This is a genomic window from Marinitoga piezophila KA3 (assembly GCF_000255135.1).
In the GTDB taxonomy this organism is placed as follows: Bacteria; Thermotogota; Thermotogae; order Petrotogales; family Petrotogaceae; genus Marinitoga; species Marinitoga piezophila.
In genome coordinates this window covers 980,415-1,211,100 of the sequence record NC_016751.1, presented here as the reverse complement: position 1 = coordinate 1,211,100, position 230,686 = coordinate 980,415, and the positions used below count along the sequence as shown (strand labels likewise).

General features: G+C 29.8%; 198 protein-coding genes, 1 tRNA gene and 3 riboswitches (2 of these 202 only partly in view). Of the genes, 105 read left to right on the top strand and 94 right to left on the bottom strand.

Features of this window, described 5'->3' with window-relative positions; genetic code table 11:
* The 14 genes from MARPI_RS05775 to MARPI_RS05710 form a co-directional block, all read left to right on the top strand.
* On the top strand, nucleotides 1-586 hold the final stretch of the coding sequence (locus MARPI_RS05775; RefSeq protein WP_014296656.1) for a lipopolysaccharide biosynthesis protein. 821 nt of this gene lie to the left of the window's left edge; the window shows 586 of its 1,407 coding nt (coding positions 822-1,407); its start codon lies beyond the left edge, outside the window; the stop codon is at nucleotides 584-586.
* 641 nt (nucleotides 587-1,227) lie between these two features.
* Complete coding sequence (locus MARPI_RS05770) at nucleotides 1,228-1,740, top strand: hypothetical protein (RefSeq protein WP_014296655.1); 513 nt, start codon at nucleotides 1,228-1,230, stop codon at nucleotides 1,738-1,740.
* 74 nt (nucleotides 1,741-1,814) lie between these two features.
* The gene (locus MARPI_RS05765) at nucleotides 1,815-2,294 is read left to right on the top strand and encodes a hypothetical protein (protein WP_014296654.1); all 480 of its coding nucleotides are present in this window, start codon (nucleotides 1,815-1,817) and stop codon (nucleotides 2,292-2,294) included.
* Nucleotides 2,295-2,366: 72 nt separating this feature from the next.
* The gene (locus tag MARPI_RS05760; RefSeq protein WP_014296653.1) at nucleotides 2,367-2,678 is read left to right on the top strand and encodes a hypothetical protein; all 312 of its coding nucleotides are present in this window, start codon (nucleotides 2,367-2,369) and stop codon (nucleotides 2,676-2,678) included.
* A gap of 610 nt (nucleotides 2,679-3,288) precedes the next feature.
* Nucleotides 3,289-5,166 (top strand): McrB family protein, encoded by a 1,878-nt coding sequence (locus MARPI_RS05755; protein ID WP_014296652.1) that lies wholly within the window; start codon nucleotides 3,289-3,291, stop codon nucleotides 5,164-5,166.
* A 4-nt stretch (nucleotides 5,167-5,170) separates the two neighbouring features.
* Nucleotides 5,171-7,879, top strand: coding sequence for a nuclease domain-containing protein (locus MARPI_RS05750; protein WP_014296651.1), 2,709 nt, complete (start codon nucleotides 5,171-5,173; stop codon nucleotides 7,877-7,879).
* 527 nt (nucleotides 7,880-8,406) lie between these two features.
* Entirely contained in the window at nucleotides 8,407-9,501 is a 1,095-nt protein-coding gene (locus MARPI_RS05745; protein WP_014296650.1) for a hypothetical protein, read from the top strand.
* A 40-nt stretch (nucleotides 9,502-9,541) separates the two neighbouring features.
* Nucleotides 9,542-10,501 (top strand): hypothetical protein, encoded by a 960-nt coding sequence (locus tag MARPI_RS05740; RefSeq protein ID WP_171814211.1) that lies wholly within the window; start codon nucleotides 9,542-9,544, stop codon nucleotides 10,499-10,501.
* Nucleotides 10,502-11,010: 509 nt separating this feature from the next.
* Entirely contained in the window at nucleotides 11,011-12,342 is a 1,332-nt protein-coding gene (locus tag MARPI_RS05735; protein ID WP_014296648.1) for a hypothetical protein, read from the top strand.
* A 111-nt stretch (nucleotides 12,343-12,453) separates the two neighbouring features.
* Nucleotides 12,454-13,995 carry an ATP-binding protein gene (locus tag MARPI_RS05730; RefSeq protein WP_014296647.1) on the top strand — a complete coding sequence of 514 codons (1,542 nt, stop codon included), beginning with the start codon at nucleotides 12,454-12,456 and terminating at the stop codon, nucleotides 13,993-13,995.
* Nucleotides 13,996-14,578: 583 nt separating this feature from the next.
* Entirely contained in the window at nucleotides 14,579-15,820 is a 1,242-nt protein-coding gene (locus MARPI_RS05725; protein WP_014296646.1) for an AAA family ATPase, read from the top strand.
* On the top strand, nucleotides 15,817-16,416 hold the full coding sequence (locus MARPI_RS05720; protein ID WP_014296645.1) for an RloB family protein: 600 nt from the start codon (nucleotides 15,817-15,819) through the stop codon (nucleotides 16,414-16,416). Before MARPI_RS05725 ends, MARPI_RS05720 begins: the two co-directional genes overlap by 4 nt.
* A 259-nt stretch (nucleotides 16,417-16,675) precedes the next feature.
* Nucleotides 16,676-17,119 (top strand): type II toxin-antitoxin system antitoxin SocA domain-containing protein, encoded by a 444-nt coding sequence (locus tag MARPI_RS05715; RefSeq protein WP_014296644.1) that lies wholly within the window; start codon nucleotides 16,676-16,678, stop codon nucleotides 17,117-17,119.
* 281 nt (nucleotides 17,120-17,400) lie between these two features.
* Nucleotides 17,401-18,936 carry an ATP-binding protein gene (locus MARPI_RS05710; protein WP_014296643.1) on the top strand — a complete coding sequence of 512 codons (1,536 nt, stop codon included), beginning with the start codon at nucleotides 17,401-17,403 and terminating at the stop codon, nucleotides 18,934-18,936.
* 175 nt (nucleotides 18,937-19,111) lie between these two features.
* Here MARPI_RS05710 and MARPI_RS05705 read toward each other — a convergent pair whose 3' ends face one another.
* Together MARPI_RS05705 and MARPI_RS05700 are read right to left on the bottom strand one after the other, a co-directional pair.
* Entirely contained in the window at nucleotides 19,112-20,452 is a 1,341-nt protein-coding gene (locus tag MARPI_RS05705) for an FAD-dependent oxidoreductase (protein ID WP_014296642.1), read from the bottom strand.
* A 180-nt stretch (nucleotides 20,453-20,632) separates the two neighbouring features.
* Nucleotides 20,633-21,844, bottom strand: coding sequence for an MFS transporter (locus tag MARPI_RS05700; protein ID WP_014296641.1), 1,212 nt, complete (start codon nucleotides 21,842-21,844; stop codon nucleotides 20,633-20,635).
* Between the two features lie 216 nt (nucleotides 21,845-22,060).
* On the opposite strand from MARPI_RS05700, the gene smc reads away from it, so the two are divergent.
* Nucleotides 22,061-25,600, top strand: a complete 3,540-nt coding sequence (smc, locus tag MARPI_RS05695; protein ID WP_014296640.1) for a chromosome segregation protein SMC — start codon at nucleotides 22,061-22,063, stop codon at nucleotides 25,598-25,600.
* A gap of 25 nt (nucleotides 25,601-25,625) precedes the next feature.
* Here smc and MARPI_RS05690 read toward each other — a convergent pair whose 3' ends face one another.
* The 6 genes from MARPI_RS05690 to MARPI_RS05670 form a co-directional block, all read right to left on the bottom strand.
* Nucleotides 25,626-26,009 carry a hypothetical protein gene (locus MARPI_RS05690; RefSeq protein ID WP_202945933.1) on the bottom strand — a complete coding sequence of 128 codons (384 nt, stop codon included), beginning with the start codon at nucleotides 26,007-26,009 and terminating at the stop codon, nucleotides 25,626-25,628.
* A 188-nt stretch (nucleotides 26,010-26,197) separates the two neighbouring features.
* The gene (locus MARPI_RS11125) at nucleotides 26,198-26,371 is read right to left on the bottom strand and encodes a hypothetical protein (protein WP_014296638.1); all 174 of its coding nucleotides are present in this window, start codon (nucleotides 26,369-26,371) and stop codon (nucleotides 26,198-26,200) included.
* A gap of 122 nt (nucleotides 26,372-26,493) precedes the next feature.
* Nucleotides 26,494-28,668, bottom strand: a complete 2,175-nt coding sequence (locus MARPI_RS05685; RefSeq protein ID WP_014296637.1) for a TIM-barrel domain-containing protein — start codon at nucleotides 28,666-28,668, stop codon at nucleotides 26,494-26,496.
* 63 nt (nucleotides 28,669-28,731) lie between these two features.
* On the bottom strand, nucleotides 28,732-29,532 hold the full coding sequence (locus tag MARPI_RS05680; protein ID WP_014296636.1) for an RMD1 family protein: 801 nt from the start codon (nucleotides 29,530-29,532) through the stop codon (nucleotides 28,732-28,734).
* 1 nt (nucleotide 29,533) lies between these two features.
* Nucleotides 29,534-30,820 (bottom strand): DUF5693 family protein, encoded by a 1,287-nt coding sequence (locus MARPI_RS05675; RefSeq protein ID WP_014296635.1) that lies wholly within the window; start codon nucleotides 30,818-30,820, stop codon nucleotides 29,534-29,536.
* 4 nt (nucleotides 30,821-30,824) lie between these two features.
* The gene (locus tag MARPI_RS05670; protein WP_014296634.1) at nucleotides 30,825-31,712 is read right to left on the bottom strand and encodes an RluA family pseudouridine synthase; all 888 of its coding nucleotides are present in this window, start codon (nucleotides 31,710-31,712) and stop codon (nucleotides 30,825-30,827) included.
* A 63-nt stretch (nucleotides 31,713-31,775) separates the two neighbouring features.
* Between MARPI_RS05670 and MARPI_RS05665 the strand changes: the two genes are divergently transcribed.
* A complete protein-coding gene (locus tag MARPI_RS05665; RefSeq protein WP_041638529.1) occupies nucleotides 31,776-32,495 on the top strand; it encodes a hypothetical protein in 720 nt (239 codons plus the stop codon).
* Between the two features lie 50 nt (nucleotides 32,496-32,545).
* Here MARPI_RS05665 and MARPI_RS05660 read toward each other — a convergent pair whose 3' ends face one another.
* A complete protein-coding gene (locus MARPI_RS05660; protein WP_014296632.1) occupies nucleotides 32,546-32,920 on the bottom strand; it encodes a Rid family detoxifying hydrolase in 375 nt (124 codons plus the stop codon).
* Between the two features lie 174 nt (nucleotides 32,921-33,094).
* Here MARPI_RS05660 and MARPI_RS11320 point away from each other — a divergent pair, with 174 nt between their 5' ends.
* Entirely contained in the window at nucleotides 33,095-33,544 is a 450-nt protein-coding gene (locus tag MARPI_RS11320; RefSeq protein WP_050899161.1) for an MFS transporter, read from the top strand.
* On the top strand, nucleotides 33,529-34,266 hold the full coding sequence (locus MARPI_RS11315) for an MFS transporter (protein ID WP_050899160.1): 738 nt from the start codon (nucleotides 33,529-33,531) through the stop codon (nucleotides 34,264-34,266). The genes MARPI_RS11320 and MARPI_RS11315 overlap by 16 nt, the downstream gene beginning before the upstream one ends.
* Nucleotides 34,267-34,310: 44 nt before the next feature.
* On the opposite strand, the gene MARPI_RS05650 is transcribed toward MARPI_RS11315, so the two are convergent.
* The 6 genes from MARPI_RS05650 to thrC are packed head-to-tail and all read right to left on the bottom strand — an operon-like array spanning nucleotide 34,311 to nucleotide 40,398.
* Nucleotides 34,311-36,611, bottom strand: a complete 2,301-nt coding sequence (locus tag MARPI_RS05650; protein WP_014296631.1) for a xanthine dehydrogenase family protein molybdopterin-binding subunit — start codon at nucleotides 36,609-36,611, stop codon at nucleotides 34,311-34,313.
* A complete protein-coding gene (locus MARPI_RS05645) occupies nucleotides 36,608-37,066 on the bottom strand; it encodes a (2Fe-2S)-binding protein (RefSeq protein ID WP_014296630.1) in 459 nt (152 codons plus the stop codon). Before MARPI_RS05645 ends, MARPI_RS05650 begins: the two co-directional genes overlap by 4 nt.
* A complete protein-coding gene (locus MARPI_RS05640) occupies nucleotides 37,063-37,854 on the bottom strand; it encodes an FAD binding domain-containing protein (protein WP_041638527.1) in 792 nt (263 codons plus the stop codon). Before MARPI_RS05640 ends, MARPI_RS05645 begins: the two co-directional genes overlap by 4 nt.
* A 27-nt stretch (nucleotides 37,855-37,881) precedes the next feature.
* Nucleotides 37,882-38,718: an FAD binding domain-containing protein gene (locus MARPI_RS05635; RefSeq protein WP_014296628.1), complete on the bottom strand. Its 837-nt coding sequence runs from the start codon at nucleotides 38,716-38,718 to the stop codon at nucleotides 37,882-37,884.
* The gene (locus MARPI_RS05630) at nucleotides 38,715-39,182 is read right to left on the bottom strand and encodes a (2Fe-2S)-binding protein (protein WP_014296627.1); all 468 of its coding nucleotides are present in this window, start codon (nucleotides 39,180-39,182) and stop codon (nucleotides 38,715-38,717) included. Before MARPI_RS05630 ends, MARPI_RS05635 begins: the two co-directional genes overlap by 4 nt.
* On the bottom strand, nucleotides 39,166-40,398 hold the full coding sequence (thrC, locus tag MARPI_RS05625) for a threonine synthase (protein ID WP_014296626.1): 1,233 nt from the start codon (nucleotides 40,396-40,398) through the stop codon (nucleotides 39,166-39,168). Before thrC ends, MARPI_RS05630 begins: the two co-directional genes overlap by 17 nt.
* Before the next feature lie 657 nt (nucleotides 40,399-41,055).
* On the opposite strand from thrC, the gene MARPI_RS05620 reads away from it, so the two are divergent.
* Nucleotides 41,056-42,966: a molybdopterin biosynthesis protein gene (locus MARPI_RS05620; RefSeq protein WP_014296625.1), complete on the top strand. Its 1,911-nt coding sequence runs from the start codon at nucleotides 41,056-41,058 to the stop codon at nucleotides 42,964-42,966.
* Between the two features lie 3 nt (nucleotides 42,967-42,969).
* On the opposite strand, the gene MARPI_RS05615 is transcribed toward MARPI_RS05620, so the two are convergent.
* Complete coding sequence (locus MARPI_RS05615; RefSeq protein WP_014296624.1) at nucleotides 42,970-43,251, bottom strand: MoaD family protein; 282 nt, start codon at nucleotides 43,249-43,251, stop codon at nucleotides 42,970-42,972.
* Nucleotides 43,248-45,047: an aldehyde ferredoxin oxidoreductase family protein gene (locus MARPI_RS05610; RefSeq protein ID WP_014296623.1), complete on the bottom strand. Its 1,800-nt coding sequence runs from the start codon at nucleotides 45,045-45,047 to the stop codon at nucleotides 43,248-43,250. Before MARPI_RS05610 ends, MARPI_RS05615 begins: the two co-directional genes overlap by 4 nt.
* Nucleotides 45,048-45,056: 9 nt before the next feature.
* A riboswitch (molybdenum cofactor riboswitch) is annotated at nucleotides 45,057-45,179 on the bottom strand.
* 273 nt (nucleotides 45,180-45,452) lie between these two features.
* On the opposite strand from MARPI_RS05610, the gene MARPI_RS05605 reads away from it, so the two are divergent.
* A complete protein-coding gene (locus MARPI_RS05605; protein ID WP_014296622.1) occupies nucleotides 45,453-47,111 on the top strand; it encodes a methyl-accepting chemotaxis protein in 1,659 nt (552 codons plus the stop codon).
* A 45-nt stretch (nucleotides 47,112-47,156) separates the two neighbouring features.
* Here the strand turns inward: MARPI_RS05605 and MARPI_RS05600 are convergent, their stop codons facing one another.
* Nucleotides 47,157-47,906, bottom strand: a complete 750-nt coding sequence (locus tag MARPI_RS05600; protein WP_014296621.1) for a DapH/DapD/GlmU-related protein — start codon at nucleotides 47,904-47,906, stop codon at nucleotides 47,157-47,159.
* A 171-nt stretch (nucleotides 47,907-48,077) separates the two neighbouring features.
* On the opposite strand from MARPI_RS05600, the gene murD reads away from it, so the two are divergent.
* The 4 genes from murD to murC are packed head-to-tail and all read left to right on the top strand — an operon-like array spanning nucleotide 48,078 to nucleotide 52,933.
* On the top strand, nucleotides 48,078-49,376 hold the full coding sequence (gene murD, locus MARPI_RS05595) for a UDP-N-acetylmuramoyl-L-alanine--D-glutamate ligase (protein ID WP_014296620.1): 1,299 nt from the start codon (nucleotides 48,078-48,080) through the stop codon (nucleotides 49,374-49,376).
* A 4-nt stretch (nucleotides 49,377-49,380) separates the two neighbouring features.
* On the top strand, nucleotides 49,381-50,547 hold the full coding sequence (locus MARPI_RS05590; RefSeq protein ID WP_014296619.1) for an FtsW/RodA/SpoVE family cell cycle protein: 1,167 nt from the start codon (nucleotides 49,381-49,383) through the stop codon (nucleotides 50,545-50,547).
* Nucleotides 50,537-51,574, top strand: a complete 1,038-nt coding sequence (locus MARPI_RS05585; RefSeq protein ID WP_014296618.1) for a UDP-N-acetylglucosamine--N-acetylmuramyl-(pentapeptide) pyrophosphoryl-undecaprenol N-acetylglucosamine transferase — start codon at nucleotides 50,537-50,539, stop codon at nucleotides 51,572-51,574. The genes MARPI_RS05590 and MARPI_RS05585 overlap by 11 nt, the downstream gene beginning before the upstream one ends.
* 12 nt (nucleotides 51,575-51,586) lie before the next feature.
* Nucleotides 51,587-52,933, top strand: a complete 1,347-nt coding sequence (murC, locus tag MARPI_RS05580) for a UDP-N-acetylmuramate--L-alanine ligase (protein WP_014296617.1) — start codon at nucleotides 51,587-51,589, stop codon at nucleotides 52,931-52,933.
* Between the two features lie 39 nt (nucleotides 52,934-52,972).
* Here the strand turns inward: murC and MARPI_RS05575 are convergent, their stop codons facing one another.
* The gene (locus MARPI_RS05575) at nucleotides 52,973-53,770 is read right to left on the bottom strand and encodes a hypothetical protein (protein WP_014296616.1); all 798 of its coding nucleotides are present in this window, start codon (nucleotides 53,768-53,770) and stop codon (nucleotides 52,973-52,975) included.
* A gap of 19 nt (nucleotides 53,771-53,789) precedes the next feature.
* Nucleotides 53,790-55,607, bottom strand: a complete 1,818-nt coding sequence (locus MARPI_RS05570) for a heme NO-binding domain-containing protein (RefSeq protein ID WP_014296615.1) — start codon at nucleotides 55,605-55,607, stop codon at nucleotides 53,790-53,792.
* A gap of 110 nt (nucleotides 55,608-55,717) precedes the next feature.
* Between MARPI_RS05570 and MARPI_RS05565 the strand changes: the two genes are divergently transcribed.
* A tRNA-Pro gene (locus MARPI_RS05565) sits at nucleotides 55,718-55,793 on the top strand.
* A 31-nt stretch (nucleotides 55,794-55,824) separates the two neighbouring features.
* On the opposite strand, the gene MARPI_RS05560 is transcribed toward MARPI_RS05565, so the two are convergent.
* From MARPI_RS05560 to MARPI_RS05535, 6 genes are all read right to left on the bottom strand, one after another.
* Nucleotides 55,825-56,316, bottom strand: a complete 492-nt coding sequence (locus MARPI_RS05560; protein ID WP_014296614.1) for an adenosine-specific kinase — start codon at nucleotides 56,314-56,316, stop codon at nucleotides 55,825-55,827.
* Nucleotides 56,313-58,520 (bottom strand): HD domain-containing phosphohydrolase, encoded by a 2,208-nt coding sequence (locus MARPI_RS10935; RefSeq protein WP_014296613.1) that lies wholly within the window; start codon nucleotides 58,518-58,520, stop codon nucleotides 56,313-56,315. The genes MARPI_RS05560 and MARPI_RS10935 overlap by 4 nt, the downstream gene beginning before the upstream one ends.
* 117 nt (nucleotides 58,521-58,637) lie before the next feature.
* Nucleotides 58,638-59,279: a peroxiredoxin gene (locus tag MARPI_RS05550; RefSeq protein ID WP_014296612.1), complete on the bottom strand. Its 642-nt coding sequence runs from the start codon at nucleotides 59,277-59,279 to the stop codon at nucleotides 58,638-58,640.
* Nucleotides 59,280-59,430: 151 nt separating this feature from the next.
* Nucleotides 59,431-60,294 (bottom strand): L-serine ammonia-lyase, iron-sulfur-dependent, subunit alpha, encoded by an 864-nt coding sequence (gene sdaAA / locus MARPI_RS05545; protein WP_014296611.1) that lies wholly within the window; start codon nucleotides 60,292-60,294, stop codon nucleotides 59,431-59,433.
* A complete protein-coding gene (gene sdaAB / locus MARPI_RS05540) occupies nucleotides 60,291-60,941 on the bottom strand; it encodes an L-serine ammonia-lyase, iron-sulfur-dependent subunit beta (RefSeq protein WP_014296610.1) in 651 nt (216 codons plus the stop codon). Before sdaAB ends, sdaAA begins: the two co-directional genes overlap by 4 nt.
* 88 nt (nucleotides 60,942-61,029) lie before the next feature.
* Nucleotides 61,030-61,725 carry a zinc metallopeptidase gene (locus MARPI_RS05535; RefSeq protein WP_014296609.1) on the bottom strand — a complete coding sequence of 232 codons (696 nt, stop codon included), beginning with the start codon at nucleotides 61,723-61,725 and terminating at the stop codon, nucleotides 61,030-61,032.
* Nucleotides 61,726-61,864: 139 nt separating this feature from the next.
* On the opposite strand from MARPI_RS05535, the gene MARPI_RS05530 reads away from it, so the two are divergent.
* From MARPI_RS05530 to MARPI_RS05505, 6 genes are all read left to right on the top strand, one after another.
* A complete protein-coding gene (locus MARPI_RS05530) occupies nucleotides 61,865-62,638 on the top strand; it encodes a ZIP family metal transporter (RefSeq protein ID WP_014296608.1) in 774 nt (257 codons plus the stop codon).
* Between the two features lie 15 nt (nucleotides 62,639-62,653).
* Complete coding sequence (locus MARPI_RS05525) at nucleotides 62,654-63,493, top strand: EamA family transporter (RefSeq protein WP_014296607.1); 840 nt, start codon at nucleotides 62,654-62,656, stop codon at nucleotides 63,491-63,493.
* Nucleotides 63,494-64,060: 567 nt separating this feature from the next.
* Complete coding sequence (locus tag MARPI_RS05515) at nucleotides 64,061-65,230, top strand: ATP-binding protein (RefSeq protein WP_014296606.1); 1,170 nt, start codon at nucleotides 64,061-64,063, stop codon at nucleotides 65,228-65,230.
* 44 nt (nucleotides 65,231-65,274) lie between these two features.
* Nucleotides 65,275-66,063: a patatin-like phospholipase family protein gene (locus MARPI_RS05510; RefSeq protein WP_083635662.1), complete on the top strand. Its 789-nt coding sequence runs from the start codon at nucleotides 65,275-65,277 to the stop codon at nucleotides 66,061-66,063.
* A 125-nt stretch (nucleotides 66,064-66,188) separates the two neighbouring features.
* Nucleotides 66,189-66,365 carry a hypothetical protein gene (locus tag MARPI_RS11120; protein WP_014296604.1) on the top strand — a complete coding sequence of 59 codons (177 nt, stop codon included), beginning with the start codon at nucleotides 66,189-66,191 and terminating at the stop codon, nucleotides 66,363-66,365.
* A 116-nt stretch (nucleotides 66,366-66,481) separates the two neighbouring features.
* On the top strand, nucleotides 66,482-67,273 hold the full coding sequence (locus MARPI_RS05505; protein WP_014296603.1) for an energy-coupling factor transporter transmembrane component T family protein: 792 nt from the start codon (nucleotides 66,482-66,484) through the stop codon (nucleotides 67,271-67,273).
* 41 nt (nucleotides 67,274-67,314) lie between these two features.
* Here MARPI_RS05505 and MARPI_RS05500 read toward each other — a convergent pair whose 3' ends face one another.
* Entirely contained in the window at nucleotides 67,315-69,000 is a 1,686-nt protein-coding gene (locus tag MARPI_RS05500; RefSeq protein ID WP_014296602.1) for a Na+/H+ antiporter NhaC family protein, read from the bottom strand.
* A gap of 362 nt (nucleotides 69,001-69,362) precedes the next feature.
* Nucleotides 69,363-70,454: a 4Fe-4S binding protein gene (locus MARPI_RS05495; RefSeq protein WP_014296601.1), complete on the bottom strand. Its 1,092-nt coding sequence runs from the start codon at nucleotides 70,452-70,454 to the stop codon at nucleotides 69,363-69,365.
* Nucleotides 70,455-70,616: 162 nt separating this feature from the next.
* On the opposite strand from MARPI_RS05495, the gene MARPI_RS05490 reads away from it, so the two are divergent.
* The 12 genes from MARPI_RS05490 to MARPI_RS05435 all read left to right on the top strand — a co-directional run bounded on the left by MARPI_RS05490 (nucleotide 70,617) and on the right by MARPI_RS05435 (nucleotide 82,896).
* Nucleotides 70,617-70,853, top strand: a complete 237-nt coding sequence (locus MARPI_RS05490) for a helix-turn-helix transcriptional regulator (protein WP_014296600.1) — start codon at nucleotides 70,617-70,619, stop codon at nucleotides 70,851-70,853.
* 1 nt (nucleotide 70,854) lies between these two features.
* The gene (locus MARPI_RS05485; protein ID WP_014296599.1) at nucleotides 70,855-71,502 is read left to right on the top strand and encodes a hypothetical protein; all 648 of its coding nucleotides are present in this window, start codon (nucleotides 70,855-70,857) and stop codon (nucleotides 71,500-71,502) included.
* A gap of 1 nt (nucleotide 71,503) precedes the next feature.
* Nucleotides 71,504-71,980 carry a hypothetical protein gene (locus MARPI_RS05480; RefSeq protein ID WP_014296598.1) on the top strand — a complete coding sequence of 159 codons (477 nt, stop codon included), beginning with the start codon at nucleotides 71,504-71,506 and terminating at the stop codon, nucleotides 71,978-71,980.
* 70 nt (nucleotides 71,981-72,050) lie between these two features.
* Nucleotides 72,051-72,581: a folate family ECF transporter S component gene (locus MARPI_RS05475; protein WP_014296597.1), complete on the top strand. Its 531-nt coding sequence runs from the start codon at nucleotides 72,051-72,053 to the stop codon at nucleotides 72,579-72,581.
* Between the two features lie 103 nt (nucleotides 72,582-72,684).
* A complete protein-coding gene (locus MARPI_RS05470) occupies nucleotides 72,685-73,722 on the top strand; it encodes a DUF362 domain-containing protein (protein WP_014296596.1) in 1,038 nt (345 codons plus the stop codon).
* Nucleotides 73,723-73,901: 179 nt separating this feature from the next.
* Nucleotides 73,902-75,239: an FAD-dependent oxidoreductase gene (locus MARPI_RS05465; RefSeq protein ID WP_014296595.1), complete on the top strand. Its 1,338-nt coding sequence runs from the start codon at nucleotides 73,902-73,904 to the stop codon at nucleotides 75,237-75,239.
* Nucleotides 75,240-75,349: 110 nt separating this feature from the next.
* Nucleotides 75,350-76,525: a PLP-dependent cysteine synthase family protein gene (locus MARPI_RS05460; protein WP_014296594.1), complete on the top strand. Its 1,176-nt coding sequence runs from the start codon at nucleotides 75,350-75,352 to the stop codon at nucleotides 76,523-76,525.
* A gap of 73 nt (nucleotides 76,526-76,598) precedes the next feature.
* Complete coding sequence (locus MARPI_RS05455; RefSeq protein ID WP_014296593.1) at nucleotides 76,599-78,194, top strand: NAD(P)/FAD-dependent oxidoreductase; 1,596 nt, start codon at nucleotides 76,599-76,601, stop codon at nucleotides 78,192-78,194.
* Between the two features lie 25 nt (nucleotides 78,195-78,219).
* Nucleotides 78,220-79,542, top strand: coding sequence for an NYN domain-containing protein (locus MARPI_RS10745; RefSeq protein ID WP_014296592.1), 1,323 nt, complete (start codon nucleotides 78,220-78,222; stop codon nucleotides 79,540-79,542).
* A 243-nt stretch (nucleotides 79,543-79,785) separates the two neighbouring features.
* Nucleotides 79,786-81,099, top strand: coding sequence for an ABC transporter substrate-binding protein (locus MARPI_RS05445; protein WP_014296591.1), 1,314 nt, complete (start codon nucleotides 79,786-79,788; stop codon nucleotides 81,097-81,099).
* 65 nt (nucleotides 81,100-81,164) lie between these two features.
* Entirely contained in the window at nucleotides 81,165-82,040 is an 876-nt protein-coding gene (locus tag MARPI_RS05440; protein ID WP_014296590.1) for a carbohydrate ABC transporter permease, read from the top strand.
* Nucleotides 82,041-82,050: 10 nt separating this feature from the next.
* On the top strand, nucleotides 82,051-82,896 hold the full coding sequence (locus MARPI_RS05435) for a carbohydrate ABC transporter permease (protein ID WP_014296589.1): 846 nt from the start codon (nucleotides 82,051-82,053) through the stop codon (nucleotides 82,894-82,896).
* 42 nt (nucleotides 82,897-82,938) lie between these two features.
* Here the strand turns inward: MARPI_RS05435 and MARPI_RS05430 are convergent, their stop codons facing one another.
* Nucleotides 82,939-83,760, bottom strand: a complete 822-nt coding sequence (locus MARPI_RS05430; RefSeq protein ID WP_014296588.1) for an SDH family Clp fold serine proteinase — start codon at nucleotides 83,758-83,760, stop codon at nucleotides 82,939-82,941.
* Nucleotides 83,761-83,930: 170 nt separating this feature from the next.
* On the opposite strand from MARPI_RS05430, the gene MARPI_RS05425 reads away from it, so the two are divergent.
* From MARPI_RS05425 to MARPI_RS05390, 8 genes are all read left to right on the top strand, one after another.
* On the top strand, nucleotides 83,931-84,389 hold the full coding sequence (locus tag MARPI_RS05425; RefSeq protein ID WP_014296587.1) for a methylated-DNA--[protein]-cysteine S-methyltransferase: 459 nt from the start codon (nucleotides 83,931-83,933) through the stop codon (nucleotides 84,387-84,389).
* Between the two features lie 67 nt (nucleotides 84,390-84,456).
* Nucleotides 84,457-85,752, top strand: coding sequence for a nicotinate phosphoribosyltransferase (locus MARPI_RS05420; protein WP_014296586.1), 1,296 nt, complete (start codon nucleotides 84,457-84,459; stop codon nucleotides 85,750-85,752).
* 40 nt (nucleotides 85,753-85,792) lie between these two features.
* A complete protein-coding gene (gene pdxS, locus MARPI_RS05415; RefSeq protein ID WP_014296585.1) occupies nucleotides 85,793-86,668 on the top strand; it encodes a pyridoxal 5'-phosphate synthase lyase subunit PdxS in 876 nt (291 codons plus the stop codon).
* Nucleotide 86,669: 1 nt separating this feature from the next.
* A complete protein-coding gene (gene pdxT / locus MARPI_RS05410; protein WP_014296584.1) occupies nucleotides 86,670-87,242 on the top strand; it encodes a pyridoxal 5'-phosphate synthase glutaminase subunit PdxT in 573 nt (190 codons plus the stop codon).
* Between the two features lie 18 nt (nucleotides 87,243-87,260).
* Nucleotides 87,261-87,881 (top strand): hypothetical protein, encoded by a 621-nt coding sequence (locus MARPI_RS05405; RefSeq protein ID WP_014296583.1) that lies wholly within the window; start codon nucleotides 87,261-87,263, stop codon nucleotides 87,879-87,881.
* Nucleotides 87,882-88,535 (top strand): metallophosphoesterase family protein, encoded by a 654-nt coding sequence (locus MARPI_RS05400; RefSeq protein WP_014296582.1) that lies wholly within the window; start codon nucleotides 87,882-87,884, stop codon nucleotides 88,533-88,535. It abuts the gene before it with no gap.
* Between the two features lie 29 nt (nucleotides 88,536-88,564).
* Nucleotides 88,565-88,894: a DUF1292 domain-containing protein gene (locus MARPI_RS05395; RefSeq protein ID WP_014296581.1), complete on the top strand. Its 330-nt coding sequence runs from the start codon at nucleotides 88,565-88,567 to the stop codon at nucleotides 88,892-88,894.
* Between the two features lie 21 nt (nucleotides 88,895-88,915).
* Complete coding sequence (locus MARPI_RS05390) at nucleotides 88,916-89,911, top strand: bifunctional 5,10-methylenetetrahydrofolate dehydrogenase/5,10-methenyltetrahydrofolate cyclohydrolase (protein WP_041638520.1); 996 nt, start codon at nucleotides 88,916-88,918, stop codon at nucleotides 89,909-89,911.
* A 38-nt stretch (nucleotides 89,912-89,949) separates the two neighbouring features.
* Here the strand turns inward: MARPI_RS05390 and rpsT are convergent, their stop codons facing one another.
* From rpsT to MARPI_RS05290, 20 genes are all read right to left on the bottom strand, one after another.
* Nucleotides 89,950-90,228 carry a 30S ribosomal protein S20 gene (gene rpsT, locus MARPI_RS05385; RefSeq protein ID WP_014296579.1) on the bottom strand — a complete coding sequence of 93 codons (279 nt, stop codon included), beginning with the start codon at nucleotides 90,226-90,228 and terminating at the stop codon, nucleotides 89,950-89,952.
* 33 nt (nucleotides 90,229-90,261) lie between these two features.
* On the bottom strand, nucleotides 90,262-91,458 hold the full coding sequence (gene metK, locus MARPI_RS05380; RefSeq protein ID WP_014296578.1) for a methionine adenosyltransferase: 1,197 nt from the start codon (nucleotides 91,456-91,458) through the stop codon (nucleotides 90,262-90,264).
* Between the two features lie 114 nt (nucleotides 91,459-91,572).
* Nucleotides 91,573-92,565 carry a M23 family metallopeptidase gene (locus tag MARPI_RS05375; RefSeq protein WP_014296577.1) on the bottom strand — a complete coding sequence of 331 codons (993 nt, stop codon included), beginning with the start codon at nucleotides 92,563-92,565 and terminating at the stop codon, nucleotides 91,573-91,575.
* Nucleotides 92,562-93,773 carry a GTPase HflX gene (gene hflX / locus MARPI_RS05370; protein ID WP_014296576.1) on the bottom strand — a complete coding sequence of 404 codons (1,212 nt, stop codon included), beginning with the start codon at nucleotides 93,771-93,773 and terminating at the stop codon, nucleotides 92,562-92,564. Before hflX ends, MARPI_RS05375 begins: the two co-directional genes overlap by 4 nt.
* The gene (gene hfq / locus MARPI_RS05365) at nucleotides 93,763-94,023 is read right to left on the bottom strand and encodes an RNA chaperone Hfq (RefSeq protein ID WP_014296575.1); all 261 of its coding nucleotides are present in this window, start codon (nucleotides 94,021-94,023) and stop codon (nucleotides 93,763-93,765) included. Before hfq ends, hflX begins: the two co-directional genes overlap by 11 nt.
* Before the next feature lie 47 nt (nucleotides 94,024-94,070).
* Complete coding sequence (gene miaA, locus MARPI_RS05360) at nucleotides 94,071-94,979, bottom strand: tRNA (adenosine(37)-N6)-dimethylallyltransferase MiaA (RefSeq protein WP_014296574.1); 909 nt, start codon at nucleotides 94,977-94,979, stop codon at nucleotides 94,071-94,073.
* Complete coding sequence (locus tag MARPI_RS05355; protein WP_014296573.1) at nucleotides 94,976-95,737, bottom strand: class I SAM-dependent methyltransferase; 762 nt, start codon at nucleotides 95,735-95,737, stop codon at nucleotides 94,976-94,978. The genes miaA and MARPI_RS05355 overlap by 4 nt, the downstream gene beginning before the upstream one ends.
* The gene (locus tag MARPI_RS05350; RefSeq protein ID WP_041638518.1) at nucleotides 95,664-96,011 is read right to left on the bottom strand and encodes a hypothetical protein; all 348 of its coding nucleotides are present in this window, start codon (nucleotides 96,009-96,011) and stop codon (nucleotides 95,664-95,666) included. The genes MARPI_RS05355 and MARPI_RS05350 overlap by 74 nt, the downstream gene beginning before the upstream one ends.
* A 2-nt stretch (nucleotides 96,012-96,013) precedes the next feature.
* Nucleotides 96,014-98,239, bottom strand: coding sequence for a carbohydrate ABC transporter permease (locus tag MARPI_RS10930; RefSeq protein WP_014296572.1), 2,226 nt, complete (start codon nucleotides 98,237-98,239; stop codon nucleotides 96,014-96,016).
* 18 nt (nucleotides 98,240-98,257) lie between these two features.
* Nucleotides 98,258-99,559 carry a carbohydrate ABC transporter permease gene (locus MARPI_RS05340; protein WP_050899179.1) on the bottom strand — a complete coding sequence of 434 codons (1,302 nt, stop codon included), beginning with the start codon at nucleotides 99,557-99,559 and terminating at the stop codon, nucleotides 98,258-98,260.
* Nucleotides 99,560-99,647: 88 nt separating this feature from the next.
* Nucleotides 99,648-100,970 (bottom strand): flagellar protein export ATPase FliI, encoded by a 1,323-nt coding sequence (fliI, locus tag MARPI_RS05335; protein ID WP_014296570.1) that lies wholly within the window; start codon nucleotides 100,968-100,970, stop codon nucleotides 99,648-99,650.
* Nucleotides 100,957-101,640 (bottom strand): FliH/SctL family protein, encoded by a 684-nt coding sequence (locus tag MARPI_RS05330; protein ID WP_014296569.1) that lies wholly within the window; start codon nucleotides 101,638-101,640, stop codon nucleotides 100,957-100,959. Before MARPI_RS05330 ends, fliI begins: the two co-directional genes overlap by 14 nt.
* The gene (gene fliG / locus MARPI_RS05325; protein ID WP_014296568.1) at nucleotides 101,633-102,643 is read right to left on the bottom strand and encodes a flagellar motor switch protein FliG; all 1,011 of its coding nucleotides are present in this window, start codon (nucleotides 102,641-102,643) and stop codon (nucleotides 101,633-101,635) included. Before fliG ends, MARPI_RS05330 begins: the two co-directional genes overlap by 8 nt.
* Before the next feature lie 11 nt (nucleotides 102,644-102,654).
* Complete coding sequence (gene fliF, locus MARPI_RS05320) at nucleotides 102,655-104,205, bottom strand: flagellar basal-body MS-ring/collar protein FliF (protein ID WP_014296567.1); 1,551 nt, start codon at nucleotides 104,203-104,205, stop codon at nucleotides 102,655-102,657.
* Nucleotides 104,206-104,214: 9 nt separating this feature from the next.
* Nucleotides 104,215-105,216 carry a lytic transglycosylase domain-containing protein gene (locus MARPI_RS05315; RefSeq protein ID WP_171814210.1) on the bottom strand — a complete coding sequence of 334 codons (1,002 nt, stop codon included), beginning with the start codon at nucleotides 105,214-105,216 and terminating at the stop codon, nucleotides 104,215-104,217.
* 1 nt (nucleotide 105,217) lies between these two features.
* Complete coding sequence (locus tag MARPI_RS05310) at nucleotides 105,218-106,051, bottom strand: purine-nucleoside phosphorylase (RefSeq protein ID WP_014296565.1); 834 nt, start codon at nucleotides 106,049-106,051, stop codon at nucleotides 105,218-105,220.
* A 54-nt stretch (nucleotides 106,052-106,105) separates the two neighbouring features.
* Nucleotides 106,106-106,636 (bottom strand): hypoxanthine phosphoribosyltransferase, encoded by a 531-nt coding sequence (hpt, locus tag MARPI_RS05305; RefSeq protein WP_014296564.1) that lies wholly within the window; start codon nucleotides 106,634-106,636, stop codon nucleotides 106,106-106,108.
* Nucleotides 106,633-107,361 carry a biotin--[acetyl-CoA-carboxylase] ligase gene (locus tag MARPI_RS05300; RefSeq protein ID WP_255370596.1) on the bottom strand — a complete coding sequence of 243 codons (729 nt, stop codon included), beginning with the start codon at nucleotides 107,359-107,361 and terminating at the stop codon, nucleotides 106,633-106,635. Before MARPI_RS05300 ends, hpt begins: the two co-directional genes overlap by 4 nt.
* A gap of 11 nt (nucleotides 107,362-107,372) precedes the next feature.
* Nucleotides 107,373-108,188 (bottom strand): 3-methyl-2-oxobutanoate hydroxymethyltransferase, encoded by an 816-nt coding sequence (gene panB / locus MARPI_RS05295; protein WP_014296562.1) that lies wholly within the window; start codon nucleotides 108,186-108,188, stop codon nucleotides 107,373-107,375.
* Between the two features lies 1 nt (nucleotide 108,189).
* Complete coding sequence (locus MARPI_RS05290; RefSeq protein WP_014296561.1) at nucleotides 108,190-108,915, bottom strand: DUF2520 domain-containing protein; 726 nt, start codon at nucleotides 108,913-108,915, stop codon at nucleotides 108,190-108,192.
* 165 nt (nucleotides 108,916-109,080) lie between these two features.
* Here MARPI_RS05290 and MARPI_RS05285 point away from each other — a divergent pair, with 165 nt between their 5' ends.
* The 5 genes from MARPI_RS05285 to MARPI_RS05265 are packed head-to-tail and all read left to right on the top strand — an operon-like array spanning nucleotide 109,081 to nucleotide 113,811.
* Nucleotides 109,081-109,791, top strand: coding sequence for a substrate-binding periplasmic protein (locus tag MARPI_RS05285; RefSeq protein WP_014296560.1), 711 nt, complete (start codon nucleotides 109,081-109,083; stop codon nucleotides 109,789-109,791).
* Complete coding sequence (locus tag MARPI_RS10735) at nucleotides 109,781-111,865, top strand: HD domain-containing phosphohydrolase (RefSeq protein WP_014296559.1); 2,085 nt, start codon at nucleotides 109,781-109,783, stop codon at nucleotides 111,863-111,865. Before MARPI_RS05285 ends, MARPI_RS10735 begins: the two co-directional genes overlap by 11 nt.
* The gene (locus MARPI_RS05275; protein ID WP_014296558.1) at nucleotides 111,852-113,009 is read left to right on the top strand and encodes an FtsW/RodA/SpoVE family cell cycle protein; all 1,158 of its coding nucleotides are present in this window, start codon (nucleotides 111,852-111,854) and stop codon (nucleotides 113,007-113,009) included. Before MARPI_RS10735 ends, MARPI_RS05275 begins: the two co-directional genes overlap by 14 nt.
* Before the next feature lies 1 nt (nucleotide 113,010).
* Entirely contained in the window at nucleotides 113,011-113,475 is a 465-nt protein-coding gene (locus MARPI_RS05270) for a 23S rRNA (pseudouridine(1915)-N(3))-methyltransferase RlmH (protein WP_014296557.1), read from the top strand.
* Nucleotides 113,476-113,487: 12 nt separating this feature from the next.
* A complete protein-coding gene (locus tag MARPI_RS05265; protein ID WP_014296556.1) occupies nucleotides 113,488-113,811 on the top strand; it encodes a hypothetical protein in 324 nt (107 codons plus the stop codon).
* Between the two features lie 36 nt (nucleotides 113,812-113,847).
* Here the strand turns inward: MARPI_RS05265 and MARPI_RS05260 are convergent, their stop codons facing one another.
* The 3 genes from MARPI_RS05260 to MARPI_RS05250 all read right to left on the bottom strand — a co-directional run bounded on the left by MARPI_RS05260 (nucleotide 113,848) and on the right by MARPI_RS05250 (nucleotide 116,931).
* The gene (locus tag MARPI_RS05260; RefSeq protein ID WP_014296555.1) at nucleotides 113,848-114,999 is read right to left on the bottom strand and encodes an aspartate-alanine antiporter-like transporter; all 1,152 of its coding nucleotides are present in this window, start codon (nucleotides 114,997-114,999) and stop codon (nucleotides 113,848-113,850) included.
* A gap of 76 nt (nucleotides 115,000-115,075) precedes the next feature.
* The gene (locus MARPI_RS05255; RefSeq protein WP_014296554.1) at nucleotides 115,076-115,912 is read right to left on the bottom strand and encodes a succinate--CoA ligase subunit alpha; all 837 of its coding nucleotides are present in this window, start codon (nucleotides 115,910-115,912) and stop codon (nucleotides 115,076-115,078) included.
* Entirely contained in the window at nucleotides 115,909-116,931 is a 1,023-nt protein-coding gene (locus tag MARPI_RS05250; RefSeq protein ID WP_014296553.1) for an ATP-grasp domain-containing protein, read from the bottom strand. Before MARPI_RS05250 ends, MARPI_RS05255 begins: the two co-directional genes overlap by 4 nt.
* 53 nt (nucleotides 116,932-116,984) lie before the next feature.
* Nucleotides 116,985-117,162: riboswitch (cobalamin riboswitch) on the bottom strand.
* A 234-nt stretch (nucleotides 117,163-117,396) separates the two neighbouring features.
* Between MARPI_RS05250 and MARPI_RS05245 the strand changes: the two genes are divergently transcribed.
* Nucleotides 117,397-117,972, top strand: coding sequence for a hypothetical protein (locus MARPI_RS05245; protein WP_014296552.1), 576 nt, complete (start codon nucleotides 117,397-117,399; stop codon nucleotides 117,970-117,972).
* A 184-nt stretch (nucleotides 117,973-118,156) separates the two neighbouring features.
* Here the strand turns inward: MARPI_RS05245 and MARPI_RS05240 are convergent, their stop codons facing one another.
* From MARPI_RS05240 to MARPI_RS05195, 10 genes are all read right to left on the bottom strand, one after another.
* Nucleotides 118,157-119,827 carry a peptidylprolyl isomerase gene (locus MARPI_RS05240; RefSeq protein WP_014296551.1) on the bottom strand — a complete coding sequence of 557 codons (1,671 nt, stop codon included), beginning with the start codon at nucleotides 119,825-119,827 and terminating at the stop codon, nucleotides 118,157-118,159.
* Between the two features lie 13 nt (nucleotides 119,828-119,840).
* The gene (locus MARPI_RS05235; RefSeq protein ID WP_014296550.1) at nucleotides 119,841-120,557 is read right to left on the bottom strand and encodes a 2-phosphosulfolactate phosphatase; all 717 of its coding nucleotides are present in this window, start codon (nucleotides 120,555-120,557) and stop codon (nucleotides 119,841-119,843) included.
* A complete protein-coding gene (locus MARPI_RS05230; RefSeq protein ID WP_014296549.1) occupies nucleotides 120,554-121,195 on the bottom strand; it encodes a histidine phosphatase family protein in 642 nt (213 codons plus the stop codon). The genes MARPI_RS05235 and MARPI_RS05230 overlap by 4 nt, the downstream gene beginning before the upstream one ends.
* A 25-nt stretch (nucleotides 121,196-121,220) precedes the next feature.
* Nucleotides 121,221-122,315: an iron-containing alcohol dehydrogenase family protein gene (locus MARPI_RS05225; RefSeq protein ID WP_014296548.1), complete on the bottom strand. Its 1,095-nt coding sequence runs from the start codon at nucleotides 122,313-122,315 to the stop codon at nucleotides 121,221-121,223.
* 106 nt (nucleotides 122,316-122,421) lie between these two features.
* A complete protein-coding gene (locus tag MARPI_RS05220) occupies nucleotides 122,422-123,435 on the bottom strand; it encodes an elongator complex protein 3 (protein ID WP_014296547.1) in 1,014 nt (337 codons plus the stop codon).
* Between the two features lie 60 nt (nucleotides 123,436-123,495).
* Nucleotides 123,496-124,395: a D-alanine--D-alanine ligase family protein gene (locus tag MARPI_RS05215; RefSeq protein ID WP_014296546.1), complete on the bottom strand. Its 900-nt coding sequence runs from the start codon at nucleotides 124,393-124,395 to the stop codon at nucleotides 123,496-123,498.
* Nucleotides 124,385-126,628, bottom strand: coding sequence for a type I DNA topoisomerase (topA, locus tag MARPI_RS05210; protein ID WP_014296545.1), 2,244 nt, complete (start codon nucleotides 126,626-126,628; stop codon nucleotides 124,385-124,387). The genes MARPI_RS05215 and topA overlap by 11 nt, the downstream gene beginning before the upstream one ends.
* Nucleotides 126,629-127,669 carry a 3'-5' exoribonuclease YhaM family protein gene (locus tag MARPI_RS05205; protein ID WP_014296544.1) on the bottom strand — a complete coding sequence of 347 codons (1,041 nt, stop codon included), beginning with the start codon at nucleotides 127,667-127,669 and terminating at the stop codon, nucleotides 126,629-126,631.
* A gap of 10 nt (nucleotides 127,670-127,679) precedes the next feature.
* Nucleotides 127,680-128,780 (bottom strand): alanine racemase, encoded by a 1,101-nt coding sequence (alr, locus tag MARPI_RS05200; RefSeq protein ID WP_014296543.1) that lies wholly within the window; start codon nucleotides 128,778-128,780, stop codon nucleotides 127,680-127,682.
* A 64-nt stretch (nucleotides 128,781-128,844) separates the two neighbouring features.
* Nucleotides 128,845-129,462, bottom strand: coding sequence for a YigZ family protein (locus MARPI_RS05195; RefSeq protein WP_014296542.1), 618 nt, complete (start codon nucleotides 129,460-129,462; stop codon nucleotides 128,845-128,847).
* 116 nt (nucleotides 129,463-129,578) lie between these two features.
* Here MARPI_RS05195 and MARPI_RS05190 point away from each other — a divergent pair, with 116 nt between their 5' ends.
* Nucleotides 129,579-130,076: a tellurite resistance protein TehB gene (locus MARPI_RS05190; RefSeq protein WP_014296541.1), complete on the top strand. Its 498-nt coding sequence runs from the start codon at nucleotides 129,579-129,581 to the stop codon at nucleotides 130,074-130,076.
* A gap of 33 nt (nucleotides 130,077-130,109) precedes the next feature.
* On the opposite strand, the gene MARPI_RS10730 is transcribed toward MARPI_RS05190, so the two are convergent.
* Nucleotides 130,110-130,766, bottom strand: coding sequence for an HAD family hydrolase (locus tag MARPI_RS10730; RefSeq protein ID WP_014296540.1), 657 nt, complete (start codon nucleotides 130,764-130,766; stop codon nucleotides 130,110-130,112).
* Between the two features lie 231 nt (nucleotides 130,767-130,997).
* Between MARPI_RS10730 and MARPI_RS05180 the strand changes: the two genes are divergently transcribed.
* The 5 genes from MARPI_RS05180 to MARPI_RS10925 all read left to right on the top strand — a co-directional run bounded on the left by MARPI_RS05180 (nucleotide 130,998) and on the right by MARPI_RS10925 (nucleotide 140,522).
* Nucleotides 130,998-133,115 (top strand): hypothetical protein, encoded by a 2,118-nt coding sequence (locus MARPI_RS05180; protein WP_014296539.1) that lies wholly within the window; start codon nucleotides 130,998-131,000, stop codon nucleotides 133,113-133,115.
* Between the two features lie 54 nt (nucleotides 133,116-133,169).
* On the top strand, nucleotides 133,170-135,848 hold the full coding sequence (locus MARPI_RS05175) for a hypothetical protein (protein ID WP_014296538.1): 2,679 nt from the start codon (nucleotides 133,170-133,172) through the stop codon (nucleotides 135,846-135,848).
* Entirely contained in the window at nucleotides 135,845-136,855 is a 1,011-nt protein-coding gene (locus MARPI_RS05170) for a mannose-1-phosphate guanylyltransferase (protein ID WP_014296537.1), read from the top strand. The genes MARPI_RS05175 and MARPI_RS05170 overlap by 4 nt, the downstream gene beginning before the upstream one ends.
* Before the next feature lie 77 nt (nucleotides 136,856-136,932).
* On the top strand, nucleotides 136,933-138,582 hold the full coding sequence (locus MARPI_RS05165; RefSeq protein ID WP_014296536.1) for a methyl-accepting chemotaxis protein: 1,650 nt from the start codon (nucleotides 136,933-136,935) through the stop codon (nucleotides 138,580-138,582).
* A 29-nt stretch (nucleotides 138,583-138,611) separates the two neighbouring features.
* On the top strand, nucleotides 138,612-140,522 hold the full coding sequence (locus MARPI_RS10925) for an HD domain-containing phosphohydrolase (protein ID WP_014296535.1): 1,911 nt from the start codon (nucleotides 138,612-138,614) through the stop codon (nucleotides 140,520-140,522).
* On the opposite strand, the gene MARPI_RS05155 is transcribed toward MARPI_RS10925, so the two are convergent.
* Nucleotides 140,523-141,452 carry a tyrosine-type recombinase/integrase gene (locus MARPI_RS05155; RefSeq protein ID WP_014296534.1) on the bottom strand — a complete coding sequence of 310 codons (930 nt, stop codon included), beginning with the start codon at nucleotides 141,450-141,452 and terminating at the stop codon, nucleotides 140,523-140,525. It abuts the gene before it with no gap.
* Nucleotides 141,440-143,818 carry a Lon protease family protein gene (locus MARPI_RS05150; RefSeq protein ID WP_014296533.1) on the bottom strand — a complete coding sequence of 793 codons (2,379 nt, stop codon included), beginning with the start codon at nucleotides 143,816-143,818 and terminating at the stop codon, nucleotides 141,440-141,442. Before MARPI_RS05150 ends, MARPI_RS05155 begins: the two co-directional genes overlap by 13 nt.
* Before the next feature lie 214 nt (nucleotides 143,819-144,032).
* Between MARPI_RS05150 and MARPI_RS05145 the strand changes: the two genes are divergently transcribed.
* The 7 genes from MARPI_RS05145 to MARPI_RS05115 all read left to right on the top strand — a co-directional run bounded on the left by MARPI_RS05145 (nucleotide 144,033) and on the right by MARPI_RS05115 (nucleotide 152,032).
* Nucleotides 144,033-145,718, top strand: coding sequence for an ABC transporter substrate-binding protein (locus MARPI_RS05145; protein ID WP_014296532.1), 1,686 nt, complete (start codon nucleotides 144,033-144,035; stop codon nucleotides 145,716-145,718).
* Between the two features lie 67 nt (nucleotides 145,719-145,785).
* Nucleotides 145,786-146,775: an ABC transporter permease gene (locus MARPI_RS05140; protein ID WP_014296531.1), complete on the top strand. Its 990-nt coding sequence runs from the start codon at nucleotides 145,786-145,788 to the stop codon at nucleotides 146,773-146,775.
* Between the two features lies 1 nt (nucleotide 146,776).
* Complete coding sequence (locus MARPI_RS05135) at nucleotides 146,777-147,640, top strand: ABC transporter permease (protein ID WP_014296530.1); 864 nt, start codon at nucleotides 146,777-146,779, stop codon at nucleotides 147,638-147,640.
* 5 nt (nucleotides 147,641-147,645) lie between these two features.
* Nucleotides 147,646-148,632, top strand: coding sequence for an ABC transporter ATP-binding protein (locus MARPI_RS05130; RefSeq protein ID WP_014296529.1), 987 nt, complete (start codon nucleotides 147,646-147,648; stop codon nucleotides 148,630-148,632).
* Nucleotides 148,625-149,539 (top strand): ABC transporter ATP-binding protein, encoded by a 915-nt coding sequence (locus MARPI_RS05125; RefSeq protein ID WP_014296528.1) that lies wholly within the window; start codon nucleotides 148,625-148,627, stop codon nucleotides 149,537-149,539. The genes MARPI_RS05130 and MARPI_RS05125 overlap by 8 nt, the downstream gene beginning before the upstream one ends.
* A gap of 15 nt (nucleotides 149,540-149,554) precedes the next feature.
* The gene (bgaS, locus tag MARPI_RS05120; RefSeq protein ID WP_014296527.1) at nucleotides 149,555-151,027 is read left to right on the top strand and encodes a beta-galactosidase BgaS; all 1,473 of its coding nucleotides are present in this window, start codon (nucleotides 149,555-149,557) and stop codon (nucleotides 151,025-151,027) included.
* An 18-nt stretch (nucleotides 151,028-151,045) separates the two neighbouring features.
* Nucleotides 151,046-152,032: a LacI family DNA-binding transcriptional regulator gene (locus MARPI_RS05115; RefSeq protein ID WP_014296526.1), complete on the top strand. Its 987-nt coding sequence runs from the start codon at nucleotides 151,046-151,048 to the stop codon at nucleotides 152,030-152,032.
* A gap of 32 nt (nucleotides 152,033-152,064) precedes the next feature.
* Here the strand turns inward: MARPI_RS05115 and MARPI_RS05110 are convergent, their stop codons facing one another.
* The 5 genes from MARPI_RS05110 to MARPI_RS10725 form a co-directional block, all read right to left on the bottom strand.
* A complete protein-coding gene (locus tag MARPI_RS05110; RefSeq protein ID WP_014296525.1) occupies nucleotides 152,065-152,706 on the bottom strand; it encodes an HAD family hydrolase in 642 nt (213 codons plus the stop codon).
* On the bottom strand, nucleotides 152,703-154,460 hold the full coding sequence (locus MARPI_RS05105; RefSeq protein WP_014296524.1) for an AAA family ATPase: 1,758 nt from the start codon (nucleotides 154,458-154,460) through the stop codon (nucleotides 152,703-152,705). Before MARPI_RS05105 ends, MARPI_RS05110 begins: the two co-directional genes overlap by 4 nt.
* Nucleotides 154,461-154,607: 147 nt before the next feature.
* On the bottom strand, nucleotides 154,608-155,972 hold the full coding sequence (locus MARPI_RS05100; protein WP_014296523.1) for an ATP-binding protein: 1,365 nt from the start codon (nucleotides 155,970-155,972) through the stop codon (nucleotides 154,608-154,610).
* 409 nt (nucleotides 155,973-156,381) lie between these two features.
* The gene (gene tagD / locus MARPI_RS05095; protein ID WP_014296522.1) at nucleotides 156,382-156,885 is read right to left on the bottom strand and encodes a glycerol-3-phosphate cytidylyltransferase; all 504 of its coding nucleotides are present in this window, start codon (nucleotides 156,883-156,885) and stop codon (nucleotides 156,382-156,384) included.
* 320 nt (nucleotides 156,886-157,205) lie between these two features.
* Nucleotides 157,206-159,668: a CDP-glycerol glycerophosphotransferase family protein gene (locus MARPI_RS10725; protein WP_014296521.1), complete on the bottom strand. Its 2,463-nt coding sequence runs from the start codon at nucleotides 159,666-159,668 to the stop codon at nucleotides 157,206-157,208.
* A gap of 124 nt (nucleotides 159,669-159,792) precedes the next feature.
* Here MARPI_RS10725 and nth point away from each other — a divergent pair, with 124 nt between their 5' ends.
* From nth to MARPI_RS05070, 3 genes are all read left to right on the top strand, one after another.
* Nucleotides 159,793-160,425 (top strand): endonuclease III, encoded by a 633-nt coding sequence (nth, locus tag MARPI_RS05080; protein ID WP_014296520.1) that lies wholly within the window; start codon nucleotides 159,793-159,795, stop codon nucleotides 160,423-160,425.
* 74 nt (nucleotides 160,426-160,499) lie between these two features.
* Nucleotides 160,500-161,891: a TldD/PmbA family protein gene (locus MARPI_RS05075; protein WP_217671661.1), complete on the top strand. Its 1,392-nt coding sequence runs from the start codon at nucleotides 160,500-160,502 to the stop codon at nucleotides 161,889-161,891.
* Nucleotides 161,888-163,204, top strand: coding sequence for a TldD/PmbA family protein (locus MARPI_RS05070; RefSeq protein ID WP_014296518.1), 1,317 nt, complete (start codon nucleotides 161,888-161,890; stop codon nucleotides 163,202-163,204). Before MARPI_RS05075 ends, MARPI_RS05070 begins: the two co-directional genes overlap by 4 nt.
* A gap of 51 nt (nucleotides 163,205-163,255) precedes the next feature.
* On the opposite strand, the gene MARPI_RS05065 is transcribed toward MARPI_RS05070, so the two are convergent.
* From MARPI_RS05065 to MARPI_RS05025, 9 genes are all read right to left on the bottom strand, one after another.
* A complete protein-coding gene (locus MARPI_RS05065) occupies nucleotides 163,256-163,933 on the bottom strand; it encodes a hypothetical protein (protein WP_014296517.1) in 678 nt (225 codons plus the stop codon).
* A gap of 23 nt (nucleotides 163,934-163,956) precedes the next feature.
* The gene (locus tag MARPI_RS05060) at nucleotides 163,957-164,817 is read right to left on the bottom strand and encodes a DegV family protein (RefSeq protein WP_014296516.1); all 861 of its coding nucleotides are present in this window, start codon (nucleotides 164,815-164,817) and stop codon (nucleotides 163,957-163,959) included.
* Nucleotides 164,818-164,821: 4 nt separating this feature from the next.
* Nucleotides 164,822-165,820: a LacI family DNA-binding transcriptional regulator gene (locus tag MARPI_RS05055; RefSeq protein WP_014296515.1), complete on the bottom strand. Its 999-nt coding sequence runs from the start codon at nucleotides 165,818-165,820 to the stop codon at nucleotides 164,822-164,824.
* A gap of 23 nt (nucleotides 165,821-165,843) precedes the next feature.
* Entirely contained in the window at nucleotides 165,844-167,292 is a 1,449-nt protein-coding gene (gene bgaS, locus MARPI_RS05050) for a beta-galactosidase BgaS (RefSeq protein ID WP_014296514.1), read from the bottom strand.
* Between the two features lie 11 nt (nucleotides 167,293-167,303).
* Complete coding sequence (locus tag MARPI_RS05045; protein WP_014296513.1) at nucleotides 167,304-168,248, bottom strand: ABC transporter ATP-binding protein; 945 nt, start codon at nucleotides 168,246-168,248, stop codon at nucleotides 167,304-167,306.
* Nucleotides 168,241-169,209: an ABC transporter ATP-binding protein gene (locus MARPI_RS05040; RefSeq protein ID WP_014296512.1), complete on the bottom strand. Its 969-nt coding sequence runs from the start codon at nucleotides 169,207-169,209 to the stop codon at nucleotides 168,241-168,243. Before MARPI_RS05040 ends, MARPI_RS05045 begins: the two co-directional genes overlap by 8 nt.
* Before the next feature lie 9 nt (nucleotides 169,210-169,218).
* On the bottom strand, nucleotides 169,219-170,076 hold the full coding sequence (locus tag MARPI_RS05035; protein WP_014296511.1) for an ABC transporter permease: 858 nt from the start codon (nucleotides 170,074-170,076) through the stop codon (nucleotides 169,219-169,221).
* A gap of 4 nt (nucleotides 170,077-170,080) precedes the next feature.
* On the bottom strand, nucleotides 170,081-171,070 hold the full coding sequence (locus MARPI_RS05030) for an ABC transporter permease (RefSeq protein ID WP_014296510.1): 990 nt from the start codon (nucleotides 171,068-171,070) through the stop codon (nucleotides 170,081-170,083).
* Between the two features lie 105 nt (nucleotides 171,071-171,175).
* Complete coding sequence (locus tag MARPI_RS05025) at nucleotides 171,176-172,852, bottom strand: ABC transporter substrate-binding protein (protein WP_014296509.1); 1,677 nt, start codon at nucleotides 172,850-172,852, stop codon at nucleotides 171,176-171,178.
* 219 nt (nucleotides 172,853-173,071) lie between these two features.
* On the opposite strand from MARPI_RS05025, the gene MARPI_RS05020 reads away from it, so the two are divergent.
* On the top strand, nucleotides 173,072-174,595 hold the full coding sequence (locus tag MARPI_RS05020; protein WP_041638515.1) for an AAA-like domain-containing protein: 1,524 nt from the start codon (nucleotides 173,072-173,074) through the stop codon (nucleotides 174,593-174,595).
* Nucleotides 174,596-174,652: 57 nt separating this feature from the next.
* Here the strand turns inward: MARPI_RS05020 and MARPI_RS05015 are convergent, their stop codons facing one another.
* A complete protein-coding gene (locus MARPI_RS05015) occupies nucleotides 174,653-175,729 on the bottom strand; it encodes a hypothetical protein (protein WP_014296507.1) in 1,077 nt (358 codons plus the stop codon).
* Nucleotides 175,730-175,993: 264 nt separating this feature from the next.
* Here MARPI_RS05015 and MARPI_RS05010 point away from each other — a divergent pair, with 264 nt between their 5' ends.
* The 6 genes from MARPI_RS05010 to MARPI_RS04985 are packed head-to-tail and all read left to right on the top strand — an operon-like array spanning nucleotide 175,994 to nucleotide 182,840.
* Entirely contained in the window at nucleotides 175,994-177,094 is a 1,101-nt protein-coding gene (locus MARPI_RS05010; protein ID WP_014296506.1) for an ROK family transcriptional regulator, read from the top strand.
* Nucleotides 177,095-177,096: 2 nt separating this feature from the next.
* Nucleotides 177,097-178,512, top strand: a complete 1,416-nt coding sequence (locus MARPI_RS05005) for a glycoside hydrolase family 3 protein (protein ID WP_014296505.1) — start codon at nucleotides 177,097-177,099, stop codon at nucleotides 178,510-178,512.
* A gap of 30 nt (nucleotides 178,513-178,542) precedes the next feature.
* Nucleotides 178,543-179,751 (top strand): extracellular solute-binding protein, encoded by a 1,209-nt coding sequence (locus tag MARPI_RS05000; RefSeq protein ID WP_014296504.1) that lies wholly within the window; start codon nucleotides 178,543-178,545, stop codon nucleotides 179,749-179,751.
* Between the two features lie 52 nt (nucleotides 179,752-179,803).
* Nucleotides 179,804-180,679 (top strand): carbohydrate ABC transporter permease, encoded by an 876-nt coding sequence (locus MARPI_RS04995; RefSeq protein ID WP_014296503.1) that lies wholly within the window; start codon nucleotides 179,804-179,806, stop codon nucleotides 180,677-180,679.
* The gene (locus MARPI_RS04990; RefSeq protein WP_014296502.1) at nucleotides 180,679-181,914 is read left to right on the top strand and encodes a carbohydrate ABC transporter permease; all 1,236 of its coding nucleotides are present in this window, start codon (nucleotides 180,679-180,681) and stop codon (nucleotides 181,912-181,914) included. The genes MARPI_RS04995 and MARPI_RS04990 overlap by 1 nt, the downstream gene beginning before the upstream one ends.
* Complete coding sequence (locus tag MARPI_RS04985; protein WP_014296501.1) at nucleotides 181,911-182,840, top strand: SIS domain-containing protein; 930 nt, start codon at nucleotides 181,911-181,913, stop codon at nucleotides 182,838-182,840. The genes MARPI_RS04990 and MARPI_RS04985 overlap by 4 nt, the downstream gene beginning before the upstream one ends.
* 32 nt (nucleotides 182,841-182,872) lie before the next feature.
* On the opposite strand, the gene MARPI_RS04980 is transcribed toward MARPI_RS04985, so the two are convergent.
* The gene (locus MARPI_RS04980) at nucleotides 182,873-184,093 is read right to left on the bottom strand and encodes an aminopeptidase (protein WP_014296500.1); all 1,221 of its coding nucleotides are present in this window, start codon (nucleotides 184,091-184,093) and stop codon (nucleotides 182,873-182,875) included.
* Between the two features lie 203 nt (nucleotides 184,094-184,296).
* On the opposite strand from MARPI_RS04980, the gene nuoE reads away from it, so the two are divergent.
* Genes nuoE through MARPI_RS11110 form a run of 3 tightly spaced genes read left to right on the top strand, consistent with a single transcriptional unit; the run spans nucleotide 184,297 to nucleotide 187,650 of the window.
* Nucleotides 184,297-184,716, top strand: a complete 420-nt coding sequence (nuoE, locus tag MARPI_RS04975) for an NADH-quinone oxidoreductase subunit NuoE (protein WP_014296499.1) — start codon at nucleotides 184,297-184,299, stop codon at nucleotides 184,714-184,716.
* A 15-nt stretch (nucleotides 184,717-184,731) separates the two neighbouring features.
* Complete coding sequence (locus MARPI_RS11115) at nucleotides 184,732-185,940, top strand: complex I 51 kDa subunit family protein (RefSeq protein ID WP_014296498.1); 1,209 nt, start codon at nucleotides 184,732-184,734, stop codon at nucleotides 185,938-185,940.
* On the top strand, nucleotides 185,941-187,650 hold the full coding sequence (locus MARPI_RS11110) for an NADH-dependent [FeFe] hydrogenase, group A6 (RefSeq protein ID WP_014296497.1): 1,710 nt from the start codon (nucleotides 185,941-185,943) through the stop codon (nucleotides 187,648-187,650). It abuts the gene before it with no gap.
* A 47-nt stretch (nucleotides 187,651-187,697) separates the two neighbouring features.
* Here the strand turns inward: MARPI_RS11110 and MARPI_RS04960 are convergent, their stop codons facing one another.
* Nucleotides 187,698-189,167, bottom strand: coding sequence for a hypothetical protein (locus tag MARPI_RS04960; protein ID WP_014296496.1), 1,470 nt, complete (start codon nucleotides 189,165-189,167; stop codon nucleotides 187,698-187,700).
* 157 nt (nucleotides 189,168-189,324) lie between these two features.
* Here MARPI_RS04960 and MARPI_RS04955 point away from each other — a divergent pair, with 157 nt between their 5' ends.
* From MARPI_RS04955 to MARPI_RS04905, 11 genes are all read left to right on the top strand, one after another.
* On the top strand, nucleotides 189,325-189,600 hold the full coding sequence (locus MARPI_RS04955; RefSeq protein ID WP_014296495.1) for a hypothetical protein: 276 nt from the start codon (nucleotides 189,325-189,327) through the stop codon (nucleotides 189,598-189,600).
* Nucleotides 189,594-191,258: a LytS/YhcK type 5TM receptor domain-containing protein gene (locus tag MARPI_RS04950; RefSeq protein ID WP_014296494.1), complete on the top strand. Its 1,665-nt coding sequence runs from the start codon at nucleotides 189,594-189,596 to the stop codon at nucleotides 191,256-191,258. Before MARPI_RS04955 ends, MARPI_RS04950 begins: the two co-directional genes overlap by 7 nt.
* Before the next feature lies 1 nt (nucleotide 191,259).
* Nucleotides 191,260-191,937, top strand: a complete 678-nt coding sequence (locus tag MARPI_RS04945) for a LytR/AlgR family response regulator transcription factor (protein ID WP_232223928.1) — start codon at nucleotides 191,260-191,262, stop codon at nucleotides 191,935-191,937.
* 112 nt (nucleotides 191,938-192,049) lie between these two features.
* The gene (locus MARPI_RS04940; protein WP_014296492.1) at nucleotides 192,050-193,744 is read left to right on the top strand and encodes a carbon starvation CstA family protein; all 1,695 of its coding nucleotides are present in this window, start codon (nucleotides 192,050-192,052) and stop codon (nucleotides 193,742-193,744) included.
* A 126-nt stretch (nucleotides 193,745-193,870) separates the two neighbouring features.
* Entirely contained in the window at nucleotides 193,871-198,766 is a 4,896-nt protein-coding gene (locus MARPI_RS04935; protein WP_014296491.1) for an outer membrane protein assembly factor BamB family protein, read from the top strand.
* Between the two features lie 158 nt (nucleotides 198,767-198,924).
* On the top strand, nucleotides 198,925-202,272 hold the full coding sequence (locus MARPI_RS04930; RefSeq protein WP_014296490.1) for an LVIVD repeat-containing protein: 3,348 nt from the start codon (nucleotides 198,925-198,927) through the stop codon (nucleotides 202,270-202,272).
* A gap of 93 nt (nucleotides 202,273-202,365) precedes the next feature.
* Nucleotides 202,366-202,541: riboswitch (cobalamin riboswitch) on the top strand.
* 53 nt (nucleotides 202,542-202,594) lie between these two features.
* Nucleotides 202,595-203,479 carry an ABC transporter substrate-binding protein gene (locus MARPI_RS04925; protein WP_014296489.1) on the top strand — a complete coding sequence of 295 codons (885 nt, stop codon included), beginning with the start codon at nucleotides 202,595-202,597 and terminating at the stop codon, nucleotides 203,477-203,479.
* Between the two features lie 59 nt (nucleotides 203,480-203,538).
* The gene (locus tag MARPI_RS04920; protein ID WP_171814209.1) at nucleotides 203,539-204,492 is read left to right on the top strand and encodes a FecCD family ABC transporter permease; all 954 of its coding nucleotides are present in this window, start codon (nucleotides 203,539-203,541) and stop codon (nucleotides 204,490-204,492) included.
* Nucleotides 204,489-205,259, top strand: coding sequence for an ABC transporter ATP-binding protein (locus MARPI_RS04915; RefSeq protein WP_014296487.1), 771 nt, complete (start codon nucleotides 204,489-204,491; stop codon nucleotides 205,257-205,259). Before MARPI_RS04920 ends, MARPI_RS04915 begins: the two co-directional genes overlap by 4 nt.
* Before the next feature lie 77 nt (nucleotides 205,260-205,336).
* Nucleotides 205,337-206,452, top strand: coding sequence for a KamA family radical SAM protein (locus MARPI_RS04910; protein WP_014296486.1), 1,116 nt, complete (start codon nucleotides 205,337-205,339; stop codon nucleotides 206,450-206,452).
* A 539-nt stretch (nucleotides 206,453-206,991) separates the two neighbouring features.
* Nucleotides 206,992-208,215, top strand: coding sequence for an adenosylhomocysteinase (locus MARPI_RS04905; protein ID WP_014296485.1), 1,224 nt, complete (start codon nucleotides 206,992-206,994; stop codon nucleotides 208,213-208,215).
* An 18-nt stretch (nucleotides 208,216-208,233) separates the two neighbouring features.
* Here the strand turns inward: MARPI_RS04905 and MARPI_RS04900 are convergent, their stop codons facing one another.
* The 5 genes from MARPI_RS04900 to MARPI_RS04880 all read right to left on the bottom strand — a co-directional run bounded on the left by MARPI_RS04900 (nucleotide 208,234) and on the right by MARPI_RS04880 (nucleotide 212,117).
* Nucleotides 208,234-209,043 (bottom strand): mechanosensitive ion channel family protein, encoded by an 810-nt coding sequence (locus MARPI_RS04900; protein WP_014296484.1) that lies wholly within the window; start codon nucleotides 209,041-209,043, stop codon nucleotides 208,234-208,236.
* Nucleotides 209,044-209,064: 21 nt separating this feature from the next.
* Complete coding sequence (gene flgG, locus MARPI_RS04895; protein ID WP_014296483.1) at nucleotides 209,065-209,850, bottom strand: flagellar basal-body rod protein FlgG; 786 nt, start codon at nucleotides 209,848-209,850, stop codon at nucleotides 209,065-209,067.
* Between the two features lie 47 nt (nucleotides 209,851-209,897).
* Nucleotides 209,898-210,632, bottom strand: coding sequence for a flagellar basal-body rod protein FlgF (gene flgF / locus MARPI_RS04890; RefSeq protein ID WP_014296482.1), 735 nt, complete (start codon nucleotides 210,630-210,632; stop codon nucleotides 209,898-209,900).
* A gap of 95 nt (nucleotides 210,633-210,727) precedes the next feature.
* Nucleotides 210,728-211,666 carry a hypothetical protein gene (locus tag MARPI_RS04885; protein ID WP_014296481.1) on the bottom strand — a complete coding sequence of 313 codons (939 nt, stop codon included), beginning with the start codon at nucleotides 211,664-211,666 and terminating at the stop codon, nucleotides 210,728-210,730.
* Between the two features lie 13 nt (nucleotides 211,667-211,679).
* On the bottom strand, nucleotides 211,680-212,117 hold the full coding sequence (locus MARPI_RS04880) for a hypothetical protein (protein ID WP_014296480.1): 438 nt from the start codon (nucleotides 212,115-212,117) through the stop codon (nucleotides 211,680-211,682).
* A 201-nt stretch (nucleotides 212,118-212,318) separates the two neighbouring features.
* Between MARPI_RS04880 and MARPI_RS04875 the strand changes: the two genes are divergently transcribed.
* On the top strand, nucleotides 212,319-212,648 hold the full coding sequence (locus MARPI_RS04875) for an STAS domain-containing protein (protein WP_014296479.1): 330 nt from the start codon (nucleotides 212,319-212,321) through the stop codon (nucleotides 212,646-212,648).
* A gap of 51 nt (nucleotides 212,649-212,699) precedes the next feature.
* Here the strand turns inward: MARPI_RS04875 and MARPI_RS04870 are convergent, their stop codons facing one another.
* From MARPI_RS04870 to MARPI_RS04840, 7 genes are all read right to left on the bottom strand, one after another.
* Nucleotides 212,700-214,001: a hypothetical protein gene (locus MARPI_RS04870; protein WP_014296478.1), complete on the bottom strand. Its 1,302-nt coding sequence runs from the start codon at nucleotides 213,999-214,001 to the stop codon at nucleotides 212,700-212,702.
* 152 nt (nucleotides 214,002-214,153) lie between these two features.
* On the bottom strand, nucleotides 214,154-214,426 hold the full coding sequence (locus MARPI_RS04865; protein WP_014296477.1) for a rod-binding protein: 273 nt from the start codon (nucleotides 214,424-214,426) through the stop codon (nucleotides 214,154-214,156).
* Entirely contained in the window at nucleotides 214,426-215,415 is a 990-nt protein-coding gene (locus tag MARPI_RS04860; RefSeq protein WP_041638510.1) for a flagellar basal body P-ring protein FlgI, read from the bottom strand. Before MARPI_RS04860 ends, MARPI_RS04865 begins: the two co-directional genes overlap by 1 nt.
* 12 nt (nucleotides 215,416-215,427) lie before the next feature.
* Nucleotides 215,428-216,039 (bottom strand): flagellar basal body L-ring protein FlgH, encoded by a 612-nt coding sequence (locus MARPI_RS10720; RefSeq protein ID WP_014296475.1) that lies wholly within the window; start codon nucleotides 216,037-216,039, stop codon nucleotides 215,428-215,430.
* A 1-nt stretch (nucleotide 216,040) separates the two neighbouring features.
* Nucleotides 216,041-216,982, bottom strand: coding sequence for a flagellar basal body P-ring formation chaperone FlgA (flgA, locus tag MARPI_RS04850; protein ID WP_014296474.1), 942 nt, complete (start codon nucleotides 216,980-216,982; stop codon nucleotides 216,041-216,043).
* Between the two features lie 112 nt (nucleotides 216,983-217,094).
* Nucleotides 217,095-219,572, bottom strand: a complete 2,478-nt coding sequence (locus MARPI_RS04845; protein ID WP_014296473.1) for an ATP-dependent Clp protease ATP-binding subunit — start codon at nucleotides 219,570-219,572, stop codon at nucleotides 217,095-217,097.
* A 218-nt stretch (nucleotides 219,573-219,790) separates the two neighbouring features.
* Nucleotides 219,791-221,029, bottom strand: coding sequence for a hypothetical protein (locus MARPI_RS04840; protein WP_014296472.1), 1,239 nt, complete (start codon nucleotides 221,027-221,029; stop codon nucleotides 219,791-219,793).
* Nucleotides 221,030-221,218: 189 nt separating this feature from the next.
* Here MARPI_RS04840 and recJ point away from each other — a divergent pair, with 189 nt between their 5' ends.
* The 10 genes from recJ to MARPI_RS04790 form a co-directional block, all read left to right on the top strand.
* Entirely contained in the window at nucleotides 221,219-224,347 is a 3,129-nt protein-coding gene (gene recJ / locus MARPI_RS04835; RefSeq protein ID WP_014296471.1) for a single-stranded-DNA-specific exonuclease RecJ, read from the top strand.
* 2 nt (nucleotides 224,348-224,349) lie between these two features.
* Nucleotides 224,350-224,595: a hypothetical protein gene (locus MARPI_RS04830; RefSeq protein ID WP_014296470.1), complete on the top strand. Its 246-nt coding sequence runs from the start codon at nucleotides 224,350-224,352 to the stop codon at nucleotides 224,593-224,595.
* Nucleotides 224,592-225,230, top strand: a complete 639-nt coding sequence (gene ruvX / locus MARPI_RS10715; protein ID WP_014296469.1) for a Holliday junction resolvase RuvX — start codon at nucleotides 224,592-224,594, stop codon at nucleotides 225,228-225,230. The genes MARPI_RS04830 and ruvX overlap by 4 nt, the downstream gene beginning before the upstream one ends.
* Nucleotides 225,230-226,210, top strand: a complete 981-nt coding sequence (locus tag MARPI_RS04820; RefSeq protein ID WP_014296468.1) for an AI-2E family transporter — start codon at nucleotides 225,230-225,232, stop codon at nucleotides 226,208-226,210. Before ruvX ends, MARPI_RS04820 begins: the two co-directional genes overlap by 1 nt.
* Before the next feature lie 185 nt (nucleotides 226,211-226,395).
* A complete protein-coding gene (gene rsmA / locus MARPI_RS04815) occupies nucleotides 226,396-227,205 on the top strand; it encodes a 16S rRNA (adenine(1518)-N(6)/adenine(1519)-N(6))-dimethyltransferase RsmA (protein WP_014296467.1) in 810 nt (269 codons plus the stop codon).
* 150 nt (nucleotides 227,206-227,355) lie between these two features.
* Nucleotides 227,356-228,609: an adenylosuccinate synthase gene (locus tag MARPI_RS04810; protein WP_014296466.1), complete on the top strand. Its 1,254-nt coding sequence runs from the start codon at nucleotides 227,356-227,358 to the stop codon at nucleotides 228,607-228,609.
* 192 nt (nucleotides 228,610-228,801) lie between these two features.
* Nucleotides 228,802-229,080 carry a DUF5320 family protein gene (locus MARPI_RS04805; RefSeq protein ID WP_014296465.1) on the top strand — a complete coding sequence of 93 codons (279 nt, stop codon included), beginning with the start codon at nucleotides 228,802-228,804 and terminating at the stop codon, nucleotides 229,078-229,080.
* Complete coding sequence (locus MARPI_RS04800) at nucleotides 229,077-229,340, top strand: hypothetical protein (protein ID WP_014296464.1); 264 nt, start codon at nucleotides 229,077-229,079, stop codon at nucleotides 229,338-229,340. Before MARPI_RS04805 ends, MARPI_RS04800 begins: the two co-directional genes overlap by 4 nt.
* Before the next feature lie 121 nt (nucleotides 229,341-229,461).
* Entirely contained in the window at nucleotides 229,462-230,310 is an 849-nt protein-coding gene (locus MARPI_RS04795) for an ATP-binding protein (RefSeq protein WP_014296463.1), read from the top strand.
* A protein-coding gene (locus MARPI_RS04790) for an ATP-binding protein (RefSeq protein WP_014296462.1) crosses the window boundary here: on the top strand, nucleotides 230,307-230,686 show its beginning. It continues 493 nt past the right edge of the window; only the first 380 of its 873 coding nucleotides appear in the window; it begins with the start codon at nucleotides 230,307-230,309; its stop codon lies off the right edge, out of view. Before MARPI_RS04795 ends, MARPI_RS04790 begins: the two co-directional genes overlap by 4 nt.

Genomic DNA, 230,686 nt, shown 5'->3' with positions numbered 1-230,686 from the left:
AGCATATAGATGGTATGAAAATAAAGTAAAAATAAAAAAATATGAAGAAGTTAGTAATAAATTAAATAGTATTTTAACTATTTTATTTGCTTTAGTAGTTTTGCTTAGAAATTATATAGTATTACTTTTATCTCCCGAGTATAAAGATGCAACAATAATAATTCCATTTTTACTTTTTTATCCAATTATGAATACATTATCAGAAACAACTCAAATAGGAATAGGTTTTACAAGAAAAACCTATTATAATATATTAATAACAACAGTTGCCGGTGGAGCTAATATAATTGGTAATTTTTTATTGGTTCCAAAATACGGAGCGCTTGGTGCATCAATTTCTACAGGTCTTTCTTATATAATATTTTTCTGGATGAGAACTATAATTTCAAACTTAATATGGGAAAAAATGGCTATAAAAAAACATTTTATTTCGATATTATTGATGGTAATTATGGCATCATTAGCAGTTGTTTATAATAATTTTGGCATAGATTTTATAATGTTTTTGCTAATTATTGGATATCACTATAAAGAAATAATTTGGGGATATAATTTAGCAAAGGAAATTTTACTAAAAAAATCTTAAAATATAAAGGTATTCTATGCCATATACAAACTTCTAGAGTTTTAATCTTTGGATCTTTAGAAATCATTGTCGCTATCAATCTCTACAAAAAACTCAAACATAATTTGAAGTAAAATCAATTGCCCCATCAATCCTCCCACAGCTTCTGCTGTGGGGTTATCTGAATTTGATTTGTGAAAATGTTCTTTAGTTATTAGAACTTTCATGATCAGAAGTTGTAGTCATTTCTTTAAAGTCCGCCTCCTAATCCACCAACCCATTATAATCTCCTAAACCTCTCCATACTCTATCTTATTCCACAAAATCTTCATATAATTTTCCAATCAATATTTGTGAATAATTTCTTTATTTAAGGTGCTAATATTTTATTATAGAAAAATTTAGTTTTAGAGAATAAATATATTTTAGATATTATATAAATCAGGTTAATTTTTTACATAAATATTTGAACTTTGTATAATTTTTGTAGTCTAAATGTATAAATAAGGAATATTAGGTTAAATTTTTAGATAAAACAATATAGTTATATTTCCAGAAAGAATATAAGTTTACAACTTTATTAACTATAGTAAATCTATGAGGATAGTAATATTAGGTGCATTTTTAATGCAATCAAATAAATATAATCGGGGGTGGTTGGATTGTTTTTTTTTAGAAATTTAGATGAAAAAACAAGAAGAATTATGTTGGAAGAGTTAGAGATGGATATTGATAAAAGAACGTTGTATATAAGTGAAAGGTTAAATGGAGATGGAAAAAAAGAGTATCCAAATTTATTAAGAGAAGCTATTGAATCTGGAAATGAGCAGACATTAGCTAATAGCTTAAAAGATATGTTTAATGAAAAAGAATTAAGAAAAAACAAATCTGTTAAAATCCCACGTAATGCAAATATAATTTTAGCAGAAGGAGAGTTTAATAAATTTTATATAAGAGCGATTTGTATAAGAGCTTTAGAAGAAGGTAAAAAATTAAGAATTTATAGAGCCAAAGAGGTTAAAAAGCCAAGGAATGAATCTAATGCAAAAATTGGAGAGTTTATTACTGATCCTCAAAAACTTTTGAGTTGTTTAAGAGATAATAATTTTGAATGTCTGCAAGAAATGGTCCCAACTGGTCCAAACTCTGGTTTAAGTGTTGAGTTGGTAGATTAATACCAACTAAATAAAATCTTCAATAGTTAATCTTAAACATTCTATAGTTTAGAGAATAAAAGTGAGATGATAGAATGGGTATTAAAAATGAGCATATAACCATTAAGAAAATAGAAATTATAAATGAATTCGATAATTTTTTAAATAATTATTACAATTATTATAATGGAGATATTATAAATTGCTCAAATGAAATGTTTATGTCAATTATTATAGAAGGAAATAAGAAAGTTGATTTTTATGTTCAATCAGATTTAACCTGTATAAAAATTAAAAATTCTATTTTTTTGATTAAAAAAAGATTAGATATTTTTGAAATATTATTGTTTTATTATTTGAAAATTGAAATAGATGATTGGAAGATAAATGACGTTTCTGAAAGTAAAATACAACGGTTTTTATCCATATTTTTACATCTATTAGCTCATTTTAAAGCAACTGATAAGAATAAAAATGATGAAATTATTAATTTTTTAAACAAAAATTTTTCAGATGATTTGTTAAATTTGATTATTTCATATATTGAATTTCCTATACAAATAAGTTTGATATAGTAGAGCAAATTTTTTTGATTTAAGATAAAAATGGAATGCCGAAAAATAAAAAAATGAAATGGAGGTATGAGCATGGATCATAAATATAAAAGTATCTTAAAAAAAATAGAATCAGAACCAGCTTTTATAAAAAATGATTTTACACATGAAACTATTTTTGATGATATATTATGTGGTATATATAAAAGATGTATAAATAAAGAAGATCCAAATATAAAATTTTGGTGTTTAGAAACAAGTGAAGAAACATATTATTTTAATGAACCATTAACTAGGAAAGAATTATCTAAATTTTGCGAATTAATAAAAAAATATCGAATTTGCATAGTAGATACTGAAGATAATTTAAAAATAATAATATTAGAAAATAAATGTATAGATTAAAATAAATCATAAATTCTTTTTCGGTCTGACCCCCGGATATTGGAGAAAAGATAGGAAAAAGTCATTTTTTCACAGTGATAAAAAAATCATTGAAATTAATTGAATTATTATTATTTAAATTTGTAGTAAAAAGATTAAACATAAAATCAAGAGTAGAATATTTCAAAGAACCATGAGGTCTGAGATTATTATAAAAATAGATATATGAAATATATAATTATAAATACCATCAATCCTCCCACAGCTTAGTCTGTGGGAATTATTAAAGTTAAATTGTGAAAATGTTCATTAGTTGTTAGAATTTTCATAATCAAAAATTGTAGCCATTTTTTTAAGTCCCTCTCCTAATCCACCAACTCATTATAATCTCCTAAACCTCTACATACTTTATCTCGTTCCACAAAATCCTCATGTAATTTTTCAATCAATAATTGTGAATTATTTCTTTAATTTAGCATATCATTGATTAATTCAGAGTAAAGGGATAATTAACTCTTAAGATAGATGAATTTTTTATTGAATAAGATGGTAGAATATATGCGGTGTTTGTATAGAAATATGTATAAAGAAAATAAATAAGATAATTCTTTGTTTTTGGAGGTAGATGATTATGGAAAATGAAGTGATGTTTGAAGAGATTGTGGAATATGAAGATTATAAAAATTGGGCAAAAAAGGATAAGATTAATTTTTTAAATGAAAAGTTTGGTACTAATAATAGCATATTAAAAGGAACTATCCAACTTGCAAGTAGTGAAAAATATTTTTTGATAACTAATTTGAGAAATATAGAAAATGATATTATTATTAATCCTTTCAATAATGAGATTTTAAGAAATACGATTTGTTTGTGTGAAAATGTAGATAGTTTTTTATTAAAGAGAAATTTGAAGGTTGGAGATGAAGTAATTTTTAAATTTACAATTCCTTTTTCTCAACATGAAGATAAAAATAAACTTATAATTGCAAAAAGTAAGACAGTTTATAAGGTTACAAATATTATGGAGATTTTGGATAATATAGATAATAACGTTAAAGAAAAAGAAATTTTTAGCGCAGTGAACTTAATAGAATTTCTAGAGCAAATAAGAGAGAAAGATTTTGGAAATAAAATAAATTCTATTATTAATGAGAGAATATTGTTGGTAAATAAAAATATAGATAATTATTTGAAAGAAATAAAAAATAAGATTCAGACCCAAGAAGAAAGATTAAAAGAACTTGAAAATATAGTTAGTGAAAAAGAATTTGAAATTAAAGAGCTTGAAATTTTAAGAAATAAATATATTGAGTTGGGTATTTTGAATGAGGATAATGTTAATGAAAAAAAAGAGGAGATTATTAAAGAAGAATATATAGATATTAAAGATAAAAAAGAGCAAATTGATTATATACAAAAATATTTAGCGTTAAATAAAGGATTGTATTATGATGATCATATTTTAAAACGTTTCTTTTTGGCTCTTCATACTAATCAAATAATAATTTTAAGTGGTGAGCCCGGAACTGGTAAAACAAGTTTAGTTAGAGGATTTTCAGAAGCAATTTCTGCAAAACATAAGATAATATCTGTTCAGCCTAATTGGACTGATAATCAGGATTTATTAGGGTTTTATAATCCAATAGAAAATGTTTATGTTCCAACACCTTTTTTAGATGCTATTATTGAAGCTAAGGAAAATCAGGATAGATTGTATATATTATGTTTAGATGAAATGAATTTATCTCATGTTGAGTATTATTTTTCTGAATTTTTAAGTAAAATTCAATCAGATAAAATATTGGATTTATATAGTAAAAAGATTTATGATGAGAATTTGAAAGAGTTAAATATGAAATGGGAAAAATATTTAAAATATGAAAATAAGGAATCTTTAAAGGAAGAACTTTCAAATGAAGAATTCAATGAATTTTTAGCTCTTAAAAGAAGATATAATTTGTTAAAAAAATATAAGGCTCAAGTGGAAATACCTGATAATATAAGATTTGTTGGAACTGTGAATAAGGATGAGACTACAAAGAGTTTAAGCCCTAAGGTTATAGATAGAAGTTTTGTTATAGAAGTTAAGGAATATGATGAGAATTTAGTTTCTAAATTTTCTGAATTAGAAAAGGAAAATTATCAAAAACGGTTATATTTAAAAGAATCAGATTTTAAAATGGAATCTAAAGATATTTTGGACGAAATAAAAGAAGAGTTGGAGGAAATAAAATTAATATTTAAAAAAATGAGGGTTTATTTAAATAATAGATTTGATAATCAAGTAAAACAAATTTTAGGAAATGATTATATTGACAGAGATGATTTGTTAGATTATATAATTTCAAGCATGATTTTACCTAAAATAAATATAAGTATTAATGAAAGAAATGAACAAATAATCGATGAAATATCTAAATTGTTGGAAAAAACTAAAGTATCAAAAGTTATTTTTGATGAGATGAAGGAATTTGCAGAAACAGAGTATATACTTACCTTCTGGAGGTAATTAGATGAAGTTAATAAGTTTTATGATGAATGTTGATAAAAATTTAAAAAGGATTGAATTTTTGGATAAGGGAAATTATAAAAAAGGGACGATATTAGGGGAAGATAATAAAGAATTTTGGGTAACCTATACCCATTATAGGGTTAATAGTAAGAGGTATAGATTAGGATTTAGTATTGTAGATTTAAGCGACAAAGATTATGAAGTGTATATTCTTGATTCAGAAAAAGAACCTATTAATAAATTAACATCAATATCTGGTAAAGGAATTAAGATATTTTATGATAGTAATGATAATAATGACCCAGATGTTGGAAGCAATGCATCTGGAGTTTTTTATGTGGGAGTTTTTGAAAATGGGGAAAGGATTTATGTTTCACCTCCTATATATGTTTTGCCTTCCTCTTTGAGTTATGGCGATTACTTGGAAATGATAAATGATTTAATACAAATAAATGAGCATTTGATAGAGGATAATAAGTCAAAAGTTTTTTTAGCAGGTAAAGGGGTACAAAATTTAGTGGAAATAGGAAAAACCTTGGATGATATGAAAAAGGTATTAGAAAAAATAAATGCTAATCCTGCAGCGTCTTTAAAGGCAATACCTGCAAAGATTAAATATGATCCAAAGAAAGCAATAAGTCCAAAAATTTTAGTAGAAAAGAAGATGTATCCATTTAAAAATAAATTCAAAGGTCAAATGAAAGTAGAAAGTGTTGACATTTATGAAAATAAAATTATTAAATATTTATTGAATTTATTAAAGAAAAAGATCGAATTATATATTCAGTCGTTGAATAATTATAAGGAACAAAAGAAGAGAGAAATTGATATAATAAGAGAACAAAATAAAAAAGAAATAGATTTTGATAGTGAATTAGGGAAAATTGAGAAAAAATTGATAGATATCAAAGAGGATATTAAAACTATTATAAAAAATAATAGGAGTTTGGAAAATATAGATAAGGATAAAGATATTAAAATATCTTTTGATATATATAAGAAAGCTTCCATTCCTAAGAGTAGAGTAAATGGTAAGATAGAGGATAATAAAGTAATTTTATATTGTAATTTTATTACAAAAAGAGAAAATAGATTTATTTCCTTAGAAAGAAGTTTTTATTCTTATGCAGTTTCACCATTTGAAAATTTTCAACAGTCAAGATTTAATGCTGAATCATTTATGTTAAAATTTGAAACGTCAAATTTGAATGAATTAGTTTTCTTTATAGATGAAGTTATTGAAAGAGAAGACTTTAAAAATCCTATAAAAATAAAAGCTTTAGCTAAACGAGAATATTATGATAACAATGATCCATTATGTGTGAGAGTTATGAAGAATTATACTTATGGAGATGGTTCACCGGTTAAAGAATATTATATTAATATAAAAAAGATATATTCTCTAAATAATAAAAAAGTACCAGAATATAGTGAAGAAGAAATAGTAGAAAAATTAGCTCCATATTTAAATGATAATTATGAGTCTATTGTGGAAAATAAAAGATTTTTAGAATTGTATAAGAAAAAAGAAGATAATCTTAGTTGTTATGATGATAAAATAAATGAATTAAAAAAGGCAAAAAGTCGTCTTGATGAGATATTGAATTTAGATTTATTTAAAGAAGTAAAAGAAGAGAAATTAATTTTAAAACCAACACAGATATTTACGAATGATAATAATTATAAGAAAATTTGGCAATATTTTAATGCACTAAACAAGAAGATTTATTTTATACATGATTTTATTGATTCAAATATGTTGTTAAATGAAAAAAGTTATTTAATAAAGAGTACTCATGAAATTTATGAATATTGGACTTTTTTCAAAATGATAGATGTGCTTATTTCTGAATTAAAATGGAGATTAAAAAATAAAAATGAAGTTTTAAATAATTTAAATAAATATATGCAATGGGATTATTTTCAGGGAAATTTAAAAGCGAAATTAGAACATGATTTAAAAAACAATGAGAAAATAGACCTTGTAATATATTTTAATAAAAATATAAAAAGTAATGATGGAAAAATACTTAGACCAGATTTTACTTTTGAATTTAGAAAGGATAATAGGAATTGTATTGTTTATCTTGATGCAAAATATAGGAATTATAGAGAACAAGGAAAAGAGCAATGGTTTAAAGATATAAAAGATGTTGCAATAGATAAATATACAAAAAAATTTAGAGATACTGAAAATGAACCAATAGCATCTTTTATTGTACATCCAGATACTAATAATGAATGGACTTTTTATGGTGGATATCTTGATGATAAATTAGAAAAAAAATTTGATATGGAAGGAATTCCACCGGAACACAAGTTTGGAATATTTGCATTTACACCTAATAATATTCAATATTTTAAAAATTTTATAAAAATGATTCTTGAATATCATTTAGAACTTTATAATTATTGTTGGAATTGTGGAGAAATAGATAATATAGAAATAAAAGTTGAAAAAACAATGGGGGGATTTAATAAATATCATTATACGTGTAAATCGTGTGGAGAGTTTTGGGTAAAAAACCATTGTGAAAAAGAAGGCCATTCATTAATTAAACATTTGTTTAATTATCATACTCCAGATACAGATAAAAAATATCCATGGTATGTTAAATGCCCTAGATGTGGTAAAAATGATAATGGTGAAAATACAACAGTTTTTGAGGAATTATGTGAATTTCCAACATTTGATCCTAACATTTTATAAAATTTATAAAAATCAAAATTTTGAAGTATAAATAATCCTCACAGTAATTGCTGTGGGGATTATTTATATTAAATGTGTGAATTATTTCTTTATTTTAATATATCAGTGATTAATTAATTTCCTGCAACTAAAAAATTAAATTTTAAGTTTAGGTAAATTTTTTATTGAATTTGGTGGTAGAATTTTTATGTATGAAAAATTTGTTTTATGGAGACCAAATTAACTTTAATTTGTGAATATTATAGGAGTGATTTTATGGGAAAGAAATTGCTTTTTTTAAGTAAAAAAAAAGAAAATTGAAGTTGAATCTGATAATAATGATATTTTAGATTTGTTTAGTGTGTTTGAAGGGGATATGTCTTTGAAATTATTTATTGATGAGGAAGAAACCGATTTATCAAATGATAAATATAACATTATAAAAGACTGTATATAGTAAAGTAAATTTAATATTTTTATAAATATTTGGTTTAGTATTTATTATGATATAATAAATAAAAAAGAATGAATCAAATAGAGGTGTACATATGAAGTTGGAAATAAATACCAGAGAACAACTTTATGAAATAATAAATGAAAAGATGGTAAAATCTTTAAAAGGGCGAAGATATGAAAATTTGGAATCGGCGATTCCAAAAGTTTATGTATTGGAAACAAGTAGTAATTTGGATGAAAATATATTTTTTGATTATATGAAAAAAGAATTTACAAGTAGAATGGATGCTAATTTAAGTTATTTTGATGATAATGAATTAATAGAAATAAAAATAGGAGACACGTATTTTTATGCAGATCCATATTTGTTTTATGACTTGGAAAATGCAAGGTTTAGATTTGTTCCGATTTTTACTTTGGCGCATTCGCAAGTTTCGGATTCCATTATTGGGAGTTTAATAAAGAAGTCATTTTTCTTTGATTATCAATGGCTTGATTTCAATGAATCTGATGATGAATATGATGAATTTATTGTTGGGATATCGAGTTCTTTTCCTGGAGAACTAATTGCAAATGAAGAGAATGTAAGTTTTTCATTGGAATCAAATTCTAGTAAAGCTTTTATAAATAATTACAAAAAGATTGTTAAGCAATTACCGTTGAATAAGGTTAAAATAAAATATTTTCTTTCAAATCCCGAATCAACACATATAATAGCTTATAATAATGGAAAGATAACTTTTTATGGCAATGATTTTGAAGAAGTTAAAGAATTTTTTAAAGTTAAAACGAAAAAATATTCGGATGAATTGTTTGAAATAGAAAAGCTGGCGTATAACTATGAAGGAGTTTATATAATTTTTGACAAAGAAAAGAAATTAAAAGAAAAACCGGAGAATTTTTTGAAAAGATTGAATGATAATAATGAATTAAAAGTAGTATCTTTTCAAATATTTTCTGATGAAGACGAAGCATATGGTGTATTTTCAGATATGCATGTTGGTGGAAGTTTAGCAATAAATGTTTATAGATTTGGTCTTCAAATTTTAATAAGGCCGGGTACTTGTTCTAATACTGTTAAGCGAATACTGAATTTTATTAGAAAAAATTATGATCCATTATGTAAATTATATATTAGCGAAAAGGAGGTTTTTAATATTTTAGATTATGATTATAAATACGAATAACGATTTTCAAGAAGAAAAATTTTTTAAAGAATTAAGGAGTATGAATGCTTTTTATACAATGTTAAAAAAGCTAACTTCTTTTTTAGAAAATAAAGGAATAAAATATTTTCTTGCATATGAACCAAAATTTTCAAAGATAAATCCAGATGCAGCATTAAAAATTAAAGAAAAGGGTAAATATATACTTTTTCCAATTGAATATAAAGATTCTGGTAATATTGAAAATATATTTAAAAATGAACAGCTTAATGGTTATTTTTCTATTAGTTATGAAAAACTAAAAAGTGCAGGAATAAGGATTACGAAAAATGTAGAAGAATGGGAACTTTTATTGATTATAAGAAGTGGTAATTTAAGCTTTGAAGAAATAAAAAATAAAATAAACGATATAGTGGAAGAAAATGAAAATTTTGGCGTATTTAAATTAAATTATAAATATAATAATCCTTTGATCAAATTAGAAATTTTTAATGAATCAAAATACGAAGTTATTAACGAGTTTTTTGATAAAAAAAATAAATTTTTTTATACCCCTATGTGTTATTTTAATTTTAAAATGGGGTTTGATGCATATAAAAAAGAAAATGCCTCAATCTTTTTTTCTTTGCTGGTAGGATATTTATTTAAATTAAGCTGGTGGAATGAGAATAAAGAATTTAATATTGTTGATGTTTTAGAAGAAAATAGAAGTCCATCTTGGGAAATAATAAAAGCTTCATATCAAAGTGGGAAGTTTTTGAGGTTTATTGATAAGCAGGTTGATGAAATTCTTGTGAAATCAAAATACCTGAAAAGATGTGAAGAAAAGGCAATTAAAGTTGGAGATATAGATATATTATTAAATTCATATAAGATAAATCCAGAAAAAAATCTCAATAATCCACGAACTCAGAAAGCTCTTATTAAAACAATTACAAAAAAACTTGACAAATCATATTTTGAAAGAAATTATGTAGACCAACTACCATTATTTCAAATAAAAAATAGTCAAAACATTTAATTGTAAATATTTATGGAATTATTTAAAAGTTAGACTTTAATATAAATCGCTCCCACAGCGGAAGCTGTGGGGTTATTTGAAATTAAATTTGTGAAAATATTCTTTAGTTATTAAAATTTTCATAATCAGAAGTTGTAGTTTTTTCTTTAAAGTTCCTCTCCTAATTCACCAACTCATTATAATCTCCTAAACCTCTGCATACTTTATCTCATTCCACAAAATCCTCATGTAATTTTCCAACCAATATTTGTGAATAATTTCTTTATTTTAATATATCATTGATTAATTAATTCCCTGCAACTAAAAAATTAAATTTTGAATTTAAGTAAAATTTTCATTGAATTTGGTGGTGGAATTTATAGGATGGAAATTTTGAAATAATAGGGGAATTAAGAGTGAGTAAAAAATTAATAGAAATGGTCATTGCTCTTGTGAAAGTAGAAAGAAATATAAAAAGTGTCATGGAATGTATGAATAAGTAGAATTATAAATTTTTAGAAGGTGTTAGAATGCAAGAAATTATAGAACACAGTATTTTTCTGGAAATAATTTTAATGTGGATACTCCCTGTAATTATAGTTGAATTTTCTTTTATACGAGATAAATATGAATATTTGAACTCATATTTAACCAAAGATTTTAAAAAATTGGGGAGAGAAATATTATTTGTAGAAATTGTTAATAATATAGTATTTAGAGCAATTATAGCAATTATTATAGCCTTTTTTAGCTTGTATATTTTAGAATTGAATATAATAAAGAATTTTAATTGGGAGATTTTTAAAGGATTTATTGTCAGCTTTGTTGTAGGATCGTTTACTTTAATAGCTCTTTTTATGTCTTTTTTTGAGTATAAAAAAGAATATTCTAGTAAATTAAAAATCAAGATATTATTAGATTTAGGAATATATGTATGGTTATCTTTATTATTAATTGTATTTCTTTCAATGGAATTTTCTAAATTAAATTTTTTTGTAATATCTTTTGTTTTGGTAGAAATAGTAATTATAGCGCTTTCAATAGTTGTAGATGTATATGCTTTTCCAGAACTTTATATATATTATAATATATTAAATTATATAGATAGGGAAAAAAATAAGTATGAAAAGGGACAAATATATAAATTAAACGATAATTTTATTACAGAAGTTATTTTAAGAGAAGATTATATGTATTTTCCTTTAATTACATTTATTATGGAGAAATACTGGAATTCATGGAAAATCTTAAGTAAAAATCTTCAATTTATTACAAATAAATTTGATGCAATTAGGGTTTTTGAATTCATAAAGTTATATACGGAGTATTTATTAAATGTATATAAAGAAATTAAAATTATACATGTTTGGCAATTTGAATTTATAAAGTCATATTTATTGTATTTAATATCTTATGATTTCAAAGATAAAGAAATAAAAGAAGTTCTATATATACGAATTTTGGATTTTTTTGGATATAAACTTTCAAGTGAGAAGATATTAAAAGAAAAGATACTGTATCCTATTTTAGAAGAAATAATTGTAGCTAAATTATCAGATAACCAGAGATATGAGTGTTTTGTAAAATTTATAATTGAAAAGGAAAAAGATACAGTTTGGTCAGATGCTGTAAGTAAAAATATTGAATTGAAAATATATAGATTTTTGTATAAATATGCTTATGGGTTTGAGGTAAAAAAAGAAATAAAATCAGTACTAGATGAATATTCTTCATCATATGCAAAAGGAAAAATTAAAGGTGTCTTAGAAAGACTCAAAGAAAAAACATATTTAAATGATACAAAATTACAAAGAAAAATAGATGTTTTTATAGATGAAATTATGCAAGAATTAGATAAATGAGATAATATAAATGGAACCACCAGGGTCAAATTTTTGCCCTGGTTTTTTTGTTGGAAATGAAGGGAAACCATAATTGAATTGTGATATAATTCAATTGTGGAGGTGGAAGTGATGAAAAAACTGCCGGTAGGGATAGCGGATTATAAGGAAATAATAGAAGAAAATTATATATATGTGGATAAAACAAAGTATTTATATGATTTAATAAATAGTGGAAAATTTTATTTTATGTCAAGGCCTAGGAGATTCGGAAAAAGTTTAACAGTATCAACATTTTATTACTTATTCAAAGGAGAGAAGGAATTATTTAAGGGAACATATATATATGACAAATGGGATTTTAAGGAATATCCAATAATAAAACTGGATATGTCTGATAATACGCTTACAACATATGAAGAGTTTATAGAATCATTAAATAAAATGATAGAGGATATATATGAAGATTATGAAATACCAAAGATAGAAAATAATTTACCAACGAAATTTGGAAATTTAATAAGGGTATTAAATAAAAAATATGAAGAAAAAGTGGTAATCTTAATAGATGAATATGAATCACCAATATTAGAGCATATAAACGATAAGAAAAAAGCTGAAAAGTTTAGAGGATTTTTAAGGGAATTCTATAAAAAGATAAAAACAAAGGATGCATATGTAAAATTTGTATTCATAACCGGAATAACAAAATTCACAAAAACAGGAGTATTCTCAGCATTAAATAATTTAAGCGATATATCTTTAAACAGGAAATATGGACAGATGTTTGGATATACGCAGGAAGAATTGGAATATTATTTCAAAGATTACATAAAAGAATTATCAGAAGAAATGGGAATAACAGAAAAAGAATTGCTTGAAGAAATGAAGAGATATTATAATGGTTTTTCATTTGACGGAGAACATACAGTATATAATCCATATTCAATATTGAGATTTTTTTCAGAAAAAGAATTCCAAAACTTCTGGTTTGAAAGTGGCTCACCGAGTTTTTTGTATGAGTATATAAAAGGCAAAAAGATAGAATATGAGGATTTAGTAAAAACACCAGTAAGTGCAGAAGATTTCTCAACAAGAGAAATAGAAGATGCAAAAGCAAATATCTTCTTTACGCAGGCAGGATATTTAACCTTTAAGGGAATAAAAAAATATGGATTAAAGAAAAAATATATACTGGACTATCCAAATTTTGAAGTAAAAAACAGTTTTTCAACACTAATATTAGAAGCCAATTATGGATTTAATGATGAAGAAATAAACAGGGTAAGTGAGATATATTTAAAAATAGAAGAAAATGACATAAAAGGATTAATAGAAGAAATAAAAAAGATAATAAGCGCTGTTCCGTATAATCTACACAAAAAAGAAGAAAAATATTATCACTCATTGATATTTACAATAATAGCCTCAGCAGGAATAGATGTAAAAGCAGAAGAATTGACAAATTTAGGAAGAAGCGATTTAGTAATAGACTTTGAAGACAGAATATATTTATTTGAAATAAAACTGGATCAAAGTGCAGAAGAAGCATTAAAGCAGATAAAAGAAATGAAGTATTATGAAAAGTATGCAGGAAAAGAAATATATCTCATAGGAATGAATATAAATTCTGAAAAGAGGAATATTGAGAATTATATAATTGAGAAGTTGTAAAAAAAAATAGAAGTTATCATCGCAATCAATCTCTACCAAAAACTCAAACATAATTTGAATTAAAACCAATTGCCCCATCAATCCTCCCACAGCTTCTGCTGTGGGGTTATTTGAAATCAAAATTGTGAAAATATTCTTTAGTCATTAGAATTTTCATAATTAGAAGTTGTAGTTATTTAAAGTCCCTCTCCTAATCTACCAACCCATTATAATCTCCTAAATCTCTACATACTCTTTTTCAGCCTGCAATGTATATTGTATACTAAAAGCAAGACAAAGATGAAATTGAAAAATGGTCCATAAAGGGGAAATAAAAATGTACAAAAAAAAATTCAATTTTAATGGTTATAAAAAATAATTTTTGAAAGTGATGGAATAATCTATAATAAACCAGCAGAGCCAAAAATTGACTCTGCTGGTTTTGTTATAATTGGTGAGGTTGTTTGAGAGTATAAAGTGTACATGATATATATTTTAGATATCTAAATTGAATAAAAATTTCAAATTTGACTTTTAAAATTATATAATGTATAATTTTAATATAATGAATTGTTATAAATTCCATTTTGTGAGGTGTTGTAATATGTTAATAGATTTTAGTTTTTATAATTTTAAATCATTTGCAGAAAGAACAGAATTTTCAATGGTAGCAGATGATAAAGAAGCAAAGAGTTATTTTAATGCTGAAAAATTTAAACTTTTAAAAACAGCTGCAATATATGGACCAAATGCAGGAGGAAAAAGTAATTTATTTAAAGCCTTTAAATTTTATATATATCTTATTTTAAATTCTGCGAATTTTGGATTTGAAATTCCAGATGAGAAATTTAAATTGAACAAAAAATATATAGATGAACCTATGATTTTTGAAGGAAGGTTTATAATAGATAAAATTTATTATAGATATGGATTTTCTATAAAAGATAGAAAGATTGAAAGCGAATGGCTTTATTATAGGCCAAAAGGTCGTGAGGCCAGGATTTTTGAAAGAGATTGGCAAGAATTTAAACGAGGGAAGTTTTCAGAAGGAAAAGGTGTTGAGGAAAAGACGAAAGCAAATACTCTTTTTCTTTCGTCTTTGGCACAATGGAATAGCAAAACTGCAATTAAAATAGTAGAATTTTTTCAAAAAATTAATTTTATTTCCACAGATTTTCCAGTTGTAATTACGTTAGATTTAATGGAAAAAGGAGTTGTTAATAAAGACGAAATTTTGAATATGTTGAAAAATGCAGATATGGGAATAAATGATTTTAGAAATGAGAGAATAGAAATAAGAACAGATGAAAAGGTTGCTTTAACTCCACAGAACATTGGGATTATATCTGTAAATAATGAAAAATTATATTCAAATAAGCTTATAACATATCATCCAGTTTTTGATGAAAAAAATAATTATATAGAAAATATTGAATTTGACTTTTTAAAAGAAGAATCTGATGGAACAAAAAAATATTTTGGAATTTTAGGTCCTGTATTAGCAACATTAAAAAATGGCTCTATTTTGTTTATAGATGAACTTGATACTAGAATTCATCCATTGTTGCTAAGGACAATAATAGAACTTTTTAATTCAGAAAAAAATGAAAAGAACGCACAATTAATTTTTACGACGCATAATACACTTATTTTAAATCCAGAGTTATTTAGTAGAGATCAAATTTGGTTTGTAAGTAAAGATAAATATGGAAAATCAGAATTATACTCACTTCTTGAAATAAAAGGAGTAAGAAAAAATGCCAATTTTGAAAAAGACTATTTAAAGGGAAAATATGGAGCAATCCCATATTTAAAAAAGATATTAAAAGGGTTTGATTTAAAATGAGTAGGAAGGGATATTTTAAAAATAAAGGTAAAAGAAAAAAGGATATAAGAGAAATATTACCTTCAATACTGATAGTTTGTGAAGGAGAAAAAACCGAAAAACTTTATTTTGAAGCATTTGAAGTTCCAAATGCACATGTTAGAGTAGAAGGCGAAGGAAGAGGAGCAAATGTTTTGCTAGAAGCAGCAAGAAAATACTTAAAAAATGATGAATATGATCAAATTTGGTTAGTATTTGATAAAGATGAAGTAAAAGATCAGGATTTTAATAATGCTATAAACAAAATTGAAAGTAAGGGGTATAACGCTATTTATTCTAATCCGTGTTTTGAATTATGGTATTTGTTGCACTTTAGTTTTCAGCAATCAACTTTAAGTAAGGAAGAGTGCTTAAAAAAATTAAAATCTAAAATTCCTAAATATGAAAAAAATATTGAAGATATGTATGAAAGATTAAAAGATAAAATAGAGGTTGCTATAAAAAATGCAAAAAAATTGGAAGAACAAAAGAAAGATATAAATAGTTATTCTAAAAAAAATCCATATACAAATGTTTATAAGTTAGTAGAAGAATTAAGAAAATATGAAAGAAAATAAAATTATATGATCTGTATATTGTATACTAAAAGTAAACCAAAGATGAAATTGAACTTTTGTGTTTGTAAAATATTCTAAAAATGAGAAGTGGAATATTGAAAAAGATTTTTATAAATGGATACGATTTAACTACCGAAATGGAATTCAGAGAATTAATAAAGAAATAGTATAAAAAGTGATTATAGAAGTAGATATAAGTATTTCTATTTATTTTTATATGGTATAATAAAAGTGAAGAATTAAGTGAGAGGGTGATTATATGCAAAAAATAGAAAATAAAAATTATGCAATTATACTTGAAGTCTTAAATGAGGCAAAGACTTTAACAAAGACTAAATTAGTAAAAATCCTTTTTTTGATAGATTTATACTATAATAAGATGAGAGGGAAAAAATTAAGTACTTTAGATTATACGTTATATTTTTATGGCCCATATCCAGCGGAAATAGAAAAAATATTAGGATATCTTAAAGCTTTTGATTATATAAATTTTGAAGAAAGGTTGAGTTATGAAGGAAAACGATATTATCTTATTTCTATTTCAAAAGAATTTAAAGAGAATAAATTATTAACAGATGAAGAAAAAGCGTTTATAAAAAATGTAGTTAATAGATATTCCAGAAAAGATTTAGATGAAATATTAAAAGAAGTATATGCAATGGACAAAGTAAAAAATGGGAAATTTGGAGAGGTTATAATGTAAAATTTGGGGTGGGGTTTGTGATAGAAATAGGTGAATGGAAAAAGATTATAAAAAACATCGAACTTTTTTTTGAAGAGTAATAAATTATTAGTAAAAATAGAAACTATATGATCACCGTGGATCCTTCTAAGAGAGATTAGAATGTGGTCCACGGTATATATTTTTATATAATTCATTTTTCAAACTACCAGGGGTCAAATTTTTGCCCTGGTTTTGTTGTTGAGAATGAAAGAGAGGTCGTAATTGAATTGTGATATAATTCAATTGTGGAGGTGGGAGTGATGAAAAAACTGCCGGTAGGGATACAGGATTATAAGGAAATAATAGAAGAAAATTATATATATGTGGATAAAACAAAGTATTTATATGATTTAATAAATAGTGGAAAATTTTATTTTATGTCTAGGCCACGAAGATTTGGGAAGAGTTTAACAGTATCAACATTTTATTACTTATTCAAAGGAGAGAAGGAATTATTTAAGGATACATATATATATGACAAATGGGATTTTAAGGAATATCCAATAATAAGATTAAATCTATTAAAGGCGAAATCAGAAAATACAGAAAAACTCAAAGAAAGTTTAACAAAGATAATAATACAAGAAGGAAAAAGGAACGGAATAAAGATAGAAGAAACAGACTATGCGTTTGCATTCGATGAATTAATAATGAAGCTATCAGAAAAAGGAAAAGTAGTAATATTAGTTGATGAATACGAAAAACCAATATTGGACAATATAAATAAAAAAGAAAAAGCGGAAAGCAATAGAGAAATATTGAGAGATTTTTATACAACAATAAAAGCGAATGATGAACATATAAGATTTGTCTTCATAACCGGAATAACAAAATTTACCAAAACAGGAGTATTCTCAGCATTAAACAATTTAAACGATATATCATTAGATACAGCATATTCACAAATGTTTGGATATACCCAGGAAGAGTTAGAATATTATTTTAAAGAACATATAGAAAAAACGGCAAAAAAGTTTGGAATAACAAAAAAAGAATTATTAGAGGAAATGAAAAGATATTATAATGGATTCTCATTTGATGGAGAACATACAGTATATAATCCATTTTCGATATTACAATTTTTCCAGAAAAAAGAACTTAGAAACTACTGGTTTGAAAGTGGCTCACCAAGTTTTTTGTATGAATACATAAAAGGCAAAAAGATAGAGTATGAGGATTTAGTAAAAACACCAGTAAGTGCAGAAGATTTCTCAACAAGAGAAATAGAAGATGCAAAAGCAAATATCTTCTTTACGCAGGCAGGATATTTAACCTTTAAGGGAATAAAAAAATATGGATTAAAGAAAAAATATATACTGGACTATCCAAATTTTGAAGTAAAAAACAGTTTTTCAACACTAATATTAGAAGCCAATTATGGATTTAATGATGAAGAAATAAACAGGGTAAGTGAGATATATTTAAAAATAGAAGAAAATGACATAAAAGGATTAATAGAAGAAATAAAAAAGATAATAAGCGCTGTTCCGTATAATCTACACAAAAAAGAAGAAAAATATTATCACTCATTGATATTTACAATAATAGCCTCGGCAGGAATAGATGTAAAAGCAGAAGAATTGACAAATCTTGGAAGAAGTGATTTAGTAATAGATTTTGACGACAGGATATATTTATTTGAGATAAAACTGGATCAAAGTAGCGACGAAGCATTAAAACAAATAAAAGAAATGAAATACTATGAAAAATACAGCGGAAAAGAAATATATCTCATAGGAATAAATATAAATTCAGAAAAAAGGAATATTGAGGAATATATAATAGAGAAGTTATAAAAAAATACCGTAGATCCTTCTAACAAAGATTAGAATGTGGTCCACGGTATATATTTTTATATAATTCATTTTCCAAACCACCAGGGTCAAATTTTTGCCCTGGTTTTTTGTTGAGGATGAAAAGGAAGTTACAATAAAATACAGCCCCTTTAAGGGGCTGTATTTATTATTGTATTTACATTTGTGAAAAAGCCTGTTCTGCTGCTACTGAGAGTGGATATACAGTTGGAGCTGCTGTTAATAATGGGTGTGTACCTATTTGCATTGTCATAATGTCCTGAACAGTAACTTCTTTTTGAATTGCTAAACTGATAATATTTATCATTTCACCGATACTCTTTCCGCCAGCCATTTGAGCTCCTAATAATAATCCACTTTCTTTTGAGAATATTAATTTTAATACGATTTTTGAAGCATCTGCAAATTTACCAGGATGTCTGTCCATAACTTCCGCTTTTCCTACAACTATATCGAAACCTTCCTGTTTTGCAACTGCTTCTGTAATTCCTGCTGCAGCAAATGCTTTGCCTCCAATTACTGTTGAATATGCGTTTAATGAGCCTTTGTTTGTTCTTAATACTCTTAATTTGTAAAGGTTGGATGCTGCAATTCTTGCATCAAAAACAGCTGCTGATGCGAGCATAAGTCTTGATGGTTTTCCTGTGAAGTAATCTTTGTGTTGTACACAGTCTCCTGCTGCATAAATGTCAGCTACTGATGTTCTCATGTAATCATCTGTTTCAATGTATCCAAGATCTGTAATTTTTAAACCCATTTTCTTTCCAATTTCAACATTTGGCTTATAACCTGTAGCGAGTATTACAACATCTGCAGGTATTTCTTCTCCACCATCAAGAACAACCTTTTCAACTTTTCCGTTTCCTGCGATTTCTTTTACTTTAGAATTCAATAATACTTTTACATTATCGCTTTCAATTTCTTCACGTGCAATTTCTCCAAAATCTTTGTCAAATGATGCTGGTAATAAATAATCTCTTGCTTCTATTAATGTAACGTTTTTACCGGCTTTTTTGATTTCATCTGCAACTTCAACACCGATAAATCCACCGCCGATAATTACCACATTTTTAGCATCTTTGAGTTTTTCGTGAACTGTTTCGAGATAAAAATGATCCTTTGGAATTGTTAGTACATTTTCAAGTTCATTTCCAGGAATTGGAGCTCTAAATGGAGTTGAACCTGTTGCGATAATTAATTTTTCATATTCAAATGTTTTTCCGCTTTTTGTTGATATTGTTTTCTTTTCTGCATCACCGTCTATAACTTCATCAATTAATAAGTCAATTCCCATAGCTTTGAATTTTTCTTCAATTCCCATATAGTCTTTTTCTACACCACCAAGTGTGTGAAAGATATATGGTATTCCACATGGAACTAATTCTTTGTCTAATTTTTTGATAACAAGTACCTTTTTGTCTTTGTAGATTTTTTTTGAAGTCATTGCTGCAACGAGTCCAGCTGCACTTCCACCAATAACAATAATGTCGTATTTCATAATATCCCTCCTAAAAAAGTTATAATTTTCACTTTATTTTTGGCATTTTTATCCTTTACATTATTAATTATATCACAAATCATATATCTATTGAAAAAATATATATGTATTTTCTTTTAAATTTAGATTAAAAGAGAATTAGAGAATTAGAAAATTAAAAAATTAGAACATTAGAAAGTTCTAATGTTCTAATTTCATCTGATTTAAGAAATATAAGCTTGAGTATATCATTATAGCTACAAAGATGAATACGTTAATAAAACCAACGTGTTTTATAATTGCGCCAATTATTAATGGGAGTAATGCTGTTACAAAGTTTAAAGCTCCTGAGATTCCAACGTATAATGCTCTGTTATGATGATCGCTGATTTCTATTAAAACACCTTCAAATGTCATTTGACGGGCACTTATTGCAATTCCCGTTAGCAGGAATAATGTTGAGTATAATAATGGTGATGTTTTGCTTAATATTAATGCAAGTATTGGGATTAAACCTCCAATTGCTATACAGTATTTCAATATTTTTTTGTAGCCTTTTTTATGTAATAATGGTCCCCAGACGAAACTTGATAAAACTATTCCTATCATTTGTAATAACAGGAAGTTTCCAACCATTTTGTCTGAAAGGGTAAATGTGTTTTTGGCAAGTAATACATAAAATGGTATTATTATTAAACCAAACCCTGTTAAATTGCTAAAGATAACGTAATTTAGGAGATTTTTATCCCTTGAAAGTATTGTAGGAATATTTTTTATTATTTCCATGAAAGAAGGGAATTCCCTTTTTACTTCAAATTTTTCTTCTTTGATTAGCCAGAATCCAAGTGAGGCTATGAACAGTGAAAATGAAGCTATGAGAAACATGTTTGAGTAATTGTGTGGATATTCGAATTTATTTAATATATACTTTGCTAAGAATGCGCTTAATAGTGCAAAGGAACTTCTGGATATTTGCCTGAAGCTCATGAATTTTCTTTGCAAGTCCTTTGGTATAGATTTTCCAAGTAAATCGGTGTAACTTACACCTGCAAATACACCGCTAAATGAGAATATAGAAATTATAATAATAATCAGGGTTAACAGTGTTTTTTCTGATAATGGAGAGATTAATAATAAACCTATTGCTAATAATGAAAAGATTCTAAGGTATATTCCTGTTAATAGATATGGTTTTTTTAGAGGTTTTGAAACGAGAAACCCTGCAAAGAATAATTGTGCTAAGAGTGGAATTCCAACAGAGATTGCTGTGACAAGACCGAGCAGGAATTCACCGCCTCCTGCTTGAAGGATTAATGAGGAGACTACGGTGTTTACTTCGATGAATGAGCTTGCTATTGCGAGGAATATTGCGTGCCAGATGAATGCGTAGAAGTTTCGTTTGACGTTTTGCATATAGATACCTCCGATATATAGTCTTTTTATATTATTATATCAAAAAAAGTTCGAAAAGAAAACTAAGTTGGGAATTTTCAAGGATCAGCAATTGAGTCGCATGAACGAACCTTTTTATGAATGTTTTCTTGATTTTTGATTTAATTTTTATTTGTTATTATTGCACAAAATTTTTATGATATAATAGTTTTAGTAATAAGTTAGGGGGCGAAGTGGTTGAAGTTACTTGAGTTGAGGATAAAAGGGTTTAAGAGTTTTGTAAAAAATACAACATTAAATCTTGATGCAAATGTTGTTAGTATTGTTGGACCAAATGGTTCAGGAAAATCGAATATTGTGGATGCCATAAGATGGCTATTGGGCGAACAATCCTCAAAGCAAATGCGTATAGAGGAGAAGTTTGATGTTATTTTTAGTGGGACTGAAAAGTTGCCTCCTGCCAAAAAGGCTGAGGTGTTTATAAAGATAGAGGATGATGAGGGAAGGATAAGAACTCTTGGTAAGATTCTTTCTGCTGATGGGAAGATACAATATAAGATTGATAATAGAAATGTCCGATTGAAGGATTTAATTGAGGTAATGGGTGGTGCAGGTGTTGGTAAGTCCTTTTATTCTATTATCGGTCAGGACCAGGTTAAGGAATTAATAGCAGCTCCTTCTGAATTGTTAAGAGCGCTTATTGAGGATGCTGCTGGAATAAAGGTTTATCTTGATAAAAAGGAAATAGCTTTGAGAATGCTTGAACAGACAAAGGAGAATCTTGAAAGATTAAACGATATATTGTATGAGGTTGAGAAAAGGGTTAGATCATTGTCAAACAGAGCATCGAGAGCTAAGAAATATGTTGAGTATAATAAGGAATTAAAGGAAATAGGGGTTAAGTATTTTGGTGCCAAGAATATAAAGATAAGCGAGAAAATACAGGAGATTGAGAATAAGATTCTTGAGAATAAGTCAGAGGTTAAGGAATTGCTTGCTAAGAGTTTTGAGGTTGAGAGGTTATACAGGGAATTAAAGGCGGAGATAGAAGAGAAGGATGAAAAGCTTTCTGCATATGGAGAAAAACTGGAAAACTTCAAGCAACGTCTTGATTCATATGAAAAGATGAAAACACATCTTGAGGATGAATTGAAACAATTAAATTCAGCCATTGTTGAAAATAGCTGGGAAAAGACGAAGTTTGAAGAGGATTATGCCAGAAATAAAAAGAGATTTGAAGAAATTAGGAATTTAATAGAAAAGTATGAAAATGAATTGAGTAAATTAAATGAAGAGATTACAGAGGTTGAAAATGAAAAGAAAGAGATAGAGGCTTCTATTTCTAAAGAGATGAATAAGCTAACTTCTTTGAAAGAGAAATTAAAGCGATTAATTGAAGAAAGAAAAGAATATGAAAAAACTAAAAATGAGTTAATAAGCGAACAGGGGAGTAAGGATGAGCGATTGAAGTTTTTGAAGACTGAAAAGGAAAATTATGCAAAGAAGATAGAGGAATTAGAGGAAAAATTAAAAGTTCTTGAAAAGGATCTTGAGCATTATTCTAAAAAAGAAAAGGAATTAATGGATCAGATTGAAGAAAAGAAAAGTGAAACAGAAGAGCTGCATAGGAGCGTTTCGGAAACATATGAATATCTTCAAAAGTTAAGACGTGAAGAGGATTTAACAAAAAGAAAGATAGAGAATTTAAAACTGCAGATTTCGGATTATGAAGGGTTTTCATATGCAATAAAAAAACTGTTTGAGGCGTTTCATAATGATGAAAATATTGTGGATGTGGTTTTGAATTTAATAGAGGTACCTGAAGAGTTGGAAACGGCTATTACCACAATTGCAGGTTTTAGACTTCAGAATGTGGTTATAAAACGCTCTTCACAGGTGTCTTCATATATAAAATATTTAAAAGCAGAAAGAGCTGGAAGAGTTACATTTTTGCCTCTTGATTTGATTAATTCAAATTTAAGAAGGGTAAAAGAGCTGGAATATGAACCAGGATTTTATGGCTATGCGGTAGATCTGGTAAGTTATGATCCAGAATATGAAAAGGTTATAAAATATGTGTTTGGTAATTCAATAATTGTTGATAGGCTTGAAACAGCACTGGAAATTAAAAATCGAATGAAGAATGTGTCGCTTACAATTGCAACTGTTTCTGGAGAGATAATAAACACATCTGGTGCAATTACAGGTGGTGCTTCAAAAAACAATAATCAAACACTTCTTCTTTCAAGAAAGAGAGAATTAGCTGAGCTTGAAGAGTCATTGAAGGAAATAGAAGAAGAAATTTCTTTAAATGAAAAAAATTTGGAAAAGGTGGAATATAATTATAAGCGTTCAACTGTGGAGCTTAAAAAATTGGAAGAGAAGTTAAATGAGATAAGATATAATCATTTAAATGGAAAGAATTCATATAAGGATTTTAAAAAGGAATATTCCAATGCAAAACATGGGTATGAAGAGGTGTTGAGCAGAATAGATACATTTGAAGATAGGATAAATGAAATAGAGGAAGAATTGAAGGAACTGGAAATAAAAATAAACGATAATGTTGATTTGCAAAAGAAAATAGAAATTGAAATAGAGGAAATAGAAAAGAGCAATAAGACAATAGATAATGAACTCAGGAAGAAGATTGCAAGATTGGATGAATTGAATTTGCATAAGAATTCTGTATTGTCAAAGATTTCAGAATATGAAAAGGAAAGAAATGAAGTAAAGAATAATTTGAGAAGCATAGAAAATCATCTTGAATCACTTGAGAATAAGTTTAAGCAGTTAAAGAATGAGATGGAACAAAAAAGCAAAGAGTTAGAAGATTATGAAGAGGAAATTAAAAGAATTAATGAGGAAATGAATGAGGCATTTCAAATGCTTAAAAAGAGTAGAGAAGGTAAGAAAGAGAAGTTTGAGGAATTGGAACAATATGAAAAGCTTAGAAATGAAATAAAGGATAAGATAGATGATTTGAAGAATGCTGCGCATGAGCTGGATTTAGAGAAACAAAATCTTATTCATGAAAAGGACTTTTTATTTGAAAAGGCAAAGAATATGGGAATTGATACAGAAGAATTTGTTTTTGAAAATTTAAACGATATGGAAATTATGGCACTTGAAAGGCGTATTGAGGATATTAAAAAGGCTTTAAAACATATTGGAAGTGTTGATCTTGCTGTTTTAGATGAATATGAAATGGTGAAAAAGGATCTTGATGATAGATATAAGCAAAAAGAGGATATTTTAAAGTCTATTAAGACATTACAGGAAGGTATTGATAAGATAGATCAGGAAGCAGAGGAGAAATATTTAAAGACATTTAATTTTGTAAATGAAAAGTTTGGTGAGTTTATTAAAGAATTATTTGTTGGCGGCGATGGATTGTTGAAGATGTTTGGTGAAGGAAAGGCTTTTGAAAAAGGTGTGGAAATTTCCGTTAAAAAGCCAGGAAGGAATTTCCAGAAATTGCAATTGTTTTCTGGTGGAGAGAAAGCTTTGATAACTTCAGCTTTCCTTTTTGCACTTATGAATGTGAATCCTAGCCCATTTTATGTGCTTGATGAAATTGATGCGCCGCTTGATGATATAAATGCAGGAAAACTGGCGAAGTTAATAAGGAAACATGCTGATAAGACACAGTTTTTGGTTATTACACATAATAAATTGATGATGGAAATTGCCGATATTTTCCATGGAATTACTATGAGAGATGGCGTTACTCATGTTGTTCCAGTAGATTTTAAATTTATGGAGAACCTTAACTAAAAAAATTCCCCCAGATGGGGGAATTTTAAATTAAATCTTCTTCAGTTAAAATTTTTATGAATTGAAGTAATTCATCGTTATCATAATCTTTATCGATTAAATCAAATCCGTATTTTCTATAGAAATTTTTTAAATATTCTATATTTTTACATTCAAGCATTATGATTCTTCCACCTAATCTTTCTTGACCTTCTAATATTTTACTAAAACAAAACTGCATTATTTCATCGCCTGTTATTTTAGAAGAATATAAATCATTTTTTCCTAATTGTCCAATTAAAATTGCTGGGATTTCTGTAATTCGTTTTCCATTTATTTTTGAACTAAAACCATCTAATTTTTTTATTTTATTTCCCGAAAATTCATCTGGAATTTTTAAAACTTGGATAGCCAGTGTAAAATAAGCCAAAATTTCAAATTTATTGTTTTTGATTGCATCTTCATTATATATAAAAAATGTTCTACTTTTACCTAATTTTTCAAATTTAATAGCTTTTTCCTTTAAAAATCTTTCAATATCTGAATCTTTTCTACAAAAAAAATTTGAGATAAGCTTTTGGGCATTTTCCTGCCCACCGCTTATCTCAATTAATTTTTTTAATGAGAGAATATTTTTTTTAATTTTTCTACACCCTCTTTCTCTTTTTCAGGTGAGACTAAATTTTTATCAATTTTTATAGGTTTAGAAGTTTTTTCTAATATTTTAATAAAACTTTCTACTTCCTTTTTGCTTTTTAATATAAAATCTTTATTAAAGGATGATGTTGCCATATTATTCACCTCGCTTCACAAATGAAACCTTATATTAATTATACAGTAAATACAAATATTTTTCAAGCTATTTAGAATGTTCAACTCTAAAAAAAGTTCAAATATTTAATTATGGTAGCAAACTATAAAGAAAGAGTAAAAACTACTTTCTCATTATTTTCATTATAAATCTCAAATTTTATTCTTTTTAAGGAAGTTTCGAATTTTTCACTTTCATCTTTTTCAACTTCAAAGTCATATCCATTTTTATTCTTGATTACAGTAATCTTTATTTTTGCATAATTGCCTTCTTTAAATGCAAAGCTTTCTCCATCATCTTCAAAATAGATGAATTCCGCTTTGTCAGTTACAAAACCTATAACGATAATTTCTTCCGTTGCTTTTTCATCAACATAATTTAATTTTTCTTCGTTTAATACGATTAATGAATTTTCTTTTATAAACACAGGTATTTCATTTAATCCCGCTTTTATGTAATGTGTTCCTGGGTTTAAAACTTCTACATTTCTTTCTTTAAAATCAGAAACTTTCCAGTATAACCATTTATTTTCAGGTAAATATACAAAACGACCTTTTGCATTAGGCTGTATTATTGGTGCAGCCATTAAGGATTTTCCAACCATGAATTGATCTTCTATTTCAAAGGAAGTTTCATCGTCGTTATAATGCAAGAATAGAGGTGAAATAAAAGGTGTTAATTCTTCAATTGAATTGAAGAATTCAGAATAAAGATATGGGATTAAGGCATATCTAAACTCTATGATTTTTTTCATTATATTTTCAATATTTTCGTCAAAAGCCCATGGTTCCTGGTGACGGGTTCCAAGAGCTGAGTGATTTCTGTATAATGGTGAGAAAACTCCAAGTTGCATCCATCTAATAACTAATTCCGGTGACGCATTGCTGCCAAATCCGCCTATATCAGCGCCGGTATAGAAGAATCCTGCCATGTTTAATGAGAGGAGCATTCTTATATTTACGAGCATATGTTCCCACCAGGACATATTATCGCCCATCCATATGGTGGCTATTCTATGATGTCCGGCATAGCTGCTTCTTGATAATAATAAATATCTTTTATCTGGAATAAGTTCATTAAATCCTTCAACTGTAGCTTTTGCCATATAATAACCATATAGATTATGTAATTCTTCATTTGAGAATTTTCCATAAGGGGTATTATGATAGAATTCGCTGTAATATTCCCTTTTGTTTGAAAGAGCGTTTATTCCGTCTTTTATTCCAAAGAACTCCAGACCTATTTCTTTGTTTAGCATTTCATTTATTTCTTTAAGATATTTTTTTAAAGCGTCTGGAACGAAGAAAATTGATGGTTCATTCATATCATTCCAGAATGAGTATATTCCAAGATCTGTGAATAATTTATATTTTCTTCCCCACCATTTTCTAACTTCTGGATTTAAAAAGTCTGGAAAATGTGTGAATCCAGGCCATACTGTTGCTACAAAGTCTTTTCCATCTTTGTCTTTACAAAAATATCCTTTTTCTTTTCCTTCTTCATAGACGTCATATCCTTTTTCGATTTTTACACCTGGGTCAACTATGGGAACGAGTTTAAATCCTTTTTCTTTCATTTCTTTCATAAATTTATCGAAGTCTGGAAATTTGTTTTCATCGATGGTAAAGACTTTAAAGTCTTTCATATAATCAATATCCATATATATTGCATCACATGGAATTTCTTTTTTTCTAAAGTTTTCAGCGACTTCTTTTATTGTTTTAGCATCAGGGTAACTCCATCGGCATTGTTGATATCCAAAAGCCCATTTTGGAGGAATATATGGTGTTCCCGTTAGCTTTAAATATTCTTTGATAATTTCAATATTGTTTTGTGAGTTGAATATGTATAAATCAAAATTGTTTGATGGGATTGTGATTTCCATTATGTCGTGTTTTGTAAATCCTATGTCAAATATTATTTCTGATGGATAATCAATAAAGAGTCCAAATTTGTTGTTGACTATTAAGAAAGGGTGAGAACCATATAATGACTCTTTTTCCGGTGTGTGTAAAGGGTCATCTGTTGCATATAGTTTATAGCGTTTTCCCCTTTTGTTTAATCCTCCAAGTGTTTGTCCTAAACCGTATATACGGTCTTCTTCATTGAGCTGGAATTTTAATGTGAAAATTGTGTCGTTTTTTTCAAAAGAAAAGAAGGGGAGTTGTTCTGTTTCGGTGAAATTAAGCGATTTTTTGTCGAGTGTTACAGCGTCTGTTTCAAATGGTGTTCCGAATCTATATAATGTTGTAAAATTTAAAAGATTGGCTTTTAGCATTTTTGTTCTCCTTTCAATGATGGTTTTTATTGTTGATTGAGAAAAATAAATGCTTGGATTTTATTAGATGTGCAAGAATGCCATGACGATTTCCAGGACAATTAGGACAACAATGAGAAATTCGAGAAAATTGGCTCTTGAGCCTTCGCTTATTTCGTTTAATACAGTGTAAGTTTCCAGTGCATAATCTAATTTATGCGAAAGGTTTTTATATCTTCTTTTTAACTCAAAGAATCTTGCAAGTGATTCATATAATTCATCGTATAGATTCCATTCCCAGGTAATGGACGGTTTATCAAGAATCATAATATCAGATATTATTTCATGTCTTGTTTTTACAAGATTTAATGTTTTTCCTATTACAATATTCCTTATTATTGGCAAAAATGCTTTGAATTTTTTGTATCTATATATAGTTTTTTCTATTTCATCTTCAAGCTCGTCCGAAAGTTGTTCATATCGTTCTAATGCCACACTTTGGGATATGGTCAATGATATTAATGAAAGAACTTCCTGAGTAATGAATTCTTCTTTTATGAATAATGTTTCTATGTTGTAGTCAATATAAAAGTTTCCCTTTATATTATTATCGATTTTTATGATTAATTCATCTTCTAAAACCGTTTTATATTCTTCTTCTATTAATTTTTCCAGATAGACTATAAAATCCTTTATTTCCTTGTCGGTGAAATCAAAAAATACAAAGGTTCCAAATTGATAAACATGTACGTTTTTTTGATTATAGTTTAATATTAATGGCATTTCCCATTTTGTGATGACTGGCAATTGCAATTTTGCAGCTATAAGTGCAATGTCTATATTTTTTCCAGCATCAATAGCCTTTATTCTTATTTCATTTCCCATTTTATTCACCCCGATTATATATTAGTTTATACACGATAATTCTAAGTAAAACTATAATAATTCCTGCAATAACAAAAGCATTTATTGTTCTCAATACACCAAGGTATAGTGGTGTTTGAAAGTGCAAAAATGTATCTATTATTGAAACAAAAACAATAGCCTGTCCTATGTTCCAGAATATTTTAAAGAATTCTGTTGGTGGTTTTGTGAAGATGAAAGTGTATCCCAGTAATTCTTTAAATCTCGGTCTGGCAATTAGATATTTTTCAAGTAAATCCCTTATTTTTCTTTCTGTCATTGTGGAAATGCCAAAATTTCCGCTTCTGAGGATATAATAGATAAATACTATCCCAAGGATTATTGAAGAGAGAATTATGTCTTTTTTCTTTAATTTAAAGTTTTTTATCTGGACTATAAATAGTATAAATGGAAGGGTAATGAGTAATAATTTAATACCTCTAATAACAGAAATTTTATAGATGTATAAATAACTGTATCCTGAAGAGTAGATTAATATACCAATTAGTATATTAAACAAAACAGCTTTTATATATGCTTTGTCTTTTTCAAAATGATTTTTCCATTTTATCCATGAAATAAAGGAAAAAAATATCGCTGCAAATACATACGACCAGGGGTTAAAGTAAAAATATAATATAGCATATATTATTGAAAACAACGGTATATATATTGCTCCAAAAGCTAAAAGAACTGCAGCTGAGATAATATCAAAGTATTCAGGAATATTTTCCAATGGCAATATATAATCTTTATGGTTTTTCATTCTTTTTTCTATGGCATTTATTATTTCAGATCTTTTTTTATGTTCTGGAATATAGAAAAGGTTTATTCTTCTTTCATTGAGCGCTCTCCAATACCGTTGAACAACCTGTTCTGTATCGTATTTATCCATTTCCTTTGGTTTTATATAATGAGCATATCTTATTTTTTTTAATTCGTTATTTGATAGATAGATTTTATATCTGTCAAAGATGAAGCCGAAGTCTGAAAACTCGGCAACTATTATATTATTGAATCTATGGACTATATTTTTAAAGTCATCCAAAGTTATATTGGTGGAATTTTCGCTTATTAGGATATAATCCTGATATTTGTAATATTCCACAACCTTTTCCCCAATCTTTATTGATTGGGTTTTTAATCTGGAGTTATCAATGATATGATATCCTCTGGATAAGAATTTATAATCATTATATGAGATATAGATAAAGCTAAAAACTGCATAGAATATGGTTATATAGAATATAAGCGTTTTAAGATTTTTCAAAAGCTTATCGCTCCAATCTGTTTAAAACCTTTTTTAAATCGTTAGTTAGTTCTGCCATTAATGTATAACGTTTGTTTTTGTAATCAAATTCAAGGTAATATGAGTGCAGGAAGTATCTTTTTAGTCCTACAAATCTTTTTAATATCTTATTTTTTTCAAAATCACCATATATATTATCACCTGCAACAGGCGAGCCGATATTTGCAAATTGCCTTCTTATTTGATGTTTTCTTCCTGTTTTTAATTCAATGTCAACAAGGGATAACGGTATGTTTTTTATTCTGTATGTATTTAAGACATCATAATATAATACAGCTTTTTTATCGTCAAGTATGTCCTCTAATTTATTTTTTTCTCCTTTTAATTTTCCCAATACCAATGCCTGATATTTCTTCAATATATTTCTTCCTCTGATTATTTCTGTTAATTCTCGTGCAATTTGTTTGTTTTTAGCTATTACAAGAACGCCAGATGTATGTTTGTCAAGTCTATGAACAAGATGTGGTTCAAATTCGCCATTTGCATAATGTAAAACACCTTCTATTATTGTAACCTTTTCTTCTCCTGTTCCAGGATGCACTGAAACTCCATTTGGTTTGTTTATTGCAAGGATATTTTTATCTTCAAATATTATTTCCAGGTCTAAAGGTCTTGGCAATATGCTTTTTTCCTTTTTTCTTTCTTCAAGAGGACCGTTATATCTAATTTCAACTTTGTCACCTATATTCAAAACGAAATCCTGTTTTTTTACCCTTTTTCCGTTTACATATACAAAACCTTTTCTGAGTAATTTGTATATAAACCCGAGTTTTAGATTTTCATAGTTATTTCTTAAGAATTTATCCAATCTTTTATAATAATTTCCTTCTTTTACAATTATAGATTTTTGCATATTTTACTCTCCTTTTTGGTATAATATATATTAAGTTATAAAATTATAAACGGGGTGATGATTTTGTATAAAGAAATACTTTCTACGTTATATACATTTCTTGGAAAAAATATAGTAGAAGAAGAAAAAAAGGTAAAGAGCGAGATTTTTGATAAATTAACAACAAAAGATGATTTTTATGAGATTCTTGAATATTTAAAGAGCGAAACCTTTCCTGAGGAAGTGGAAAGAAAATTCCTCTCATTATTTATTATATCATTATTTGAGCGATTAAGAATAGCAGCTGATATGGAAAATGAAGTTTTAATATATGGAAATGAGAAAATTAACATGAAAAACTTAAATCTTGATAAGAGTATTGTGGAAATAGAACCGTTTTTGTATGAGATGATAGAATTGATAGAATATGAAAATTTACCAACAGAAATATTATTTGGGATTTTGTCAAATGACCTTGCAATACGGATTAAATATTTTAAGGAATTGATAAAAGGGTCAAAGGTTATGGAAGAGAAATGGTCAGAGAATGAATTAAAAGGTCTTGTGAATTCGTTGACTGATTCTACCAGAGAATTTTTAAGATATATGGTTAAAGTTGGAAGTTCTTCGAAAGATGAGATTATAAAAGAGTTAAACTTGAAGGATTCGCGTTCCATTTCTGCATTTACGAGCGCTATTTCGAGAAATTCGCCTCATAATAAGGAGAAGATTATATATGGTGAGAAAGGAAAGATATATTTAAACGGAAAGTATAGGGAAATATTAAACAAAATACTTGCATAATAAAATACCCGGAATTAATTGAAATTCCGGGTATTTATTTTAATTAAAAATTATGCTTCAGCAATAGCTTCTATTTCTATATCTGCGCCCTTTGGTAATGCTGCAACCTGTATAGCTGCTCTTGCTGGTTTATGGCCGTTGAAGAAGTCGCCATAAGCTTTATTAAATTCATCGAATTTTGAAAGGTCTGTCATAAATACATTAACCTTCACAATTTTATTTACACTGCTTCCAGCGCTTTCGAGAATGTTTTTGATGTTGTTTAAGATTGTTGTTGTTGCTTTTGCAATATCGCCTTTTATAAATTCTCCTGTTTCAACGTCTACAGGAAGCTGTCCTGAAACGAAGATGAAACCATTGCTTTTTACTGCTATTGAATATGGTCCTACTGCTTTTGGTGCATTTTCTGGATTTAATAATTCCATTTTAATTCCCCCTTCTAAGAAAAATTTTTCACGCTTTTATTATAACATATATTCTTAGTAAAGCAAACTATAATTTTTAGGAAGATTTTAATTTCGGTTTAACATTAAGAGGGATTTTTTGTAGTATACTATAATAAACTTTGTTAGTTTTACGAATTAATTTGGAGGTATAAAATGAAAAAGCTATTGTTTTATACAGTTTTAACAGGACTTGCTGAATCTATATATAGGGTAGTTTTTAATCTTTTTTTAAGGGATATTGGTTATACCAATTCATTTATAAGCCATATTACTTCACTTGAAATGATTGGTTCAGCAATTCTTGGATTGTTCATAGGAATTGCCGGAGATAAATTTGGAAAAAAGATTATGTTGTTAATTTCCTCATTGGTATTTACAACAATTTTATTATTCAGAGTATTTCATCCCTCTGAAAATATATTACTGCTTACGGCCTTTTTAAATGGTGGCTTTTTAACTTCAAGGATGATTTTATTAAATTCATTAATAGTTGATATTACCACACATGAAAATAGAGGGAAGTATTTTGGTTATAACTTTGGTCTTGTAATGGGAAGTGGTCTTGTTGGTAATTTAATTGGCGGACAATGGGCGAGTTTTTAGGGCTTGGAAATGCATTAGTTTTTACAGCGATGCTTCATCTTTCTTCAAATATATTTTTGATTTTTATTCATGAAAGCGAACACAGACAGACTTTGCGTTTAAAGGATTTATTTAATTTAAAAGATTTTGATAAGTTGCAATATCATATAGTAAAGATACATTTAATAAGAACCTTTTTAATAGGATTTGGTGCGGGATTATTTGTGAATTTTGGGAATATTATATTTAAGGACCTGTTTAATTTACAACCTACTATGATAGGAGCAGCTCTTGCTTTTGCGCAGTTTGGCGCAGCGGTAGGATCGATATTTTCATCGAAAATATCGAGAAAAATCGGTGCTTATCAATTTTCGCTTATTATGAATATCCTTGTTATACCGTTGATTATCTCCTTTGCTTTTGTTAGAGATCCTTATGCATTTACGGTATTATATGCTTTGAGGTTTTCGTTTATGAATATGACTAATCCGGTATCGACCACTATTGTAATGAGTTATATTCCACAAAAAAAGGTTACTACTATTAGCAGTATAAGAAATTTTTTGAATTTTATTTCACGTTCTCTTGCAGCTGTTGTTTTTGGATTTATAACTTCATTGAGTAATGGATATACATATCTATTTCTTGTGAGTTCGGTGTTTTATATAATTTCTCTTTATTTCTTAATAGAATTATTTAGACCTATAAAAAAAGATAAAATATTCTTGAATTTGTATAAATAATAAAATCCCCTTTCGAAAAAGCGAAAGGGGATTTTTTAAATAAATTATTTCTTTTCTTTTAATGCTTTTAATACTTTTTCTGGTGTAATTGGCAGATCTTTTATTCTTACACCAACTGCATTATACACAGCGTTTGCAATTGCTGCTGGAGGTGTGTCAATTCCGATTTCACCTACACTTTTTGCACCATAAGGTCCTGTTGGTTCATAACTATCCACAAGTTCCACATCTAAATTTTTAATGTCCGGTCTTGAAGGAATTTTGTAATTCATAAGATTGTTTGTTAACAATCTTCCGTTTTTATCGTAAATAACCTCTTCGTACATTGCCATTCCAATTCCCTGGGCAAGACCGCCTTCTACCTGGACCTTGGCGAGGTTTGGATTTATTGGTGTCCCACAATCCACAACAGCTACATAATTTAGCAGATCTACTTTACCTGTTTCTGTATCAACTTCAACTTCTGCAAAACCAGCCATAAATGGTGGTGGAGACTCTTCACCAACGTAAGACGCTGTTACGCTTAATTGTTTTTGGTTTTCGTTGTAATATAGTATTTCAGCAAGTTTTTTAAGGCTTATTTTTTTATCTTTTGTTTTTATTTCTTTACCGTCAAATTCAACCTCTTCTTCAGGTACTTCAAAATATTCTGCACCGGCTTTTATGATTTCATTTTTCATTTTTTCTGCTGCAAGTCTTACGGCATTACCTGAAACATATGTTGTACTTGATGCGTATGCACCTGTGTCAAATGGTGTGGTATCTGTATCTGATGAATATGGTATTATCATTTCAGTTGGAACATTTAATGCTTCTGCTGCTATTTGAGATAATATTGTGTCACTACCTGTTCCTATATCTGTTGCGCCTATAAGCAAATTAAATGAACCATCATCATTTAATTTTAATGTGGCGGCTGCCATATCTATTTTTGCAATTCCTGATCCCTGCATGGCTATTGCCATACCCACACCTTTTACTTTTGTGCCCTTCTTTTCTGCTTTGAATTTTTCTTCCCAGTTGATTTTCTTTACGCCTTTTTCTATACATTCATCTAATTTACAGCTATTAACAATCATTTCAACGCCTTCGCGGCCTTCACCCATTATTTTGAATATAGGTGATGTTTCGCCTTCGCGAATCATATTTATTTCTCTTAATTTTACAGGATCCATGCCTAATTTTTCTGCAAGCATATCCATGGCAGATTCTATTGCAAAGTTTGCCTGTATAGCACCATATCCCCTGTATGCACCTGCTGGTGGATGGTTTGTGTAAACTACATCTCCACCAAATCTTACAGCTTTTACTTTATTATACATAGGCAATACTTTTGAACCTGCAACCATAAATGTGGTTAATGCATGTTCACCATATGCACCTGTGTCTGAAAGTCCCCTTACGTCTATTACTCTTATTTTTCCATCTTTATCTGCACCGATAGTTACGTCAAATCTCATAGGATGTCTTGTATATGTTGATTCAAATACTTCTTTTCTTGTATAATAAACTTTTGCAGGTTTTCCGGTTTTTAAGGTAACCAGTGCTGCATATGGTTCGCCGTGTATTCCCTGTTTTCCACCAAAACCGCCACCTACACGTGGTTTTATTACTCTGATTTTGCTAATTTCCATGCCTAATGCTCTTGCCAGAATTCTTCTGACGTGGAATGGGACCTGCGTTGAAGAAACAACTACAAGCCTTCCCTGCATATCAAGATATGTATATGCTGCATGTGGTTCCATCATTACATGTGCCTGTGCCTGTGTGTAGAATCTTTCTTTTACTACAATTTCCGATTTTTCAATTTCTTCTTCCACATCACCTACACTCATTTCGTATGAGGCTGCAATATTATTTTTGGGGTCAGAACTAATAAATCCTTCACTTTTATAATCTGCTTCAGGGTGTATTATACTTTTTGACCCCTTGCTTTTTTCAAAATCCAACACAGGTTCAAGCACTTCATATTCAACTTTTATTAATTTTAAAGCTTTTTCTGCAGTTATTTCATCTCTTGCTGCTACAACTGCAACTTCATCGCCAACATATCTTACATATTCGTCAAGCACAAATTTGTCATATGGTGAAGGTTCAGGATATCCCTGACCTGCACGGGTAATGATATTTCTTGGAACGTTTTTATATGTTAATACACATTCAACGCCGTCCATTTTTTCTGCTTCTGACGTATCTATGTTTTTAATTTTTGCAAATGCATGAGGGCTTCTAAGAATTTTTACTATTAAAGCGTCTTTTGGCGCTAAATCATCTGTATATACAGGTTTTCCACTAACAAGTCCATAACCGTCTATTTTTTTGATAGTTCTTTTTACTTCTTTCATGCTTTCACCTCAAAAAATTGTTTTATTGCTCTCATTTGACTTGCGTATCCTGTACATCTACATAAGTTTCCAACAAGGTATTCTTTCATTTCCTCTTCTGTTGGATTTTTTAATTCTTTTTTCATTGCATATACGCTTAAAATTAATCCAGGGCTACAGAAACCACATTGATCAGCTCCCTGGGCAAGTAATGCCTCTGTAAATTTCTTGTATTCCGGATCATCTTTTAGCCCTTCTACTGTGGTAATTTCATGTCCGTCAGCAGATGCTGCGAGTACAGAACAGGAAAGGACAGGTTTTCCGTCCATGAGTACTGTACATACGCCACATGTTCCTGTGTCACAACCTTTTTTGACACTCATATAATTAAGTCTTCTTAATACATCGAGAAGAAACTCAGAAGGGTTTATTTCAACTTCATGTTTTGTATTATTAACTGTTAAGGTTATTTTCATTTTATTACCTCCTCTAAAGCCCTTCTAACAAGTACTGGCGCAATCATTTCTCTGTATTCCTTTGAACCTTTTATATTTGAACCATATTCAACTTCTGAAGCGGCTTTTTCTGATATTTCCTGTAATTTTTCTTCTATATTTTCAAGTGTTTTGAGTTCTTCCATTGTTTTCCTGGTTAATCTTGCAACGCCAGGTCTGGCACCTATAGCAATTTTAATGTCATTGTCCAATTTAGATGCAGCAGCATTTAATATTGAAAAATCATAGAATGAATTTCTCATATTCTGGAATGATAATTTTCTTCCGTTGTTTTTTATTATCAATTCAACCATAATGTCTTTTCTGATTTTTTCTTCGAGGAATTTTTCAAGTGGCATTCTGCCGTTTTTGTGCAATACAATATCTGTATCTAAAACAAGTAATACTGTAAGCAAATCAGAGAATCCAAGTTTTGGAAATACCGTTCCACCAAGAGTGGCAATGTTTCTCAATTGAACGGACCAGATGTATTTCATAATTTCGGCTAATTTTCCGTCAAAAGCGTTTTTTATTATTTCGCTTTTTTCTATTTCGCCAAGAGGCGTAGCGCTTCCAATTTTTATTTCGCCATTTTCTTCTTTTATATAATTTACACCTGCATCCTGTAAATCAATGGCAAGTTCTATCTTTCTCGAAGATAATCGCATAAAGGCACCGCTTCCTATTATTTCGGCACCGTCCACTGAAACCAATTTTTCATAGGCTTCTTCGATACTTTTTGGCCTGATATAATCCTTAATCTCAATCACCCTTATCACCCTTCCCTTGAAATAAGTTTATTTTATTAATTCATAATATGCTTTTATAAGCAGGTTTTTAACCATTTTTTTCCTGTATTCCGCTGTAGCTCTAACATCGGTTATAGGGTTTATAACTTTCATATATTCTTCTCCCATTTCTTCAAATAATTCTTTTGATACTTTTTTGCCTTTCATTTTTTCTTCTATTTCTTCGAATCTTTCAACTGTTGGTCCAACAGAGCCATATGCAACTTTTATATCTTCTATTTTTCCATCATTATCTGTTTTTAAAAGAACGCCTATGCTGATAATGGATATGTTCATTGCATTTCTTTTTCCAACTTTTTCATAGTAGTATTTGTATCCTTCCATTTCCTTTAATTCTATTGAATATATAAACTCATCGTTTTTAAGTTTTATTTTTCCCGGACCGGTAACAAAATGGGATATTTTCATAATTTTGTTTGAAGGTTTAATTTCCACATTTCCATCAAAGAGGTACATGCTTAATAGGAAATCGCCTGCTGGTGAAGCGTTTGCTATATTGCCTATTGGAGTAGCTCTGTTTCTAATTTGTGGAGAACCTATTTTTTTAATTATTTCCACTATCATAGGAAATCGTTTGTTGAATTCTTCATTTTTTATTAATTCATCATATGTTGTGTTTATAGGAATTCTTACTCTTCCATTATAGAATTTTACTTCTTCCTTCTCGAGACCTTTGGTGTCTATAATTACTTCTGGATTAAATATTTCTGCTCGCATTTTTACCATTAAATCTGTTCCGCCTGATAAAAGTCTGGCATCGTTTTCAGATTTTATTTTTGAAATTTCCTCTATTGTTTTTGGTTTGAAGTATTTTATGTTTTTCATCTGGACTCACCTCGTTTCTCTGCAGCGAGTTTTACCGCTTCTATTATCTTGGTGTATCCTGTGCATCTACATAGATTACCTTCAAGAGCTTCTTTTATTTCTTCTTCTTTTGGTGAAGGATTGTTATCAAGCAATACTTTTGTGGACATTATGAATCCAGGAGTACAGAATCCACATTGTATAGCTCCCTTTTCAATATATGATTCCTGAATTATGGTGTCGCCCTTTTCATTTAACCCTTCAAGGGTCCATACTTCCTGACCATCGAGTTCAACTGCTAAAACCATACAGGAATTGACGTTTTTGCCATTTAAGATAATTGTACATGCACCACATTCCCCTTCGCCGCAACCTTCTTTTACGGAGGTCATTCTCATATCATCTCTCAAAAAATCAAGAGCCCTTTTATGTTCAGCAACATCGTATTCAACATCTTTACCGTTTAACTTAAATTTTATTTTCATATTCCTTAATCACCTCTCTAACAGCATTTAAGTCTGGTTTTACTTTTTTTAGATTTACAAAGCTTTCTATTGCTTTTACATCTTTTAATCCATTTCCTGTTACTACAATTGCAACAGTTGAATCTTTTCCAATTTTTTCTGAAATCCTTTTCAGACCAGCGTATGAAGTAGCTCCGGCGGGTTCGGCAAATATACCGGTCTTTATTGATAATTCATATATAGCATTTAATATTTCTTCATCACTTACACTTACGAAATATCCGCCACTTGCTTTTACGTATTTGCAGGCTTTTACTACATCGCGCGGTTTTCCAACGCTTATGCTATCTGCAATTGTATGTGTTTCTATGTCGTCAGGCATAAATGGTTCACCTTTATCAAATACTCTTTTTATTGCAGCGGCACCTTCAGCCTGAACACCAATAATTCTTGGGATTTTATCTATTAATCCAAGTTTATAGAAATCGTAAAATCCTTTGTAGAATGAACTGATAACTGTACCATCGCCAACGCTTACAAGTACGTAATCTGGAACATCCCAATTGCTTTGAACAGCTATTTCAAGAGCTCCGGTTTTTTTGCCTTCAAGTAAATATGGATTAATTGCCGAGTTTCTGCAATACCATCCATTTTCTTCACCAATTTTTAGTGAAATATCAAATGCTTCATCATATGTACCGTCTATTGGGATAACGTTTGCACCGTATATGAAAAGTTGTGATATTTTTGCAATTGGTGCTGAAGCGGGTAAAAATATATATGTTTTTAATTTTGTTGGTGCTGATAATCCTGCTAAAGAACTGGCTGCATTGCCTGTTGAAGCACAATATATTGTTTCATATCCTTTTTCATATGCCTTGGCTATAGCCAGGGCTGATGCTCTATCTTTGTAAGATGCAGTTGGATTTGTTCCGTCGTATTTTATAAAAAGATTTTTAATTCCTAATTCTTCAGCGAGTTTTTTATGTTCGTAATACGGTGTTCCGCCAACATGCAAAGGCGTTTTGTAAGCTTTGTCGCTTATTGGTAAAATTTTCTCAAACTGCCATATATTATCGAATTTTCCAAAGTCTTCCTTTTTAACCTTTATTTCATCATAATCATATATTACTTCAAGTGTTCCTAACCTATCTCCGCAAACTGGACATGTATATTCAACTTCATCAGGTTCATATACTTTTCCACAACTTATACAACGAAGTTTATACTTGTTCATTTCTCAACCTCCTGTTTTTTTCTCTTTTCAACTATATTAAATTTTACATTATTTTATAGTTTAATTAAATGTTGCTTAAAGGTTGTGGTAATTAATTAGTGTCAATAAAAGGTGATTATTGTTTTATAATTCTTTTATTCTTAAAAGTCTATGATATCTAACAATTAAAAACGCTTAAACATTGATTGTTAATTTCAAAAGAAGAAAAATAAAAGTTCATTCATACGATTTGAGCACTAATCCTCAAAAACTGCTCATATTCGCGGGGTCGCTTAGATTCTGCATCCCTGCAGAAGCTGCGCTCAAAAAAACATCCTGTTTTTTTGACCCTCTCCATTCGCAGTTTTTTTCGGGTGCTCTGCGAGTATTCATTCACTTTTATTTTTTCAATCATTTGTAATTTTACCTTGGACACTCTGCGAGTATTCATTCACTTTTATTTTTTCAATCGTTTGTAATTTTACCTTGGACACTCTGCGAGCCTTCACTCGCTTTTATTTTTTCCAACTATCCTGTAATCCCCGCTGCGGGAAATTCTTAGTTTTCATTTACATCATTTTTCTTTTTTCAACTATATTGATATCTGCTGAAGGAAATTCCTAATCTTTTTTATTGTGATATAATTTTATTAACACATAAAAAATAGGGGGGATAGTTTTGAAAAGGAGATTTTATTTGAATAAGATGGATATTGAAGCGGGGGTTGAACTCTTTTTTAGTAAGCTGGAAGAGTATTTTAGGAATGATGAAAAAGAAGTTATCGATGTAAGAGAAAGTTCTGGTAGGGTTACTGCTGAACCAATTTTTGCCAATGAGAATGTTCCGTCTTATAATAGTAGCGCTATGGATGGTGTGGCGGTTATCAGCAAACATACATATGGTGCAACAGAAAGCAGTCCAAAGATTCTGGAATTAGAGAAGGATTTTGAATATATAAATACTGGTTATCCTATTAATAAGCCATATGATGCGGTAATAATGATAGAGAATATAGAGATTATTGATGATACGAAGATTAAAATTAGAAATAGCGTTTTTCCGTATAAGGATGTTCGAAAGGTTGGAGAGGATATATGTAAAGGCGAAATGTTATTCCCAAGATATCATACCCTTACAGAAAATGATATATCCTTTTTATTGATGGCTGGCGTATTTAAGATTCCTGTTTTAAGAGAATTAAATGTGTTGTTAATTCCAACAGGAAATGAAATTGTTAAACCAGAAGAGAAAACAGAAGAATTTCAGATTCCAGAAACCAATTCTGCTATGATTAAGAATTTTATTGAGAAATACAATGCAAGTGTTGATGTGCATAGTATATTGCCGGATGATCTGGAAGTTTTGAAAAAAACAATAGAAGAGAATATAGAAAAATATGATCTAATTCTTTTAAATGCTGGTTCTTCAGCTGGTTCAAAGGATTTTACCTTTCATGCGGTAAATGAGCTGGGTAAGGTTATTGTTCATGGATTGAATATAAAACCGGGAAAACCTGCTATTTTAGGTATTGTTAAGGATAAACCTGTTATTGGGTTGCCGGGATTTCCTGTTTCGTGCAATATAATACTTGAGGATATAGTGAAACCTTTGATATTGAATAAAACAAAGGAAGAAGTATATTATGACAATGAAATTATTGAAGGTGTATCTGGAAAGAGAATTCATTCTTCCATTACAGAAAAGGAATATTTAAGGGTTGGTGTTGGTAAGGTTGAAGATAGATATGTAGCTATTCCTTTAAAGAGAGGTGCCGCTAATATTTCAGCAGTATCGAAACAGGATGGTGTTGTGTATATAGAAAAGGGTATAGAGGTATTGGAAGATGGCGAAGAGATAAATATACATCTTAAGCGTTCTAAAGAAATAGTGGATAATAATATTCTTGTTATTGGAAGTCATGATTTGTTGATAGATTTACTTGCTGATTATATAAAGAGATATGATAAGAATATAAATATTGTTTCTGCTAATGTTGGAAGTATTGGTGGAATAATGGCTATAGCAAAAGGGTATGCTCATATGGCTGGAATGCACCTTCTTGATCCTGAAAGTGGTGAGTATAATATCAGTTATATTGAAGAGTATATTGATGAGTATACATTGATGAATCTTTCGTATAGGGAACAGGGATTTATTGTTCAAAAAGGAAATCCTAAAGGTATAAAGACTTTTTCAGATCTTACAAAGGACGGAGTTAGATATATTAACAGGCAAAAAACTGCAGGAACAAGGATTTTATTGGATTATCATCTTGAGAAGGAAGGTATTTCTCCGGATAGGATTCATGGTTATTCTGATGAAGAGTATTCACATGTTAATCTTGCATTGAAAATAAAAAAAGATATGGCAGATGTGGGTCTTGGAATAAAAGCAGCTGCCAATATTTATGATCTTGATTTTGTGCCAGTGGCACATGAGAGATATGATCTTTTAATACATCCTTCTTTTATAGATGATCCGAGATTTAAGTTGATTCAGGAAATAATAGGTTCTGAGGAGTTTAAAAGAGATGCAGAGAAGCTGGGTGGATATCTCTTAAAAGATACAGGGAATTTTATAAAGGAATAAAAATTACCCCCCACCTGCTGGTGGAAAAATTGAAATAACGCCTTCTTCGATTTTTGTATCTAAACCATTTAGATGTAATATGTTTTTTCCGTTTATTAATATCATTGTTCCTTTTCTAATACCATTTTCATCAATAAGGTATTCTCGCACCTTTTCATCGTTGAAATGTTTTACAAGTATGTCTATTAATTCATTTACAGTTGTATTTTCATTTAAATCTAAAGATAATGAAGCTACCCTGAGATGTAATCTCAGGGTAGCGAAAAATTTTATTTCAACCTTCATAGAATTCCTAACTCCTTGAGTTTTTCTTCTGTAGGAATACCTTCTTTGCTCCATCCTCTTACTTCGTAATATTTTGGAAGCAATTGATCAAGATGAACAACCTGACCTTTGTTTGGACCTTCTTTTACAGGTTCTTCGAGCAATCTCTTTGGAAGTGTATCCTGTGAAGGATCGATTCCTGCTTCTAAATTGAATTTTCTTTCAAGATTCCATATTCTTTCGCCAATTTTTAATATTTCTTCTGTTGATTTATTCCATCCCAATGCAGCGTTTATTAAATCAGCATAATCGTCAGCACCTAATGCGAATGAGGTGAATAAACATAATCCTCCAGCATCTATAACTGCTGTTAAATCCTGGAATGCTTTAACCCATTCTGCTTTTCCTTCAAGTGCTTGTGGATCTATTTTTTCAGGAGCACCGAGAATTTCAGGAGAAATCATATAACCTCTAACGTGACATCCGCCTCTGTTACTTGTTGCGTATTCAAGACCATGTCCCTGAGCACCCCTTGGATCGTATGCAGGAATTTCCTGTTTTTTAACAACCATGGCAAATTCAGGATGTCCATAACTTTCTGCAAATCTATAAGAACCTTCTGCTAATTTGTCGCCAATTCCTTCTCTTAATCCAATTTGTTTTGTATAGAATACTACAGCTTCTGAACTTCCAAATTTCAATTCAGGACCATTTCCTAATTCTTCTTTCTTTACAATGCCCTTTTCATACATTTCCATTGCACATGCAATTGTTGAACCTGCTGAAATTGTGTCTAAACCATATTTATTACATAGATGGTTTGCTTCAACTATAGCAATTAAGTCTGAAACGCCACAATCTGGCCCAAATGCCCAACCAGTTTCATATTCTGGACCTTCTGTTTCAATGCCGTTAGGAAGTGTTACTCTTCTTCCACAGGCTATAGGACAGCCAAAACATGGCATATTTTTAACGAGATATCCTTTTTCAACAAGCGCTTCGCCGGAAACTTCATCTGTAAATTCAAATACTGAATCCTGGAAGTTTCTTGTTGGATATAATCCGTTTTGATTAATAATATTATCGAGAACCTTGGTTCCCAGTTTAGGCAAACCTTCACCGGTAATTCCATTTTCTCTTAATTTTTTGATTTTTTCTTTTACAACTTCCATGAATTTTGCTGGATCTTTTACCTCAGGTCTCTTTGTTCCTCTTACAACGATACCTTTGAAGTTTTTGCTCCCCATTACTGCACCAACACCGGTTCTACCTGCAGCTCTATGTTTATCGTTCATAATAGCTGCAAATTTTACCAATTTTTCTCCTGCTGGTCCAATACATGCAACTCTTGCTCTTGGATCTCCAATTTCTTCCATCATTATATCAGTGGTTTCAAATACGTCTTTTCCCCAGAGATGAGAAGCATCTTTAAGTTCTACATGATCATCTTTAATCATAAGGTATACAGGTTTTTCAGCTTTTCCTTCAATAATAATCATGTCATAACCTGCAAATTTCAATTCTGCACCAAAATAACCACCTGAGTTACTTGAAGCTATGGTGCCTGTCAACGGACCTTTGGTTACTACCATATATCTTCCACCTGTTGGTGCGGCAGTTCCTGTTAAAGGACCTGTTGCAAAGAATAATTTGTTTTCAGGTGAGAAGGGATCCACTTGAGGGCCTACTTCGTCGTAGAACATCTTTGTTGCAAGGCCTCTTCCACCAAGATAGAGCTCATAATCCTCTGGCAGTTTCTCAACCTTTACGCTTTTTTCGGTAAGATTTACTCTTAATACTTTTCCGTTAAATGACACTTTTACCCCCCCTTTAGAATTTTCCTTCCTTTCCAAACACGGGAGGCATAACCGTTTCCAGTTATACCCATTGGCCTTTTTCCATGACGCAGCTTGCGTTTTAGGAGAAAAGGCTCGGAAGGGGTATTTTGTCTATATATGTTCTATATATATTTTACCACATTATTTCTGAATTTTGTCAATTAATTTTTATTTTATTATTTATATACTATACTGAAATTATTTTCAATCTTTACTTTTTCTTAAAAATATTGTATAATTTCATAGATAATGGATTTTTATTATGATTATAATCTTCATATATATAATTAAAAATATTGTTGATTTTTTGTTGGGAGATGGTATAATATATGCGATAAAGATTTTAAATTTAATATAATTTTAAATATTCAGGGAGGAGAAAATATGAAAAAGAGCAGCTTATATGTTAAACTCGGAGTACCTATAGTTCTATTTATTCTGTTATCATTGTTTACTTACTTTTCAACGAGAACGATTACGAAAGCCCAGGCTTATGATGGACTTGTAATTAATCTTGCTGGAAGGCAGAGAATGCTTACACAAAGAATGACCAAAGAAGCATTGGCTTATCATATTTTAAAAGATGAAGCTTTGAATAAGAGTTTGGATAATACTATAAAGGTGTTTGATACAACGCTTAATGCGTTAAAAGACGGAGGAAAAGCCCCATTTGATCTTGCCTGGCAAAAAATGGTTGATGTTCCTGAAGCTCCTCCTACAGTAAAAAAGCAATTGGAAAAGGTAAAGTCAATGTGGGATGAATTTTATAAGCATATTGAAGATTTTAGAACCACACATAGTGAAGAATCAATGAAGTATATTGTAGAACACAATGTTCCACTCTTGGTTGAAATGAATACTGCAGTTACATTATTCCAGAAGGAATCTGAAAAAAAGGTTCTTTTAATGAGAAGAATTCAATTTGTTGTTTTTGCTATTAATTTGTTGGTAGGCCTTTTTGCATTTTATATGCTTAGAAAATCATTGTCACCATTAAAAGAACTTGAAAAGATTGCAGAAGGTGATTTAACAGTATCTGCTAAGATTCATTCAGATGATGAAATAGGGGTTATTGCCAAAAAGATGTATGCTCTTGTTGGTGAAAAATTAAGACCAACATTTGAATTTATAAAGAAATCAATGGAAGGAATTAAGATATCAGCGGATAATGTTTCTTCAAGTGCTCAGGAATCAAATGCAATTATTGAAGAATTCAAAGCTTCATTTGATATGATGGCAGAAGAAGCTGAGATAATGAGAAGAGAAACAGATAATACCAATGATGCAATTGCTGAAATTTCACGTTCTACAGATGAAGTTGCAAATGCAGCAATTGAACTGGCTGATGTTGCAGGTGTTCTTGAAACAGCTACAAATACAAGTAAAGAGGTAATGAAATCACTTGAAGAAGCTGTAAATGCTGCAACAGAAGAAACAATGAAAACAATAAATGAAATTAAAGAACTTGAAAATTACGCAAGTAATATAACAGAAGTTATTGAACAGGTTTCTAATATTGCAGAACAGACAAACTTATTGGCATTAAATGCGGCAATTGAAGCTGCAAGAGCAGGAGAAGCAGGAAAAGGTTTTGCTGTTGTTGCTGATGAAATTAGAAAGCTTGCAGAAGAAACAAGAAAAGCTACAGATGAAATTGCTGGTATATTGGGGTCAATTAAGGCTAATGTTGACAAATCTACAAAACAAATATATACGGTAAAAGAAACAGTTGAAAAGGTTACTGAAAATTCAAAGGTATTAACTGGAGAATTGGATAATATTTTAAGTCAAACTGCTATAGTTTCTGAACGTTCACAATCATTGGCAGCATCAGCAGAAGAACAGAATGCTTCTTCACAGACAATTGCAGAATCTTTCTCAAATGTAAATGATTCATTGAACAGATACTTTGAAAATGTTCAGAATATGAAGGAATCAAGCAATGAAATTCAGAATATGGCAGATAATCTTGCAGAAATCGCAGAGGATTTACAGATGAGTGTAGACCTTTTAAATAATGCACTTGCTGAATTTAAATTTTAAATAATTATAATTAAAAAGGCTGTTCATTTGAACAGCCTTTTTTGATTATTCATTATAATAACTTTGATTTTCTAATAATTGTTCTTCAGGAACGTCTTTATATACTTTAACAGGACTTCCAAGAACAATTTTTTTAGAAGGAACATCTTTTGTAACTACTGAACCTGCTGCTACAAGGGCATCTTCACCAATTGTAATTCCTGGTAATATTGTTGAGTTTGCACCGATTCTTGCACCTTTTTTCAATGTAGCTCCTTTAAAGTATTTTTTTCTTTCTTCGGTTCTACCGAGGAAGTTGTCGTTTGTAAAGGTTACTTCTGGAGCCACAAAACAATAATCTTCTATAGTTGATAATGCTGTTATATAAGCGTTTGTCTCTATTTTTACTCGTTTTCCTATTTTTGTTTGGTTTTCGACTGCAACGCCCCTTCCTATAATGGTATATTCACCGATTTCAACATCTTCTCTAATACTTGCAAGATCACCTACAAAAACAAAATTGGATAATTTTGCCCCTCTGTATATCACACAATTTGCACCAATAGTTACATATTCTCCAAGTTCAAGTGGAGGTAGTTCTTTTTCTATGGTTACAGCTGACGCAGAGGCTTTAAAGGGCTTTTTTCCAAGAACTGTATTGTCTGCTATTACACATCCTTTTTTTATTATTGTGTCCTTTTTTATAACTACGTTATTACCTATTATAGCTCCTTCTTCTATGACGACATTTTCTTCAATTTCTATATTATGACCGAGTTTTACAGTATCGTGTATCTTTGCATATTCTGATATCATTTTTTCACCTCGCGATTTTTTTATTCACTGAGTGAATTATAGCATGGTATTTGTTGCAGTGTCAAGTGGATATAGAGAAATATATTTTTCTAATTTCAAAAAAAATTAATATATTAATATCCTTTTTAATGTATAATATTTAATTGACTTATATTTATCGGAGGGATTGAAATGAGGATATGCCTTGTAGGATACGGTGTTAGCAATAAAGCGTTGCTTGAAAATATATTATTAAAAGAGAACTATGAAGTTTTTATTAGTAATAATAAACCTTTGAAAGAAGAGGATAAGGAATTTTTGGATTTACATAATATACAGTATGAAGAAACGCATGGAAAATTGCTAAGAAATTGCGATCTTGCTATTTTAAGTCCTGGTGTAAAACCAGATGGTGAAGTTGTAAACATTTTAAAAACCTCAAATATTAAAATCTCTACTGAAATAGAATTTGCATGGAATTATATAAAGAAACATAATCCTGAGGCTGTTTTTGTTGGGGTTACAGGAACAAATGGAAAATCAACAACAACTCAATTAACCGGTCATATTCTTAGCAGTACATATAATACATTTGTTTGTGGGAATATAGGGACACCGTTAAGTTCCGCGCCGCTGGATAAAGAAATTTATGTTGTAGAGGTTTCAAGCTTTCAGCTTTTCTGGGGTTCAACCTTTACTCCAGAGATATCTGTTTTGCTAAATCTTATGCCTGATCATTTAAACTGGCATTCTTCTTTGGAAGAGTACTATAATACAAAAATCAATATGGTAAAGCGAACGGTTATGGGTAATGGAATGGCATTTGTAAATGCCAATTTAAGAGGTTATTTTGATAATTTACAAAGAATTGTTCTATTTGGGGAAAATGGTAATATTGTATGGAAAAATAACATGATAGAAGCAGGGAATATTGTAATTAATATAAACAATTTAAGTTTGCAATTTGAGCTATATCAGGAAGATGTTATGGCTGCTGTTGGAGTTGCGTTGAACCTGGATATTTCAAAGAATGTTATAGAAGAGTTTATTTCAACTTTTAAGACACTTGAACATAGACTGGAATTTATAGAAGAGTATAACGGAATTAGATTTTTTAATGATTCAAAAGCGACAAATGCACATGCAGCATATTCTGCATATAAGTCATTTAGAAATAAAGGTTATATTGCTATGCTTTCTGGTATTCCAAAAAATGAGGATATGACTATGTTATTGCAGGAATTGCAGAAATATGCAAAAAAAACCATAGTTTTTGGAAAGATGGTTGATGAGATTAAAAAGTATGAATTTTTTAATAATTATATTATTACAGATACTTTTGAAAAGGCTTTTGAACTTGCATTAGAATGGGCGGAAAGAGGAGATAGCGTAATTTTATCCCCTGCAGGGGCAAGTTTTGACCTTTTTGAAAATTATAAGGAACGTGGAAGAATTTTCAAAGAGGCTGTAAAGAGTTTAAAATGGAGATGATAATGTGAAAATAAATGTATTAAAAAGCAGGGCTTTGTTGTTTATATTATATATTGGAATGGCATTAATATTGGGAACATTTTTTGTATATAGTTCTTTAAATGCAATGGAATACACTTTTTCATCTGCACAGATAGATAGAATGTTTCAAAAACATGTTATGACAATAGGTATTTCTGCTGTGTTAGGAATATTTGCATTTCTGTTTTCCAGTTTTGTTACCAGAGGAAAACATCTAATGAATGCGTTGTTTTTGTTTTTTGTTGCATTACTGGTTCTTGCATTAACTCAAACTCCAATTAATGGAACTCGAAGATGGATAACTATTGCAGGTTTTCAGCTTCAACCGTCAGAATTTATGAAATTATATTTGCCTTTATATCTTTCATGGTATTTTTATAAGATAAAAGAGAAGAAGAATACATTTTTATATGGAATTGTTATTCCAATGGCTATAACCATATTAACTGTGGGTTTAATTTTTCTTGAACCTGATTTAAGTACGTCATTATTGATATTCTTTCTTGCTTTATTAACTATTTATATAAATGGAGTTAGAAATATACATTTTTATTTAACTATATTTTTGCTTTTGGTTATAGGGGTTTTGATTTTTTTAAATACTGATATTTTACATGGATATCAGCAGGAGCGTATAGAAAAGTTTAAGAATAAAGAGGAAAATTATCAGTTACAACAATCTCTTGATGCAATTAGCAATGGTGGTTTTTTTGGCTCAGGAACATTTATTGGAGAGGAAAAATATACCGTGCCATATTCTTATAGTGATTTTATTATTGCTGTTATTGGCGAAGAGTGGGGAAAATTTGGAATTATTATGATAATAACCCTTTATTTCTTAATTTCAAGGGAATTGATTTTAATGTCATATCATATAAAGAATCAGGCTGCAAAGAGTTTTATGGTTGTTTTTGCATTCTGGATATTTATTCAGAGTTTTGTAAATGTTGGTGTTTCAGTTGGTTTGTTGCCAACTACTGGAATAACCTTGCCGCTTATGAGCTATGGTAATTCTTCATTGTTGATTACTATTGTTTCCATTGGATATATTATGGGAATGGTTTTTTATGAAATTATTAGAAATAATCCTGAAAAACAGAATGAAACACAAACTAATCTTGAAAAGGTGGAAAAAATAGATGAAGTATAGAGTTGTCTTCTCTGGTGGCGGTACTGGTGGTCATTATTATCCGGCATTATCTTTAATAAATGAATTCAAAAAGATTGTTGATTTAGATTTAACATATTTTACTATATATAATAGACTTGATTATTATAAAGTTCCAGAAGATTTGCCAGAGGCTAATATGATACCTTTAAAGGTTTATGGGTTAAAAAGGCCTTTATATTCCTTAAAAAATATTTATGTATTAAGCAATACTTTTATTAATTATCTTAAAGTTAAAAGATATTTGAAGAGAATAAGACCACATTTTGTTGTTTTAACTGGAGGGTATGTTACAGTTCCAGTTGGGATGGCAGCTAAAGATTTGAATATTCCCATTTTTTTACTTGAACAGAATAGTATAATGGGGATTGCTAATAAAGTTTTAAGTAAGTATGCGTCAAAGATATTTTTATCTTATGAAAAGACTATAGGGAATAAATACCCTGAGAAAAGTATATATAGCGGAAATCCTATTCGAATTCCAGAAAATGTGGATAGAAAAAGACTTTTGGAAAACCTGGGTTTTAATCCGGAAGAAAAGTTTGGAGTTGTTTTTGGTGGAAGTTTGGGGTCTGAATTTATTGACAATATGATGATTAAGGTTTATAATGAAATAAAGGATATAAATTTCCTACATGTTTCAAAAAATATTAAAGAAAAATTTTCAAATGTGAGAATTTTTGAATATGTAGATAAATTGCATGAATACTTAGCTATAAGTGATTTTGTCATATGTAGAGGAGGAGCAACTTCATTATCAGAGATTGATTTTTTTGAATTATCTGCTATAATTATACCCTGGGGGCAGTCTGCAGAGAATCAGCAATATTTAAATGCGAAAAACCTTGAAAATCTCAAAAATGATATCCATGTTTTTAAAGAGGATGAGGTTGAACTTGATAAAATAAAAAATATAATACGTTTATTTAAAAAAAGAAATGATTATACAATAAATAAGGAAAACCCCGGTTCAATTATAGCTAAAAAAATTTTGAATGAAATTCAATAGGAGGAACCTGAAATGAAATACTTCTTTTCTGGAATTGGCGGTATAGGGATGAGTTCATTAGCTCTTTATACAAAATATAAGGGTTATGATGTAGCTGGTTCCAATAATGCAAATAGCGAAAGGACACAATATTTAAAGAATAAAGATATAGATATTTCTATAGGACATTCTGAAGAAAATGTAAAAGATGCAGATTTAGTAATAAAAAGCACCGCTATAAAATCTGATAACCCTGAAATTTTATATGCGCAAAAAAATAATATAACTATTCTAAATAGAATGGAATATTTGAATTATATATTAAAAACCAATTATAGTATTGGTATTACTGGAACTGATGGAAAGACAACAACTACGGCGATGATTTCCCATATTTTAAAGGAATCTGGATGTAATCCTACGGTATTTCTTGGTGGAATACATGATAATCTTGAAGATGGAAATTTTAGAATGGGAACAGGTCCTATTATCAGTGAAGTTGACGAAAGCGATGGTTTTATAAGAAATACCATTACAGATGTTTCTATAATTACCAATCTCAGACCTGATCATCTTGAACATTATAATAATTCATTTGAAAATCTTATTGATTCTATATATACCCACGCTTCACATGCAAAGGACTTTGTATTATTAAATGGCGATGATTCCATTTTGAATGTTTTTAATGATAATTTAGTGGTATCTTTTGGTTCGGACGATAAATCTGATTATTATTTCTTTAATAGACAACCACATGGGTATTATCAAACATTTGAGGTTAATTATAAAAATAAATATGTTGGAATGATAAAAATAAATCTTCCAGGAATACATTATGCATATGATGCAATAGCTGCAGTTGCATATGCCTTAGAACATGGAATTTCATTTGAAAAGATTCAAAAGGCGCTTGAAACATTTAATTCAGTAAATAGAAGGTTTAATGTATTATTTAAAAATAGCCATATATTTGTAGTTGATGATTATGCACATACACCAGAAGAGGTTGAATATACTATAAAAGCGGCAAAGGAGTATTTTCCAGATTTTCCAATAATAGCTATTTTTCAGCCCCATAGATATACAAGATTATTCAGGAATTATAAGAAATTCAGTCAGGTTCTTGAAAATGCGGATAAAGTTTTTGTATATAGGATTTATTCAGCTTTTGAAGATCCTATTGATGGTGTAGATGAAAGGAAAATGGCGAAGTTAATAACTGACTCTGAATTTGTAGATTCTGAAAATGAAATGATTGATAGGATACTTGATATTGAAAACGGTGTATTTTTATTCCTGGGTGCAGGGGATATTACCAACGTTGCAAAAAAGATAAGCAAAATATTTGAAAAAAAATATGAAAACGCAGTGTCATAAATAAAAAGAGGATTCCAATTCAGGAATCCTCTTTTTATGTTATATAGCATTTTCTTCAAAGAAAAACTGTGTAATTCTTTTTATTGTTTCAAGAATTTCTGTTTCTTCCTTTTCAAAAGGTGTGTCTCTTGAAATTACATAAATATATTTTAATTCTCCATGTTTTAAATATGGTAAAAGGCATTTTATGTTGAATACATCATAATATAGTTTTTGTTCTTCGGTGAAATTAAAGGTATAGTATCCGTCACCTTTTTCGAGATTCATACCTTCAAAGAGTTCTAATTCATCAGGAACAGTTAATTTTCCAACTTTTTTTATTAATTGTTTTTCTGGACTATATACAGCAACTGTAGAGAAGAACATTTCAGAAAGACTTCCAAGTATAGCTTCAACAAAATCCTCTTCCTTTATTTGTTTTGAAAGGTATTTAATTAGATTTTCAAGACCTGCCAGCTGATAGGATAATCTATCAATAATTGTTTCAAGTCTATACTTTTCGTATAGTTCAGCTTCTTTTTCAAATAGCATCATAAGAATTCTTAATATAGCCTTATCTTCAAATTGTCCGTCAAATAGTACATATGTGTTAAATGGGAATTTATGCATGTTTACATCTTCTAATTTTATCAATAGTTCTTCTAATGAATCATATGCTAGCTTTTCTGGTGCAAAACCTTTTGCGTCAAGAATTATCCATTTGTCTCTTTCTGCTCTTACAATAACAACCTTTTCGCTTTTTGATTCATCCTTTAATAAATCGCCAAGAAGATTATAGAATGATGGTGTTCCTAAATAAATTGCTAATTGATAAATTAAATTTTTGTTGTATTCCATATAATTTCCCCCTTAATTCCTATATATTAATACCTTCAAAGTTGTCATAAAGTATCTTTATGTAACCGCCGATTTTATCAACTTCTTCAAGTATCTCTTTGGTATTAAATAAGAAGTTTTGTATAGATGCGCTGATTTCCTGTGCTGTGGCTGCACTTTCTTCTGAAATAGCCAATAAACTTTCTATATTTTGAGTGGTATTTTCCAGTTTTTCTTCTTCCTGTTTTAAACGTGTAATGAGAACGGAAATTTCTTCGGCAATTTGAGATATCTCTTCACTTGCTGCTTTATTTTCATCAGAATTTTTCTTTAACTGTTCTGATTGTGATTTCATTTCTTCAAACTCACTTGTGAGTTTTGTCGTTAAATCGTTAATACCATTTGAAACTGAACCGAGGAATTCGGATATATTATTTGCGGATTTTTTAGATTCTTCTGCAAGTTTTCTAATTTCATCTGCAACAACTGCAAAGCCTTTTCCAGCTTCTCCTGCCCTTGCAGCCTCTATAGCAGCGTTTAACGCCAGTAAGTTTGTTTGTTCTGCAATATTCATAACTGTTGCTGCAATTTCTTTGATTTGTTCTGCTTCATTTTGAAGTGTATCGCCTAAATCAACAAGCTCTTTAAATCTTTTGCTCATTTCAAAAATACCTATGGAAGATTCTTCAACGTTTTTAGCTGAGTCCATAATAGAATTTACTGCTTCATTTAATGAACCAACCATATCGCTTTCTTTTACAACTATTTCTGATAATGTGTCAACGTTTGAATTAATAGCTTCTGAAACATATTCTGTATCAGAACTAATTTGGACGGATGTATCTGCTACCTGTTGTGCAAGGTCACGCATGGTATCTATTAAATCTTTTAGATTTTGTGCTGAGTTAGTAACGTTATCTACAGAGCCTTCGATTTCCTGCACATCACCGGTAACACCAAGTAAAATTTTTCTGAGTTCATCGGTTAATTCATAAAATTCATCGGTAATTTCTGATATTTCTTTTGCACCTTTTACAACAACAGGATAATCGAAATTCCTTTTTTTGTAATTTTCAAATATGTCTTTTATAATCTTTCTTCCTTTTTTATAATCAAAGACCCCTATATAGGAAAGTGCTCCTAAAATAACTGCTGTTACAATACCGGCTATAATATCGTTGCTTATAAACTTAAAAGAAAGATAAGAAACAATAAATGCAAATAATGGTATTAGTATTACAAATAAATTTTCAAATGTTTTTATTAATCCTAAAGAGATAGTGTTAAAAATAGACATTTTTTCAATTCGAACATAAGGTTTTTCACCTGTGATTTTCACCTTTAAAACATTCATACCATCTTCCTGTTTTTCTTCGATTTTTTCAACTTCAACTCGTTCGTTGAAATATTCTGAGACGCCATCGATTAAACCAAGAAAATATGGTTGAAAGTTTCTTCTGGATTTATATGTAAGATATGCACTATTTTCTTTTATTGGTTCAAATATAATTCTTGGTGGGACAAGACCTTTAAGCCTTCGTGTAAGTAATAAATGAACTGTGTCCATGGCTGCTAAAAAAGATAAAGCATTTGGTTTTTTAAAGAATAAAGGATACCATTTTGAGAATGTTTGTATATTGGCCTTTCCGGTTCTTTTCATCATTTCAAATCGACTAATGCCGGCAGAGTCTGCAATTTCCCTGATGATTTTTTCCAGTAAGTTTTCATCAAAATCTTCAAGCGGGGATCCTTTTTCATTGATATTAACATTATTTCTTTCGAGAATTTTTTTTACAGTATCTTCTCCAAAAAGCTTTTCCCATGTTTCAATCCATGTGAAAACCAACAATCTTTTCATGACTTTTCCTCCATTCATATTTATCTTTTTAAATTCACTTTCTCTTAATAATTATATCACATTTTTTGCTTTTTATGATATAATTTATATGCTAAAATTTTATTATAGTTCGGGGCGTAGCGCAGATGGTAGCGTGTCAAATTCGGGATTTGAAGGTCGCCGGTTCGACTCCGGTCGCCCCGACCAGATTAAATATAAAAGGTGAAGCCTTAAGGCCTCACCTTTTATATTTTGTTATATTTCTTAAGAATTCCCATCTTTTTTTCTTGTCTTCTTCTCCTTCAACTCCCAGAGGAGGCTGACCATCTACAACACCTATTACTCCTCTTCCTGAATTTGTTTCAGCAACTAATACCTGTAAAGGGTTAGCTGTTGCTGCAAAGATATTTACTATTTCCTGAACCTGTTTTAATCCAGGAAGTATGTTTATAGGATATCCATCTCTTAATACTATAATGAAAAAGTGTCCAGCGCCAACCTTTTTAGCGTTTTCAATGGCAACATTGATTAATTCTTCATCGTTGCCGTCAAATCTAATTAATCTTGGACCGCTTGCTTCATTAAAAGCAATACCAAATTTCATTCCCGGGTTTGTTGTTACTATTTTTTCATAAATATCTTCAACGGTTTTTATAAAATGAGATTGCCCAACAATAACATTACAATCTTCTGGAAATTTAATATCAACTGCTTCAATATTAATGCTCAAACCTCTTCACCTCCGCTGTTATTTATTTCATCCCATAATTTTTCTATTTCCTTTTCATTTTCGATAAATACTTTTAATACTTCTTTATGAAAGTCAGTTGGATTGGTTCTATTATCACCTTGAGTAATTATCTTCATAACTTCTTTATGTGAAAATGCACGTTTATATGGTCTTTTGGCACGAAGGGCATCATATACATCTACAACCTTTACTATTGCGGCTTCTATAGGAATCTCCTCACATTTTAATCCATATGGATATCCGCTTCCGTCGCAATTTTCATGATGATAAAGAGCTATATTAAGTGCAAATTTAAATTGTTTATCATCATCTAAAAGTTTTTTGGCATAAATGGTGTGTTTTTTCATTTCTTCAAATTCTTCGTCAGTTAATTTTCCTTCTTTATTTAATATTTCATGTGGAACGTATATTTTACCAATATCGTGTAAAGGAGCATACTTTTCAAATAATTCAACGGTTTTATCGTCAAAGCCCATTTTTTTAGCAATAAATGCGGAAATTTTACCAACTCTAAATATATGTTTTCCGGTAACGTCGTCATGCCCTTCTGCGATAGAAGCAAGTTTTTGAGCAAATTTAAAGTAAATTTTTTCGATTTTTTCAATTTCAAATTTTTGCTCTATAAATATTTTTGATAATACAATAAATGCTGTAAATATTTCTCTGCTTTCTGCTGAAAATCTGATCTTTTCTTCTTCAGGGATTTCTACGGAAATCATTAATTTACAACATTCAAGATTGCCTATATATGTCATAGCTTCTTTAAATGGTTTGGTAGCTTCTTTTAATTTTTTAAATTCTTCTTCGTTTAATATTTTTTTGTTATATTCAAACATTTCATTATATCTTATAATATTTACTTTTTCCTCAAAATGCAAATCAATAGAATTTTCGAGATTTAATTCATTTAATTTTTCAATATCATGCCCAACTGCAGCAATATATTTCCATTTATTTCCCTGTAAAATAGAGATGCTTCCATATTTTGCTTCTTTTATTTGAGATATTAATATTTCCAGAGTTGATTCAAAGAACTCTTCAATTGTTAAATCTTTCTTATCCAGTGAAATAATTATATCGATAAATTTAAAGAAGAATCTATTTACATCCTGTGTAACCTTATAAATTCGTTTAAGTTGATCATTTAATAGATTCATATTTGTAGTTGTTGCTATAATTGTGCTGGAAAGTGTTCTAAAAGAAACGATTATATCATTAATTTCCTGTATATCTGTTTTTGGTAGTCTAAAACCACCAAATTTTTTCTTATTAATATCTTTAACAAATCCCTGCATTGTATTTGAAAGCGATTCTAAAGGTATAACAATATTTTTCTTTAAATGCTTCTGGATAAAATAAGAACCAATTAGTACAAAAGAAAGGAAAACTATAAAATACGCAACAGATTTTATTAAAGCATTTTTAATGATTGCAACGTTATCAAATACATATATTACAAAAAGTCTGTTTTTAATATTTGTATAGTACATTTTTTTTCCATTTGAATTTATTATTTTTGTATCATCTGGAAGTGTTTTAAAATCTATATCGAATTTAAGTTTTTTATCAACGTTATTAAATATTACATCTCCAGTTGTATTTATAATATAAAGATTTTCATCTTTGTATAGATCAAATTTTTGAAGAATTTTCTTCATTTTTTCAGAAGTCATATCAAGAGATATAATGCCTAAAAAATTGTTATTATCATCATAAATAGCTTTTGAGAGAGTTACAACCATTTTTGTTTTTTCAGGATCTTCAAAGGAGGTTGTGAGAGAAAAACCTTCTTTTAAAGCTGTCTGATACCATTTTGTTTTTTTAAAATCAAAATTTTCTGGTATTTCAATCTGTGGAGCCACTGTGAGATTACCTTTGTTATCTACAAAATATATTAATCGTAAATCTGGTGAATTAATTATATACGTTCCATTTAAAATGGTTTTTATATCAGAAGCTCCTTCTTTTATATTTTCGGCAAGATTGTCAATGATGGTCATCTTGCTTTCTAAAACAAGTTCTATTACACCTTTTAAATTGTTTATCTTTGTTTCTATCACTGTTGTTTTGAAGGATATATCTTTGTTATATGTATTAATTGATAAATACAAAGCTATTAATAAAAAAGGTATTAAATAGTATATGGTTACAAGTTTTATAAAGGATCTTTCAAGTGTTTTCATTATATCCACCTCGTAATTTTTCTTTATTTAATTATAACACAAAAAAAGGCTTCCTGTTACAGGAAGCCCAATGTTTCATTCTATTTAGGGGATGAATTACTGTAAAACGCTATTTGATTAATCTTCAAGTTTTTTATAAACAAACCACCAATCGTATCCTTCGTAATTCTTCAATCTTTCTTCAGCTGTTTTTACATCAGCTGCTGGTGGAATAATAACTTTATCGCCTATTAATTCATTTTCTGGCCAATTTGCTGGCATTGCTGCTTTTGATTTATCTGAAATTTGTAAAGCTTTAACTGCTCTAATAATTTCGTCAAGATTTCTTCCTAATTCTGGTGGATAATAAATAATTGCTCTTACAATTCCGTTAGGATCAACAATGAAAACAGCTCTTACTGTGTGACTACCTACAGCATGAATTAATCCTAACTGTTCAGCTACAATTCCTCTGTCGTCTGCAATAACAGGATATTTAATTTCAACACCTAATTTTTCTTTAATCCAGTTAATCCAGCTAATGTGTGAGAATACCTGGTCAATACTTAATCCTATTAATTCTGTGTTTAATTTTTTGAATTCATCATATCTTTTTTGAAAACCTACAAATTCTGTTGTACATACTGGTGTGAAATCTGCAGGGTGACTGAATAATACAAACCATTTGCCTTTAAATGCTTCAGGTAATTTCATTACTCCGTGTGTTGTAACAACTTCTAATTCTGGAAACTTTTCTCCTATTAATGGTATATTTGCCATTTTAAACACCTCCGTGTTAGTTTTTTAATTTTGTAATGATTACATTTTTATTATACATTTATTTTTTAGATTTGTCAATGATTTCAGGTAAAAAAAAGAATACATCTAAGTAACTTAAAAATTACATAGATGTATTCGCGTTTTTGAGTAGCTATTTCCAATTTTTCTTTATTTCAAGAACTAATTTTTGTGCAGTTGGTGTTGCGGCAATTCCGCCATTTCCTGTTTCTCTTAAATCTTCATGCATCATCTTTCCTACCTTATACATTGCATCGACAACTTCATCAAATGGAATAACGCTTTCAATACCTGCTAATGCCATTTCTGCAGCAACAATAGCGACATTTGTAGCAGAGCCATTTCTTTTTACACATGGCACTTCAACAAATCCACCTACTGGATCACAAACAAGTCCCATTAATGATTTTAGAGCTAATGCTGCTGCATTGCCGCACTTTTCTGCATCTTTTGAAAAGTAATAAGTCAAAGCTGCTGATGCCATAGCTGCAGCGGTTCCAATTTCGGCCTGACAGCCACCGGCAGCACCGGAAATAGTGGCTTTTTTAGCGATGATACTGCCAATAGCTCCGGCAACTATAAAAGAGGATAACAGTTCATCCTCTGTGGCATTATAAACCTTTTTTAATGCATATAATGAGGCGGGAACTACACCACATGCACCAGCTGTTGGACAGGCTACAATTCTTCCCATTGCTGCATTATTTTCTGCTGTGGAAATTGCCGTAATAGTTGCGACATAATTAAATTCGCTTAGCATTTTTGGCGTGTGATTTAACAGTTTTGGAGCATTTTCGCCTGTTAATCCCGTTAAACTTTCGTGTTTTTTACCATAATTCTTTTCTGCTTCTGTAATCATCACCTGAACTATTTTTCTCATGTTATTTTTTAAATCAACAGGATCAATTCCAGTTTCAACCATTTCTTCTGTGAGAACAATTTCATCAAAAGGGATATTTGTTTCTTTCCACATTTCAAGTATTTGTTTAAATGTCATTCCTTATCACTTCCAATATAAAAGTATCTTAAAACACAATCGAGATTATTTAGTTTTTCAAGGTTTGAAGGAATTTCATCTAATTCCAGAATGGTTAAAGCCTTTCCTTCTATAATATTTGTTCGTTTTAAGTATAAATTAGCTATATTTACTTCCAGCACGCCCAAAATATTTTCAAGAGCTCCTTTTTTATCTTTATTTACAATGATTAATGTATTATAATCTCCTGTTAATTCACATTCAACGCCATTAATTTTTGTGATTAAAATTGCACCACCACCAATTGAGGCACCCTGGACTTCATTTACCTTTCCTTCTTTTTCCATTCTTATTAAAACGGTATTTGGATGAACATCTCCAAGGTCTGTTTTTACGAAAGAATAATTAAGATTTTCTTTTTTAGCGAGATTATAAGCATCTTTGATTCTGTAATCATATTCTCTTAATCCTAAAATTCCTGCGATTAAAGCTCTGTCTGTACCATGTCCTAAATATGTCTGGGCAAATGACCCGTGAAGATAAAAAATAACCTTATCTGGTTTTTCACCAAATAATTTGTGAGCAAATCTTGCTATTTTTAATGCACCAAGTGTATGTGAGCTGGAAGGGCCAACCATTACAGGTCCAACTACGTCAAGCATTCCCATGCTATCACCTCGATTAATAATATATAATAATTATATCATAAAAAATACCGCCATTTTTAAATGGCGGTATTTTTATTCTAATTTTATTTTAATCTCTATCTCCCATTAAACCTGCGAGCATTAGCATTCTTAATAATTGCAAAATTGCCATTGCTGCTGAAGCAACATATGTCATAGCTGCTGCACCAAGAACCTTTTTTACGTGAACAACTTCAGATGTTGGCATTCCCATCATAGGTAAAATCTTTATTGCTCTTGCACTTGCATTGAACTCTACAGGTAATGTAATTATTGTAAACAATACAGCAAATGAAAATAAAATTATACCAGTTTGAACTAATGCAGGACTTGAAAATAAAAATCCAATTATAAATATAATCCATGATAAGTTAGAACCAATAGAGGCAAATGGAACAGAATAATTTCTTAATACTAAAGGTAAATAATTTTCCTGATGTTGTATTGCGTGACCAACTTCGTGGGCTACAACTCCCAATGCTGCAACAGAACGACTTGAATATGTTGCAGAAGATAATCTTAGAACCTTGTTTCTTGGATCATAATGATCGGTTAAAAATCCAGAAACAGCTTCAACACGAACATCATATAATCCAAGGTTGTTTAACATTCTCGTTGCAAATTCAGCGCCAGTTTCTCCTGTTGAAGATATTACTCTCGAATATTTTGAAAAAGTACTTTGAACAGCCATTTGAGCTATAATAGATAAAATTAGTCCTGGCAATAAAATTATAAAAGTAGGATCAAGCCAAAATGGATAGAACATCTATAAACCACCTCCGTTATTTTTTCCAGATAATTTAGACATAAAAATCGCTAATATGTTCAATATATTATATCATAATATTTCTGTTGATAAAAATAATATTTTAGTATATAATAAAAATGAAAAGAGAGGTGAGAAAATGGAATTAACAGGATTTCAAGTCTGGAGTTATGGTACAATTGCAAGTTTAATTGCGGGAGCGGCAACTTCTCTGGGAGCATTGCCAATATTTTTTATGAAAAAAACGCTAACAGAAAAGCAGCTGGACATGGCTTTGGGGTTTGCTGCTGGTGTTATGCTTGCAGCTACTATGTTTTCCTTGATTGTTCCGGCTATAGAGTTTGGAGGTATTACAATAACAGTAATTGGAATTATTATAGGTGCAATAATTCTTGAATTAATGGATACATATGCTCCACATGAACACTTTTTAAAAGGTCATGAAGGTCCAAATCTTGCTGTGGTAAAAAAGGTATGGTTATTTGTAATTGCTATTACATTACATAATTTTCCGGAAGGAATGGCTGTTGGTGTGAGTTTTGGTGGTGGAACCACAGAGATGATAAAAAATGGTATTGTAGTTGCAACAGCCATTGGAATTCAGAATATTCCCGAAGGAACAGCAACAGCTGTTTCGTTTATAAAAGCAGGCTATACTAAGAAACAGGCATTCTGGTATTCAGCTTTTTCTGGCTTTGTAGAACCAATAGGTGGAATAATTGGAGCAACATTTATTGTTTTAATGAAACCAGCTTTACCGTTCTTTTTGGCATTGGCTGCAGGAGCTATGCTTTATGTTATTAGCGATGAAATTATTCCTGAAACACATGCTCACAATAATGAAAGAGCTGCAACCTTTTCTCTTATATTTGGATTTCTTGTAATGATGATTTTAGATAATGCTTTAGGATAAGAAAAGGAGATAAATATGGTGTATTTATGGACTGCAATAAGGATTATATTATTGGGATATGAGAGAATAGCAGGAAAGCAGATAACAACAGATGATGATGCGCTCATTTCTTCATGGGCGTTTTTCTTTTTTTCATTTTTATCCTTTTTTCCGTTTTTTTATAAATTAACAATAGATTCTATAATTGCTGCGCTGATAAGTGGAAGTATTTATGCAATTTCTTTTTATTTATACGTTTATGCATTGGCTAATGAGGACGCTTCTGTTATAGCGCCACTTTATAATATGAACGTTATTTTTTTAATAATTACAACATTTATATTTTTAGGAGAGCCAATAACTATTCAAAAGATTTTTGGAAGCTTATTTATGCTCTATGGTGTTTCTTATTTAAAAAAGGATGTAAATATGAAGGAATCCTATAAAAATCTGCTAAAGAGTAAAGGCGCTGTTGCCATGTTGATTTCTTCCATGCTTATGGCAATTGGAAGGACTTTTGATGGTTATTTTGCAAAAGGTATAGATTCTATGAGTTATTCTATAAGCATATATTTAATTGTTAGCACGTATTTTTTAATTTTTACATTGATAAAGTTTAAATCAATAAAACCGCATATTTCTATTGTGAAAAGAAAGATATTTCCACTTATAAACGGCGGAATTTCTAATGCATATTCTTATGTGGCATTGTTGAATATGTTTAGATATATTGATGTAAGTATTGCAGAACCTGTTTCTATGTTGTCGGCGTTGGTTACGGCGATAATGGCGAGGTTTGTTTTTGGGGAGAGGATTGCTATTAGAATTGTTGGAACGGTATTTTTGATATTGGGAGCATTTATAATTTACCTTTGAAGTTTCTTTGTGTTGGAAAAAATAAAAGCTCTTTCATGCGACTTGAGTGCTAATCTTCGAAAATTGCTCGTTCTCAGGGGTCGTTGCAGACTCACATCCATGTTCGTCTTTTTTGTTGTTGATTGAGAAAAATAAAAACTCCCTCAAACGACTTGGTTGCTGATCCTCGAAAATCACTCATTCCCGGCTGTCGCTTAGATTCTGCATCCCTGCAGAAGCTGCGCTCAAAAAAACATCCTGTTTTTTTGACAGCCTCCATTCGTGATTTTCTCGGGCAACCTGCGAGTTTTCGTTCGTTTTTATTTTTCTCAATCATAATTGTTTCTCTTCGGGAATTTTCAAGCCTTCTCTCATATTATTATTTCTATTTTTTATATCTAATTTAAAATAAAAAAGAACTTTAAATTTTTTTTCAATGATTTGTAGTTTTGCCACGTATCAAAACAGAACGATTTATCATAAAAATCGTTCTATATTAATACGATAAATAAAAATAATATCAAAAATAGTATTAAAATAATACGAATTGTGATATAATAAGTATTGGAAGAGAACGGAGGTGAGAAAATGGAAATTGAAGATGTTATTGAACAGCTTGAATTGAAAAAAGAAAGGCTTTTAAATGCATTGCCTGAAAAAAAAAGGTTGTATTTTCAAAAAATAGAAAAATATGATGATACAAGAGGGATGTTATTATATGGGCCGCGTGGTGTTGGAAAGACAACATATTTGCTTATGAAGGCTGCGGAAAATAATTTTTTTTATCTATCTGGTGATGATCCGAAAGTAGCGGCTATTCCATTGTTTGATCTTGGAGAAAAGGTTTTTCTGCAGGGATATAATGGAATAATAATAGATGAAGTGCATTATTTAAATAAATGGAGTATACATATAAAGGCATTGTATGATTCGTATCCTGATAAGAAAATATGGATAAGCGATAGTAGTTCTATTATTCTTAGAACAGGAATAGCTGACCTTTCAAGGAGATTTGTAAAGGTTAGAATACCGTTATTATCTTTTAGGGAGTATATACATTTTTTAACAAATAAAGAGATTATGGAGATTGAAAATCCATTTAATATTGAAAAAGACAGATTTATGAATCAAATAAGAGATATGGATATTTTAAAATTGTTTAAGGATTATGCTTCTTCTGGAACACGTCCGTTTTTTCTCGAAAATAATTATGTTGAAAAAATGGAAAATATTCTTGAAAAGACATTATATAGCGATATTCCTTTTTTCTTAAATACTATAAAAGAAAATCATTTAAAATTAATGAAAGCGATAATAGGATATTTAATATATTCTAAAATTCCTACAATAAATGTGGAAAGAATGGGAAAAGAATGGCAATTAAGCAAAAATAAACTGTATGAGTTGTTAAATGTGATGGAAGAGGCCGAATTAATAAATATAGTATTAAAGGAAAAGGATTTTAAAATAAATTCAAAAGGAGAAAAGATATTTCTGGCTGATCCTTCGTATTATTATATATATAATGGCGAAATTGGTAAGTTCAGAGAAGCATTTACTGTTTTTGCTTTAAAAGAAAAAGGAAAAATATTTTCATCAAAGAATGAGCAGGACGGAGATTTTGTGTGGAATGGAATAAAAATAGAGGTTGGTGGGAAAAATAAAAAGATTAAAAATTCGGATTTTGTTATTCGTGATGATATAGATTTGCCATTAAAGAATAAGATACCTTTATGGTTATTGGGATTTTTATGGTAATTTTAGAATATTATAATAAAAATATCTTTTGAAAGCGAGGTGAAATTATTAAAAAGATAATATTATTTATTTTTGTAATTATAGGGATAATATCATACTCAAAAACCCTTCTTGTTTTAGGCGGTGGTGGTGCTGCTGGAGCGTATGAAATAGGTGTTTTAAGATATATTGTCGAAAAAAATATTAAAATAGATGGTGTATATGGCGTATCAGCTGGTGCTTTAAATGGAGCAGGATTTGTAATGGGAAGATTAGATGAAATAGAGGAACTATGGACTTCTATGAAAAAAGAGGATATATTTGATTTTGATCCATTTAACCATGCGCCAAATCTTAAACCATTTATTCTGGATCCAACACCGTTATATACATTTTTAAAGGGATATATATCAGAAGAAGAAATTCTCAAATCCCCTATAGACTATGGGATTTTAACCTTTAACCTTGATAAATTTAAGGTTGTTTTTTTAAAAAAAGAGGATATGAAAGAGCATATGGTGGATTATATCTTTGCAAGTGCAAGTTATCCGCTATTTGGAGCAATTGAAATTGATGGTAAAAAATATACAGATGGAGGCGTTTTTTCAAACGTATATCCGGCATTATTAGCAGAAAAATATGGATATGATAGAATGATAGCTGTATTTCCTGTTATTAATAGTCCGGCAGATTTGGTTTTTAAAATAATGCTTGATATGAAAAAATCTGAGAATATGGTTATTATAACACCTTCAGGAAATGTTCCCTCACCTATGAATTTTTCTCCTGAAGATGCAAAAAGATTGATAAAAATGGGATATATGGACGCAAAAAGAAATTTAAAAAATTGGTGAAATGTTTTTGTTTTGATATATTAATTGATTTGTAATTTTTTGAAAATTATGTTATAATGAATATGGGGAGTAAATTAGTAAGTGATAAAAGAATTTTTTCACAACTAAAAACAGGGGGGACTTATATGGGTGAATTAGAAAAGTTACTTGAAAGAAAGAAATTTTTAGAATCAGAAAAAGAAGCTATTAAAAAGTATATGGGGCCTCATGAACATGATGAAAACCTTGATAAAAAATGGGAAGAAATCAACAAAGAATTAGAAGAAATTGAAAAGAAGATTGAAGAGTTAAAAAAGGCATGAGTTGAACTCATGCCTTTATTTTTTTCCTTTATAGAATCTTAACAAAAAATACTTCAAAGGATAAAATAAAATAGTAAAATAGAATGTAGTAAATGTTATAACAGGTGGTGTAAATAATGTTTTCTGAAAATATAGCTATAGGACGTTATGTGGAAAAAGAATCTTTGATGCATAGTCTTGATCCGCGTTCAAAATTAATAGGTTTGTTTTTTCTTGCAGGATTTGCTTTTACCATAAATAGTTTTTATGATGTTGCAATAATGTCTTTTTATACCTTTCTTTTGATGTTGCTCTCTCGAATAGGTCTTAAAATGTATGGTAAATCCTTAAAATCAATGTGGATGCTTATTGTTTTTGCTTTTGTTATTCAACTTTTTAATTATGAAGGTAATGTGATTTATCAATTGTGGTTTATAAAAATTACAGATGTTGGTTTATCAAATGCGGCTATTATTACATTTAGATTATTTTTTGCCATAATGCTATCTTCTGTTTTGACCCTTACCACTTCTCCAACATCGCTGGCAAATGCAATGGAAGATGTTTTAATCTGGTTCAGGGTAAAAAAATCATTTGCACATGAATTATCCATGGTTATGACTATAGCAATTAGATTTATTCCGGTAATGGCAAGTGAAGCTGAAAGGATTTTTAAAGCTCAAATGAGCAGAGGTGCAGATTTTGATTCAAGGAAGTTTTCTGGAAGATTAAAAGGTATGGTGGCAATTATAATTCCATTGCTTGTATCTGCACTGAGAAGAGCTGATGAGTTGAGTATAGCTATGGAATCGAGATGTTATAATGGATGGGAAGGAAGAACACGATATAAACAGTTTAACTGGAAGTTTAAAGATACACTTTTTACATTATCATATATAACAGTAGGAATTTTGGTAATTATTTTATAAAAAGGGTTCTCCAAATGGAGAACCCTTTATTATTAATATTATTAAGCTTTAAGGTCTTTAGGATCTGTACTCTTACCGTAGAATTTAAGGATAGCCCAGATACCGGCAACACCAAGGATTAATGAAAGCCATACAGGCATTCCAAGTCCAACTGGTATGTATCCAACTACTGCTGCAAGACCTGCTGCTGTTAATGCATATGGTAACTGTGTTTTAACGTGATCTATATGGTCAGCTGATGATGCCATTGATGACATAATTGTTGTATCTGAAATAGGTGAACAGTGGTCTCCAAATGTTGAACCTGTTAATACAGCACCAAGTGTTGCATATACTAATGTTGAAGGTTCTCCGCCTGTATATGCTGCTGCAAGAGGTACTGCTAAAGGTAACATAATAGCCATTGTTCCCCAAGATGTTCCTGTTGCAAATGCAACTATTGCAGAAATTACAAATACCAATACTGGAATTGTCCATGATGGTAATGAGCTTGAAATTACCTGAACTAAGTATTCAGCTGTTCCTAAGTCAGAAGCTATTGATCCAATTGACCATGCGAGTATAAGGATTATTGTTGTTATTACCAATGATTTTGCTCCTTCTACCCATGCTTCTAAAGCTTCTTTTAATGTCATTATATTTTGAGAAATAGCCATTACTACTGCAACGATACTTGCTAATGCAGAAGCCCAGATTAATGCAGCTGATGCGTCAGCATTACCAAATGCATCCCTTATTCCATCCCATGTAAATGGTTGTTCTAATCCTCCACCTGAATACCATAATCCGATAAATGCAAAAATAACAAGTGTTAAAATAGGTACTAAAGCATTGGAAACTCTTAAAGGAATGTTTTTGCTTTCAAGATCTTTTTCAAAATCTGTTGAAAGCATTGGTTCTGCTCCGTCTGCCAATACTTTTCCTGTTAATCTTGCTCTTTTTTCTGCTTCATACATTGGTCCAAAATCTCTCATCATTGCACCAACCATGAATACCATTACAAGAGCAAATATACCATACATTCTGTAAGGAATTGATTGGAAGAATACTGAATATGGATTAACTTCTACGCCTAATGATTTAAATGCGTCTCCTATTAATCCCAATTCATAACCTATCCATGTTGATATTGCAGCCATTGTTGCTACTGGTGCTGCTGTTGAGTCAACAATATATGATAATTTTTCCCTTGAAACTCTTAATTTATCTGTTAAAGGTCTCATTGTAGGTCCAACTATCAATGTATTTGCATAATCATCAAAGAATACTACAACACCCATTAATGCTGTTGCAAGCTGTGCACTTCTTGCTGTTTGAGCTTTTTTAGCAAGTGCATTTGCTATAGCTCTTGTTCCGCCCATTTTTGCTATAACGCCAACCATACCACCAATTGTAAGTGTAAATACAATAATACCTGCATGCCAGCTGTCTGCTAATGCATTTACAGGATACTCAAATGTTTTTGTATAACTTTCTATGAGTTTCATAAAGAATCCTGAGTTAGATGTTGCAAAAACACTAATAAGAGCTCCCGAAAATACTCCCAACAATAATGATAAAATAACTTCTTTTGTCACAAATGCCAAAACAATGGCTAATAGAGGTGGAATAATTGACCAGAAACCATAATTTACAGCTTCTGCATCTCCCCCTGCTGCAAAGGCCATGGTAGCTAACATTATAAATGCTGCCATGATAAATAACGCTACCAACCGTCTTTTCCTCATAACTCTACCTCCCCTTAATAGATTTTTAATTATTATAACACATTTTAGACATTATTGTCAAAATTCTTTAATCTATATTACACATTATTATTATTAATAAATGAAAGATATTTGACTATAATTGTATTTTATTTTTTCTGCTAAGTAATAAATGCTTGCATTCCTTGATTTACTGCTATTTTTAATAATATTAATATTATGGTGAATCATCTTTCGGTTTATTAGCTAATTCTAGAAACAAGTCTAATAAAGTGAAATATTTCTTTATAAGTTATTTTTAGTGAATTGTTACTCAATTGTTACTTATATAATCAATAAAAATGGCAAGAATAAAAAATTCTTGCCATTTTTTTGATTTTAAATTATATTACTCCGCTAATAGCCTTTACAGGACATCTGCTCTGACACAGGCTACAACCAAAACATTTGCTTTCATCGACTATTACCTGTTTATTTTCTTTATCAACAGTAATTGCCCAATATGGACATACCATTTCACATAATTTACAGAAAGTACATTTGTTAAGATCAATTTGTGGATATTTTGGTTCAAAAACAACCTCTTTCTTTTTTAATCCAACTTTTTTAACTTCTTCAATAGAAGAAAAACCATACTTTTCAAGTGCTTTTGGAAGCTGATCAACTATGGTTTTATATAATTGTTTTCCTCTGATTAATGCTGCAGATAGCATTTGAACAGCATCAGCACCTGCTAATAAGTATTCCAATACATCATCTGCTGAAGCCACTCCACCGACACCTATAACTGTGATTTCAGGAACTGCTTCTTTTATTGTATTTACCAGGGCAAGGCCAAGATTTTTAATTACCGGTCCTGAAATCCATACCTGTCCTTTATCATTACCTATTAAATTTGTTCTATTTTCCAGATCAATAAGCATTGTAGGTCCTAATGAATTTATTGCTACCACACCTGTTCCGCCGTTTTTGAGAACCATTTTTGCAAATTCTACAGGATCAGGAATATGTGGACTCATTTTCATAAATATAGGTTTATCTGTATGTTTTCTTATGGTTCTCACAGTTTCAGCTATTGTATCAAGATTCTTTCCAACATAATGTGTTGAAATTTCAAATGCATCTGCAAATTTATCGAGTTGAGGTATTAATACTTCCATATCTTCTTTGGTGTATCCTGCACTTACTATTAAAGGTAAATCCAATTCTTTTTTTAGATTTGGCAGGATTTCATTTATCCATTTTTCTGGTGGTAATTCTGACCATAGTTCTGCATTAACAATATAATTGTTTGTTCCATAAATACAGGGTCTTGGAACTTCTGCATCTTTTGTTGAAATCGTTTTCGTAACCATTCCGCCAACACCAAGTCTTGCAAGATATAACATCTTTTCATCATCGCCAACTAAAGGTCCTGAAGCTGGCATTAAAGGATTTTTAAGTTTTATTCCGGCAAATTCTGTACTTAAATCCATAACTTCCCCCCCTTGAGTATTGTAGACTATCATTATTATATCATAAATTTAACCATATCTTTATAGTATGGTTGCACAAAATTTATCTTTTTATCATATATAATGTCAAGTATACTTGACATTATATCAAAAATATTATACAATAATAATGGGAGGGATTATATGAAAAATAAATTAAAGGTTTATAGAGCAATGTATGATTTAAGTCAGGAAAAACTTGCAAATCTTGTAGGAGTGTCAAGACAGACAATTAATTATATAGAAAAAGGTAAATATACGCCTTCAGTTGTACTCGCATTAAAACTTTCAAAGGTGTTTGAATGCTCTGTTGAAGACATTTTTTTCCTGGAAGAAGATGAATTGAAGGAAGTAATTTCAATTTCAAAGGGGAGTGAATAATATGAAGAGTTTATTCTTTAACAAATATTTTTATCTTTTTGAGCTTTTATTTATATATGCTGTTCTTTTAGCTACTGGTGAAAATAGAGTTTATGGTTTATTTTTAATTTTAGCTGTTGTTATTGAAATATACAAGGATATTTTTTCGAAAGAAATTGACGAAATGGAAAGATATTTGCGGTTTAAAATTTCAAATGTAGTTTTGTATTCAACAGTTGTATTTTCAATAATTCTTTATTCTTTTAATATAAAAATGCTTTCCGTTTATAATGTGCTGCTTTTTTATATGGCGTTTCCATTGGTTCTGAAGAGTATGCTATATGCAGGATATATTTTTGAAAGAGAAACTGTAATTAAACGTGTTGGGTATTCATTGAGTTTGTTGTTGCTGATTTTTACTATTTTATCTGAAGGATTTTCATTTGCGGGGTTAATAGAGGCGATGCCATGGATTTACTTAATAATTTCAACGTTTGTAGCAACTCGATACAGAAAAATAGGAAGTTTTATGTTTTTTGTTGCATTTGTTGTTGTAAGCTATTATTTCATCAGAGGAAGTATTAATGATATGAAAATAGTCGTTTATTCATTTATTGGTATTCCTTTATTGTTTTTATCTCTTCAATCATTAAGAAAGGAGGGTGATTAAAATGAAAAGAATGTTATTAATAACCTTTTTGGTCTTCAATCTTGTAATATTTGCAGGAAGTTTTTCTTACTCGTTGGGAATAGAGTTATCCGGGGCGATATTGCCATTTGTGGGGGTTAGTTATAATAATGAATCATATAATGTTGGTGCAACTCTGGGATTTATTTTTGGTCCAGATGAAAAAAATCCTGAACAATTAGATTATATTTTTGCTCCTACAATAGAAGCAGGATATTCTTTGCCATATAATTTTACTATTGAGGCTAATTTAAAAGCATTAGTGGTTGTTCCATATCATTTTGAACAGTTGTATTTAATGGGAGGAGGAATAAAGTATAAAATTCCAATTAATAATCAATCATTTAATCTGGGTGTGTATGGTGAATTTATACTTCCTTTAAGTGCTGGAAAACGTGCATGGGAAAAAGGAATGGGAATTATACCGGTGCCTTTTATTAAAAGTGAATATGAATTTTAGAGAAAAGTATTGAAAAAAGTTTCAAATTTTGATATAATCACTCTGAAATTTAATTTTGGGAGGGAATAAAGTGACAAAAACCAAGAAAATGATTTTAAGCGCTTTATTCATTGTTTTAAGTATTATTTTAACAAGATTATTATCCTTTAGATTCAGTCTATTTGGTGTTGAAAGTATCAGAATTGGGTTTGGAACATTGCCAATATTCCTCTCAGCATTGATTCTTGGACCATGGTATGGTTTTATGGTAGGGGCTCTGGCTGATTTCTTTGGATATTGGATAAACCCAATGGGACCATTTATGCCACATTTCACTCTTACTTCTGGATTGCATGGGTTATTGCCTGGTCTTGTGTTCTGGTATGTATTTAAGAAAGAAACAAATTTCTGGAGTTTTGCATTTTCATATTTAGCAGGCGCTTTGGTTGGAGTTACATTAACACCGTATTTTATACATACTCTTTTTGGTGTTCCATATGGAGTTTTGATGCCTCCAAGAATAGTTTCGCTTTCAATTAAGTTTTTCTTATATCCAGCAATTATGGTAATTTTGTATAAACGAATACCTCAACTTGAAAAATTAACACATCCAAGTATATAAAATAAATCCAATCCCCGGAGTTGTCAATTTAACTCCGGGGATTTTGTTATTAAGAATATGATATAATATAATATTTATATATTAAAAAAAGGAGAAAAGGCTTATGGATGTCTATTTAAAGCAATGTACCGATTATACAAATGCTGAAGAAGTTTTGCTTCCATTGTTGGAAAAATATAAAGACTTATTTTCAAAGAATGACAGAGTTCTTGTTAAACCAAATATGTTGTCTCCTAATCATGTTGGAAGCGGTATTACAACTAATCCGAAAATTGTAGAAATTGTTTTAAAGTTTTTATTATCTCTTGGAACAAAGCCTTTTGTTGGTGATAGCCCTGCTACAGGAAATGCAATATCTGTTGCAAAGGCTAATGGCGTCTACGAAATTTGTAAAGAACTTGATATTCCTATTGTAGAATTAGATGATCCTGTGGAGGTAGATGGAGAAAATTTCAGGGGATTTAAGGTTTCGAGAAAGGTTTTAGAGGCAGATAAAATAGTAAATATTGCTAAATTAAAGACACACGTTCAAATGATAATGACATTAGCAGTAAAAAATACATTTGGCTGTATTGTTGGCAAGGAAAAGTCTGCATGGCATTTCAGGGCAAAAACAAATACCAATTTTGCCAATGTTTTAATAGATATACATAATATAGTTAATCCAACATTAAATATAATAGATGGTATAGAAGGAATGGAAGGTAACGGACCGGCAAATGGTAAAAAGAAGAAATTTAATGTGATAGGCATTTCAGAAAGTGCTTATGCACTTGATCATGCAATTATAAAATCATTAAAAATAAAAGAAAAATATGTTTATATTATAAAAGAAGCTGCAAGAAGAAATTTAATACCTGACTATAACCTTATATCTAATTGGAATGCGCCAGGAATAAAACTTCCTCTTACAACACCTATTTTTGAAACTGTAACCAATATAACAAGAGTTTTTGAAAGAGTTCCAAAAATCAATAAAGATAAATGTGTTGAATGTAAAATTTGTGAAAGCAGATGCCCTGCTGAGGCTATAAATATTGATAACGATAAGTATATAGATTATTCAAAGTGTATAAGATGTTATGTTTGTCATGAAGTATGCCCTCAAGATGCAATAAAATTAGTTAGAAAAATATTTTAAGATTTTTAGTCTTAGCCAGCTTTTGCTGGCTATTTTTTTAACAATTTATTTATAATAAAATTGTAAAAAAATTTTAATTGTATTGAGTATAAAATGTGATATCATAAATATGATAAAAAATGTCGGTATTAACTTGAAAGGTATAAAGTTCAAAAAATCACAATAAGGAGATGATTTGTATGAAAATTGTTATTATTGGGTGTACTCACGCAGGAACTGCAGCAGCAATAAATTCGGCAAAGTTGTATAAAGATGCAGAAATTACAATATATGAAAGAAATGATAATGTTTCATTTTTATCTTGTGGAATTGCATTGCATGTAGAAGGAGTAGTAAAAGATCCAAAAGGGCTATTTTATTCTTCGCCAGAAGAATTAGAAAATATTGGAGTTACTACAAAAATGAAACATTCGGTAGAGAAAGTAGATATAAAAAATAAAAAGTTAATTGTAAAAGATTTGAAAACTGGAAAAGAATTTGAAGATAATTATGATAAATTAATAATTACAACAGGTTCATGGCCTATTATACCGAATATTGAAGGTATTAATTTGGAAAATATATTATTATCTAAAAATTATTATCACGCACAAAATATTATAAATAAAATGAGAAATGTAAAAAAAATAGTAGTAGTTGGTGCTGGATATATAGGAATAGAACTTGTAGAAGCCTTTAGAAAAAATGGAAAAGATGTAGTTTTAATAGATGTAGAAGATAGGATTTTAAGTAAATATTTAGATAAAGAATTTACTGATATTGCAGAAAAATCCTTAAAAGAACATGGCATAAAACTCGCATTAGGTGAAAAGGTTATAAAATTTGAAGGTGAAGATAATAAAGTAAAAAAGGTTATAACTACTAAAAATGAGTATGAAACAGATCTTGTTATATTATCAATAGGATTTAAGCCAAGTACAGAACTATTTTCAAATCAATTGAAAATGCTGGAAAATGGAGCTATTATAGTAAATGAATATATGGAAACAAGTGAAACAGATGTTTTTGCTGCAGGAGATTGTTGTGCGGTTTATTATAATCCTACTAAAGAATATAGATATATTCCACTTGCAACAAATGCAATTAGAATGGGAACTATAGCCGCTCATAATTTAAAAGAAAAACGATTAAAACATTTAGGAACGCAAGGTACATCAGGAATAAAAATATATGAAAATAATATTGCTTCTACAGGTTTAACTGAATTTGCAGCAAAAATTCAGGGAATAAATGTTGATTCTATAACCATAACAGAAAATAATAGACCAGAATTTATGCCGTCATATGAAAATTTAAAACTCAAGGTTGTTTTTGAAAAAGATGATGGAAAAATATTAGGTGCTCAAATAATTTCTAAAGCAAATTTAACTCAAGCAATTAACACAATGTCTGTAATTATACAAAATAATATGAAAATGAATGAATTGGCTTTTATAGACTTTTTTTTCCAACCACATTATGGAAAACCTTGGAATTTTCTAAATGTTGCCGGGTTAGAATACATAAACAAAATGTAAATATTATATAAATATAAATAATTAAATATTGACATTTTTAATCCAATTTGATATACTAAGGAAAAAATATTGCCAATATAAAAAAGAAAATATTCACAAGAGGTGATTATATGAAAAAGAATAAGGAAATATACAATGAAATATTGGAATTAATGGGTGAAACACCTGTTATTCGTTTGAAGAATATAGAAGAGTATTTTAATGTAAAAAATGAATTATATGCAAAAGTGGAGTATTTTAATCCTGGAGGTAGCATAAAGGATAGAGTTGGAGCATATATGCTTCAAATGGCTGAAAAAGAAAATTTAATAACAACTAATACAGTTATTATTGAACCAACATCTGGAAATACAGGAATAGGGCTAGCTTTATATGCTGTAAAAAAAGGAAATTCTGTAATATTCATAATGCCCCAAAAAATAAGCATGGAAAAGGAATTATTGCTAAGAGCATATGGAGCATATATAATAAGAGTCCCAGGTAATGTTTCCCCATTTTCTGTAATGTCGCAATATAAAATCGCTGAAATTATTAGAAATATAATCTGGGAAAAGAGAAAGCCTTTATCAAAATCAGAAATAGAAGGAATAGTAAGCTATATCCAGATTTTAATAAATCAAAATAATGAAAAAGAATTAAAAAAGATTTTTGAAAAGGCTGTAGATCCAAACAATTATGCGTTTATCCCCAATCAATATTTTAATAAAAATAATCCAAAAGCTCATTATAGAACAACTGCACCAGAATTATGGAAACAATTTAATGGAGAGCTTGACTATATTTTTGCTGGATTGGGTACAGGCGGAACAATTTCTGGAATTGGTAAATATTTTAAAGAAAGAAAGGATATAAAATTAATAGGAGTAGATCCAGAGGGGTCAATATATCATCACGTAAAAGCTGGTCTTACAGTTGAGGAAGCATTGAAACATTCTCATCCATATTTAGTTGAAGGAATAGGAAAAAATATTATCCCAAAAACCATAAATTTAGACATTATAGATGATATAGTTGTGATTAATGATCAGGAAGCATTTTCAATGGCGAGATTTTTATCAAAAAGAGAAGGGATATTGGTCGGTGGCTCTTCTGGGGCAGCATTATTTGGAATGATAAAGTATTTAAAAGAAAATAATATAAAGAATAAAAAAGCTGTTGTAATTTTTCCTGATAGTGGAAGAAGCTATTTAACAAAATTTTTTAATGATGAATGGATGAAAGATAATAACTTGGAAGTTAATGATGAAATAATTTTGAGAAAGTTATTTGATGAGTGCAAGATATAATAAGCGGCCTGCAAAGGTCGTTTTATTTTATGATATAATACATTTGAAGATTATAGAAGGAGATTAAAAAATTATGTTGAGAATAAATAATATAAAATTACCTATTGATCATCAAGATGAAGATATAAAAAAAGAAATTGCAAAAAAGTTGAATATTTCATCAAAAGAAATTCAAGAAGTTAGAATTATAAAACGCTCTATTGATGCGCGTAAAAAGAATGATATGATTTATTTTGTGTATAATGTGGATTTTAAAGTGGAAGATGAAGATAAATTAAAAAATAATTCCCTTGTTATGATATCTCCAGAGAAAGAGTATATATTACCAGCTCAGGGAGAGGAACTTTTGACTACGAGACCGATAATAATAGGCTCCGGACCTTCCGGGTTATTTGCTGGATTAATACTTGCCGAAGCAGGGTTTGAGCCTATAATATTGGAAAGAGGAAAGGCGGTTGAAGAAAGAAAAAAAGACGTAAATCTTTTCTGGAAAAAGGGTGTTTTAAATATAGAAAGTAATGTTCAATTTGGTGAAGGTGGAGCTGGAACATTTTCTGATGGCAAGTTAAATACGCTTATAAAGGATAAGAATAATAGAATTAGGAAGATGCTTGAAGAATTTGTAAAGGCCGGTGCTCCAGAAGAGATACTATATGTCAACAAACCGCATATTGGTACTGATAAACTGGAAATAGCTGTGAAGAATATAAGAAAAAAAATAATTTCTCTTGGTGGGAGTGTTTTATTTGAAAGCAAGGTTACCGATATTATTATCAAAAATGGAAAGGTAAAAGGTGTTGTTGTAAACGGTAATGAAAAAATATATTCTGATGTAATAATTTTAGCTATTGGTCACAGTGCAAGAGATACTTTTGAATTGTTATTCAACAAAGGAATAACAATCAAACAAAAACCATTTTCTATTGGTGTAAGGATTGAACATTTAAAGGAATTAATTGATAAAAGTCAGTATGGTAAATTTTATAATCATCCGAGATTAAAGGCTGCAGATTATAAGCTTTCTCATAGGGCGAAAAATGGAAGAGCTGTCTATACTTTTTGTATGTGTCCGGGGGGATATGTTGTTGCATCGGCTTCAGAAGAGAATATGGTTGTTACAAATGGAATGAGTGAATTTGCAAGAGATAATGTCAATTCTAACAGTGCTATATTAGTAAGTGTCGAACCTTCAGATTATCCTTCAAATCATCCATTAGCAGGTGTTGAATTTCAAAGGAATTTTGAAAAAAAAGCATATGCCATTTCTAATTCTTATTATGCACCTGTTCAATTATTTGGTGATTTTTTAAGAAACAAAAAATCTGTAAAATTTAAAGCAGTTAAGCCTTCATATAAGCCGGGAACGATATTTTATGATATTAATAATATATATCCAGAATATATTACCGACGCTTTAAAAGAAGGTATTTTAGCAATGGGAAAAAAACTAAGAGGGTTTTCTTCATATGATTCATTGTTGACAGGTGTTGAAACAAGAAGTTCATCTCCTGTAAGAATTGAAAGAAATGAAAATTATGAAAGTATTTCAACTGAAGGGTTATATCCTATAGGAGAAGGTGCCGGATATGCAGGAGGAATTACATCTTCTGCAGTAGATGGCATTCGAGTTGCAGAAAGTATTATAAAAAGATATAAAAAGGGATGGTGATAATATCAAAAGCATATTTATTTTTATGGACTATCAAAATCAACCGGTTGATCCGGAGTTGATTATTGAAAAAATAAAGGAATTGGGGAAAATTGTTGGGGGAAAGGCTTATGCACATTGGTCAAAATATCCCGCAACAATGTTTTCATTTTCAAGACATGGTATTGAATTAATAGAAATGCCAGAAGACGGTTTTGAAAATAAAAAAGGCAATGATATAAAACTTGCAATAGATGCAATTGAAACAATGTTTTCTTTGCCTCATATTGATATGTTTGTTCTGGTAACGGGAGATGCTGATTTTGTTCCACTTGTAAAAAAACTTCGAATATATGGAAAAGAGGTTATTGTTGTAAGTAGAAGTAAAAATACTTCAAAAGAAATGGAATTATCTGCAGATATGTTTATTCCTTATGAGGATATAGTAAAATCTGAAAAGATTGAGGATAAGGATTCTATTGAAGATATTGTTGAAGAGGTTATAAGGATTATTGAAGAACATAATTATGAAGATGTAAATGAGCATATTATAAAAAGAATAGTAACCGGTATGAAGATCGATTATAGGGATTTTGGGTTTTTATCTTTTAGCGATTTTGTTGATAATTTAATAAAAAAGGTTCGTGATGAATTTTATTCTAATAATGGTGAATATAGCGAATATGAAGAAAATTATATGCGATATATAGAACGGTTTCTTGCTACCAGTGTTATGCCATTGAGATTGGATGATCTTGTAAAAAAAGCACAGGAAAAGAATCCGTGGATTACCAAAAATTCAAAATATTCATTAAAGGAATTAATTCAAAAAATGATAGAGGAAAAGAGATTATGGAAGAATTCTCGTGGATATATAATAGTTCCTATTCCAAGAAGATGGGAAATAAAACATGAAAAGATACTTCCTTATCCTGAGCACAGGGATAAGTTTGTTGAATTTGTGTATAACTTGTTTAAAGCTGGAAAAGCAAATTCTATAATTGAAGCTATACATACTGCAAAAAAGGAATTAAATCTTACCAATAAAGTAGTTGGTTCATTTGGTATAGCATTAAAGTTTTCCGGTAAATTTCTTGGTAAAGATGGAAGTGACTATGTAAGTATGAAAACACCTGTGTATCTAAATGCTGATTATGAAGATTTTAAAACAGCTGTTGAAGCTTTCTATTTAAAAAGCATATTAAAAGAGGAAGATATTCATGAAAAAAATCTTCCAATAGCTTCAAAGTACATATACAATACAGAAAATACCAAAAGATTAAATGAGATAATAGAACATCTAATGGATTTGCAGGAGGTATTTTATATAAAACCATATTATAAGTATTATAAAAATTTAAATAAATAATACCGATGTATTTTCTCAATTTATAATAAAAGACATTAAAACGCAAAGAGTGCGAAAAACAGTATTAATTTTCATTTTTTCTTTTTCACATAACATTTGATTCTTTTAAAAAAAAGTAGTATAATAAAGATACGGTAAAAAAACTTTAACACAAATTAATATTTCTTAATATTTCTTTTTATTCGTTTATTGTATATATGATATTTTCTATTAAGAAATCATCTTATCAAGGGGGGAAAGTATATGAAAAAACTGGCAGTATTATTGGTTGTTATTTTAAGTGTTTCTATGTTTGCACAGGTTACTATCGAATTCTGGCATGCTATGAGTGGGTGGAGAATTGAATTATTACAGGACATGGCAAACGATTTCATGAAAACTCATCCAGATATCAAGGTTAATGTACAATACACAGGTTCATATCTTGATACTTTCAACAAAACAATTGCAGCTGTAAAAGCAGGAAAAGCTCCACATATTGTACAAATATACGATATTGGAACACAGGCAATGATTGATGGTGGAATCGCTATTCCAATTGGTGATTTAATAGAACAAGATCCAACTATAGATAAAGGAGCATTTTTAGAACAGGTAGCTAATTACTATACAGTTAATGGAAAATTATATTCAATGCCATTTAACTCATCAACAGCTATTTTATTCTATAATAAAACAATGTTCAAGGAAGTTGGATTAGATCCTGATAAACCACCAAGAACATATGATGAATTAATAGAATATGCAAGAAAATTACAGAAGAAAGATGCAAATGGTAAGGTTATTAGATACGGTTTAACATGGCCAACACATTCATGGTTCTTTGAACAATTAATGGCTGTACAGAATGCTCCATTAGTAAATAATGGAAATGGTAGAGCAGGAGTAAGACCTACACAAGCAGTTTTCAATAGTCAAGCTGGTAAAAACATATTCAATTTATTCAAAAAGATGACAGACGAAGGTTTGTTATTAAATACAAAGAGAGAAGACTGGAATGGTGCAAGTCAGATTTTCTTAGCTAAAAAAGCTGGTATGTTATTATACTCAACATCAGATGTTAAATTCTTTGATGAATCAGCAAAAGAAAATGGTTTTGAAGTTGGAACTGCATTCTTACCAAAACCAGATGAATCAGTACAGGGTGGATCAGTTATAGGTGGAGGATCATTATGGATTCTTAAGAATCATCCAAAAGAAGAAATTGATGCAGCTTGGGAATTTGTAAAATGGATGACAGAACCAGCACAGCAGATTAGATGGCACCTTGAAACAGGATACTTCCCAGTTAGAAAAGATGCTATAGAACAATTATTGTTCAGCGGATTCTATTCAGAACATCCAAATTACTTAACAGCTATAATGGAATTACTCTTATCAAAACAGACAGTTAATACAAATGGAGCAGTTATGGGTGTATTCCCAAAAACAAGAGAAGTTATCGAAACAGAATATGAAAATGTAATTAATGGAAAGAAATCTGTAGAACAAGCTCTTAATGATGCCGCAAGACAGGTTACATTAGAATTGAAGAGATACAACAGACTTTATAAATAATTTTTAAGTTATAATTATACCAGGGCGGTTTTCCGCCCTTTTTTTAAAGAAGGAGGAATCTTCATATGTCGTGGAAAAGTAAATTAACTCCATATTTATTACTTGTACCAACCTTTGTTATAATTATTTTATTTATTTATTGGCCAGCAACATATTCTTTTAAATTAAGTTTTTATCAGGAATCTTTTTTTGGAAATCGAAGTATTTTTGTTGGTCTGGAAAATTATACAGAGTTATTTACAGATCCTGCGTATTATAAGGCTCTGTTGACTTCTGCGATTTATTCGTTTTCCACTGTTTTTTTAACGATGTTTTTAGCATTTTTAATTTCACAATTATTAGTTCAAAATATTCCTGGAACACGATTTTTTAGGTTATTTATCTTTGCCCCGTATGCAATCTCTCCAGCAATTGCTGGTATATTATGGTCATTTTTATTAACTCCAACTGTTGGATATTTAAACTATATATTTATGAAGTTTTTTGGTATAGATACAGATTGGCTTACAACTACGCCGTATGCATTTATTGCTGTAATGCTTGCAACAATATGGAAGATGTTACCTTTTGATTTGATTTTTTATATAGCTGGACTACAATCGATTCCTGATTCTTTGTTGGAATCTTCTATGATAGATGGTGCAAATCTCTGGCAACGTATGTGGAAAATTAAATTTCCATTGTTATCACCTATAAGTTTTTATTTGTTTATAATGAATTTTACAACAACTATGTTTACTTCATTTGGTATTATTGATATTATGACAAAGGGTGGACCTTCAGGAACTACAACAACTTTGATATATAAATTATACTTAGATGCATTTACCTATACAAATAATGGTTCTGCCGCAGCTCAATCTGTTATAATGTTTGCCATTATGGGAGTTATCACAGTAATCTATTTCAAAGGCGTCGAAAAATCCGTCCACTATCAGTGAGGTGATCTTAATGGCTTCAAGTATTTCAAGGAGAAAAAAAGTTAATTTAATTTTATCTGAAATAATATTAATACTTATTTCATTAATAGTTATGGCTCCAATATTATTGGCGTTTAGTATGAGTTTTATGACTTATACAGAGGTTTATACATTTCCACCTAAATTATTTCCAAGTACATTTCACTGGCAGAATTATGCAGAGGCTTTAAAATTAGTTGATTTAGGAAGAATGCTTATTAATTCGTCAATTATAGCATTTTTTATTACATTTGGTAAGTTGATTACAGGAACGCTTGCAGGTTATGCCTTTGCAAACTTTCAATTTAGAGGAAAGAATTTGTCATTTATGTTATTATTTATAACCTTATTTTTGCCGGCAGAAACAGTTATGATTTTGCCATTATTCCTTATAATGAAGCAATTTGGCTGGATCAATACATATTATGCGCTTATTATACCTTTTACTGCAAGTGCCACAAATGCATTTTTAATGAGACAGCATTTTATGACAATACCAAAAGAATTAAGCGATGCTGCTAAGATAGATGGCGCAACGTCAATGCAATATTTCTGGAAGATTTTATTGCCATTATCCAAATCAATGCTTGGTGGTGCAGCGTTAATCAACTTTGTTTATGCATGGAATCTCTATTTATGGCCATTGATAGTAACAATGGACGATAAAATGAAAACTGTTCAAATTGGTATAAAGATGTTAATTAGTTCTGATGCTGCTAATAATTGGGGAATAATAATGGCTGGTACAATGATAGCGCTTGTTCCAACATTGATTATATTCTTTGCCATCCAGAACCTATTTGTTAAGAGTCTTGTTAGTTCAGGGCTTAAAGGATAAAAAAACCGGGTCTTTAAAAAGTCCCGGTTTTTATTATTTTATTTATTTTTTGTCGGTAAATGACACGAATTCAACAGTTCCTCTTTGTCTTACAGGTTGTGTATATAAATCCATTAACATATAAACTTCATCTGGAACATCTGTTTCTACATTTAATCCCAATTCTTTTGCTTCTTCAACTGTTATTGGGTAATCATGAGTCCATCTTCCTTCTGTTAAGGTTTCTGATAATTTTTTAGCTTTTTCTTCTCCGAATCTGTCCTTTAATAATTCATATATAAATTTCTGAACCTGATGAATGGATTTTTTTGCAACGTCTGCAAGTATTAATGTTTGATCATCGACTTTATCCACACCTTTTTGTTCAACTGCTCTAACGATACTTGGAGCGGGATTTTGGCCTAATTGTGGATCAACAGGACCTAAAACGGCATGGGGATCCATTATTATTTTGTCTGCTGATAATGAGATTAATGTTCCGCCGCTCATTGCATAATGAGGAACAATTACCCGTGTTTCTGCTGGATGATCGTGTAAAGCCTTGGCAATTTGTGTAGCAGCTAATACAAGGCCTCCTGGTGTGTGTATAATTAAATCTATAGGCTTATCTTTAGGTGCTTTTCTTATAGCTCTTAATATTTCTTCGCTATCTTCTATATTAATGAATTTATAGAATGGCATTCCTAAAAATCCCATACTTTCCTGTCTGTGTATAAGAGTAATAACTGTTGAATTCCTCTTTTTAGATAACGAGGACAAAAGACCTTTCCTTGAAGCAATTAACTGTGCAAATTTAAACTGTGGCCCGAGTAAAATATAGAACATAAATATGAGCCACAATAAAGAACCTAAACCTGTTGTCACTTATACCACCTCCTATGAAAAATTTTTCATTGTTATTAATAATAATGTTTTTTAATCTTTTTTAAATCTATTATACCATAATCAGGTATATTTAATTAATTTAAGTATATGAATATTTCATTTTTTCTGGTATACTACATTTGTGAAATATTATTTACGGGGTTATTATTATGGAGATTTTTGTAATTACAACCGAAGCTGGAAGTATTAAAGGATTTGTGAAAAATAATAAGATTATAGAAATAAAATTTTATAATGATTATCTTGAAGAATATTATGATAATCATACGGCTTTGTTTTATAAAACTATAAAAAAGTATTTTAAAGGATACGATGTTCTTGATGAATTGCCTTATGAAAAGTATTTTAAAACTGTTTTTGAGGAAAGAGTAATGAAGACTTTAAAAAATAAAGTATTATTTGGACATGTTGTATCTTATGGAGAGCTAGCAGTTATGGCAGGGTATCCGCGCGCAGCAAGAGCTGTTGGAACTGTTATGGCACATAATAATCTTCCATTGATATTTCCGTGTCATAGGGTTATTAAAAGCGATGGAAGGATTGGAAATTTTGGACCCGGGCAACACTGGAAAGAGTTTTTGTTAAAAATTGAAAAATATATTGTGTAACAAACTTTAACCTTTATAAAACATTCAAGAATAAATTGGAATATATAATATCTTTGAGGTGATAATAATGTCAAAACGCTTACATCCAAAAGTTTTTAAAGTCCCTATTGACAGGATTAGAATGGGTTATTATTCGGATAAGTATTTTACAAGATATGTTGAGGTGTTAAAAAAAGACAATAAGCATGTTAACGTGCTTTATCAGTATTTTCCCAGAAAGGATTGTGTTGTTGTAGGAATTGATGAAGCACTTGCTATTTTAAGATTTGGAACTGGTTATTATAGGGATGAAGAAAAAGCTAATGAATTGTTTAACAGTATTTTAGAATTGGAGAAAGCTTTACAAAATGCAGCTCATAAGATGGATAAAGAGGAATTGCTTGAAATAACGTCAAAAAAATGGGATTTAAGGATGATGTTAAATGATTTATGGGTTGATAAATGGAATGAAATAGAAGTTAAAGCACTATTTGATGGTGACGAAGCAAAGGATATGGAACCGGTTTTGACTATTGAAGGAGATCCGTCATATTTTGGATATCTTGAAACAATTTTATTGGGAGTATTGGCAAGGGCTACCTCAACTGCCACTGCTGTTAAAAAGGTTGTAGATGTTGCCAATGGAAAGCCTATATTATTTTTTAGTGCAAGATTTGACCATTTCTGGGTACAGGCAACCGATGGTTATGCGGCGTTAAAAGCAGGTGCTTTTGGTGTATCAACAGACGCTAATGCAGATTATTGGGGAATAGAATCATTGGGTACAATTCCGCACGCATTAATTGCTTCATATGATGGTGATACAACAGCAGCTGCAATAGCCTTTGATAAACATATTGAAGGAAATGTAAATAGAATAGTTCTTGTAGATTGGGATAATGATGTAATTGGAACGACGATGAAGCTTGTATCAAGGTTTTATGAATATGTAACAGGTGAAAAATTTATTCTAGGTAAAACAGATCCTTCTGTTATAATAGGACCGGGAAAAAACAAAATATGGGGTGTGCGTTTTGATACATCTGGAAGTTTAAGGGATAAGAGCGTTATTCCAAAGGACAAATCTTCTCTTGGGGTTAATCCTGAGCTCGTATGGCGTGCAAGACAGGTTTTTGATGAAAATGGTTTAAAGGATTTAAAGATTTTAGTTTCAGGCGGTTTTGATGCTGAGAAAATAAAATTATTTGAAACTTTAGATGTACCCGTTGATAGCTATGGTGTGGGTTCAAAATTGTTAAAAGAAAAGATAGATTTTACTGCAGATATTGTTGAAGTAAATGGAAAACATTGTGCCAAGGTGGGAAGAAAAAAAGGAGATTTATCAAGATTATCAGTGGTTTCAAAAAAATATTGGGAAGAATAAATTAAAATATAAAATTAAATTATTAAAGGAGGATTATAAAATGGAAAAAGGTACATGGGTTGTTAAAAAGGGTTTTGCTGAAATGTTCAAAAATGGAGTTATAATGGATGTTACAACTGCAGAACAGGCAAAGATTGCTGAAGAAGCTGGTGCAGTTGCAGTTATGGCTCTTGAAAGAGTTCCAGCAGATATTAGAAAAGCTGGTGGAGTTGCAAGAATGGCAAGTATTTCAAAGATAAAAGAAATCATGGAAGCAGTTTCTATTCCTGTAATGGCAAAGGTTAGAATTGGACATATTGCTGAAGCAAGAGTGTTGGAAGCTTTAGGTGTTGATTTTATAGATGAATCAGAAGTTTTAACTCCTGCTGATGATAAATATCATATAAATAAACACGATTACAAAGTTCCTTTTGTTTGTGGTGCAAGAAACCTTGGTGAAGCATTAAGAAGAATTGCAGAAGGTGCTGCAATGATTAGAACAAAAGGTGAAGCTGGAACAGGTAATATTGTTGAAGCAGTAAAACACATGAGACAGGTTATGGATGAAATAAGATTAGTTCAAAATATGCCAGAAGAAGAATTGGTAACATATGCAAAACAGATAGGAGCTCCTGTAGATTTAGTTGCAGAAGTTAAAAAATTAGGAAGATTACCTGTAGTTAACTTTGCAGCTGGTGGAGTAGCAACACCTGCTGATGCAGCATTAATGATGATGCTCGGTTCAGATGGTGTATTTGTTGGTTCAGGTATTTTCAAATCAAAAGATCCAAAGAGAATGGCAAAGGCTATAGTTGAAGCTGTATTGCATTATGACGATCCAGAAAAATTAGTAAAGATCAGTGAAGACGTTGGAGAAGCTATGGAAGGATTGGAAATTGATAAATTAGATGTACACTTACAGGAAAGAGGATGGTAATGTGAAAATAGGTGTATTGGCAGTTCAGGGAGATATCCGTGAACATGCAAATATGATTGAAAAGATAGGTCATACACCTATAAGAGTTAAGTCAATAGAAAAATTAAATGAAGTAGAAGGGCTTATTATTCCTGGCGGTGAAAGTACCACTATCACAAAGTTACTCAAGAAAACAGGATTATGGGATGAAATTATAAAGAAAGCAAAAGAAGGATTTCCTATTTTTGGCACATGCGCCGGGATGATAGTGCTTTCAAATGGAATAAAAAAGTATGAAAAACAGGATACAATGAAGCTTATTGATATAATTGTTGAAAGAAATGCTTACGGAAGACAGGTATTTTCATTTGAAGAAATATTAAAATTTAGAGGTAATGATATAAAGGTAACATTTATAAGAGCACCAAAAATTGTTGAATACGGTGAAAATGTTGAAAAATTAATAGAATATAAAGATGCACCTGTACTTGTAAGGCAAAATAATATCTTAGCAGCTTCATTTCACCCTGAAATAGAAGATGATCCATCTGTTCATGAATACTTTGTGGAAGAGATGGTTAAAAAGTCAAAATAAAAGAAGGTGAATTGTTTAATGATTCCATTAAATGGATTTCTTGCACATTTTATTGCAGATCATGCATTTACAAATGTATATTCTGATACATTAAAGGATAAAAATAAATTAATGACCCATATATTGTGGAGTTTCTTTGTAATATTGACATTTACATTTGAATCCTTAAAAAGCGTTGCGGGAATAATAGCATTTTTTGTGCTTGTATCTTATCATGTAGGTGTAGATATTTACAGATCAAAGAAAGGGACTGATTTTAAGAAAGAATTAGCATATTTAGCCGGGGCTTTTTTGATAAATGTAGTATTTTTTGAAGTATATATACATTCCTATATATCAAAGGAGTTTGTGTATTATTTAATAGGGATGATGTTTGCAACGAGTTTTGGCTCTTTTATTGAAAGGACATTTAATATAATAGATCCACAAATGAAGGATACAGCAGGTGCTTCAGAACGATTGGCTATATATATATTCTTAAGTAAATTTAAAGCGGAACTTGTACTGGTATCGATTTTTGCAGGACTTTTATATCGTTTTTTCTTTGTAAAAGAAAAATCAAAGGAATGGATTTTTTCTCCAATTTATGGTGTTATAGTATCTTCGATATGGATATTATTTATGAATGTGGTGTTATAAATGATATGGGCAATATCTGATATTCATGGAATGTATGATAATTTGATAAAGGTTTTAAATCAAATACCGGAAAATGATAAAATAATATTTCTTGGAGATTATGTGGATCGAGGGCCTGGTTCAAGACAGGTCCTTGATCTTTTATTTAAATTAAAAAATAGAGCGGTGTTTTTAAAAGGAAATCATGAAGATATGATGCTTGATTATTTTGAAAATACGGGTAAATATAAAGAGGGTGCATGGTTTAGAAATGGTGCCCAGGCAACACTTGATAGTTTTAATAATGATATTGAAGAAAAATATCTTGATTTTATTAGAAATTTAAAGCTTTATCATATTGAAAAAATTGGAACTCAAAAATATTTGTTTGTACATGGAGGTATTAGACCAGGAATTTCTCTTTCTGATCAAGCGGAGCGTGATTTGTTGTGGATAAGAGATGATTTTTATATGAGTGATCAGCCTTATGAAGATTACATTGTTATACATGGTCATACACCAACAAAATATATTACCGGTGAATACGAGGTATATTTTAGAAAGTTAGATGATAAAATTCTCAGCATAGATATAGATACCGGTTGTGTATATGGCGGTAAGTTATCGGCTCTTGGTATATCAAATGATAATAAGTATGATATAATATCAATATAGAGGTATTTTATTTATCGGAGGGATAAAAAATGGAAAGATTAGAATTTTTCACAATTACAGGCGAAGACGGAAATGAATATAATTTTATGTTTTTGGAAGAATTAAAGATTAATAATCAAAGGTATTGGATTTGTTATGAAGCTTTTAAGGAAGAAGATAGTGAAGATATAGTGTTAGGAGATACAGTTGCATTTAAGGTAAATTCAGAAAAGGGTGAATTGTTCTTAGATGCTGTTGAAGATGATGAAGAACTTGAATTAGTTGAAGAAGAATGGAAAAAGGTAATGGAAGATGTCGATATTGATGAAAATGAAGAATTTTTTTTGATAGAGGATGACGATTCAAAAGATAATAATTAATTATAGACAGGTGAAAGAATGATGGAAAATGCGGCGAAACTATTTGATATAAAGTTTATTCTGGATCGTTTTGATAAGCCTATTTTTAATAAAAATCTTGAATTGTTAGAGAAGAATAATATACATCCAAAATTGGTATGTATTCTAACTTCTGATGATCCTGGAAGTGTTTCTTATTCCAGGGGTATTAAGGGTATATGTAAAAGATATAATATAGAATTTGAAAGCGTTGTGGTACACAGCAGAGAAGAGCTGGAAGAAAAGATAGAATACTATAATAAAGATGTTCAAACACATGGTATTATTGTTATGTACCCTACACCCTTTGAGGTTAAAGATACGCATTTTATGAATATGATTTCCCCTGAAAAGGATATAGAAGGGCTGCATCATTCATATATGGGATATCTTGTTCAACATGAAGGTTATGAAGATCCAAAGCATTTAAGAAAATTAGTAATACCACCAACAGCAAAAGGAATATTATATGTATTAAAACGATATAGATTAATATTTGAGAATATAAAAAGAAAAACAGGAAATTATCCAGATAATTTTGATAGAAATCCATTTTCTTTAGAAGGCAAAAAAATAGTTGTAATTAATGATTCACTTGCTGTTGGAAGATCCCTGGCTTTAATGTTGTTAAATGAAAATGCCAGTGTAAGGGTTTGTCAGAAATATACAGATTATGAGGATATTTTAAAGTTTGTTTCTATTTCAGATATAATAGTTTCTGCAGTTCCATCGTCAAAATTTATTATTCCAACAGAAAAGGTGCCTCAAAATTCTATAGTATTTGATATTTCTTTTGAAGGAAATTTTGAGTATCCTTCTATATTTGATAAAGTATATAAGATTTCACCTAAATGGAATCTTGTTAAAAAAGGAAATCGTATTAATGATATGACATTGCACAGGCTTATTTCAAATATGTTTTATCTTGTAAATAGGAAACTTCCAGATAATGATTTATTGGAATTAAGAAAATTTGAAGATAATATACTTAGTCTATAATAAATAAAAATGGTTCGGCTTTTGCCGAACCATTTTTATTATTGCACTTCGCCAAGAAGTTCTTTTACTTTTCTGTGGATTCTTGCTTTCTTTCTTGCAGCGTTATTCTTGTGAATAACACCTTTTTTAGCTGCTTTATCAATTACAGAAAATGCATTGTTTAATAATTCTAATACTTCTTCTCTTTCTTTTTTAGCTTCTACTGCTGCTAATACTTTTTTAATTGAGTTTTTAACTCTTGTTTTGTATGATTTGTTTCTTAATCTTCTTTTTGCTGTTTGTCTAACTCTTTTTTTAGCTGATTTTACGTTTGGCACTTTGATTTTCCTCCTTTTATATTATTTTATTAATTATAATCCAAATGCAGCTTTTAATTCATTAACCTTATCTGTTCTTTCCCATGGGAATTCAACATCTGTTCTTCCAAAATGTCCATATGCTGCTGTTTTTCTGTAAATAGGTTTTAATAGGTCTAAGTTTTTAATTATTGCACCAGGTCTGAAATCAAACATTGTTGTTACTACTTCATATAATTTTTCTTCGTCAACCTTTGCTGTACCTTTTGTATCAATTAATATTGATACTGGTTCAGCTACACCAATAGCATATCCTAATTGAATCATTACTTCATCGGCTAATCCAGCAGCTACTATGTTCTTAGCAACGTAACGTGCCATGTAGTGTGCTGATCTGTCAACCTTTGTTGGATCCTTTCCACTGAATGCTCCTCCACCGTGTGGAACCCAACCACCGTATGTATCAACTATAATTTTTCTTCCTGTTAATCCTGTATCAGCGTGTGGCCCTCCAAGAACAAATCTTCCTGTTGGATTTACCAATATTTTTGTATTCTTTGTTAATAAATGTTCTGGAATTATTGGTTTAATTACGTGTTCAATTAAAGCTTCTCTAATTTCTTCAATTGTTACGTCTGGTTCGTGTTGAGTGGAAATTAATACTGTTTCAACTTCTATTGGTTTATTGTTTTCATCATATTCAACAGTAACCTGTGTTTTTCCATCAGGTCTTAAGAATTTTAATGTGCCATTTTTTCTAACTTCTGCAAGTCTGTATGCTAATTTGTGAGCAAGAACTATTGGTAAAGGCATCATTTCAGGTGTTTCATTTGTTGCGTAACCAAACATAATACCCTGGTCACCAGCGCCAAGCTTTTCGTAAGGATCCTCTTCTTTGATTTTTCCTTCTTTTACTTCTAAAGCTTTATCAACACCCATTGCAATATCAGGTGATTGTTCGTCTATTGACACTAAAACTGCTGAAGTTTCTCCATCAAAACCAAATTTTGCTCTTGTATATCCAATGTCTAATATTGTCTGTCTTACGATTTTTGGTATATCTACATAAGCTTTTGTTGAAATTTCTCCAGCTATTACAGCAACACCTGTTGTCACCAATGTTTCAACTGCAACCCTTGAGAATGGGTCTTTTTCCAATAAAGCATCTAAGATTGCGTCGGAAATTTGGTCTGCTACTTTATCTGGATGTCCTTCTGTTACACTTTCGCTTGTGAAAAGTCTTTTTTTCAATTCTCTTCCTCCTTTATGAAAATTTATTAATATCCGAATTATTATTATACCAAAAATATGAATCAATAGGCGTATAAAAAATTAACGTTAAAATAAAATCTGTTGTATTTTGAGTTACATTTCTTTTACCAGTATTAATTTATATACCTTTATACTTCCCCAGATATCTTCAAGTATTAGTTCTGCAGGATTTTTATCTTTTAAAGTAAAGGCTATTTCATTCCATCTATTTACCTTTATTGGTGTAATAAATGATGAAGAATATAATTTAATCCAATACGTAAATAAATTTGAACCATAACCATAAATAGCATTTGGTGAATACATTTCGTCTTCTCTTATTGCATCGAATTCTATTTCATATACTAATTCATCATTAACCCTTAATGAAATCTTTCTTGGAATTATTGTTGTATTATCACCAACTTTTTCTGAAACTTTTACTTCGAGTTTTGGTAAAGTGGTAAATGGAACTTCAGTTACCTGATCATCTAATAATTTATATGTTCTATTATTTGATCTAATTTCAAATGCCTGTAATTTTCTTGGTCTCATTTCAACATAATCAACAAATTCAAGTGCATCTCTTACTATTTCTATTTCATTATTTCCCGATTTTTTAACTTCTCTAATTTCAAAGTGAACATGTGGAACTTCAGCTTCACCACTTTTTCCAGAATATCCAATTTCTTCACCTTTTGATACCCTTATTTCATCATCAGGAAATTTTATTTCTGCAAATGTATTTCCAAATTCGCTTACCACAGAATTTGCGATTTCTGCCATTAGTCCTTTGAAAGAATTTAAATGGGCGTATACGCTTATTAAATCATAGTCTGGATGATATATAAATATAGTATTTCCATAAACCTTATGATTTACCCATAATTTGCACACATATCCATCAGCTGCGGCATTTACAGGATAACCAATTCTTGAAAAAGATGAAAAATCTATTCCCAGATGGAAATGTGGTTTATCTCCAGTATCTCTATATTCTCCAAATGAAGATGTAAGATATGAATCCTTAACCGGCGGTAAAAACCTTTGAGAAAATACCGTTAAAACACTTAATAAAATTACGGTAAATACTAAAAATTTTTTCATAAAGCACCTCCATTGCGCGCATATATCTTTAATTTTATATCTGTATTATTGAATGCAATTTCCTCTATACCAATTTTACCACGTTTTTTAAACCAATTTTGAACATTTTTATATTCTTCTTCAATTTCAAAAGTTTTTATTATCTCTTCTTCAATTAATTTATCCTGTATAGCTTTTTTTAAATTTTCAATGTTCTCGCCGGTTTTACATGAAATGAAAATAGCGTTTTTATATATGTTTTTTAAAATTGAAAGTTGTTCATCATTAATTTTATCTATTTTATTAAAAACCAGTATACGTGGAATATCTAAAGCTTTAATATTCTCTAAAACATCATATGCGGTACTTATTCTTTCTTCAATATTTTGAGATGAAATATCTACGAGATGTATGATTAGATCGGAATATTTTATTTCTTCCAGCGTGGATTTAAATGCTTCTATTAATTCATGAGGAAGATTTCTAATAAATCCTACCGTGTCAGATAATATAACAAAGAGTCCAGAAGGAAGCATTACTCTCCTGGACTTTGGAGACAGAGTTGAAAACATTTTTTCAGAAATTTTTATCTTGTTTTCATGGCTTAATTCTTTTAATAAAGTTGATTTTCCAGCACTTGCGTATCCCACAATGGAAACTTTTATTATGTCTTTTTTGTTTTTTCTTGTAAGTTCTCTTTGGGATTTAATCTTTTTTAGTTTATTTTGAATTTTAGATATTTCATTTTTTATGGTTCTTTTTTTGTATTCTTTTTCCTGTTCACCTGGACCTCTTGTTCCAATACCCCCGCCGGTTCTGGACATTTCGCTTCCAAGACCATATATCCTTGGAAGTATGTGCTTGAGAGTAGCAAGTTTTATTTGTAACTTGCTTTCCTGAGTTTCGGCATGCTCCGAAAAAATCTTTAATATTACATCTGTTCTATCGTATACTTCAATATTAAGCTCTTTTGAAATATGAATATATTGTCTCGGAGATAATTCAGAATTTATAACGAGCACTTCTGCATCAACAAACGCAATAAGTTCTTTCAAATCTTCAAACTTTCCTTTTCCAATAAAAGTGAGAGGGTCTGGTTTATTTAAATTTTGATGTATGTATTCAACGATTTCTATATTTATATTTTTGGATAATTCTATTATCTCCTCAACATCTTCTCTTAAGTTTTTGCTGTTTATGAGAACTAATACACCTTTCTTAATTCTCATTACCTCCTGATTGATTTTCCTGATGTTGCTGCTGGAAAAGCTTTACGTATTTCATAGGAACAATCATTTTTACTGCATGTTTATAAACTAATGATTGTTGTCCTTTTTTCTCTAAAAGAATGGTGAAATTATCAAATGATTTTATGTATCCTGATGTCTGAAATCCACCTTCAAAATAGATTTTACATTCAATTTTATTTGTTCTCAATAAATTTAAAAAACGTTCTTGCAAATTAAATTTTTCTGCCATGGTCATACCCCCCTTAAATAATATTGAAAAAAGTAATATAAGTTTTTTTATTCATTAAAACCATTCTTAATGATTTTTTTGATTTTTTCAACAGGATTTTTTTCTTCTGAAAGATTTATCCATATAGCGTTTTTATATCCTCTAAAATAAATAATCTGGCGTCGTGCATACCTTCTTGTATTTCTTTTTATTAAATGTATCATTTTATCATAATCAACTTTTCCCTCAATATATTCTAATACTTCTTTATATCCAATAGTATTCATTGAATTTAAGTTTTTGTTATAACCCATTCTTAATAGATTTTTTACTTCGTCAATTAAACCCATTTCTATCATTTTTTCAACACGTGTATTTATCCTTTCATGTAATTCTTTTCTATCTCTGTCTAAAATTATAATTTGAAATTCGTAAGGATTTTCTGTTTTCTGGCTTTTTATTAAGTCTGACATTCTTTTGCCGGAAAGTATATATATTTCCAACGCTCTAATGCTTCTTTTTAAATCATTGGGATGTATTCTTACATAACTTTCTGGATCCACATCTTTTAATATTTCTCTTATTATACCATGCTGAGAATATTCTAATTTTTTTAAATAGCTTCTTAAACTTAAAGAAGATGGTGCTTCAAAAAAACCTCGTGATACTGCATCAAAATATAATCCAGTTCCGCCTGAAATTATAGGAATCTTTCCTTTATTAAGGACTTCTTTTATTTTTTTTAATGCATCTACTCTATACATGTATGCATTATAATGTTCATCAGGTGAAACGAAATCAATTAAGTGATGTGGAATTTTTTCTCTTTCTTCTGGTGTTGGCTTTGCTGTACCTATATTCATATATTTATAAATTTGCCTTGAATCACAAGAAATAACCTCGAACTTTTCGCCGAGGTTAGTGAGTATATTTGTTTTTCCAACTGCAGTAGGACCTAATATTGCCGTTAGTTTCATTTTAAGTATATCACTCCATAATATACCCCTGAATTTTTGCTTCCATCTACTTTATCAAATTTATATTTATCCCATATAGAATCTTTAATGTGGGCTTTTATTACTACCTTATCTTTTGCTACTCGTTTCATTTCCTCAATATCTTCAATTTCAAGTGGGTCATATACTGCGAATTTTCTTAAAGGATTTAGAGCTGATGATTCAAAAACAGGATTTTCAAACATTGGATCACAATAAATTATATCATAACTTTTATCTTTTTGTTTTTTTAAGAATGATTTATAATTTGCGTGTATTATTTCTATTCTTTTTGAAGCCTCTTTTATCCATTTTATTTTAAAAGGATAATATGGCATACTTTCTTTTACAACAAGATATATAGGGAAAGATCCTTCTACACCTATTAATTTTCCATCTGTTAATTGAGAAGCTATTAATAATGCTTCACTACCAAGACCAAAGGTTAAATCCAGAACTGTTTCATTACCTTTTAATTCAAGATTATTTAATAAATAATCCTTTTTGTCGGCAACATAATTTTTCATTCTTATTTTTACAATAGAAGGATGAAAGAAAAATTCAAAATCACCTTTTTTTAATTTTAAAGTGAGGTTCTTTTCAACTACAAAGTATATATCTTTTGCTTTTAAATGCCTTCTGTTTTTATATACTCCATTATATTGTTCAGCGAGTTGCTTCGCCCGTTGTATTTGTTCCTTCGATGGTTTGTGGGATGTTGTTATAATTAATTTTTCCATTTTCAAGGGTCACACCTTTCTTTTCAAGGAATTCTTTTATCATATCCCTTTCTTTTTCAAGCTCTTTCAATTGTTCCTTTAGATTTTCGAATTCCGATTGAGTTTTTTTGTATTCCTCGGTTAAACTGGAATACACTATAAACATTCTTACCATTTGAATACTAAAATAAAGTATAACAAATATTACAGCTATGTATATTATTATAAAGCCTATATTTAATTTCTTTTTTTCTTTTTTCTTTTTTCCAACAACAAACTTTTTTCGTTGAGCCATAATTATCCCTTTAATCCGGAACGTGCAATTCCTGCAACAAAGTATTTTTGCATGAATATAAATAGTATAATAATTGGTATTACTGAGAATGTAGATGCAGCCATTAACAGGTTATACATGGTACCAGATTCTGTGGTAAATGTTTGCAATCCTACAGCCAATGTTCTCATTTCAGGTGACTTTGTAACTATTAATACCCATAAGAATGCATTCCAGCTACCAACAAATTTTAACAATGCACCTGTTATAATTGCAGGTTTACTTAATGGAACCATTACAGTCCATAAGAATCTCCAGCTACTGCTTCCATCAATTTTTGCAGCGTCCCATAAATCATTTGGTATGGTTAAGAATTGTTGTCTTAAAAGGAATATAGCAAATACGCTTACTATCCATGGAATTATCAGCGCATAGTATGTATCAAGCCATCTAAATTTACTTATTGTGATAAAGTTAGGAACGAGCATTACTTCTCCTGGAACCATCATAGTTGCAAGGAAGAGCGTGAATAATGCATTTTTACCCCAGAATTCCAGTTTGGCAAATGCAAAAGCTGCCATTGCTGCAATTAAGATTTCAAATATTGTAGTAGTAGTTGCCATAAATACAGTATTTATATAGTATTTTGAAAATGGTGCAGCATGCCATGCATCAACATAATTCTGGAAGACATTTGCAAATACCTGTGAAGGTGTAAATTTAGCTTTCATAGTAGGATTATCTTCAAGGAACCATATTGCATAAGTATCCTTAAAGTATATTTCTATATTTGAGTAATTTCTGTAATATACTTTTTCAACATTTTCCGGTTTTTGAATTAATTTTACTTCTGAGATAGAATCAGAATACAATTTATTAAATGTTTCAAGAATATTGTTGTAATCTTTTCTCATTTTTGCGAGTTTTATGAGGTCTTCAGCTTTAAAGTTTTGATTTTTTACAAATTCTTTATCAAAAGGATTTAAATATTGTTCAACATTATCAGGTTGAAGTTTATCAATGTATTTTGTAAGATTTCTTATGACCATTAAAGTTCTTGAAAGGTCTTCAGATTTTATTTTTAATATATTTAATGTATGTTCATTGAATTTATGTTCAAGTGCAAGAACAAATTCATCTTTTATTTCAAATATATCATCATTTTCATTTAAAGCTTTTTTAAATTCTTCAGGAATATTGGAATTATGAAAAGCTTTTAAGAAGTTTTCTTTCATATCTTCTTTAGTTGGAACGTTAAATTGGATTATATTAATCTTTGCTGCTTTTTTCTGAATATCAGAATAATTCTTTTCAAAGAATACTTTAAATTCCAGAGAATTTTTACTGTTAATTATTGAGGAATAAATATTTTTTTCAAGAAGCCTATTCACCCTTCTTAAATACATGTCATTAAATGAAACAAATTTACTTTCGAGATTTGTTAAAAGGGCTAAAACCTTATTTATTTCATTATCACTTACAATTCCTGTTCCTTTGGACATTTCAACAACTACTGATGAAACATTTGATAATTCTGTTTTTAGAGAAAAAAGATACTCTTTTAATTCTTCTTTTTTTCTTGCTTTTTCTTCTTTGACCACTGAGGAATCTGTGCTTTTCACTTTTAAATATGGAAGTCTATCTAAGGATACCTTTGTAAATTTATCTATATAATTTATGGAATCTTTTATTTCTTTGTCTAAATATTTTAATAATTGAGATTTTTTAAATAATCCATTTGCTGTTGAATATAAGCTAAAATAGAATTTTTCAAAGGATTCAGGGCTATTATCCAATGTGTTGATTTCTGCAGAAAGATCAGGAACTAATGGATAATTAGCATTATACTCTTTTATTTTTTCTACTAAACTATTAAGTTCCTGATTATCAGCATAATCAAGTTTAGAAAAAGTTAAGGTTATTAACCCTCTTCTTACAGGGTCATCTTCGATAATTAATAATTTTTTATATGGATTATATGTATCTTCACTTTGTGCTGCTCTGAATTCTGCGAGACTGAGTCCGCTTTTAGAACTTCCAGAAGATGAGGTTCCTTTTACATTAACCATAATTTCTGATTTGAAGTTTTTAGATGTCCACCTTGGTGGCCATTGAGCAATTTCACTGCTGCTTTTAAATGATGTAACAACCATCCATGCAAATGGCATTGCCATTATTATTGCTCCACCTATAATTAAAAGATAAACTATTGTAATTCCCATTGTATTAAAGAATTTATTCCATGACATTTTTAAAGGCCTCCTTTATTATGAATCGTAATGTACACGTTTTTTACCGGCAACAAATTGTATAAATGTAAATATGAGTATTATACCAAATAATACATATGCCGCAGCACTTGCCTGACCCATACGCTGTTCACCATAGAACTTTTCAAATACATAATAAACTACGGTTAAACCACTATTATTATATGGTCCAGGAAGCCCTGAATACAATACGAATATTTCAGAGAAGACCTTAAATGCACCAATCATTGAAACTATTAATATAAAGAATGTTGTTGGTGATAATAAAGGCCATGTTATATGAACAAATTTCTGCCATGAGCTTGCACCATCAACTTCTGCTGCTTCATAATAACTTTTATCGATATTCTGTAATCCAGCGAGGAAGATTATTGAATAATATCCAACAAGTTTCCAGATTGAGATTATAGCAATTGTTGGTATTGTCCATTTTTCATCTTTTAACCATAAAATCTTTTCCACACCAAAGAATGAAAGGATATAATTCAAAAGCCCGTTATCGTTAAATATCCATTGCCATACAAGAGATACAGCAACAACACTGGTAACAAAAGGAATAAAGTATATTGTTCTAAATACAACCTTTCCTTTTACTTCCTGATAGAATAACATGGCTATTACCAATGAAAGGAATATTGTTATTGGCATTGACAATAAAACGTAATAGCTTGTATTCCATATAGCTTTAAGAAAATCCGCTTCTTCTTTTGCCATACTAAGATAAGTAACAATTTCTGGTATATGAATTAATTTGATTCCTGCAACATATACTGTAATCAATATAATCATTCTTAATAATAATTTATCAGGAGTTCCTTCTATTTTTTTCATAGCAGCGATGGCTGTATAGGAAAAGGCTAACCATAAAAATATTATCCATTGAAGTTGATAAGATATAACATTCCATAAAATAAAGGTTATAGCACTTATAACAGCATTTAAAATAATAATATTTTTCACTTTTTTATCTGAAATCCTTTTCAAATCAAGCAATACTGTTAAGAAATATATTGTAGCAAATATGAGGAAAAATGTTCCTAAAAAAGCCACGTTAAAAGTCATTGAAACTGGGTGTTTTAATTTAAATAATTGAATGTAATTATCAAAGCCTATAAATTGTGGATTAGCCTGATTTTTAAAATCCCATTTAAAGAAACTCAAAACAAATGAATAAATAATAGGCCAGAATACAAAGATTGATAAAACAATCATTGAAGGTAAAAGATAAAGGTATGCAGTTATACTTTCTCTGGTTCTTCTCCAGGCATGTGGAGATAAGAAGTATTTAGAAACTTTCATAATCACGAATAATACTACAGCTATACTGACGCCAATTACGGGAATAAGAATCTCAGCTGGCATAAAACTTCCTCCTATCTCTATTTAATTATTTTAATTTTTTTGCTAAGTCAATAAGTTGATTTACAATTTGATTGAAATCTGGATTTTCATTTGTTCTTTGTCTGAGAAATTGATTTATATTATCTATTTCCCTTTTTGCTATATCTATCTTAGGGTTTGTTCCTTCTTTATAAGCACCAACCTCTATTAAATCCTTTGCATCATTATATGTTGCCATTATGTCTCTTACCCTATACGCAGCTTCAAGATGTTCTTCTTTTGCAACGGTAGACATTAACCTACTAATACTTGCAAGTACATCTATAGCCGGATAATGCGAAGATTCAGCCAATCGTCTTGAAAGAAGGATATGACCGTCAACAATACCTCTAACTGTATCTGAAATGGGTTCATTAAAATCATCACCTTCAACAAGTACAGTATATATTGCTGTAATACTTCCTTTATCAGAATTACCCGCTCTCTCTAAAATTTTTGGTAATTCAGCAAATACACTTGGTGTATATCCGCGTGTTGCTGGTGGTTCACCTATGGACAATCCTATTTCCCTTTGTGCCATAGCCCAACGGGTAAGTGAGTCAACCATAAGCATTACATTATATCCCTGATCTCTAAAATATTCAGCAATTGTTGTAGCGCTTAATAGAGCCTTTGTTCTCATTAAGGCTGGTTGATCTGAAGTTGAAACAACAACTACCGAACGTTTTAAACCTTCTTCGCCAAGATCGCGCTCTATAAACTCTCTTACTTCACGACCTCGTTCACCGATTAAAGAAATAACGTTTATATCAGCAGAGGTATTTCTTGCTATCATACCAAGTAATGTACTCTTTCCAACACCACTTCCAGCAAATATACCAATCCTTTGCCCTTTGCCAAGTGTAATTAAACCATCTATAGCTCTAATTCCAACAGGAAGAGGTTCCTCTATTTTATTTCTTATTAAAGGATTTGGTGGTGGTGAGTAAATGGAACGATATTTTTCTGCATATAGAGGTTTACCATCCATAGGCCTTCCCAATCCATCAAGAACACGACCAAGAAGATTATTAGAAACGCCAATGGACACCTTTCTATTTAATTTTTTTACTCTGGCACCAACATATAATCCGTGAACATCTTCAAATGGCATGAGCAAAACCTTGTTTCCAACGAAACCAACAACTTCACACAGAGCAGTACTTCCATCTTTTAAGGTTATAGAACACAAATCTCCCAGAGAAACATCAGGTCCTCTGGATTCTATAACCACACCGGTTATTCTATCCACTATTCCTTCAAGGGAAAATATATCCAGTTCGTTTAAACGTTGATTTATGTTTTCCAGTATATCGTTATGAGTTTTCATTTAATTCTTCCTCTATAATTTTACTTACAGTTTTTATTAATTCGTTCCTGTTAATTACAACTTTACCCATATTTGTATGTACTGCTATTGAAAAATCTGGCAGAGTAATATCTTCTATTATCTCAACCTTTTCGACTTTTTCTATTTTTTCTATTAATTCTGGATAGTCTTTTAAAATATTTGAACTTACATGTATTTTTATAAATTCCATTTCTATGTAATATTCCAGTATTTTATTTAAAGCATTTTCAACCCATTTTGGAGTAGAAAATATTTCAATATCAAGAAATTTATGAACCAGAGATTTCAAAATATTAAACATCAGTATCCTTGCATTATATATTTCTAAGTTGAGAGAATTGTTAAATTCTTCTAACATTTTGTTTAACTCGGTAGAATATTGCTCTATTAAAGCATTTATTTCTTCCTGGGCTTTTTGTTGCCCTTCTTTTCGTCCTTTTTCAACTTCTTCAGCATAAGCAAGGTGAGCATCATTTATGATGCTCTCCGCTTCCTGTTTTGCATTTTCAATTATTTCGCTTGCTTTTTTTTCGGCGTCTTCTATTATTCTTCTGGCAATTTCTTCTGCGCTTTCTTTTTCGTGTTCTAATTCCTCTTCCGGTGGTTCAAATATTACATATTGACCCTTTATTATGCGTTTATTATACAATTAATTCTTCTCCTCCTCCACCGGCAATTATGATTTCTCCAGATTCCTCGAGTTTTCTTATAATTGCAACAATTCTTTGCTGTGCTTCATCAACATCTTTTAATCTTACAGGACCCATAAATTCCAATTCTTCTTCTATCATCTGACGAGCTCTTTGTGACATATTTCCAAGTAATTTATCTTTGAGTTCTTCTGATGCACCTTTAAGTGAAAGAGTAAGATCACGGGTATCAACTTCTCTGAGTATTCTCTGAATAGTTCTATCATCGAGTTTAAGTATATCTTCAAATACGAACATTTTCTTTCTGATTTCTTCTGAAAGTTTTGGATCTGTTTCGGATAATCTGTCAAATATGTTTTTGGATACAGTTCTGTCGATATTATTCATAATTTCAGCTGTTGTTTCTATTCCACCAACCTGACTGAATGGTTGAGCGGCAAATGAAGATAATCTGTCTTTCATACGGGACTCCACCTCCTTAACAACATCAGGAGTTGCCCTATCCATAATAGAAATTCTTTTAATAACATCAACCTGTAAGTCTTCCGGTAATCCTGCAATAACCTGAGCAGCAGCTCCTGGTGGAAGATAACATAATACCAATGCTACTGTTTGAGGATGTTCATTTTGCAATACATTGGTAATTTGTGCAATATCGATTCTCTTTAAGAAATCGAAAGGTTTAACCTGTAAGTTTGTAACAAGGTTTTCTATAATTTTGATAGCCTGTTCAGGACCAAATGCTTCTTCAAGCAATTTCTTGGCGTAGTCTACACCGCCTTCTTTTATGAACTCTTTTACTTTCATCAGTTCGAAGAATTCTGACATTACAGCGTCTTTTTCTTCATCTGATATTTTTCCGAGGTTTGCAACCTCTAAAGTTAGCATTTCAACCTCTTCTTCATTTAATTCTTTTAATAATTTTGAAGCTCTGTCAGGTCCCATTAAAACTATCAAAATAGCTGCTTTCCTTAAGCCATTTACATCTTGTTTGGCAGCCATAAAATCACCTCTTATTGATTAATCCAGTATTTTACAATTTCTACAACATCATCGAGACTTTGATCAACGATTTTTGCAAGTTTTTCAAATGATTTTTGTTCTTCGGTAAGTTCCACTTCTTCCGGTTCAATTTCTTCAATAATTCTTGTTGCTGCTTCTTCAAGCTTTTTCTTTCTTTCAAGAATGGTTTTCCTTGCTTTCTGTTTCTTTCTAACATTGATTATTGCTATTACAAATAATGCAATAAATATCATGAATATTATAGAAGCAACCATGATAATGGTAAGTGTTTTTGCTCTTTTTGACTGTTCAACCATTTTCTGGTATTCTGCTTCTAAATCTTTATTAAATTTGGTAAATAAAACAGTAATATTAGAAGGAGTTGCTCCTGTTGCTGTTGAAATGGCTGTTTTTATTTGAGCTATTGTTGTTTCGTTTTTTGGAATAGGAGATTTGTCCTCGTCTATAAATATAGTAATAGATTTATTGGCAATTTCACCATTTTTGTCTTCGGTAACCTTTTTATATATTTCATTAAAATCGTAATTTATTATACTTTTTGAATTTTTATATGTATCGGATCCCTGATTATCAGGCGTTTGTGTTGTATATGGAGGGACATTTGAATCAACGCCTGGAACATTTGATGTTCCAGAATAGGAGGTTTTTTCCTCCGTTTCTTTTTGCTCACTAACAACTATACCTGAAGTTTTATTTACAGGTTGAACATTTCGTGCTTCCTGTTCTATTTTTTGCCAGTTTAAATCTACTTCTGGCAATACAACAATTGCGCCCATTCCAAACACTACCTGAAGCTTGTCTTCTATTTTTTGTGTATAATACTCTTCTATTTTTCTCTTTAAATCAAACTTTGTAGCTGCATCTGCTATATTTCCTTCAGCTAAAACCTGCGCGCTGAGATTATGAGAATAATTGTCTACAACCTTTACATCTTTTGGATCAAGATTTTGAACAGCTCCTGCAACAAATTCCATAATAGCTCTTACCTGATTTGAATCTATAGATGCACCTGGTTCAAGAAATAGTAAAACAGAAGCTTTTGGTTTAGATTGTTCTGCAGGTGTATAATATGTCCTTGCAGGCATTACAATATGAACTCTTGCATATTGTATTCCTTTCATTGTGGAAATTGAACGTGCAAGCTCTCCTTCTATTGCTATTTGATAATTTACCTGTTTATCATAACTTGTAGCGCCGAAACTCTGTTTTTGAAGCAATTCATATCCTGTAACCTGATTTCCAAGAACACCACCTAAAGCTAATTTCATCCATAATTCGTATTTATTGTATTTTTCTGGAACCATTATAGAACCGCCAGCACCAACTTTATATGGGATATTCATTTCCTCAAGTTTTGAAATGATTTTTCCACCCTGTTGTTCGTCAACACCACTTATTAAGACCTGATAATTAGGTCTTAAGTTTAATATTATGAAAAATATTATTATTATTAAAAAAACTGCGGCTAATATAGATAGCAATATCTTTTGATTTGTAGGGAAATTATCCCAATAATCCTTTATCTTTTCTAAAAAGTTCATAAAGCCACCTCATAAACTCATAAATATACCTATTCTATAGGAGGAATTAAATAAAATTCCAAGTTTTATGTCGTATATGGATATACCTGTTATAAAAAGAAAATCTTTATCTATATAAAATTTCATCCACATATTGTTTTTAAAATCATATGACATATAAATTTGTTTTAAAATTTTATTATTATTGTTAAATGATACTACATTTTGAGCCCATGGATAGCCAATTCTTGCAATTGTATCCATGTTTAAATTATAATCTGAAAATGCACCTATTGAGAAATTTGTTTTTGGAAAGTAAAAACCACCAAATTTAACTTCAAGATTATTGAATTCAAATTTATTTTCAGTTGTAACTTCGAAATGTTGGTTTGAATAAAATTCCCAATTTTTGTATGCAAAACCTTCATTTGCAATTAGATTCATATAATTTTTTTTCACATTTCCGCTAATGCTTATTAAATAAGGTGAATAGACAGAAGTGTTTTTATATTTTTTTTGTGCTTTTTTTACTTTATTATAATAATAGCTTCCCGCTGAATTTATGCCATTTTTCAATACTGACGTTGGTCCCTGATAATATCCTGCAATTTGCTTTTTTTCAGTACCAAGAGTTTTGTTTAGATAATCATGATATAAAGAGGCTGTTGTTATATTATCAATAGGGTTAAATAGATTATGAGCGCCAAAATCTTCAGCTACTATAGGTTTTAGTTGTAAAAGCCCTATTGCATGACTTGAAGAAATTGCATGCGTATAATAGTTTGATTCAACATACATCTGACCGCCTATTAATGTTTTATCCTGTGTCCATACATATCTTAGTAATTCATTGGAATCCATATAAGAATATTTTCCAATATATGTATATTCAAATGTCAAAAACATGGAGTCGGTATACAACTCCATGTGTAATCCTGGTTTATAGAATATTTTATTATATATGTCTGTTTTTTCTGAAAAACCAGATATAGTAATTAATATAGTAAAGAGGAAAAGTATAACCCTTTTCACCTTATAATTCACCCAATAATTCTAAAATTATATTGGCAATTTTTTCTCCAGTTTTATTAGCGATTTCAATTACTTCTTCGGCTGTTACAGGTTTTAATTCATCTGGAACTGCTTTGTCTGTTACTGCAGAGAAACCTAAAACTCTTATTCCAGCGTGATTAGCAACAATAACTTCTGGAACTGTTGACATTCCAACTAAGTCTGCACCAAAATTTCTCATCATTTTTAATTCAGCAGGTGTTTCAAATGTTGGTCCTGTGATTCCAAGATATACGCCTGTATAAACAGGAATTCCCAATTTTTTAGCAACGCTGATAGCTTTTTCTGTTAATTCTTTATCGTAAGCTTCACTCATATCAGGGAATCTTGGTCCCCATTCATCATAATTTGGACCTATTAATGGATTATCTCCAAAGAAGTTAATTTGATCTGTAATGATACATGGGTTTCCAACTTCAAAATTTGGATTCATTCCACCAGCAGCATTTGTCACAATAAGAATTTTAATACCCAATTCCTGCATTACTCTAATAGGGAATGTTACTTCTTTCATTGTATAACCTTCATAATAATGGAATCTTCCATTCATTAACATCACATTTTTTCCAGAAATTTTTCCAAACATTAATGAACCTTTGTGTCCAGGTGCTGTTGATACAGGGAAATTTGGAATTTCTGAGTAGCTTATTTCAAGGGCATCTTCAAGTTTATTTGCGATTCCATGAAGCCCTGAACCTAAAACAATTGCCACTTCAGTTTTTTCAGATACTTTACTTTTTATATATTCAGCTGCTTCTTTTACGTTTTTTACATATGCTTCAATGTCAAAATTCATATAAAACACCTCCAAAATATAATATATTTATTTTTCATTTATTATTATATCACATTATTCTACATATCCAATAAATGGCAGGTTTCTGTATTTTTCATCATAGTCAAGACCATAACCTATTACGAAGTAATTATCTATATAGAATCCAGGGAAGTCTACTTTTATACCGTGATCATGAGCATTTTTTATAAGAAGGGATGTTAATTTTAAAGAAGCAGGTTCCTCTTTTAATATTTCAGACATTAAAAATTTTATGGTATTTCCTGTATCGACTATATCTTCAATGAGCAGAACGTGTTTTCCTTTTAAGCTATAATTTAACCAGCTGTTTACTGTGATTTTTCCTGTTGATTGTGTTCCGCCGTGATAACTGGATATGCTTACAAACTGATATACCATATCATGTTCAATGTTTTTTACAAGATCAGCAAAAAAATGAACAGAACCTTTTAAAGCACAAACAGCAACTATTTCTTCATCTATATCCTTATAATATTCTGTAATTTCTTTACCAAGTTCTTTTGCTTTGTTTAAAATCTGTTCTTCTGTTAATAATACCTTTAAATTTTCAGGGGATATATTCATACCACACGCTCCTTTCTTAATGAGACCTCACCAGCATATACCTTTTCTATACCACTTTCAAATTCAACTTCAAGATAATCACCATGTATTGAAATAATTTTACCACGTTTTTCTTCATTTTGGAATATTATTTTTATAAAATCTCCATTTCGAATGTTAAGTTTTTTTATCCATTGTTTTGTGAAAGCGGATATTTTATCTCTTTTAAAATATTTTAAATAATATTTATAATATGCATGGGAATTAATTTGCTTTAGAAGTTTCTCAAGATGTAGTTTTTTGTTTTTTTCTTCAATATAACTTGTGGCTATATCTTTTAATTCTTCAGGAATTTTATTATTTACATTTAATCCAACGCCAACTATTATAGCTGAAGGTGTTACACCAGTGAATACAGCTTCGCCAAGAATACCACATATTTTTTTCTCATTTACAAGCAAATCATTTGGCCATTTTATTACTGTTTCTAATTTATATTTATCTTTTAAAATATCGTGTATGGCTAAACTGTATAATCGAACATAGTGCCAGGGATTATAGGGTCTTATATTTGTTGGTTTAAATAATACGGAGAACCATAATCCTCCTCTATCTGCAATCCACTGCCTTTTCATTCTTCCATATCCGCCTGTTTGTTTGTCAGCCCATACTACTGTTTCAGATGGCAAATCCTTCCAATGTTCTTTTAAAAAAATGTTTGTTGAGTTAATAGTATCAAAATGTATAATTTTATCTCCTATAATTTTTGGTCACTGCCTTCCTCTATAGGTTTATATGCATGTTTAGCTTCTGGAAATTTTCCATTTTTTACTTCTGATGAATAATTTTCAATAGCTTCTTTAAATAGTTCGAAACCATTTAAGTATTTTTTTAAAAATTTAGGTTCAAATTCGTTGTTTAAACCCAATAAATCATGCCATACCAGAACCTGGCCATCACAAAATCTTCCAGAACCTATACCTATTGTGGGTATTGCCAATTCTTCTGAGATTTTTTTTGCCACAGGTTCTGTAACCATTTCCAACACAATTGAAAATGCTCCGGAATTTTCTAAAGCTTTTGCACTGTTTAATAAAACTTCTTCTTCAGTTTGAGTTTTGCCTTTTGAAGTTATACCTATTTGTTTATATGATTGGGGAGTAAAACCTATATGTCCCATTACCGGTATTCCAAAATCCACCATTTTTTTTATTAATGGTACGACGTTTAATCCACCTTCGAGTTTTATAGCATCAGCACCAGCTTTTAGTAATAAACCAGCATTTTTGATAGCTTCGCTATCGGAAACCTGATAGCTTAAAAATGGCATGTCTCCTATAATAAATGTGTTAGGAGCGCCTTTTTTTACAGCTTTGACAAAGATTATCATTTCTTCCATGCCTATTTTTATAGTATCATTATTTCCAAGCATTACATTTGAAGCTGAATCACCAACAAGTATCATATCGACATTTGCGGCTTCAGCGATTTTGGCGGAGAAATAATCATATGCAGTAATCATTACTATTTTCTCCTGCTTTTTTTTCATTTTTAGAAATTTTCTTATGCTCATGTCAATTTTCCTCCTTTATCCTGTATAGCGTATCTATAAAAAAATCATAAATATTTTCATCGTTAAAATAGCTTTTGAATATTTTTTTTTCTTTTTGAATGGTTTTAATATCATTTCTTGCAACAGGGCCAGTTAAAGCTTCTTTTAAACCTACTTTTTTTATATTATTTAATGAATAGATTGCAAGGTCTATTAAATGCTCTATGTTGTTAAGATTCATATCTTTATATAAATCCATGGATAATTTCGCCAGAGCATATGAAAAATTTGAAAGTATAACAGCTGCAAGATGATATTGGATTTTTTTGTTTTGGGGAATAATGATATATTTTCCTTTTAAGTCTGTAACTAATTTTTTTGCATATTCCAATCCCTTTTCATTGCCTTCAATTCCCCAGACTATATTTTGTATTTCTTCACATTTTTTTTCTGAGTTAAATGGAAAGTTAGGGTGCATGGAAAAATGTGGCACAGATTGTATAAAAGAAGAGTCCAATACTCCACTACAATGACCAATTGCGAGAACATTTTCGAGGTTATTATTTTTTAATTTATTCCATATTTTTTCAATAATATCATCGGGTGTTGTAATTATTATAATGCCATCAAATCTGTAATTTGATATATCAATATTCTTCCCTATTAATATTATATCAGAATATTTTTTTATTAAGCAATTATATAAAGTTTTTCCCACTTTTCCAGGTCCAATTATATAAATTTTCATGTATAAAAAACCTCCGCAAAGTTAAATATATTTAGTATAACGAATATTTCATAATGCATATTTTTTATGATATAATATTTATACGGGATTTATTTTGGATTTGCTGTTTATGATGATATAATCTAAATTTACTTATATTATAACATAAATTGAAAGGGAGTTATTATGAAGAGCAAGTTATTTATAATCTTTTTTTTGATAGTAGCTGTGCAATTTTATGCAGTGTTAAAGGTTGGGATTTCACTTACAGAGCCATATGCATATATGGAAGAAGTAGAAGATGGGTATATTTTAAAAGGAATTGATGTAGAAATTGTAAAAATGATATCTCAAGAGCTGCATGAAAATGTAGAAATTTATATTTTTTCGTTTCCATATCTGGTCGACAATGCGCTAAATGAAGGAAATGTGGATATGATAATAGGCGGAATACATATTACTCCCGAAAGACGAAAAAAATATTATTTTTCAATACCGTATTTAACTACAGGGTTGGTTTTAATAAAATTAAAAGATAATAAGAAAAAAATAACAAGTTTTGATAATATAGCTATTGGCGCAAAAAAAGATTCAACGGGGTATAAAAAAACGCTTGAATTAATTAATAGCGGCAAAATAGTACATTTACATGTATATTCTTCAAATGAAGAGTGTCTTGAAGGGGTTTTAGATGGAAATGTAGATGCTGCTTTCTTTGATCTGGTAAATGCTTTATATTTTTCAAAAAAATATCCTGTAGAAATTGTTGGAGAGCCATTTGAAAAATCAGATGTTGGTATTGCAACAAAAGATAAGATTTTACTGGAAAAGATAAATTATATAATTTTGAAGAATAAACAGAAAATAAATATTATACTGAAAAAATATGGAAAATAATAAAATAAAATTAGAACAATGGTTTAGAAGAAACACAAGAAAAAAGTTAATAGCTGCAACCACTGCCATATATTTAATAATGGCAATCTTTTTTGCTTTAAATACATATTTTTATATGAACAATGAAGTTGAAATCCAGTACAATAGGATATTAAAGATTATTGATACTCAAAAGAAGAGAATTATTACGAATATGGAAGTTATTGCAAATGTTTATTCTTTATCTGTTGATGCTGAAAAGATCCTAAAAAATGTTGTTAATAGCAACTCTGTTATCTCATGTATAGGAGACTATAAGCCGTCGTTAAAAACATTTACCTTTGTATATCCAGAAAAAGCCGGGTTTCAACAATTTGATATTGATAAACATATAGATGAATTGAAAAAAACAGAGTTTAAAGTTATTGTTGACAATGAAAATATATGTTATTTATTTCCGTATTTTTATGATTTTTACGGAGAAAGTCGTTTTTTCGAAGGGATTTTAGTTGTTAAATTAGATGTCAAAGCGGTAATTGATGAATTAAAGGTTTTTCTTGCAAAAAATGAGAAAATTTCTTTGACTAAAGAAAATAAGCCGTTTGCAATTTTTAAAACATTTGAACTTTATGGAAGAAAGGTTTATTTAATAATAGATTATAGTAAATATATATATAACTTCTTTTTAGTAACATTATTAAGTATGATTGTTGTTGTATTAATATCAATAATTATGAGAAAATTGGAAATAAAGCATTTAAATAATCAAATTATTAATCCCATTGAATCATTGACAGAACATATGAGAAATGAATTACTGGAAGAGTTTGATCAGAATTTTGAAATAGAAGAATTTGAATCTCTAAAAAATTCATTTAATTCACTGATTAAACGAATTTATGCGCATAAATTGGAATTAGAAGGTTATTTGCAGGAAACTACGGCAATGAATGAAGAATTAAGTGATTTAAATAAGCGATTAGAGACATATTTTGAAAAATTAGAAGAATTAATAACGGTAATTGCCCGTCTTAGTCTTTCCGATATGGATGAAAAGGTCTTTTTTGACAAATTACTTGAAAGTGCTATAAAAATAGTTCCTGAAGCCGATTATGGAAGTATTTTTCTGTTTAATAAAGATAAAAATATATGGAAGGTTATCAGTGCAATTGGGCATGATGAAAAACGGCTGAAACATGTTGTGTTTGATAACAAAACATTTATATATGCGAAACAGGTATCTGTTGTTGAAAATATTGTTGAAAAAAATAAAGGATTGCTTGATGATACAAAACTTCAGGAATTAGCCGATGCGACAAAACCAATTTCAAAATCGTTATTAGCGCCTTTAAAGATAAACAATTATGTTATTGGGCAAATTGCTCTGGATATAAGTGTAAAAAATGGCAGAAAGACTTTTTCAAATGAATCTATGAGACTTGTAGAGGCTCTTTCGCATCTTGCTTCTGCATTTGTTAGATTAAAGCAAATTTCAAAAGAAGAAGGAAGGTTCCATAAAAATGTTGTATTAACTCTTGTAAAAGCTCTTGAGTATTATGATAAATATACAAAAGGTCATTCAGAAAGAGTTGCATATTATGCAACAGAATTTGCAGAATATCTTAAACTGGATAAAGATATGATAAGAAAGGTTTATTGGTCCAGTTTATTGCATGATATAGGAAAATTCTTTATTCCCCAAACAGTTTTAAATAAGGAGACAAGATTAACAGATGAAGAATATGAAATAGTAAAAACACATTCCACTAAAAGTTATGAATTGCTTAAACAAAGTGGTTATATGGATGAATATGCAATTATTGCAAAGTATCATCATGAAAGATGGGATGGCAGAGGATATCCAGAAGGATTAAAAGGCGAAGAAATACCATTTATTTCAAGAATAATATCTCTTGCTGATAGTTTTGATGCAATGACAACAGACAGACCTTACAAAAAGGCACTTTCATTTGAAGAAAGCATAAAGGAAATTGAAAAAAATGCCGGAACACAATTTGATCCTGATTTAGCAATAAAATTTGTAGCTTTCTTAAAAGAAGAAAGTTGGAGGAAAAATTACAATGATAAGAAATAATCCTTTGTCAGGAATTTATACAGAACCTTTTGAAAGAATGAGAAAATTTGAGTATATAATTCCTTTAATATATTTTTTACTTTTGATAATAGGAGTTTTTGCAGTAAGAACAGCTACATATGGAGAGTATATAGAAGATAATTATTATAAACAAATAATATTTTCAACGTTAGGAATAATAGTATTTTTTACCGCATATTTTTTAAAAGAAAGTTTTTTAAAAAGAATTATCGGCTATTTATATTCTTTTACTATTTTTCTTTTAATATATGTTTTGGTATTTGAACGAGCACGCTATGGTGCAAGACGATGGATAAGAGTTGGTCCTGTTGGAATACAGCCCTCTCATTTGTTTTTGATCTTTACACTTATTATTTTTGCAAAATACCTTGCAGAAAAAAACAAAAAAGCATATTATATATTATCTCTAACAACGTTGTTAGGGCTTGGATTAATCTTTAAACAGCCGGATCTGGGTATGACGTTATTTACATTTGGTCTATGGTTTATGTTAACCTATGTTTCTGGTGAACATGAAAAAACATGGAAAACTTCAATGTTTTTAATGTTATTTTCCTCACCTTTTGCCTTTTATTTTATGAAAGATTATCAAAAAGCCAGAATTATAGGTTTTTTATTTCCTGAAAAAAATGCCGCTGGAGTTGCATATAATACTTTACAGGCAATGAGAGCAATAGGTTCTGGTGGTTTTTTTGGAAAAGGATATTTAAATGGTTTTATGAATCTTTCTGATTTTGTACCGGAAGACCATAATGATTTTATTATTTCTGTAATAGGTGAAGAATTTGGATTTTTGGGAATAACTGTAATCATATTGCTTTATGGAATATTAATTTATAGAATGTATATTTATGCACAAAAAACTTCCAGAAGATTCTGGAAATACATATATTTTGGAACAAGTTTGATTATATTTTTTCATGTCTTTGAAAATATAGGGATGAATTTGGGAATAATGCCGGTTACAGGAGTTCCGTTGCCTTTGATTTCATATGGAGGGAGTCAGATAATTATTTTTTCATTTTTGCTGGGTTTGGTAACTAAAGGTATTGCAACAACAGAATCATATGCAGAAGAAAATTATATAGATGATGAAACGAATTTTAAAGGAGAAATGAATTAATATGATAAAGGTTTATGTTATTGGAAAACCAAAGACGAAATTTATAAAAACAGGTCTTGAACAATATTTGAAATGGACTTCTAAATATGATAGAGTGGAATTAATTACTTTGCCATTATCAGATGATTTAAATAAAATATCAGCAGAAGAGTATAAAAAAAAGGACATGGAGAGGATTTTAAAATATTTTACAGGAGATGTTTTCAAGGTTGTTCTTGATGAAAGAGGAAAGGAATTATCCTCAATAGATTTTGCAAAAAAAATAGATACATGGAGAATAGGTAAAAAAAACATATCTTTTTTTATTGGAGGACCGTTGGGACATCATGAATATATAAGAAACAATGCAGATTTTTTGCTTTCTATGTCTAAGATGACCTTTACGCATGAAATGATACTGCTATTTTTACTGGAACAAATATATAGAGCATTTAAAATAAATAATAACGAAAAATATCATTATTAAGAAGGTGAAAGTGTGCATCAGAGAATATTTAAGAGGATGAAAACATATGAAGATGTATATAAATTTTTAAGTTCTATGGATAATATATCTGAAAATGCATTAATTCCAGTGAGAAAGGTATTAGATGAAGAAAGCAATGAGGAATTTATTTTATTCGAGGAAAATGATAAAATAAATTATATAAAATTCTATCATATGGGAAGTTGCGAATTATGTTTTGAAAAATACTCTTCAGAGGATATTTCAAAGAAAGAATTATGGGCTGAAAATCCACCTACTTTTATGGACAAAGAATTAAAATTGGAGATAATATTTGAAGTTTCAAGTAAAAAATAACCCTGAAAATCAAATTTCAGGGTTATTTTTTATGTGTTAATTTAATAAAGAAAAAATCTTTGTAAATATTACCATTCCCAGTAATGCAAATGGATATGTTGCCCCATATCCAGAAGCAACCTCTTCAGATTCATTTGCATCAATTGCGGCACCAAGTCCCGGAGTACTTGTCATTCCTCCACAAATGGCGCCAGATAAAATTATCCAGTTAAGTTTAAAAATATATCTTCCTATAATATAACCTATTAGAATAGAAAAAAGAGCAATAATTAGTGCGAAAAACATTAAAATAAGCGTTTTTTCGTTAAGATTGTTAAAGGTGTTATATCCAGATTTCAATCCAACAGATGACAAAAACATAAGCAATCCTAATTCTTGAATACTTTTTAAGATTTTTTTGTTCATTTTAAAATTAATAGGTCCAACTTTACCTAATGAACCTAAAAATAAAGCCGAAATCAATATTCCACCGGTCATGCCAAGTGAAAATTGTATAATTCCAAGATTGATATTTATCTTACCTAATAGAATACCTACAATTATTACAAAAGAAAATGCCATGAAGTCAAAATTGTTAATTTTATCTTCTTCAAAAGTTATTTCAGATGCCAGTTTTTCTTTTTCTTTTGAAATATCTATTTTAAATATTACAGGAATTAAGTACATAGAAAGAATTACCGCAAGAACACCAGGGATATATCCAACAGAATATCCAAAGGTTATTTCATCCTGGAAATCAGGAACAGTTTCAAGTGCTGTTGCAAGTCCTGGGGAACTGGTAAGGGCACCAGAATATACTCCAATAAAATTATAAATATTATATCCTGATATTTTTCCAAAAAAATAGGATAGAATGAAACCAGAAAGAGTTATAACAAATGCCATGGCTATAAATCTACTTCCAAATTTTTTTATGATAAATTTAATATCTCTGGAAGCTATTAATCCAACAGCTGAAATAAATAAAATCAAAGAAAAAAGAAAAAATTGGTGAAATGAAGCCTTTAATAATTGGATTGAAGAAAGATTATTATCTTTTAAAAGGAGGGTGGTAGCCAACCACCCCAAAAATAATCCGCTAAAAAGGGTTCCCGAACTCCCTAATTTAAATCTACCTATTTTAAACTTACCTATAAAGATACCTAAAAAAATTGATGAAAATAAAAGAAAATATGGATTTGAAAGCAACTTCTTCAACTCCTTTGTTATAATAATATAGTTATTTATATCATATCAAAATTTATTATCTTTATATTTACTTTTCTTATAAAAGATCTGGTATATTTTTAACCACATTTATTCCCATTTCAAGAAGTTGCTTTTCTTTATATTCAATACTACCTTCATAACCTTCTACAATAGCTCCGGCATGTCCCATTCTTTTTCCTTTTGGAGCTGTTCTTCCAGCAAAAAATACCTTTATATTCCCTTTATAACCTTTTTTAAGAGCATTTTTGATACCTGTAACTTCATCATTCCCCCCAACTTCACCTATTATAACAGCCTCTTTTATATTATTTTCAATTAAATAGTCAAAAGCTTCTTCAACAGATGTTCCGATAATTGGATCACCACCCAGACCAATTCCGATTTTTATGCCTTTTGAATATAAAGAAAGATAATTTGATATTTCATACATTAAAGTTCCGCTTCTTGATATTACAGCAATTTCTCCAGGCTTAAAAGCTTTTTCAGGCATAATCCCGATTTTTGAAATTCCAGGTAATATTACGCCAGGACAATTAGGTCCTATTACCCTTACATTATTATCCTTTGCAATATGATATACATCCAGCATATCCTGTTGAGGAATATGTTCTGTGATAATTATAATTTTTTTTATGCCGGCATTAATAGCTTCAAAAATAGCATCTTTTGCAAATGGAGCAGGTACAAATACAACAGATGTATCTGCATTATATTTTTCTACAGCATTTTTCATATTGGTTAATACAGGAATATTATATAAATCCTTTATTTTATTGTTTTTTGAAACACCACATACAATATTTGTTCCATAATCGAGCATCTTCTTTGTATGCAATCGTCCAGATTTTCCGGTAATACCCTGGACACAAACTCTTTCATTTCCGTAAATCATTTATACTCACCCACTTTCACTGCATCAAGAATCATGGAATACATATCTTCATAATAATTTAAATTGTGTTTTTTTAGAATTTCCTTTGCTTCGTTTTCATTTGTTCCCGTTAATCTTATAAATAATTGTATATCAGGATTTTCCTTATTAAATTCAACGAGTCCTCTGGCTATTTCATCGCATTTTGTAATTCCACCAAAAATATTTAGAATTACTTTTTTTATTCCAGAATTCTTTAATAAATTTAAAGCTTCAAGAGTAATATCCTTTTCAGCTCCTCCACCAAGATCAAGAAAATCTGCTGGTTCTCCACCATGTAATTTAACAGCATCCATTGTAGCCATAACTATTCCTGCGCCACAGCCGATAATTCCAATATCTCCTTCAAGTTTTACAAAGTGAAAAGGATACTTTTCATCAACAAATTCCTCTGCCCAGGTTTGTCTGAATATAGCGTTATCATCAAGATGCATTACAGCATCAAGAGCGATTATTTCTCCTCCTTCTGATTCGATTAATGGATTTATTTCAAGAAGGGTTAAATCCTTTTCTCTAAATAATTTTCTTAAATTAGGCAATATTTTCTGGATTTTTTCCGGAATTACTTCATGAAATTTTTCAAAATTTGTTTTTATAATTGAATCTTTGTTTTCTTCTATATCAATACCACCACTTTCGGAAAATAGTATACTTATTTCTTTTTCTTCTCTATTAAGTAGTAGAGATATATAGTATTCTTTTTTTATGGGAATCATTTCTTCAGCGAGAACCCCATAAGGTTTTTCGCCTTTTATTTCTTTTTTTAGCAGATATTTTGCTTTTTCAGAAAATTCTTCTTCTGTATGTGCAAATAATACACCGCCTGCTTTCATTCTTCCGCCCACTAACACCTGAGACTTTAATACTGCAGGCAGGAATGTTACTTTAATGTCTTTTTCAGAAGTAATTAGATACGATTGAGGCACTTTTATTCCATAATCTTGCAAAAAACCCTTACCAATAAATTCATGTACTTTCACTTAAATCCCTCCTATAAAATAAAAATTCCATCCTAATCTCCCGCGAGATCAGGATCGCTCTGGAATTAAAGGCAGGTCTCCCGACTTCCGGATCATCCTACTCCCAACGCCTTCCCAGGACAATTCCCAGTGGCCTTTTGTTGGTTTCGTACCCGGTTACGGTGGCGGGGCCGTGATGGATTCTCACCATCTTCCCTTTTAAGATTTCTCACCTTTAATTCCGGAGGTATTTACTTTTTTAATTTTCTATATGATTCTACCATATTAGATCTTTACATACAAACCTGAAAAGATAGTATATATTTTCTAATTTTGTAGAATTATGCCTGATAAAATTTTAAAATCTAATTAAAACTAAGAATTTTTATTTTTTTTTAATATCTTTTAAAACTTGAATCAATAATGGAATTATAGTAGAATTATAATTTAAGGATATTAAATACAAATTTTCAGGGAGGTGTTTATATGAAAAAGGTAACTCTTATACTTGTTTTATTAAGCATTGCTTTTCTTTTTGTAGGGTGTGTAGATCTTTTACAACAGGATAATTCAGACGTATTCCAAAGTTACTTTGATGATTTGAAAAACATTACAGAAAATTCTTCTATAACCGTATTAGAAAAGTACTTTTACAATGTTAATGTTACAGGAATGACAGATTTTGACGAAGATGCATGGGAGTGGGCTATAGAAGAGCTTATTTATCATTGTCCAATTTATGATGGTAGTACAGGAAAAGTTACAGGAAAGATTGAAAATCTTGAGATAACAAATGAAAAAGAATCAGAACCACCGGCTGATTTAAAAAATATCTGTCCTGATGTAGAAAAGGTATTAACAGCAGATTTATCTTTTGATCTCACTGCAGTAGGTGAAACAACATCAAAACATTATGATATTACAAGAAGCGCTTATTATATAAAAGACAGATGGTATATAGGAGTTGTGTATTATGAAAAAGAAGAGGATAAAGTAGTAATATATCCTGATTGGGAAGCATGGGAATATTGGGGAATGTTTTTAGGAGAATTTGATGAATAAATTTTTATTGATTAAATAATAATAAAAAAACAAAAGCCCCGACAATCGGGGCTTTTACGAAACCATATATGTATATGGAATCGGGGGATGGGGATTTCAAAATTATTATATCTTAGATATATTAATTAACAGTTACAAGAAACTGATAAATTTAAATCTTTTTTTACATTTTGAGAAAATATTTTCATTGCATCATGTTTTTTAAAGTTGTTTTTATTTCTTCTATAATCTTTTCTGACTGAGACTTTATTTCCGGGTTATCTGTTTTTTCCACAATTCCTTCAAAAGCTTTTAAAAGCTTTTCAAGCTCTGGTTGAATTACATCTTTTGGTTGTGATTGAATATATTGCTTGATATAGTTGTAATATGAATAATTATAATCAAATGCAATTTCGGGATCTTCTGGATTAAGCTGATATAATTCTACAAGTGTATTCATATCTTTGTTTTTCATATAAATTTCTTTTAAAATAATGAAATTTCTGTTATTGAGTTCTCTGGAATAATCTTCTTTTTCTTTTATATCTTCTTTTAATTCTGTATTTGTTTTGTTTATTAAGTAAGGATACATTATTTTTATGTAGTATAAATTTTCAAGGTTTGTTTTTAGCTGATCTTTTTCTTTCTTTTCAGGTGAGTCCTTTAATTTAGAGATTTCCTCTTCTATTTTATTTAATTCTTCGTCTAAAGCTTTTTCATCAAGGTTTTTGTATTTGTTATCAAGAACTAATAAGGATTTTTCAAGTTCTATAATTTCAGGGATTTGTTCTTTTATTTTTTTTGCTAAAGTAACATAACTGAGTTTCCATTCTTCTGGTACATCCTGATCTGTTTTTATTGCGTCGAATAATTTTTTTTCTATATCCATTAAATCGTCAATTGTTTTAGCTTTTTGGATTCTATCCTCATAGATTAGAGGTTTATAAACTATCGCAAAATCAAATTGTTTTGAATAGTCCATATACCATTTGTATAATTTCTCGTTTTTTAAGTCGGATTTAATTTTTTCCACAATTTCTGAATTGTTTTCCATATCTTCTGGAGAATTATAAATCTTTTTATCTTTAACCTTTATTAAATGATAACCATAATCTGTTTTTACAGGTCCTACAATACTACCGATTTTCGCATTCCAGGCTGCTAAGAAATAAGGTTCAACAACCTGTTTTTTTGTAACCCAGTTAATTTCTCCACCGTTAACAGCAGAATTTTTATCAATAGAGTACTTTTTTGCAGCATCTTCAAATGAAATCTTACCGCTTTTTATTTCGTTTAATATTTTATTTGCGGTAGCTTCATCTGTAACGAGAATATGTTGTGTAAGTACTTTATCATTATCTTCTTTTAATTTTTCAAAGTTTTTTTCTATATATTCATTAACTTCATTTTCTGTAACTGTTCCTATTTTTGAGTCAATATATTTATAGTAATATGAAGCTAATAAATTGTTTTTTATATAATCTTTGAAACTATCTTCAGAGCCAAAGTAAGAAATAATCTGTTTTTTTGTATCTTCATTTGATAAGTATTGTGAAGCGAGTTCTTCAACTTTCCTGTCTATTTCTTCCATATTGGGTTTATAATTGTTTTCGTTTGCGTAGTATTCAAGAATTTTATAACTTAAAGCTGTTTTTATTGTAGAAACCATGTAAAAAGGTTCTTTCATAGGATCAAATTGCTGACCGTTTTGTTGCATTTGTTGAAGGGAATTTAAATATTCAATTTTAAAAGCCTTTTCTGTAAGATAATAATTACTTAAAATCTTTCCGTCTTTCATTAAATAACCAACAATTTCTTCAGAAAAACCTGCTAATACAAATACTACTAATGACAATAAAACTAATACCTTTTTCATTGGACACCTCCGACTAAATTTCTATTTTTGGCTTAAACTCATTTGTTTTTGCCTTTGAGATAGGAACTACATTTAGCAATCCTTCATTAAAGCTCATTTTCAGGTCTTTTTCAAGGCCAAGTTTTTTGAGTTTTTGAGCATGTAAAGAATACTGGAATATTCTGGTATGTGGAATGTTAGCCATATTTAATGCTATATATGCTTCATCGTTGAAATAGCATATATCCTGTTTTGATAATATAGATAAAAATCTACCTGCTGTAAATACATCTTCAAGAGAAACATATCCATCTGTTCCAGAACATACAATTCCAATATCATCAATTTTTTTGCTTAAAACATATTGAATAGCTGATTTAAGATTAATTAAAGACAATGAAATGGTAATTCCCATATCGTTTGCTTTTAAAAAAGCTTTTGAGCCATTTGTAGTACATAAAATAACCTTTTTATCCTTTACCTGATTAGCATTTCTTAAAATTTCTGTTGGAGAATTTGAAAAGTCAAAGCCTGTAATTTTTAATCCGCCTCTTTCTCCAACTAATACTACATTATTATCCATATTTTTTATTTGTATTGCTGTATCAGGATCATCGGTTATTGAAACGCTTTCTGCTCCAACAGAAATAAGAGTGGCCATTGTAGTTGATGCTCTTAAAGTATCAACCACAAAATAATATTTATGATTTTCCAATTTTACATCTGGTAGAAAATAAGTATATAATCTCATATTTCTTCCTCCACTGTTTTTGGATGTATAATTCTTTCAATATCAAGATGCCATGTTTCGTTGAGATTTATTAATCTATATCTATTATTTTCAAATTCTATAGTTGTTACTGACGCATTATCGAGCATAAAATTTCTATGCTGGTTTAAAGGAAGATTTAATACCCAACAAATTAAGCTTCTGATCAGAAGTGCATGTGAAACAATTACAACATTTTCATTATAGGTATTATTAACAATTTCTTTTAAGGCTTTTACTCCTCTTGCCTGAACTTCTGCCATAGATTCAACGCCCTTAATATATGCCCACGGATCATTTCCCCATAATTTAAATTCTTCCGGGAAATTTTCTTTTACTTCATCAATATGATATCCATTCCACAATTCAACGTGAGCTTCTTTTAAACCTTCATGAATTATAGGTTTTTTATTTATATTTTTAGATATTTCAAGAGCAGTATTATAAGCTCGAGATAAAGGTGAAGCATAAACCTTTGAATATTTCTCGCGTTTAAATCTTTTTCCAAGGTTTCTTGCCTGTTCTTTGCCTATATCGTTTAATTCTATATCCACAGTGCCCTGCCATTTTCTTTTTAGATTCCAATCTGTCATTCCATGCCTTATAAGAAATATTTTCAAAATTTATCACTCCAATATTATTTTATCACATTTCCAATATTTTATTATACATATCTTTAATCTTGTTGTAATTATATTCACCCGGTGTGTTTTTTACATGTGATGAATTTAAAACTTCATTTATAAATAAATCAAGTTCATCGTCTTTATATTCAAATTTAAAGTTATAAATACCAAGTTCTTTTAAGAAGGTTGTGAACTCATCAATTGAACCAAATATATCTTCAATTATTTTTACTTTTTCCGGTTCTGCTTTTTTTACTTCTTCAAGTACAAATGGAAGGAATATAGCTGTAGCCTGTCCATGCCTTATTCCTTTGTGAATGGTAATTCTATATCCAAGAGAATGTGGTAATATTGTTCCAGTTTGGGCTATAACTATTCCAGCTAATGTTGAAGCTAAAGCCAGTTTTTCTCTATATTCAACGTTTTCAAGATCATTTAATACTTTTGGAAGATATTCTTTTATTAATGAGATAGATTCTTTTGCAAGGATATCAGACATAAATGTAGCCTTTTTTGAAAGAACACCTTCAATGGAATGTGAAAGCGCATCAACAGCAGTGGTAAGAGTTAACTCCCTGCTCATTTTTGTCATGTATTTAGGATCTAAGTAAGAAACATCAGGGAATATTAGAACATCTTTAAAACCGGATTTTCTTCCGTTTGGTTTTGTTAAAACAGCGTATTCTGTAACTTCGCTTCCCGTTCCTGCAGTTGTTGGAACTGTTATAATTGGTACTGAAACTTCATATTTTGAAGAATCAAATAAATCATCTGGTGTTAACTCTGGATTCGCAATTAAGACAGAAATAGCCTTACCTGCATCCATAGGGCTTCCACCGCCTATGGCAATAACAAAATCACAATTTTCCTTTATACCGAGTTCTTTTCCTTTTATAACCATATCATATGTGGGATTTTCACCTATTTCATCATAATGCACATATGGGATTTTAAATTCATTAAGAACAGAAATCACATCATCAAGTGCTCCTGTAAGTTTTGCAGAATGTTTTCCTGTAACAATAAGAGCCTTTTCTCCTAAAATCATTTCATCTTTATGTTTAGAAATAATATCTTTTCCGTAATACAATTTTGTAGGCATATGGTATAGCATCTCAATCACCCCTTTTTTAAAATCTTCTTATCTATTATTATAATAAAAAAAAGAGGAAATAGCAAATTGCAATTTTAAAATAGAAAAATTGAAATTATCTTTTTTACTATAAGATGAAATTTTGATTTAATAAGATTTTTAGAATATCAGCATATTTAAGTTCAATATTGTTTAATAAAAATTTACTGCCATTATGAAATTCTATATTGCTGTGTTCCAAAAGCTCTTTATTGCTCTTTTTAAAGCCAATAAAATTTGCTTTATATTGCATAGGAACAATCAATTTATCTTTAGCAAAAGTTTCAATAATATCTCGAGCTATTTTACTTCTTACAAGATCACCAAAAGAATCATGATAAGGACCAGCTACAACATTTTCTCTTTCTTTACCGTATAAACATATACCAAGTCTTATTACCTTTTTATCATTAGCTTCTATAATTTCTGTCATTTTAGCTACTTTTTCAACAGCCTCATCAAGCGTTTCTGGAGTATATTCCTTGTTTTTATACATTTTTTCAAGTGTTGAATTTTTTAAAATAACTGTTGGATGTATCCTCACACTTTTAGCACCTATAAATGTTGCAATTACTGCAGAATTTAAGTCTTTATAATAAGAGCTTTTTGGCAAACCTGTCATTAAATGAATGCCATAGTCAAAGTCATATTTTTCCAATAATTCAATTGCATTCCAGACGTTATTTAAATCGTGTGGCCTGTTTGCTGCTTTTATTATATCTTCATAAAATGATTGAATACCAATTTCTATAAAATTAATTGTATAATTTTTTAGAACATTCATTTTTTTCTCTGTAATTTCTTCTGGTGATGTGGAAAATCTAATGCCATATGCCAAGCCATTTTTAATTTTTTCTTCTGCCCAGTTAAGGTAAAATTTCATTAATTCTATGTCCATTCCTGTAAATGTTGCTCCATAAAAGGCTATATAAGGATTTACGTTTTCAGGGAAATATTCAATATATCTATTGAATATATCATTTAAATTATTTTCATCAGGTTTTTTTCTTATTCCTGTTGCAGAATATTCATTGCAAAATACACATATTTTTTTACAACCCGCGTGTGGTATAAAAACAGGAATTATATATTCTCTTGACATTAAAATCACCTCTGTACGATTATATTAAATATATTAAAATCGGGCTAAAAGCCCGATTGTTTAATCTTTTAAATGATTTTTTATTAGTATATCCACCAATTCTTCAAAAGAAAGGCCATATGCTGCTGCTGATTGAGGTAAATCGCTTAATTCAGTCATTCCAGGAATTGTATTTATTTCCAGAATATAATATTTATCATTTTTTATTATTGCATCAATTCTACAAAAATCCCGTATATTCATCATTAAAAAAAGCTTTTTAAAATCTTTTATAATCTTTTCTTCTAAATCTTTTTCGAGTTTTGCAGGCACTTCAAAATCAGTATATCCTTCTGTATATTTTGCTTCATAATCATAAAATTCATTTTTAGGTTTTATTTCAAGAATAGGTAGAACTAAGGTTTCATCATTTTTCTGAATGATACTTACAGAGATTTCACGACCTTTTATATATTCCTGTATTATTATTTCGCCAAAATTTTGGAGTTCTTCTTTAAGAAATTTATTATATTCATCTAAATTATGGCATATATGAATCCCCAAGCTAGAGCCGCTTTTCCTTGGTTTAATAATTAAAGGAAAATCTAAAGGCGGTTCTATATATTTGTCTGTTAAAAAGGATTTTGGAACAGAGAAATCTTTTTTTATACTTTGAATAAACGCCCATTTATCAAAGGTCTTTTCAGAAGTGCTGGAATCTGATCCAATATATTCAATTCCAAGTTTTTCAAGTTTTCTCTGTAAAGTTCCATCTTCACCTTCATAGCCATGAACAATGTTAAAAACCAGATCTGCAATTTTATATTCATTAACAAACCTTTCCCAATCTGTTTTTAAATCATACTTACATAAGCTATAGCCATTTTTTACAATGGCCATAGCTATATTTTTTGCACTTCTTATTGAAACTTCACGTTCATTTGAATTACCGCCATAAATAAGGGCTATTTTATAGTTCATTTATCTCACTTTCTTTAAAGTATTTCTTTTCTTCTGGACAATAGAGCATTTCTTCTCTGTTTTTTCTTTTATAGAATAAAGGTCCGTTACATGAAGGACATCTATAATCGGAAGGTTCATCCCAGAACATTTCACCACATTCTGAACATTTATAATATACTTTCCCCTTTTTGCTTTTCATTTTATGAACGGTACCGCCACATTTTGGACATTTACCTCTTGCCGGTAATGGTTCAGTATATTTGCATTCTGGATAATTTGAACAGGCTATAAACTTTCCAAATCTTCCGCTTTTTATTACCAATTCACCGCCACATTTTGGACATTGTCTGCCTATTCCTTCCTCTTTTCCTTTTTCTGTTTTTAAAAATGATTCATCTAAATATACCTTTTTATCAATGGTAACACCTAAGGCGCCTTTTTGAATGCCTTTGTTTTCACCGCATTTTGGACATTTTAAGTATAATCCGTAACGTCCAAATTGGAGTTGCATCTTTTCACCGCATTTTTCACATGAAATATCTGTATTATATGTAAAGTCCATAGAACGCTCTTTTAATTTTTTATCTGTATCATTAAGGAATTTTTCAAATTCTGCATAAAATTCCTTTAAAAGGGTTTTCCAATCCATTTCTCCAGATTCAACTTTATCCAGGTTCTCTTCCATATGGGCGGTAAATTTAACGTCAACAATTTCCGGAAAGTTCATTTCGAGTATATCTGAAACTACAAATCCAACAAGTGTTGGTATTAATGAATTTTTTTCTTTTATTACATATTTTCTATTTAATAATGTAGTGATTATAGTTGCATATGTAGAAGGCCTTCCAATTCCCTTACTTTCCATTTCTTTTACCAATGAAGCTTCTGTATATCTTGAAGGTGGCTTGGTTTCATCTCTTTCTGCCTTTAATTCAATATTTTCTAATATACCCTTTTCCGGTATTTCATATTCTTTTTCAGTTGTGCTTGAACTCCAGAATTTTTCAAATCCATCAAATATTCTTTTTCTTCCAACAGCTTCAAATTCATATTTTTTATTGTTATCGCTTATTGTATATGTTTTTTCAATATATTTTGAAGGAGCTGATTGTGAAGCCATAAACCTATTCCAGATTAATGTATATAATTTTAAAGCATCGCCAGAGATAAGTTCTTTTGCTTTTTTAGGATCCATAAATACATCTGTTGGTCTTATAGCTTCGTGAGCATCCTGAATCTTTTTCTTTGACTTTTTAACCTTAAAATGACCTGTATACTCTTTTCCAAAATTTGATTCGAGATATTCGTGAGCTTTTTTCATAGCGTCTTCTGAGATTCTTGTTGAATCTGTTCTCATATATGTGATAAAGGCAATAGGGCCTTCTTTTGTTTCAATACCTTCGTATAGTTTTTGAGCTATTTGCATTGTTTTTTGTGATGACCAGCCATATTTTGAAATTGCGCTTTGTTGTAATGTACTGGTTATAAATGGTTGAGGGGGATTTTTCTTTGTTTCCTTTTCTGTAACCGCAGTAACAGAGTAAATAGCGTTTTCCAGTTCTTTGAATATTTCTTCTTTTTTCTTTTCTGAAATACTTTCTTTTTTAAATTTTTTTCCATCTATTTTTACCAGTGGTATATCCTGTTCCATATACTTTAAAAATATCTTATAAAATTCTTTTGGTTTAAACTTAAATATCTGTCTTTCTCTGTCAACAAGTATCTTTAAAGCGGCAGATTGTACTCTACCGGCACTGGTATTATAATCCTTTAAAATTCTCCATAAAATAGGACTTATTTTATAACCAACTATCCTATCAAGAATTCTCCTTGCTAATTGAGCACCAACTTTATTTTTATCTATTTTTCTTGGTGATTTTATGGCTTCCTGAATGGTGTTTTTGGTAATTTCTGAAAAGATTATTCTATTTTCTTCATTTTCATCAAGTCCGAGTAAATAACTCAAATGCCAGGCAATAGCTTCTCCTTCTCTATCCATATCAGGTGCAAGATAGACTGTTTTACCTTTTGCTATTTTTTTAAGATCCTCTACAACCTTTTCTTTACCAGGCATGAGTTCAAATTCCGGTTCGAAATCCTTTTCAATATCAACACCAAATTTTTTCTGTGGCAAATCTCTAATATGTCCTTTGGATGCCACTACTTTGTATTCTGAGCCAAGATATTTTTCTATTGTTTTTGCTTTGGCTGGTGATTCCACTATTACTATTTTTTTTGCAGTTTTAGGCATTTATTTGTCCTCCAATTTTGTTATTTTTATCTTTCGGCCAAGATTTTTGTTATAATCTGTCCAATCTTTGTTATTGGATTCTTCAATATGATTTCTAACCTGCTCTACTTTAGAACTTAAATTATCAGCAAAATGTAATATAAATGCTTCTATTGTTTTGGGAACTATTGGACTACCCCATTCGAGTTCTCCATGATGTGAAACAATCATATGTAGTATCTGTTCAAGTTTTTCAGAAGGCATATTGTTAACTTTTTTTGCAGCTTCTATAACCATATTTGTTCCCAGTGCAATATGTCCTATTAACTCGCCTTCATCTGTTTTCTCTATACCAGCAGGGGTTATTTTGTATTCTCTTATTTTTCCAATATCATGTAATAACGCTCCTGCAATAAGAATGTCCTTCTGGACAATATCTATATAATTTTCAGAGATTGAAATACATAATTTTGCGACATCTACTGTGTGTTCAAGTAATCCGTGTTTATACGCATGATGAACGCTAATAGCTGCAGGTGAATCAAAAAATTGCTTAATGAATTTTTTATCCTTGATAAACATATATGTCAGCAGGTTTTTGATATCTATATCCTTAATGGAATCAATAATTGCATATAATTCATTTTTTAGGTATTCCACATCTTTAGAGCTGCTCTTGATAAACTTTTCAGGGTCTATTTCGTCTTCTTTTAAGATTTTTATTTCACTGTCTTTATCAACATTTAATTGCAATCTACTATCAAATACAACTATTTTACCTCTTAATCTGATAATGTCTCCAATATTTATTTTTTCATTGTTTTTTGAGGCATTGAACCAATCAATAGCTCTTAATGTTCCTGTTTTATCTCCCAGAGTAAAAAGCAAAAATTCCTTTCCATCCTTTGTTGTTTGAAGGCGTTTGCTTAAAACCTTTCCTTCAACATCTTTTACATCATTAACCTTTAAATCTGAAATATATGAAGTGTTTATAATATCGTCTGATAATTGCCCTTTTTCTTTTAACATATCTCCTAAACTTATACCGCCAGTGTTTTTCATATTTTTCCTCCTAGTCTATATATACCCTTGGTACTCTCCAGGTAATCTTTGAAGTTATGTCGTAATTTATAGTTTCAGCTAAGGTTCCCAATTCTTCGGCAGTGATTCTATTTCCATTTTGTTCGCCTATTAAGATAACTTCGTCGCCAAGATTTACGTTTTCTACCTTTGTTGTTTCTACAACAAATTGATCCATACAGACTCTCCCTATTATATTACATTTTTTTCCATGAATCAATACATATCCCTTGTTTGAAAGTTGCCTAAAATATCCGTCAGCATATCCAACAGGTATTGTGGCTATTGGTATATCCTGTTTTGCAAAATATGTTCTGCCATAACTTACACTTTCTCCAGCTTTTAAAACACCTCTTTTTGCAACAACACTTTTCCAGGATAATACAGGTTTTAATCCCTCCTCTTTTTCTATATCTGAAGGTTGTAATCCGTATGTTGCAATTCCTGGTCTTACATAGTCATGTGCAAATTCCGGAAAGAATAGAGCTGCGGCTGAATTACATATATGTTTTATTGGCAATTCTATTCCATTATCTTCAATATAATCTACAGCGGAAATAAAATTATAATATTGTTCTTTTACAAATTCATCAAGCGCATCTGCTGTTGCAAAATGGGAATAAATCCCCTTTATATTCAAATCATATTTTTTAATTTGTTTAATGAGAAAGTCTATTTCTTCTCTTTTAAAACCCATTCTGTTCATGCCTGTATTTATATTTATATGAAAATCAATTTTTTTAATATCGCTTCCAAAATATTCAATAAGTCCATTGAGCTGTTCAATGGAGCCAAGTGTATAGATGAAATTTTCCATATTTTCTTTTATATATTCAGGTTTAACATAATTGAATACAAGTGTTGGTATATTAACACCACTTTTTCTAATTTCTATTCCTTCTCCTAAAAAGGCTACAGCTATCATATCAACTCCTCTTTTAACCAATGCCTTTGCAAGAGGAATAGCCCCGTGTCCGTAAGCGTTAGCTTTTAATACCGGTATTGCTTTTGTTCCAGCTTTTTTTTCAATTAAATCTATGTTGTACAAATAATTGGAAATATTAATCTCTGTGTATGTGCCTCTATCAAACATAATATTCCCCCAATCTTATATATATATTTTGTATAATATGAATTGCCTTTCAAATTGAATTATATCATACTTCTTTACCAACTTCTTCTATTCTTAAATAATTGATCTCACCTTTTTGGGATAATATAGAAACAATATCTTTTTCATATTCTTCTTCAATGGCTATTTCAAAAGATACTTTATCTGTAAATGTATTATTTATTATTTTCCAGCCATTTAATCTTTTTAATAATCTTTCTATTTCTGCGTATTTAGAATAATCAGTGATTACATTATATATTTTTAAATCTATATATTTTGCTATTTTTGATTCAATTATAACCTTCTCAGCTGTTTCAGAATATGCATCAATTAAACCACGAACTCCTAATTTTACTCCACCAAAATATCTGGTCACAACAATAGCAACATTTGAAAGGTTAAATTTTTCTATTTTTCCAAATATTGGTTTTCCTGCTGTTCCAGATGGTTCTCCATCATCGGAATAATTGAATTTATTTTCAGAAATTTTGTATGCCCAGCAATTGTGTGTGGCATTTTTATATTTTGAAGATATTTCTTTTATAAATGCTTTTGCTTCTTCTTCGGAATTAACTTTTTTAATATTTCCAATAAATTCAGAACGTTTTATTTTAATGGATACTTCAACAGGTTTTAATATTGAATAGTAAATTTCAATCACCTCGCTATAAAAATTCGATTTTATTATATCATAAACCTATTATTAATTTTATAAAAAATTAAAAAAAGAGTGTTATAATCAAAACGTAGAAAATTCAGGAGATATGAGGTGTTATTATGGCAGAATGTAAAAATTATCATGAAGCAGCAATAGAAGGTGCAAAAGATGGAATATTTCATGGAGATCATATTCATCCTACAGTGATGTTATGGACATCATTAAATGAAGAAACAACTAAAAAGGTTATTGAGAAGGTTGGAGAATATGATTATGATTATGCAGAAGATTTAAAGGAAATGCTTGAAGATTATGATATTAATGCAATGGATGTTCCAATCCCATTTCCGTTTTCATTTGAAAGTGATCTGGAATTTGATAATGCTGTGAAATTATTGAAAGATATAGCAGAAATTACAGATGCAAACGCATATTCATTCATCGTTGAGGCAATGAGTGAAGAAGATGAAGAAGATACTTTACCTTCTGTATTTACAGAATGTAAAGAAGGGAAAATTTACTTTACCTTATTTGACTGGGAATATAAAAGAATAGAAGATGAGGAATTTGAAAGTACAGACGAAGATATTCAGGGATTTAGATTGAATATCTGGTAAAAAAATCGGGCAATAAAAATGCCCGATTTTTTTTTATTTATATATAATTCTCCAACCTCGTTTTTTAGCAATCCATTTTAATCTAAGATCAGGATTAACACATATAGGATTTCCCACTGTTTCCAAAAGCGGTAAATCGGAAATGGAATCACTGTAGAAATATGCATCTTTAATATCAAAGCCGTTTTTTTCGCATAATTTTTTAGCTTCTATAACCTTATTTTTTTCATACATATATGTTCCTATTTCTCCGGTAATAATACCATTTTCAACAATAGTTTTTGTACAGATCATATCGTCAAATTTCAAATATTCTGCAAAAGGTGCCACAAGAGAGTCTGGTGAAGCAGAAATTAAAGAAAGATAAGCGCCATTTGATCTATGAAATTCTATTTCTTCTTTTATGCTTTCTCTTATGTGATATTTGCCATCTTCTTCAAACCATTGTCTTGCGAAACTAAAAGCTTCTTCGGCATTTTGTCCTTTATATTTCATAGCCATTTCCTTAACCATTGTTTCCATATCTTTTATTTCAATTCCCATTTTATAGAATATAGTATAAATTCCCATTTTATAGTATTTCCATAATGGGAATTTTCCATGCTTTATTTCATATTTATAATATAGTTTTGGACTGTAAGTATCAAGAATGGTTTTATCGAGATCAAAAAAAGCTACATACTTCTTCATATACGCCTCCTGAATGAAAATATTATAGTAGTATTATATCATAAAAAAAAACATATAACAATCGCTTTTTTGTAAAAAAAGACACCTTCATTTAACTTTAAATTAATATATCAAGTGATAAATTATTCGTATTTTATATAAAATTTGAAAAAAATTTGTTCGAATTGTAATATTATGATATAATTTAGACGATATTATTTCTGACATAAAAATATTCAAGGAGGGACCTGTATGAAGAAGATTTTTGTTTTAGCATTGCTTATGTTAAGTGTGTTGGTTTTAGCTGTGAATTCACCAAAACAACCACTTTTGTTTTTTAATATTGATGATTCAATAAAAGATTATCAAAATTTTGTAAGAGATGCTTTAAAAACGGTTATATACGAAAATATAGATTCTGAAACTAATTTTAAAATGCTTGATTCAAGATTTTCATATAATTTTTATCCTGAAGATGCCGTTAGAGAAGTTGAAGTTGCAGTGGTAGCAGCAAGAATTTTTGGCGTTGAAGATGAAATTTTAAAGGATTTTCCATTATCCTCTCCAACCTTTGAAGATGTAAAATCAAAATTGGAGAAATTATATGTTAATGATGGATACGATTTTTCAAGAGATTTTGGATATATGGAATATATGAATAATTATTTTATAAAAAAGCTTGGAGTACCATTATTTGATTCTATAAACCCATTAAATACTATAACAAAGTTGGATATGATAAAATATTTTGTTAAGATATTTACGTTAAAAGCCCTTGAAAATAATTGGAGCTTTGGTCCGTATATTCCCATGACTTCATCTAAAAATCTCGTGACATACGCAGAAGAGTTAAATAGAAGATTAAGTGTATATACAGGAATACAATCACCGGCTGAAGCAGGATATTTAACAGTTTTTGAAAAATACTTCTTAACAAATGATAAAGGAAAAATAGTTCCTTTAATAAAATATTTTGATCAAACAACTAAGATAGATGCATATACCCTTGTTTCAAGAGCATATTTTTATACAATGGTTTCATATTTATTTACACAGGCTCCAGTTAAAATACCGGATAATGCAAAAATACCTGTAAGAACGTATAATAACATGATTTCTTATCTTCCTAAAAAATCATTAGAAGGGGAATATGCATTATTTGAACCATTAAAACCAAATAGCGGAAAAATTAAAATACTTGAGCCATATAATCTTTCAAATGATATAATAAAGTTTAATATAGATAATGGCAATGAAATAATTACATTGGATAATTCAAAGATTTATTTGCATAAAAAATTCTATGTTGAAAATATTGCAGAAAATACATATGTAAGCAAAAGGCTAAAATGGGATAAGAAAGAAATATTTGATGGAAAAGACTTTGCGCTAAGATATAAGTCTCTTGCTACTGTTGATAATAATAGTAAAAAATTTGAGTTTTCAAGTTTTGGTACAATTGAAAAAAATGGAAATGAAATATGGATTAAAAATATCTCTCATGTTTTTAAACCAACCAGAAAAAATGAAAAGCTTCCTGTGACTTTAAAATTGACAAATAAATTTAAAATTGCCAATCCAGATTCCTTCAAAATTAAATGGTATACAGTAAATGTTGATACAATAGAAATGATGAAAAAATTGGCAGAATATGGGTTTGAAGGTATTCCTGAAAAATATAAAGTATTGTTCAAAGAGGTTAATGCTTCAAAGGTTCCAGCTGGAATAGGTGTAATGTTTAATACAGAAGTTGATTATATTTATAGAAATAAAGTAATTAAAAATGATTATATAAATGGAAATATAGCATATTACTTTACTAAAGATAGATTAAACGTTAAACGCGATTATGCAACATTTAAATCACTTAAAGACTTTCTTGAATACTATCAATATGGTTATGAAAAGGTTGATTATACAGAAAATACAGATTTTCTGGATTATTGGAATGAAGTGAAAGATAAATTAAATGATATGAAAATTTCCGATAAAGCCTATTTTGTTCCAGATGCAAGAATAACTCTTGACATTGTAGAAGAAAAATTTATCCAAAGACCTGAAGATATGAATATTTTCTTCTGGACATTTTATGGTGGAAAGTTAGTTTCGTTTGAACCGGCAACACATAGATTATTTACCCAGAAATTTGTAGAACCATTTAAATATGCAGATGATGCAATTGTATATGTTAAATATAAAGACGGAACAATTAAAAGCGGAAAGATAAATGGCAAGGGTAAAGACTTATTCTTAAATGATTCAAAAGAATATTTAAGAGACTTATTGTTATGGTTCCAGGTTTCTGTAAAGAAGGATAAAAAAGGTGAAAAACAACTTGAAATTGTATATATAATTGCCGAAGAAATATAACTTTTAAATTTAAATTAAAGGAGCTTCGGCTCCTTTTTTTCCTGGAGGTAAAATATGAAAAAAACTATCATTATAGTTTTTTTGGTATTAATTTTAATAATAGGGCTTTTATTTAAGCCTTCAAAAGTTATTATATCCCTTGAATTTCCTGGATTTATTAATGTGGAAGATTTAAAGGTAAAAGTTAATGATAAATATTTAACTTCGTCAAAGAAGATGGAGATGAATTTATTGCCAGGAAAGTATAATGGGGAGATATATTTTAAGGGAAAGATTATTAAAAATTTTTATATAGAAATTCCTTATTTTAACTTCAAGCGTATTGAAAAAAATATTGTATTACCGAAATCGGATTTTCATATAGAATTATATCGAAGCGATGTTGACAGATTATCCCTGGAATTTTCATATAAATATTATCAACCGGATTTCTGGAAGATTTCATTTGATAATAAGGAATATACAACTACATTATCAAATTTTTCATTATATATTTCACCATATGCAAGTGGAATATTGAATGCTGAGGCGATTTTTTCAGGGAATTCAGCATATTCCAAAAATTTTAAGATTTCTGCGCCAATTTCAAAGATAATTTCTCATGAAATAAATATCGATAATTTTACAATAGTTTCATTTAATCTTGAATATAATGAATTAAAACCTATTAAATTTGAAATATACAAAAATGGAGATTTTTTTGAAACTATTGAAAATACAACATTTAAAGATATTACTACATCTAAAAGTATAAAATATACAATAATTCCTGTATTTTCTGGTGGATATAAAGGTGAGCAATATAATATAGTAAAGCCCGAATTACCAGAAATAAATAATTATATAAATACAAAAAAATTATCTTTTGATTTTCCGTATAAGAAAATATATATAAATGGCAAGGAATTTTCGCCAGATTTATTGAAGGAAGGGAAAAATAAACTAAAAATAGAGCTTTTAGAAAATGTATTCTGGATGGTAGAGGTTTATGTCGATACTGTACCTCCGAAAATTTCAGATTATAAGATAAAGTATGCAAATAATATATATGAACTTAATCTTGTAACTAATGAAGATGCTCATTATATGTTGTTTACAGATGAAAGTACATATACATTTAACACAAATAATTTTGAATTTGAAACAGAATCAACAGTTGCAACACTAATAGCTATAGATAAATTTAATAATAAATCAAAACCATTAAGTATTAATCTGGATTTGTACCCGGAATATAAGGTTATAGATGAAAATAATTTTATCCAGATAAAGGTTGAAAAAATTGGAATATCAGAAAATCCAAAATTAGTGATAAAGGATAATGAGAATAATATAATCTCTCTTTTTAATTTAAATAAAATAAGCAATATAACCTTTTCTAATTTTTCTCCTGAAAAAGAATATCATTTTGTTGTATATATAGATAAACAACATCAAAAAACAATATATTCAAAAACAATTCCACCATCAACGCCTATAATAAAATCAATAAAAAATATTGGAATAGGACAATTTGAAATAACTCTTAAAAATTATTCAAAAGATAATAATTATAAAATAATTACTCAAAACAATATATATACCGGAAAATTTGAAGGATATAAATATATTGTAAATATATCACCTCAAGAATTAACTAATTCTGCGACAATGATTATATGGAGGGAATTTAAAAACATCAAAACAAAAGAAATTTCTATAAAATTAAAAGATAAGTTTATGTATCACAAAAAAATATATACAACCGTTCCACAAACACTTTTAGAAAGTCAATCTCCATATATATTTAGAAATGATATTGAATTAAATAATACAATAATAGATGGCATTGTAAAAATATATTTATTTCCAGATAAAAAAGTCACTATAAAAAATCTTAATTTCAAAACCATAAAAAGTAAGGTGATATTTAACGCATTATCCAGTAAATTTGAAGGAGTGATACTGAAAAGCTCAGAATTAAAAAATGTAGATATATATAATGCAAATATTGGTATTTTTCCAACAACAGATAAATTTGAATTATATAATATTTCAATAAAAAATTGTATTACAGGAATATATTCAAAAGGTCTTTCAACAGGGTTATTATATAATATATTAATTTCAGAAAATAAAAAGGGTCTTGATATAATTAACACAAAAATAGAATTTAAAAATTCGCTGCTTTTTGATAATGAAGTTGGTTTTAATATATACAATTCAAATGTATATCTTTATAACTTATCTATTGCTGATTCCAAAAAAGCAGATATAGAAATTCATGATTCTCAATTATTGATTAAGTTTACAGATTTTATTAATAGCAAATATGCAATAAAATCATTTAATTCAAATATAAGTATTATACAATCTATGTTTAAGGATAATTTTAAATCAATAAAATCATATAAAGATATGAAAATCTCTGTGATAAATACAGATTTTATAAACAATATAGTTTCATTGGACATATATAAAACGCCTTTAAATATTGAAAATTCAGAATTTAGAAATTCAAAAAGAGCAGTTTTTGTATTTGACAATACATTAGAAGAAAAATTCTTCATATTAAATTCAACATTTTTGCAAAATGAATATGATATATATATTGAAGGGATAAATAATATATATTTAAAAAATACAGAAATAAAAAATGTATTTGATGGGAATAAAGAAAAAAGTTGGATAGATGAAAGAGGAAAAATATTCCAGAGGGGAAAAGTAATAATGGAGAAGGAGGCAAATCAGTGAAAGCAATAATTCTTGCAGGTGGTTCAGGAGAAAGATTCTGGCCATTAAGTACGTCTAAAAAACCAAAGCAATTTTTAAAAATATTTTCTGAAAAATCCTTAATTAGAGAAACATTTGAAAGATTACAATTTAAATTATCCCCAGAAGATATATTTGTTGTAACAGGTGAAAAGTATAAAGAACAGACAATAAAAGAATTACCTGAAATTCCAGAAAAAAATGTTATACTTGAACCAATTGCTAAAAATACAGCACCAGCATGTTTTTTAGGAACACTTGTTGCAGATGAAAATGAAGTTGTTTTTATACTTCCAGCAGATCATTATATTCCGGATAAAGAAAAGTTCTGGAAAACAGTGGGTTTAGCAGTGAAAGCAGCTGAAGAATATAATGGTCTAATAACCCTTGGAATAATGCCAACAAGACCAGAAACAGGATACGGATATATAGAGTCAGGAGAATTGCTGGAAGATAAAGTAATGAAGGTTTCATCTTTTAAAGAAAAACCTGATTTCAATACAGCTGTAGAATATCTCAAAAAAGGAAATTATTTCTGGAATAGTGGAATGTTTATCTGGAAGAAGAGTGTGTTTATAAAAGAAATGGAGTTGAACCATCACAAAACCTTTGAAGTCTTAAAGGATGTAAATCCGTATAATATAGATGAGATAAAAGAAAAATATCCGAAACTTGAAAAGATAAGTATAGATTATGCTCTAATGGAAAAATCAAAAAATGTATATACAGTAAAAGCAGAATTTGAATGGTCAGATGTGGGGAATTGGGTTTCAGTTCGTGAAATGGAAGGATATTCAGATAATAAGGATAATGTATATCTTGTAAATAGCAAAAATGTATTTGTAAAATCCAATAAAAATGTAGGTATTGTAGGTCTGGAAAATATAATAGTAATTGATACAGAAAATGGTTTGTTAATATCTAAAGAAACTGAAATAAATAAAATTAGAGATATAGTAAAACAGCTTAAAGAAAAGGACAGGTTTTAATCCTGTCCTTTTTATAACTAAAAGTATGATATAATATAAATATAAAATGTATATATGCTCAAAGGAGGGGATGAATTATGAAGTTGCGTTCAAAAATATGGTTACTGGTATTAATATTGTTATTCTCTCAATTTGTATTATTTATGGTGAGCAATTATTCATTTTCAGTAATTGATAGTAACGAAAAGAATCTTGCAGAAAATTATGTAAAGTCAATGAAGGAAATCGGGCATTATTCTACACAGTTTATGGAAGTAAGAAAATTACTTGCAGAATATCTGGCGTTTAATGACGAAACAGCTTTTAATACAGCTAAAAAAGAAATAAATTCATTAATTTCGCAATTAAAAAACATTAAAACAGATTCAACATTAAAGGAAAGTTTATTAAAAGAACTAAATGAATATGCATCATTTTTGAATTCTATTAATTCTAAAGAAGAATTACTTTCAAGAATTTCTGAATTTAAAGAGATTGGTAATAAAGTAATTGAAAGCTTTTCCAATTTTCAAAAAGCTATAGAAAGTGATGTAGATAAGATAACATCAGAGAATGCTAACTCTCTTAGCAAAGCCAAGCAAATAGGAATAACTTTAGTTGTATTGTCTTTGATTTTTGGAGCAGGATTGGCATTCATTATAATACAATCAATATTGACACCATTGAAAATATTAATGAATTATGCCGAAAAATTATCCAGAAAGGATTATACAGTTGAAATTCCAAAAATTAAAGATAAAGGTGAATTTGGAAGATTAATTGAAATATTTAGATCTATGCATGATCAATTGAAAAAAGACATGATACAGTTAAAACAGGAAAGTACATCACTTACAGAATCAATGAAAGAGATAGTAAATGCTATGAATTTATCAAGTGAAGCATTGCAGGAAATCACAATTGCTGTAAATAATATAGCTACAGAGATGGAAAATTCTACAGCGTCAATTCAGGAAACAACAGCTTCAGTTGAAGAAATTTCTTCTGCTACTAAGTTAATTGCAGATAGTGCCACAGAAGCAGCAAAATTTGGTCATGTATCAACAGAACGCGCAGAAAATGCGGGAAAAACTGTTAAACAAGCTATAGATAAAATGGCTGAAATAACAGAGATATCTAAAGAAATTGATAAAGTAGTAAGAGAATTTAATGACAGCGCTACGATGATTAATGATTTTGTAGACACCGTTTCAAATATTGCAGAACAAACAAATCTTCTTGCATTAAATGCCGCAATTGAAGCTGCAAGAGCTGGAGAAGCAGGAAAGGGTTTTGCAGTTGTTGCTGATGAAATTAGAGTATTGGCAGAAGAAAGTAGAAAGGCTGCAGATGAAATAAAAGAGGTTGTAAATGGAATAATCAATGTTTCAAATGATGCGTTAGATGTTTCAAAAACTGTAAATGAAAAGGTTGCAGAAGGTTCTCAATTATCAAATGAAGCAGGAGAAAATCTAAAAGAGATATTAAGTGCTATAAAAGAAATAACAGAAAAACTTGAAGGTATTGCAGCAGGTGTTCAGGAACAAACAGCTGCTGTTGATGAAATAGCTACAGCAATGACAGAATTGTCAGAAATGACAACAAATATAAATGCTTCTACTCAGGAAATAAATGCCTCAATTGAAGAACAAATGGCAAACATAGAAAATGTTACCTCAGAAGCAAATAGTATGACAAAGCTTGCTGATAGGTTAATGGACATAGTGAATCAATTTAAATTGAATTGATAAAATTACAATGAATTGGATGGTGAAGAATGAAGAGGCTTTTATTGTATATATTCCTATTAATAAATCTAATATCTTTTGGATTAACCATAGGGATTTATCATAATCCGCCAAAAATAATAGATAAAGAAACGGGGATATTTCCAGAGCTAATTGATTATATCCTTACTCAAAATAATGTTAAACATAATTATGAAATGGATACGTTTTCAAATCTTTTAAAAAAATTGAATAATGGTGAAATAGATGCTATAGCCTGTATTGCCTATTCGGCAGAACGGGCTAAGCATTTTTATTTTAATAAGGAATCCTTTATTTCGGATTGGGCTGTAGTTTATACAAATCATAATTCTAATATACATAATATGTTTGATTTAAAAAATAAAAAAATAGGCGTTTTAAAAGGTGATATCTTTTACGAAGATAAAGAAAAGGGATTAAAAGAGTTGCTTAAAAATTTTGATATAGATGTATCATATGTTGAATTTAATACATATGAGGATATTTTTAAGGCGTTATCAAAATCTCAGATAGATGCCGGAGTGGTTAACAGAGCTTTTGGATTAACAAATGCGGAAAAATACAATCTTTCGCCAACAGATATAATATTTTTCCCTGTAAAGGTAATGATAGCTTTTAGAAAGGATTATCCGGAAAAAGAATATATAGCCAATCTCATTGATACAGAATTAAAAAAATTAAAGGAAGATACAGATTCTAAATATTATGAAGTAATAAATAAATATCTATATGTGCAAGATGAACCGGTTGTTCCAAGATGGCTAAAAATATTTATTTTATTTTCAATGTTGATTATAGTATTTTTAATAATAAACCATTTAGTTCTTTTAAAACTGGTAGAAAGACGTACAATGTTACTGAGGAAGTTAAATCTTGAATTACAGAAAAAAAATGAAGAATTACAATCATTAAATGAGGAGATCTCATCGCAAAATGAAGAGCTGGAAGAACTTTATCTTCATAACGAAAAGCTACAAAACTCTTTAAAATTAATTATCAAAGCTATATCAGATCTTGGAAGAGAAGAATATACATCGGAGGATAATTATCTCAAAGAACTTTTTAAGATACTCGATTTTGTTTTTCCAGGAATAGTCCATGGAAGAATATTAAAAATAGAAAATGATGAAGAAAAAACAATATTTGAAAAAGGATTACAGATAAACAATATTAACAAAAATGAAGTTTATTCGTTGGATATACCAATTAATTTAAATATCAATCTTTCATATATAATAACCCTTTATTTCAAAAAAGATGAAATTAATACAGAAAGTCTCGATGAGTTAATAGAATCATTTAAAATTCTTGCAACTACATTCTTTAAGATAAAAAATGAAGCTGATATTGAAGAAAGATTTAGAGAAGATATTATTAAATCTCTTATTTCTTTCCTTGAATTGCATGATGAATATACGAAAAATCATTCAAAAAACGTAGCAGAATTATCCAAAAAAATTGCAGAAAAAATGGGATTTGGGAAACCGTTTATAAAAAAGATTTATTGGGCAGGATTGCTGCATGATATTGGGAAACTTTTAATACCTATTGAAATATTAAATAAAAAATCCCGATTAACAGAAGAAGAGTATGAATATATAAAGAAACATCCAGAATATGGATATAATGCTTTAATAAAATCAGAAAGCCTTAGCGAAATTGCAATAGCAATTAGACATCATCATGAAAGATGGGATGGTAAGGGATATCCTGATGGATTAAAGGGTGAAGCAATACCAATAATGTCTCAGATAATATCTGTTGCAGATGCATGGGATGCCATGCGTTCAAGAAGGTCTTATAGAAATCCGCTTGATATTGAAATAGCTATAAAAGAAATTGAAGAAAATGCAGGAAAACAATTTTCGCCAGAAATAGTAAAGGTATTTATACAATTATGGAAAGAAGGAGAAATTTAATTATTCAAAATCTATCATTTCATCTGCATCAAGAGCTACAGATGTAGCTTCGTGATAATAGATTTGTGTAGTAGAAATATTTTTATGACCGGCGATTTGTCTTGCTGCTTCTATTCCATAGTTAAGAGCAACCTTTGTAATAACAGTATGTCTAAAGGAATGGGCAGAAAGTTTTTTGTTTCCTCTAAATTCCTTTAATCCCAATTCATCAAAATATCCATCTATAATCAGTTGTATAGCTCTTTCTGTAAGAGCTTTACCAAAGGAGTTTCTTGATAATGAAATAAAAAGAGGGTCAGAAGGTCTATACTTCTTGACCTTCTTTCTTTCTTTTAAATAGTCATTTATACTTTCATATACTTCCTTATGCAATGCAATAACAGAGTCTCTGCTAACGTGTCCTTTGGATTTATAATGCAATAATACTTTATTATTTCTCTTAACCATATCTTTAATTCGAATTTGCGTAAGAGAATAAACCCTCAACCCTGTGTATGCCATCATTTTTATAATAGCCATATCGCGTTTTCCTTTAAGCGTTGACGTATCTATAGCATCAAAGATTTCTCGTATCTCTTCATCGGTTAAGATATCCTTTTGATGCCCAAAAGGTCTTTTAGCCCCTTTTACATTTTTAGCAATATTTTTATATAACCCTTTATCTTCGAGAAATGCAAAAAAACGGCGTATACCAGAAAGATACAAATTTACAGTATAAGGACTTTTTTCCCTTAATAAATAAGCCTTCCAGGACTTTACAGTCCTGGGTGTAGGCTTTGGAATATTGTGTTTTCTCAAATAATCCAGAAAATATTTTATTGATTTTGTATATTGCTTTTTTGTATCCTCGGTAACATCATCGAGTTCTTCTAGGAATTCAAGCAATATCTCGTCAAATTTATTTATTTCCTTTCTCTCTATTTCCCCCATAGCCAGAACCTCTTCTTATGTGATTTTTCATCTTCTATCTTTCTCAATTCCTTTATCCTTTTTATAATATGCCAATTAAATGAATTTTCCTCAAATTCACCATTTTCATTTAATTTTCCTGCGGTATATTCTGTCATTATTTCAATAGCTTCATCAACATTTTTTACTGCATATATTCTAAATTTACCCTTTTTAATATCTTCTTCTATTTCATTGTTTAAAACAAGATTTTTAATATTTTGATGAGGAATAATAACCCCTTCATTACCTTTTAAACCCTTTAGTTTACAGGTGTAATAAAATCCTTCCACCTTTTCTATTATTCCACCTACAGGTTGTATATTCCCATGTTGATCTATGGAACCTGTTACTGCAATATACTGTTTCAACGGGATTTTGGAAATCGCTGAAAGTAAAACGAGTATTTCAGCAAGTGACGCACTATCTCCTTCGAGCATGGAATATGTCTGTTCAAAACTAATAGAACCAGAAAACACCATATGTTCATCAAGATTATATTTAGAATAAAAATAATTTTCTATAATAAAAGTTGATTTTCTATGTATCTTACCACTTAAATCTGCATCTCTATGAATATCAATAACACCTACCTGTTTTGCAGAAGAAACATTTCCTGTAATCTTTACAGGAACACCAAAAGAATACGTATCAAAATCAACAACAGTTAATCCATTTATTTGACCAATCTTTTCACCTTCTGTGTCAATAATAAGCTGTCCATCTTTTATTGAATCAAAAATCTTGTCTCTATACAATGAAAACATATTTTCATGTTTTTGTATAGCTTTAATTACTGCATTTTTATCAACATACGGAATTGTATCGCTATATCTATCAGAAATATAATTTGCTTCAAGTATAATATTCTTTAAAACACCAAACTTTGCGGAAAATCTATCGTTTCTTTCATTTATCCTGCATGAATATTTTAGTAATTCTTCAACAGCGCCTTTTGTAAAATCCTTTAATTCATGTTGCTTCACAATATTTTTTACAAAACCTGCAAAATATTCTGCATTTTCTTTATTTAATTCGATTTCTGTGTCAAATGCAACCTTTACATTAAAAAGTTTCTTGAAATCTGGATCATACTGGTATAACACTTCATACATCCATTCTTCTCCAACGAGAATAACTTTTACATTAAGAGGAATAGGATCTGGTTCTAAAGTATGAACAACACTTAATCCCATTTTACCTTCAAGATTTTCTATTTTTATTTCATTATTCATCAAAGCATTTTTTAAAGCTTCCCAAACGTATGGACTTCTCATTACCTTTTCTGCATCTAAAATAAGATAACCTCCATTTGCCTTATGTAATAATCCAGGTTTTATCATTGTAAAATCCGTCTTTAACATTCCCATATGAGAAAAATACTCTATTTTTCCAATTAAAGAAGAATATGCTGGATCATTGGCTTCAATTACGGGAGCCCCTTTAATTGATGAATTATCTATTATGACATTTACTGAATATTTTTTCTTATAATAATTTGTTATAGACTCATCGCTTGATAAAATATCTTGAAAATTCTCTGCAATATCGTTTTTTATCTCATTAAGGAATTCTATAACATCCGAGTTTGTTGAGTATTCATTAATGAGATCTTCAAAAATACCTGAAATGGTAAATAATGCCCAATACTTTTCCAGATTCCTTAATTGTTCCCTATATTTCTTATCGTATTCGGTAATCTTAATCATAGCTTTTTCCATTAATTGCCTTAATATAGGTGTCTTTTCCTCAAAACTATTTCTTACATCTTCTGGAAGTTTGTCATATTCTTCGTCTGTAACTTCTTTCCCATCATAAACAGGTATAGTCATGGCTCCATTAGTTGTAAATTGTAGTTTAAATCCTAACTTTTCAACCTCTTTTTTCAAGTCATCCCATACACTTTTTCTTGCTTTCAAATATTCATCCTCAAGTTGGGTTCTTTTTTCAGAAAAATCCTCACCTTCTATTCCCTTTTTTAGAGCTTCGAAGGATATTTCTATGGTCTCTTTAAGTATCTTTTTAAAGATTATGGCCTCACCAGATTTAAGAGAAATAGCCTTTGGTTTCATAGGATCTTTAAAATTATATACATATATATAATCATTTGGTGTTTTCTTATTCAAGGAATATTTTGTAAGCACATTTCTTGCAAATGTTCTTCTTCCCGTATTTACAGGACCTGTAATAAATATATTATGCGTTTTTTCCTCTATTTCAATTCCAAGAACCATTGAATCATATGCTCTTTTTTGTCCAATATATTCTGTAATTGATTGGATATTTTCTGTATTTTCAAAGTTTAATTGAGGCATCTTAATTTTGAAATCATCATACTTTAATAACATTTTCACACCCCCATCACAGTATATATTAATTATATCATACATTGCAATGTTAAAAACTTGAATGTTTTTTAAAAAATATCTAAACTCATAAGATTTTTTTTAATATTTCCATTTAATCGCTCATGAAACAAAATGTGAAACAAGATGCATATTTTTCATGAAACAGGTTTCATGATATAGTAACATTACGACAATCTAAAAGGGGGTATTATCTATGAAGAACTGGCTTAAAAGAATGGGTATTATTGCAATTCTTCTGGTATTTGCAGTAAGTATGTTTGGTGAAACATTTAAAAGAGAAGAAACATTCTTCTTTGGTGGAGGATTATGGAGCGCACCTTCAAACTGGAATCCTTTAGTTCCATGGGCAGCTGTTCCAGGAACAATTGGTGGAATTTACGAAACATTATTCAATTATGATCCTATAAGCAATGAACTTGTTCCATGGTTAGCAGAAAAAGGGTATTGGAAAAACGATAATCAGTATTATGTAAAATTAAGAGAAAACGTAAAATGGACAGATGGTGAAGCATTGACAGCTGATGATGTTGTATTTACATTTGAAATCACAAAAAAGAATAAAGGAATTCCATATGCATCAATCTGGAATTGGTTAGATAAGGTTGAAAAACTTAGCGATTACGAAGTATTATTTACATTTTCAGAACCAAGATATCATGAATGGGATTATCAGTTATATCAGATTGCAATAATCCCAGAACATATATGGAGTAAATATCCTGTTGATAGTTTAATGTCATTGGCAAATGAAAATCCTATTGGTTCAGGTATGTATATGGCAGAAAGTCATACAGATGACAGAATGATTTTTGTCAGAAACGATAATTGGTGGGGTAAAGATGTATTTGGACTTCCTGCACCAAAGAGATTGGTTGAATTGAAGATATTCTCAAATAATGTTGCTCTTGGTATGCTAATGAAAGGCGAACTTGATGTAAGTAATTTCTTCTTACCAGGTATTCCATCCATAAAAAGAATATATGGAATAAAAACATGGTTTAAAGATGCTCCTTATATGTTATCAGACAATACAGCATTGTTGTTCTTAAACACAAAGAAAAAACCTATGGACGATCCAAAATTCAGGAAAGCTCTTGCTTATTCAATTAATGTAGCTCCTATAATTAGAAGAGTTTTTGAATATCAGGTTGAACCTGCAAATCCAGTTGGATTTTTACCTGTTGATTCATGGATGAAGTATTATGATAAAGATGTTGTTGAAAAATATGGATTTAAATACAGCCCTGCAGAAGCTAAAAAATTACTCGATGAAGCAGGATACAAAGATATAGATGGTGATGGTTTCAGAGAAATGCCAAACGGAGATAAAATCAGTTTAACAATTATAGTTCCTTTTGGTTGGACAGACTGGATGGAATCTATAAAATTAATTGCAGCTGATTTTGAAAAGATTGGAATAAAGACAGAACCAAAATTTCCTGATTACAGTAAATATGCAGAAGATATGTATTCAGATGGATTCGATATATTATTAAACAACTTTGGAAGTAATGTAACATCAACACCATGGACATATTTCAACTGGTTATTTGAATCTCAGCAGATAAAGAACGAAAAAGCCTATGGTGGAAACTGGGGAAGATATGAAAATGAAAAATTATTTAGTTTAGTAGCAGAATTTAACAAAACAAAGGATCTTGAAAAAGGCAAAAAAATTGCATCTGAAATAGAGAAAATAATGCTTGAAGAAATGCCAATAATTCCTGTTTGGTATAACGGTATGTGGTTCCAGGCAAGTGAAAAATACTGGACAAATTATCCAGATGAAAATCAACCATATGCATGGCCATCATTATGGAGTGGAAGATGGCAAATAGGCGGAAGCATGATGATATTAAAACTTAAACCTGCAAAATAAAATTCTATACTATGCTCCAACTCTTTAATGGAGTTGGGGCATAATATTAAAATCAGGAGGAAATATAATGTGGAAATATTTACGAAAAAAGGTTTTCATATATTTAATAACATTCTTTGTTGCTGTTTCCATAGATTGGGCTATTCCAAGGTTTATGCCTGGTGACCCTATATCCCTATTAATGTCAAGATTTGCTGGATTGCCTGAAGCAACAGAAAGATTAAATTCATATTTTACAAAAGCATTTGGTTTAGATCAACCATTATGGAAGCAATATATAAATTTCTGGGTTGCATTATTTAAGGGTGATCTGGGTATTAGCGTTTTTCTTTATCCAAGAAAAGTAATGGATATAATACAGGGATCTATAATATATGACTTCTTTTTATTAGTTCCTGCCATAGTTTTAAGCTGGATAGCAGGTAATAAACTTGGTGCTCTGGCAGCTATTAATAAAAAGACTGACAATAGTATAATCCCTATATTCTTTTTTCTTACATCATCACCATATTTTTGGATGGCAATGTTAATGGCATGGTTTTTGGGATTTGTAATACCAATATTTCCATTGTCAGGAGCATATAGTTATACAATGACACCAAGTTTTTCATCTGAATTTATTCTTGATTTCTTATATCATCTTGCATTGCCGTTTTTATCGCTATTTCTTGTTATGCTAGGCGGTTGGGCTATTGGTATGAGAAATATGATTATATATGAAATGGGATCAAATTATTCAAAATATATGGAAGCATTAGGCGCTTCCGATAAATTAATAAGAAAATATGCATACAGAAATGCAATACTCCCTCAGGTTACAGGGTTGGCGTTGCAACTTGGAACGATTATTCTGGGATCATTAACAACAGAAGCAGTTTTTTCATATCCGGGATTAGGATTTTTATTATTGCAGGCTATACAAAATCAGGATTATTTCCTTATTCAAGGTTGTTTCTTATTTATAGTCATAATGGTATTATTAGGAAACTTTATAGTTGATTTAATATATGTATTTATAGATCCAAGAATAAGGTTTTCATATACCGAGGAGGTTTGATATGACATTAAAAGAAAAAATTAAGAATAATGACTACTTATATTTTATGCTTAGAAATAAAAAGGTTTTATTTGGTTTTTTTGTATTTTTATTTTTTCTTCTGTTGGGGTTAGTAGGCCCTCATTTGTCAAAATATGGACCTTTAGAATATGCAGGTCCTGGATATATGCCGCCAGGTAAGGAATATTGGCTTGGTACAGATATTTTTGGTCATGATGTATATACACAATTGGTATATGGTTTAAGGAGCTCATATTTTGTTGGATTTTTTGGTGGAACACTTGCTACAATAATTGGATTATTTGTTGGATTTCTTTCGGGCTATAAAGGTAAATGGGTAGATGAATTACTTATGATGCTTACAAATGTAATGCTTGTAATTCCGACACTTGCAATATTAATAATAATTTCTTCATACCTTTCATTTAGAGGAATGGTGTTTGAAAGTATCATTATTGGTATTACAAATTGGCCATGGACAGCAAGAGCCATAAGATCACTTACTATGTCAATAAAAAACAAGGAATTTGTCAATCTATCAAGAATTTCTTCATTACCAACAGGGAAAATCATAATTGAAGATATTGCCTCAAATATGTTTTCATATATATTTATGGTATTTATACTTCAATTTGCTGGCGCAGTATTATCAGCAGTTACATTGGACTTTATAGGTCTTGGTCCGACAAAAGGCATTTCACTTGGTTTAATGATGCAAATTGCCAGAGATTGGAATGCAGTTCAACTTGGAATGTGGTGGTGGGCTATTATTCCAGGACTTGTAATTACATTACTCGTATCGTCACTATACTTTATAAACACAGGATTAGATGAAGTATTTAATCCAAAATTACGGGAGATGTGATAATAATGGAAAAAGTACTTGAAGTAAATAATCTTAAAATATACTATAAAACCTTAAAAGGTTATGTAAAAGCTATAGATAATGTAAGTTTTTATATAAAATCCGGTGAAATTCTTGGAATAGCTGGTGAGTCTGGGTGTGGAAAAAGTACGTTGGGAAATGGGTTAATTCTTTTAAAACCGCCTATGAACTATATTTCTGGTGAAGCAAAATTAAATGGGATAAATCTCATGACATTATCAAAAAAAGAAATGAGAAGGATAAGGTTTAAAGATATTTCTATAATTCCACAATATGCAATGGATGCATTTAGCCCTACTAAGAAAATAAAAAAATTTATTTCAGATCTTGTAAAAGAACATGGGATTAATCCAGATAATAAATTTTTTGAAAAGGTGAAAGAGAGACTTAGACTTGTTAATCTGGATGAAAGTGTATTAAACAAATATTCTGTTGAGTTATCAGGTGGAATGAAACAAAGAATGATAATGGTTATATCAACATTACTTGATCCAGATCTTTTAATAGCAGATGAAGTAACCTCAGCATTAGATGTAAGTTCCCAGAGATATGTCTGTGATATGCTTGTTAAATTTCGAGATTTGGGAATAATAAAATCTATGATATTTATTACACACGATGTTGCTGTGCTAAATCAAATTGCAGATAGAATAATGATTATGTATGCAGGGCAGGTTGCAGAAATTGGGGATACAGAAACAATATTGCACAATCCAAAACATCCATATACACAAGCACTGGTAAATTCCATACCAAAAAGCAATATAAGATATAAGGAAAAGAAATTAACCAGTATAGAAGGGACACCACCAAATCTTTTAAATATCGGTGAAGGTTGTAGGTTTAGATTTAGATGTCCATATGCAACAGAAATATGTAAAACAAAAACGCCTAAAATAGAGGAATTATCTTCAGATCATCAAATAGCTTGCTGGAACTGGAAAAAAATTGAAGGTGAAAACAATGAATGAAATAATAATGAAAATAGAAAATCTTACGAAAGAATTTGATCTTGATTTTTTTTCAAAAAAGAGATTTAAAGCTGTAAACAATGTTTCTTTTGAAATAAATAAAGGTGAAATTATATCCCTTATTGGTGAAAGTGGAAGCGGAAAAACCACTGTTGGAAAGATGATTCTCAGATTATTAAAACCAACATCTGGAAAGATATTATTTGAAAATAAAGATATATGGGATTTAAAAAAGAATGAAGTGAAGGAATATTATAGAAATGTTCAGGCTATATTTCAAGATCCATTTTCATCATTTAATACTTTATTTAAAATAAATAGAGTATTTAATATGATATTTGATAACTTTTTTCCAGAGGAGAAAAACAGAAAGGAAAAAATAGAAAAGGTTATCTCACAAGTAGGAATGAATCCAACAAATATCCTTGGCAAATATCCGCATCAATTGAGCGGTGGTCAATTGCAAAGATTGTTAATAGCCAGGGCTTTGTTGATGAATGTAAAGGTGCTTGTTGCCGATGAATTAATCAGTATGCTCGATGCTTCAACAAGAATAGATGTACTTAATCTTCTTGCTGAAATTAGTGAAAAAACAGGTATGTCAATAATATTTATAACTCATGATCTTTCGCTTGGATATTATCTCAGTGATACAACATTAATAATGTACAAAGGCGAAATTGTGGAAAAAGGGGATACGGTAGAAGTATATAACAATCCTCAACATCCGTATACAAAAATGCTTCTTAATTCTGTTCCAGAAATAGACAGGAAATGGGATAAAAATGAAAAGTTTATACCGGAAACAATAATAAAAGAAATAGAATTGTATTATCAGGCAAACAAAGAAAAATCAACTATATATGAAGCTATTAGCAAAAATCATTATGTTAAAGTGAAAAAATAACCTGGAGGTGCAATTATGCTAAAATTCAATGAAGATTTTCTTTTTGGAATATCAATGTCAGGTTTTCAATTTGAAATGGGTGGAAAAACAGGAATCGATGAAAATAGCGATTGGTATGAATGGGTACACGATAAGAGAATAATTTCAGCTGGACTTGTAAGCGGTGATTTTCCTGAGAATGGTCCTAATTATTGGGAATTATATAAGAATGATCATAATTTAATGAAAGAATTAGGTGTAAAAATAGTAAGAGTGGGTATTGAGTGGTCAAGAATATTTCCAGATTCAACAGAAAGCATTCGAGTTAAGGTGAATGAATATAATAACGATATTATTGATGTTGAGATTACAGAAGATACGCTTAAACAATTAAGAAATATTGCGAACTTGGAAAACCTCGAACATTATAAAGAAATGATACGCGATTTAAAAGATAGAGGCATAAAAGTAATGGTAAATCTTAACCATTTTACATTGCCACTTTGGATTCATGACCCGGTAAAGGTGAATCTTGAACATAACGGTCCTCTTGGCTGGGTAGAAAAACGCTCTGTTGTTGAATTTACAAAATACGCCGCGTTTATAGCCTCCGAACTTGATGATTATGTAGATTTTTGGTCTACTATGAATGAACCGCAAATAGTATCTTCATTAGGCTATACCCAGCCAAAGGCCGGATTCCCCCCTGCAATTATTAATGAAGAATTTTACAAAAAAAGCCAAAAACACCAGGCTGAAGCACATTGTAGGGCATATGACGCTATAAAAAGAATTAGCAACAAACCAGTGGGATTTATTTATTCATTCTCATGGGCTGATCCAGAAACAGAGATCGATAAAGAAGCAGCAGAAAAAGCCATGTATTTTTCTAATTTTCAATATACAGATATGATATTTAAGGGAATGGTGGATTTTAATATAAACAATAATCATGTATATAGAAAAGATATGGATGGGAAAACAGATTTTCTTGGAATTAATTATTATACAAGAATTGTGGTAAGAAAAGAAGGAAAATATGGCTGGAATGTTGTTCCAGGTTATGGATATGCATGTGTCCCTGGAAGTATAGCAAAATCAGGAAGACCTGTTTCAGATATGGGATGGGAGATATATCCTGAAGGTCTTGAGAAAATAATTCTGAAATTAAATGAACGTTATAATTCTCCTGAAATATTTATTACAGAAAATGGAATTGGAGAAAGTACAGGAAGATATATACCATATTATCTTGTTTCTCATCTTAATAGCGTGTATAATGCTATTAAAAAAGGTGCAAATGTAAGAGGATATATGTATTGGTCTTTTATGGACAACTATGAATGGCCACATGGATTTTCAAAAAGATTTGGTCTTGTGCATGTTGATTTTGAAAGTAAAAAGAGGACAATAAAACCGGGATTTCTTGTGTATCAGAAAATAATTCAGGAAAATGGAATTCCAGATTATATGGAGAATTATGTAAAATATCCGTATAAATTATTGTGATAAAAAAGAGGTGATAATATGGCAACTTTGAGGGAAATTTCAAAGAAAATAGGTATTTCAATTGCTACAATTTCCCGTGTCTTAAATGGAGCTGATAATGTTTCTGAAGAAACACGAAAAAAAGTGCTTAAAGCACTTAAAGAATATGATTATCAACCACCTCAAGTTGCCAAAAGAAAGTTGCATCATCTTATTGGAATTCTCGTTCCAACATTATGGGGAAATCATTATAATCTAATTGCAGAAGGAATAGAAACTGAATTAACGGCAAATGGTTATGATAGCTTTCTTAGTTCAACTTCTCAATTAATAAATAAAGAAAAGGAAATCCTTGAACAGTTTTTTTCAAGGAGAGTAGATGGAATAATAATTTGTACAACTAAAAATGATGATGAACATATAGAAAAGTTAATAAAGACAGCTATTCCTGTTGTAGCCGTTGATAGAAAAGATTCAAATATAAAAGTGGATTCCGTTGGAATTGATAATTACCAATCTGCTTATAATGGAATAAAATATTTGTATAAAATGGGTCATAGAAAGATACTATTTGTTCAGGCGAGTAGAAATACATATTCAACATATGAAAGAGAACAGGCTGTAAAGGATTTTGCAAAACGGAAAAACTTAGAGTTAACAGTTTTAGAAGGTAACTTTGAATTTGAAGGGGGATATTATCCTATAAAAGAGTATCTTGAAAAACATGGAAAAAACTTTACAGCAATATTCTTTTCCAATGATCAAAATGCGTTAGGTGGAATGAGAGCATTATATGAAAGCGGTTTAAGTATTCCTGACGATGTTTCTGTAATAGGATTTGATGATGACAGATACTCTAAATTTCTCTATCCGCCTTTAACAACGATTAAGCAACCAAGATTTGAAATGGGTGAAATGGCAGCAAAACTTATAATAGAACGGATTGAAAGAAAAGGAAGTAAAGTGAAACGCAGAATAATACTTCCTACTGAATTAATAAAAAGAAGTTCGGTAAAACAAATATAGCTCTTTTGGATTCCCAAAAGAGCTATATTTGTTTATTTTAGATTAAGTAATTGAGAGAAATTATTTATTTTATAATCATATTTTTTAATTTCATTTTCATGGCCAAAACCAAAACTTATCCATGCAAAATCCACATTGTTTTCCCATGCAGCCTTTGCGTCACTTAAAGTGTCTCCGATCATTAATCCTTCTTTTAAAGGAATATTTTCTTCTATTATGAGATTTTTTAAACGTTCTGATTTTGGAGGGATTTTACCATCTAAAGGCACTCCACAGATTTTTTTGAAAAATCTTGACATATTAAATTTTTCAAGAATTTGAGATGCAAAGATTTCTGGTTTTGATGTAACTATGTACATTATTCTATTTTTGGAATATAATTTTTCCAGTGTATCCATTACTTCAGGATATAAATCCAGCATAAAAACGCCTTCTTTTGCATATGTCATTCTAAAATCTTCTCGTACTTTCATTTTTAATTCTGTATTTTCTTCACCAAATAATATGTTCATTATTTCATCAAGTGTAGGACCTATTAATTTTTTTATTTTGTCTTCAGGTAAAGGCGTTAGATTATTAATTTTATAAGCCTTTTGTAGTGAGTATATAATTCCTCTTGATGTTTCAAACAAAGTTCCATCCATATCAAAAAATAGATATTTGTATTTCATCATTTCACTTCCTCAACAAATTTAGCCTCTTTTCCAACAAAGACTATTATGTATTTTTTCATTCTCTCATTTTTTGAATTTAATTCGTATGATTTTTTGTATCTTTCTATCTGTTCCCTTGCCTGAGCGATTTTTTCTTTGAATTTACTTTCGGTATATTCATTCTGTTTTATGTATTTTACTTCTATTATCGCTTCATATGGCACTTCTTCATATCTTTTGAACATTGCTATATCCACATATCCGCCTTCTACTGGATACTCCATCTTTACCATTGCAAATGGTGTTAATATTAAGTAGCTATACATCAAAATTTTTATATATTTTTCATCAAATCCCATGAACATTCTATTATCCAGTTTGCTTAATAGATTTTCTATTTCTTTTGCAAATGTATTTATTTCTCCATCTGTTAGTATTTTTCTTACTGCTATTTCTATTGGTTCTGAATCGATATATTCTGTTAATTTTTCTTCTATATATTCTGTGAAATAATCTGAGAATATCTTTCTCATTGAATAATTGGGTATTTTTAAATATGTTATTATCCCTTCTTTTTCAAATGTCATAAATCCAAGATAGAATAATAATGATTTTATGTCTTTTATGTCTATCCTTTTTCCAGGATTGAATATGGTGGTTAATTCTGTTAATTCCGTTCTTCCTGTTAATAGTATTTCATTTAATAGATTCCCTATTATCCTTTTTGAGCTTTCTTTTTCTTTTTCTTCTTTTGTTAACTCCTTTCCGTTCTCTTTTTCTATTGACACTCCGAGTAATTCTCCTAAATTAAATAGATTCTGAACCTTTTTGTAATCGCTTAATATATTGTCGTCTATTATTTTTTGTGGAGGTTTTTGTTGTGATTGATATTCTGTTATGAAATAAAATACCATATCAGGATTATATAATTTTTCTTTTGCTTCTATATTGAATCGATAGCCATTATAATTCTCTTCCATTTCCTTTAATAATTTATCAGAGTATATTTCATAATATTCAAGTAATTGAATTACTTCTTCTTTTGTAAATCCAAGCATTTTATTGAAGTTTATATCTGTAGTCTTGTTCTTTGTAATATTGAATCCACTGGTTAATGAATCCAGCATTATTGGACTTACTCCTGTCATGAATATTCTTTCTATAATTGTCTTGGTTCCTTTTTTTATTTCTTCGTAGAATTTTCTTACAAATCCATGTTTTGTTACGCTATTTCTGAACAGATCAAGATTGAAACTCAATAATTCATTTGCAAAATGATCATATTCGTCTATCAATAAGTATATTGGTTTGTCTAATACTTCAATTGCATTGTTTAAGAATGCTCTTATTATATCTGCTGGTTCACTGAATTCCTTTTCTATTTTTATTTTTAAATTATATCTACTATTAAAATTCTCAAGATATACAATTACATTGTTTTTAAAACTTTTTATTAATATATCCTTGTTTTCTGTTTGTATTCCTGAAAAATCCATATATAATATGTAATATTCATTTTTTAATGGTGTTGGATTTTCGCCGATATATAAATCTCCAAATAATTCTTCAAATTTGTTTTTATAATTAATATCATAATATTTTCCAAGTGTATCTAAAAACAATGTTTTTCCAAATTTTCTTGGTCTTAAAAATACTATATATGTTTCATCTAATTTTTCCAATTTTTCTATATATTCTGTTCTATCAACATAATAATAATTTTGTTTTCTTATTACCTCAAAATTTTGCTTTCCATATGGTATTTTCTTTTTCATTTACTTCACCTCTTGGTTGTATAAATCGGTTTAATAATTCTCTATATTGATTATATCATAACAGATTAATATAAAAAACTTCTGGAATTTAAAAGGATAATTCCAGAAGTTTTTTGCTGATATTATATGAAACTTTAAAAGTAAATTTTATATAAGTTCTGATAAGCTTTCTAAATCAATAAGTTTTATATTTTCTGCTTCTAAAATGTTTGTAAATCCTGATTTTGAGAATAGATAATAAATAATTTCATCAGGTTCAAAATTCCATTCTTCTATCATTTTTTGAGTTTTCAGCTGTAACTTTTGCAAAACTCTATTATCAACCTTTTTATTTGTCCATTTACATTCTCCAACAATTACTTTGTTTTCTTTTATAGCTGCAATATCAATTTCTATATCTTTATTCCACCATTTTCCAATCTTTTGTGGTGATTCAACTCTTTCTATGTATTGCCTTGCTATTTTTTCAAAAGTAAATGATGTATAATTATTTATTTCCAGAAGGATACTTTTAACAAGTTGCTCTCCGTGTCCCCTATAAATTATATCTATATTTGGAAAAATATATTTAAAATAAAATTTTATATACTCATCATTTATATAATACAACGGTTTTCTTTTTGGTTTTTTTAATGAAACGGGAAATTCCTTTTTTATTAGTTCAACATCCAGCAACTTTGAAAGGTATGTGGAAATCTTTCTATTTTCTACACCACTGAAATTTGAAATTTCTACAGGTGTAGTTTTTCCATCGGCAATTACTCGCATAATGGAAAAATAATTTGAAGGATCCTTTTTAAATTCTTCCATAGTTAAGAATTTTCCTTCTTCAACGAGAAATTCCCCTGGTGAAAACACTCTATTAAAAAGTGCCTCTTCAAAATTAGAAAATTCAGAAAATTCTTTTAAGTATAGTGGAATACCATCAGTTATACTATATATATATATTTTATCTTCAATATTGAAATTAGGAAGAAACTTTGAAGAATCAAAGAAATCCATGGGTAATATTTTGTATTGTCCGGTTCTTCGACCATATAATGGGCTATTGTGTTCAAGTGCGATTTTTTCTATCATTCCGGAATATGAACCACATAAAATAAAATTGACATTCATCTTACTGAATTCTGTATCCCACCATCTTTGGAATATAGACATAAATGAAGAATCCTGAAATGGAATATATTGAAATTCATCGAATATTATTATTTTATCTCTATTTTGTAGTAAATACATTTTCAATAAACCAAAAAAATCATCCCATTGATTAACCTGGATATTTCCGGGAAAATTTGGAAGTTTGGATATTATTTCCCTGGAAAATCTATTGATTAGATATGAAGTATTAGAAAGATCAGCAGTGAAAAATACAGCCTTTTCTTCAAAGGTTTTTTCCAGTAAGAAGGTTTTTCCAACCCTTCTTCGGCCATATAGAATTATTAATTCACTTTTATTTGAATAAATTTTTTTTTCTAAAAAATCTTTTTCTTTTTCACGATTTATCATTTTCATAGTATCTTCTCCTATTAAAAAATACAAAAGTATATTTGCAAAAGATATATTTAGCAAACATATCTTTGTATTTTTATTATAGCATAAAATTCTATTATAAGCAAATTAATTAAATAAAAAAACTTCTGGAATCTCATAAAAATTCCAGAAGATTTTAAAAGGTATGATTCTTTTATAAATAATTATATTACTTATGCTATATCGTGACTCAAATCATATACTTTTTTACACACTTCACATAATTTTATTATTTATTCTTTGAATTCAATCTATATCTTTTTCTATTTTCACTCACGTGGTCATTTTTTTCTTTTTCTATTATAATATTTTTTGATAATTTTTCAGTGTCCGCTTTTCTAAGTAAAATACAATACTTATTTTTCTTAAATATTTATTACTAATAAATTATTTACCATAAATTCTTTTTTAGTTGTTCTAAAATTTGAAAAGCTTCTTTCAATTCTTCAAAATCTATTTTTGTCAATATATCTAAAGCTTTTTTTAATTCGGTGGTAGATAGTTTAGAGATATGTTGTAGAATTTGTTTTATTTCTGTAGAGGATATTCCCTCTGTTCTTGGTAAATATACAACTTCACAATATTCTTTTAAAAAATCAAATTTTCCTTTCCAATCTTCTCCCATTACAAAAATATCTACATTATATTTTTTAATATCTTCAATTTTTTGTTCCCAATTTTTTTCTGGAATAACCATATCAACACATTTAATATTTTTAACGATTTCTGCTCTTTGATCGTAGGGGATTATAGATTTTTTTCCTTTTATTGCATTAAATTCATCAGTTGAAACTGCTACTATTAATCTATCTCCTAGTTCTTTTGCTCTTTGCAATAATTTAAGATGTCCTATATGAAATAAATCAAATGTCCCATAGGTTATTACTGTTTTCATTTTTTCACCTCAAAATTAAATTCTTTATTATTTTAGTAGTTAAAATTTTGTATTTTTTTAACATGGGTTTTGGATATTGGAGAAAAAATAGTATAATAAAAATCATCAAAATTAATTAAGTATTACTAAAATCTGATTAATTAAAAAAACTCTTTTTCGAGAAGAAAAAGACATTTATAATATTCAAGTTTTTTTAAAAAATTAGAATTATTGGAATTATTTTTTACAATATCAGTAAATTCATACCATTTATGTTATGATTCTTAGAATATCATTTTCTTATTTTTTATAAATCTTGCAAGAAGTGATTAAAATTTTTATTAAAAAATTTTTTTTCTACCTATTAATTCATCTATCAGATTCCATACTCTTTGAGATGATTTTTCATCTTGATAATAATGAATAATATTCTTTATTTCATTTCTTTTTTCACTATATTCATCATTATTGAAAGCTTTTAAAATATATTTCTGTAATTCTTTTTGAGTCAATGCTTTTTCACCTGGGGTCCAGTAGTCATACGGGTCTAATAGAAGACCTCTTGTTTTTTTATATTCCTCAAGATCAACTGGTGTAAAAATTATAGGTTTATTCAATAATAAATAATCAAAATATATAGAAGAATAGTCAGTAATTAATAAATCAACTCCATTTATTAATTCATATAAATCCATATTATTTTTTTCTAGGTCTCTATCTCTTAATAATTTAAAATTTTCATTATTTATATTTATATTAATTTTATTTTCTTCATTTGGATGAAGTTTGGCAATAAATAATATATTATTTTGTTTTAAAAATTCAAAAAAAACTTCATAATCAAAATGTTCAAATCCAAATATATTATTAAAATTTTTCTTTCCTTCCACTCTGTTAAATCCAAATCTAAAAGTCGGCATAAAAAATATTATCTTTTTATCAAGAACATTATAAAATTTTGATATATTATTTTTTCCACTTGATAAAAATAAGAAATCATTTCGCGGCATTCCTGTGATAAAAAATTTCTCCTTTGGAATTCCTGTACAAGCAGACATTAACATACTATACATATTAGAATAAGAAATAATATAATCTGTATTGCTAAATATTTTTTTAACCTTAATTTTATTTTTTTCGTTGTTATCCATTAATCCCATAGCCTTTAATGGAAAGCCATGCCATAACTCCAAATTTATAATATTATTATTTTTAAATATCGGTCCATGTGTTGTAATTATCATTTTACTTTTCAATATTTCTTTTTTCTTAAAAAAATTAGCAGTTAATTTGTATAATTTGATATCATATTTTTCTTTTATTTTCCATGAATTTAATTTATACAACGATATTGTATTTGAGCCACTAAATGATTTATAATATAACGTCAATATTTCCTTTTTTAAATAATAATTATTTGATGATTGTTTTGCTGTTTGAATTTTTATGATTTTTTTTATTTCATCAATTTGTTTATCTAACGAATATTTTTCTATAAATTTTCTATATTTTTCTGAATCATAATCATTAGATAAAATCATATCCACAGCTTCATTTATAGTATTGAAAATAAAATTTTCTGGCCATAAATTTTTTGAACCATAGAAATTATGTATTATTGGTTTAATTCCTTTTGCTAAAGCTTCAGCAATGTTATATCCAAAACTTTCATGAATACTTGTTGAAAGTAAATAGTTTTTATCTTCCCACCATTCATCCATATCATCAACCCAACCATAAAAAATGACGTTATTTTCAAGATTCATTTCCCTCACCATATGTTTTAAGTATATTTCATATCTCAAATCTTGAAAATCTCCAGCAATATGAAGCTTATATCTATTATCTTTCTCAACTAATTTTTTTATAATTTGAAGCATCATGGGAGGATTTTTTTTATATGAAATATGGGCAACCCAGGCAATATTAAAGCCTTTTTTATGTGGGGTAAATTTTATTTTTTCAATATCTATACCATTATTTATAACTTCTATATCAACCAGATTTTCTATATTTGGCATATACATTTTAATAATATCTTTAATATGTTCAGCAACTAATATCAATTTATCTATGTTATTCCAGTTTATTTTTTGAGGATAATATGCTAAAGATTCATAACTGTGTAATCTCACTATTGCGGGTTTTGTTGAAGTATTTTGATAATTACTTCCAATTATAGCTACTTCGTTAGCCCATTCAAACCATATGATGTCAGCCCAATCAATAGCAGAGTATATTTCTTTATCTGTGGTTACAACAAATTTTCTTACCCAATAATTTTCTGATAAACCATCTATAATATCATTGATAAAATTATCTAAACCTTTAGCGCATATAAAAGCCAATTTTGGTAATTTTTTTACTTTATTAATTTTTTCTTTAAAAATGGAAATTCTATTTTTAAAATACGCTGACATTTCAGATGGCGCAGCATTAAATGCATTTTCTAAATGGAATAAACTTTTGTCAAAATCACCTTCAAATAGCCATAATTCTGCCAGCATATCATTAATGGCCCAATCATTATTATCCTTTTCATAATATTTTAAACCAAATTCTTTTACTTTATTCCAGTTTTTTATTTTATAATATATAGTTGTTAGATTAAAAAGAGCATCCAAATTGTCTGGATTTTCTCTTAAAATTTCTTTTAAAAGAGAAATAGCTTTATTTGTTTGATTTAAATTAAAATAAGATAAAGCAGTGATAATATAGTCTTCTTCAGTTTTATGATTTTTTGAATTAAACAGATCAATTACTTTACTAAATTCATTTTTTTCAAAAAATTTTTTTAATGCCATGGACTTCCTCCTAAGTATTAAATTTTTGTATTAAAAGTACTCTTTTCTATATTATATCATAAATATAATCGTACAAAATATTGGTAAAATAATATGATATAATAGTATCGAGGTGATAAAATAAATGAAAAAATCAAAATCGGAAATAAAAAAGATATTAAAAATACTATCAGAAACCTATCCCGAATCGAAAACAGCGTTGAAATATAGTAATAATTTCGAATTGTTAATTGCTGTAATGCTTTCAGCACAAACTACAGATAATCAGGTAAATAAAGTTACACCAGAGTTGTTTAAAAGGTTTAAAACACCGTATGATTTTGCTAAATTAAATCCTGAGGAGCTTGAGGAATACATTAAAGGTGTTGGATTATACAAAACAAAAAGCAAGAATATTATAAAAACATGTCAGATTTTGGTTGAAAAGTACAATGGAGAAATTCCACAAACGAGAGAAGAGTTAATGGAATTGCCGGGAGTTGGAAGGAAAACAGCAAATGTGATTTTAAGCGTAGCTTTTGGAAAAGATGCAATTGCGGTTGATACACATGTCTTTAGAGTTGCAAATAGAATTGGACTGGCAAATGCAAAGGATGTTAAAAAAACCGAAGAGGATTTAATGAAGGTAATTCCAAAGAATTTGTGGGGACAGGCGCATCACTGGTTAATTTATCATGGAAGAAATATTTGTAAGGCGAGGAATCCGAAGTGCGATATTTGTCCAATAAAAGAGTTATGTGATTATAATCAAAAATAAGAACCCATAATTCGCTTTGCGAATTATGGGTTCTTATGTTATAATGATATCATAACAAAATATTCGGGGGTGAAATGGTGTTAAGTAAAGAGCTTGTACAGGATATTATAGGAACCGTTCTCAAACACGGCGGCGATTTTGCCGAAGTATTTGTTGAGAAAAGATATACAAATAACTTTACTATGAAGAATGGAAGTCTTGAAAGTGCAACAACAGGGAATCGATTTGGAGTTGGGGTTAGAGGATTTTTAGGAACAAAGGCAGTATATGCATATACCAATGATCTTTCAAGAGAGTCATTATTAAGTGTAGCCAAAAGAGTTGGAGAAGCTCTTGGTGAAATAAAGGTAGAAGACCTTGTTTTAAATTTAAACAAAACAGAATATGAAAATAAACATCCTGTATTTTTGTATCCTGAAGATATTTCAAAAAGAAAAAAGGTTGCTGTAATGAAGAGAGCATATAATGCAGCAAAAAATTACTCAGACTTAATATCTCAGGTAGTTGTATATTATTGGGAATATGATCAAAATGTATTAATAGCAAACTCAGAAGGTGTTTTTGTTGAAGATAATAGGGTAAGAACAAGATTAATGATAAATGCTGTTGCAGAACATAATGGCGTTATGGAATCAGGATTTTATGGCCCTGGAGCAGGAATGGGATTTGAATTTTTTAATGTTATAGATGTAGAAGAAGCTGGAAAGGTAGCTGCGAGAACAGCTGCAAGAATGGTTAAGGCAGAACCAGCACCAGCTGGGAAATATCCTGTTGTTATTTCAAATGAATTTGGTGGTGTTATTTTCCATGAAGCTGTTGGACATGCTTTAGAGGCAACAGCTGTAGCAAAAGGCGCATCTGTATTTGCAGGTAAATTGGGAGAAAAGGTTGCAGCAGAATGCGTTTCTGCAGTTGATGATGGAACAATTCCAAATGCATGGGGTTCTTTAAATGTAGATGATGAAGGAACGCCAACACAGAGGAATGTATTAATTGAAAATGGTATTTTAAAAGGATATATGATAGATAAGCTTGGTGCAAGAAAAATGGGTATGAAATCCACTGGTAGCGCAAGAAGGCAGGATTATACATTTGCACCAACTTCAAGAATGACAAATACATTTATTTTGCCAGGTGATTATCACCCAGAAGAAATAATAGCAAATACAGAATATGGATTATATGCAAAAAGACTTGGTGGAGGTTCTGTAAATCCATCAACAGGAGAATTTAATTTTGCAGTTAATGAAGGATATTTAATAGAAAACGGTAAAATAACAAAACCAGTTAGGGGAGCAACATTAATAGGAAAAGGTTATGAAATAATTCAAAAGATAGATATGGTTGGAAACGATATAAAACGTGGTCAGGGAATGTGTGGTTCCATTTCAGGAAGCATTCCTGCTGATGTAGGACAGCCAACAATAAGGGTTTCTGAAATTATCGTTGGGGGGCGAAATAAATGACATTCAATGAATTTAAAGATAAAGCATTTAAATTAGCAAAAGAAAAAGGTTTTGAAGCACAGATTTCATATAATGGAACATATGAATTTTCTTTAAGATTGGGCAATGGAGAATTGGATGAGTATAAAGATGCAAATAGCAATTCAATTTCTTTAACGGTATTAAAGGATGGAAAGATAGGAACAGCTTCAACAACGATATTTGATACTCCTGAAAAGTTAGTGGAAGAAGCAATTACAAATTATGAAATAATAGATTCAGAAGAAGAAAATCTTTTTTATGACGGTTCTGGGAAGTATCCTGAATTTGAATCATATTATGGTGAATTTGAAAAGTTAAGCGTAAAGGAAAAATTGGATAGATTATATAAAATGTCAGAAACAGCAGGTAAAGATGAAAGAATTGTGATGGTTCCAATGGCAATGTTTGCTCACCAAACATCTGAAATTATTATTGCAAATACATTGGGATTGGAGAAAAGTTATAAAGGTGATGGCGGATATGCATATGCTTCAGTTGTGGCAAAAGACGAATCACCAAGATCAGGATTCTGGTTTGGAATTGCCCCAAAACCTGAAAAATTAGACCTTGAAGCAATTGGAAAAAGAGCAGCTGAAGAGGCTATAGCCAAAATAGGTTCAAAATCAGTGAAAAGCGGGAAATATAGGGTTATTATTAGAAGTGACGAATTTACCAGTTTATTGGCAACTATGCTTATTCCTATGATTTCAGCTGAAAACGCACAGAAAAATATGTCACCATTGAAGGAAAAACTTGGTGAAAAAATTGGAAGCGATATTGTAAATATTAAAGATATTCCATATTATGAAGGTTCTTTAAACAATGCACCATTTGACAGTGAAGGTGTTCCTACACAGGAAAAAACAATACTTGAAAATGGTGTATTTAAAACATTTTTATATAACTTAAAAACAGCTAAAAAAGAGGGAAAGGAATCTACAGGTAATGCCCTTGGAAGAGGTATTGCACCTGTTAATATGTATTTTGAACCTGGAAAGAAAAATTTTGATGAACTTGTTGAAACTCTGGGAGACGGTATTATAATTACTTCTCTTGAAGGATTACATTCAGGTGCAAATCCTATTTCCGGTGAATTTTCACTTGGAGCACAGGGATTAAAGGTAGAAAACGGTAAGATAGTAAGTGGTGTGGAACAGATTACAATTTCCGGTAATTTCCTTGATGTATTATCAAAGATTGAAGAAGCAGGAAACGATATGTGGATTTCATTTAGCAGTACAATAGCACCATCAGTAATTATTTCTGAAATTGATATAGCAGGTAATGCATAATATAATAAATAGCTAATAATAAAAGGTCCGGTTTTATCCGGACCTTTTTCTTTATTCCCAGTATATTTGACTTGTTGTAATTATTTCTTTCCACGGACCATCTGGAACGTCTTTTTCATCAACAAATTGCCAGTCTATTTTATCAATGTCTTTTAAGTTAAGATAATCCCTTACAGCAGGTGAAACATCCAATCCTGCATAATTGTTTATGGTATTTTTAGGTTTTGAATTTCCAAAAACATATTCTTTATCGTCTTCATTAAATGGACCAACATCTTCCCATTGTGCATAAGCGACTTTATCGCCTTTTATTATCTTTATCCATCTGTTTTTGCACATAGATTCCAGATTTCCCCATTTCTTTTCTTTGGCCCATGGAATAATTTCATATGCTTCTTTTTTTCTATTTCCGTTTTCATCGAAATCATTATATGGTAAAGCAAAATAGAATGGATTTTCTTTTGGGATAAATCCTGCAGGATAATAACCGTTTCTGTTATCTGGATCGTCTATGCCGCCATAATGTTCTGTCCATTTTTCGTCCCAGGCGCTTGGAGTGTTGGTGATATAGCCATTTTCTTCGCTGGCATCTTCTCCAACCCAGAATATTGTAACGGTGATATCCTTATGTAATATATAGTTGTTTTGCATATCTTTTTCTCCTTTTTCGCAGGATATTAGAATTAAGATGATAATAATTATCAATAGGAAATAAAATCCTTTTTTCATCTGTATCACCTATGATAAAAATTTTATATCCTTAAAATTCCAATTCCAACAAGATCCGGTCCTGTATGAACAGCCAATGTTGCAGAAACATCCCACATAAAAACCTTTAAAGAATTTTCAAGTGCTCTCATTTTTGAAAATAACATGTTCTGCAAAGATACAGCCTTTTCTGATTTTCCTGTAATACTAACAACAGCATAAAAATCCCTCTCCCCAACGAATTTTAAGAATTCTTCATACATGGCATTAACAGCCCTTCTAATGTTTCTTACTTTAGCCACTGTATAATAGATTCCCTCTTCGTTAACAGAAATTATAGGCTTAACATCGAGAAAGTTTCCAATAGCAGCAGAAACCTTTCCTATCCTTCCTCCTCTTGCAAGGTATTTTAATGTTGGGATAACATAAAATACGGTAGCGTTATTAATGTCTTTTTTCACTTTTTCCAGTATTTCATCATATGAAAAACCATGTTCTATATATTCTAAAGCTCTATATACTATAATACCTGAACCAATAGAAATATTTAGTGTATCGATATTTTCTATTCTTACATCTGGATATTTTTCCCTTAATTCCCTTGATACCATTGTAAATATATTATAAGAGCCGCTTAAACCATGTGAAATGTTAAATGTAAGAATTTTTTTATAACCTTCATTAATCATATTTTCCATAGTTTCTTTAATTTTTTCTGGTTTTGGCAGTGATGTTTTAACATCTTCATCTAAATGTTCGAAGAGAAATTCTTCACTAAATGTCCCGTCTTCATATTCTTCACCATTTATAAATGTTCGTAAAGGAAGAATTCTTACATTATGTTTTTCAGCTATATCTTTTGGAAGGTCACAACCTGAATCAATAACAACACCTATTTTTTCCATATAATCACCTCTCAATATTTTTTACAGATTCCCTTTCAACTATTTCAAGGGACATCATCATTTTTCTAACAACGCTATTTCTTTTTTCGGGATTTAGCCTATCAATTAACAATCTTGCAGCCATTTTTCCCATTTCTTTTCTTGGCTGCTTTACTGTTGTTAATGGTGGAATGCTAAATTGTGCCATATAACCATCATCAAATCCCATTACTGAAACATCATCGGGTACTTTAATTCCTTCATCGTATAATACCTTTAATGTTTCAAGAGCAATTAAATCGTCTGATGTGAATATTGCTGTAAAATCAACACCATTTTTTCTTATATATTCTTTTAGCTTTTTATAAGTTGTTCCTGTTGTAAAGCTTGATTCAAGAACATTTACTCTTCCACCAGATTTTTCTATTTGATATTTGAAGCCGTCTCTTCTATATCTAATTGAGTATAAATCAATATCTCCGGTAATGTGTAAGAATTTTTTATGTCCTTTTGACAGTAAATATTTTGCAACCATTTTTCCACCAAGATAATTGTCTATGTTTACAGAGTCAAACCTGAAATCAGTATTTTCTCTGTCTACAGTAACCACTGGAATGGCTATATCGAGTAATCTTCTTAATTTTTCATCATCTTCTTCTGATGTGCAGACTATTACTCCATATACCCTTCTTGTAAAAAAGTATTCAATTGCAACCTCTTCTTCGAGAATACGACCATTAAATGTGGCAATTATAGAACCATAACCATTTTTTCTTAATGTTTCTGTAGCTCCTTCTATAATTTCACTATAATGATATGCAAAAAGATCCGGCACGAGGATCCCTATAATCTTGAGATCCTGTGCCAGTGGAATTGTGGAAGTTTTATAACCAAGCTTTTTAACAGCTTTTAATACCTGTTCTTTTGTTTTTTTATTAACCTTACCTGTTCCATTTAATACTCTGGATACCGTTGCAATGGAAACATTGGCTTCTCTTGCAACATCTTTTATGGTTATTTTCAAGGCAAAACGCCTCCTAACTTAAATCATTTCATATAGAAAACACTGTCAATTAAATGCTTTGTAGTTTTATTTTTTATAATATCTGCATATACCAATAAACTTGGTCTTGGTGTTCGTTTTTTAGTTTCATAATCAACCTTCATAAGTCCAAATCTCTTTGAGAATCCTTCAGCCCATTCGAAATTATCTATTAATGACCAGTGAAGATATCCTTCTATTTTTATTCCTTCTTCAGCAGCTTTTTCAATTTGATTTAAATGAGATAATACAAAGAAAGGTCTTACCCTATCTTCTGAATCCGCTGTTCCATTTTCCGTAACTATCATTCTTAAATTATATCTTTCATTGAGGAATTTTAAAACTTCATATATTCCTTCTGGATATATTTCCCAGCCCATTTCGCTTGTTGGGAATCCAGCTTTTGATTTTGAATATGGTTCGCAATCGTAGCCATAGTCGCTTAATACAGTCCATCCTTCTTCTGAGTTTTCATCTTTTGCAATAACAGCTCTTGTATAATAGTTGACACCTATAAAGTCGATTTTGTTCTTCATATCTTCCCTTGTTTCACCATCTACATTTCCATATGTAATCATGTCCATAAACCAGAAGTTATAGAAATCAAGAGCTTTTGCCACACAGTCTCCAGCTTCATCACTTTCTGGATAAACAGGTGTAAATGAGTATACAAGTCCCATAGGTTTATCTGTGTATTTTTTTATAACGTCATATGCTCTTGCATGTGCCTGAGCCTGATTTATCATGCTTAATTTATATGCTTTTTCATCTGGATATGCTGGTGGGAATCCTGATTTTACCAGAAGATATCCAAGAGAGGAGACAATTTGTGGTTCATTCATGCTGCTCCATTCATCTACAAATTCATCAAAGTGTTTTACACAGAAACCTGCAAACTTAGCAAGTTCTGTTACAGATAATGTTGATACCCACCCCTGTTCCTTGACATTCCATAAACCTTTTCTTTGAACTTTTATAGGATCATGAAGCCATACAGGTAAACTGAAATGGGTTAAATCCAGTATAACATGAATTCCTTTATTTTTCAAATCCTTTAATATCTTTTTATAATGTTCAACGGCTTCCATATTAGCAACTTTTTCTAATTCAGAAATTGTTTCTTCTGTAACCTCTACATTATATATTTTATCACCATCGCGCTCAATCTTTGCAAATATATTTTCTGTGCTTTCAGGGAATATTCTTGACCATTCAACGCCAATTCTAATAGCATTCATTCCGTATTTCACCATATTTGAATGATCTTCTTCATATTGATTCCAGTAATTGGAGCCATTTTCAGCTCTATCTCCACTAACAATTCCCGCTATTATATTCATCTTATCTGTAGTCCATTTATACCAATCTGTTCTATCGTCTAAATCCTTTATTGAGCCCATTTCAAATTGCATTCCTGATAATGAAACACCAAATAAAAAATCATTTTTAAACATCTTATCACCTCTCAATTATTTTTGTTGGCAAATTTTATACAACTTACCTGATGATTTTTATTAACTGTATAGCTTTCCATATTATATGTTTTACATTTATCTGTTGCAAAAGGACATCTGTGTGCGAATTTACAACCTGTTTTCGGTGGTTCTTCACCAGTTTCTGTGCTTGTTTCTGAATCATCCCATTTTTTATCCAGAGTTGGTACTGAATCAAAAAGCATTTGTGTATATGGATGCAAAGGATTGGAAAATATTTCCTTTGTATCTCCCATTTCTACGATAGTTCCCCTATACATAATAAGCATCCAATCGCTTATGTAATATCCAAGGGATAAATCATGTGTAATAAATAAAATACTCATTTTATTTTTATATTTTAAATCTCCAAGAATATTTAAAACGTCAACCCTTGTTGATGCATCGAGCATACTGATAATCTCATCGGCAACGAGGAATTTGCTTTCAAGTATTAAAGCCCTTGCTATTAATAATCTTTGTAATTGTCCTCCAGATAATTGATGAGGATACTTTCCAATAATATGTTTTGGATTTAATCCCACATCTTTAAGTGATTTTTCAATTCTTCCAAGCCTTTCGCTTTTTGGAATTTCATTGTATAAGCTATTAAAGAGCATATCGAATATATTATCTATTTTATAAATGGGATTGAATGATGCAAATGGATCCTGAAAAACGCCCTGAACATTTCTATAATATTCAATGGGATTATAATCATATATATTTCTATCTTTATATAATATCTCGCCTTCAGTAGGTTTTACCAATTTTAATATTAACTTTCCAATTGTAGTTTTTCCGCTTCCTGATTCTCCTATAAGTGAAACAATTTTTCCATCTTCTATTTCAAATGTAGCATTATCCACCGCTTTTACATATTCTTTTTTTATAAATCCACTTGAAAAGGTTTTAGATAAATTTTTAATTTTAATCATTTAAATCATCTCCAGCATTCCAGCAATATATAGAATGATTTTCTCCAATTCTTTTTTCCTGAGGTACAGCCTTTCTACATTTATCAATTGCAACTGGACATCTATCTGCAAATCGGCATCCTGAAGGTGGATTCAATAACATTGGTGGATGTCCAGGAATGCTCTTAAGTCTTTGTTCTTCAAATTTTATATTCATCTTTGGTAATGAATCTATAAGTGCTTTTGTATATGGATGTTTTGGATTTTTTATTATTTCATCTGTGGGCCCTATTTCAGCGACATGCCCTGCGTATAGAATCATAATTCTGTTGGCAATTTGATATAATACTGAAATATCATGGGTTATAAACATTATTGATTTTACAATTCCCTCATGCATAAACTTTTCAAGCATTTGAATTACAAACTTTTGCGAGCTAACATCCAGAGCCGAGGTTACTTCATCTGCAATTAAAATATCTGGATCGAGTAAAGTTGAAATAACCATAACCACTCTTTGTTTCATCCCACCGGATAACTCTACAGGATATCTGTTTAAAACACTTTTGTCAAGATTCACCATTTCAAGACGTTCTTCTACTTTTTTTGCATCATATTGATAACCATGTTCAGCAAGGAAATCCGTGATTATACGTTTAATCTTTTTTGTTGGTGATAGTGCATCTAAAGCATATTGAGGAATTATGGAAATCTTTTTATAGAGAATCTTATTCATATCCTTATCTGCCAGATTTGTTAATTCCATTCCCCGTAATTTTACACTGCCTCCGGCGTAATGCATTGGCTCATATGGGAATACAAAGAAATTAACAAGTGTGGATTTTCCACAACCTGATTCTCCAGCTATTCCCAAAACTTCACCTTCATGTAGATTAAATGAAACACCGTCTATAGCCTTAACTTCACCTTTTAATGTACTATAATAAACTTTTAGATTATTTACCTCTAATAATGGGTTCATCATACCACCTCACTGTTTCCTGAGACGAGGGTTAAATGCTTCGTCTAATCCTGTATTTACATAGAACAATGTTCCTACAAAGATTGTTATTACCAATCCTGGTGGAACAACCCACCACCACATTTTTAATTGAATAGCACTCCATAATACAGCCTGTTGAAGCATGGTTCCAAGTGAAACGCCCCTTGTTGGACCAAGACCTATAAAATCAAGTCCAATTGCCGATAATATTGCTCCTCCAAATTGAAGGATAAATACCATAAACACATAAGACATCATATTTGGTGCTATTTCCTTAAAAACTATTTTCATGGGTTTTACCGCTGTAATTTTAGCCAGCTGTACAAATTCCCTTGATTTTAATGAAAGTGTTTGTGATCTTACAGCACGGGCTGTCCACGGCCAGCTGGTTAAACCAATTATTATACTTTCTATTGTAACGCCTCTATATGGTAAATAAGCTGCAATTATAATCAGTAATGCCATAGTAGGAATTACCATCATGATATTTGTAATCATCATTAAGAACTCATCTGAAAATCCCCCTAAATAGCCGGATATAAATCCAATTATAAGTCCTACTATTGTAGCAATTCCACCGCCTATTATTCCAAGGTATAATGAACTTCTTAAACCATAGACAAGTTGTGAAAATATATCATGACCAAAGGTTGTTGTTCCAAGCCAGTTGGTGGAATTTGGCGGAGAATATGGCATGCTTGAGGTATCAAGCGGATCAAATTTTGCAATCATTGGTCCAATTATTGCAAGCAAAACAAAAAATATCAATACAATGCTCCCAAAAATTACACGTCTATTTGTAAAGGTATAATATAACCCTTCATGATTTTTCAACCATTCTTTCATTTCCTCACGCCCCTTCTACAAATGAAGCTTTTACACGTGGATCGATTAATACATAAACTATATCAACAATAAAATTAGCTATTAATACACCAAGAACTATAAATAAGAAACAACCCTGGATAAGGAAATAATCCTGATGTAAAATTGCCTGTAATAATAAATAACCAATTCCAGGATATGAAAAAACAACCTCTGTTGTTAAGGCTCCTGCAACTATTGTTCCCAATTGTAAAGCAAGACCTGTAATTTGTGGAAGCAAAGCATTTTTGTATGCATAATTTAATCTCAAACGCTGAGATAATCCTAAACTTCTCATATATCTTGAGTAATTTGATTCAACTTCATAAATAATCATATTTCTCATACCTATAGCCCAACCGCCAAGCATTACCATAAATAATGATAAAAAAGGCAATATCCAGTGTGAAAGAAAGTCAAGGATAAAATCTACAGACCATTCAGGATTTATTGAATAACTATAAGCACCTGAAATTGGAAATATAGGATTTACAACACCTAAAAACCAGGCTAAAATAATAGCAAACCAGAAGTATGGCATTGCTGTAAAAAAGTAAGAAAGAGGAATAATAACCTTTTCCACGAATTTATTCTTTATTGCATAAGCACCGAGTTTATTCCCAACAATCCAGCTTAATAATATTGATGGCAATAATAACATTAAATCATATGGAATAGCCTCTTTTATTACTTCCATAACAGGTTTTGGATAAAGATATAAACTTACGCCAAGATCACCATGGAAAAAGGCTTTCCAGAAATCTATATATTGAGTTAAAAGCGGTTTATTTAACCCAAATGCTTCAGTGAAGTAAGACATCATTAATTGCCTTGAACCTGGCATTGCTGCAAATCTGCCCATAAGCAGTGCAACAGGATTACCTGGCATAAATCTGGGTATTGCCCAGTCAATTGTTATTGCTACAAAAAAGGTTAAAAAGTATATTGAAAACTTTTTCTTTAAATAACTATTCATTAACGGCACCTCCAAACGAAGTAAAAAAACAGGGTAATCAGGAAAGGCTGCCAGGTGGCCTGACAGCCGAAATATTGAGGACAAAGTATATGAAGAAACTTATAATTACTTAGCTTTTAAGTTTAATAAGATTTTTACTGCTCCAAACTGCCATTGTCCTGGCCAGCTACATGGATAACCATAAGGATTATTTTCATCTGGCCAATTTTCCCATGCATAAGTACTTGCCTGGAACCACAATCCGTTGTGCCATACAGGAATTGCTGGCATTTCTTTTAATAAGATTTTTTCTGCTTCTGAGAATAGTTCCTTTAATTTTGCTTCTTCTGAGAAAGGTGTTTTGTTTATTTCTTTTATAAGTGAGAACAATTTTTCATTTTCATATCTTCCAAAGTTTCCATCCCACATTTCATCCATAATCAATGGATTTGCTACAAAATTTAATAATGTCCATGGTGAAACAGAACTTGTTGAACCGTAATCATTAATGAGCATATCAAAGTTTCCTGTTGACATATCTTCTTCATATTTACCCTGATCAGGGAATTTTGCTTCAGCTTTAATTCCAACCTTTCTTAAATCTTCAGCAATTGATTTTACTGATTCCATCCAGTCTGTCCAGCCATATGGAACAACTATTAATAAATCAATTGTGCTACCATCTGGCAAATCTCTCCAGCCATCACCGTTTCTATCTACATATCCTGCTTCATCCAATAATTTCTTTGCTGTTGCTGGTGAATAATTAAATCCATATTTTTCTAAAACCTTTTTGTCTTCGTATTTTTTCCATGCAGGTGTTGGCAAGAAACCAAGTGAATCTGCTGCAATAACCTGATTTTCATAAACTTTATTAACTATATTCTGCTTATCAATTGCATAAGCTACGGCTTTTCTGAATTGTGCATTGTCCATAGGTGGTTTCTTTGTGTTCATGAATAAATATGCTGTACTTGAAGATAACATATATGGAGATTCTTTATACCATGTTTTAATATTTTCATAAATTTTTGCAAGTCTTGGTATTCCAGGAAGGAAGAAGTTACTCCAATCAAGAGTTCCCTGTAATAACATACCAAGTGCAACGTTGTTACTTGAAATAACAATTTCAATTACCCTTTTTGGAACGGGTTTTCCAAATACTTCATTACCCCACCAATCGTCATTTCTAACAAAGATACATCTATCCTGACTCCAGCCTTCGACCTTATACATACCAGAACCAACAGGATATTCATTTGCACCTTCTATGATTTCATTTTTTGATTTGTTTTTCCATATGTGTTCTGGCAAAATAGGAATACTGTATAAATTTACTTCCCATGAATGATAAGATGGTTCTTTAAAAATGAATCTTACTTTATTGTTGCTTCCGAGCTCAATTCTGTCAAGACTTTCCCAGAGATTGTGATAATAAACATCTTCATATTTCTTACCAAGCTCAAATGTAAATTTCACATCCTGAGTTGTAAATTTTTTCCCATCGCTCCATTTTAAATTATCTCTTAATGTTATTTCATATGTGTTTTTATCTACCCATTTTCCATCTTTTACAAGCCATGGTTCCATTTGACCTGTAATTGGATCATAGTTGAAAAGTGTTTCATAAACTAACCCTATCGTCCCTGAGACTGAACCCCATGGAAGGAATGGATTCCAGTTACTTGGTGGTTCCCATAATCCTCCCCCAACGTACAAAGTTTCATTTCTTGCATATCTTGCACCAAAAAAAGTACTTACTAACAATACCAATATTCCCAAGGTTACCATAACTTTTTTCATAAGATTCCCCCCTTATAAAATTTCAACGTTTTCATTCTCTCATGAAAATATTTACATTCCAAACAAGAAAAAATGAAAAAATTTTCCATTTCATATAGAAAAAAGACAATAAAAAAACTTAAATGTGTTTCTTTGAAATTTTTAAAATATTTATTTAAATTAGAATAAGCATATTGTGATATAATATTTATGCCTATTTACTGTGTGGAGGTGGAAATGATGAGGACGTTTTGTACATCAGGACCTGTTGATAAGAAAACATGTTATTATGTTGAAAGACCGGATATAATGGCAGAATCACTTAATCATATAGAAAACTGGAGATACTTTACAGTATCTGCACCGAGACAGAGCGGGAAAACCACGTTATTAAATGATATAGTTGAGAAGATAAAGGATAAATATATAACCATTTTTTTATCCTTTGAAGATTATAAAAATATGAAAACGGAAGAAGAGTTTATAGAAACCTTTTATGAAGAAATAATAGAAGAAGCAGAAAAATACAATATAACTCTTGAAACAAAACCTCAAAAAATAAGAATGATAAAAAATATATTTGAGGAGATATATAAAAAAACCGGAAAAGAAGTAGTATTAATGATAGATGAATTTGAAAAATTAAATAATGAGGAAATAATGAATACATTATTGCATGTAATAAGAAAAATATATCATAAAAAAGAGATGTACAAACTTCGAAGTGTAATATTAATCAGTGTAAGTTATTTAAGCGGAGTATTAGAAGACAACGCCAGTCCATTTAATATAGCAGAACATATGGAAGTACCATACTTTACAAAAGAACAGGTATATGACTTACTTTCACAACATGAAAAGGAAACAGGACAATTATTCGATGAAAAGGTAAAAGAATTAATATGGCATAATGCAGCAGGGCAACCTGGACTAACCAATGGTCTTGCATATGATTTAGTGGTAAAAAAAGCAAAAGGAGAAAAGATAATAACAGAAAAGCATTTTGAAAAAACATTATATGACTATATAAAAAAATACATAGACAAAAATATGGAAAATATAATATCAAAAGCACACGAAGAAAAAGAAATAGTAATGCAGATACTATTTGAACCAGAAAGCGTTGAATTTGATATAAGTGATGAAAGAATAAAATTTCTGTATTTACATGGAGTAATAGATGATTGTGAAGGGAAATGTTGTGTAAAAGTACCGTTATACTACAAAAAATTATATAATCATTTCAAACCAAAAATAAATGGAGAAAGAAAAAAAATATTAGAATATGAAGATAATCTGAAAAAATATATAGATAAAGACGGAAACTTAAAACTCAATGAGTTATTCAAAAGATATATAGAGTATATAAAAAGCAGAGGAGCTGTAATGTTCAAAGGCAGAAATTATTATGAAGGAGTATATCAATACAATTTGGATCAATTTTTAAGTACATACATGGGATTGCTTGATGGGAAAGTATATCCAGAAACACAGATAGGTGGAGGAAGAATAGATTTAATGGTAATGTATAAAGAAAAAGAATATCTAATAGAAGTAAAGGCAAATATAATAAAATACGAATATGAAATAGCAAAAAAACAATTAGTAGAATATTTAAAAAGAAGTGGTTTAAAAGAAGGCTGGCTTGTGATATATTCAGAAGCAATAGAGGATTTCAAACATGAAATAGAAGAAATAGAAGGAGTAAAAATCAATGTATGGTTTATAAAAACGAATTTTGAAAGTCCATCGAAAGTGAATTAAAATAACCCTTCCAGAATTTCTGGAAGGGTTATTTTAATTGATATTCGAAATATAATTTTACCTGGCAATTTTATAAAGACCATAATAAGTCAAAATATAGATATTGTCATTGATAATATTGAAATCAAGAGCACCGTCATTTAATTCAAGAAGATCCTCTATTTTGTTATTATTAATATCAAAAGTTAGTAGTTTTCCATTATATTTATTTTGAGAAAGAATGTAAATCTTATCATTTCTTATCTTCATTTTGTATTGATAAGCGGAATAATTTAAATTAATTGTCTTTTTTAATTTTCCATTTATGTTGAGAATAATTAAATCATTATAACTTGTAGTGAAAAATATTTCTTTATTATACACAATAATATTTGAATTTATATATGGCTTGAAATCTTTAAAGTTATTATAAACATCGAAAATATTGAATATGAAATTGGTATGATTGTTTCCAAGTTTTTTTGAATACAGTTTTTCATCAATAGCAAATATAACATTATTTTCATAGAAAGCAGGGAATCCGAAACTTAAATGTTCGTTTTTTATACTGGCACTTTCCATTAATTCATGAGAAAGTGCATTATTTTTATAAATAGCTTTATGAATTCCAAAATTATCTTTAATTGCCAAATATAAATTATCATCTATGATTTTGGAAGAGGTATTATACGGCAATTTGGATAAGAAATTTTTAGACAGAACATTTAATATAATTTGCCTTTTTTCCAGTCTTACTGAGTATATTAAATTATTCATAAGCATTAATAGAGTGCCATTATTTAATTTTGAAAACAAAATAGGTGGAGTTTTTAAATTAAATTTTTTCATAGTATAAAGCGTTCCATCAGCATTGAGAAATATTAATTTGTTATCCATTGTTGTAAATGCAATTTTGTTGTTTACAGGATATATCTGTAAAATTTGGTTCGTGGAATTATAAATCCATTCAATCTCGCTTTTCATGTTGATTTTTATAATTTCATTTTGAAGATTTCCAAGATATATATTATTAAAATCATCTACTATTATATTATGAAAGTTAGAAAATTTATCAAATTTATATATGTAGCCTTTTGCCAATAATACCTGAAAAGTTAGAACTATCAAAATAATAACAAAAAAAGTTTTTTTCATTTTTCCACTCCTTTCATTAATTTAAATTAAAGATGAAACTATATTTATTATAATAAAAAATATTAAAAAAAGTCAATGGTTCTTAAAAAAATCCATTTATTTTGAAATATTGGAAAAATGCTATTATTAATGTTATTTGAATTTTTTTTATAATTATGTTATATTTAAGTTGGTTGGTTGCATCAAGCAACTAACTAAAAATAAAACAACTAAAAAAGAATTGAAATTCGATTAGAAAATTATAAAATACATGGAGTGATTTAGATGATAAGAATTACCGATTCATTAATAAAAACATTGAATTTTATATGGAAAAAGGAAAAGACATATTTAATGGAAATTTCAAAAGAAACAGGTTTGGAAAAATCCACAGTTTCTCGTTCTTTGAATAAATTAAAAGATTTGAATTTAATAAAAAAGGTTGATGAATTATCTTCTACACCTCAAGGAGGAAGAAAAACAACTGTATTTCAATTTGCTTATTCAATAGGGCATATCCTTGGAATATCTGTTGAACAGGATGGTATTGAAGTTGCTTTGACTGATCTTGCAGGAAAGGTTATTTCTTCAAAAAGGATAAGCGTAATGATTAATGAAGAAAATATCATTTCTCAATTAAATAACGTTATTGAAAGTTACAGCGAACTGGATATATATGGCATTGGAATATCTCTTCCGGGTATTATTGATTCTAAAAATGGAAAGATTATATATTCCAAGGCTTTGAATATTAGAAACTTTAATCTTGTTTCAAAGATTGAGAGAAAGGATAATATCCCTGTTTATATTGAAAATGACAGTAATTGTGGGGCCTTATACTTTAATTTATGTAACAGGGAAAAATCGAAAAACATTTTATATTTTCATATTTCAATTCCATATTATGTTAACGACGGAACCGGTATAGGTGTTGGAATAATCATTAAAAACAGATTATATCATGGAAGTAATAATTATGCCGGTGAAGTTGAAATAAAAAAGGCCATGATTAATGATGAAAAGAGAATATCTTTTGAAGAGTTAAGAAACTATCCAATTGAAAAATTATTGGATAATTCCAGAGAATTTCTTGATTATTATTCAGAAAAGATTTCCAATTTTATCAGTGTATTTGATCCAGATACTGTATTAATAGGTGGAAATATCGTTTTGCTTGATAATGAATTTCTTGATGTGTTTATAAGTCAAATAAAAGAAAAAGTATTTATGTTTGAAAATAGAAATATTTATCTTAATCATACATCTTCTAAAGACTTTTTAACTTCGCGTGGAGCGGCTTCTTTGATATTACACAAGATGTTTTCCACTAAAAATGGTGCAGAAAAGTTCCTTGAAATATACTATAACATGAAAAAGAGGCGATAGGAATGAATTATGGGAAATTGTTCTTTTTAGGTTTTCCAGATGGATTGGATGACGAAGCAATTGAGATTATAAAAGAATATAAACCTGCTGGAGTAATATTATATCCAGGAAATATGAGAAGTATAGAAGAATTGCAGATTTCCATGGACAAATTATATTCACTTGATTTTCCGTTATTAATTACCTCCGACCATGAAGGCGGCCAGCTTGAGACAGTTCCGGGAATACTTTCTTCCCCTGGAAATTATTCTATTGGAAAGGTTAACGCCCCGGAATATGCATATGAGTATGGAAAATATTCCGGGGATAAATTAAAAGAATATGGTTTTAATATGGTTTTTTCTCCAGTTTTAGATGTTTTGCACAGAGATTCAAGTGCGGTTACTGGCTTTAGAATTTTTTCCGATGATCCGAGAAAGGTTGCAGAATTTGGTAAAGAATATATCAGGGGATTGTTAGATTCAGGTATTTTACCAACAGCAAAGCATTTTCCCGGTCATGGAAAGGCCATTCAGGATTCACATGAAGAAACTCCTGTAATCGATGATTTTTCATTTGAAGATGAAGATATTTTTCCATTTGAAGAAGCAATAAATACTGGAATTGAAATGATTATGACAGCCCATATTATCTATAAATCCCTGGACAAAGAGCTGGCTACAGTTTCAAAAAAAATATTGACGGATTTATTGCGTGAAAAGCTTAAATATAATGGTCTTGTAATTAGCGATGCCATTGAAATGAAAGCGTATTATAATAATTATTTTCCTGAAAAAGGCGTAAAGATGTTCTTTAATAATGGCGGAGATATCTTATTAATAGCAGAAGCAAGGGAAAACTTTAAACCTATATATAATGCCTTTATAAATGCAGTTGAGAATGGAGAAATTGATAAAAAACTTCTTAAAAACAAAATAGAAAAGATTGAGAAATTGCAAAAAAAGTATTATACATCGGAGTATAAGGGAAGTTTTTTGAATAAAATAGCAAGAAAGGCATTAAAGGTAAGTTTAAACGAGAAGTTTGAGTTAAAAAATCCTGCGATTTTTATTCCAAAACCAAAAAATCTCAGTCAGGCAGATACAACGGCAAATGACTTAAAGATTCTTGAAGAACTGGTAAAATTTGAATTTAAAGATGCAAATGTATATTCATATGATCCTGTTACAGGTGAAACGGAAGAAGAAAAATTTGAAGGTAATATTGCAATTTCTTTTGTGCTTGATTCATTTAGATTTTCAGAACAATTGCGATTGCAAAAAAGATTGAAGAGACAATTTAAAAAGGTTATTTATGTAATTATCAGAAATGATCAGGATGAAGAATTATATGAAAGCGATAATCATATAGTTACCTATTCAACGAAATTAATATCCATTTATCAGGCAATACGCGTAATTAAGGAACATCAAATATAAAATCACCAAATTTAAAGGGGAGGTATTTGTATGAAAAAGTTGTTTTTGGTATTGGTATTGAGTTTATTGGTAGTTTTCTCATTTGGTAAAACCAAGATAACATTCTGGGGGTTTATGCTTGATGATGAATCATCAGCAAAGATTCTTGGTCAATTTATGAAGGAAAATCCTGATATTGAAGTGGAGTATGTACAGTTATCATGGTCAAATGGTTTTGATAAAATTGTTACAGCTATTGCAGCAAATAATGCACCAGATGTTGTTGAACTTGGAAACACATGGGTTGCAAACTTTGCAAGTCAAAAAACTATTATGAATATGGACGATTATGCAGCAAAAGAAAAGGATCATTATTTTGGCTGGACTTCAGTTGAATATGATGGCCATTATTGGGCAATGCCATGGTTATTGGGAACAAGAGCTTTATTCTTTAATTTAGACTTATTTGAAAGAGCAGGACTTGATCCAAATAATCCACCAGAAACATGGGAAGAATTATATGTTGCAGCACAGAAAATCGATGCTTTAGGTGATGATATTTATGGATTTGGTATGCCAGCTGGTGAAAATTTCAGTCCATGGCAGCAATGGTTCTTACCAGCAGTATGGGGAAATGAAGCATCAATTCTCTCAAAGGATATGAAAAAATCATTATTATATTCAACAAAGGTTATAGAAACTGCAAAATTCTATAAAGCATTATCAAAATATTCATTAAAGACAAAACAGGCAGATTTAGCAAAAGCATTTGGAGAAGGAAAATTAGGTATGTATGTAAGTGGAGCATGGGATATTTCAGGAATTGAAAACAATTATCCAAATATATTATTTGATGTAACATTAATACCAAAACCAAACAAATGGAGCGGTTATCATGCATCATTTGCCGGAGCAGAAGTATTGGCAATTACAGAACAGTCAAAGCATAAAGAAGCAGCTATGAAATTAGTAAAATACTTATTAAAGTCAGACGTTGCAATGCAGATTACAAAATTAGTACCTTCAGTATTCCCTTCAGTAGTTGGAGCAGATAAGGATCCATGGTTTGAAGACCATCCAATGCATCAGGTATTCTATGAACAAAACAAATATGCAAGACCAGCACCTTCACATCCACAATGGTTCAAGATTCAGCAATATTTAACAGAAGCTATAGAAAAAATGATTTTAGAAGATCAGGATGTAGAAAGCACATTAAGATATTATAACCTCAAGATACAGCAAGTATTGAATCATTAAGAAAATTGCCTGCGTAGAGCCACCTACGCAGGCCTTTTAAGGAGTTGAAAAAATGAAAAAGAAAACACGATATAATTTAGAAACTCTTATATTGCTTTCGCCATTTTTAATAATATTTATGGTTTTTGGAATATTTCCAATAGGATATTCCTTTTTTATGAGTTTTACCAATTATACAGGATTAAATCCACATTTTGATTTTGTTGGATTTTCAAATTATACACGTGCATTTAGCGATGAAGTCTTTTTAAAGGCTTTAAAAAACACGTTTATATTTGTAATTGGAACTATTCCATTTACCACAACATTTTCTCTTATACTTGCTGTATTAATCAACAGTAAGTCATTGCCTTTAAAAGATTTATTTAAGGCTGGATTTTTTCTGCCTTCAGTAATATCCATGGTTGTTATATCAACAATATGGATATATCTATACAGCGCAAATGGATTTTTCAATCAAATGTTGCCGTTAATAGGAATAAAACCTCTTGGGACAAGCTGGCTTGCATCTACAAAAACAGCATTGCTCGCAATAATGATTATGGATATATGGGCAGCTATAGGTTATTATACCATATTATTCCTTGCAGGATTGCAAAGTATTCCTGGTGAGGTTTATGAAGCTGCATCAATAGACGGTGCTTCAAAAATACAGACATTTTTTTCTATAACATTACCTTTATTAAAACCAACTATGTTTTTCATTATATCCTTGAATACAATTAGATCATTTCAGATATTTGCAGAAATCTTCACCATGACAGGTGGAGGACCATCAAATGCCACACAGACAGTGGTACATTATCTCTATCAAACTTCGTTTAGGCAATTTGATATGGGTTATGCTTCTGCAATAGCATATATCTTAATGACGATAATTCTTATATTCACCATTATACAGAAGCGCCTGCTTAGGAGTGATATATAATGAAGAGATTTACATTTCTTTTGATTATGTTTGTTTTACTTGGAATCTCCCTATTTCCATTATTAACAATGTTTTTTACTGCAATAATTCCGCAGGGAAATTTAACACATGTGATTACTGAGAAATATCTTAATGATTTTGAGATTAAGTATATTCGTTATGTAAAAAGAAAAGTAAAAACATATAATGGCGCTAAAATAGGATTAGTAAAGGATTCTCCAGAAAGCACACAGAGTTTAAAGGTTTTAATCACAGGTGAAAACCAAAAAATAGCTCTTCTTACAAATGATATGGATTTAAGAGTTATGAAAACACTGGATTTTTATATAAAATCAGATAATGTAAAAGCTTTTGATATGCAGTTTTATGATATTGATGGCAATTATTCTGATATTAAGGTTGAAATTAATAATGATTCAAATAAATGGCAGAAAGTTTCAATTAGTTCAAAAAATATTAGCAAAAATGGTGTAAACTTGAAACACATAACCAAAATAGCATTTTTATTTAACACTAAAAATGCCACTGTTTATCTTGATGATTTTAAGATAAAATACAAATTCCCAACGATGCTAAATTTTGTAAACGTCTGGAAAGAAAATATGTTTGGGCGATATATGTTTAATAGTTTTATAATAGCTATTTTTGCAGTTGTTGGAAATATAATATTCTCTACAATGGTGGCATATGCATTTGCTCGAAGAGAATTTTTTGGAAAAAATGTGTTATTTTTAATAGTATTGGCAACTATGATGATTCCCCCTCAGGTTACCATAATACCAATATTTATCCTTATGAAAAACTTTGGATGGATTGATACCTATTATTCCCTAATCGTCCCGTTTCTTGTAACCCCATTTGGAATATTCTTATTAAAACAGTACATAGAACAACTCCCTATAGAGCTTGAACAGGCAGCATATGTGGATGGCGCAAATACCTTTCAGGTATTGTTCCATGTAATATTCCCATTGTCAAAACCAGCGCTTGCGGTTATGGGAATAAATACCTTTATCAGTTCATGGAATATGCTGTTTTATCCATTGGTAATGACTACTTCAAAGGAAATGAGAACTGTTCAGGTTGGTCTTGCATTATTCCAGAAGTTCAATCAGGTTGAATGGCCAACATTAATGGCAGCATCATCGATTATAGGAATACCGGTTATAATTGCATTTTTGATTTTCCAGAAACACATTATAGCCGGAATAACACAAGGGGCGGTGAAAGGATGAAAGGTGAAAAAACTTTAAGGGAAATAGAAAGAATACCGGAATTATTAAAACATACAAAGGAATTTGATTTTTCATTTGAAAAAGATAAAAAATATACCTTTGTAGGATGCGGTTCTTCATATAATCTTGGATACATTACAACAGAAATGCTAAGAAAAAATGGATATAATGCCGAAATAATTTCAGGTGGAAATGTAATAGTATTTGATAAGGTTCCAGAAAGCGATGTTGCAATATTCCTATCAAGAACAGGAGAATCAACAGAAACAGTGAAGGCTGTAGAGCATTTTAAAAAAAGAAAGATAAAGACCATAGGTATTACATGTGAAAAGAATTCAACACTTACAAAGGTATGCGATGAAAGTTTTGTTTTTGATTTTGCCAATGAAGAAAGCGTGGTAATGACAGGTTCTTTTGTGTTTATATTAAACTTTTTATTAAATGGTATAGAAAAGCATGAGCTTTCAAATGAATCAATTGAAGTGGTAAAGAATGTGGAAAGCATAATAGACAAAATAGACTTAAAAAAATTCAGCCATTTTGTATTTTTAGGTTTTGAAGAACAATATGGAATTTCTAAAGAAGGCGCTTTAAAGATTCAAGAAATGGCTATACAAAATGTGGAATTTCATGAGCCATTGGAATATAGACATGGACCAAAATCATTGGTTACGGATAAAACGCTTGTTATAATAAATTCAAAGGATACAAAAGAAGAAAGAATACTTGCAGAAGAATTAAGGGTAATGGAAGCCGAAGTGATTTTTGTAGGAGAAAATGGTGATTTAAAGATACCATATAAGAATGGATTTGAAAGTCCCCTCAAAATGATACTTCCGCAATATCTTGGATACAAAAAAGCTTTAACAGAAGGTCATAATCCAGATAAACCAAGAAATCTCAGCAAATCTGTTATTTTAGAATAAAAATACCCGGAGAAAACCTCCGGGTATTTTTATTATATTGCCCATTTTCCATTTTTCATAATTAATTCTTCTTTTCCGTCTTTTATTCCATAAACATCTAATTCTTCATTTCCAATCATAAAGTCTACATGTGTAATACTGGTATTTAAACCATGTTCTTTTAATTCTTCCTCAGACATTTTTGTTCCATCTTTAATACATATTGGATAAGCCTTTCCAAATGCAAAGTGTGAAGCGGCATTTTCATCAAAAAGCGTATTATAGAAAATAGTATTGAGTTGATAAATTGGTGAATCTACAGGGACAAGAGCCACTTCGCCAAGGTAGCTTGCGCCTTCATCAAGTGAAATTGCCTGTTTTAATACGTCTTCACCTTTTTCAGCAGTTACCTTTACGATTTTTCCGTCCTTAAATTCCATTGTAAACCCATCTATAATATTTCCGCCATAAACTAAAGGTTTGCTGTTTCTAACATATCCATTTATCTTATCTTTATGTGGAGCACTAAAAACCTCTTCCGTTGGAATGTTTGGTAAAAATACGGTTCCATCTACATTTTTTTGTGTTCCTGCAACCCAAATATGATTTTCCGGCATTCCAACCATTAAATCTGTTCCTGGCCCTTTGTATCTTAAATATTCATACTGTCTTTTATTTAAAAATTCCGTTCTTTTATTAAGATTTTCTATGTGTTTATTCCATAATTCCACAGGATCATCATTTTCATTAACCCTTATAGTTTTTAATATAGCATTCCATAAATCTTCAACGGGATTTGTGGATTCAGGGAAAACCTTTTTAGCCCATTTTTCATTAGGGACTGCCACAACAGACCAACTTACCTTTCCTGACATAATTTCTTTTGATACCTCTTTCATTGCCATTTGATTTGCTTTGGAGAATTTTCCTATAATTTCTGGAGGTATTTCCTTAAAAAGATCTGGATCTGAGCTAATTACACTGAGGAAAGCCCCTTTTTCGTCACAGAAAAATTTTGCTGCTTCAACTTCCCAACTGTGAACCTCCTCAATAATTTCTTCAGGTGCATTTTTTAATTTTAAAAAGGTTATATATTCATCACTATATCTAACATATACCTCTTTTGCCCCGGCTTCATAAGCCTTTTCAGCGATTAATCTTGAAAATTCAACAGCGTCTACAGAGGTTCTTAACAATAATCTCTGTCCTTTTTGAATATTTACGCCAACCCTCACAGCAAGTTCAGCATATTTTTCCAATAATTTTCTATCCATAATACACCTCTTTCTTTATAATATGAAATTACTTTTATTATAACATATAACTTCTGCCATCAATATAATCAGAATAAGTGGAAAAATGCACAATATTAAACTTTTATTATTTTTTATTACTTCTCAATGCAAATAAATGAATATAATCACAATAGTATTTTTTTTAATAAAGTGCTAATATTGAATTAAGGGGGTGAAAAAACATGGAAAAATTCTATGAAAAACCGCTTCTTGATGAGTTGCATGAAATTCAAAACACATATGGGTATATTCCAGAAGAACAGATTATCAGAATTGCAAAAAAAAGAGGTATGCCAAAATCTGAATTATATGGTGTAATAACTTTTTATTCAATGTTTCACACTAAACCACGTGGTCGTTATATAATTCGTGTATGTAATAGTCTATCCTGCCATTTAAATAACAGTAAAAATGTAGTTGAAATGATTAAAGAATATTTAGGGATTGACTCGGGAGAAACAACAAAGGATAGAAAATTTACACTTGAAATTGTTGAATGCTTGGGACATTGTGGTGAGGGACCTGTAATGATGATAAACAACAAAATATATACCAAAGTTACACCACAACAGGCAGTTTCATTATTAAAAAACTGTATATAAAGGTGGTGAGAATATATGATAGAAGAAAAGATTTTTTTAAAAACTGACTTGAAAAAAACACCAGAAGAATATGAATACTTAGGGTTGAAAAACTCTTTGAAATTAATGCCAGAAGAAATTGTGAAAAAAATAACCGAATCTGGGTTGCGTGGAAGAGGTGGAGCAGGATTTCCAACAGGAAGAAAATGGCAATACGCCCTTGCTCAGGAAAATGATGTGAAATTTTTAATTTGTAATGCTGATGAGGGAGAACCAGGTACATTTAAAGACAGATTTTTATTGGAAAATATGCCATTTAAGGTACTTGAAGGAATCATTATAGCTGCTTATGCTGTAAAAGCAAATTACGGATATATTTATATTAGAGGTGAGTATTCAAAGGCTATAGAAATATTTGAAAAAACTATTAAAGATGCATATCATAGTGGGTTATTAGGAAAAGATATTTTGGGAAGCGGATTTGACTTTGAATTGAAACTGGTAAAGGGTGCAGGTGCATATGTTTGTGGTGACGAAACATCATTAATAAATTCAATAGAGGGTAAAAGAGGATTTTCAAGAATTAAACCTCCATATCCAGTTCAAGAAGGGTTATTTGGAAAACCAACTGTGGTAAATAATGTTGAAACATTAGCAACAGTTGCGGAGATTATGAAATATGAAGATAATGTATATGCCAGATTAGGAACTGAAAAAAGTAGAGGAACAAAACTTATATCAATAAATGGAGATGTTAAAGTTCCAGATGTGTATGAAATTGAATTTGGTAGTTGTACAATAAGGGAAATAGTGGAATTAGCAGGAGGACCTATTGAAGAATTAAACTTTGTAGTTCCAGGAGGTATAGCTACTTCAATATTAAAGGATAATGAGATTAATGTTAGATATACCTATGAAGATCTCGAAGCAGCTGGAAGTTCTATTGGCTCTGGCGGAATGATAGTAGTATCCAAAAATCATGATTTAATTGAAATATTGCTGAATGTATCGGAATTTTTTGTAAAAGAGACATGTGGAACTTGTTTCCCCTGCCGTGAAGGAAATAGGAATATCAAAGAGATATTATTGAAATTAAAAAGAAATGGCTATAATGATGAATATAAAAAGATAATAGGTGAATTAAAAGAATCTATTATGCTCGCTGCGAGATGTGGATTTGGACAATCTTCAGTTAATTTTATCTATTCTGTTCTTGATAAATTTTTTAAAGAAGAGGTGATTTAAATGAGAATCACTATAAATAATAGAGAATATGATATGCCAGAAGGAATTACTATTCTTGAAGCTGTAAAAAAAGCAAATATAAAAATACCAACATTGTGCTATATAGAAGGTATGGAGCCATATGGCGGATGTAGATTGTGCGTTGTTGAGGTTGAGGGTTCAAAAACATTAGTTCCATCATGTGCCGTGAAGATTTCTGAAGGGATGAAGATAAAAACACATTCTGAAAAGGTAAGAAGAGTTAGAAGAACGATAATGCAGTTGATAATAGCTTCTCATGGTATTAGTTGTGAATTGAATTGTTTGACATGTTCAAAAGCTACATCATGTGAATTAAAGGAAATTGCTGAAGAAATAGGAGTTACAAAGGTTAATATTCCACCAGTTGAGAAAAACCTTGTTTCTGATTATTCCAGTTATGCAATTGTTAGAGAACCCACAAAATGTATAGTTTGCGGAAGATGTATAAGAGCTTGCTCTAATATACAAAGTGTTAATATTTTCACATTCGCTGATAGAGGTCCAAATACAATAGTAACTACATTTATGGATGAAGGTATGGGAAATGTAGATTGTACAAATTGTGGTCAATGTGTAATGAATTGTCCTACGGGTGCATTACATGAGGTTTATCATATAGATGGTGTTTGGAATGCATTAAATGATCCGGAAAAAGTAACCATAGTTCAAACTGCACCCGCAGTTAGAGTAGCTATAGGAGAACCATTTGGTATGGAGCCTGGAACAATTTCAACAGGTAAACTCGTAGCAGCTTTAAGATTGTTGGGATTTGATAAGGTATTTGATACTAATTTTACTGCAGATTTGACTATTGTTGAGGAAGGAACTGAATTTATACATAGATTTAAAGAAGGGGGAAAGCTTCCGTTATTTACTTCATGTAGTCCTGGCTGGATTAAGTTTATAGAACACAATTATCCTGAATATCTTCCTCATCTGTCTTCAGCAAAATCTCCACAACAGATGTTTGGTGCTGTTGCCAAACATTATTATGCAAAAAAATTGGGTATTCCGAAGGAAAAATTAGTAGTGGTATCGATAATGCCATGTACAGCGAAAAAATATGAAATGAACAGACCAGAACATGCTGGAGATGTAGATTTTGTATTGACGACAAGAGAATTAGCCAAGATGATAAAAGAGTCAGGAATAGACTTTAAAAATCTACCTGAAGAGGAATATGATAATCCATTTGGCATATCAACAGGTGCTGGAGCAATATTCGGCGCATCAGGTGGTGTTATGGAAGCCGCTTTGAGAACAGCGTATGAAATATTAACAGGAAGAGAGCTTGAAAAGCTTGATTTTACTGCTGTTAGAGGTTTGGATATGGTAAAAGAAGCCGAGGTTGAAATAAATGGAAAGATTATAAAAGTAGCTGTTGTAAATACCTTGGGTGCAGCAAGAAAATTGCTTGAAAGAATGAAAAATGGCGAAGTGGAATATCATTTTGTAGAATTTATGGCATGTCCGGGTGGATGTATAGGTGGTGGCGGACAACCAATTCCTACAACAGAAGAAATTTTATTAAAGAGAATGGAAGCAATTTATGAAATTGATTATGGTTCAAAATTAAGAAAATCACACGAAAATCCTGCTGTAAAAGAATTGTATAAAGAATTTTTAGGTGAACCAAATAGTGAAATAGCCCATCATCTCCTTCATACTCATTATGTTGCCAGAAATTAATAAAATCCCCGATTGATATTTATCAATCGGGGATTTTTATATAATGTTTATTCGATTAAATTTCCGTCTTTGTTAAATTTAAATTTTTGATCATTTAAAGCAATTCCAATAGAACTTATTATTACATTATTATAAGTTTCTCCATTATATTCATATGTTCCAACAAATGCGCCATTGGCAAAATGACCTTTAAATGTGCCACCGTTTTTAAGTTTTATTACAAGTTCATTATCCACAATCTGGAAACTTTCTATATTGGAATCTTCGCTTGAAGCATCTCCTTTAGTAATTGATTTATCTGTAGCTTCAAACCATTGCCAGCCTATACTAAAGACATAATTATCATTTGAATCCTTTTTCAAAGAGACATAATATCCATTTCCAGTATCATTACCATTCCAGAACTTTTTAATAGTTCCTTCATATTCTGCAGTATTTTCTCCTGTTTCTTCTAATTCAATAATTTCCTTATATGAGAAATTATTTTCGCTTATATTTTCTGGTGAATCCCACCATTCCATAAATACTTTCTTATAATGCGTAAGATTATTTTCTGAACCAGTGGCATCTATAGTTACATCATCACTTGCAGAATACCAGATTACGCCTATATTTCCAGTTGCTGTAAAGGATTTTGTTGTTTGATCCTTTCCAACCGTTTTGAACCTAACAACAGTTTTTGTGTCGGTATCCCAGAGAAAATCCTTTTCTGTTTTGATATATGTGATACCTGAATTCATAAATATATCTTCTCCATTAATTTCTGTTGAAGATTCGGTATAAAATTCTTCTGCTGTAATTCTATTCCAGAAAGAATCAATTTCAGAAATAGTATGTGAATACCAATCTATACCTGTTGTTGTGGCAGGTTGTGGGATATTATCCGGATATAGATATTCATTTAGATTTTGCAAAATATCAGGTGCTTCAAACATTGCATATCCTACAGTAGAATCCCAATCTTCTTTTTGTTCAATAATATTTCTATTAACAACGCTACCATCTGATAATACTGTTTTATATTCTAAGAGATTTTTCAATTTGAATTCCCAGGAATTAAATGCAACCTTATATTTTTCATAATCATATTTTACAGAAAGATCAAGATAAGGATCCATATATACTTCTAAGATATATCCTGTACTTTCATCTGTTAATGTTGTAGGAGTCATATAAAATGCAGCTCTAATATGAGAATCTTTACCGTAAAAGTTATCAAAATACCCTGTATTAGGAACTCTTACGGTGTTAGAACCTGTACCTCCGTATTCAATATAAACCTGTTCAGGAGTTTTGCCAATTAAATCGGGGATATGTTCTATATTTACTGTTTTTTCTGGAATAACATCCTCTTTTTTCCCCTGAGCAAGACCAATTATTGTTTCAGCAGTTGAAATATATTCCCTTAACGGTGCGAGTGTTTCAGCAACAGGTTTTAGTGAAACTTCTTCTTTATTAAAAATACATCCTGAAAACAGAATGCTTAAAGCAAAAATAAATAATAATACTTTTTTCATAAAAATCACCTCTGATAATTTTTGTATTGATTATATTTTTAAAATTGTTCAATATTATTATACTCTTTTAATGTTAATTGAAAATTACATAAAAAGTTTTGTAAGTGGTATAATAATATAGATGAAATTAATAAAAAGATTTTGAGGGGGGATAACATTGAAGAGCTTAGTGTTATATGGTTTTGGTATAGGAGTTATAGACGTTAGAAGTATAAATAAGATAAAAGATAAGTATGAAAAAATTTATGTATTTGTATCAAAGGCGCCTCAGGGGAAGGCAAAAGAAATGCTTGATGAAATGGATTTTGTAGAAATCATTGAAACATTGAATTTTTATAAAGAAGCTAAAAGAAAAAACAAAGAACTTACTGATTCAGAAATTAAAGATCTTGGAGATTTTGGAGATAGAGCAATGATGAGGGATCCATGTTGAAGGATAGCATAAGTTTTTTATTGCTTGAAAGGGTTTCACTTATTCTTGTTATTACCTATATTATAATGCAGACATATTTTATAAAAAAGATTTTTGGCAATACTCTTGTTGTCAAAAATAAGCTTATTCTTGGAATAATTGGAGGATTTTTAGGGATTCTTGGAACAATTTTTGGAATTCCGTATAATGGTGCAATTGTAAATTATAGAGATATAGGCGTTATTCTTTCTGGAATGATTGGTGGAATGCCAGGAGGATTGGTAGCTGGCATAATTGCAGCGACGTTTAGATTGTTTTTAGGCGGAATTACCGCTGTTCCATGTTTTTTTGGAACAATATCAGCAGGTTTAATTAGTGGTTTTATATCTCAATATTATGGAAGAAAACATTTTACCTTTTTTAGAACTTTGTTTTATACAGCGGTAATAGAGATTATACATTTAACCTATGTGTTATTAATGGTAAAACCTTTCGAGGTAGCTTATAATATAACCTTTAATATATTATTCCCAATGGTTATCACAAATGCTTTAGGTGTTTCATTCCTTAATTTCATGATAATTAATATGGAAGAAAAGCTGGAATATACAACGGAAAATGCTATAAACTCAATTTTTGTAATAATGGAAAGGTCTTTGAATACAATAAAAGACGGATTCACTGAACGAAGCGCAAGAGAGATTGCAAAGACAATACTTGATAATACTTCTTTTGAAGCTGTTGCATTAACAGATAAAAAGAAAATATTAGCTCATGTTGGGATAGGTGATGACCATCATTATTCTGGAATACCAATAAAGACAGAGGCTACAAAAAAAGTAATAAAAAGCGGTCAGGGATTAAAGATAGTTGGGAAAAAGGGAATTAATTGCCCATATCCTAATTGTCCGTTATATTCGGCGATTATAGTTCCTCTTGAAAATGTAGAAGGGAAACTAATAGGGACATTGAAGCTGTATTATTCCAGAAATAATACAATAAAAAATTCAGATATAGTCTTTGGTAAAAAACTGGCACAGACACTTTCATTAATAATATCAACTGCCAAAATCAATGAAGAATTAAAAATGGCAACAGAGGAGAAATTGCGAGAATTAATGGCGAATTTAAGTCCACATTTCTTATTTAACACATTAAATGCTATAAAATATATTTCAAAGAAAGAACCTGAAAAGGTAAATAAATTTATAGACGATTTGTCAGAACTTTTGAGATATACTTTATATGAAAATAGCACGTATGTTACTCTTAATAAGGAATTGACATTTACTAAAAATTATCTTTCATTAATGAAATTAAGATTTAAGGATAAAATAAATTATAATGTTGAAGATTATGAAAAATACAGTGAAATACTTGTTCCACCTTTTATACTTCAACCTATTGTAGAAAACTCAATAAAACATGGAATGAAGGATACTATTCTAAACATAAATATACGATTTTTAGAAAAAGAAAATAGTTTTTATATTTATGTGGAAGATGATGGAAAGGGAATGTTGAATTCGAGAAAAAAGGGTAAGGGGTTGACATTAATAGAAAATAGACTAAAATCCCTGTATAATGATGATTATAATTTCTCAATAAAAAGTGGATTGTTTGGTGGGACTACTGTGGAAATAAAGATACCTAAAAAAGTAGGTGAGACAATTGATTAATGTGGCTATAATAGATGATGAATATTACGCAAGGGAATCATTAAAGGATTTAATACATGAAATGAGTGATTTTAATATTGTTGGTTGTTATGAAAGCATTGAAGAGTTTATGAAAAAATCAAAGAATAATGAAATTCACGTTATATTTTTAGACATAGAACTTCCAAAAATGAACGGAATAAAGGCAGCGAAATACTTAAATCAGCATAAAATAGTTTTTGTAACAGCATATTCGGAATATGCTGTAGATGCATTTGAGGTTAATGCTCTTGACTATATAACAAAGCCTGTCTCAGAAGAACGTTTTATTGAGACAATAAATAGAATAAAACAATTATTTACCAACACAGAAAACAAAACTACAAAATTGGCTGTTGAAGATGAAAAAGAAATAATATTTCTTGATTTTAAAGATATATATTATTTTGAATTTTTTGACAAAACCATACATGTATTTACATTTGATAATGAATATATACTTAAGCATTTTAGAAAATTTTCAGAACTATCAAAAAATTTGCCAAAAAATTTTGTAAGGATTCATAAATCGTATATTGTGAATCTTGATTATATAGAAAAATATATAAAAGAACTATCTTCTCTGGAATTGAAAAATAAAAAAATATTACCAATAGGTAAAACATATTTAAGGCATGTCAAGAAAATTTTAAATCTTTGAGTTTAGAAATTTGCCCGTTTGGGGCATTTTTTTTTACTTTTGTCGAAAAAGATGAATATTGTATGATATTTTTATAATGGTATAGTTTAAAAATTGAAAGGGGGTATTTTTAGTGAATTCGTTATTGTTGGCTATTTTAGCATTTGTAGGTTATTGGTTGGCCTATAACACATATGGCAAATGGATAGCAAAAAAGATTTTCGGTCTTAACGACAACAACCCGGTACCTTCAAAGGAATTTGAAGATGGTGTTGACTATGTTCCTACTAAAAAGCATATTTTATTGGGACACCACTTTACAACTATTGCAGGAACAGGTCCAATAGTTGGTCCAGCAATAGGTGTTATCTGGGGTTGGGTACCTGCATTTATCTGGGTATTCTTTGGTTCTATATTTATGGGTGCAGTACATGATTTTACATCACTTGTAGTTTCAGCAAGAAATCAGGGTAAAACTATAGGTGAATTAACAGGTAATTTAATTAACGAAAGAACAGCAAAGATATTCTTGATTTTAATCCAGTTCTTATTATGGATAGTTCTGGCAGTATTTGGACTTATTGTTGCATTGTTGTTTAATATGTATCCACAGTCAGTATTTCCAGTATGGATGGAAATACCTATTGCCATGTGGTTAAGTTATATGATTTATAACAAAGGTAAAAACGATACACTTTATTCAATAATTGCTGTTATTTTAATGTATGTAACTATTGGCATAGGTGTTGTTATGCCTATAAAACTTGGTGGAAATGCAATAATTACATGGATTTATATATTGATGGCATATGTTTTCATCGCTTCAACTATGCCTGTTCATAAGTTATTGCAGCCAAGGGATTATATAAATTCACATGAATTATTAATTGCTATGGGATTATTGGTTCTTGGAGTAATTATTGGACATCCAAAAATCGTTGCTCCTGCATTTCAAACAGTTCCAGATGCACCACCTATATTCCCAATTCTTTTCATAACAATAGCCTGTGGTGCAATATCAGGGTTCCATAGTTTAGCTGCTTCAGGAACTACAGTTAAACAATTGGAAAAAGAAACAGATGCTCAGATGATTGGTTACGGCGGAATGATTTTAGAAGGAGTTCTTGCAACAATTGTTATTATTGCAGTAACTGCAGGTCTTGGTATGAATGGTGGAGGCGTTGAAGCATTTACATCACATTATTCATCATGGGCAGCAGCAAGCGGTCTTGGTGCAAAATTATCAGCAGTTATCAATGGTTCAGCAAATCTTATGAACTCTTATGGCATTCCTCTTGACCTTGCAAAAACAATAATGGCTGTATTTATTGTTTCATTTGCTGGTACAACAATGGATTCATCAACAAGAATTCAAAGATTTGCATTGCAGGAATTATTCTCAAATAAAGAAGGAAAAATCATAGTTAAACCTCTTGAAAATAGATATGTTGCAACAGCAATAGTGATTCTTGCAGCAATGGGATTAGCATTGTCAACTGGAGACGGTAAAGGTGCTTTAATTCTCTGGCCAGTATTTGGTGCTTTAAATCAGTTACTTGCCAGTTTAGCATTGCTTATTGGTACTGTATATCTTGCACAGAAGAAAAAGCCAATATGGATTACAGGATTACCAATGTTATTTATGATGGTTATGACATTATATGCAACAGTATTAAACTTAAAGAAATTTATAGCAAGTAATAATAGCTTATTAATATTCATTACAGTTGCTACTCTCATTATAGCTCTCTGGATTTTTGTAGAAGGATTTATAGCTATCGCCCGTGCAGGTAAAAAAGATCTGGAAGAAGTAGAAGAAGAAATTTAATGTTATAAAGTATTTTAGGCAACCTTAAATGGTTGCCTTTTTTATTTGTTATTATTTTTGGGGGATAATCGATATATAATATAGAATAATAATTTAGAGATAGTATAGAAAATTGGAGGAATTGAAATGAAGAAAATTTTAAATCTTATAATTATATTACTGATGCTTTTTCTCTTTCAGGGATGTATATTTAAAAACAATCCCCCGAAAATATTGGAGATGACTCCACAAAATGGCGAATCTTTAACTGATAAAGAAGTTAAATTTTCCTGGAAGGCAGAAGATACTGATAATGATCTTCTGTATTATAATTTTTATTTATTTTCCAATACTGATAAAAAGGTAATAAAAGATATTAAGGAATATACAGAAACAGAAATTAATTTATCCCTTGATGAAGATAAAACATATTCATGGAAACTTGAAGCAGTAGATAAAAAAGGGAATTTAGATAGAAAAATTATTGAATTTAGAATTGAAAAAATCAATAAAAATCCTCCAACTAAAACTTTTTTAATAAATCCAAGAGATGGTGCAGAAGAAGTTTTTCCATATGAAATAAAGTTTCAATGGATTAAAAGTGTGGATTTTGATGGAGATAATGTTTATTACAATCTTTATCTTGATGAATCTACATCGCTTATAACACCGATTGCAACATATCTTACAAAAACAGAATATACCGTAAAAGATTTAAAGTTAAATACAAAATATTATTGGAAAGTAGTAGTTTTTGATTCAATGGGTGCAAGTGAAACATCAGATATATGGACATTCAAAACAGATGACAATACACCTCCTGTTGTTGACTTTCCCGCTAAAACATTTGTGATAAAAGAAAATGAAAAATTTGAATTGGATTTGAAAAATTTTGTATACGATAGAGAAAACGATCCAATAGAATACCATATATTAACAAATAATAAAGGTGCAATGATTGAAAGAAGTAAGTATATATTCAAACCAGATTATGATTTTGTAAAACATCCAGATTTAACAAAACAAATTCAGGAACAGATAGTGGTATCGGATACAAAAGAAAATTCACTGGGAGTTTTAAATATAATAGTTCAGGATGTAAATCAAACACCTGAAAATCCGGAATTTATATATCCAAAAAACAATTCAATAATTCCGGATAATATCAGATTAAATTGGAATGGAGTGGATAAAGATAATGATAAATTGAAATTCTCACTTTATATGGGTAATAATCCAATGTACTTATCTCCAATTGCCACAAATCTTGAAGATACATACTATGATATATCTCTTGAAAAGAATAAGGTATATTATCTAAAAGTAATGTCAGAAGATCCTTATGGTGAGAAAAGCTGGAGTGAAGTGTATAAAATAAAAACAACAAAAGAGCCCGTTTCCCTTGAATGGCAAAAAGAAATAGAAGATATAAAAGATATGTTTATCTATGATGAAAAAATTTATGTTATAACAAATGATAAAATATATAAATTAAATACAGATTCTTCAGAAAATAATATCATAGAAGTTGAAGGCCTTTTACCTGGTGGTATTATTTATAATGGAATTTTATATATTCCTTCTGAAAATGGTGAAATAAAGGTAATTGATTTAAGTAAATTCATTATTCAAAAAACAATATCTCTGGAAATATCAGATACTATTATAGGTTTAACAGCAGGTCAAAATACACTTTATATTACAGTTAAAAATGGTAATATAGTAGCTTATGATCTTTCTAGAGATACAGTAAAATTTAATAAAATATATGAAATTGAACCAATAGCTCCATTAACGATAATTGAAAATGGTAAAATGGTGATTTCGGGTAATTATGAAAATAGTGGGAAAATTATAATTACAAAACCACTTGGCAAGGTACTTTGTGAAATTAATTTATCAAATAAATTGACAGGTTCTATTATTTCTGATGAAAATTATAATTTGTATTTTGCAACAGGTGAGAAATTATATAGTTATACACAGGAAGGAGATGAAAATTGGGAAATAACTTTAAGTGATAATATATATGGTGAAGGAATTTATGATGGAGAGTATGTTTATGTTTTCGGAAATTCTAAAATATTTAAAATTTCAAAATCCGGAAAACTTAAAGCAAGTTATTCTATTGCTAATTTGTACAATAAGAGCAAAATAATTCATGGAAATAATATATATATTTTTACGAAAAACGGAATATACAAAAACTTTGAATCTACAAATAATAAAGATGAATTTGGAGAAATATTATCCTCATCTTTTAATGATGGATTGCTATTGGGAATTTCTCAGAATAATTTATATGCATTATCTATAATTCCCTCAGAAGAGGCTACAGATAATATATGGTGTCAAGACGGAAAAAATTCAGAGCATAATAGAAATCTATATAGTAGAAATAATCATCAACCTGAGAAACCTGTGTTAATTTATCCTGAGAATCAAAGAACAGAGGTTCCTATAAAAGTAACACTCTCCTGGAAAGGCGAAGATCCAGAAGATGATCCTTTGAAATATACTATATATCTTGCTCAGGAAAATGAAGAATTACAGGCTATTGGTACAACCGAAGCTACATATTTTAACATTACACTTGAAAATAATAAAAGATATTATTGGAAAATTATAGCTTCTGATGGAGAATTTGAAACAGAAAGCGATATATATTCTTTTAAAACAATTTTAAAGCCCGCAGATTTAAAATTTAAAAAATATATAGGTAGTGCAATTCAATCGCCTGCAATTTCTGAAGATAATACAATTTATTTTTCAACATCAGACGGAGCAATATATGCATTGGATACCTATGGGAATATAATATGGAAATATAATACAGAAGGCTTTATAAAAGCTCCTGTGGTGTTAAATCCAATTAATCAAATAATTATAGGTGATGAATTAGGTGAGTTATATATAATAAATCCAGATGGCACGTTATATGAAAAAACAGAGTTGGAAGGTCCTATATCAAAGCCTGTGTCTATTGGAGTGAATGGAGAAATATTCGTAGTAACGGATACAGGTATATTGTATAAATTTGGAGCGTTTGGCAACGAAATATGGAAAAAAGAATTATTTGGTAATGCAACTACAAATATAGTAGTTAATGGAAATAACCTGTATTTAGGTATTGGACAATTCCTGTATGGATTATCCAGCAATACAGGAGAAGAATTGTTTAAAATATCCTTTGCTCAACAGATTTCAACAGATTTATCCATGGATAAAAATGGAAACATATATTTTGGAACAAAAGAGAAAAAAATATATGGATATGATTTGTATGGAAATAAAATATTTGAAAAAGAATTAGATGAAGTAATTACAGGAAGTATAGTAGTTGATACAGATAATTCAATAGTATTTGTAGGCGAAAGTGGATATCTTTATAAATATTACTATATAACTGATATTCTGGAAAAAGATTTATATAATGAACAATTATATAATGTTACTCTTACAGGAGAATATAAATATTTAGGCGGTAAAAAAAGTTTTAGGGTAATAAACTCTACTGAAGAGTGGACGTATCAGGATACGGAGGAAACGCAGTTAAAATTAAAATCATCACCAAATATAGATGAAAATGGTGTTATAGTTTTTGGAACGTTAAATGGGTTCATTTATGGAGTATATGGCGATTCAATAGAGCTGAAAGATTCAGGATGGCCAATATATCTTGGAGATAGAAAACATACCGGAAATATTCATGCAAACTTAATCACAATGCCGGATAATAGACCTCCAATAAAGCCATATAATCCATACCCGGCAGATAAAAGTACATTAAGTTTAAAGACACTTACTTTGAAATGGGAATCATATGATCCAGATGGAGACAGCGTAACTTATGACTTGTATTTTGGAAATGTACAGGAGCCTGGATTAAAAGCAAAAAATATAACTGCTAAAAATTATGAAATTACAAATTTGGTTCCAGGAACATATTATTGGAAAGTAATAGCAAAAGATAGCGAAGGAAATATAACCTCAGGGCCATTGTGGGTATTTACAATAACAGAATCATCCAATGAAAATAATCCACCATTAGAACCAGAGTTGCTTGAACCAGCAGATAAAGCAGAAAATATTCCTACAACAGTAACATTAAAATGGCAGGGAAACGATCCGGATGGAGATACGTTAAAATATGATATATACATCTCAGATTCGCAGCAATTTACAACACCAAAAGAAAGCGACTATACAAATACCGATTATACAGTAACTCTTGATTCAGGTAAAACATATTACTGGAAAGTAGTTGCAAAAGACGGAAAAGGTGGAGAGACATCAAGTAAAACATATTCATTTACAACTGCTTTACAACAAAATACGCCGCCTGATAAGCCTGTATTGCTTTCGCCACAGAACAATGCAACAGATATTGAACCGGATATAACCTTACAGTGGAGTTGTAGTGATCCTGATGGCGATTCACTAACATATGATGTATATTTATCAACAGATCCAAATCTTTCAACACCATATAAAACAAATTTGGCCAATACATCATTAAGTGTATCCAATCTTCAAACTGGAGCAACATATTACTGGAAAGTAGTTGCGAAGGATGGAAAGGGTGGAGAAACATCAAGCGATACCTATTCATTCACAATAAAAGAAGATACAGGACCATTAGTTCCAAAACTTTATTTTAAAGATACAACGATACAATCAGGGTCTAAAGGTAATGTGATAATACACGGGCAGGTTATAGAAAATATTCAGGCATGTGATATAGAAATTACATATGATCCGGCTAAACTATCCATTACAGAAAACGATATAAAAGGTATAGGAGAATTAACTGGTAAAGGATTACTTATAAGCATTTCAAATGGAAAAATAAGCATATCTATTTTATCCTTAGGAGGAACCTTTAGTATAAATAATAGTGATATATTACAACTTACCTTTAAAGCAATTGGAACTCCTGGAGAAACAGAACTTAGATTTACAGATAACACAAAGTTTGCATCGGGAATAGATAACTATCTGGATATTGATATATCTGATGTAGGTAAGGTTTTAATACAATAACAGCGCCTTAAAGAGGCGTTGTTATTTTTTTTATTGAACCAAAAAAGATAATTTTAAGTCTAATATAATATCATATTAATAAAAAATAACATTAAAGATATTCAAAAAAAGGACGATAATCAGATTGGATGGAATATAAACCACATGGAGGTGAAATTATGAATATTAAACGGAAAGGATTTGTAATCCTGTTGGGGATAATGATAATTATCCTGTTGAGTAGTTGTTTTAAAAGAATTCCTGTTTCATCGTTGAATACCGATGAAGTCAGCGTAACTCTGGCATCAAATTACAATTTTTATTCTAATGTAAATGCTTCAGCTATTGAAATAGTGATCAATAAAAAAATACCAGAAGATGCATTTTTATATGATAAAGATAATTCAATAGCTATAATTAAACCAATGGATAATAAAACAATTGTATTATTTTCTAAAGCTCAAAGAGATATAACCAAAGGTGAAAAGCTATTTACATTAAAAAGAAAATATCTAAACCTTGAAACAGACAAGTTGGAAACAGAAGCTGCATTTTATGATGAAAAAAGTAAACGCGTTATCACAAAAGCTTCAGATCCATTTGAAGATGGCATATCGGTTACAGATAACCTTGCAATAAAATCAGGTGATCCAGCAACTGTTGCTATTCACATGAAAGGAGTTTCCGATACTCTTGCTCTGGAATTTGATGTTATGTTACCTTCAAATAATATTGTAAAATTCGATGATACAACAAATGCAACAGTGGAATATATAGGCAGTGAAAGTGCTCCTCAAATGATAGTTAAAGAAATTCCAAATGGATTAAGAATTTCACTTGTAAAAACAGATGGAATGAATTTTGAAGATGAAGATGTGTTGGAATTAAAATTAGTGGGTCAGGGAGATTCTCCAAAGACTCCAGGACAGATTACAATAACAAATTTAAGTGCAAAGGATTTAAACAATGCAGATATTAGTTATAGTGTATATGCTGGAGATATAGTTGTTTATAATCCTGTTCTTTTAGGTGATTTTGATAATGAAGATACGAGTAATGATGAGAGAGATAATAAAGTTGATTTAAATGACTTCCTTATTTTTGTAAAACATTATGGAACACAGCAGGGAGATACATTGTACTCAACACAATGTGATATATATCCTGCAGAAATTGCACCTGTTAAGGATTGGGTTGATGAAAATATTTATAGTGTGGCTTTTAAAGATGGGAAAATAGGAATAGAAGATTTTATTATCTTTGCAAGAAATTATAAAAAGAGTGTTCCTGTTGAAAATTCAATTCCAGAATTTCCATCAGATGCTGATTCAAATGTAACACCTTCAGATGAAGCGCAAAATGTGAATATTGGTACGGAAAATGTAACTTTCCCAGATGCCAGTGATGAAAATGGTGATGAGCTAAAATACACTGTATACATAGGAGTTGATAAAAATAATCTTAAGAGTGATACTTCATCATCGACAACGGTGAATATTCTTAAAATCTTAGGAGTGGATAAATTAGATAGAGGTAGAACCTATTATTGGAGAGTAAAGGTATCAGACGGAAAAGGTGGAGAAGATTGGATACCTTCTAAAGATGATTTCTATGAATTTACCACTTCAGGTCTGGATACATTGTTTGTAGCAGGAGGATATGAAGGAATATTTGTAATTGATATTTCTGATACTTCTGCTTCAACCCCAGCAACTGTTGCAAATTCAGTAAATACAGAAGGTTATGTATATAATTTATCTAAATTTGAATTTGATAGTAAAGAATATATAGCTGTTTCAGATGGAAATAACGGAGTAGCAGTTTATGAATATACACCATCAAGTTCAGCTTTAACAAAGAAAACAGATTCTTATTATTTTGGAAGTACTGCATATGATGTTCTTGAAACAACTGTAACAAGTCCATCTACAAAGGCATATATTCTGGTTGCAGCATCAACAGAAGGATTACAGATATTGCATTTTGATAATAGTGCAGGAGAATTATCTTACGTTTCAAGTATTTTAGGTTCTTCAGATGTAAGAGGATTGTACCAATCTGGAGATTATGTATATGTTGCTGCAAATGATGGATTGCATATTGTAGATATTAGCAATATTAATAGCCCAACAGAAATTGGTAGTTATGAAATAAGTGGTGCATTAAATGTATATGTTGACGGAAATTATGCATATGTTGCAGCGGGAAGCGGAGGAGTATATAAGATAGATATTTCAGATCCAGCAAATCCTTCAGAGGTTGCAAATGCAAGTATGGAAGCATATGATGTTAGTTACAAAGACGGTTATGTATATATAGCTGCAGGAACAAATGGAGTTATAAAATTAGATGGAAATACATTAAGCGAAGATTCAAAATATGATAGCGGTATTTATTATGTAGGTAATATACTTATCGATGGTGGAACTTTATTTGCTGGAAATAAGAGATATGGATTATTAATCTTAAATATTGATACTATGGAAAAAATTAATACATTGGATAATGGGGCTGTAGCAAAAGCCACAAAAACATTGGAAAATTATATTATTGTAGCTGATTCAGAAAATGGAGTAAATATTTTAGACGCAACAACATTATCCTTTACAACTGCAAAATCAACAGCATCAATACAGCTTGATGGAATTGCAAAGAGTGTTGAAGCTACACAATTAACAAATATTTTTGTATCCAAAGGGAGTTATGGAGTAGATGTATTAAAATTTGATACTTCAAATGGAAATCTTACTAAATTAAAGAGTTTACCTATTTTAGGAGAAGCTTATAATGTAACTATAGTTTCAACAGTTGTTTATGTAAGTTCCGGTAGTGGAGGATTAAATGTTTATGAAAATAGCGGAAATTATGATTTTGTAAACAGAGTTCAGCTTTCTGGAAAAATAGTAACTGATTCAGCAACAACTGATGATAATAGATTAATAGTTTCTACAACTGATTCTATTGAAATATATGATATTTCAAATCTTGGTGCCCCAACAACAAGTTCAGATTATAGTGGATATAATTTAAGTAATGGTAGTATTTTTGATATTGAAACAGCAACAATTGGTGCAACAAAAACGTATATATATGCAGCAGCTGGATCCGAAGGTGTAATAATTTTGAAATATGAAGGAGATACCAGTAGCGCAACGTTAACTAAATTAGGAAGTTCAAGATTTGATGATGCATTTATTACAGATATAACCTTAGATGGCACAGATACGCTTATATTATCTGCAGGAAATAAAGGTGTAATAATTATGAAGGTTTCTGATCCAACAGAACTTGGTGATGCAGATGCAAGAAATATAGGTGCAAGCAATGATTCAGACAGTGATGGAAATTACGTAGAAAATTCTTATGATACTCAGGGAAATACAACGTTTGTGGAAAAGGTAAATGATGGAACTAATGATCATTATGTTGTATCTGATGGCGAAAACGGCCTTGTAATATTAGATAGCAATCTTGATTTAGAAAAGGATTATAACTGGTTAAACTTTGAAGGTTTAGCTGCAAATTGATCTGTTATACCCCCGGGAATTTTCCCGGGGTTTTTTTATGGTTCTTTATATTCATGAAATTATATGATATAATATACTCGAAAAATAAAAAGTAAATAAAAATTCCTTTAAAGTGTAAGGGAAAGCGGTGAAAATCCGCTGCGGGCGCGCCACCGTGAGTGGGGACGAAACTGGCAAAGTAACGCCACTGGAATTGTTTATATTCCGGGAAGGCGCCAGGAGTAGGAAGATCCACAAGCCGGGAGACCTGCTTTAAAGGGATTTGTTCCATCTTCTCGCGAAAAGAAGATGGAAAATAGATTTTATATAGGAGGGATTATAGATGAAGAAGGTATTTTTGGCAACGCTGTTGTTATTATCTTTTATGGCATTTGCTTTTCAATCTGTGACACTTGTAGATGATCTTGGAAGGGTTGTTGTATTTGATAAAGAGGTAGAAAGGATTGTTGTAGCTGCACCAGCTATTTCTGATTTTATTGTAAAGCTTGGTGCTAAGGATAAAGTTGTTGGAGTTACTGATTTTGATTCCTATATTACAGATGTTGAGAAAATAGGAAATATGGTTCCGCTAAATGTTGAAAAAATTGTATCTTTAAATCCTGATGTTGTATTATTAACCGGGGGATTTCAGGAAGGGGAAGTTTCAAAGCTTGAAAAATTTGGAATAAAGGCTTTTGTTATAAATCCAACTACTTTAAATGAAATGTTCAGGGATTTATCTCTTGTAGGTGTAATTCTTGGGAAGGAAAAAACTGCACAGGATTATTCATTTAAGTTAAGACAGAGAATGTTGAATATAGCCAAAAATACATTTACATGGAAAGAGAAACCAAGAGTTATATATCTTTCTGCATATGGTAGTGTTTCACAGATGTGGACATGTGGAACTGGAGCATATTTAAATGAATTAATTGCATATGCTGGTGGTATTAATGTAACTGCTCCATATACAGGAAATAATGGATGGTTTGCAGTGGGTCCGGAATTTGTAATTAAGGAAGATCCTGATATAATTCTTGTTCCTTCATATTATCCTGGGGATAAAGGAGCATATGATTTAATTATGAATGCTGAACAATTTAAAGATATAAAAGCTGTAAAAAACAAGAAAGTATTTATCATAGACGGAAATAAGGCTTCTTTACCAAATACAGGATTAATAGACTTATTGGGAGAGCTAAATAAACTCTTCAGTGAAAATAGATGAAATTAATTAAATCGGGGAAAACTTCCCCGATTTTTTACCTGATTTCTGGAATTGTTTTAGTGTTTTTTTCTATAATTCTTTTTGTTTCACTTGGAACTATAAATATTCCATTTGTTGAGGTAATAAAAGGATTTTTTAATTTATCTGAAAATACATTGTACAATAGAATAATATTTAATTTAAGATTGCCTCGTGTTTTAGGAACATTGCTTATAGGGGCAATACTTGCCGTTGCAGGGAATGATTTTCAAATGATAATAAAAAATCCACTTGCAGATCCGTTTATTATTGGTATTTCTTCAGGGGCAAGTTTTGGAGCTATATTATACACCGCTTTAAAAAGTGTATATGGTCTTGAATTACCTTTTGGAATAGAGATGTTTTCGTTTATTTCAGCGATTATAGCAACATTTATTACCTTTTTATTAGCAAAAGAAGGGAAAAAAATTCCTGTTATATCTTTAATTTTAAGTGGTGTGATTGTTGGATTTACATTTAATTCAGTTTCGACATTATTGACAGTTTTATTCTGGCAAAATTTATTGCATATAAACTTCTGGCTAATGGGAAGTACAGGAAATATAGTCTGGGGAGATTTATATCTTCTATTGTTTTTTTTGATTTTACAAATTACTGTGAATTTTGTATTTCATAAAAAAATTGAAGTGGTAGCAATGGGAGACGATATTTCGGTTTATTCTGGAGTTAATCCCGAGAAAATAAAAATTTTAGTACTTTTAATTAATGTTTTTGCAGTTGCTGTTGTTGTTTCCAAAGCAGGGATTATAGGTTTTGTAGGTTTGATAATTCCACATCTGGTGAGGAAATTAACAGGTCCTGGAATTAGATATTCAACATTGGGATCTATTATTTATGGAGGAATATTTCTCGGGTTTGCCGATTTGTTTTCAAGATACCTTTTTAGACCTACAGAGCTTCCAATTGGTGTAACTACTTCTATAGTAGGGGCTCCTATATTCATAATTATCATGAAAAGAGGAAGAAAGATATGAGTATTTTAAAGATAAAAGATCTTATCTTTTCATATAACAATCATTTTAAATTGAATATTTCTGAAATGTATCTTGAAAAAGGTGAATTTGTTTCTATAATAGGGCCAAATGGTTCAGGGAAAACAACTATATTAAAACTTTTAACTGGTTTAGAAAAACCAATGAAAGGGAATATATATGTTGAAAATAAATCTATTTATGAATATTCCAAAAAAGAATTGTTTAAAAAGATTGCTGTTGTTCCACAGGAATTCTTTACATCATTTGATTTTAAAGTGGAAGATATTATTTCTTCTGGAAGAATTCCATATGCGGGTTTAGTATCAGTTGAGGAAAATAACAAAGTAATGGAAGAAACAATGAAAAAAACAAATACATATGTTTTTAAGAATAGAGTATATAATTATTTAAGTGGTGGTGAAAAGCAACGCGTGATGTTAACGCGTGCTCTGGTTCAACAGACCGATATTTTATTACTTGATGAATTTGTTTCTCAAATAGATCCAGGATTTACCCAGCAATTAATAAGAATGGTGAAAAATGAAGTTGTAGAAAATAATAAAGGAATACTGGCAATATTCCACGATATTAATATTGCATCATTGTATTCTGATAGAATATATATTTTAAAAAATGGTGAAATAAAGTATTCAGGAACGCCTGAAAAAGTAATTACCAGGAAAATAATGAAAGAAATTTTTGATATAGAATGTTTTATTGTGGAGCATCCTTTCAAAAATAAGCCACAGGTGATTTTTGAGTATTAATTTGATAAAAATTGTGAAATTTGATATAATAGAATTGAGTTATATTTATACAAAAAGAACGAAAGGAGGAGGATGAATTGAGTAAGGTAAAGTATTTAGTAAAAATTGATCAGGTGGAACAATTATCACAGGAAGAGAAAGAACAGTTAAAAAAAGTAACTGAAAAATACAAATTTAGAGCAAATGATTATTATCTTGGATTAATTAATTGGGAGGATCCCAATGATCCTATAAGGAATTTGATAATTCCGCAAATGGGTGAATTGGAAGAATGGGGAAGATTAGATGCATCCAATGAGAAGTCATATACCATAAGCAAAGGATTGCAGCATAAATATAGAGATACAGCTTTGCTTTTGGTAAATGATGTATGTGGAGGTTTTTGTAGATTCTGTTTTAGAAAAAGATTGTTTATAAATGTTGGTGCAGAGGTTGTTAGAGATGTAAGTGAAGACCTTGAATATATAAGACAACATAAGGAAATAACAAATGTATTATTAACAGGTGGAGATCCATTATTGCTTGCAACTGAAAAGCTGGAAAATATTATAAAACAGATTAGAGAAATTGAACATGTTCAGATTATAAGAATTGGATCAAAGATGGTTGCATTTAATCCACATAGAATTATTGACGATCCAAAATTAATTGAAATGATTAAAAAATATTCAACTGATGAAAAGAAGATATATATTATGACACAGTTTAATCATCCAAATGAAATAACTGATGTAGCAATTAAAGCTGTAAATATGTTATTAAAAGCAGGAGCAATTTTAGCCAACCAGACACCGTTAATTAAAGGTGTAAATGCTGATTATAAGACATTGGAAGCATTGTTTAAAAAGCTTTCATTTATAGGTGTTCCACCATATTATGTATTTCAGGGAAGACCTGTTGCTGGTAATAAACCATTTGCAGTGCCTGTTGAAGAAGGATATCAAATTTTCTTAAAGGCTATTATGAATGTTTCTGGACTTGCTAAGAGAGCTAAATTTGCTATGTCTCATGAAACAGGTAAGATTGAAGTTGCAGGACTTACAAAAGAGCATATTATCTTTAGATATCAAAGGGCACATGATCCTAATAATGCAGGTAAGTTTATGGTATATAAAAGAAATCCAAATGCATATTGGCTTGATGATTATAAGGAACTTGTTGAAGAATTCGTTGTTGAAAATCCACAACCATAATAAAATCCCCGGTTATTTTTTATAACCGGGGATTTTATTATATAAGTAAAACATAAAAGAAAACATGAATAAAAAGGTGAATGAAGGCTTGAAATTTCCCTAACGGAAATATTGTGTGAGCCGGAACAGCAAAAGTATTGTGAAAAATAAAAACGAATGAAGACTCGAAGAACGCCCGAAAAAACTGCGAATGAAGAGGGACAAAAAAACAGGATGTTTTTTTGAGCGCAGCTTCTGCAGGGATGCAGAATCTAAGCGACCCCGCGAATATGAGCAGTTTTTGAGGATCAGCGTTCGAGTTGTCTGAAAGAGTTTTTATTTTTCACAATTATAAGAAATTTCACCGCCTGAAGAAACCTTTTTAGGAGTGTTTTTTATAGAACAAGGATTAGAAATTCTTGCCGTCTGAGTGAATATTATTTTTCTACTTGAGGGAGTTTTTATTTTTCTCAATCAACACCACAAAAAGATTTTTGTTTATTGTAAAAATAGTGTATAATTTTAGTAAGGGATAAGATGAAAAACAGGAGGGGAAGAATATGGATTTAGTAGAATCAGGAAGAAAGAAGATTGAATGGGTTAAACAGCACATGAAGGTTTTAAATACTTTAAAAGAAATGTATATGGATGAACAACCTTTTAAAGGAATTAATGTGGCAATGAGTATTCATTTAGAGGCAAAAACAGCATATACAGCTGTTGTTTTACATGAGCTTGGTGCAAATGTTGCTATTACAAGTAGTAATCCTTTGTCCACGCAAGATGATGTTGCTGAAGCGTTGAAGACATATGGTGTAAATGTATATGCAAAAAGATCAACAGATGAAGAATTATATTGGAAAAATATAGATAAAGTTCTTGAAATTAAACCTAATATTGTTATAGATGATGGTGCAGATCTTGGAATTAGAATAGTTGAAAAATTTCCAGAATTGCTTGAGAATATTTGGGGGATTAATGAAGAAACGACTACAGGGATAAAGCGATATAAGGCGCTTTTAAATGATGGGAAATTGCCAGTTCCTGTAATAGATATAAATGATTCATATATGAAATATCTTTTTGATAATAGGTATGGAACAGGGCAATCAACATGGGATGGAATAATAAGATCAACCAATCTTACAGTAGCGGGTAAAAATGTTGTTGTAGCTGGATATGGCTGGTGTGGTAAAGGTGTTGCAATGAGAGCCAAAGGGTTAGGAGCAAGGGTAATAGTAACAGAAGTTGATCCAATAAAGGCAATAGAAGCTGTAATGGATGGATTTTCTGTAATGCCAATGGATGAAGCAGCAAAAATTGGAGATTTCTTTGTTACTGTAACAGGAGATATTGATGTAATAACTGAAAAACACTTTATGATGATGAAAGATGGAGTTGTTTTAGCTAATGCAGGACATTTCGATATTGAAGTAAAGGTTGCAGATCTTGAAAGAATAAATACAGAAAAGAAAGAGGTAAGACCGGGTGTAACTCAATATACAATGCCAAATGGAAATAAATTGTATTTACTTGGAATGGGGAGACTTGTAAATCTTGTAAATGGCGATGGACATCCAGTAGAAATAATGGACTTATCTTTCTCTTTACAATTAGAAGGTGCAAAATATATTAAAGAACATAAAGGCGAAATAGAAGTTTCTGTAAGACCTGTTCCTTATGAAGTGGATTTAAATATTGCGAAGATAAAATTAAAGACTATGGGAATAGATATAGACGAATTAACTCCTGAACAAATTGAATACTTAAATAGTTGGAAATAATAAAACAACGCCAACCGATTAAAGGTTGGCGTTGTTTTTTAAGTTAACGTCTATTTGAGTAAATGGAATTTCTATATTATGTTCATTAAGTAATTTATGTATTTCTGCTGCAATTTTATTTGGATTTTCGAAATAAACTTCTTTTTTAAGCCAGAATTTTAAAGAAAAGTCAATTGATGATGAATTAAATCCAGAAAATAAAACCCATGGTTTATGATTTTCATCTCTATATATTAAAGAGGAAGAATTTAAATATTCATCTATAATATTAAGGAATTTATTCAGGTCTGTATCATAAGAAACTCCAATATTTATCTCGTTTCTTCGTATGTCTTCAGGCCAGAAATTTGTTATTGAACTGTTCCAGATTGTTTTGTTTGGAATTCTTATAAGTTTTCCATCAAAGGTTTTTAGTATTGTATGATTCAAGTCTATTTGATCTATTATTCCAGATATTCCATTAACTTCAACAATATCTTTTTCTTTTATTGTTTTTGAAAACATTAATAATATTCCACAAATAAAATTAGATAAAGGTTCTTGAATTGCAAATGCCACAATAACACCTGAAACTCCAAGTCCTGTAAGAAACGGCATAAAATCTTTAAATATGAGGGATAATATAATAAAACCACCAAGGGTATAAGATACTATATTTGTTAATACTTTTAACGTATTTTTATATTCAAGTTCTTTTCCCGTTTTTTCTGTTACGGTAACAATAGTTTTATATGCAATTTTGGAAAAGTATTTTGAAAGAAATAAGACTATAATACTTATTCCTATACGTATTGCATAATCTACTATTAGATTAACATCGATATTCATATTATATCCCCCAATTAATTATTATCTCTTAAGTGTTCCCACCGTTCTTAAGAAATCATCTGCCGTTTGAACAGCTCTGGCATTTAAATCATATGTTCTTTGAGCAACAATCATATTTACCATTTCTTTTACTACATCCACATTTGATTTTTCAAGAGAACCCTGTTCAATTGAACCGTAGCCGTCCTGGTTTGGTATACCTTCAGTTGCTACACCTGAAGCATCTGTTGCAAGATAAAGATTATTTCCAATAGCCTTTAATCCAGCTGGATTTACAAATTTTACCAATGTTATATTACCAACGTTTTGAGTTGTTCCATCTGGTAATTTTGCACTTACAATTCCATCAGGTGATATATTTACACCTGTTGCGTTTGCTGGTATTGTAATATTTGGAACCATCAAAAGACCGTTTGAATTAACAAGCCTTCCATTTGCATCGATTTTAAATGCACCGTCTCTTGTATATGCAATTCTTCCGTCCTGCATTTGTACCTGAAAGAAACCGTCTCCGAAAATGGCTAAATCAAATGTTCCACCAGTTTGTTCAATGTTTCCCTGTGTGAATATTCTATTTGTTGCTGCTATTCTAACACCATGACCAACATATTCTCCAGTTGGTAGCATTGAGTTTTGTGCTGTAGGTGTTCCAGCTTCTTTTATAGGTGTGTATAACAAGTCCTGAAACTCAATCCTTTGAGCTTTATAACCTGTTGTGTCAACGTTAGCAAGATTGTTTGATACAGTATCAAGTCTTCTCTGTTGAGCAATCATTCCTGTTGATGCAGAATATAATGATACTAACATAATATCTTCCTCCTTGAATTATCTTAAATAGGTTATTTTATATTATTTTAAATTCTTTGAGCGCTTTCTATTACCTTACCTGTCATTGTGTCCTGGGTAGTTACAGATTTTTCTAAAATATTAAATGCTCTATTAGCATTTATAAGATTTATCATTTCTTTTAAGGTATTCACATTTGATTTTTCTATACTTCCCTGAATAATCCTGAAATTATCAGCTTTTATTTCATTTCCTGTAAAGAGATTTATTCCAAATTTTGAAGGGTTTTCAAGATTTACTATTGCTATTTTTTGACCTGTTAATTGATTACCATTGTAAATATTTCCTTTTTCATCAACATTGAAATTTTGTGGAATTTGTATAGGTTTATTATTTTCGTCTAAAACATAATCGCCTTCAGAAGTAACTAAAAATCCTTTATCATTTCTATTGAATTCTCCATTTCTTGAATAATAAATGTTGTTATTTCTCATAACTTTAAAAAAGCCATCTCCAAAAATTGCAAAATCTAAAGGATTATTTGTTGTTGTTATCTGTCCTTGCTCCAATATGGGTTTTGTTTCATCGGCAATTAAAGCAGTTTCCATATAACCAACATGTTTTCCGCGGTTTATATCGGTAGAATCATAATTTCTAAATTCTTTTTCAAGATAGGCTTTAAACATTATTTCATCTTTTTTATATCCTGCAGTATCAGCATTTGCAAGATTATTTGAAATATTATCCAGTTGAGCCATGTTGGCAAGCATTCCCATTGTTGAGAAATATAAACCTCTTGTCATATATAAAATCGCCTCCTGCGAATATACTCATTAATATATTTCTATTATTGAGGTAATATTCCCTAAAAAATTAAGGCTTTCCATATTGGAAAGCCTTAAAAGGACGATATCTTTGACATCTCTGATACTAAATTGATAGTACATGTGTATTTGGAGTTTTCGAAATTATTTGAAACATATGTGTTGTCATCTTTTTTGATGAAGTTATTTAAATCTTTCATGGAAAATTCTCCATTGTGTTTTAGAATTACAAAAACTTCATTTGGTATTTCAAATATAATGTTACTTAGATATGATTTTATATAAATTTCACTGTCGTTCTTTGAAGATGGGATTATATGGATTTTTGAAGCTTTTGCGTCAATTTTTGTTATTTTGTTGTTTATTCCAAATAAATCCAGTAATAGATTTCCTGTGTTTGAATTTATTTCAATATGTGTTTCATAATTTTCCGGGATTTTTATTATATTTGCCATCTTTTCCATGGATTTTATTGAGTCAAAACGTAATTTGTTTTTAAGCTTTAATTCGTTATTTTCAAAAAGAATATAATTTTTAAATAAGGAATTTTTATAGGATTCGATAACTTTAATTTTATTTTTTTCGTCTTCGTTTAGTGTTACGCTATTATCACTCCAGCTGGTATCAATATAAACTTTTAATTCAGAATTTTTTTCAGGCGTAAAAACTTTTTCTTCCTGTGTTTTATCGTTTTTTTTCATGGATATAGAAACTTTAAATGAAAAGATTCCAATTAATCCGGCGGAAAATAATAAACTTCCAATATAGAGCATAAATACATCACCAAAGGAAAGAGGATTTTTAAATCCGATTGTGATATCAATTACAAGTAAGAGGCCAAATATAACTGAAGCAAGGGCTTCTTCTGTTTTTTTCTTAAAATTTGAAATACCAAATACAATACTTGCTGCGGCTAAAAAACCTTTTATAATAATTCCTATTGTTATAATATTTCCTGAAAGAGATAATAATATTAAAGCTCCTAAAATTATAAATAATATGCCGTATATCATTGTCCCACCCCGCTTATCGTTTTAAGATTTTTGTTATTCCATAGGATATTAACCATGCGCCGACTATCACAAAAAAAATATCTTTATATCCAAAATTAAAGTTATATATATCAAATGCATCGAGTAGTAATATAGGTCCTGTTAATAAACCAAAAATCAAATCTGATACAAACTTTATTTTTCGATTTTTTGAGGTTAAAAAACGTTTATTCCATAGATTTTCTGTTATATCATCTATTATTTCTTCGGCTTCTTCACCCCTTAATGTTACCTTTTCGCCATCTGTTGAAAGTTCAAGTACAGTATTTTTGTTTCCAAGAAATGGAAATATTAATGCAAAAATTCCAAAGAGTATTTCAAAGATTATCAAAAAAGATGTAGGCCAGCTTATTGTAATTGAAGTAATAATAAATAATCCTAAAGCCATAAAAAATACAGGAATAAATTTCATAAAACCCCTCCTTAAAAATATTAAGTATTTGATTTATAATCATTAATATTATATACTATTTTTTTATAAAAATCAAGTTATCTATTTAAATTTATTTATTCGAATAAAATTATCTTTTTTTAAATGTTTTTGAATCTGAAAAAAAATATGGTATAATATCGTTGAGATATCTTAATAGTACATGATTATGGAGGTGGAATAATGGATTTCACAGTTGATTTCTCAGAAAAGGACTCCTATTATTTAATAAAGGTTGAAGGTGAAATTGATGCTTATCATTCCGCAACGTTTAAACAAAAGGTAAAAGAGAAATTTGCTGAACCTAAATTTACTAAGTTTGTGATTGATATGTCAGCGGTTTCATATATTGACAGTGCTGGATTAGGGGCAGTTGTAAGTTTATTAAAAGAAGCAAGAAATCTTAATAAAGAACTTGTTTTAGCAGGATTACAATCACAGGTTAGAAAGATTTTTGAAATGACAAAGCTCGATAAAATCGTTAAAATTGTAGATACTGTTGAAGAAGCTTAAATAATAAAAAGCTGGTTCGAAAATGAACCAGCTTTTTTATTTATAGGAGTATTATTTCATAACAAAATTAATTTCAACTACAGGATTTCCTTCAACATCCTTTGTTAATATAGCAGATGCCAATCCGCCATAATTTTTTTCTGTTAATCCTGAAATCCCAAGATAATCTTCTGCAAATTTTATTATATTTTTTAAATCAAAGAACATTATGCTAAATTGTGGATTTGGAACCTTGTTTTTTAATTCATTGTATACTTTGTTTTGAGATAATTTTTCTTTTGATTTCTGGAATTTATAAACTTCTTCTTTTTCTTTGTTTGAAACGTATAATAAATCTCCATCCTTCCATATATATATGCTTAATTCTTTGTCTTCTACATTTTCTTCGATTTTTATATAATTATCTGATATTACTTTGTATGTGGTATCATTTTTTGAAAGAATATCTTCAACTTCTTTAATTGTTAATCCAGTGTTGGCGACCAAAGAGAAGATAAGATCTATATTTATTTCTCCAGTTTCTTCATCGCTATTTATATTCATATTCATGTTTTGCTCAACCCAATTTGATTTGTTTAATATATCTTTTATTGTATCGCCGGAGATATTTAAACCTGGGATATTTGTATCAAAATCTTTTGGAATATAATTTGTTTTTGAATAATATAATCCATAGAAATTATCTGTTTCGTAATTAAATGAGTCTTTTATATTTTCAGGTATATTATCCAGGATATAGAATTTTCCATATAAGATAGAATCTTTTATATATGAGAATCCATAACCGTTTAAGCTGCTTGTTTGAATTTCTTCATAAATACCTGTATCATTAAATCGTTTTTTAGGCGTATAACCAATTTTTGTATTGTTGTAAAAATCACCATTTGATGTAATGATTAAATAATCCTGTAAATCGCTTTTTTTAACTATATAGCTGAGGTTAAGATTTACATCGTCTGTAGGGATTAATGTATCTGCTAATTTTTTGAATACTTCAACAAACTTTTCGCCATCGTTTAAAGGACCGAGTATAATACCGAAATCGTAATTGTTATCTTCAGGTTCAACTACAAAAAAAGCAATGTTATTTTTAAATGCATCGTATATATCAGAGCTTTCCATTTCCAGAGATTGAGCTATAGCATCGATATATGCGACAGCATATGTTTCTGCATATAGCGGATCGTCCAATACAGTTCCAAATGAATTAACTGTTTTTAAGTCTTCATATACTTTTTGTGCATTGTGAAAAACAAAAACTGTTTTGGAATTTTCCGGAATTAATTGATAAATATCAGCAAAAATACTCAATGAAATGATAAGAATGGTAAATACAAGTAAAACCTTTTTCATGCTCCACCTCCATAATTTTAATAATTAATAAAATCAATTTAATTATATCATAAAATAAAAATTTAAAGTGATGATTATGAAAAAATTAACATATAAATTAAATTTTTGAAAAATAAATTTATAATATAAATGAGGAAACCATTATGGTTTCCTCAAGGTTTTTGATAAGCTTTTAGGATGTCGTTTATAAGAGGTTTCATGTTGTTTTTTGCTATTAGTACTGAATATTGATCGATAATCATATCATTAAACCATTTCTCTGTATTAGATTTTGGAAGTAAGGTGTTTTCAAATGCCTTTGAGTTATACATATCTTTAAATACTTTTGAGAATACTGAACTTACCAATTCTGCAGCAACTTCTTCTTTTTTTAGATTATGATAATCCTTTGGAGCGCCATTTAATGTTATTGATGAAATATTCATTATATCACCACCAGTTCAGCATATAAATATCCGGCAGATGAAAGATTTTGTATAATAGCGATTATATCTTGGGGAGTTGCACCTGCTGCTTTTAATGCATTGACCAAATTATATATAGTTGCATCACTATCTCCCACTTTTCCATTATTAACAGTAATAACAAAATTACCATAACTTATAGTAAAATCTGCTATTTTTACATTTCCGCCAAATACTATAGTTCCTGTTTTTTCGTTTATAACAATTTTTGCTTTTGAATCTGGATCAATTTCAACATCTTCTATTAATGCGAGGAATGAAATTAAATCGTCTGAGAAAACATCAGGTATTTTTACACGTATAGCAGAAGGATCCATAGCCTTAGCTAATTTTTGACCAAATTGAGCATTAATTGATAATGCTGTTCTTGCTGCTGTTGTTATATCGGGGTTTCTGAGTAGCACTGTTACAGTATCATTTGAAACGATATTTGCAGGTATTTCATTTTCTACTATTGCTCCCTGGGGAATTGTACCGTTTACCTTGTTTCTCTTTTGAAGGTTTGCAGTATTGCTAACTTCTACACCACCTGTAATTACACTTCCCTGAGCAACAGCATACACCTGACCGTCTGCACCGTATAAAGGAGTTTGTATTAAATATCCTCCTTCAAGGCTTTTTGAATCTCCTGCAGCTGTTACAACAACATCCAGTTTCATACCTTCTTTATAAAAAGCCGGTATATCAGCAAAAACAAAAACAATAGCCGAATTTTTTGTTGTGAATGAATTTTGAATATTGATGTTAAGATTTTTCATCATATTTGATAGTAATTCTGATGTAACCTTCCCTGAATCTCCTGTGCCATTTAATCCTGTTACCACACCAATTCCAAATAACTGATTATCTCTTGCACCTCTAAAATAGGCAATATCTTTTAATCTTACAGCTGAAAAAGATATAGAATAAAGCATTATAATTAAGCTAAATATAATAAAAGTTTTTTTCACCATAGTCACCCCTTAAAAGAATAGATTTGATATTCCAGAAAGCATCCATGCCAACCATGTTTTTTTGTTGGGATTTTTTTGTAAATCAGTATCTCCCTGATACCATATTTTTGCTTCAGCAAGATTTTTAGAGTCTATAACGCCATCTTTAATATATTGCGGATCAACATAACCTTCTATTATCATTATCTTTTTCTGTGAATCTACCTTAAATTCCTTTTCTCCGTATATTTTTACAATGCCATTATCTAAGACCTCAACTACTTTTGCAGAAACATATAAACTAACCTTTGCCTGACTTTGAGAAGAGGTTTTTTTATTTGAAACGCTAACCTTATCTGGAGAATTTGCGCCAAGAGGTAAAAATTTAGTTAGATCAAGATTTCCTATTGTATTAAATATTGCGCCAACTGTTCCCATTACACCAGAAAAAGGATCAGGGTTGTTATCTGATAAACTTAAAGATGGTGCTTCAGAAACAGCTACTGTTATAATATCTCCCAGGGAATATACCTTTTCTGGATTTGAGTATAAATTTTTTGTATGGGCTTTTTTCCATAATGAATCCGAAAATGAAAATGTTGATAATAAGATTATCATGATAATAAACGAAATCCTTTTCATCTTAGTTACCTCCTATGTCAATAATTACTTTTGGTCCTTTGTATAACTTTCCTGTTATTAATACTCCTGTTTTTTCATTTCTTCCTGAAACAATTTCACCAATTATTGCATCATTTAAAACGCGCATCCACGATAATATTTTTACACCATAAGCATAAACTTCGACAGGAATTATCTGGCCGGCTTTTACATCAGGTATCTTTTTTACTGAATTTTCGTAAATAATTTCATTTTTTCTTATTTTTCTATTAGCTTGAAATTTTATTAAATCTTTTTTTTCAACTATAAGTGGTGAAAAATTAAGAGAATATATATCAACGGTTTTTGTTGCTAAAAGTGAATCATTTAAAGGAGTTTTATAATCTATATTGTTTTTTGCTATAAATACATTTTTATAATTTGAAACATTTGCTTTGAAGGATATATATTTTTTATTATTAAAATCATCAAGTATTAAAAAATTACCAAATACATTGTTCATAGTTCTTCGATAATTTATATCAAGTACAGTTGAGACTTTTGTGTCTGTATAAAACTTGCTTATTTCAAAGGAATTGATAGTTGCTGTTTTTGAATCTTCAAGGAATATATTTTTAAAATAATCTTCCAATATATATTTTGTATCATTTTTGTTTAAATTAGAATTATTTTTTGTTTTAGTTGGCATATAAAATATTGTTATTATGGTTGACTCAAAGGTTATATTTTCATAATTTGTAAGAGACTCAATCATATTTTTAAGTTTTGAAGCGTCATAAGTTATAGTTTCGCCTGTAAAGAAAGCAAGTGTTCTGTCATTTTTTATTTCAGGAAAAATATCTTTTAAAGAAAAGATATTATCAATAGAAATTATGCTTGCTGGTAATGTAATCTGGTTATTTGCAAATATGAAAGTAGATAAATATATTAAAAATACTATTGAAAGAAATTTTAGATGTTTCATCTAATCACCACGCTTTTTAATCTAATTAATTTTTCAATAGACGGATAGGAAAATCCTTAAAGAATAAATAATAAAAAGGCAGGTTTTGCACCTGCCTTTAAATATGAATTATTTAATTTTTCTTTTCTTCTTTTGGTTTTATTTCGCCGTTGCTGGTTCTGATTAATAATTTATCATCTTTTAAGTCAATAATTACTTTACTTTTTGGAGGAATTTCGCCAGCAATTATTTTATTTGCCAATTCCATTTCGATTTCTCTTTCTATAACTCTTCTTAATGGACGAGCACCAAAGATTCTATCATAACCTTTTTTAGCAATATATTCTTTTGCGTCTTCTGTAATCATTAATTCTATATCTTTTTCTTTTAATCTTTCTTCTGTGCGTTTTAATAATATTCCAACAATTTCTTTTACTTCTTCTATGGTTAATGGTTTAAATACCACTATTTCATCTAAACGGTTAAGGAATTCCGGTCTAAAGAATTTCTTTAATTCTTCTTTTATCAATTTTTCCAGTTCTTCTTCTGTAGAAGCCTTTTCTTCTTCGCTTACAAATCCAAGGTGCCCTTTGTGTTCTAATGTTTTTAAAATCCCTTCAGAACCGATGTTGCTTGTCATTATAATAATGGTATTTCTGAAGTCTACGGTATTACCTTTTCCGTCGGTTAATCTTCCGTCGTCTAATACCTGTAATAATACATTGAATACATCTGGATGTGCTTTTTCTACTTCATCGATTAGTATTACTGAATACGGTTTTCTTCTAACAGCTTCTGTTAATTGACCTCCTCTTTCATATCCTACATATCCTGGAGGTGAACCAATTAATCTTGAAACTGCATGCTTTTCCATGTATTCAGACATGTCAATTCTGATTAGTGCGTCTTCTGTATCAAATAATACTTCAGCTAATGCTTTTGCTAATTCTGTTTTACCAACTCCAGTTGGACCAAGGAATAAGAATGAACCTATAGGTCTTGTTGGATCTTTTAAACCAGCCCTTGCTTTTCTTATATGTTGAGCAACTTTAACAATAGCATCTTCCTGCCCTACAACTCTTTTGTGTATTTCTTTTTCAAGGTTAAGTAATTTTTCTCTTTCTTCTTCGAGCATTTTTTTAGCTGGAATTCCTGTCCATTTTTCAATAATTTCTGCAATTTTGTCTTCATCTACAATTACTTCTTCCTCTTCTTTGTCTTTTTCCTTTTCGTATTCTTCTTTTAGTCTCTCAATTTCTTTTTCCAATTCAAATAATTTTTGTTTCTTTAAAGCAGCTTCTTCATATTTTCCTTTTACTGTTAAGTCGTTAATTTCTTCTTCTAATTCCTTTGCTTCGTATTCCAATTTCTTAATATTGGATAATTTAGAGCTCTTTTCAAGTCTTGCTTTTGCTGCAGCTTCGTCGATTAAATCTATAGCTTTATCTGGTAAGAATCTATCTGTTATATATCTATGTGATAACTTCACTGCTGCAACTACTGCTTCATCTGAAATTTTAACATTGTGATGTTTTTCAAATGTTTCTTTTATACCTCTCAAGATTTCTATTGCGTCTTCTAATGAAGGTTCATCAACCTGAACAGGTTGGAATCTTCTTGCAAGAGCTTTATCTTTTTCAATATACTGTCTATATTCATCAAGTGTTGTTGCACCTATAACTCTTAATTCTCCTCGTGCAAGATCAGGTTTTAACATATTTGCAGCATCCATCGAATTTCCTTCTGCTTTTCCTGCGCCGATAATTGTATGCAATTCATCAATGAATAATATAATTTTATCACCCTGTTTTTTTACTTCATCGATTACATTTTTTAGACGTTCTTCAAATTCTCCTCTGAATTTTGCGCCTGCCAGTAATCTACCCATATCTAGCTGTAAAATTCTTTTGTCTATTAATGCATCTGGAACAGCACCTTTTACTATTCTCTGTGCTAATCCTTCTACTATAGCTGTTTTACCTACACCTGGATCACCAACGAGAACAGGATTGTTTTTTGTTTTTCTGCTTAATATCTCAATAGTTCTTTGGATTTCAATATCTCTTCCAATAACAGGCATTAATTTCTTTTCTTCTGCCATTTTTGTCAAATCAATGGTAAACTGTTCTAAAACATCTCCAACTTTTTCTTCTGTTCCTTCTTTGGTTACTTTTATGTTTTTTAATTCTTCATAAACTTCTGTGGTTGTTAATCCGTATTTTGAGAATAATTTTGCTGAATAAGATGTTCCATCGAGCATTATTCCAAGTAATAAATGCAATGTTGTAATAAGTTTATGTTTGGTTTTTCTTGCTTCTGTTTTTGCAATTTCAAAGATTCTTTCTAATGTGCTGGAAATATATACCCTATTATCAGTAAGGTTTCCGTATGAATATTGTGCGTTTTCTGCCAATTCACTTTCTATATTATCCTTTATAGCGTCTACGTTTATTGTTTCAAATAATTTTTTTACATGTTCATCATCGCTATCAAGAATGGCAAGTGTAATATGTTCAGGTGTTAACACATTGGTGCCATATCCATTGGCAATTGTTCTGGCGTTTTCTATTATTTCCAGCGATTTTTCTGTAAAGTTTTTTGGGTTTAGCATACCCATCACCTCCTGAGGTATCTATTTTTAATTTTTATTTTTAGCAATCGTAATAATTATTTGCTAAGAATATTTCAAAAAATAAAGGATAGATTTGCTATCCGACATATTAGACTGTTTTTTGAATAGAATGTTCAAAAAAATAATTTCTTTTTGGTAACATAATAATTAAAATTAAATAAACCCGGGATTTTATTGCATCCCGGGTTTGAATTAATTTAGAATATTAAATCAATCCCAGCTTTTATATAAGGTGCATTGTTAGCTGGATAATTACCACCTATTGAGCTTTCAAAAGTATAACCACTTTCTATGATAATTCCAAAATTCTTATGTGGTTTTAGTTCTAATCCTATTATAGGAGTTATACCAATACCAACATCAGCAATATAGTCTTCATTGTAATCAATTTCGGTATTGTAATAACTTGAGATATACAAATCGGCCCCCAGATTTAAATTTCCAAATGTATATTCAGGTGTGTATCTTATATTTAATCCTGTAGAAGTGTAAAATGTATTTATATCATCTGAAAATTCTACAAAAACACCATATGTGAAGTTTTTATAATTGTCAATAAGAAAATCCATTCTTAATGAATAAATATCCGGGAGTTTTGTTGTCATTGATAAAGAAAAATGTGCTCTAAATGGAGAAATATCCGGATTTTCTATTACACTGACTGTATTATCTAGAGCGAATTCAGGTTCTTCTAAAATCTCTAAGATTGCGGAATTGGAGGAAACTTCTTTTGTGACTAATTTTCCGCTTGTTTTTCTATATACATCACCATTTATTTCGTAATTTTTTGCGAATGAGAACATCATTCCTTTATATACTCCATTATTTCTTCCAATATTTACTAAAACACGTGAATTTGCTTCAATACCTATAATTTTACCGCTAATTAAAAATAATTTATTCATTCTATATACAAGGGTATTTACCAGACTTGATATGGCTTCCTCTCTTGCCATTTCTTTTGCTTCGTATTCTGAAACATATTGTGAAACGTAATGAGTTCCAACAGCATCTATAGTTTTTATTTCCAGAATCTGACTTGTTTCAATATCTATTAATCTATATGCCCCTTCAATGTGGTATTCATACCAGATATTATCATATTCATCGGTTTTTCTATATGATTCTGCATCTATAACTTCTATATAAACAATATAATCTGCTGCTAATTGATTTAAATTAAAATTATCTTTTGATGTGAGACCGTGTAAAATTCTTTCTATTTCATTCATTACGTTTATATCTCTTTCTACAAGTCTATACTTTCCCTGGTTAATTAATGCTTCTTTAAGTTTGTGTTCTACTTTTGTTGATAAAAATGAATAACCTCTTGAATAAATTAAAAGGGTTTTTCTTGAATCTTTGTTGTTTACAGCGAAAATAGAAATAAATAAAGAAAACATTAATAAAATTAATAGAATCTTTTTATTATTCATATAAATTCACCTCCAATAAGATTTCTTTTTTATTATATCACAATATACAAAATTTGAAATAAATATGAAATAAGAAATGAATTAACGTTAAATTAAAATTAATGGAATATATCTCTAATGATTTTGGTACTATAAATTTTGTATAATTATAACAAAATAAAAAAAATAAATAAGAGAGGAGAGAATATTTTGAAAAAGAATTGGAGGGTCTTTTGGGACTCGGCTAATCCTTTATTTGAGGAGAATTTAAAGCTTGCAAGGCATATCTCCTCAGAATTAGGATTATCCGAATTTCTGGTTAAACTGCTTATTGCACGTGGAATTACCGATATAGAGCAGATAAAAGAATTTTTATATCCCGATGAATCAACGGTTATAGATCCATATCTTTTGAAGGATATGGATAAAACTGTTGATATTTTATTTGATATAAGGGATAAAGGAGAAAAATTAGTTGTATATGGAGATTATGATGCTGATGGGGTTACAGCGGCTGCTGTAATTTACCAGGGATTTAAAGCATTGGGATGGGATATAGAAGCATATATTCCAAATAGAATAGATGAAGGATATAGTTTAAATATTGAAGCTATAGATGAGCTATATAATAAGGGATATAAAAATATTATTACTGTAGATTGTGGAACAACGTCACTTAAAGAAATAGCTCATGCAAAAGAAAAAGGAATGAGAATTATAATTACTGATCATCATGAAATGCAGGAGGTTTTACCGGAAGCAGATGCTATTGTAAACCCTAAAAGGCATGATGATGAATATCCGTTTAAAGGATTATCGGGAGTAGGTGTTGCTTTTAAGGTGTTACTTGCAGTTTATGAGAAAATAAATGATATAAAATTTGATCCGTTTTCTCTTGTGGATCTTGTTGCTCTTGGAACTATTGCTGATATAGTTCCTTTAAGATCCGAGAATAGGTATTTTGTAAAGAGAGGGCTTGAAAAGTTAAGAACTGATCCCAGTCCTGCATTAAGGCATTTGATGAGGGAAATTGGTGTGATGCCAGAAGATGTAAAATCTTATGTTATAGCATATAAAATTGCACCTAAAATAAATGCAGCTGGAAGAATGGCTGATGCCATGAAAGCATTTGAGTTATTGCTTACGGAAGAAGAAAAAAATATAGAAAAGAAAGTTAAACAATTATTAGACTTAAATACCGAAAGGCAAAAACATGAAAGGCGTATATATAAATCAGCATTAAGTTTAATGGATATTAATCCGGATTTTCATGATAAAAAGGTTCTTGTTTTAAGCGGCCAGGATTGGCATCTAGGGGTTCTTGGAATTGTGGCTTCTAAGCTTTCAAATAAATTTAACAAGCCTGTTCTTCTTGTCTCAACTACTTCTGAAGATAATCTTGGAAAAGGGTCTGCCCGAAGTCCGCAGGGAGTTAGTCTTATTGAATTAATGAAAAATATTACTAAAGAAAATGAAGATTTCTTTAAGGAATATGGTGGTCATGAATTGGCTGCCGGATTTACAATTGATTCTGAAAAAATAGAAATGCTTAGAGAAAAGATTAATGAAGTATACTCAAATATTTATGGCGATAAAGAACCGGAATCTGAAATAGAAATAGACATGGAAATTGAGAATTTATGGGGTAATTTCTTTGACGATATATCTCTTTTAGAACCATTTGGTTATCAAAATCCAGAGCCGACATTTTTAATAAAGGATGTAGTACTTGAAAAAGTAAAACTTTTTGGTGCTGAAGAAGAGAATATAGCAGCAATAGCAAAAACACCTAAGGGTATGATATTTGAAATTGTTGGTTATGGTGTATTAGCAAATAAAAGGGAAAATATTACGGGGAATATAAAATGTAATATAGTTGGTAATTTCAGAGTTGAGAGAACATTTTATAACAATCAAAAGGTATTGAAATTTTATGTAAAAGATATAGAATTTGTCGGTGATTCTTTAACTGAAAAAGAAAATCATGGAAATTTATTAATATCATTACATGCTAAAGATAATGTTCATCATCTTACAAATTATAAGTATAAAATATTGCTCGATATTATAGAACAAAATAGAACTGCAATATTTGCACCTCTTAAGATAAAAAATACATTATTAATTGAAAAGATTAAAAATACTGTATCAAAGGGAGAAAAACTCATTATCATAGGTGCATCGCACTTGTTGCTTGAGTATACTTATAAAATTATTAATCAATATATTTCTTCCGATAAAATTTATTATAATAAAAAATCTCATATAGAAAATAGTGTATTAAAAAGTAAAAGAGTTATTCTTTTAACAGTACCGGCGTATATGCAAAATATACACAAGCTCAATGAGTTTTCTAAAAACCTTTTAATTGATGAACCAATCTATTCATTCTCGCATCAGGCTATAGCAAATATTCCAGAGTATATTCAGTTTAGAAAAGTAGTTAGAACTAAAATATATAATATAAACATTTTAGGGACATTTTATGATGAAACCATAAAAGAATTTTTGAAACTTAGTGGATATAGAGTTGCAAATGTTAACTCCAATGTTCCTTCTTTTGAAGTTGTAAAGGAAATAAATTCCAACAAGTTAAAACTTATAAAGGATTATTTATATAATTCCAAAAATCTCAATATTATAGTTGATAATGTCACACCATATAAAAATTTAAAGAATTATATTTCTCAAACATATGAATATTCCGAAGATTATATATTGTATTATTCGCACATGCATACATTTTTTGAAAAAATAAATATTAGAGAGATTAATAAAAAAGGACCTTCGAGAATATTAATTTCAGAATTTGCAAATGATGGGTTAGCTTTAGAACAGAAGGATAGAAATTCTATAATTATGTTATATGATGTTCCTAAGACGCGTATTGAATTATTGGATCTTGTATCATCATGGCCACATAATAAAAAAGAAAATATAATATTTGTTATGGCATATAATACAGATTTTTCAACAAAATTAATGTATGATTTTTCAAGAAATTATCCTTCACCAGAAGTATTAAAGAAAGTATATGAAATGATAGAAGAAAATACAAACATTACCATAAATGCATTATCGGAAAAATACTTTAATAATGACACAGAACTTGTAAAGACTATAACAGACGAACTGATAAATTCCGGTATAGTTGTAAATACATCAAATGGACTTAAAGCAGTAGACGACTTTAAGCTTGATTTAATACATAAAAATGTAAAAGCTAAAGAAAGTATTCTTGATAAATGGTTATTAAAGAGTTCTATAAATTTCTTTATGAATTTCAAATCAAGACAGTTTATTTCTCTGTTAAATAACCAATTTGCGGAGGTTAAGTAAAAATGTTCAAAACTACAAGGGATTTAAATATGTATATAAAATTAGAGCAAAAACATATAATACATATTTTAGATAAATTAAGAGAAAATAATGTTTTTTCAAAATTATTTGCACTTGGTGCTAATCCTGTAATTGCATTTTCCGAAGAAGATAAGGAAAAAGTTGTAAAGATATTGAAAAATGAAGAAATTGAATATAATATTATAAAAACTCAAAAGGATATTATAGAGGAGATGTTAACGTTTTGAAATTTATAGCGCTTGACTATGGATTAAAAAAAACAGGTATAGCTACTGCAGAGGCTGCTTTGAAAATTCCAACAATAAAAAACAGTGTTGGAAGCGATAAATTATTAAAGGTGCTTGAAAATGAAATTTTTAAAGATGGAGATATATTTATAGTAGGTCTTCCAATATCAATGTCCGGGAGATATTCCACACAAACATTTAAAACAATAGATTTTGCAATAAAACTAAAAAATAAATTTAATTCTGAAGTGTATTTGGTAGATGAAAGACTTACAACACAAAATAGCTATTTAATGACAAAGGATTTTTTAAATTCTAAAAAGGCAAAAAAGAAAAAAGATGAAAATAGTGCATTGATTATATTACAACGTTATCTGGCTAATCCAGCTAATTCTATAAAATTAGTATCTCAAAAAGAATATAAAATAGAATATGATGAATCATATAATGATAAAAAAATATTAATAGATAATGTAATAATAAAAAATTCAAAGATATATTCGATAGCAGATGTCTATGCAACAGACCCATATATCTTCTGGTGGTATTTTAAAAGAAATGTTCATTCCACAACTCTGGAATCAGATCTTGAACCTCCATATGATATAATATTTAATTCTAAGGAGGTAGAATAATGAAAAAAAGCTTTTGGTTTATAATGATGTATTTAATAGTGTTTATGATATCATTAAAAATTTTCTCTACAATAGTTGGAAGTTTAGTAATAGCCATGTTCTTTACTATTTTAATAGATGTAATTGCATCATATCTTGAAAAAATAAAAATACCGAGAAAACTTACTGTTCCTATAGCTTCATTGATATTTTATGGAGCAATAGTATATGCTTTTTATAGTGTAATTCCTATTACAATAGAAGAGAGTAAAAAGGTTTTTGATTCAATAGCTGAATTTGATTTCCAGGGGATTCCCGGGACAACTGGTGAAGTTGTAAATACATTATTGGATACTGCAGGAGATTATTTAAGAAATATGATAGTTCAATTTGCAAGTTATTTAGCTTCTAATATATCCAATTTTCTAACTATTGCATTATTATTAATAGTGGCATCAGGATATATGGCAATAGCAAGTAAAAGAATGTGGAATCTTATTGATATGTTTTTTCCAAATTCCGAAATAGATAGCACAAAGGATTTTTTAATAAAAACATATAGTGATTTGAGAAAATTTGTTTCAGGGCAGATAATAACAGCATTATCAGTTGGTGTGATAACCTGGATAATGGCATTGATATTTGGTTTTCCTTATGCTTTATTTTTAGGAATACTTGCAGGTATTACAGATTTTATACCATATTTAGGAATATTTATTACAGCAATTCCAATATTACTATTAGGATTTACTAACTTTGGTTTAATGGGATTATTAAAGGGAGTAATAATAATAACCTTTGCCAATCAACTTGAAATGTGGGTGCTTGCACCAAGAATTTCAGGAGGTCAGGTAAATATAAACTGGTTTTTAATATTAACTTCAATGTTAATTTTTGCCCAATTATACGGTGTGGTTGGTGTATTAATAACAATTCCTTTGCTGATAATATTTAAAAATATCTGGAAAATGTATGTTGTTGATTATTTAAAGAAAATATAATGTATAAAAAAAAGCAGCCCGATTTTCGGGCTGCTAAAGAGTTAAACAGGGGGAATTACTACAAGTTGTTTAACTTTGATATTGGCATTTATTTGGGTTTATTGGCAGTTATTTTCTTTTTTTGATATTATACAACAAAAACTATACTTTGTCAAGTATATATATTTACATGCGAGGCGAGAAGAATGAAGACATCAGACTGGTTAAAAAAATATAATATACAACTAAAAAAAAGTCTTGGACAGAATTTTTTGTCTACATCTGAATATGCTAAAAAAATAGTAAAAAAAGGTTCTGTAACAGAGGAGGATACAGTTATAGAAATAGGACCTGGTGCAGGCACACTAACAGAGGAAATTGCTAAAACCGGGGCAAAACTATATGCATTTGAAATAGATGAACGACTTAAACCATTATTATTAGAACGATTTAAAGAATATCAAAATGTAGAAATTCAATTTATAGATTTTTTAAAAGCGAATATATCAGAAATTCAGAAACCAAAGTATATCGCCAATATTCCGTATTATATAACCTCACCAATACTAGAAAAGATTTTTTTTGAGACGCCAGATTTTCAATTAGCGTTATTAATGGTTCAAAAAGAATATGGCGAAAGAATGATGGCAAAAAGCGGGAAAAATTATAGCCCTTTGAGTATATTTGTCCAATTTTTTTGTAAGGTGGAAAAAGTATTAAATGTTCCACCTCATGCATTTATTCCAAATCCAAAAGTTGATTCTGTTGTATTAAAATTAACTCCAAAAGAAGATATTCCTGATATTAACAAAAAAGGATTTTTCAAATTTGTTCATGTTGCGTTTTCGCAGAGGAGAAAAACAATACGGAATAATTTAAAGGGATTAATAAAGGATAGGCTTGATGAATTACTTGAAAAATCAGATATAGATCCAAAAACAAGGCCGGAAAATATTTCTATAGAAAAATTTATAATCTTATACAATAATTATATGAAATTAAAAAATGATTATTGAAATCACAGGATAATTATGATATAATACATGTGTATTTTTGTATGGAGGAAAAGAAAATGCGGAAATATACAATATTACAATTACATAAAAATACTAAAAGAAGCCCTTTATAGGGCTTCTTTTACTTTGTTGGAAGGAGGAAGCAAAAGTATGGAAAGAGTTGCTATTGTTGGTGCTCAATGGGGTGATGAAGGAAAAGGAAAGGTGGTAAATTATTTTTCTGGAAATTACGAATGGATAGTAAGGTTTTCTGGTGGTGCCAATGCCGGTCATACAATATATTATAAAGGGAAAAAATATGTAAATCATTTGCTTCCGTCTATAATTCCTGAGGGGGATTCAAAGGCATTTTTAGGTGCTGGAATGGTTATAGATATTGAACAATTAATAAAAGAACTGGAAATATTAGAAGCAGATTTTCCAGGAGTTTCATCAAAAATATACATAGATTTAGAAGCCTTTCTTGTTCTTCCGTATCATAAAGAAGAGGATGGAATCCTTGAAGAATTAAGAAAAAATCCAATAGGTACAACAAGAAAAGGAATAGGTCCAGCATATACAGATAAAGTATCAAGAGAAGGATTTAAAATATATCATTTATTTGATGAAAAACTTTTAAGAGAACGATTAGAAGAAGTAATGTATTTAAAGAAAAATATATACAAAGAAAGATTTAATTTTACATCTGAAGAAATTTTTAATTATTTAATGGAACAAAAAAGAAAGCTTGAAAAATTAAATGTCAAATTCACATCAGCAATAGATATGGCGCAGGTATTCAGAAATACTTCTGTTCTCTTTGAAGGTGCTCAGGGTGTATTGCTTGACCTTGATTTTGGGACATATCCATTTGTAACCTCTGGTGCAACAATGGCTCATGGTGTATCTTCTGTAGGGTTTTCAACATTTGAATTAGATGAGGTATTGGGAGTATTGAAAGCGTATACCACAAGGGTTGGTGAAGGGCCATTTCCAACAGAGGAATTTGGTGAAATTGGAGAAAAAATAAGAAAATTTGGAAATGAATTTGGTGCAACAACTGGAAGGCCAAGAAGGGTTGGCTGGCTTGATTTACCAGCTTTGAGATATGCAAAATTGAGATCAGGTTTGACAAAATTTGTTATTACCAAAGCCGATGTTTTAAATGGTTTTGATGAAATTAAAGTGTGTGTTGCATATGATGTAAATGGTGAAATAAAAGAAATTCCATCTTCTTCATATGATTTTTTTGTTGGAAAACCTGTATATGAGACATTAAAAGGCTGGCCAGATACAAATCATGTTAATTTCTTAAAGTATATGGCGTTTATTGAAGAAAAAACAGGAATAGAAATATCTCATATTTCATATGGTCCTAAAACAGAGGAAATGTGCACAAAAAATGATTTAATAAAAAATATTTAATTAAATGAAATAACCGATCACCGTCTGAAGTAATGCTATTCAGACGGTGATATTTTTTATATGTTTATTGAGGAATTTTCATTGATGTGCAAAAATTTTTTTACAATGTTTACTTGACATATATATGTATTAGGTATATAATAAAAATGGATATATGCAAAAAACATATATAATTTATCCGGAGGTGAGGATATGAGATACGGAAATGGTGGATATGGTTTTGGAAGAGGCATGGGTAGAGGATATGGAAGAGGATTCGGTAGAGGAGCAGGATTTGGACGTGGTTATGGAAGAGGTTTTGGTGGATACGGAAGATATTACGATGAACCATATGATGATTACTATGGATATTCAGTAGAAGAAGAAAAAGCTATGCTTTTGGATTATAAAAGATATCTTGAAGAGGAGTTGCATTTTGTAGAAGAAAGATTAAGAGAACTCGATAGATATAATCAGGGAGGTGAAAGATGATGCCAGGATTTGATGGTACAGGCCCAATGGGTACAGGTCCAATAGGTTTAAGAAGGGGACCATGCAGCAATCCAGGGTATTATACAACACCAGTAAGAAGAGGTTGGTTTGGAGGATTTGCAGGATTCTTTGGATATGGTAGAGGATACGGAAGAGGATTCGGTAGGGGATATGGTTACGGTAGAGGAACATACGGAGCAGGTTATGGATATGGAAGAGGATTTGGCAGAGGTCGTGGGTTTGGTAGAGGCTGGTGGTAAAAAATAATTGTTTAAAAAGGGGGTTGCCATAATGACAACCCTCTTTGAAATTTAAAAATAAAGTGGTATGATATATATGAATTGTATATATAGTCCTAATATATAGAATGGAGGTTATGAAATGAGAATAACCGTTTTAAGTGGTAAAGGTGGAACAGGAAAAACTACAGTTTCAACAAATTTAGCTTATGCATTATCAAAAAAATATAAAATTCAATTATTAGATGTTGATGTTGAAGAACCAAATGATCATCTTTTTTTCAATATAGACTTTTATAAAGAAGAAAGTGTAGATATGTTATTACCAGTAGTTGATAATAATGCATGTATTAGATGTGGTGAATGTGCAAAAGCCTGTCAATTCGGAGCAATTTCAGTATTTCCAACGGGAACGTTGGTTTTTGAAAGTTTATGTCATGGTTGTGGGGCATGTGCAATGGTATGTCCTGTTGATGCAATTACAGAGAAACCAAAAAGCCTCGGTAAAATCAAGTTAGGTAAAATCAATGAAAATCTCGAATTTGGAATGGGATTATTAAATATTGGAGAACCTTCAGGAGTAAGGATTATAAGGGAATTAAAAAAACATATAGATGATAATGCCGATGTTGTTTTAATAGATTCACAACCAGGAACTTCTTGTCCTGTTGTTGAAAGTTTGAGAAATGCAGATTTTGCTATTCTTGTAACTGAACCAACTACATTTGGATTGCATGATTTAAGCCTTGCTGTAGATCTGGTGAAAGAAATGGGAATCCCGTCAGGTATTATTGTAAATAGAGATAGTGATGATACAACAATTATAGATGATTATGCCAGAGAAGCAAATGTACCAATATTATTGAAGATACCTTTTGATAGAGAAATTGCTAAATTATATTCAGAAGGAAAAATCTTTTCTGAGTATTTACCAGAATGGGAAGAAAAATTCTTAAATGTGTTTGATGAAATAAAGGGGTTGGTTAAATGAGACAACTTGCAATAGTTAGTGGAAAAGGTGGAACAGGAAAAACCACATTGAGTTCATCATTTGGTGCTTTGTTGAAAAATGCAGTATTAGCAGATTGTGATGTTGATGCAGCAAATTTAAACTTAATGTTTAATGGTGATTTAAAAGAAAAATATGAATATTATGGTGGAAAAAAGGCTATAATAGATCAAAATAAATGCGATAAATGCGGTATTTGTAAAAATGTTTGTAGATTTGAAGCTATTACATTTGAAAATGGAATATATGATGTTGATCCATATGCATGTGAAGGATGTAATGCCTGTGTTATTGCATGTCCTCAAAATGCAATAAGATTAGAAACAGCTTTATCGGGAGAATATTATTATTCTGTAGT

Excerpts from the sequence above, each read along its gene's own strand:
- tagD (WP_014296522.1), bottom strand. The coding sequence starts at position 156,885 with ATGAAAACAGTAATAACCTATGGGACATTTGATTTATTTCATATAGGA.
- MARPI_RS04905 (WP_014296485.1), top strand. The coding sequence starts at position 206,992 with ATGGATTTAGTAGAATCAGGAAGAAAGAAGATTGAATGGGTTAAACAG.
- MARPI_RS04840 (WP_014296472.1), bottom strand. The coding sequence starts at position 221,029 with ATGAATAATAAAAAGATTCTATTAATTTTATTAATGTTTTCTTTATTT.
- MARPI_RS05490 (WP_014296600.1), top strand. The coding sequence starts at position 70,617 with ATGAAAAATAAATTAAAGGTTTATAGAGCAATGTATGATTTAAGTCAG.
- MARPI_RS05485 (WP_014296599.1), top strand. The coding sequence starts at position 70,855 with ATGAAGAGTTTATTCTTTAACAAATATTTTTATCTTTTTGAGCTTTTA.
- sdaAA (WP_014296611.1), bottom strand. The coding sequence starts at position 60,294 with ATGACATTTAAACAAATACTTGAAATGTGGAAAGAAACAAATATCCCT.
- MARPI_RS05205 (WP_014296544.1), bottom strand. The coding sequence starts at position 127,669 with ATGAAAAACACTGGCGGTATAAGTTTAGGAGATATGTTAAAAGAAAAA.
- MARPI_RS04795 (WP_014296463.1), top strand. The coding sequence starts at position 229,462 with ATGAGAATAACCGTTTTAAGTGGTAAAGGTGGAACAGGAAAAACTACA.
- MARPI_RS05740 (WP_171814211.1), top strand. The coding sequence starts at position 9,542 with ATGAATGCTTTTTATACAATGTTAAAAAAGCTAACTTCTTTTTTAGAA.
- MARPI_RS05045 (WP_014296513.1), bottom strand. The coding sequence starts at position 168,248 with ATGATTAAAATTAAAAATTTATCTAAAACCTTTTCAAGTGGATTTATA.
- MARPI_RS05130 (WP_014296529.1), top strand. The coding sequence starts at position 147,646 with ATGGAAAAAGTACTTGAAGTAAATAATCTTAAAATATACTATAAAACC.
- MARPI_RS05240 (WP_014296551.1), bottom strand. The coding sequence starts at position 119,827 with ATGAAAAAGGTATTAGTTTTATTGTCATTAGTAGTATTTGTATTAGCA.
- MARPI_RS05110 (WP_014296525.1), bottom strand. The coding sequence starts at position 152,706 with ATGATGAAATACAAATATCTATTTTTTGATATGGATGGAACTTTGTTT.
- MARPI_RS05465 (WP_014296595.1), top strand. The coding sequence starts at position 73,902 with ATGAAAATTGTTATTATTGGGTGTACTCACGCAGGAACTGCAGCAGCA.
- hflX (WP_014296576.1), bottom strand. The coding sequence starts at position 93,773 with ATGAGAATTAAGAAAGGTGTATTAGTTCTCATAAACAGCAAAAACTTA.
- flgF (WP_014296482.1), bottom strand. The coding sequence starts at position 210,632 with ATGACAAGAGGTTTATATTTCTCAACAATGGGAATGCTTGCCAACATG.
- MARPI_RS05235 (WP_014296550.1), bottom strand. The coding sequence starts at position 120,557 with ATGAGATTATATACTTATTTTCTACCAGATGTAAAATTGGAAAATCAT.
- MARPI_RS05480 (WP_014296598.1), top strand. The coding sequence starts at position 71,504 with ATGAAAAGAATGTTATTAATAACCTTTTTGGTCTTCAATCTTGTAATA.
- MARPI_RS04900 (WP_014296484.1), bottom strand. The coding sequence starts at position 209,043 with ATGAATATCGATGTTAATCTAATAGTAGATTATGCAATACGTATAGGA.
- nuoE (WP_014296499.1), top strand. The coding sequence starts at position 184,297 with ATGGAAAAATTCTATGAAAAACCGCTTCTTGATGAGTTGCATGAAATT.
- fliI (WP_014296570.1), bottom strand. The coding sequence starts at position 100,970 with ATGAAAACTCATAACGATATACTGGAAAACATAAATCAACGTTTAAAC.
- bgaS (WP_014296514.1), bottom strand. The coding sequence starts at position 167,292 with ATGTTTAAAAATGATTTTTTATTTGGTGTTTCATTATCAGGAATGCAA.
- MARPI_RS05070 (WP_014296518.1), top strand. The coding sequence starts at position 161,888 with ATGACATTCAATGAATTTAAAGATAAAGCATTTAAATTAGCAAAAGAA.
- MARPI_RS05750 (WP_014296651.1), top strand. The coding sequence starts at position 5,171 with ATGAAGTTAATAAGTTTTATGATGAATGTTGATAAAAATTTAAAAAGG.
- MARPI_RS11125 (WP_014296638.1), bottom strand. The coding sequence starts at position 26,371 with ATGGCAACATCATCCTTTAATAAAGATTTTATATTAAAAAGCAAAAAG.
- MARPI_RS10735 (WP_014296559.1), top strand. The coding sequence starts at position 109,781 with ATGGAAAATAATAAAATAAAATTAGAACAATGGTTTAGAAGAAACACA.
- MARPI_RS05500 (WP_014296602.1), bottom strand. The coding sequence starts at position 69,000 with ATGAGGAAAAGACGGTTGGTAGCGTTATTTATCATGGCAGCATTTATA.
- MARPI_RS10925 (WP_014296535.1), top strand. The coding sequence starts at position 138,612 with ATGAAGAGGCTTTTATTGTATATATTCCTATTAATAAATCTAATATCT.
- MARPI_RS10930 (WP_014296572.1), bottom strand. The coding sequence starts at position 98,239 with ATGTCATGGAATAAATTCTTTAATACAATGGGAATTACAATAGTTTAT.
- MARPI_RS05165 (WP_014296536.1), top strand. The coding sequence starts at position 136,933 with ATGAAGTTGCGTTCAAAAATATGGTTACTGGTATTAATATTGTTATTC.
- MARPI_RS11320 (WP_050899161.1), top strand. The coding sequence starts at position 33,095 with ATGAAAAAGCTATTGTTTTATACAGTTTTAACAGGACTTGCTGAATCT.
- MARPI_RS05470 (WP_014296596.1), top strand. The coding sequence starts at position 72,685 with ATGGATGTCTATTTAAAGCAATGTACCGATTATACAAATGCTGAAGAA.
- MARPI_RS05115 (WP_014296526.1), top strand. The coding sequence starts at position 151,046 with ATGGCAACTTTGAGGGAAATTTCAAAGAAAATAGGTATTTCAATTGCT.
- MARPI_RS05495 (WP_014296601.1), bottom strand. The coding sequence starts at position 70,454 with ATGGATTTAAGTACAGAATTTGCCGGAATAAAACTTAAAAATCCTTTA.
- MARPI_RS05505 (WP_014296603.1), top strand. The coding sequence starts at position 66,482 with ATGTTTTCTGAAAATATAGCTATAGGACGTTATGTGGAAAAAGAATCT.
- MARPI_RS04915 (WP_014296487.1), top strand. The coding sequence starts at position 204,489 with ATGAGTATTTTAAAGATAAAAGATCTTATCTTTTCATATAACAATCAT.
- MARPI_RS04960 (WP_014296496.1), bottom strand. The coding sequence starts at position 189,167 with ATGAAAAAAGTATTATTATTTATTTTTGCTTTAAGCATTCTGTTTTCA.
- thrC (WP_014296626.1), bottom strand. The coding sequence starts at position 40,398 with ATGAACAAGTATAAACTTCGTTGTATAAGTTGTGGAAAAGTATATGAA.
- MARPI_RS05220 (WP_014296547.1), bottom strand. The coding sequence starts at position 123,435 with ATGTCAAGAGAATATATAATTCCTGTTTTTATACCACACGCGGGTTGT.
- MARPI_RS10745 (WP_014296592.1), top strand. The coding sequence starts at position 78,220 with ATGGACTATCAAAATCAACCGGTTGATCCGGAGTTGATTATTGAAAAA.
- MARPI_RS05685 (WP_014296637.1), bottom strand. The coding sequence starts at position 28,668 with ATGCTAAAAGCCAATCTTTTAAATTTTACAACATTATATAGATTCGGA.
- miaA (WP_014296574.1), bottom strand. The coding sequence starts at position 94,979 with ATGAAACTAACGGCAATATTAGGTCCTACTGCAGTTGGAAAAACAAAT.
- MARPI_RS05605 (WP_014296622.1), top strand. The coding sequence starts at position 45,453 with ATGAAAAAGAGCAGCTTATATGTTAAACTCGGAGTACCTATAGTTCTA.
- sdaAB (WP_014296610.1), bottom strand. The coding sequence starts at position 60,941 with ATGGGAATGCTTGACGTAGTTGGACCTGTAATGGTTGGCCCTTCCAGC.
- MARPI_RS05460 (WP_014296594.1), top strand. The coding sequence starts at position 75,350 with ATGAAAAAGAATAAGGAAATATACAATGAAATATTGGAATTAATGGGT.
- MARPI_RS05645 (WP_014296630.1), bottom strand. The coding sequence starts at position 37,066 with ATGAAAATAACCTTAACAGTTAATAATACAAAACATGAAGTTGAAATA.
- MARPI_RS05155 (WP_014296534.1), bottom strand. The coding sequence starts at position 141,452 with ATGGGGGAAATAGAGAGAAAGGAAATAAATAAATTTGACGAGATATTG.
- MARPI_RS04830 (WP_014296470.1), top strand. The coding sequence starts at position 224,350 with ATGTTCAAAACTACAAGGGATTTAAATATGTATATAAAATTAGAGCAA.
- MARPI_RS05060 (WP_014296516.1), bottom strand. The coding sequence starts at position 164,817 with ATGGAAAAAATAGGTGTTGTTATTGATTCAGGTTGTGACCTTCCAAAA.
- MARPI_RS05755 (WP_014296652.1), top strand. The coding sequence starts at position 3,289 with ATGGAAAATGAAGTGATGTTTGAAGAGATTGTGGAATATGAAGATTAT.
- panB (WP_014296562.1), bottom strand. The coding sequence starts at position 108,188 with ATGAGCATAAGAAAATTTCTAAAAATGAAAAAAAAGCAGGAGAAAATA.
- MARPI_RS05600 (WP_014296621.1), bottom strand. The coding sequence starts at position 47,906 with ATGATATCAGAATATGCAAAGATACACGATACTGTAAAACTCGGTCAT.
- MARPI_RS04925 (WP_014296489.1), top strand. The coding sequence starts at position 202,595 with ATGAAGAAGGTATTTTTGGCAACGCTGTTGTTATTATCTTTTATGGCA.
- MARPI_RS05400 (WP_014296582.1), top strand. The coding sequence starts at position 87,882 with ATGATATGGGCAATATCTGATATTCATGGAATGTATGATAATTTGATA.
- MARPI_RS05395 (WP_014296581.1), top strand. The coding sequence starts at position 88,565 with ATGGAAAGATTAGAATTTTTCACAATTACAGGCGAAGACGGAAATGAA.
- MARPI_RS05190 (WP_014296541.1), top strand. The coding sequence starts at position 129,579 with ATGGCAGAATGTAAAAATTATCATGAAGCAGCAATAGAAGGTGCAAAA.
- MARPI_RS04870 (WP_014296478.1), bottom strand. The coding sequence starts at position 214,001 with ATGAAAAAGGTTTTACTTGTATTTACCATTCTTATCATTTCATTGAGT.
- MARPI_RS04820 (WP_014296468.1), top strand. The coding sequence starts at position 225,230 with ATGAAAAAAAGCTTTTGGTTTATAATGATGTATTTAATAGTGTTTATG.
- MARPI_RS05150 (WP_014296533.1), bottom strand. The coding sequence starts at position 143,818 with ATGTTATTAAAGTATGATGATTTCAAAATTAAGATGCCTCAATTAAAC.
- MARPI_RS05180 (WP_014296539.1), top strand. The coding sequence starts at position 130,998 with ATGAAGAAGATTTTTGTTTTAGCATTGCTTATGTTAAGTGTGTTGGTT.
- MARPI_RS05760 (WP_014296653.1), top strand. The coding sequence starts at position 2,367 with ATGGATCATAAATATAAAAGTATCTTAAAAAAAATAGAATCAGAACCA.
- MARPI_RS04800 (WP_014296464.1), top strand. The coding sequence starts at position 229,077 with ATGATGCCAGGATTTGATGGTACAGGCCCAATGGGTACAGGTCCAATA.
- MARPI_RS04930 (WP_014296490.1), top strand. The coding sequence starts at position 198,925 with ATGAATATTAAACGGAAAGGATTTGTAATCCTGTTGGGGATAATGATA.
- MARPI_RS05435 (WP_014296589.1), top strand. The coding sequence starts at position 82,051 with ATGGCTTCAAGTATTTCAAGGAGAAAAAAAGTTAATTTAATTTTATCT.
- MARPI_RS05635 (WP_014296628.1), bottom strand. The coding sequence starts at position 38,718 with ATGAAAAACATAAAATACTTCAAACCAAAAACAATAGAGGAAATTTCA.
- murD (WP_014296620.1), top strand. The coding sequence starts at position 48,078 with ATGAGGATATGCCTTGTAGGATACGGTGTTAGCAATAAAGCGTTGCTT.
- MARPI_RS04880 (WP_014296480.1), bottom strand. The coding sequence starts at position 212,117 with ATGAAATTTATTCCTGTATTTTTTATGGCTTTAGGATTATTTATTATT.
- nth (WP_014296520.1), top strand. The coding sequence starts at position 159,793 with ATGAAAAAATCAAAATCGGAAATAAAAAAGATATTAAAAATACTATCA.
- MARPI_RS05145 (WP_014296532.1), top strand. The coding sequence starts at position 144,033 with ATGAAGAACTGGCTTAAAAGAATGGGTATTATTGCAATTCTTCTGGTA.
- MARPI_RS10725 (WP_014296521.1), bottom strand. The coding sequence starts at position 159,668 with ATGGCATTAAAAAAATTTTTTGAAAAAAATGAATTTAGTAAAGTAATT.
- MARPI_RS04805 (WP_014296465.1), top strand. The coding sequence starts at position 228,802 with ATGAGATACGGAAATGGTGGATATGGTTTTGGAAGAGGCATGGGTAGA.
- bgaS (WP_014296527.1), top strand. The coding sequence starts at position 149,555 with ATGCTAAAATTCAATGAAGATTTTCTTTTTGGAATATCAATGTCAGGT.
- fliF (WP_014296567.1), bottom strand. The coding sequence starts at position 104,205 with ATGAACTTTTTAGAAAAGATAAAGGATTATTGGGATAATTTCCCTACA.
- MARPI_RS05420 (WP_014296586.1), top strand. The coding sequence starts at position 84,457 with ATGTCAAAACGCTTACATCCAAAAGTTTTTAAAGTCCCTATTGACAGG.
- MARPI_RS05065 (WP_014296517.1), bottom strand. The coding sequence starts at position 163,933 with ATGAAAAAAGGATTTTATTTCCTATTGATAATTATTATCATCTTAATT.
- MARPI_RS05035 (WP_014296511.1), bottom strand. The coding sequence starts at position 170,076 with ATGAAAGAATGGTTGAAAAATCATGAAGGGTTATATTATACCTTTACA.
- MARPI_RS05005 (WP_014296505.1), top strand. The coding sequence starts at position 177,097 with ATGAATTATGGGAAATTGTTCTTTTTAGGTTTTCCAGATGGATTGGAT.
- topA (WP_014296545.1), bottom strand. The coding sequence starts at position 126,628 with ATGCCTAAAACTGCAAAAAAAATAGTAATAGTGGAATCACCAGCCAAA.
- MARPI_RS05585 (WP_014296618.1), top strand. The coding sequence starts at position 50,537 with ATGAAGTATAGAGTTGTCTTCTCTGGTGGCGGTACTGGTGGTCATTAT.
- MARPI_RS05175 (WP_014296538.1), top strand. The coding sequence starts at position 133,170 with ATGAAAAAAACTATCATTATAGTTTTTTTGGTATTAATTTTAATAATA.
- MARPI_RS05225 (WP_014296548.1), bottom strand. The coding sequence starts at position 122,315 with ATGCTATACCATATGCCTACAAAATTGTATTACGGAAAAGATATTATT.
- MARPI_RS05650 (WP_014296631.1), bottom strand. The coding sequence starts at position 36,611 with ATGAAAGAAGTAAAAAGAACTATCAAAAAAATAGACGGTTATGGACTT.
- MARPI_RS05440 (WP_014296590.1), top strand. The coding sequence starts at position 81,165 with ATGTCGTGGAAAAGTAAATTAACTCCATATTTATTACTTGTACCAACC.
- MARPI_RS05570 (WP_014296615.1), bottom strand. The coding sequence starts at position 55,607 with ATGAAAAGATTGTTGGTTTTCACATGGATTGAAACATGGGAAAAGCTT.
- MARPI_RS05720 (WP_014296645.1), top strand. The coding sequence starts at position 15,817 with ATGAGTAGGAAGGGATATTTTAAAAATAAAGGTAAAAGAAAAAAGGAT.
- alr (WP_014296543.1), bottom strand. The coding sequence starts at position 128,780 with ATGTTTGATAGAGGCACATACACAGAGATTAATATTTCCAATTATTTG.
- MARPI_RS05125 (WP_014296528.1), top strand. The coding sequence starts at position 148,625 with ATGAATGAAATAATAATGAAAATAGAAAATCTTACGAAAGAATTTGAT.
- MARPI_RS05425 (WP_014296587.1), top strand. The coding sequence starts at position 83,931 with ATGGAGATTTTTGTAATTACAACCGAAGCTGGAAGTATTAAAGGATTT.
- MARPI_RS05530 (WP_014296608.1), top strand. The coding sequence starts at position 61,865 with ATGGAATTAACAGGATTTCAAGTCTGGAGTTATGGTACAATTGCAAGT.
- MARPI_RS05445 (WP_014296591.1), top strand. The coding sequence starts at position 79,786 with ATGAAAAAACTGGCAGTATTATTGGTTGTTATTTTAAGTGTTTCTATG.
- MARPI_RS05660 (WP_014296632.1), bottom strand. The coding sequence starts at position 32,920 with ATGGAATTATTAAATCCAGAAAATGCACCAAAAGCAGTAGGACCATAT.
- MARPI_RS05700 (WP_014296641.1), bottom strand. The coding sequence starts at position 21,844 with ATGCAAAACGTCAAACGAAACTTCTACGCATTCATCTGGCACGCAATA.
- MARPI_RS05030 (WP_014296510.1), bottom strand. The coding sequence starts at position 171,070 with ATGAATAGTTATTTAAAGAAAAAGTTTTCAATATACTTTTTAACCTTT.
- MARPI_RS10730 (WP_014296540.1), bottom strand. The coding sequence starts at position 130,766 with ATGAAGAAGTATGTAGCTTTTTTTGATCTCGATAAAACCATTCTTGAT.
- MARPI_RS05390 (WP_041638520.1), top strand. The coding sequence starts at position 88,916 with ATGGAAAATGCGGCGAAACTATTTGATATAAAGTTTATTCTGGATCGT.
- MARPI_RS05105 (WP_014296524.1), bottom strand. The coding sequence starts at position 154,460 with ATGAAAAAGAAAATACCATATGGAAAGCAAAATTTTGAGGTAATAAGA.
- MARPI_RS05730 (WP_014296647.1), top strand. The coding sequence starts at position 12,454 with ATGAAAAAACTGCCGGTAGGGATAGCGGATTATAAGGAAATAATAGAA.
- MARPI_RS05630 (WP_014296627.1), bottom strand. The coding sequence starts at position 39,182 with ATGAAAATAAAATTTAAGTTAAACGGTAAAGATGTTGAATACGATGTT.
- MARPI_RS05525 (WP_014296607.1), top strand. The coding sequence starts at position 62,654 with ATGGTGTATTTATGGACTGCAATAAGGATTATATTATTGGGATATGAG.
- MARPI_RS05535 (WP_014296609.1), bottom strand. The coding sequence starts at position 61,725 with ATGTTCTATCCATTTTGGCTTGATCCTACTTTTATAATTTTATTGCCA.
- MARPI_RS05040 (WP_014296512.1), bottom strand. The coding sequence starts at position 169,209 with ATGAACCCATTATTAGAGGTAAATAATCTAAAAGTTTATTATAGTACA.
- MARPI_RS04935 (WP_014296491.1), top strand. The coding sequence starts at position 193,871 with ATGAAGAAAATTTTAAATCTTATAATTATATTACTGATGCTTTTTCTC.
- MARPI_RS04995 (WP_014296503.1), top strand. The coding sequence starts at position 179,804 with ATGAAAAAGAAAACACGATATAATTTAGAAACTCTTATATTGCTTTCG.
- flgA (WP_014296474.1), bottom strand. The coding sequence starts at position 216,982 with ATGAAACATCTAAAATTTCTTTCAATAGTATTTTTAATATATTTATCT.
- MARPI_RS05310 (WP_014296565.1), bottom strand. The coding sequence starts at position 106,051 with ATGAATTTTGACATTGAAGCATATGTAAAAAACGTAAAAGAAGCAGCT.
- MARPI_RS05100 (WP_014296523.1), bottom strand. The coding sequence starts at position 155,972 with ATGAAAATGATAAATCGTGAAAAAGAAAAAGATTTTTTAGAAAAAAAA.
- pdxS (WP_014296585.1), top strand. The coding sequence starts at position 85,793 with ATGGAAAAAGGTACATGGGTTGTTAAAAAGGGTTTTGCTGAAATGTTC.
- MARPI_RS05375 (WP_014296577.1), bottom strand. The coding sequence starts at position 92,565 with ATGAAAAAATTTTTAGTATTTACCGTAATTTTATTAAGTGTTTTAACG.
- rsmA (WP_014296467.1), top strand. The coding sequence starts at position 226,396 with ATGAAGACATCAGACTGGTTAAAAAAATATAATATACAACTAAAAAAA.
- MARPI_RS10720 (WP_014296475.1), bottom strand. The coding sequence starts at position 216,039 with ATGAAAAGGATTTCGTTTATTATCATGATAATCTTATTATCAACATTT.
- MARPI_RS05340 (WP_050899179.1), bottom strand. The coding sequence starts at position 99,559 with ATGAAAGTTTCTAAATACTTCTTATCTCCACATGCCTGGAGAAGAACC.
- MARPI_RS10935 (WP_014296613.1), bottom strand. The coding sequence starts at position 58,520 with ATGAAAACACTTGAAAGATCCTTTATAAAACTTGTAACCATATACTAT.
- MARPI_RS05140 (WP_014296531.1), top strand. The coding sequence starts at position 145,786 with ATGTGGAAATATTTACGAAAAAAGGTTTTCATATATTTAATAACATTC.
- MARPI_RS05725 (WP_014296646.1), top strand. The coding sequence starts at position 14,579 with ATGTTAATAGATTTTAGTTTTTATAATTTTAAATCATTTGCAGAAAGA.
- MARPI_RS05455 (WP_014296593.1), top strand. The coding sequence starts at position 76,599 with ATGTTGAGAATAAATAATATAAAATTACCTATTGATCATCAAGATGAA.
- MARPI_RS05135 (WP_014296530.1), top strand. The coding sequence starts at position 146,777 with ATGACATTAAAAGAAAAAATTAAGAATAATGACTACTTATATTTTATG.
- MARPI_RS05405 (WP_014296583.1), top strand. The coding sequence starts at position 87,261 with ATGATTCCATTAAATGGATTTCTTGCACATTTTATTGCAGATCATGCA.
- MARPI_RS11120 (WP_014296604.1), top strand. The coding sequence starts at position 66,189 with ATGGGTGAATTAGAAAAGTTACTTGAAAGAAAGAAATTTTTAGAATCA.
- MARPI_RS05355 (WP_014296573.1), bottom strand. The coding sequence starts at position 95,737 with ATGGAAAAATTAATTATAACAACATCCCACAAACCATCGAAGGAACAA.
- MARPI_RS11115 (WP_014296498.1), top strand. The coding sequence starts at position 184,732 with ATGATAGAAGAAAAGATTTTTTTAAAAACTGACTTGAAAAAAACACCA.
- MARPI_RS05285 (WP_014296560.1), top strand. The coding sequence starts at position 109,081 with ATGAAGAGCAAGTTATTTATAATCTTTTTTTTGATAGTAGCTGTGCAA.
- MARPI_RS05215 (WP_014296546.1), bottom strand. The coding sequence starts at position 124,395 with ATGAACTATAAAATAGCCCTTATTTATGGCGGTAATTCAAATGAACGT.
- MARPI_RS05010 (WP_014296506.1), top strand. The coding sequence starts at position 175,994 with ATGATAAGAATTACCGATTCATTAATAAAAACATTGAATTTTATATGG.
- MARPI_RS05735 (WP_014296648.1), top strand. The coding sequence starts at position 11,011 with ATGCAAGAAATTATAGAACACAGTATTTTTCTGGAAATAATTTTAATG.
- MARPI_RS05015 (WP_014296507.1), bottom strand. The coding sequence starts at position 175,729 with ATGAAAAAAACTTTTTTTGTTATTATTTTGATAGTTCTAACTTTTCAG.
- MARPI_RS04985 (WP_014296501.1), top strand. The coding sequence starts at position 181,911 with ATGAAAGGTGAAAAAACTTTAAGGGAAATAGAAAGAATACCGGAATTA.
- MARPI_RS04885 (WP_014296481.1), bottom strand. The coding sequence starts at position 211,666 with ATGATATACGGCATATTATTTATAATTTTAGGAGCTTTAATATTATTA.
- MARPI_RS05765 (WP_014296654.1), top strand. The coding sequence starts at position 1,815 with ATGGGTATTAAAAATGAGCATATAACCATTAAGAAAATAGAAATTATA.
- MARPI_RS05270 (WP_014296557.1), top strand. The coding sequence starts at position 113,011 with ATGATAAAGGTTTATGTTATTGGAAAACCAAAGACGAAATTTATAAAA.
- MARPI_RS04865 (WP_014296477.1), bottom strand. The coding sequence starts at position 214,426 with ATGAATATTTCATCAATAACATTAAATGGCGCTCCAAAGGATTATCAT.
- MARPI_RS05290 (WP_014296561.1), bottom strand. The coding sequence starts at position 108,915 with ATGAAAATTTATATAATTGGACCTGGAAAAGTGGGAAAAACTTTATAT.
- MARPI_RS05745 (WP_014296650.1), top strand. The coding sequence starts at position 8,407 with ATGAAGTTGGAAATAAATACCAGAGAACAACTTTATGAAATAATAAAT.
- MARPI_RS04810 (WP_014296466.1), top strand. The coding sequence starts at position 227,356 with ATGGAAAGAGTTGCTATTGTTGGTGCTCAATGGGGTGATGAAGGAAAA.
- hpt (WP_014296564.1), bottom strand. The coding sequence starts at position 106,636 with ATGAATATATCCCCTGAAAATTTAAAGGTATTATTAACAGAAGAACAG.
- MARPI_RS05680 (WP_014296636.1), bottom strand. The coding sequence starts at position 29,532 with ATGGGAAATGAAATAAGAATAAAGGCTATTGATGCTGGAAAAAATATA.
- MARPI_RS05075 (WP_217671661.1), top strand. The coding sequence starts at position 160,500 with ATGGTGTTAAGTAAAGAGCTTGTACAGGATATTATAGGAACCGTTCTC.
- MARPI_RS05275 (WP_014296558.1), top strand. The coding sequence starts at position 111,852 with ATGATAAGAAATAATCCTTTGTCAGGAATTTATACAGAACCTTTTGAA.
- flgG (WP_014296483.1), bottom strand. The coding sequence starts at position 209,850 with ATGTTAGTATCATTATATTCTGCATCAACAGGAATGATTGCTCAACAG.
- MARPI_RS11315 (WP_050899160.1), top strand. The coding sequence starts at position 33,529 with ATGGGCGAGTTTTTAGGGCTTGGAAATGCATTAGTTTTTACAGCGATG.
- MARPI_RS05245 (WP_014296552.1), top strand. The coding sequence starts at position 117,397 with ATGAAAAAGGTAACTCTTATACTTGTTTTATTAAGCATTGCTTTTCTT.
- MARPI_RS05670 (WP_014296634.1), bottom strand. The coding sequence starts at position 31,712 with ATGCAAAAATCTATAATTGTAAAAGAAGGAAATTATTATAAAAGATTG.
- MARPI_RS05710 (WP_014296643.1), top strand. The coding sequence starts at position 17,401 with ATGAAAAAACTGCCGGTAGGGATACAGGATTATAAGGAAATAATAGAA.
- MARPI_RS05575 (WP_014296616.1), bottom strand. The coding sequence starts at position 53,770 with ATGGAATACAACAAAAATTTAATTTATCAATTAGCAATTTATTTAGGA.
- MARPI_RS04875 (WP_014296479.1), top strand. The coding sequence starts at position 212,319 with ATGGATTTCACAGTTGATTTCTCAGAAAAGGACTCCTATTATTTAATA.
- MARPI_RS05615 (WP_014296624.1), bottom strand. The coding sequence starts at position 43,251 with ATGAAGGTTGAAATAAAATTTTTCGCTACCCTGAGATTACATCTCAGG.
- MARPI_RS05020 (WP_041638515.1), top strand. The coding sequence starts at position 173,072 with ATGAGGACGTTTTGTACATCAGGACCTGTTGATAAGAAAACATGTTAT.
- MARPI_RS05255 (WP_014296554.1), bottom strand. The coding sequence starts at position 115,912 with ATGATTTACGGAAATGAAAGAGTTTGTGTCCAGGGTATTACCGGAAAA.
- murC (WP_014296617.1), top strand. The coding sequence starts at position 51,587 with ATGAAATACTTCTTTTCTGGAATTGGCGGTATAGGGATGAGTTCATTA.
- MARPI_RS04845 (WP_014296473.1), bottom strand. The coding sequence starts at position 219,572 with ATGCTAAACCCAAAAAACTTTACAGAAAAATCGCTGGAAATAATAGAA.
- MARPI_RS04980 (WP_014296500.1), bottom strand. The coding sequence starts at position 184,093 with ATGGATAGAAAATTATTGGAAAAATATGCTGAACTTGCTGTGAGGGTT.
- MARPI_RS05715 (WP_014296644.1), top strand. The coding sequence starts at position 16,676 with ATGCAAAAAATAGAAAATAAAAATTATGCAATTATACTTGAAGTCTTA.
- MARPI_RS05000 (WP_014296504.1), top strand. The coding sequence starts at position 178,543 with ATGAAAAAGTTGTTTTTGGTATTGGTATTGAGTTTATTGGTAGTTTTC.
- fliG (WP_014296568.1), bottom strand. The coding sequence starts at position 102,643 with ATGGCTGCCAAACAAGATGTAAATGGCTTAAGGAAAGCAGCTATTTTG.
- MARPI_RS05550 (WP_014296612.1), bottom strand. The coding sequence starts at position 59,279 with ATGGCAAATATACCATTAATAGGAGAAAAGTTTCCAGAATTAGAAGTT.
- MARPI_RS05705 (WP_014296642.1), bottom strand. The coding sequence starts at position 20,452 with ATGAAATACGACATTATTGTTATTGGTGGAAGTGCAGCTGGACTCGTT.
- MARPI_RS05025 (WP_014296509.1), bottom strand. The coding sequence starts at position 172,852 with ATGAAAAAAGTTATGGTAACCTTGGGAATATTGGTATTGTTAGTAAGT.
- MARPI_RS04950 (WP_014296494.1), top strand. The coding sequence starts at position 189,594 with ATGTTGAAGGATAGCATAAGTTTTTTATTGCTTGAAAGGGTTTCACTT.
- MARPI_RS11110 (WP_014296497.1), top strand. The coding sequence starts at position 185,941 with ATGAGAATCACTATAAATAATAGAGAATATGATATGCCAGAAGGAATT.
- MARPI_RS05515 (WP_014296606.1), top strand. The coding sequence starts at position 64,061 with ATGGAAATTGAAGATGTTATTGAACAGCTTGAATTGAAAAAAGAAAGG.
- MARPI_RS05350 (WP_041638518.1), bottom strand. The coding sequence starts at position 96,011 with ATGGCTCAACGAAAAAAGTTTGTTGTTGGAAAAAAGAAAAAAGAAAAA.
- hfq (WP_014296575.1), bottom strand. The coding sequence starts at position 94,023 with ATGGCAGAAAAATTTAATTTGCAAGAACGTTTTTTAAATTTATTGAGA.
- MARPI_RS04990 (WP_014296502.1), top strand. The coding sequence starts at position 180,679 with ATGAAGAGATTTACATTTCTTTTGATTATGTTTGTTTTACTTGGAATC.